This is a genomic window from Planctobacterium sp. AWH2_060 (assembly GCF_056158425.1).
The window spans coordinates 288,356-519,041 of record NZ_JBSWTG010000001.1 but is presented as its reverse complement, the minus strand read 5'-3'; the positions used below and the strand labels follow the sequence as shown (position 1 = coordinate 519,041).

General features: G+C 44.9%; 194 protein-coding genes, 7 tRNA genes, 1 pseudogene and 1 riboswitch (1 of these 203 only partly in view). Of the genes and pseudogenes, 91 read left to right on the top strand and 111 right to left on the bottom strand.

Features of this window, described 5'->3' with window-relative positions; all coding sequences use genetic code 11:
- Window positions 1-163 precede the first annotated feature (163 nt).
- The 12 genes from ACXAD8_RS02220 to ACXAD8_RS02165 all read right to left on the bottom strand — a co-directional run bounded on the left by ACXAD8_RS02220 (window position 164) and on the right by ACXAD8_RS02165 (window position 13,913).
- Complete coding sequence (locus ACXAD8_RS02220; RefSeq protein ID WP_475224397.1) at window positions 164-385, bottom strand: DUF2835 family protein; 222 nt, start codon at window positions 383-385, stop codon at window positions 164-166.
- 57 nt (window positions 386-442) lie between these two features.
- On the bottom strand, window positions 443-3,025 hold the full coding sequence (pepN, locus tag ACXAD8_RS02215; protein ID WP_475224396.1) for an aminopeptidase N: 2,583 nt from the start codon (window positions 3,023-3,025) through the stop codon (window positions 443-445).
- 12 nt (window positions 3,026-3,037) lie between these two features.
- Window positions 3,038-4,537 carry a Na+/H+ antiporter NhaC gene (nhaC, locus tag ACXAD8_RS02210; RefSeq protein WP_475224394.1) on the bottom strand — a complete coding sequence of 500 codons (1,500 nt, stop codon included), beginning with the start codon at window positions 4,535-4,537 and terminating at the stop codon, window positions 3,038-3,040.
- Between the two features lie 29 nt (window positions 4,538-4,566).
- On the bottom strand, window positions 4,567-5,901 hold the full coding sequence (locus ACXAD8_RS02205) for a sodium-dependent transporter (protein ID WP_475224393.1): 1,335 nt from the start codon (window positions 5,899-5,901) through the stop codon (window positions 4,567-4,569).
- A 121-nt stretch (window positions 5,902-6,022) separates the two neighbouring features.
- Window positions 6,023-8,059, bottom strand: coding sequence for a carboxy terminal-processing peptidase (gene prc / locus ACXAD8_RS02200; protein WP_475224392.1), 2,037 nt, complete (start codon window positions 8,057-8,059; stop codon window positions 6,023-6,025).
- A gap of 4 nt (window positions 8,060-8,063) precedes the next feature.
- Window positions 8,064-8,720 carry an RNA chaperone ProQ gene (gene proQ, locus ACXAD8_RS02195; RefSeq protein ID WP_475224391.1) on the bottom strand — a complete coding sequence of 219 codons (657 nt, stop codon included), beginning with the start codon at window positions 8,718-8,720 and terminating at the stop codon, window positions 8,064-8,066.
- Between the two features lie 30 nt (window positions 8,721-8,750).
- The gene (locus tag ACXAD8_RS02190; protein ID WP_475224389.1) at window positions 8,751-9,032 is read right to left on the bottom strand and encodes a hypothetical protein; all 282 of its coding nucleotides are present in this window, start codon (window positions 9,030-9,032) and stop codon (window positions 8,751-8,753) included.
- Window positions 9,029-9,493 (bottom strand): GAF domain-containing protein, encoded by a 465-nt coding sequence (locus ACXAD8_RS02185; RefSeq protein ID WP_475224387.1) that lies wholly within the window; start codon window positions 9,491-9,493, stop codon window positions 9,029-9,031. Before ACXAD8_RS02185 ends, ACXAD8_RS02190 begins: the two co-directional genes overlap by 4 nt.
- A 196-nt stretch (window positions 9,494-9,689) precedes the next feature.
- Window positions 9,690-10,358: an SIMPL domain-containing protein gene (locus ACXAD8_RS02180; protein WP_475224386.1), complete on the bottom strand. Its 669-nt coding sequence runs from the start codon at window positions 10,356-10,358 to the stop codon at window positions 9,690-9,692.
- A gap of 18 nt (window positions 10,359-10,376) precedes the next feature.
- On the bottom strand, window positions 10,377-10,631 hold the full coding sequence (gene bamE, locus ACXAD8_RS02175) for an outer membrane protein assembly factor BamE domain-containing protein (protein WP_475224385.1): 255 nt from the start codon (window positions 10,629-10,631) through the stop codon (window positions 10,377-10,379).
- 66 nt (window positions 10,632-10,697) lie between these two features.
- Window positions 10,698-12,566, bottom strand: coding sequence for a methyl-accepting chemotaxis protein (locus ACXAD8_RS02170; RefSeq protein WP_475224384.1), 1,869 nt, complete (start codon window positions 12,564-12,566; stop codon window positions 10,698-10,700).
- A gap of 81 nt (window positions 12,567-12,647) precedes the next feature.
- Window positions 12,648-13,913: an NAD(P)/FAD-dependent oxidoreductase gene (locus ACXAD8_RS02165; protein ID WP_475224382.1), complete on the bottom strand. Its 1,266-nt coding sequence runs from the start codon at window positions 13,911-13,913 to the stop codon at window positions 12,648-12,650.
- 88 nt (window positions 13,914-14,001) lie between these two features.
- Here ACXAD8_RS02165 and ACXAD8_RS02160 point away from each other — a divergent pair, with 88 nt between their 5' ends.
- The 4 genes from ACXAD8_RS02160 to ACXAD8_RS02145 all read left to right on the top strand — a co-directional run bounded on the left by ACXAD8_RS02160 (window position 14,002) and on the right by ACXAD8_RS02145 (window position 18,258).
- Window positions 14,002-14,910: a dihydrodipicolinate synthase family protein gene (locus tag ACXAD8_RS02160; RefSeq protein ID WP_475224381.1), complete on the top strand. Its 909-nt coding sequence runs from the start codon at window positions 14,002-14,004 to the stop codon at window positions 14,908-14,910.
- Between the two features lie 9 nt (window positions 14,911-14,919).
- Complete coding sequence (locus ACXAD8_RS02155) at window positions 14,920-15,921, top strand: 4-hydroxyproline epimerase (RefSeq protein WP_475232857.1); 1,002 nt, start codon at window positions 14,920-14,922, stop codon at window positions 15,919-15,921.
- A 10-nt stretch (window positions 15,922-15,931) separates the two neighbouring features.
- The gene (locus ACXAD8_RS02150; RefSeq protein ID WP_475224380.1) at window positions 15,932-17,428 is read left to right on the top strand and encodes an aldehyde dehydrogenase (NADP(+)); all 1,497 of its coding nucleotides are present in this window, start codon (window positions 15,932-15,934) and stop codon (window positions 17,426-17,428) included.
- Window positions 17,429-17,586: 158 nt separating this feature from the next.
- On the top strand, window positions 17,587-18,258 hold the full coding sequence (locus ACXAD8_RS02145) for a GntR family transcriptional regulator (RefSeq protein WP_475224379.1): 672 nt from the start codon (window positions 17,587-17,589) through the stop codon (window positions 18,256-18,258).
- Between the two features lie 35 nt (window positions 18,259-18,293).
- On the opposite strand, the gene ACXAD8_RS02140 is transcribed toward ACXAD8_RS02145, so the two are convergent.
- The 3 genes from ACXAD8_RS02140 to ACXAD8_RS02130 form a co-directional block, all read right to left on the bottom strand.
- Complete coding sequence (locus ACXAD8_RS02140; protein ID WP_475224377.1) at window positions 18,294-19,448, bottom strand: M24 family metallopeptidase; 1,155 nt, start codon at window positions 19,446-19,448, stop codon at window positions 18,294-18,296.
- Window positions 19,449-19,555: 107 nt separating this feature from the next.
- Window positions 19,556-21,871: a S9 family peptidase gene (locus ACXAD8_RS02135; protein ID WP_475224376.1), complete on the bottom strand. Its 2,316-nt coding sequence runs from the start codon at window positions 21,869-21,871 to the stop codon at window positions 19,556-19,558.
- A gap of 65 nt (window positions 21,872-21,936) precedes the next feature.
- Window positions 21,937-24,774: a TonB-dependent receptor domain-containing protein gene (locus ACXAD8_RS02130; protein WP_475224374.1), complete on the bottom strand. Its 2,838-nt coding sequence runs from the start codon at window positions 24,772-24,774 to the stop codon at window positions 21,937-21,939.
- Window positions 24,775-25,031: 257 nt separating this feature from the next.
- Between ACXAD8_RS02130 and ACXAD8_RS02125 the strand changes: the two genes are divergently transcribed.
- Window positions 25,032-26,429, top strand: coding sequence for a YfcC family protein (locus ACXAD8_RS02125; protein WP_475232855.1), 1,398 nt, complete (start codon window positions 25,032-25,034; stop codon window positions 26,427-26,429).
- 241 nt (window positions 26,430-26,670) lie between these two features.
- Here ACXAD8_RS02125 and ACXAD8_RS02120 read toward each other — a convergent pair.
- From ACXAD8_RS02120 to dnaQ, 4 genes are all read right to left on the bottom strand, one after another.
- Window positions 26,671-26,747, bottom strand: a tRNA-Asp gene (locus tag ACXAD8_RS02120).
- Window positions 26,748-26,781: 34 nt separating this feature from the next.
- Window positions 26,782-26,858, bottom strand: a tRNA-Asp gene (locus ACXAD8_RS02115).
- A gap of 236 nt (window positions 26,859-27,094) precedes the next feature.
- A complete protein-coding gene (locus tag ACXAD8_RS02110; RefSeq protein WP_475224373.1) occupies window positions 27,095-28,582 on the bottom strand; it encodes a TIGR03503 family protein in 1,488 nt (495 codons plus the stop codon).
- Window positions 28,579-29,286 carry a DNA polymerase III subunit epsilon gene (dnaQ, locus tag ACXAD8_RS02105; RefSeq protein ID WP_475224371.1) on the bottom strand — a complete coding sequence of 236 codons (708 nt, stop codon included), beginning with the start codon at window positions 29,284-29,286 and terminating at the stop codon, window positions 28,579-28,581. The genes ACXAD8_RS02110 and dnaQ overlap by 4 nt, the downstream gene beginning before the upstream one ends.
- 155 nt (window positions 29,287-29,441) lie before the next feature.
- Between dnaQ and rnhA the strand changes: the two genes are divergently transcribed.
- Window positions 29,442-29,918, top strand: a complete 477-nt coding sequence (gene rnhA / locus ACXAD8_RS02100; RefSeq protein ID WP_475224370.1) for a ribonuclease HI — start codon at window positions 29,442-29,444, stop codon at window positions 29,916-29,918.
- A gap of 11 nt (window positions 29,919-29,929) precedes the next feature.
- On the opposite strand, the gene ACXAD8_RS02095 is transcribed toward rnhA, so the two are convergent.
- From ACXAD8_RS02095 to ACXAD8_RS02070, 6 genes are all read right to left on the bottom strand, one after another.
- Entirely contained in the window at window positions 29,930-30,898 is a 969-nt protein-coding gene (locus ACXAD8_RS02095) for an NAD(P)H-quinone oxidoreductase (protein WP_475224368.1), read from the bottom strand.
- 18 nt (window positions 30,899-30,916) lie between these two features.
- Complete coding sequence (locus ACXAD8_RS02090; RefSeq protein WP_475224366.1) at window positions 30,917-31,192, bottom strand: acylphosphatase; 276 nt, start codon at window positions 31,190-31,192, stop codon at window positions 30,917-30,919.
- Between the two features lie 88 nt (window positions 31,193-31,280).
- The gene (locus tag ACXAD8_RS02085; protein ID WP_475224364.1) at window positions 31,281-31,580 is read right to left on the bottom strand and encodes a PilZ domain-containing protein; all 300 of its coding nucleotides are present in this window, start codon (window positions 31,578-31,580) and stop codon (window positions 31,281-31,283) included.
- A gap of 159 nt (window positions 31,581-31,739) precedes the next feature.
- On the bottom strand, window positions 31,740-35,609 hold the full coding sequence (hrpA, locus tag ACXAD8_RS02080) for an ATP-dependent RNA helicase HrpA (protein WP_475224362.1): 3,870 nt from the start codon (window positions 35,607-35,609) through the stop codon (window positions 31,740-31,742).
- A gap of 80 nt (window positions 35,610-35,689) precedes the next feature.
- Window positions 35,690-36,109: a CBS domain-containing protein gene (locus tag ACXAD8_RS02075; protein WP_475224360.1), complete on the bottom strand. Its 420-nt coding sequence runs from the start codon at window positions 36,107-36,109 to the stop codon at window positions 35,690-35,692.
- A gap of 133 nt (window positions 36,110-36,242) precedes the next feature.
- Complete coding sequence (locus ACXAD8_RS02070) at window positions 36,243-36,449, bottom strand: dodecin (RefSeq protein ID WP_475224359.1); 207 nt, start codon at window positions 36,447-36,449, stop codon at window positions 36,243-36,245.
- A gap of 163 nt (window positions 36,450-36,612) precedes the next feature.
- On the opposite strand from ACXAD8_RS02070, the gene sbcB reads away from it, so the two are divergent.
- The 4 genes from sbcB (at window position 36,613) to ACXAD8_RS02050 (ending at window position 42,210) form a co-directional block, all read left to right on the top strand.
- Window positions 36,613-38,055: an exodeoxyribonuclease I gene (sbcB, locus tag ACXAD8_RS02065; protein WP_475224357.1), complete on the top strand. Its 1,443-nt coding sequence runs from the start codon at window positions 36,613-36,615 to the stop codon at window positions 38,053-38,055.
- A gap of 102 nt (window positions 38,056-38,157) precedes the next feature.
- Window positions 38,158-39,813 carry a DUF342 domain-containing protein gene (locus ACXAD8_RS02060; RefSeq protein WP_475224355.1) on the top strand — a complete coding sequence of 552 codons (1,656 nt, stop codon included), beginning with the start codon at window positions 38,158-38,160 and terminating at the stop codon, window positions 39,811-39,813.
- Window positions 39,814-40,295: 482 nt separating this feature from the next.
- A complete protein-coding gene (locus ACXAD8_RS02055) occupies window positions 40,296-41,693 on the top strand; it encodes a hypothetical protein (protein WP_475224353.1) in 1,398 nt (465 codons plus the stop codon).
- A gap of 301 nt (window positions 41,694-41,994) precedes the next feature.
- Window positions 41,995-42,210 carry a hypothetical protein gene (locus tag ACXAD8_RS02050; RefSeq protein ID WP_475224351.1) on the top strand — a complete coding sequence of 72 codons (216 nt, stop codon included), beginning with the start codon at window positions 41,995-41,997 and terminating at the stop codon, window positions 42,208-42,210.
- 165 nt (window positions 42,211-42,375) lie between these two features.
- Here the strand turns inward: ACXAD8_RS02050 and ACXAD8_RS02045 are convergent, their stop codons facing one another.
- The gene (locus ACXAD8_RS02045) at window positions 42,376-43,284 is read right to left on the bottom strand and encodes an NAD(P)-dependent oxidoreductase (RefSeq protein ID WP_475224349.1); all 909 of its coding nucleotides are present in this window, start codon (window positions 43,282-43,284) and stop codon (window positions 42,376-42,378) included.
- Window positions 43,285-43,386: 102 nt separating this feature from the next.
- Between ACXAD8_RS02045 and ACXAD8_RS02040 the strand changes: the two genes are divergently transcribed.
- Together ACXAD8_RS02040 and ACXAD8_RS02035 are read left to right on the top strand one after the other, a co-directional pair.
- Window positions 43,387-43,875, top strand: coding sequence for a glutathione peroxidase (locus ACXAD8_RS02040; protein ID WP_475224348.1), 489 nt, complete (start codon window positions 43,387-43,389; stop codon window positions 43,873-43,875).
- A 27-nt stretch (window positions 43,876-43,902) separates the two neighbouring features.
- Window positions 43,903-44,907, top strand: a complete 1,005-nt coding sequence (locus ACXAD8_RS02035) for a 2-hydroxyacid dehydrogenase (RefSeq protein WP_475224346.1) — start codon at window positions 43,903-43,905, stop codon at window positions 44,905-44,907.
- Window positions 44,908-44,927: 20 nt separating this feature from the next.
- Here ACXAD8_RS02035 and lysC read toward each other — a convergent pair whose 3' ends face one another.
- Both lysC and ACXAD8_RS02025 read right to left on the bottom strand, forming a co-directional pair.
- Entirely contained in the window at window positions 44,928-46,277 is a 1,350-nt protein-coding gene (gene lysC / locus ACXAD8_RS02030; RefSeq protein ID WP_475224344.1) for a lysine-sensitive aspartokinase 3, read from the bottom strand.
- A gap of 66 nt (window positions 46,278-46,343) precedes the next feature.
- A riboswitch (Lysine riboswitch) is annotated at window positions 46,344-46,523 on the bottom strand.
- Window positions 46,524-46,613: 90 nt separating this feature from the next.
- Window positions 46,614-47,402, bottom strand: coding sequence for a methyltransferase domain-containing protein (locus ACXAD8_RS02025; protein ID WP_475224343.1), 789 nt, complete (start codon window positions 47,400-47,402; stop codon window positions 46,614-46,616).
- A gap of 13 nt (window positions 47,403-47,415) precedes the next feature.
- Here ACXAD8_RS02025 and elyC point away from each other — a divergent pair, with 13 nt between their 5' ends.
- Window positions 47,416-48,168, top strand: a complete 753-nt coding sequence (gene elyC / locus ACXAD8_RS02020) for an envelope biogenesis factor ElyC (protein ID WP_475224342.1) — start codon at window positions 47,416-47,418, stop codon at window positions 48,166-48,168.
- 17 nt (window positions 48,169-48,185) lie between these two features.
- On the opposite strand, the gene ACXAD8_RS02015 is transcribed toward elyC, so the two are convergent.
- Complete coding sequence (locus tag ACXAD8_RS02015) at window positions 48,186-48,941, bottom strand: Nif3-like dinuclear metal center hexameric protein (RefSeq protein ID WP_475224341.1); 756 nt, start codon at window positions 48,939-48,941, stop codon at window positions 48,186-48,188.
- Between the two features lie 131 nt (window positions 48,942-49,072).
- Here ACXAD8_RS02015 and ACXAD8_RS02010 point away from each other — a divergent pair, with 131 nt between their 5' ends.
- Window positions 49,073-49,432 (top strand): hypothetical protein, encoded by a 360-nt coding sequence (locus tag ACXAD8_RS02010; RefSeq protein WP_229527634.1) that lies wholly within the window; start codon window positions 49,073-49,075, stop codon window positions 49,430-49,432.
- A 52-nt stretch (window positions 49,433-49,484) separates the two neighbouring features.
- Here ACXAD8_RS02010 and ACXAD8_RS02005 read toward each other — a convergent pair whose 3' ends face one another.
- Genes ACXAD8_RS02005 through ACXAD8_RS01990 form a run of 4 tightly spaced genes read right to left on the bottom strand, consistent with a single transcriptional unit; the run spans window position 49,485 to window position 51,725 of the window.
- Entirely contained in the window at window positions 49,485-50,417 is a 933-nt protein-coding gene (locus ACXAD8_RS02005) for a YbgA family protein (RefSeq protein WP_475224339.1), read from the bottom strand.
- Between the two features lie 48 nt (window positions 50,418-50,465).
- Entirely contained in the window at window positions 50,466-50,912 is a 447-nt protein-coding gene (locus tag ACXAD8_RS02000) for a GNAT family N-acetyltransferase (protein ID WP_475224337.1), read from the bottom strand.
- Between the two features lie 18 nt (window positions 50,913-50,930).
- Window positions 50,931-51,272 (bottom strand): nuclear transport factor 2 family protein, encoded by a 342-nt coding sequence (locus ACXAD8_RS01995; RefSeq protein WP_475224336.1) that lies wholly within the window; start codon window positions 51,270-51,272, stop codon window positions 50,931-50,933.
- Between the two features lie 12 nt (window positions 51,273-51,284).
- The gene (locus ACXAD8_RS01990; RefSeq protein ID WP_475224335.1) at window positions 51,285-51,725 is read right to left on the bottom strand and encodes a GNAT family N-acetyltransferase; all 441 of its coding nucleotides are present in this window, start codon (window positions 51,723-51,725) and stop codon (window positions 51,285-51,287) included.
- A 161-nt stretch (window positions 51,726-51,886) separates the two neighbouring features.
- Between ACXAD8_RS01990 and ACXAD8_RS01985 the strand changes: the two genes are divergently transcribed.
- Window positions 51,887-52,129, top strand: a complete 243-nt coding sequence (locus ACXAD8_RS01985) for a hypothetical protein (protein WP_475224334.1) — start codon at window positions 51,887-51,889, stop codon at window positions 52,127-52,129.
- A gap of 400 nt (window positions 52,130-52,529) precedes the next feature.
- Window positions 52,530-53,063, top strand: coding sequence for a hypothetical protein (locus tag ACXAD8_RS01980; protein WP_475224332.1), 534 nt, complete (start codon window positions 52,530-52,532; stop codon window positions 53,061-53,063).
- Between the two features lie 69 nt (window positions 53,064-53,132).
- Here ACXAD8_RS01980 and ihfA read toward each other — a convergent pair whose 3' ends face one another.
- Genes ihfA through pheS form a run of 3 tightly spaced genes read right to left on the bottom strand, consistent with a single transcriptional unit; the run spans window position 53,133 to window position 56,815 of the window.
- Window positions 53,133-53,432, bottom strand: coding sequence for an integration host factor subunit alpha (ihfA, locus tag ACXAD8_RS01975; protein WP_229527639.1), 300 nt, complete (start codon window positions 53,430-53,432; stop codon window positions 53,133-53,135).
- Between the two features lie 3 nt (window positions 53,433-53,435).
- Window positions 53,436-55,823 carry a phenylalanine--tRNA ligase subunit beta gene (gene pheT, locus ACXAD8_RS01970; RefSeq protein WP_475224330.1) on the bottom strand — a complete coding sequence of 796 codons (2,388 nt, stop codon included), beginning with the start codon at window positions 55,821-55,823 and terminating at the stop codon, window positions 53,436-53,438.
- An 11-nt stretch (window positions 55,824-55,834) separates the two neighbouring features.
- Window positions 55,835-56,815 (bottom strand): phenylalanine--tRNA ligase subunit alpha, encoded by a 981-nt coding sequence (gene pheS / locus ACXAD8_RS01965; protein ID WP_475224329.1) that lies wholly within the window; start codon window positions 56,813-56,815, stop codon window positions 55,835-55,837.
- Between the two features lie 339 nt (window positions 56,816-57,154).
- Between pheS and ACXAD8_RS01960 the strand changes: the two genes are divergently transcribed.
- Window positions 57,155-58,378, top strand: a complete 1,224-nt coding sequence (locus ACXAD8_RS01960) for an EAL and HDOD domain-containing protein (protein WP_475224327.1) — start codon at window positions 57,155-57,157, stop codon at window positions 58,376-58,378.
- A 3-nt stretch (window positions 58,379-58,381) separates the two neighbouring features.
- Here ACXAD8_RS01960 and ACXAD8_RS01955 read toward each other — a convergent pair whose 3' ends face one another.
- The 3 genes from ACXAD8_RS01955 to ACXAD8_RS01945 form a co-directional block, all read right to left on the bottom strand.
- Complete coding sequence (locus ACXAD8_RS01955) at window positions 58,382-59,056, bottom strand: hypothetical protein (protein ID WP_475224325.1); 675 nt, start codon at window positions 59,054-59,056, stop codon at window positions 58,382-58,384.
- 1 nt (window position 59,057) lies between these two features.
- Window positions 59,058-59,990, bottom strand: coding sequence for an aldo/keto reductase (locus tag ACXAD8_RS01950; RefSeq protein ID WP_475224324.1), 933 nt, complete (start codon window positions 59,988-59,990; stop codon window positions 59,058-59,060).
- A 110-nt stretch (window positions 59,991-60,100) separates the two neighbouring features.
- Window positions 60,101-60,331 (bottom strand): DUF2789 domain-containing protein, encoded by a 231-nt coding sequence (locus tag ACXAD8_RS01945; RefSeq protein WP_475224322.1) that lies wholly within the window; start codon window positions 60,329-60,331, stop codon window positions 60,101-60,103.
- Between the two features lie 190 nt (window positions 60,332-60,521).
- Between ACXAD8_RS01945 and ACXAD8_RS01940 the strand changes: the two genes are divergently transcribed.
- Window positions 60,522-61,376 (top strand): peptidylprolyl isomerase, encoded by an 855-nt coding sequence (locus tag ACXAD8_RS01940; RefSeq protein WP_475224321.1) that lies wholly within the window; start codon window positions 60,522-60,524, stop codon window positions 61,374-61,376.
- On the opposite strand, the gene ACXAD8_RS01935 is transcribed toward ACXAD8_RS01940, so the two are convergent.
- The gene (locus ACXAD8_RS01935; RefSeq protein WP_475224320.1) at window positions 61,373-62,548 is read right to left on the bottom strand and encodes a hydroxymethylglutaryl-CoA reductase; all 1,176 of its coding nucleotides are present in this window, start codon (window positions 62,546-62,548) and stop codon (window positions 61,373-61,375) included. The genes ACXAD8_RS01940 and ACXAD8_RS01935 overlap by 4 nt on opposite strands.
- Before the next feature lie 349 nt (window positions 62,549-62,897).
- Between ACXAD8_RS01935 and ACXAD8_RS01930 the strand changes: the two genes are divergently transcribed.
- Together ACXAD8_RS01930 and ACXAD8_RS01925 are read left to right on the top strand one after the other, a co-directional pair.
- Window positions 62,898-63,755, top strand: a complete 858-nt coding sequence (locus ACXAD8_RS01930; protein ID WP_475224319.1) for a hypothetical protein — start codon at window positions 62,898-62,900, stop codon at window positions 63,753-63,755.
- Window positions 63,756-63,764: 9 nt separating this feature from the next.
- Complete coding sequence (locus tag ACXAD8_RS01925; RefSeq protein WP_475224317.1) at window positions 63,765-64,925, top strand: DUF4785 domain-containing protein; 1,161 nt, start codon at window positions 63,765-63,767, stop codon at window positions 64,923-64,925.
- 90 nt (window positions 64,926-65,015) lie between these two features.
- On the opposite strand, the gene ACXAD8_RS01920 is transcribed toward ACXAD8_RS01925, so the two are convergent.
- From ACXAD8_RS01920 to thrS, 7 genes are all read right to left on the bottom strand, one after another.
- Window positions 65,016-65,675 carry a MotA/TolQ/ExbB proton channel family protein gene (locus ACXAD8_RS01920; protein ID WP_475224315.1) on the bottom strand — a complete coding sequence of 220 codons (660 nt, stop codon included), beginning with the start codon at window positions 65,673-65,675 and terminating at the stop codon, window positions 65,016-65,018.
- Window positions 65,676-65,695: 20 nt separating this feature from the next.
- Window positions 65,696-66,031, bottom strand: coding sequence for a PadR family transcriptional regulator (locus tag ACXAD8_RS01915; protein ID WP_475224314.1), 336 nt, complete (start codon window positions 66,029-66,031; stop codon window positions 65,696-65,698).
- Between the two features lie 97 nt (window positions 66,032-66,128).
- Window positions 66,129-66,977 (bottom strand): substrate-binding periplasmic protein, encoded by an 849-nt coding sequence (locus ACXAD8_RS01910; RefSeq protein ID WP_475224312.1) that lies wholly within the window; start codon window positions 66,975-66,977, stop codon window positions 66,129-66,131.
- Window positions 66,978-67,148: 171 nt separating this feature from the next.
- A complete protein-coding gene (gene rplT, locus ACXAD8_RS01905) occupies window positions 67,149-67,505 on the bottom strand; it encodes a 50S ribosomal protein L20 (RefSeq protein WP_229527658.1) in 357 nt (118 codons plus the stop codon).
- 16 nt (window positions 67,506-67,521) lie between these two features.
- Complete coding sequence (gene rpmI / locus ACXAD8_RS01900; RefSeq protein ID WP_475224311.1) at window positions 67,522-67,719, bottom strand: 50S ribosomal protein L35; 198 nt, start codon at window positions 67,717-67,719, stop codon at window positions 67,522-67,524.
- Window positions 67,720-67,847: 128 nt separating this feature from the next.
- The gene (gene infC, locus ACXAD8_RS01895; protein ID WP_475232854.1) at window positions 67,848-68,408 is read right to left on the bottom strand and encodes a translation initiation factor IF-3; all 561 of its coding nucleotides are present in this window, start codon (window positions 68,406-68,408) and stop codon (window positions 67,848-67,850) included.
- Window positions 68,408-70,324, bottom strand: coding sequence for a threonine--tRNA ligase (gene thrS, locus ACXAD8_RS01890; RefSeq protein ID WP_475224310.1), 1,917 nt, complete (start codon window positions 70,322-70,324; stop codon window positions 68,408-68,410). Before thrS ends, infC begins: the two co-directional genes overlap by 1 nt.
- A 613-nt stretch (window positions 70,325-70,937) precedes the next feature.
- Between thrS and ACXAD8_RS01885 the strand changes: the two genes are divergently transcribed.
- From ACXAD8_RS01885 to ACXAD8_RS01875, 3 genes are all read left to right on the top strand, one after another.
- Window positions 70,938-71,828: a fructosamine kinase family protein gene (locus ACXAD8_RS01885; RefSeq protein WP_475224309.1), complete on the top strand. Its 891-nt coding sequence runs from the start codon at window positions 70,938-70,940 to the stop codon at window positions 71,826-71,828.
- 44 nt (window positions 71,829-71,872) lie between these two features.
- Window positions 71,873-72,085, top strand: a complete 213-nt coding sequence (locus ACXAD8_RS01880; RefSeq protein ID WP_475224307.1) for a CPXCG motif-containing cysteine-rich protein — start codon at window positions 71,873-71,875, stop codon at window positions 72,083-72,085.
- A gap of 85 nt (window positions 72,086-72,170) precedes the next feature.
- A complete protein-coding gene (locus ACXAD8_RS01875) occupies window positions 72,171-73,100 on the top strand; it encodes a DUF3080 family protein (protein ID WP_475224306.1) in 930 nt (309 codons plus the stop codon).
- A gap of 22 nt (window positions 73,101-73,122) precedes the next feature.
- Here the strand turns inward: ACXAD8_RS01875 and ACXAD8_RS01870 are convergent, their stop codons facing one another.
- Together ACXAD8_RS01870 and ACXAD8_RS01865 are read right to left on the bottom strand one after the other, a co-directional pair.
- The gene (locus tag ACXAD8_RS01870; protein ID WP_475224305.1) at window positions 73,123-76,356 is read right to left on the bottom strand and encodes an ATP-binding protein; all 3,234 of its coding nucleotides are present in this window, start codon (window positions 76,354-76,356) and stop codon (window positions 73,123-73,125) included.
- A gap of 180 nt (window positions 76,357-76,536) precedes the next feature.
- Window positions 76,537-77,748 carry an iron-containing alcohol dehydrogenase gene (locus tag ACXAD8_RS01865; protein ID WP_475224303.1) on the bottom strand — a complete coding sequence of 404 codons (1,212 nt, stop codon included), beginning with the start codon at window positions 77,746-77,748 and terminating at the stop codon, window positions 76,537-76,539.
- A gap of 375 nt (window positions 77,749-78,123) precedes the next feature.
- Here ACXAD8_RS01865 and ACXAD8_RS01860 point away from each other — a divergent pair, with 375 nt between their 5' ends.
- From ACXAD8_RS01860 to ACXAD8_RS01850, 3 genes are read left to right on the top strand one after another with little or no spacing between them, the layout of a single operon-like run.
- A complete protein-coding gene (locus ACXAD8_RS01860; RefSeq protein ID WP_475224302.1) occupies window positions 78,124-80,355 on the top strand; it encodes a ferritin-like domain-containing protein in 2,232 nt (743 codons plus the stop codon).
- A complete protein-coding gene (bufB, locus tag ACXAD8_RS01855; RefSeq protein ID WP_475224301.1) occupies window positions 80,355-81,299 on the top strand; it encodes an MNIO family bufferin maturase in 945 nt (314 codons plus the stop codon). Before ACXAD8_RS01860 ends, bufB begins: the two co-directional genes overlap by 1 nt.
- A 9-nt stretch (window positions 81,300-81,308) precedes the next feature.
- Entirely contained in the window at window positions 81,309-82,106 is a 798-nt protein-coding gene (locus tag ACXAD8_RS01850; RefSeq protein WP_475224300.1) for an HvfC/BufC family peptide modification chaperone, read from the top strand.
- Between the two features lie 221 nt (window positions 82,107-82,327).
- On the opposite strand, the gene ACXAD8_RS01845 is transcribed toward ACXAD8_RS01850, so the two are convergent.
- The 4 genes from ACXAD8_RS01845 to ACXAD8_RS01830 all read right to left on the bottom strand — a co-directional run bounded on the left by ACXAD8_RS01845 (window position 82,328) and on the right by ACXAD8_RS01830 (window position 84,997).
- A complete protein-coding gene (locus tag ACXAD8_RS01845) occupies window positions 82,328-82,615 on the bottom strand; it encodes a hypothetical protein (protein ID WP_475224298.1) in 288 nt (95 codons plus the stop codon).
- 241 nt (window positions 82,616-82,856) lie between these two features.
- Window positions 82,857-84,074: an HD-GYP domain-containing protein gene (locus ACXAD8_RS01840; protein WP_475224297.1), complete on the bottom strand. Its 1,218-nt coding sequence runs from the start codon at window positions 84,072-84,074 to the stop codon at window positions 82,857-82,859.
- 307 nt (window positions 84,075-84,381) lie between these two features.
- Window positions 84,382-84,681, bottom strand: coding sequence for a VF530 family protein (locus tag ACXAD8_RS01835; protein ID WP_475224296.1), 300 nt, complete (start codon window positions 84,679-84,681; stop codon window positions 84,382-84,384).
- Complete coding sequence (locus ACXAD8_RS01830) at window positions 84,674-84,997, bottom strand: RNA recognition motif domain-containing protein (RefSeq protein ID WP_475224295.1); 324 nt, start codon at window positions 84,995-84,997, stop codon at window positions 84,674-84,676. The genes ACXAD8_RS01835 and ACXAD8_RS01830 overlap by 8 nt, the downstream gene beginning before the upstream one ends.
- Before the next feature lie 208 nt (window positions 84,998-85,205).
- Between ACXAD8_RS01830 and ACXAD8_RS01825 the strand changes: the two genes are divergently transcribed.
- Entirely contained in the window at window positions 85,206-86,549 is a 1,344-nt protein-coding gene (locus ACXAD8_RS01825; RefSeq protein WP_475224293.1) for a DEAD/DEAH box helicase, read from the top strand.
- Window positions 86,550-86,967: 418 nt separating this feature from the next.
- Window positions 86,968-88,287, top strand: coding sequence for a hypothetical protein (locus tag ACXAD8_RS01820; RefSeq protein ID WP_475224292.1), 1,320 nt, complete (start codon window positions 86,968-86,970; stop codon window positions 88,285-88,287).
- 55 nt (window positions 88,288-88,342) lie between these two features.
- On the opposite strand, the gene ACXAD8_RS01815 is transcribed toward ACXAD8_RS01820, so the two are convergent.
- A tRNA-Val gene (locus ACXAD8_RS01815) sits at window positions 88,343-88,419 on the bottom strand.
- Between the two features lie 226 nt (window positions 88,420-88,645).
- Between ACXAD8_RS01815 and glsB the strand changes: the two genes are divergently transcribed.
- A complete protein-coding gene (glsB, locus tag ACXAD8_RS01810; protein WP_475224290.1) occupies window positions 88,646-89,575 on the top strand; it encodes a glutaminase B in 930 nt (309 codons plus the stop codon).
- Here glsB and ACXAD8_RS01805 read toward each other — a convergent pair.
- Window positions 89,572-90,672, bottom strand: a complete 1,101-nt coding sequence (locus ACXAD8_RS01805; protein WP_475224288.1) for a patatin-like phospholipase family protein — start codon at window positions 90,670-90,672, stop codon at window positions 89,572-89,574. The two genes, glsB and ACXAD8_RS01805, sit on opposite strands and share 4 nt — an antisense overlap.
- Before the next feature lie 288 nt (window positions 90,673-90,960).
- Between ACXAD8_RS01805 and ACXAD8_RS01800 the strand changes: the two genes are divergently transcribed.
- Genes ACXAD8_RS01800 through ACXAD8_RS01780 form a run of 5 tightly spaced genes read left to right on the top strand, consistent with a single transcriptional unit; the run spans window position 90,961 to window position 94,009 of the window.
- The gene (locus ACXAD8_RS01800) at window positions 90,961-91,344 is read left to right on the top strand and encodes an ACT domain-containing protein (protein ID WP_475224287.1); all 384 of its coding nucleotides are present in this window, start codon (window positions 90,961-90,963) and stop codon (window positions 91,342-91,344) included.
- Entirely contained in the window at window positions 91,341-91,850 is a 510-nt protein-coding gene (locus tag ACXAD8_RS01795) for a PTS sugar transporter subunit IIA (protein WP_475224285.1), read from the top strand. The genes ACXAD8_RS01800 and ACXAD8_RS01795 overlap by 4 nt, the downstream gene beginning before the upstream one ends.
- A gap of 27 nt (window positions 91,851-91,877) precedes the next feature.
- Window positions 91,878-92,222 (top strand): ArsC family reductase, encoded by a 345-nt coding sequence (locus ACXAD8_RS01790; protein ID WP_475224284.1) that lies wholly within the window; start codon window positions 91,878-91,880, stop codon window positions 92,220-92,222.
- Window positions 92,222-93,352 carry a succinyl-diaminopimelate desuccinylase gene (dapE, locus tag ACXAD8_RS01785; protein WP_475224283.1) on the top strand — a complete coding sequence of 377 codons (1,131 nt, stop codon included), beginning with the start codon at window positions 92,222-92,224 and terminating at the stop codon, window positions 93,350-93,352. The genes ACXAD8_RS01790 and dapE overlap by 1 nt, the downstream gene beginning before the upstream one ends.
- Window positions 93,353-93,358: 6 nt before the next feature.
- On the top strand, window positions 93,359-94,009 hold the full coding sequence (locus tag ACXAD8_RS01780; RefSeq protein ID WP_475224281.1) for a M15 family metallopeptidase: 651 nt from the start codon (window positions 93,359-93,361) through the stop codon (window positions 94,007-94,009).
- A 12-nt stretch (window positions 94,010-94,021) separates the two neighbouring features.
- Here ACXAD8_RS01780 and ACXAD8_RS01775 read toward each other — a convergent pair.
- The 5 genes and pseudogenes from ACXAD8_RS01775 to ACXAD8_RS01755 all read right to left on the bottom strand — a co-directional run.
- Window positions 94,022-94,423: pseudogene (locus ACXAD8_RS01775) on the bottom strand (SDR family oxidoreductase); the annotation flags it as partial.
- A 252-nt stretch (window positions 94,424-94,675) separates the two neighbouring features.
- On the bottom strand, window positions 94,676-95,020 hold the full coding sequence (locus tag ACXAD8_RS01770) for an SDR family NAD(P)-dependent oxidoreductase (protein ID WP_475224280.1): 345 nt from the start codon (window positions 95,018-95,020) through the stop codon (window positions 94,676-94,678).
- A 12-nt stretch (window positions 95,021-95,032) separates the two neighbouring features.
- A complete protein-coding gene (locus tag ACXAD8_RS01765) occupies window positions 95,033-95,890 on the bottom strand; it encodes an RDD family protein (protein ID WP_475224279.1) in 858 nt (285 codons plus the stop codon).
- Window positions 95,891-97,063, bottom strand: coding sequence for a vWA domain-containing protein (locus tag ACXAD8_RS01760; RefSeq protein WP_475224277.1), 1,173 nt, complete (start codon window positions 97,061-97,063; stop codon window positions 95,891-95,893).
- Entirely contained in the window at window positions 97,063-97,899 is an 837-nt protein-coding gene (locus ACXAD8_RS01755; protein ID WP_475232852.1) for an AAA family ATPase, read from the bottom strand. Before ACXAD8_RS01755 ends, ACXAD8_RS01760 begins: the two co-directional genes overlap by 1 nt.
- 177 nt (window positions 97,900-98,076) lie before the next feature.
- On the opposite strand from ACXAD8_RS01755, the gene cysK reads away from it, so the two are divergent.
- Window positions 98,077-99,042, top strand: coding sequence for a cysteine synthase A (gene cysK / locus ACXAD8_RS01750; protein WP_475224275.1), 966 nt, complete (start codon window positions 98,077-98,079; stop codon window positions 99,040-99,042).
- Between the two features lie 122 nt (window positions 99,043-99,164).
- Entirely contained in the window at window positions 99,165-99,605 is a 441-nt protein-coding gene (locus ACXAD8_RS01745; RefSeq protein WP_475224274.1) for a hypothetical protein, read from the top strand.
- 12 nt (window positions 99,606-99,617) lie between these two features.
- Here ACXAD8_RS01745 and ggt read toward each other — a convergent pair whose 3' ends face one another.
- Both ggt and ACXAD8_RS01735 read right to left on the bottom strand, forming a co-directional pair.
- A complete protein-coding gene (ggt, locus tag ACXAD8_RS01740; RefSeq protein WP_475232850.1) occupies window positions 99,618-101,339 on the bottom strand; it encodes a gamma-glutamyltransferase in 1,722 nt (573 codons plus the stop codon).
- 81 nt (window positions 101,340-101,420) lie between these two features.
- Entirely contained in the window at window positions 101,421-102,185 is a 765-nt protein-coding gene (locus tag ACXAD8_RS01735; protein ID WP_475224272.1) for an enoyl-CoA hydratase, read from the bottom strand.
- A 95-nt stretch (window positions 102,186-102,280) separates the two neighbouring features.
- Between ACXAD8_RS01735 and rrtA the strand changes: the two genes are divergently transcribed.
- Window positions 102,281-102,904, top strand: coding sequence for a rhombosortase (rrtA, locus tag ACXAD8_RS01730; protein WP_475224271.1), 624 nt, complete (start codon window positions 102,281-102,283; stop codon window positions 102,902-102,904).
- Window positions 102,905-102,918: 14 nt separating this feature from the next.
- Here rrtA and ACXAD8_RS01725 read toward each other — a convergent pair whose 3' ends face one another.
- Window positions 102,919-105,411 (bottom strand): prolyl oligopeptidase family serine peptidase, encoded by a 2,493-nt coding sequence (locus ACXAD8_RS01725; RefSeq protein WP_475224269.1) that lies wholly within the window; start codon window positions 105,409-105,411, stop codon window positions 102,919-102,921.
- 155 nt (window positions 105,412-105,566) lie between these two features.
- Between ACXAD8_RS01725 and ACXAD8_RS01720 the strand changes: the two genes are divergently transcribed.
- Entirely contained in the window at window positions 105,567-106,112 is a 546-nt protein-coding gene (locus ACXAD8_RS01720; protein ID WP_475224267.1) for a glutathione peroxidase, read from the top strand.
- Window positions 106,113-106,235: 123 nt separating this feature from the next.
- Here the strand turns inward: ACXAD8_RS01720 and ACXAD8_RS01715 are convergent, their stop codons facing one another.
- On the bottom strand, window positions 106,236-106,847 hold the full coding sequence (locus ACXAD8_RS01715; protein WP_475224266.1) for an FMN-dependent NADH-azoreductase: 612 nt from the start codon (window positions 106,845-106,847) through the stop codon (window positions 106,236-106,238).
- A gap of 335 nt (window positions 106,848-107,182) precedes the next feature.
- Between ACXAD8_RS01715 and ACXAD8_RS01710 the strand changes: the two genes are divergently transcribed.
- The 5 genes from ACXAD8_RS01710 to ACXAD8_RS01690 all read left to right on the top strand — a co-directional run bounded on the left by ACXAD8_RS01710 (window position 107,183) and on the right by ACXAD8_RS01690 (window position 109,116).
- Window positions 107,183-107,259 (top strand) — tRNA-Met (locus ACXAD8_RS01710).
- A 9-nt stretch (window positions 107,260-107,268) separates the two neighbouring features.
- Window positions 107,269-107,353 (top strand) — tRNA-Leu (locus ACXAD8_RS01705).
- A gap of 8 nt (window positions 107,354-107,361) precedes the next feature.
- Window positions 107,362-107,436, top strand: a tRNA-Gln gene (locus tag ACXAD8_RS01700).
- Between the two features lie 36 nt (window positions 107,437-107,472).
- Window positions 107,473-107,547, top strand: a tRNA-Gln gene (locus ACXAD8_RS01695).
- 138 nt (window positions 107,548-107,685) lie between these two features.
- Complete coding sequence (locus tag ACXAD8_RS01690) at window positions 107,686-109,116, top strand: alanine/glycine:cation symporter family protein (RefSeq protein WP_475232849.1); 1,431 nt, start codon at window positions 107,686-107,688, stop codon at window positions 109,114-109,116.
- Between the two features lie 44 nt (window positions 109,117-109,160).
- Here the strand turns inward: ACXAD8_RS01690 and ACXAD8_RS01685 are convergent, their stop codons facing one another.
- The 8 genes from ACXAD8_RS01685 to ACXAD8_RS01650 all read right to left on the bottom strand — a co-directional run bounded on the left by ACXAD8_RS01685 (window position 109,161) and on the right by ACXAD8_RS01650 (window position 120,340).
- Window positions 109,161-109,337 carry a hypothetical protein gene (locus ACXAD8_RS01685; RefSeq protein ID WP_475224264.1) on the bottom strand — a complete coding sequence of 59 codons (177 nt, stop codon included), beginning with the start codon at window positions 109,335-109,337 and terminating at the stop codon, window positions 109,161-109,163.
- Complete coding sequence (locus ACXAD8_RS01680; RefSeq protein ID WP_475224263.1) at window positions 109,334-110,482, bottom strand: FAD-dependent monooxygenase; 1,149 nt, start codon at window positions 110,480-110,482, stop codon at window positions 109,334-109,336. Before ACXAD8_RS01680 ends, ACXAD8_RS01685 begins: the two co-directional genes overlap by 4 nt.
- A 161-nt stretch (window positions 110,483-110,643) precedes the next feature.
- Window positions 110,644-111,870 (bottom strand): TolC family protein, encoded by a 1,227-nt coding sequence (locus tag ACXAD8_RS01675; protein ID WP_475224261.1) that lies wholly within the window; start codon window positions 111,868-111,870, stop codon window positions 110,644-110,646.
- A gap of 17 nt (window positions 111,871-111,887) precedes the next feature.
- Complete coding sequence (locus ACXAD8_RS01670; protein WP_475224260.1) at window positions 111,888-112,655, bottom strand: efflux RND transporter periplasmic adaptor subunit; 768 nt, start codon at window positions 112,653-112,655, stop codon at window positions 111,888-111,890.
- Window positions 112,646-114,718 (bottom strand): hypothetical protein, encoded by a 2,073-nt coding sequence (locus ACXAD8_RS01665; RefSeq protein WP_475224258.1) that lies wholly within the window; start codon window positions 114,716-114,718, stop codon window positions 112,646-112,648. The genes ACXAD8_RS01670 and ACXAD8_RS01665 overlap by 10 nt, the downstream gene beginning before the upstream one ends.
- A 3-nt stretch (window positions 114,719-114,721) precedes the next feature.
- Window positions 114,722-116,713, bottom strand: a complete 1,992-nt coding sequence (locus tag ACXAD8_RS01660) for a GAF domain-containing protein (protein ID WP_475224256.1) — start codon at window positions 116,711-116,713, stop codon at window positions 114,722-114,724.
- 195 nt (window positions 116,714-116,908) lie between these two features.
- Window positions 116,909-117,037, bottom strand: a complete 129-nt coding sequence (locus ACXAD8_RS01655) for a hypothetical protein (protein ID WP_475224254.1) — start codon at window positions 117,035-117,037, stop codon at window positions 116,909-116,911.
- Window positions 117,038-117,070: 33 nt separating this feature from the next.
- A complete protein-coding gene (locus tag ACXAD8_RS01650) occupies window positions 117,071-120,340 on the bottom strand; it encodes a beta strand repeat-containing protein (RefSeq protein WP_475224253.1) in 3,270 nt (1,089 codons plus the stop codon).
- Between the two features lie 583 nt (window positions 120,341-120,923).
- Here ACXAD8_RS01650 and miaB point away from each other — a divergent pair.
- The 9 genes from miaB to ACXAD8_RS01605 all read left to right on the top strand — a co-directional run bounded on the left by miaB (window position 120,924) and on the right by ACXAD8_RS01605 (window position 132,361).
- Window positions 120,924-122,354 carry a tRNA (N6-isopentenyl adenosine(37)-C2)-methylthiotransferase MiaB gene (gene miaB / locus ACXAD8_RS01645; protein WP_475224252.1) on the top strand — a complete coding sequence of 477 codons (1,431 nt, stop codon included), beginning with the start codon at window positions 120,924-120,926 and terminating at the stop codon, window positions 122,352-122,354.
- Between the two features lie 14 nt (window positions 122,355-122,368).
- Window positions 122,369-123,433 carry a PhoH family protein gene (locus tag ACXAD8_RS01640; protein WP_475224250.1) on the top strand — a complete coding sequence of 355 codons (1,065 nt, stop codon included), beginning with the start codon at window positions 122,369-122,371 and terminating at the stop codon, window positions 123,431-123,433.
- Window positions 123,433-123,954, top strand: coding sequence for an rRNA maturation RNase YbeY (ybeY, locus tag ACXAD8_RS01635; RefSeq protein ID WP_475224248.1), 522 nt, complete (start codon window positions 123,433-123,435; stop codon window positions 123,952-123,954). Before ACXAD8_RS01640 ends, ybeY begins: the two co-directional genes overlap by 1 nt.
- Before the next feature lie 33 nt (window positions 123,955-123,987).
- Window positions 123,988-124,869, top strand: coding sequence for an HlyC/CorC family transporter (locus tag ACXAD8_RS01630; protein WP_475224246.1), 882 nt, complete (start codon window positions 123,988-123,990; stop codon window positions 124,867-124,869).
- Window positions 124,870-124,915: 46 nt separating this feature from the next.
- Window positions 124,916-126,412, top strand: a complete 1,497-nt coding sequence (lnt, locus tag ACXAD8_RS01625; protein ID WP_475224245.1) for an apolipoprotein N-acyltransferase — start codon at window positions 124,916-124,918, stop codon at window positions 126,410-126,412.
- 73 nt (window positions 126,413-126,485) lie between these two features.
- Window positions 126,486-127,520, top strand: a complete 1,035-nt coding sequence (locus ACXAD8_RS01620; protein ID WP_475224243.1) for an ion transporter — start codon at window positions 126,486-126,488, stop codon at window positions 127,518-127,520.
- A 90-nt stretch (window positions 127,521-127,610) separates the two neighbouring features.
- Window positions 127,611-128,210, top strand: a complete 600-nt coding sequence (locus ACXAD8_RS01615) for a hypothetical protein (RefSeq protein ID WP_475224242.1) — start codon at window positions 127,611-127,613, stop codon at window positions 128,208-128,210.
- The gene (locus ACXAD8_RS01610) at window positions 128,194-131,436 is read left to right on the top strand and encodes a PAS domain-containing hybrid sensor histidine kinase/response regulator (protein WP_475224240.1); all 3,243 of its coding nucleotides are present in this window, start codon (window positions 128,194-128,196) and stop codon (window positions 131,434-131,436) included. Before ACXAD8_RS01615 ends, ACXAD8_RS01610 begins: the two co-directional genes overlap by 17 nt.
- Window positions 131,429-132,361, top strand: coding sequence for a diguanylate cyclase domain-containing protein (locus ACXAD8_RS01605; RefSeq protein WP_475224239.1), 933 nt, complete (start codon window positions 131,429-131,431; stop codon window positions 132,359-132,361). The genes ACXAD8_RS01610 and ACXAD8_RS01605 overlap by 8 nt, the downstream gene beginning before the upstream one ends.
- Here the strand turns inward: ACXAD8_RS01605 and ACXAD8_RS01600 are convergent.
- The 7 genes from ACXAD8_RS01600 to ACXAD8_RS01570 form a co-directional block, all read right to left on the bottom strand.
- The gene (locus ACXAD8_RS01600; protein ID WP_475224237.1) at window positions 132,341-132,805 is read right to left on the bottom strand and encodes a tellurite resistance TerB family protein; all 465 of its coding nucleotides are present in this window, start codon (window positions 132,803-132,805) and stop codon (window positions 132,341-132,343) included. The two genes, ACXAD8_RS01605 and ACXAD8_RS01600, sit on opposite strands and share 21 nt — an antisense overlap.
- Window positions 132,806-133,795: 990 nt before the next feature.
- A complete protein-coding gene (locus ACXAD8_RS01595; protein WP_475224236.1) occupies window positions 133,796-134,623 on the bottom strand; it encodes a hypothetical protein in 828 nt (275 codons plus the stop codon).
- 47 nt (window positions 134,624-134,670) lie between these two features.
- Complete coding sequence (locus ACXAD8_RS01590; protein ID WP_475224235.1) at window positions 134,671-135,705, bottom strand: ABC transporter ATP-binding protein; 1,035 nt, start codon at window positions 135,703-135,705, stop codon at window positions 134,671-134,673.
- A gap of 2 nt (window positions 135,706-135,707) precedes the next feature.
- Complete coding sequence (locus ACXAD8_RS01585) at window positions 135,708-137,327, bottom strand: ABC transporter permease (RefSeq protein WP_475224233.1); 1,620 nt, start codon at window positions 137,325-137,327, stop codon at window positions 135,708-135,710.
- A gap of 41 nt (window positions 137,328-137,368) precedes the next feature.
- Window positions 137,369-138,382: a Fe(3+) ABC transporter substrate-binding protein gene (locus tag ACXAD8_RS01580; RefSeq protein ID WP_475224232.1), complete on the bottom strand. Its 1,014-nt coding sequence runs from the start codon at window positions 138,380-138,382 to the stop codon at window positions 137,369-137,371.
- Window positions 138,383-138,515: 133 nt separating this feature from the next.
- Window positions 138,516-140,171, bottom strand: coding sequence for an ATP-binding SpoIIE family protein phosphatase (locus ACXAD8_RS01575; protein ID WP_475224231.1), 1,656 nt, complete (start codon window positions 140,169-140,171; stop codon window positions 138,516-138,518).
- 20 nt (window positions 140,172-140,191) lie between these two features.
- Window positions 140,192-140,497: an STAS domain-containing protein gene (locus ACXAD8_RS01570; protein WP_475224229.1), complete on the bottom strand. Its 306-nt coding sequence runs from the start codon at window positions 140,495-140,497 to the stop codon at window positions 140,192-140,194.
- 164 nt (window positions 140,498-140,661) lie between these two features.
- On the opposite strand from ACXAD8_RS01570, the gene yciH reads away from it, so the two are divergent.
- From yciH to ACXAD8_RS01540, 6 genes are all read left to right on the top strand, one after another.
- Window positions 140,662-140,982 (top strand): stress response translation initiation inhibitor YciH, encoded by a 321-nt coding sequence (gene yciH, locus ACXAD8_RS01565; RefSeq protein WP_475224227.1) that lies wholly within the window; start codon window positions 140,662-140,664, stop codon window positions 140,980-140,982.
- Window positions 140,983-140,999: 17 nt separating this feature from the next.
- Complete coding sequence (locus tag ACXAD8_RS01560) at window positions 141,000-141,800, top strand: response regulator (RefSeq protein WP_475224226.1); 801 nt, start codon at window positions 141,000-141,002, stop codon at window positions 141,798-141,800.
- Window positions 141,801-142,031: 231 nt separating this feature from the next.
- On the top strand, window positions 142,032-143,204 hold the full coding sequence (pheA, locus tag ACXAD8_RS01555) for a prephenate dehydratase (protein WP_475224224.1): 1,173 nt from the start codon (window positions 142,032-142,034) through the stop codon (window positions 143,202-143,204).
- 156 nt (window positions 143,205-143,360) lie between these two features.
- On the top strand, window positions 143,361-144,215 hold the full coding sequence (locus tag ACXAD8_RS01550; protein WP_475224223.1) for an SPFH domain-containing protein: 855 nt from the start codon (window positions 143,361-143,363) through the stop codon (window positions 144,213-144,215).
- Complete coding sequence (locus tag ACXAD8_RS01545) at window positions 144,215-144,409, top strand: type II toxin-antitoxin system antitoxin (RefSeq protein ID WP_475232847.1); 195 nt, start codon at window positions 144,215-144,217, stop codon at window positions 144,407-144,409. Before ACXAD8_RS01550 ends, ACXAD8_RS01545 begins: the two co-directional genes overlap by 1 nt.
- 79 nt (window positions 144,410-144,488) lie before the next feature.
- On the top strand, window positions 144,489-145,217 hold the full coding sequence (locus ACXAD8_RS01540; protein WP_475224222.1) for a hypothetical protein: 729 nt from the start codon (window positions 144,489-144,491) through the stop codon (window positions 145,215-145,217).
- A 723-nt stretch (window positions 145,218-145,940) separates the two neighbouring features.
- On the opposite strand, the gene ACXAD8_RS01535 is transcribed toward ACXAD8_RS01540, so the two are convergent.
- The gene (locus ACXAD8_RS01535) at window positions 145,941-150,578 is read right to left on the bottom strand and encodes a leucine-rich repeat domain-containing protein (RefSeq protein WP_475232846.1); all 4,638 of its coding nucleotides are present in this window, start codon (window positions 150,576-150,578) and stop codon (window positions 145,941-145,943) included.
- Between the two features lie 874 nt (window positions 150,579-151,452).
- Here ACXAD8_RS01535 and ACXAD8_RS01530 point away from each other — a divergent pair.
- Complete coding sequence (locus tag ACXAD8_RS01530; protein WP_475224220.1) at window positions 151,453-152,436, top strand: transposase; 984 nt, start codon at window positions 151,453-151,455, stop codon at window positions 152,434-152,436.
- A gap of 278 nt (window positions 152,437-152,714) precedes the next feature.
- A complete protein-coding gene (locus tag ACXAD8_RS01525) occupies window positions 152,715-153,356 on the top strand; it encodes a transposase (RefSeq protein WP_475224219.1) in 642 nt (213 codons plus the stop codon).
- 772 nt (window positions 153,357-154,128) lie between these two features.
- Here ACXAD8_RS01525 and tyrA read toward each other — a convergent pair.
- From tyrA to ACXAD8_RS01500, 5 genes are all read right to left on the bottom strand, one after another.
- The gene (gene tyrA, locus ACXAD8_RS01520) at window positions 154,129-155,304 is read right to left on the bottom strand and encodes a bifunctional chorismate mutase/prephenate dehydrogenase (RefSeq protein ID WP_475224218.1); all 1,176 of its coding nucleotides are present in this window, start codon (window positions 155,302-155,304) and stop codon (window positions 154,129-154,131) included.
- Between the two features lie 10 nt (window positions 155,305-155,314).
- Entirely contained in the window at window positions 155,315-156,406 is a 1,092-nt protein-coding gene (locus ACXAD8_RS01515; protein WP_475224217.1) for a 3-deoxy-7-phosphoheptulonate synthase, read from the bottom strand.
- Window positions 156,407-156,685: 279 nt separating this feature from the next.
- Window positions 156,686-157,294, bottom strand: coding sequence for a DNA-J related domain-containing protein (locus ACXAD8_RS01510; RefSeq protein ID WP_475224215.1), 609 nt, complete (start codon window positions 157,292-157,294; stop codon window positions 156,686-156,688).
- Window positions 157,284-159,290, bottom strand: coding sequence for a TonB-dependent receptor plug domain-containing protein (locus ACXAD8_RS01505; protein ID WP_475224213.1), 2,007 nt, complete (start codon window positions 159,288-159,290; stop codon window positions 157,284-157,286). Before ACXAD8_RS01505 ends, ACXAD8_RS01510 begins: the two co-directional genes overlap by 11 nt.
- Before the next feature lie 52 nt (window positions 159,291-159,342).
- Window positions 159,343-160,875, bottom strand: coding sequence for an AbgT family transporter (locus tag ACXAD8_RS01500; RefSeq protein ID WP_475224211.1), 1,533 nt, complete (start codon window positions 160,873-160,875; stop codon window positions 159,343-159,345).
- Between the two features lie 165 nt (window positions 160,876-161,040).
- On the opposite strand from ACXAD8_RS01500, the gene ACXAD8_RS01495 reads away from it, so the two are divergent.
- Window positions 161,041-161,364 (top strand): ArsR/SmtB family transcription factor, encoded by a 324-nt coding sequence (locus tag ACXAD8_RS01495; protein ID WP_475224210.1) that lies wholly within the window; start codon window positions 161,041-161,043, stop codon window positions 161,362-161,364.
- Complete coding sequence (locus tag ACXAD8_RS01490) at window positions 161,361-161,780, top strand: SRPBCC domain-containing protein (RefSeq protein WP_475224209.1); 420 nt, start codon at window positions 161,361-161,363, stop codon at window positions 161,778-161,780. The genes ACXAD8_RS01495 and ACXAD8_RS01490 overlap by 4 nt, the downstream gene beginning before the upstream one ends.
- 65 nt (window positions 161,781-161,845) lie before the next feature.
- On the opposite strand, the gene ACXAD8_RS01485 is transcribed toward ACXAD8_RS01490, so the two are convergent.
- The 7 genes from ACXAD8_RS01485 to ACXAD8_RS01455 form a co-directional block, all read right to left on the bottom strand.
- Window positions 161,846-162,100, bottom strand: coding sequence for an acyl-CoA-binding protein (locus ACXAD8_RS01485; RefSeq protein WP_475224208.1), 255 nt, complete (start codon window positions 162,098-162,100; stop codon window positions 161,846-161,848).
- Between the two features lie 118 nt (window positions 162,101-162,218).
- Entirely contained in the window at window positions 162,219-164,819 is a 2,601-nt protein-coding gene (locus tag ACXAD8_RS01480) for a TonB-dependent receptor plug domain-containing protein (RefSeq protein ID WP_475224206.1), read from the bottom strand.
- Window positions 164,820-165,312: 493 nt separating this feature from the next.
- Entirely contained in the window at window positions 165,313-165,672 is a 360-nt protein-coding gene (gene rplS / locus ACXAD8_RS01475) for a 50S ribosomal protein L19 (RefSeq protein ID WP_475224205.1), read from the bottom strand.
- Window positions 165,665-166,456 carry a tRNA (guanosine(37)-N1)-methyltransferase TrmD gene (gene trmD, locus ACXAD8_RS01470; RefSeq protein WP_475224203.1) on the bottom strand — a complete coding sequence of 264 codons (792 nt, stop codon included), beginning with the start codon at window positions 166,454-166,456 and terminating at the stop codon, window positions 165,665-165,667. The genes rplS and trmD overlap by 8 nt, the downstream gene beginning before the upstream one ends.
- Complete coding sequence (gene rimM, locus ACXAD8_RS01465) at window positions 166,456-166,980, bottom strand: ribosome maturation factor RimM (protein WP_475224202.1); 525 nt, start codon at window positions 166,978-166,980, stop codon at window positions 166,456-166,458. The genes trmD and rimM overlap by 1 nt, the downstream gene beginning before the upstream one ends.
- Window positions 166,981-167,003: 23 nt before the next feature.
- Window positions 167,004-167,255 carry a 30S ribosomal protein S16 gene (gene rpsP / locus ACXAD8_RS01460; RefSeq protein WP_229527732.1) on the bottom strand — a complete coding sequence of 84 codons (252 nt, stop codon included), beginning with the start codon at window positions 167,253-167,255 and terminating at the stop codon, window positions 167,004-167,006.
- A 186-nt stretch (window positions 167,256-167,441) separates the two neighbouring features.
- Window positions 167,442-168,770, bottom strand: a complete 1,329-nt coding sequence (locus ACXAD8_RS01455) for a serine hydrolase domain-containing protein (RefSeq protein ID WP_475224200.1) — start codon at window positions 168,768-168,770, stop codon at window positions 167,442-167,444.
- Between the two features lie 129 nt (window positions 168,771-168,899).
- Between ACXAD8_RS01455 and ACXAD8_RS01450 the strand changes: the two genes are divergently transcribed.
- Window positions 168,900-171,125 (top strand): YgiQ family radical SAM protein, encoded by a 2,226-nt coding sequence (locus tag ACXAD8_RS01450; RefSeq protein ID WP_475224199.1) that lies wholly within the window; start codon window positions 168,900-168,902, stop codon window positions 171,123-171,125.
- A 21-nt stretch (window positions 171,126-171,146) separates the two neighbouring features.
- On the opposite strand, the gene ACXAD8_RS01445 is transcribed toward ACXAD8_RS01450, so the two are convergent.
- From ACXAD8_RS01445 to ffh, 5 genes are all read right to left on the bottom strand, one after another.
- A complete protein-coding gene (locus ACXAD8_RS01445) occupies window positions 171,147-171,662 on the bottom strand; it encodes an Lcl C-terminal domain-containing protein (protein ID WP_475224198.1) in 516 nt (171 codons plus the stop codon).
- 13 nt (window positions 171,663-171,675) lie between these two features.
- A complete protein-coding gene (locus ACXAD8_RS01440; protein ID WP_475224197.1) occupies window positions 171,676-173,349 on the bottom strand; it encodes an Lcl C-terminal domain-containing protein in 1,674 nt (557 codons plus the stop codon).
- 151 nt (window positions 173,350-173,500) lie between these two features.
- The gene (locus ACXAD8_RS01435) at window positions 173,501-173,998 is read right to left on the bottom strand and encodes a GNAT family N-acetyltransferase (RefSeq protein ID WP_475224195.1); all 498 of its coding nucleotides are present in this window, start codon (window positions 173,996-173,998) and stop codon (window positions 173,501-173,503) included.
- A gap of 120 nt (window positions 173,999-174,118) precedes the next feature.
- Window positions 174,119-174,415 (bottom strand): hypothetical protein, encoded by a 297-nt coding sequence (locus ACXAD8_RS01430; RefSeq protein WP_475224194.1) that lies wholly within the window; start codon window positions 174,413-174,415, stop codon window positions 174,119-174,121.
- A 99-nt stretch (window positions 174,416-174,514) separates the two neighbouring features.
- Window positions 174,515-175,891 (bottom strand): signal recognition particle protein, encoded by a 1,377-nt coding sequence (gene ffh, locus ACXAD8_RS01425; protein WP_475224193.1) that lies wholly within the window; start codon window positions 175,889-175,891, stop codon window positions 174,515-174,517.
- A gap of 169 nt (window positions 175,892-176,060) precedes the next feature.
- On the opposite strand from ffh, the gene ACXAD8_RS01420 reads away from it, so the two are divergent.
- Together ACXAD8_RS01420 and ACXAD8_RS01415 are read left to right on the top strand one after the other, a co-directional pair.
- The gene (locus tag ACXAD8_RS01420; protein WP_475224192.1) at window positions 176,061-176,861 is read left to right on the top strand and encodes a cytochrome C assembly family protein; all 801 of its coding nucleotides are present in this window, start codon (window positions 176,061-176,063) and stop codon (window positions 176,859-176,861) included.
- A gap of 77 nt (window positions 176,862-176,938) precedes the next feature.
- The gene (locus ACXAD8_RS01415; RefSeq protein WP_475224190.1) at window positions 176,939-178,243 is read left to right on the top strand and encodes an HlyC/CorC family transporter; all 1,305 of its coding nucleotides are present in this window, start codon (window positions 176,939-176,941) and stop codon (window positions 178,241-178,243) included.
- Between the two features lie 233 nt (window positions 178,244-178,476).
- Here ACXAD8_RS01415 and ACXAD8_RS01410 read toward each other — a convergent pair whose 3' ends face one another.
- Together ACXAD8_RS01410 and sixA are read right to left on the bottom strand one after the other, a co-directional pair.
- Window positions 178,477-178,662, bottom strand: coding sequence for a hypothetical protein (locus tag ACXAD8_RS01410; RefSeq protein WP_338292249.1), 186 nt, complete (start codon window positions 178,660-178,662; stop codon window positions 178,477-178,479).
- A gap of 145 nt (window positions 178,663-178,807) precedes the next feature.
- Entirely contained in the window at window positions 178,808-179,296 is a 489-nt protein-coding gene (sixA, locus tag ACXAD8_RS01405; protein ID WP_475224188.1) for a phosphohistidine phosphatase SixA, read from the bottom strand.
- A 152-nt stretch (window positions 179,297-179,448) separates the two neighbouring features.
- Here sixA and ACXAD8_RS01400 point away from each other — a divergent pair, with 152 nt between their 5' ends.
- The 5 genes from ACXAD8_RS01400 to ACXAD8_RS01380 all read left to right on the top strand — a co-directional run bounded on the left by ACXAD8_RS01400 (window position 179,449) and on the right by ACXAD8_RS01380 (window position 186,185).
- Window positions 179,449-182,172, top strand: a complete 2,724-nt coding sequence (locus tag ACXAD8_RS01400; protein WP_475224186.1) for an insulinase family protein — start codon at window positions 179,449-179,451, stop codon at window positions 182,170-182,172.
- Window positions 182,173-182,366: 194 nt separating this feature from the next.
- A complete protein-coding gene (locus tag ACXAD8_RS01395; RefSeq protein ID WP_475224184.1) occupies window positions 182,367-183,506 on the top strand; it encodes a methyl-accepting chemotaxis protein in 1,140 nt (379 codons plus the stop codon).
- Between the two features lie 282 nt (window positions 183,507-183,788).
- Window positions 183,789-184,826 (top strand): IS110 family RNA-guided transposase, encoded by a 1,038-nt coding sequence (locus ACXAD8_RS01390; RefSeq protein ID WP_475224183.1) that lies wholly within the window; start codon window positions 183,789-183,791, stop codon window positions 184,824-184,826.
- 387 nt (window positions 184,827-185,213) lie between these two features.
- Window positions 185,214-185,792 carry a nitrate- and nitrite sensing domain-containing protein gene (locus ACXAD8_RS01385; protein WP_475224181.1) on the top strand — a complete coding sequence of 193 codons (579 nt, stop codon included), beginning with the start codon at window positions 185,214-185,216 and terminating at the stop codon, window positions 185,790-185,792.
- Window positions 185,793-185,933: 141 nt separating this feature from the next.
- Window positions 185,934-186,185 (top strand): hypothetical protein, encoded by a 252-nt coding sequence (locus tag ACXAD8_RS01380; RefSeq protein WP_475224179.1) that lies wholly within the window; start codon window positions 185,934-185,936, stop codon window positions 186,183-186,185.
- Between the two features lie 60 nt (window positions 186,186-186,245).
- Here the strand turns inward: ACXAD8_RS01380 and fadJ are convergent, their stop codons facing one another.
- Window positions 186,246-188,375 (bottom strand): fatty acid oxidation complex subunit alpha FadJ, encoded by a 2,130-nt coding sequence (gene fadJ / locus ACXAD8_RS01375; protein ID WP_475224178.1) that lies wholly within the window; start codon window positions 188,373-188,375, stop codon window positions 186,246-186,248.
- 26 nt (window positions 188,376-188,401) lie between these two features.
- Window positions 188,402-189,712: an acetyl-CoA C-acyltransferase FadI gene (gene fadI / locus ACXAD8_RS01370; RefSeq protein ID WP_475224177.1), complete on the bottom strand. Its 1,311-nt coding sequence runs from the start codon at window positions 189,710-189,712 to the stop codon at window positions 188,402-188,404.
- A 312-nt stretch (window positions 189,713-190,024) separates the two neighbouring features.
- On the opposite strand from fadI, the gene ACXAD8_RS01365 reads away from it, so the two are divergent.
- The 16 genes from ACXAD8_RS01365 (at window position 190,025) to ACXAD8_RS01290 (ending at window position 210,311) form a co-directional block, all read left to right on the top strand.
- Entirely contained in the window at window positions 190,025-190,981 is a 957-nt protein-coding gene (locus tag ACXAD8_RS01365; RefSeq protein ID WP_475224176.1) for an AAA family ATPase, read from the top strand.
- An 11-nt stretch (window positions 190,982-190,992) separates the two neighbouring features.
- The gene (locus tag ACXAD8_RS01360; RefSeq protein ID WP_475224175.1) at window positions 190,993-191,943 is read left to right on the top strand and encodes a DUF58 domain-containing protein; all 951 of its coding nucleotides are present in this window, start codon (window positions 190,993-190,995) and stop codon (window positions 191,941-191,943) included.
- A 14-nt stretch (window positions 191,944-191,957) separates the two neighbouring features.
- Complete coding sequence (locus tag ACXAD8_RS01355) at window positions 191,958-192,494, top strand: DUF4381 domain-containing protein (RefSeq protein ID WP_475224174.1); 537 nt, start codon at window positions 191,958-191,960, stop codon at window positions 192,492-192,494.
- Window positions 192,487-193,506: a vWA domain-containing protein gene (locus ACXAD8_RS01350; RefSeq protein WP_475224173.1), complete on the top strand. Its 1,020-nt coding sequence runs from the start codon at window positions 192,487-192,489 to the stop codon at window positions 193,504-193,506. The genes ACXAD8_RS01355 and ACXAD8_RS01350 overlap by 8 nt, the downstream gene beginning before the upstream one ends.
- Window positions 193,503-195,356: a vWA domain-containing protein gene (locus ACXAD8_RS01345; protein ID WP_475224172.1), complete on the top strand. Its 1,854-nt coding sequence runs from the start codon at window positions 193,503-193,505 to the stop codon at window positions 195,354-195,356. The genes ACXAD8_RS01350 and ACXAD8_RS01345 overlap by 4 nt, the downstream gene beginning before the upstream one ends.
- A 3-nt stretch (window positions 195,357-195,359) precedes the next feature.
- Window positions 195,360-197,078 (top strand): BatD family protein, encoded by a 1,719-nt coding sequence (locus ACXAD8_RS01340; protein WP_475224171.1) that lies wholly within the window; start codon window positions 195,360-195,362, stop codon window positions 197,076-197,078.
- Window positions 197,079-197,308: 230 nt separating this feature from the next.
- Entirely contained in the window at window positions 197,309-197,806 is a 498-nt protein-coding gene (locus tag ACXAD8_RS01335) for a sigma-70 family RNA polymerase sigma factor (RefSeq protein WP_475224170.1), read from the top strand.
- A gap of 3 nt (window positions 197,807-197,809) precedes the next feature.
- On the top strand, window positions 197,810-198,595 hold the full coding sequence (locus ACXAD8_RS01330) for a DUF3379 family protein (protein WP_475224169.1): 786 nt from the start codon (window positions 197,810-197,812) through the stop codon (window positions 198,593-198,595).
- A 149-nt stretch (window positions 198,596-198,744) separates the two neighbouring features.
- Window positions 198,745-200,226 carry a sodium/proline symporter PutP gene (putP, locus tag ACXAD8_RS01325; protein ID WP_475224167.1) on the top strand — a complete coding sequence of 494 codons (1,482 nt, stop codon included), beginning with the start codon at window positions 198,745-198,747 and terminating at the stop codon, window positions 200,224-200,226.
- A 126-nt stretch (window positions 200,227-200,352) separates the two neighbouring features.
- Entirely contained in the window at window positions 200,353-201,576 is a 1,224-nt protein-coding gene (locus ACXAD8_RS01320; RefSeq protein WP_475224165.1) for an EAL and HDOD domain-containing protein, read from the top strand.
- A 137-nt stretch (window positions 201,577-201,713) separates the two neighbouring features.
- Window positions 201,714-202,628: a sulfate adenylyltransferase subunit CysD gene (gene cysD / locus ACXAD8_RS01315; RefSeq protein ID WP_475224164.1), complete on the top strand. Its 915-nt coding sequence runs from the start codon at window positions 201,714-201,716 to the stop codon at window positions 202,626-202,628.
- Window positions 202,628-203,221, top strand: a complete 594-nt coding sequence (gene cysC / locus ACXAD8_RS01310) for an adenylyl-sulfate kinase (RefSeq protein ID WP_475224163.1) — start codon at window positions 202,628-202,630, stop codon at window positions 203,219-203,221. The genes cysD and cysC overlap by 1 nt, the downstream gene beginning before the upstream one ends.
- Window positions 203,222-203,227: 6 nt before the next feature.
- On the top strand, window positions 203,228-204,028 hold the full coding sequence (gene cysQ / locus ACXAD8_RS01305) for a 3'(2'),5'-bisphosphate nucleotidase CysQ (RefSeq protein ID WP_475232845.1): 801 nt from the start codon (window positions 203,228-203,230) through the stop codon (window positions 204,026-204,028).
- A 3-nt stretch (window positions 204,029-204,031) separates the two neighbouring features.
- Window positions 204,032-205,453, top strand: a complete 1,422-nt coding sequence (gene cysN / locus ACXAD8_RS01300; RefSeq protein ID WP_475224161.1) for a sulfate adenylyltransferase subunit CysN — start codon at window positions 204,032-204,034, stop codon at window positions 205,451-205,453.
- A gap of 6 nt (window positions 205,454-205,459) precedes the next feature.
- A complete protein-coding gene (locus tag ACXAD8_RS01295) occupies window positions 205,460-207,187 on the top strand; it encodes an SLC13 family permease (protein WP_475224159.1) in 1,728 nt (575 codons plus the stop codon).
- Between the two features lie 658 nt (window positions 207,188-207,845).
- Window positions 207,846-210,311, top strand: coding sequence for a S8 family serine peptidase (locus tag ACXAD8_RS01290; RefSeq protein ID WP_475224158.1), 2,466 nt, complete (start codon window positions 207,846-207,848; stop codon window positions 210,309-210,311).
- A 105-nt stretch (window positions 210,312-210,416) separates the two neighbouring features.
- Here ACXAD8_RS01290 and cysS read toward each other — a convergent pair whose 3' ends face one another.
- The gene (gene cysS, locus ACXAD8_RS01285) at window positions 210,417-211,793 is read right to left on the bottom strand and encodes a cysteine--tRNA ligase (RefSeq protein WP_475224157.1); all 1,377 of its coding nucleotides are present in this window, start codon (window positions 211,791-211,793) and stop codon (window positions 210,417-210,419) included.
- A gap of 180 nt (window positions 211,794-211,973) precedes the next feature.
- On the opposite strand from cysS, the gene ACXAD8_RS01280 reads away from it, so the two are divergent.
- Entirely contained in the window at window positions 211,974-212,465 is a 492-nt protein-coding gene (locus ACXAD8_RS01280; RefSeq protein WP_475224155.1) for a peptidylprolyl isomerase, read from the top strand.
- A 57-nt stretch (window positions 212,466-212,522) separates the two neighbouring features.
- Complete coding sequence (gene lpxH / locus ACXAD8_RS01275; protein ID WP_475224153.1) at window positions 212,523-213,266, top strand: UDP-2,3-diacylglucosamine diphosphatase; 744 nt, start codon at window positions 212,523-212,525, stop codon at window positions 213,264-213,266.
- A 7-nt stretch (window positions 213,267-213,273) separates the two neighbouring features.
- On the opposite strand, the gene ACXAD8_RS01270 is transcribed toward lpxH, so the two are convergent.
- The 3 genes from ACXAD8_RS01270 to ACXAD8_RS01260 all read right to left on the bottom strand — a co-directional run bounded on the left by ACXAD8_RS01270 (window position 213,274) and on the right by ACXAD8_RS01260 (window position 216,680).
- Window positions 213,274-213,912, bottom strand: coding sequence for a hypothetical protein (locus ACXAD8_RS01270; protein ID WP_475224152.1), 639 nt, complete (start codon window positions 213,910-213,912; stop codon window positions 213,274-213,276).
- Between the two features lie 133 nt (window positions 213,913-214,045).
- Window positions 214,046-214,747, bottom strand: coding sequence for a hypothetical protein (locus ACXAD8_RS01265; protein ID WP_475224151.1), 702 nt, complete (start codon window positions 214,745-214,747; stop codon window positions 214,046-214,048).
- 487 nt (window positions 214,748-215,234) lie between these two features.
- Entirely contained in the window at window positions 215,235-216,680 is a 1,446-nt protein-coding gene (locus tag ACXAD8_RS01260) for an alpha/beta hydrolase (RefSeq protein WP_475224150.1), read from the bottom strand.
- Between the two features lie 251 nt (window positions 216,681-216,931).
- Here ACXAD8_RS01260 and ACXAD8_RS01255 point away from each other — a divergent pair, with 251 nt between their 5' ends.
- The gene (locus ACXAD8_RS01255; RefSeq protein ID WP_475224148.1) at window positions 216,932-218,389 is read left to right on the top strand and encodes a LytR/AlgR family response regulator transcription factor; all 1,458 of its coding nucleotides are present in this window, start codon (window positions 216,932-216,934) and stop codon (window positions 218,387-218,389) included.
- On the opposite strand, the gene ACXAD8_RS01250 is transcribed toward ACXAD8_RS01255, so the two are convergent.
- The 5 genes from ACXAD8_RS01250 to ACXAD8_RS01230 all read right to left on the bottom strand — a co-directional run bounded on the left by ACXAD8_RS01250 (window position 218,366) and on the right by ACXAD8_RS01230 (window position 228,710).
- Entirely contained in the window at window positions 218,366-219,001 is a 636-nt protein-coding gene (locus ACXAD8_RS01250) for a DUF922 domain-containing protein (RefSeq protein ID WP_475224146.1), read from the bottom strand. The genes ACXAD8_RS01255 and ACXAD8_RS01250 overlap by 24 nt on opposite strands.
- A 3-nt stretch (window positions 219,002-219,004) precedes the next feature.
- Window positions 219,005-220,930, bottom strand: coding sequence for an exodeoxyribonuclease V subunit alpha (recD, locus tag ACXAD8_RS01245; RefSeq protein ID WP_475224144.1), 1,926 nt, complete (start codon window positions 220,928-220,930; stop codon window positions 219,005-219,007).
- On the bottom strand, window positions 220,923-224,519 hold the full coding sequence (gene recB / locus ACXAD8_RS01240) for an exodeoxyribonuclease V subunit beta (RefSeq protein ID WP_475224143.1): 3,597 nt from the start codon (window positions 224,517-224,519) through the stop codon (window positions 220,923-220,925). Before recB ends, recD begins: the two co-directional genes overlap by 8 nt.
- Complete coding sequence (gene recC / locus ACXAD8_RS01235; protein WP_475224141.1) at window positions 224,516-227,941, bottom strand: exodeoxyribonuclease V subunit gamma; 3,426 nt, start codon at window positions 227,939-227,941, stop codon at window positions 224,516-224,518. Before recC ends, recB begins: the two co-directional genes overlap by 4 nt.
- 79 nt (window positions 227,942-228,020) lie before the next feature.
- Entirely contained in the window at window positions 228,021-228,710 is a 690-nt protein-coding gene (locus ACXAD8_RS01230; protein WP_475224139.1) for a class I SAM-dependent methyltransferase, read from the bottom strand.
- 101 nt (window positions 228,711-228,811) lie between these two features.
- Here ACXAD8_RS01230 and xthA point away from each other — a divergent pair, with 101 nt between their 5' ends.
- Together xthA and ACXAD8_RS01220 are read left to right on the top strand one after the other, a co-directional pair.
- Window positions 228,812-229,618 carry an exodeoxyribonuclease III gene (gene xthA / locus ACXAD8_RS01225; RefSeq protein WP_475224137.1) on the top strand — a complete coding sequence of 269 codons (807 nt, stop codon included), beginning with the start codon at window positions 228,812-228,814 and terminating at the stop codon, window positions 229,616-229,618.
- Between the two features lie 18 nt (window positions 229,619-229,636).
- The gene (locus tag ACXAD8_RS01220) at window positions 229,637-230,281 is read left to right on the top strand and encodes an energy-coupling factor ABC transporter permease (protein WP_475224135.1); all 645 of its coding nucleotides are present in this window, start codon (window positions 229,637-229,639) and stop codon (window positions 230,279-230,281) included.
- A 26-nt stretch (window positions 230,282-230,307) separates the two neighbouring features.
- On the opposite strand, the gene ACXAD8_RS01215 is transcribed toward ACXAD8_RS01220, so the two are convergent.
- Window positions 230,308-230,686: the 3' portion of a nuclear transport factor 2 family protein gene (locus ACXAD8_RS01215; RefSeq protein ID WP_475224133.1), read on the bottom strand. The gene runs 68 nt beyond the window's last position; only the last 379 of its 447 coding nucleotides appear in the window; its start codon lies beyond the right edge, outside the window; its stop codon occupies window positions 230,308-230,310.

Genomic DNA, 230,686 nt, shown 5'->3' with positions numbered 1-230,686 from the left:
GGTGTTGTGTGTACCCTATAAACACAGAGTGCATGCTTATAATTAACAAAATGATTACATCATTTTAAAACGGACGCAAGAACTAATCGTACCAGTTAAAACGATGGTAAGGTTCGGTTATATCAACAATTATTTATTTTAGGTAAACGAAGTAATAGCCTGGCTAGGCAATTTTTTCAAAGGATTTAAGCTTGTTATTTTCATCTACGATCAAACGAAATCGCCCCTGAATCCCTGTTTTAGTTACATATGGCCGAAGATTCTTGGTAGGAAGTTGCACTCTTTCCCCCGAATCAGAGGTCATCATGCAAGTATTTAATTGAGGTCTGTAAAGGTTCTCACAATCGAAATAACTAATATTCAGACTGAAAAAATAACTTTTCATTTTAATGAGTATTTTCTAAATAAATGGCCCAGATTCACTCTGAGCCAACACTTTTGTTTATAAACCAAGGCTCTTGGTTACTTTTTCATACACATCTTTACTTAAATCTGACGTTTCTGCGATGCGCAATAATTGCCCGCGCATATTTTCCGCGTGACGTCCGCTAAGCTTTTTCCAGCGCAATAATGGCGTAATAATGCGCGATGCCACCTGCGGGTTAACAGCATTTAAGCGGATGATGTTATCGGCCACATAACGATATCCGGAACCATCCTCTTTGTGAAATTGAGGAATATTGTAAAACGCAAAGGTCCCTACCACTGAACGAACCCGGTTGGGGTTATCAAAGGTAAATCGTTGATGGCTGGTCAATAGATCAAGAGTAGCCAGAATATCGTCTCTGTCAGTGCCCGCATGAAGCGCAAACCACTTATCCAGTACCAACACATCATCATGCCACTTCTCTTCAAATTCCAGCATTAGGCGTTCAAAACTCTTTAAGGTATCAAACGTACGAAGAGCATGAAGGGTGCCAAGAGTATCAGTCATGTTATTGGCATTTTGAAATTGCTGCAGTGCCAGTTTGTCGTCATTGCTGGCCAACACATGATACTGTAAAAGCAAATTTCTGAAGCGACGTCGTTGAGCATCAGCCGTAACATACTGGTAAGGTTTGTTTTCAAAACGCTCCAGATAATCACAAGCAAATTTATCGATAGCCTTTGCCAACGCATGTCTGACGGCTTCACGAGCCCGATAAAGGCCTAAAACGTCAATCTGCTCTCTTTGTTCACTCAGATATTCAAAACCCGGTAGTGACAATAACTCGCTGAACAATCCGAGATCCTTAATATCAGCGGCGATAAGTTGCTCAACAATCTCACTGATTTCGTCGGCCGCATCTGTCCCGTCGTCCAGTTGTTTCCAGATTAAGTCTGAATAGACAGACTGAGCTGCATCCCATCGGGCAAAACTGTCTTTAGCGTGCAGCATGATTTGTAAAGATTCCGCTTTAGTCAGAGACTGCTGAACCTTTACCGGTGCGGAAAAGTCCGTGAACAAAGCGACATTTTGCCCGGCACTGACATTTTCTAGTAGCAACTGCTCATTGTTGTCTTTAAGACTGAATACACCGGTTCTGACCTCATCAGACTGCTCGTCGAATAACTCCCATGCAACTGGAATGTGCAGCTCCTGCTTGTCCTTTTGATCAGCAGTAATCGGATGAGATTGCTTAAATTCGATGGTTAAGGTTTGTTTCGCTGCGTCATAGTTTCGGGTCACCGCCACATTTGGTGTGCCAGACTGGCTGTACCAACGTTTGAATTGCGATAAATCAACGCCGCTGGCATCTTGCATTGCCTGCACAAAATCATCACAGGTAACCGCTTGACCATCGTGGCGCTCAAAATAACAATCCATGCCCTTCCTGAAGCCATCGCTCCCCAACAAGGTATGGATCATGCGAATCACTTCCGCGCCTTTGTCATAAACTGTCACCGTATAAAAGTTATTCATTTCGATAACTTCTTCCGGACGAATCGGATGCGACATAGGACCAGCATCTTCGGCAAACTGGTGCTCTCTGATGACCCGCACCTGTTTGATCCTGTTGCTGATATGGGAAGACATGTCAGAACTAAACTGCTGATCCCGGAATACAGTTAAGCCCTCTTTAAGACTTAATTGAAACCAATCACGACAAGTGACGCGATTACCTGTCCAGTTGTGGAAATACTCGTGGGCAATAATGGATTCAATATTAAAATAGTCTTCATCTGTGGCTGACTCAGGATTCGCCAACACAAACTTGCTGTTAAAGACATTCAAGCCTTTATTTTCCATTGCTCCCATATTAAAGAAGTCAACCGCCACCACCATGTAGATATCAAGGTCGTATTCCAAACCAAAAGTCTGCTCATCCCACTGCATCGACTTTTTCAGAGAATCCAGCGCGTGTTGACCGCGCGAACCGTTGCCTTTATCTACGTATAATTCCAGCGCCACTTCACGGCCTGAAACCGTGTTATAGCGATCAGTGACAAGATCAAAATCACCAGCCACCAAAGCAAATAAATAACAGGGTTTTTTAAAGGGGTCTTGCCATGTTGCCCAATGACGTCCATCGGATAAATCCCCCTGCCCGGTTTTATTGCCGTTACACAACAGATACGGGTATTTGTCTTTATCAGCGATTATTTTAACGCTGTAAGTGCTCAGAACATCAGGCCGATCAGGAAAGTAGGTTATTTTTCTGAAGCCCTCAGCTTCACATTGGGTACAAAAAGTATCTGCAGCATAGTACAGACCTTCCAACGATTTATTTTCTAAGGGTTGGCATTCTGTGACAATTTCGACATCGGCTTTTTCGAAAGGAAAGACAACCTGCAGGCCCCCTTCTACCACCCGAAACGCTTCATACACCTGACCATTTACTTTAAAGGATAATAACGTCAGGCCTTCGCCTTCAAGCATCAGCTTGTTTTGGCTTAAGTTGGTCTTTTTGATCTTTAGTCGACTGGTTACCCTGGTGCGTTCCGGATTTAAATCGAAGACCAAATCAACAGACTTTATTTCAAAGCCATAGGGTTTATAGCCGGCCAGTCTTTTGACGGCCGGAGTTACTGCAGAATTGTCCATGAATAGCCTGTCTTAGTTTTTGGGACCGCAAGTCCCATTAGGTGTATCAGTAGTAGTAACTTGTATATGTTCAGGTGGCTCTAATCTCAATATCTTGATGCCCAGATAGGCGTAAATAATCGCCAATAATGGATTGATCAAATTAAAGAATGCGAACACTGCATATTCAAAAGGGTGCACCAACAAAACGCTATGCATGTAGGCACCACAGGTATTCCAAGGGATTAGTGGCGAGGTAATTGTTCCGCCGTCTTCTAAACTACGGGACAAGTTTAATTGATGTAGTCCTCGTTTTTTAAACTCTTCTTTGTACATCCTTCCCGGCATCACAATTGAGATATATTGATCAGCGGTAATCAGGTTGGTTCCAAAGCAAGTTAATATGGTTCGGGTAACCATATCGCCGGCAGACTTAGCTCCTTTAAGAATGGCGCTGACAGCGCGTTTTAACAGCCCCACTTTTTCCAGCACGGCACCAAAACACATGGCACACATGATCAACCAAATGGTATTGAGCATGCTGGACATACCGCCACCTGATAACAAGTCATTGAGGTTTTCATCAGTAGTGGTAAATGAAACTCCGTCAAACAAGGCAATCCAAACCACTTTAATTGCCATCGGGATAGAGTATTCACCATCCACCATACCGGCTACCGCTTCAGGCTGAAACAGAATCGCCCATACTCCGCCCAACAAGGCGCCAAACCCAACTGAAGGAAAGGCCGGTACTTTTTTAATGGCCATGGCCAGTAATACAAATAACGGGATCAACATGTGAAACTCAATATTAAACTCCTGCAGTAACAAGGCCTGCATTTGTGCAATATTTTCAGAATCCACGTCATTGGAAGCGTTGAAGCCTAAAAAGGTAAACAGGATTAAAGCAATAATAATACTGGGCACCGTTGTCCAAAGCATATAACGAATGTGGGAAAACAGGTCGGTTCCGGCAACTGCTGGCGCGAGATTGGTGGTTTCAGATAAAGGCGATACCTTATCGCCAAAGTAGGCACCAGAAACAATCGCACCAGCGGTAATGGCTTCAGACATGCCCATACCATTGGCAATACCGATAAGTGCTACACCCACGGTGGCTGCAGTAGTCCAGCTACTTCCGATACTCATGGCAACGACGGCACAGATGACCACAGACGCGGTATAGAAAACGGTGGGGTTAAGCAGCTCCAATCCGTAATAAATCAAGGTGGGCACTGTACCTGATAGCAACCAGGTACCAATTAACGAACCTACTGCTAACAGAATTAAAATGGCTCCCAGGGATATGGATATACCATTTATCATCCCTTGCTCAATTTCTTTCCAGCTAAAGCCATTCTTTAATCCAACAATGGCCGTTACCGCCATGCCTAAAAGCAGGGCTATTTGATTCGGTCCGCTGGAAGAGTCACTTCCGAATACCACCACTGAAGTGCCTAACAGGGAAACAAGCACAACAATAGGGATGATGGAATCCAGTAGTGAAGGTTCTTTATATTGTGATTCTGACATCTTTTATTCTCTTCGATACAACGGATAATTTAAAAGAAAGAGCGTACAAACATTACGACAATAATGACCGGACATACAAACTTGATGTACCAGGGCCATACCCGCCAGAAGAAAGAATGCTCAGCCGCTTCGTTACCATTTTTAAGTTCCTGCAGGATTTCGTTTCTCTTCCAAACCCAACCGGCATAAATAGATAACACTAATCCTAATAATGGCTGACTATATTCCGTGGTCAATGAAATCACCAGGCCAAACAACCAATCAAAGTTAAATACCAGGGTGGCGCTGATCAAGAAAATCGCCCCTGCTATCATCCAGACAGCCTTTGTACGAGCAACATTTTTACTTTCAACCACATAGGCCACTGGCACTTCCAACATTGATATTGAGGAAGTCAGCGCAGCTATAATCATCAGAGCAAAGAAGGCAAAGCCCACAAGGTTGCCAATATCTCCCATAGTATTAAACAATTCAGGTAATACTGCGAATATCAGATTGGACCCTTCAATGAGTACACCACTTTCATTGAAAATAGTCACGCCATTGTGCATAGCCACATACATGGCAGGAATAATCAACAGACCGGCCAAAATCGCAACGCCAATATCCACCAGTGCCACGGAAACCCCCAAAGATGGCAAGTTTTCTTTTTTACTCACGTAAGAGCCATATACCAGCATTGTCCCAACTCCCAGAGACATGGAGAAAAAGGCCTGCCCCATGGCACTGATTAATAAGTCTGGATTGCCTATCTTAGTAAAGTCAGGCAGCAAATAAGCCCGCATACCTTCCGATGCACCGTCTTGCATCGCCACATACAAAATCAGAATACCAACAATGACAAACAGGGTTGGCATCAAACGCACAGACCATTTCTCTATGCCGCCACTGACACCACCCACCACAATAGACGCGGTTAAAGATATGAAAATCGCACAAAAAAGGAGATTGCGAGATTGAGATTGGTTGGTCAGCCAGTCTGACAATGAGTCTTGCCCCAGGAAGGACATCAGCGCTTCTATACAGTGGGAAATCATCCAACCCGCCACTATGGCGTAAAAAGATAAAATCAAAGAAACGGTTATAAAGCCCCAGACACCCGTGGCCCGCCCTATTTTATGGCCAGTTACCTGTCCGAGTGCATCCACCATGTTGGCGCGTGTAGCACGGCCAATGATTAATTCGGCCATTAATACCGGGTAAGCTAAGACAAACGCTAAAATAATGTAAACCAAAACAAATGCGGCGCCGCCATTACTGGCAACTTGTGTAGGGAAGCCCCAGATGTTTCCCAGACCCACAGCTGAGCCCGCAGCGGCAAGAATAAAACCTATTCTCGTTGAAAACTCGCCTCTGTTGTTCATGTAAATTCCTTGTTGTTATGTTGTTATTTTTTTAATCAATCTGCAATCTTCACCGCGTACGGAATTTTTTGCAACCAATAAAAAAGGGCCTGAAAGCCCTTTTTAAAGAATTAAATGGAGATCAACGGTTAATGGCATACTTGCCAGTGTTAACCACGTCGAGAGTAATATTTACCGCCTCATCAAGAAATGGATCTAACTCTTCCAAATCTTCGGGCACATCTTCCAGAGAAGTGATTTTCTCCTTACCCATTCTTACCAGTCTTTCGTTGACTCTTTGTAACTGCTGCGCTTCCAGTTCTTCTTTTTCTTTTTTGCGCTCAGACTCAACGATACTAATATAGTTTTTGTCTTTATTTTCTTTATATCGCTCGATATCAGTGAAGATATAAGCAAATTCTGGATCGTTCGCTATACGTTGCTGATATTTAGTGTTCACCTGAGTGACTGCTGTGCTGGTCTCACCAAAAGTAGTGTAATTAGCTCGTGAGATACTATCCCAGGGTAAAGCATTATCTTCCTGGCTTTCTCCCCACTCTGCCGCCTCAATTGGCGATGGGAACAGAATATCCGGCACGACGCCCTTGTGCTGGGTGCTGCCGCCATTAATGCGGTAAAACTTTGCAATGGTAAATTGCACACTACCTAATGGATTGTCATAAAAATCATAGATTCGACCCAGTCCACGATGTTGCTGTACCGTACCTTTACCAAATGTTTGCTCACCGACTATCAAAGCACGTCCATAGTCCTGCATCGCTGCCGCGAAAATTTCAGAAGCAGACGCACTGTATCTGTCCACCATAACGGTTAATGGGCCGTCGTAATAGGTTACCCCGTCGGTATCACTGTTAACGCTGATTTTACCCGTGCTGTAACGCACCTGTACTACCGGCCCTTCATCAATAAACAATCCGGAAACCAGAGTAGCTTCAGTGAGTGAACCACCGCCATTGCCGCGTAAATCAACAATAACCGCTTCAACGTTTTCTTTTTCCAGTGAAGCCAGTTCATTTCTGACGTCCTGATGTAGATTGTTGTAAAAAGAAGGAATGGTGATAACCCCTACTTTTTTCCCTTTGTGGGCACCACTTTCGGGGACATAGACTTTTGATTGGGCGGCGCGGTCTTCCAGCTTTATTTTATCGCGTACAATAGACACCACCTCAGGAGCCGCCACATCACCAGTGGCCTTAACAACCTGTAGACGCACTTCGGTACCCTTCGGACCTTTGATCAGCTCAACCACTTCATCCAGACGCCAGCCAATGACATCAATAAACTCTTCATCTTCCTGGGCCACACCCACAATCTTATCTTCAGGCTTAATTTTCTTAGATAAATCGGCCGGACCACCAGGTACGATGCTGCGAATAACAGTAAAATCGTCTTCCAGTTGTAACACTGCCCCTATGCCTTCAAAAGACAGGTTCATTTCCATCTGGAAGCGTTCGGCATTGCGCGGGGATAAATAACTGGTGTGGGCTTCGATACTGCGAGCGAAAGCGTTCATTACCGTCTGGAATACATCTTCACTCTTGGTCTGATGTAAACGTTTGATGGCACGGTTATAGCGCTTTTCCAGCAGGTCTTTAATTTCTTCCTGATTTTTGCCCGCCAGTTTCAGATTAAGCGCGTCGTATTTAATGCGCTGACGCCAGATTTCATCTAATTCAGCTTTGTTTGCGGGCCATTGCGCTTCTTCCCTGTCGTAATAATACTTATCACCTTCCTTTTCAAAATCGAAAGGTTTCTCCAGAAGCGTCAATGCAAACTGGAATCTCTCCAGTCGCTTTTCTAAATTCTTTTCATACATTTTATAGGCAACAGACATGTCGCCTTTTGACAAAGCCTCATCAAAGTCATCTTTAAACTTGCGCATCTGCTCGATATCAGACGCCAGAAATACCGATTTGTTGGCGTCCAGAGAGCGCAAATAGCGATCAAAGATCATTTCAGAGGTATTGTCGTTAAGTTGTATTTCTTTATAGTGAGCTCGCGTAAACAGATCAGATATGCGTTTAGCGGCTACCTTGTGTTGACCTTCAGGGTTCAACTCCGGCAACGCCTCTGGGGTATTTTCAGAAGCAAATGCGCTTCCGCAAATCATCGATGTCAGCAATGCTGACAGAACTGTTACACGAACTACTTTTTTCATACAACTACCTTTTTTTGGCTACAAGTCGCAGGTTATCTTGCTGGACTTTTATCTGCATCCCTGAATCAAGTATAACCTGAATGCCATCTTTGCCAACTTCAACTATAGTCGCAGGCATAGGGGATTTTCCGACCTTCACGGACACTTTTGTACCAGCGACTAAATCTGATTCGGTTAACTTCTCAGGTTTAGGTCGATTAGCTGGCGCTTTGCGTTCCTTAAGCTTAGCGCTATCTGGTGCAGACTTTCCATTAGCTTTTGACTTAATTTTGTAATTTTTCTTTACACCGTCTTGTTGCCGAGCCTTGGCTTCGGACTTTTTGCGCTCTGCAACTTTCTGTTTACTTTCTTTAAGTTGCAGTTGCGCGTGCTCTTCATGGTCCTTTTCAACTTTGGCATCGGCACTGCCATCCAGGCTGACTCGGTCAACACCTTCTTTGATGGAGTACAAATAACGCCAGCTATTTGTGTAATGGCGCAATGAAGAACGCAATAAGGTTTTACTTACCCGTGGCTCGTCTTTTAGAGCCTCAGCAAGATCTTGGAAAATACCGATCTTTAGCGGTTTAGCATCACCTTCACTGGTAAAGCACGCTGGAAATGTTTCGGTCAGGAATTGGATGACTTGTTTTGAGTCAGAAAATTTTTCGGAAGTATCCATTAATGGAAATTGTCTTGTGTTAATGATTGTTCAGATGTGCGCATCATCCCAAGTTGCCAGCAATTGGTCAACCCAATCACTTAAATCCTGGGCATCAATTGATAATAAATCGGCATCTTCGCGCCAATTTTCCCACACGTGTTGCACCATATTTTCCAATTGTGTAACGGAAATATCCTCATCCGCCTTGTCATACAACAGGTGCAATATGGTATTTAGCTGTTCTGCAGCCTCTTCGGCCTGCTCTTCATCAAAGACATCCATGTCTTCTGCCGTAGCCAGAACTACGTGAATATCAAAAAATTCCTTCAAGCGAGTGTTGCCTCAACAATTTTGACTACTTTTTGTAAGCCAGCCAGGTCAACCTTGTTAAAACGCGCTTTTTCTGGGCTGTCCAAATCTAAAACGCCAATTAACTCACCTTTTACCAGGATGGGCAATACAATTTCAGAGTTAGAGGCATAGTCACAGGCAATGTGGCCTTCAAACTCATGGACATCTTCCACCACTTGTGAAAATTTAGTTTTAGCCGCCGCACCGCAGACACCGCGGCCTACAGGGATACGCACGCAAGCTGGTTTGCCCATAAACGGGCCTAACACCAGCTCTTCACCTTTTAACAAATAAAAGCCAGCCCAGTTAACTGATGGCAGCTTGTTCCAGACAAGAGAGGCAACGTTGGCAAGGTTAGCTATCATATCAGTCTCACCAGCCACAATGGCTTCTACTTCTTGTGCTAACTCTTCATATAACTGCTCTTTCGTTTTTGCCATAATTCTTTCCTGCAATTTCAATAGAATGTTAATTTAATTTGTTTTGCATTAATTTAAAACAGATTTCAAATTACATTCGTATGCGTAAAACAGAAAAAGGGGCTGTATTACGCATTTGTTTTTTCGGGAAAAGCGATATTGGGGAAATTAAGCAAAGATCAAGGTTTGCTTAATTATATAGATATATCAACTGGCACTAATTAATAGCGAATTGCACTTCCACTATCGCGCTGATTCCAGTTTCGCCCGGCATAAAGCTATCCTTTGCAGCAACACGCATCATACCTGCGGATTCATGCACTGGCAGGTTAGCAGAGATCTCTGATACGCCTACAACTTCCCCCAAAGATACCCCTAACTTACCAGCCATTTGTTTAGCTTTTTCCTGGGCATCAGCTATGGCATTCAGCAACGCGGTTTCATAGTGTTGTTGTTCGTTACTGACCAGCATTTGAATGTTGTTAATTTCAACATTTGCGATGCGAAAAACATGGTCAAAAATCAAACTTAATGCTTCAGTTTCTTTGATATTTACTTTAATGATACGCGTTAATTCAAAGCCTTTTTGTTCCCTGTTTTGGTTTTCATATTCAATCCACGGGGAAACAAAGATCTGCATACTTTGGATGTGCTGTTTTTCAACGCCCTGGTTGATTAAGAGACTTTGCACCTGTTCCGTTTTTTGCGAAACAGAAGCAAAAAGCTTACTCACTAAGGGGCCTTTTTCACGCATAATCACGTCAAATTGCAGGCCATCAGGCGCGGTCATTACGGTGCCATGACCTGAGACTCTCAGGATATTTTGGGCAAAGCCAGTTGAAGAAAATATTAGACAAAAGCAAGCCAGAAACAATGCAATTCTCATCGTAAAACTCCTTGGAGATTATTTTAAGCCGTTGTTGCTAAAGGTTGTGGCATTATCGCCCAGGAAAATGATTTTGATGTGTTTGCCATCCTCACTGCCCCAGATACACGATGTCGTCCCGAGAGTTTCAGAACAATTGTCTGGCGAACCGATGATCGCTTTCACCTCTTGCTGGCTCATGCCCAACTTAAGCTGATCGTAATTTTCCTTGTTCATCTTTGAACAGGCGCTTAATGTCATTGCGATAGTCAATAAAAACACCAGTTTTTTCATTTCATTGTTCCTTTGTAAAATTCCGGAGACTTCACCATATCATTTCCACGAGCAATAGCGATACGCTTAAACTGCAAATTGATTAAGTCGTTCTTCCTGATGCTGCACGTTTTGTAATTGTATATTGATGGTTTGATTCACCTTTCCGGTTTGTTCCGAAATTTGATGTGAAATATCTTTCAGATTCACAGTATTGCGATTCACCTCCTCCACTACAACTACCTGTTCCTGTGCAGATTGCGCAATGGCAATATTCAGGTCTAGCAACACTTTTATCGCCGTTCGAATGTCTTCCAGGGCTGTGTTAGTTTGCTGCGCAGCGCCGACAGTATTATCAGCAATGATCTTACTTTGTTGCATTTCAGAAACCGCTAAACGGGTTCCTGATTGCAATTGTTCAATCATCCCTCGTATTTCCGTGGTCGCTTCTTGTGTCCTCTGGGCCAACGTGCGCACTTCGTCGGCAACCACTGCAAACCCCCTGCCCGACTCACCGGCTCTGGCTGCCTCAATCGCAGCATTTAAAGCCAGTAAATTAGTTTGCTCTGCTATCCCATTGATTACACTTAGTATTTTCTCTATTCCTGAACTGGCGACTTCCAGATCAGTGATCACTTGTACAGTGCTGTCGATTTGCTGTGACAAGCGGGTAACAGAGGCAGTTGTTCCTTCTATCACTTTTCCACCTTCAATTGCCGCACTATCAGCCTGCTCAACGGCAGTAGACGCCTCTTTTGCAGTGGTAGCCATTTGATTAGCAGTCGCTTCCATCTCATTAGTACAGGTGGCTAGCGCACTGAGTTCATTCAATTGTTGCTTAATGGCATTGTTTGTTTGGGAAGCACTGTTTGCGGTATTGTTTATCTCACTCAGCAGTTCATGTCCTTTTTCCTGGATATCTTTTACCAATAACTGCAACATGCTGGTAAAACGATTAAAGTTTTCAGCTAACTGTGCAAATTCCGGGTCTGAATTGGTATCCAAACGCACTGTTAAATCGGCACGCCCAGAAGCAACCTCATCCATAGCGTCATTAATTTGTTCAAGTGGCCGCATCAACAATTTTATTAAGAACAGCAGTACCGAAATGCCAATCCCAATAAAGATCAGGGAGTACAATAACGCTTCATTTTTTAAACTCTCAGATGCTTCGAATGCTTTATCGTGATTTAACGCAACGCCCACATACCAATCAAGACCATTAACCTTCTTAAAAGAAATCAAAGTTTTCTCACCGTTGAGTTCTGTGGTTTGTACCTTAGAATTAACCCTGACGCCCGACAAAAATTGTGACATCGGCTTGCCATTGAGATTGGCCTGAGGATGAGAAATGATGGTGCCCTCTTTTGTAACCATGAAAGCATACCCTGCGTTTAACAGGTTCACTTTATTTATCATTTCAGCTAATCCAGCCAAACTCACATCAAAGAATATCGCCCCGGCAAAGCGCCCTAACTGATTTACCGGTGTGCCAATTGATACCAGAATTTCTTTAGTCACAGCATCCGCATAAGGGTCTGTAATAATCAATTTCCCGGCAGTTTTTGCATCAACATACCAGGGGCGTTTACGAGGGTCCCAAGAACTACCTGGGTCCCAACTGGGGTCACTGGCCACATATTGACCTGTCGCTTCATGACCGAACCCGATCAAGATAAAGTTATCATTAAGTACAGGCTGGTTTATGACTGAGAGGGCCTGCTGTAAATCAAAATTGGCCTCTACCAAACTACTGGTGTAACTAGCGAGGCTGGCTTTACCAGACATTTCTGATTCCACCGTAGTGCTAATTCCCTGTAAGATTTCATCAACGCTATTGCCAATAATGTTCTCCATTTTATTCTTCATGGAGAAATATTGGTTAACGGAAAGTAGTGTCAAAGACAACAGCAAAATTAACGCTGATGCTGCAACAATTTTATGCGCAAACTTCATAACAGACTCTCTTATTATTTATATTCTGTAGGACCTTAAAAACCCGGATATAATTTATACATTAGTAAAGGAGTATAGGCTCTAATTAAATCGACTTATACAAAACGGAGAAATATCAATCACAGGCTCTTCGCCATTAACCAGGCTTGCTATGATATTTCCAGTGATCGCAGCCTGAGTAAGACCTAAATGCTGGTGCCCAAACGCAAAGAAAATAGCGTTGTGATTCGGAGCAGCACCAATCACAGGTAAAGAGTCCGGTAGCGAAGGCCTCATACCCATCCAAACTTCGTTTTTTGTTGTAGTGCTTTGTACTGTGGGTTGTAGCAGTTGTCTGGCGTGACTTTCCAGCATGGGACCTCTGCTTTTAGTTAACGATGCATCTAAACCCGCAAACTCTACGGTACCAGCCACTCTAATTCCTTTGCTCATAGGTGTCATAATCATTTTGCGCTCATAAGATGCGACGGGACGTGAAAGTTGAGCAGGATTTTGCAACATCACGTGATAGCCCCTCTCGGTATCTAGTGGTAATTGATATCCCAAACCTTTAATCAAGCGCTTAGACCAGGCCCCAGCGGCGATAACCGTTTTGCTAAAGTCATATTTACCTGTTGCGGTATAAACCTGAGTTGAATGTTGCGATTGTTTTACCGATATAACATCATCCTTGAGAAACCGTCCGCCCCTGGAAATAAAACAATCAAATAATGCAATTGCCAGTTGCTCCGGGTCAAAAGTATGGGCTACATCGGTAAATAATAGCGCGTAATTAACATCATCCGCTAATCCTGGCTCTAGCGCTTTTAAATCACTTTTCATTACCAGCCGCACCCCTATGCCCTGTTCAGCATAGAGTTGTCTTAGCTGATCTACTTTTTTAAGTGGCGTGGATTCAAACGTAAGTAAACTTCCGGATTTAAGCAGAAAATGTGACAACCCCATTTCAGACAACAAGACTTCATAGGCGTTAATAGACAAGCTGTTCAACGATTTTAAGGCATCAGTATTTTGCTTAAAACGCCGCGTTCGCATGTTCAACAAAAACCTGACAAACCAGGGCAGGATTTTCGGTAAATAAGTCGGACGAATACTCACCGCACCCTCTTTTTTGAATAGCATTGCTGGCAACTGTGCCAGTAACCCAAATTCAGCAAGCGGAAACACTTGTTCTGTAGCAAAGTGACCGGCATTACCTTTCGAGCATCCTTGCGCGACGCCCTTTCGATCAATCAGGTAAACCCGATATCCCTGTTTTTGCAAATTGAGGGCACAACAGATGCCAACAATTCCCGCCCCTATCACGGCAATTTCACTGTCATTATTTTCTTGATTTAGCTGCTTCATAATTTTGACTCTCAAAGTTTCTTGCATATTGTATACAATATGCATTAAGATGCAATCTTCACAGATGAATTGCGATGAGGAAAAGCAAATGACAATAGATTGGCAGGGTGTTTACCCGGCAGTAACGACACAATTTAATGATGACGGTTCCATCAACTATGAAACCACTCAACAGATGCTAGACAACCTGATAAACGAAGGCGTGCACGGCATCATAGTCAATGGCACTGTGGGTGAGAACTGTTCGCTTCGAGCAGATGAAAAACTGAAAATGCTACAAGCCGCTTTGGAAGTGGTAAGCGGTCGAGTGCCTTTACTCTCAGGGGTGGCTGAAACCACCACTCAATTTGCGATCGAATATTGCCAGAATGCCGAAAAGATAGGGATTGATGGAGTTATGACTCTACCCGGAATGGTATATCGCTCTACCGAGCGAGAGGCCATCTACCACTATCAGCAAATCGCTCGCAACACTCAGTTGCCTATCATGGTATATAACAACCCCATCACTTATGGCGTTGATCTGTCCATTGAAGGCATGAAATCTCTGGTGGATGAACACAATATCGTGGCAGTTAAAGAAGCCACCGAAGATACGCGCCGAATAACTGAACTGTTTAATGCCTTTGGTGAGCGTTTTACCGTTTTTGGAGGAGTTGATGATATTGCGCTGGAAAGTTTGATGTTAGGTGCAACAGGATGGATATCTGGCCTGACCAATGTGTTTCCAAGAGAATCTGTGGCCATATTTGAACTGGCTAAGCAGGGGCGATACGCCGAAGCGAGAGAAATTTGGCGCTGGTTTTTACCACTATTAAGACTCGACACTATCCCCACTCTGGTTCAGTGCATTAAATATGCAGAGCAACTGGCTGGCCGTGGTAGTGAAAATGTCAGAGCACCCAGACTTCCCCTGCCAGAAGACGAAAAACGCTATGTTGAAAAGTTATATCAGCAAGCCATTGAGCAGCGCATTGACCTGGCAAAATACTTTTAGGAGCTGATGATGCGCAAGGGAACCTTCTTTTGCATTGATGCTCATACCTGCGGTAACCCGGTTCGCCTGGTTGCCAGCGGTCATCCCTATTTAAAAGGGAACAGTATGAGCGAAAAACGACAGCATTTTATCGCAGAATATGACTGGATCCGCACCGGGTTAATGTTTGAACCAAGAGGTCACGACATGATGTCCGGTGCCTTCCTGTATCCGCCCTGCTCAGCGGATGCAGACGCCGCAATTCTGTTTATTGAGACATCTGGATGTTTACCAATGTGTGGGCATGGCACGATCGGCGCTGTCACGGCGGCATTGGAGTCAGGTTTACTACTTCCAAAAGAATCGGGAAAGCTCTCCATTGATGTGCCGGCAGGTAAAATTAAAATCAACTACGCCATGAACAACGGCAAAGTAGAATGGGTAAAATTATACAATGTCGCCTCATTTTTAGCGCATCAAAACCTGCATATAGAAATTCCTGAATTGGGTTATTTATCCGTGGATATTGCCTATGGTGGAAATTATTACATCATCGTGGAGCCTCAACAAAACTTCCCCGGTGTTGATAAGTGGTCGGCAGCTCAGGTTTTGCGGTACAGCCCGATCATCAGAGACATAGTCAATCAACAGGTGGATTGCAGCCACCCACTAGATCCTTCTGTAAAAGGGGCTTCACATTTGCTCTGGACAGGCGCAGCCAGAAACACCAATTCATCAGCAGCCAACGCTGTTTTTTATGGTGACAAAGCTATAGACCGCTCCCCTTGTGGAACCGGCACCAGTGCCCGCATGGCGCAACTGTTTGCTAAAGGTCAGCTAAATATTGGTGAGGAATTTATTCATGAAAGTTTTATAGGCAGCCAGTTTATTGGATGCATAGAGAACACTACTGAGGTCAATGGGCAAGCGGCCATTTTACCCAGCATTAAAGGCTGGGCTAAAGTCTTCGGGAACAACTGTATCACTATCGATGACAGTGACCCTTACGCCCATGGATTTCAGGTAATTTAGGAGAATCATTATGCCATTTACTGGTAAAAACTTGGTTGCCGGACAATGGGTCGGTAGCCCCCAAGACAAGAGCTTTAAAGCCTGGTACCCGGCAGAAAATTGTTACGCTGAGCAGCAGTTTTACAACGCTGATGAAAAACAGTTAAATGCAGCAATAGAAGCCGCAGATAAGGCTTTTATTCAATACAGAAAGACTAACGCAGAAGATAAAGCCACATTCTTACATGCAATTGCTGATGAAATTTTATCACTGGGCGAAGAACTGGTGTCGGTAACACAAAAAGAAACAGGTTATAGCCAACAGCGATTGGCCGGAGAGCGTCTCAGGGTAGTCAATCAACTGCGCTATTTTGCGCAAGAACTATTAACCCCGACAGAACGGGATATCATTGAGGCAGGTGATAGCAGTCGACAGCCATTACCAAAACCAGCCACCCGTTTAACCCATATCCCCTTAGGTCCAGTGGCTGTGTTTGGGGCTTCCAATTTTCCCTATGCTTTTTCATCACTGGGAGGCGATACTGCTTCTGCGCTCGCAGCGGGCTGTCCGGTGATCGTGAAAGCCCACCCAGCTCACCCAGGCACCTGTGAACTGATGGCCTCCGCCATTGAAAGAGCCATTAAACGTACGGGTATGCCAAGTGGAGTATTTTCCCAATTACACAGTGCTGACCCCGAGCTCTCCCATATGTTGGTAAAACACCCGAAAATAAAAGCAGTGGGCTTTACCGGATCACAGCAAGTGGGTGATTTACTACGACAAAGTATTAATCAACGACATGTTCCCATCCCATTTTACGGAGAGCTGGGCAGCACTAATCCTCAGTTTATTTTGCCTGACTTTGCTCACAACAATGGCAGCGCGCTGGCAGAGCAATTGTGCCAATCACTAATGATGGGCCACGGACAGTTTTGCACCAGTCCGGGTGTATGGCTGGTGCCAGAATCAGCCGCGGATTTTATCGAAGCCAGCGAACATGTAATTCGCCAACAGAACTCAGAAGTATTGCTGACTCCAGGGATTTTAAAAAGCTATAACGCGTCGTTAAGCACCCTGTCGCTGAACAACAACCTGCAAAAACTCGGCGAGGGTAACCAACAAGAGGAATACCATGCCAACCCAACGCTTTTTATTACCATTGCACAACAATACATTGACAATGCGCAGCTAAGAAAAGAAATTTTTGGCCCCTGTGCTTTGTTGGTGACCTATTCAAGTATCGAAGACCTGCACAATATCGTTGCCGTTCTGGACGGGCAATTAACGGCTTGCATTCACGGCTCCAATGAGGACGTTTCCGCAAATCCAGCGCTGATTGAGGCACTAAGCTACAAAACGGGACGATTGATCTTCAATCAGATGCCCACCGGCGTTGAGATTTGTGACTCCATGAATCATGGTGGTCCCTACCCGGCCAGCTCCGATATCAGATCGACATCAGTTGGACTCAAGGCAATGCAGCGCTTTTTACGCCCATTGTGCTTGCAGAATGAACCAATTATCTGACCTGAGTGAAAAATTATCCAATGAGGTGTAGCGCGTATTAAAGATGGCTGCTCTAAATTAAATCCAGCCAGAAGCGTGCTAATAAAATCGTTGGATAATTTTCTACAACTGGTAAGCTGTATACAAAATACAATGACATGGACAATCAACCGTTTTTTATGCAGATAGTACATAAAACACGCACGCAATTGGTAGCTGAAGCTATCAGAGAGAAAATCCTGTGCGGAGACATCAAAGCTGGCGAACCTTTACGCCAGGCCGCATTAGCAGAAGAACTCAACGTCAGTCGAATCCCCATACGTGAAGCCTTGTTGCAGCTTGAGGCGGAAGGACTTGTCAATTTTGAGGCTCACAAAGGCGCGACGGTATCCGAAATATCATCCGATAAAGTCTGTGAAGTATTTGAGCTGCGTGCACTACTGGAAGCTGAACTGTTAAAGCATTCTATTGCGCACCTGACCGAAAAAGATTTTGTAGAAGCCGAAGCCCACCTTGTCAAAATGGAATCCGCCATGACGGCCGGTGATACGATGCAAGCAACCGGTGAGCTCAACGTGCTTTTTCACAACAAGCTTTATTGCCGGGCAAACAGACCGCAAACCGCTGAAATTGTCGCCACACTGAATCAAAGCTGCAGTCGTTATGTGCGCATGCATATCTTGCTGGCCGGAGGTATAGAAACGGCTCCCGAAGAACACCGCGAATTACTGGAGCTGACCCGCAACAAAAAAACAGAACAAGCCTGTGAAGCGCTGAAAAAGCACATTTTGGGTGCCAAAGACGATATCAAGGCCTTCCTGATGAAAATGGAAGCCGAAAGCGAAAATTAATAAAGAGGGGCTTCCCCTCTTTATTGTATACTGCGTTAAAAAGGACTGTATAAAGACTTCTGTGGTTCGGTAAACCAGGTAGCTCCGGATTCGGTGATGTAAAAATGGTCCTCCAATCGAATACCAAACTCACCGGGTACCACAATCATAGGTTCATTCGAAAAACACATCCCTGCTTGTAATGCTGTTTTATCACCCTTAACCAAATAAGGACCTTCGTGAATTTCCAGTCCAATGCCATGACCTGTGCGATGTGGTAGGCCTGGCAACTGATATTCCGGCCCCAAACCATGCTCAATTAACACCTGACGTGCGGCAAAATCGACTGACTCACAACTGCGACCGGGTTTCGCTGCGTCAAATGCAGCCAATTGCGCCTGCTTTTCCACACGCCATAATGTTGCAATTTTTTCTGACACCTCACCAAACGCGTAGGTTCGGGTAATATCTGAATGATATCCATCCATCTGACAACCGGTATCAATGAGTACCAGGGTATTTTCCATTAATGTCGGATCGCCGGGTACCCCATGAGGGTGTGACGTGCCGTCATTGAACTGCACCGCACAGAAATAACTGCCATTATCCGCCCCAGATTGGTGATGGGCTTCATTGATAAAGCGAATAATCTCACTGGCTTTTAAGCCTGGACGTAAATAATCGTAGGTTAATTGATGTACTCTGAGCGTGGTTTGCATAGCATGTGTAATGAGTGCCAACTCTTGTTGCGACTTTATTGCACGTTGCTGGCCGATTAATTCAACAGCCGAGAAAATACTCATATCAGTTAACTGTTTTTGCAAATTTTCAAATAACCACAATGGCGATTTTGGATCCACGGCTACCCGAGTCAATTTGCGTTTTTTAAGTAGCATTGCCACCCGTTCTGAAGGACTTTCATGCTCCTCCCAAAAAGCCCAATCTCCCTCTACTTTTAATGCCGGACGCAAGGCTGACTCTTCAAATTTTGGACAAATGAATATCAGCTCTTCACCCGTCACTATCGCTCCCACCATCCTCTCAGTCAGTGACCAGCTAAGCCCGGTGAAGTAGCGCATATTGCTACCGGCCACCAGAATTAAAGCCTCCAGCTCTGCAGATTGCATATTTCTGCGTAAATCATCCAGTCGTTGTTGATATTCGTTGCGCGTAATCGCTAAGCCCTCAGGCAATGCATTATCTTTTACCACTAAAAACCTCTGTTTTATTGACGGTGTTGCACAACCGGCAACACCGAAGTTAACTAGAGCGTGTTGATCTTTGCGGTACAATTTTGCAAAGGTCAACACGCTCTAATTTATTTTGCTAATTCTGGAATTTCCATTGATGTTATCTGGTAGCTTTGAGGGACTTCTTCTGCCAGTAAATGCTCTACAAAGAAGTCCCAACGTGTTCTGACAAAATGCGGATGATAATGCAGCACATGCCCCATGTTTGGGTACAATAATAAATCAAAATCTTTATTGGCCTTAATGAGCTTATCTACCAATTGCAAAGTCGCCGCTGGGTGCACATTTTCATCCAGTTCACCATGAGCCAGCAACAACTTACCTTGCAGGCGTTCGACATCAGTGAGGTTTGACTGCTGATCCCAGTGGGCTTCAACGGGATAACCCATCCAGGTTTCATTCCAGCCGGCTTTATCCGCTCTAAAATCGTGATTTCCTGAAGCAGCGACTCCCGCCTTAAACACGTCCGGGTATTTATACATGGCTTGTACGGTATCGTATCCTCCAGCGGAAAAGCCAAAAATACCAACACGCTCAATGTCCATGTAAGGCCTTTCTTTAGCTAATTGCTTTAGAACCCAGACATGATCGTCAGCCCCACCCGCAAGATTGTCATAGCTATATTCATGAAATTTACGGTTGCGCTTTGCAGTGCCTCTGCCATCCATTTTTAGTACGATAAAACCCAGCTCCGCCAATGCGTTAGCGTGGGAATACAAGGGGCCATCATAAGTTTTCGGGGTAAAATACCCGTGCGGCCCGGTGTAGATATCGTCAAGTACAGGATATGACTTATTCGCATCAAAGTCGGAAGGAAAATACAGAATACCATGCAAGGGCGTTTTTCCGTCTTCTGCTAGTACCGTAAAAGGCTCAGGTTCACGATAACCGGCGGCCAGCAAAGCACTATTATCTGTCTCATGAATTGTCGCCAAAACAGTTCCGTCCACAGTACTGCGGATCAGATGTTTTGTGGGTTGTTGAACTGTACTAGTGCTATCCAGAAAAGTTCTAAAATCCGGAGCAATCCGCGTATCGTGCATCTGGATTTCGGGTGTCAATAAAGTCAGTCCAGTGCCATCCATTTGCACGCGATACAAATAGCGATAATAACTATCACCAGGTTGCGCACCTGAGCCTTCAAAATACAAAACCTCATTGTCAGTATCAATAGCTCTGATGACTCGCATAAACATGGTGTCAGGCGTTATTGCATTTAATAATTTACCGCTGGAGAGTTGATAGCGAAATAGCTGTTGTATTCCTCCTCTTTCTGAGGTCCACAATAACAAATCTTGTTCCGCTAAGATTCGAAAATCCTGTATCCAGGGATCAATAAATTTCTCGTTTTTTTCGGTCAGAATGACACGCAACTGACCCGTGGCAGGATCATACTCTTTTAAACGATAGACATGATAACCACGCTCGCGGTGCAAAAAATAGTATTTGTTATTCGCTGAAAACTGTCCCCACAAAGGCGTGCCATAGTAAGTTTGCAATAAAGGTTCACCAGGTACCCGCACTACTTTTTTAGCCGCAACATCCACCATGACAACCTGAGCTTCTATCAGGTGCTCATCTCCAGCCATTGGATAATGGTATGAATACAGTCTGGGTCTCTGATCTTCATCTGTGACCGATTGTGTTAAATGCAGCTTTCCAACCTTGCGCAGATCCATCTGAAAGGTCACAAAGTAGCGACTATCAGCAGACCAGTAACCAACTTTACGGGGTTCAACAGTCCCAGGCACCGAGTTGAAATAAACCTTAGGATTGGCACTTTCCGTGGCGTACGCATTATTTTCAGTGCCGTCGGTTGTCAATGGGCTTTCTTCTCCAGTAACTAGGTTGCGCAACACCAGGTTGTAATCTTTAACCAGCATCTGCCACTGCTGATCTGGCGAGGTTAAAGGGGCATTTTCCGATGACTCACCTTGCGTTTTTTCGCAGCGATATTGAGTATCTAAAATGCACAACCACTGTTCTTCAGACAGCCTCAATGTCAGCTCAGATGTCTCAAAATCGATAACCTGGATATCATTAATGTTCAGCGTGTCACCAGCCTCACCCACAGCACTTTTTAACAAATCAAAGTCAAACAGTTCAGAAACACCCTGCTGCGGATGATAACGCCTGTATTCAACGGTTCCATTGTTATCGAGACGGTACCAGAAGCCTCCATCTGGCAACCAGTTCGGTGTGACATAGAGGTTGTCCACCAGATGGCGTAAATTATCGGGCAAAAGCTTTTCGGCGTTCTGATATCTGGCCAGTATGTTTGGCCCATCATTCATTGCAGAGTCGCTCAAACCACCCTGATTGCTGACACAACCCAGCGTGAAGATGACCAGAACGATAGAAAGTAGTTTTATATTTATACTCATATGGAGATTCCTTAAACAATGGCGCTCCAGAGAAGCGCCATCAAAGGTTTCACTAGGTGAAAAGACTAAAATTTATAGGATGCAGTAAGGTAGTACTCTGTTCCTACCGGGTTGTATTTGGAAATTTCAGCAAATGGCCAATACTCTTGTGATATATGCTGATGAGGTCGTTTATTAAACAAGTTATTAATAGTCAAGGATACATTTACGGCATCATTTAACTGATACCCCCCACTTAGATTTACTCTGGTCCAGGCAGAATATCGCTCTGGTTCGTCGGCGTATTGAACAGGTGATGACCCCATTCGATTGATAAAAACACTTAGCCAGGCATTATCGTTATACCAACCCAAAGACAAATTAGTACGGGTACGAAACTCATTGTTCCAGGCATAATCACGAACATCTTCAATATCATCTTCAGGTAAAAACTTTTCTAGAGTTTCAAAAATATGGGTATATTTTAAATCTGCGTAAAAGCTGCCAAATTCAGTATTCTTCCAATTATACCGGGTAGAAATATCCATACCTGATTGCTCTCTCAAGCCAGTGTTAAAGGGTTTATTGAAGATGCTTGATACAGAGTCAATGTCACCACTTGAACGGCCGTTTCGAGTCACCCTGGTCAACATTTCCTGACAGCGTGCAGAATCTTGATCTACTTCAACGCCGGCATATTGTGAAAACCCTAACAAGCATTCTGCTTCGTAGCGCAATACGGTGCTTACTCCAACTAATCCCACCTGGTCTTCAAGACGAATTTTGTAATAGTCTACAGAGAAGTCCCAATTTTCAGTAATGTCTGCCACTACACCAAAGTTAAAACTAAATCCGGTTTCTTCTTTAAGGGAAATATCGCCTTCGGTTTGTTGTCTTATAGAGCCTGTTCCATAGTTATCTGAGCAACCGGCCCAACTTTCGCCAGGCTGTATACCTTCTTCAGTTACACAGCGTAAATAGTCTACCCCTGAATTAAAGGATGAACTGGGTTGCGCATAGAGCAAATGCATATCTGGTGCTCGGAAAGAGGTAGCCCCTTGAGTTCTGATCAAGACGCTATCAACTGGACGCCAGCTAAGCCCTAACTGATAGGTAGAGGCACCATCCACGGAAGACTTGTCATTGTATTTATCGTACCTGGCTGCAACCGTTGCTTCCAATGAACCAACGGCAGAATCTTGTGACAACAAGGGCACCAATAATTCCATTCCCAGTGCAAAACGATTTCTTTCGCCTTCACCGACGATACCACTCCATCCCCAAATCTCACCGTTCACTGTTGGCGCATCTGTAATAAATTCATAGCCTTCATTAATGAATTCAAATACCGACGCAAACTGAACAGGGCCTGCCGGTAAAGCCAGAATTTCACCAGACAATGATGCTGACAAATTGTAAGTATGAGAATCCCCTTTCCCGGTTGAGGTATGCAAAGCGCTGGCAAACATATCAGGCGTCAACGTCCCTAAAATATCCAGCCCGGTAGGTAAAAACCGTTCATCCAGATTGCTTCTGTTAGTCACCACCCATCGACTACCTTCCCAGGGTTGATCCCAGTCAACGCCTTTCTCACCAAGCAGTAGGCTTATCATAGTTTCATCATCAAATCTGACAACACTGTCCTCATAGTCATATTTTGACAATGTCAAATTCACATCGTAATCAAAATCATCAAAAATAATTCCCCGAATCCCTGAAATCAAAGTATAGCTAGTTTCATCAAACTCTTGATTAGACGTACCAGTTTCAGAATCTCTAAACTGGCGATAGAACTGACGACTGCCGATCCATTGATCATTGCCAGCTGTGATGTCTGCGCCATCCTCTACCACATCATAATTCAATGTAAAACTGTACCGATATAATCCAGCACTTGCGGTTGAATTAGTGGCTATAAAATCCAGGCTAAAATCCGTATCGGCATTGATAGGATAATCCAGCCGAACAAATGCCGATGTGCGATCTCGCTGATTTCGGACAGTATATGTGCCGAAAACATTATCACCGCAATACTTTGGATCTACCTCATCACGATAGGGGATGACCCAGGGCGCACTATCAGAGGTATAACCTTGCTCGGCGCATCTATCACTAATATCAATCAAATTGTACGAGTTAGGATCAAAACGAGACCAGAAAGACATTACTTGTGACAAGGAATGCCGGTCAGTATTTGGACTATCTGTGGGTTCATCAAACCAATCTCTGTCGTCGCCATAAATGGGATCGGCTTTATTGACTTCCACCCCTGCAACAAAAGTTCCTTGCCCGACTTTACCCCCATGAAGCAGATTAAAACGGTGTGATTCACCACCACCTTCTTTTGTATCGCCATAACGGTATTTTGCCAAGGTACCATCAAAATCATTTTTCAATATGATATTAACCACACCTGCTACAGCATCAGAACCATAAATGGCAGAAGCCCCACCGCTCAGGACTTCTACCCGTTTGATTGCCTCTGTTGGGATCATAGCCAAATTTGTCACATTCCCACTTACAGCCCCTGAAGGTTTAGGTAACACAGGCATTCTCCGACCATTAATCAATACCAATGTGTAACCAGGTCCAAACCCTCTTAAGTTTAACGCCTGTGCATTGGCATTAAAATTATTGGAGTTCTCCTCACCAACAAATATACCGGTATTCAAACTCAGTGCGTTTAATGCATCAAATACGGTTGCATGCCCCTGAGCAACAATATCCTCGGAACTGATCATAGTAATAGGATTAACACCTTCCATCTCATTTCGTTTAATACGACTTCCAGTTACCTCAACTTTTTCCACCTCTGACTCCGAAGAAGACTCCTGAGCAAAAGCGGAATTGTTTACAAGACCAGTGTTTGCAAGGACAGCCATTGCTACAGCAGTACTTAGCTTGCTAATCATCATGTTTTTCATATTTCCCAACCTGTTGTTTCTCTTTTGTGTCATTGTTAGTATATTGTATACAATATACTAACATCAAAAACAAAGTAAAGATCAGTCGTGGATTTAAATGAATTTTATGTATTAGCTTCCGCACCGGAATAAATGAGAATTAATGAATAAGCAGCGTATAAAAATGCTATTTCGCAGAAAAAACCAATGCATCTGTTTGTTTTAACAGCCCCTCAGCCGGGGCTTAACCTGCAAACAAAAACTCAAAGGAAATTATGATGTCATCTCAATTTAAAGTGCCACACACCTTGGTATTACTACTGGCTATGATGGTGTTGGCGTATCTGGCCACCTGGGTAGTTCCGCAAGGAAGTTACGAAACGATCACGCTGGAAAACGGTAGGAATACAGTTGTAGCTGGCACCTATACCAAATCAGAACAGAGTGTTTCACTGAGTCCGCTGGACTTTTTTGTCGCCATACCCCGCGCACTAGCTTCGGCTCAGGATGTGATATTTTTTGTTTTTATTGTTGGCGGCGTGTTGTCCATTGTGCGTGCAACCGGCGCGATTGACTCATTGATCAGCAACCTGATAGAGAGGTTTGGGGATAAACCCAAAATGTTGATTTTTATGGTTGTGTTCTGTTTCTCAGCCATTTCAAGTGCAATTGGCACTGCCGGAGAATACATTCCATTTGTATTAATTTTGGTGGGGCTTTGCAAAGCAATGCGCCTCGATGCAATGACTGCGGTGGCCATGGTGGTAACAGGTTACGGCATCGGTTATGGTGTCTCTGCATTTAATCCATTCACGGTTATGCTGGCTCAAAGTATCGCCGAGGTTCCCTTGTTTTCGGGTTTGGAACTCAGACTAGCTCTGTTTTTTCCGTTTGTGATGATCGGGTTTCATCATGTTTGGCGTTACGCCAGGCAGGTTCTTGATGATCCGGGTAGCTCTCTGACAGTTAACCTTCCGTGCCCACTTACTGACAGCAACACTAACCAACACACACCATTAGGTCTGCGTCACAAAGCAATCCTTTGTGGTCTGGTGGTAACCATTGCACTAGCCGTCTGGGGTATATCTCAGCGGGGTTGGTACCTGAACGAACTAGGCGCACTATTTCTGATATGGGGGATATTTTCCGCGGTAATAGGCAAGTTGACGCCCGATCAGGCTTCCCATTACTTTATTGAAGGTGTAAAAGACCTGGCCACCACAGCAATTCTGGTGGGTATTGCCAGGGGCATTGCCTTGATAATGGAGGACGGGCAGATTTTACATACGCTTATTTATGTAATGGCGTCGCCCCTTTCGGATGTTAGTGCTGAAATTGCCGCAGCGGCGATGTTTTTGATGCAATCTCTACTAAACCTGTTTATTCCCTCGGGGAGTGGCCAAGCCTATGTGACAATTCCGCTATTAGCACCGGTTGGTGATTTGATAGGCGTTAACAGACAAATCGTTATTCTGGCTTACCAATTTGGCGACGGATTCTCCAATATGATCATTCCTACAAACGCCGTCTTAATGGGTATTATTGGCATCGCAGGTATTCCCTATCACCTTTGGTTCAGATTCTGTTTTCCTTTGTTTCTCAAACTCACACTATTCAGTGTGTTAATACTAACCCTGTGCGTGTTGTTTGATTATGGCTCGAATGTTCAGCCCTAAGAAATAATCCGGACAACGGTGGTTGAATTAAACGAAGGCGTTGGAATAAATTGGTAGGATTGACTTGAGCTACAGGGAAGTAGTGAATGCCGATTTTGCAGGAGCAAAAATCTGCCAGTCAGACAACGGTGGTTGAATTAAACGAAGGCGTTGGAATAAATTCCAACCTACAACTGAATCTGTTGTTGAATTCCGGACACAAAAAAACCACCCTGAGGTGGCTTATGTGCTTTCAAATTAGTGGCGGAGTGGACGGGACTCGAACCCGCGACCCCCGGCGTGACAGGCCGGTATTCTAACCAACTGAACTACCACTCCGCATTTAATTTGAAGTTGAGATTAAAAGTAAAATTGGCGGAGTGGACGGGACTCGAACCCGCGACCCCCGGCGTGACAGGCCGGTATTCTAACCAACTGAACTACCACTCCGCATTTAGATTTAGTAAACTTTATTCAAGTTTGATAAATCTTTTTACTTTCAACAACTTACTCGTTTTTTCGAATCCGTTGTCTCAACCGCGGCGCAGATGATACGGGTTCAGGTATGTCGAGTCAACAGCTTTTTTTAACTTTATTTGATATTTTCTTTCAACAGACTGATATTTAAACGATTACAGTTTTATTTCTGTTCAGTGAAAAAAATAGCAACAATTTTTGTCTATTTCTTAGTCCGGCATGGACAATTCAATAATGCCAGAATCTAACGCATCATCAGGTGATTTTAACTTATTGCCATTACCTTTATCTTTTTTACCCGGTAGCAAAGATGTAATTTTATCCATTAAAACCGTTATGAATGAGGTTTTTGCTGCTTTGCTATCTTCAATGTCTGGCTCAGTGCTTTGACTGACTTTCGGTTTTTTACCTCTAACCAGGAAAAACCACAGCACAAAACCGCCTACGACAATGATAAACAAATTAATACCTACTACGATGGCCATTAATTGTGAGCGAGGCATACCCTCTTGCTCAACAGGTGCCGCGTTTAACTTTTCCAATTCCTGTAAGGCCAGCGCTTCAGCAGATTGTGCATCTTCGGGCAATGCATCCAGATCTTCAATATTGGTTTCCAGTAATGGCTCTTCAAAGACAAACGTATATTCAGGTACATCCAATATAAAATCCCGACCATCAACCGTGTTTCCATAAGCCGTCAGCTTGACCCTGAATACACCGTATTCAAAATTTACGATCTCATGAGTTCTGATCTTGTCGGTTATATCGGTTATAGAGAAGTTTTGCACATCACCATTGGGAAAACGCACTTTGCCGTCTACCAGTAAACTGGACATATCAACGGTTGAACGGTCGGCATCCACTTTCAGTAAATGAAAGCCCTCTCCTTCTTCATCCAGCTCAACATCGATAGTAATGGGGTTATCCAATAACAGAATGTTTTCTCCGACCTTTTGGCGGGTGAACATTGGGGTAACTATAGTGAATATTGGAGTCCATTCACCAGAAGCGATTCTGAGATTAAATTGGCCGGTAAAGGTGCCGTCTAACGGTCTTTCATCCATGCCCTTACCATCATCCTGGAAGGTGGCGATCAGCTCAGTCTGCGCACCAAAGTTATTATAGCTGGGATTGTTGGTACTCTTAAACTCCATGGTGAGCTGCACCACGTCCCGAAACTCATTGTAATCAATAGGCTGTCCGCCGTTGGTCAGAAAGGCGGTTTGTTTGATGATTTCCCCAGAGAAGATAATTGGTGCCAAGGGTCTGGTTTCCAATTGAATGTCACTGACCACCATAACCCGACTATCTGGCAAGATTTGTCCCACCGCCTGCCATGGTCCTGGTGTAGGATTTTTAATCTTGATCATGTCGTAGGTTTGGGAGTCGTACCAGACGATATCCAAATCATCCGCCATGCTCTGAAATATCTTACTGCCGTCCGGCCGCACTAACACCACGGGCGTAGAGCCGAATTCGCGGAAGAAGATCATGGTGATCTCATCAACCTTATAGTCGATGCGGAACCGGTTTTGCAGAAGCTTAATACCGTTGTAATAGTCATTGCCCAGTTCCACCAGCGGACTGTTTTCAACCGCATTCGGTTGATTTGCTGCACCATTTGCTCTCTGCTGCCCATAACTTATGGGCACAGCAAATAAACAAAAACAAATTAGCGCAACAATTTTTGTTCTCAAAGTCCTGTTCTCCAGAGGCATTTCCCGCCTTCTTTCTCTACGATATCGAGTCTTTCTTCGTGTTGTTTAAGTTCATCGGCTGAAGCGCGAACAATCTTTAATGGTTTGCGTTCGCCAGGCAATCTGCGAATACTAAGGTCATCTTCTTCCCCTTTGTCACTACCGGATAAATTCAGACGAGTCTGTCCGCCGGTCATCATCAAATAAACGTCGGCTAAGATCTCCGAATCCAGCAAGGCGCCGTGCAGCTCGCGGTGAGAGTTATCTATACCATATCGACGACACAATGCATCCAGGTTGTTCTTTTGCCCTGGATGTAACTTTCTGGCTAGCTCCAGCGTATCCAGCACAGAACAGATTTGATCAACCTTGGTAGTTCTATGGCCGGGTAATAAGGACAACTCATGATTTAAGAAACCAACGTCGAAAGGCGCGTTGTGAATAACCAGTTGCGCACCGCGTACGTATTCTAAAAACTCATCAACCACCTGAGAAAAAACCGGCTTATCCGCCAAGTACTCATTGGTAATGCCGTGAACATCAATAGCTTCTTGTTCGACAACGCGTTCAGGATTGATATACACATGGTAATGGTTGCCGGTGAGTCGGCGATTCACCAACTCAACACAACCGATTTCGATGACCTTGTGGCCTTGCTTCGGGTCAATACCGGTGGTTTCTGTATCTAGTACTATCTGACGCATCAAAACTCCATAAATTGATAACGCTTATTTAATTGTCTGATCTAACACCATGATGAAAGCATAAATCAAGCGCATTAGGTTAAATTTCCCGGAACAACTTACAGCGGGATTCTAATCAGGTTATGATCCGGCTAAAAAAGACCAGATGTAAATAAATGATAAGAAAAAACGTTGCCATCTACACCGATGGCTCATGTTTAGGTAATCCGGGGCCAGGCGGCTATGGCGCGGTATTGATTTATAAAAACAATCGCAAAGAGTTAGCAAAAGGCTACAAACTCACCACCAACAACCGTATGGAGTTACTTGCCGCCATTGTGGCACTGGAGACCTTGAATACAGGATGCAATGTTGATCTCACCACGGATAGTCAGTACGTCAGACAGGGTATCACCTCATGGTTAAAGGGCTGGAAAGCCAAAGGCTGGAAAACCGCCAGTAAAAAACCGGTTAAAAACAAAGATTTATGGCAAAGGCTGGATGCCGCTTGCCAGCCCCACACTATCCAGTGGCACTGGGTAAAAGGTCATTCGGGCCATCCGGAAAACGAATGCTGCGACCAATTGGCACGCAACGCCGCCGAGAATGATAACCAGAGACCAGATGAAGGATATTTGGCGGAACAAGGATAAGCCAATTGCAGCTACCAGCTGACCACCAGCTTACCAATGTTTTTATTTTGGGCCATGTACTCATGCGCCTCATTAATTTCTTCTACAGCATAAACCCGTTCGACAACGGGTTTTATGTCTCCAGTTTGTAAAGCTTCAGCAAAGTGCTCTACAAAGCCACTAATGAGAGTCGTTTTGTACCGATCACTGCGATTACGCAGAGTACTTGCCACAATGCTTGCGCGTTTGACCAACATTTTGGCCATATCTAACTGTTCAACATAACGCCCGCCCAGCATCGCCAACTGAACGATTTTCCCATCCACAGCGAGTATATTGAGGTTTTTACTTAGGTAATCCTTACCCACCACATCGACAATAATGTCGGGAGAGAAGCCCAGTGCTTTTAGTTCCTGATCAAATGCGCACTGCCGGTAATTAATGGCAATATCAGCACCAAGCTCAGTGCAGGTTTGCAATTTTATCTCGGAGGATGCCGTAACGGCCACCTTGCAATTGCTGTGTTTAGCTAGCTGAATGGCAGCGGTACCAACTCCACTGGCACCGGCGTGAATTAATACATTTTGGCCCGGTTCAAGTTGCCCTATGGCAAATAGCGCCTGATAAGCAGTCAGAAATACTTCAGGGATGGCAGCCGCATGGCTAATATCCATATCATCAGCAAAACTCATCAGGTGTTGAGCGGGAAAGCAAACAAACTCAGCGTATCCACCGCCAGTGATCATGGCGCATACTGTTCGACCAATTAACGATTTGTCTACGCCCTCACCCACTTCGCGAATAACGCCGGCCACTTCCATTCCCAGAATACTACTGGCTCCTTGAGGTGCCGGGTACTTGCCTTGCTTTTGAAGCAAATCTGCGCGATTAATGCCAAAGGCATGCACCTGACAAAGCACTTCGCCGGCCATGGGCTGTGGCGCTTCACAGGTATTCAAGAAACAGGTTTGCTGAATAGGATCAATATCTAAATAGCGCATGCCCATTACTGTGGATTCTCAACCGGTAGTAAAAGTGTTTAAGTCGTTGCTGGTTGGGGTGTCAGAAACATGCACGGAAGTCACGTCAGATGCAGGAGAGCCTTTCCACAGCCAGGTCATCAGGGATTCGATATCAGTAATATCTCCCTGAGCCAACACTTCAACAGAACCATCCGGTAGATTTTTGGCATAACCATTTAGATTGAGTGACAGTGCTTTTTCACGGGTGGTGGCGCGATAAAAAACGCCCTGAACTTTTCCTGATACTACGGCTTTTTTGGCGCAAACTGACATTCGAATTCCATGCAAATATGAGAGAAAGTCCTAACGACTACAGCAAAGTAGCGTCACAGAGACTGGTAGTGCCTTAATGTTCGGAAAGTTACATCATCTGAACAACTTCGGTACCTACCACATAAGTACTGTCATTTTCCTCAAATTGTCTGACCACTTTTACAATGGCACACAAAGAAGATATCTGATCACTGGTGGATTCAATGTTGACTTCCATTTCATCCCCAATCTGCAAGGCTTCTGGTACCTCAAAAGACATACCCGTTGCACTGATATCTCGACATAAAGCCGATATTTTTTGTTTTGTTCCATCCCCACTCACTAACAAAGTGCATGGAGAGTTCATCATCATTCGGAAAAAAGCGCGTTTGTCGTCGTATCCCAGCATTGCATTACCTCTTGGCTAAGTGAAACATCGACTTTTATTATTATCCGGGAAGTCATTCCCGTCGGCACTGAACGCGATTATCAACTCAATTTGAAGATAATCGCACTAAGCGACTGCGATTCATTCTATGTAAAAAAAATGTTGCCTGCACCTCTATCCCTAGAACTTGTCTAAATAGTTTTCGATCCTCTTAGATGAAATCGGCATACTTGTACCCAACTGCTGAGCGAAAAGTGAAATACGCAACTCTTCTATTTGCCAACGAACCTCAGCCAAAGCTTCAGGTACACTCACTTCCCGGGCAAATTTCTGTAATACCTGCTCGTAGCGTTGCTGTACCTTTTCAATTTGTAGCTGCTGACTCCGGTCGCGGATCGGATCTACCGGAATCTTTTCCAGACGCCTTGCCAGGCCCTCTATATAGCGATTCCAATCCTTCAATCTTTGAACACCAATATCCGCCACAAATCCAGGATACACTAAGGATGACAGATGTGACTTTACATCTGCAAAGGCATTAATCATGTTTAATGGTGTTTTACCTTTCAGGGTTTTACTAATGCCGTGTGCGGTAGTCAGGCCTTTTTCCACCTGAATTGCCACTTTGAGTACAGCATCATTTAATTCACCGGCTAAAGACTGGCAAAGCGCTTCAAAACCATCTGCAGTTCTTAAATCATAAGAAGATGATTTGACTGCCTCATCCACAACGGCATCGATACAGTCGCTGATCAGGGCTTTAATCTGACCAAACGGGTTAAAGTACAGACCCAATTTAGATTTGTTTGGTAATTTCTCCTGCAGATACTTAATCGGAGAAGGCAATTGCTTGATAATAAGTTGTCTTACACCGGTTTGATGGGCTCGCGCTGCTTTCTGAGCATCGTCAAACAATTTCAGATGAACCTTGTTACCTTCTTTAACCAGGGCAGGATAAGCTTTTACGGTATAAGCCGCGTCATTGTTCGTCCATTGTTTGGGTAAATCGTCAAAGTCCCATTGCTGAAGGTCCTGTCTCTCTAGCTCTGGCGTAGCAACTGCTTTTAGTGTATTGGTTAAGTGCTTTTTAAACTGTGATTTAAGAGACTTCAGATCTCTGGACTGGCCAAGGAACTTGTCGTTTTCATCGTATAGTTTGAAATTAAATTGCAGATGAGCGGGTAACGCTAATTCCTGCCAGATATCCTGAGACAAAACCACACCGCTCATTTTGGTGAGTTTTTTAGTAAAGGCTTTTCTGAATTCTCCTTCAACTTCCAAAGCATTAACTGCCGCCTTGGCATAATCAGGCGCAGGTACGAAATTGCGCCGCATTTGTTTGGGTAACCATTTGATCATGGTTACCGCCAACTCTTCCCGCAACCCTGGCACTAACCAATCACAGCGTTCTTCTGTTACCTGGTTTAATAATGGCAATGGGATCTTTAAACTCACCCCGTCATCTTCAGCGCCTGGATTAAAGGTATATTCCAACGGTAACACCAGATTTCCAGAGCGCCATTGGTCCGGAAAGTTACTTTCTCCGGCATCACTGGCATCATTCTTAAATAAATCTTCTTTGCTCAGGTTCCAACGTTTCTGCTGTGCCTTGTCCTGTCTCTGCCACCATTTCTTAAAGTCAGCTTCCGTACAGATATCAGCTGGCAGCTTTTCATCGTAAAAATCCACCAAGACCTGTTCATCCACCAGCAGATCTCGACGTCTGATTTTTTCTTCCAGGTTTTCTACTTCAGCAATTTTCTCCAGATTCTGCCGCAAGAATGGATAGTTTAATTTGGTATCACCGTTTACCAGCGCTTCCATAATAAACAATTGCCTGCAGGTGGCTGGGTCTATCTTACTGTAAAGCACGGTGCGTTGATTCACGACCGGTAAACCTAACATGGAGGCAGATTCCTTGGCCTTTACAGCCCCGGCTTTTTTGCTCCAGAAAGGTTCTGCGTAGCGATATTTACACAGATGTTTACCAGCCTCTTCCAACCATTTAGGCTCAACTTTGGCGATCGTTCTGGCAAACAGCTTGCTGGTTTCCACCAGTTCGGCGGCAATTAGCCATTTCGGCGGTTTCTTGTAGAGCGCAGAGCCCGGAAAAACCATAAACTTATTATTGCGTGTTCCGAGATATTCTTTGTTCTGCTCCATAAAACCGGCATTGGTCAACAACCCGGGGATCAGGGAGCGGTGAACACTTTCGTAATCCGCTGCACTGTTTTTAATACCCCAGCCTAGTGAAGAAAAAGCCTGCTTCAACTGGCTAACAATATCCTGCCACTCTCGCAGCCTCAGATAATTTAGCATCTGTTCTTTGCACCACTTGCGCAGTTGATTACCAGAAATACTGCGCTGTTGCTCGCGAAAGCCCTTCCAAAGATTGAGATAGGCAACAAATTCCGATTCTTTGTCATGCCACTGACTATGCAACTCATCAGCTTTTTGTTTATGTTCAGCTGGTCGTTCTCTGGGATCCTGGATAGATAAACCAGCAACAATGATCATAACTTCATTCAGGGTGTCTTGTTTGTCGGCTTCCACTAACATGCGGGAATAGCGCGGATCCACTGGCAACCTGGACATGGCTCGCCCGATTGGCGTCAGCTTCAACATGCCCCGCTTGCCTTTGGCTACGGCTTGCAATTCTTCCAGCATCTTAATACCGGCTGTTATATCCCGGGATTGCGGTGGCTGCACAAACGGAAAGCCTTCAATGTCCCCCAGCCGCAATGCGGTTAATTGCAAAATAACCGACGCCAAATTAGTACGTAGAATTTCCGGGTCGGTGAACTCAGGACGTCGCAGATAATCATCTTCATCATATAAACGAATACATATTCCTTCGGCGACACGACCACAGCGACCGGCCCGCTGATTGGCGCTGGCTTGCGATACCGGTTCGATAGGCAAGCGCTGCACCTTACTGCGGGAACTGTAGCGGGAGATGCGGGCGGTTCCGGTATCTATGACATAGCGAATGCCAGGGACCGTTAAACTGGTTTCTGCGACATTGGTAGCCAGTACGATACGTCTGCCGTTGTGTGGCTGAAAAATTCGGTTTTGTTCAGAAGCGGAAAGTCGTGCATATAAAGGAACAATTTCAGTATGCTTTAATTTTGCATTCCCCAAAAACTCCGCGGTGTCACGAATTTCTCGTTCTCCACTGAGGAACACCAGAATGTCCCCGCGTCCGGCTTTGGATAACTCTTTGACGCCATCGAGAATGCCTTCCAGTTGGTCTCTGGTTTCATTACTCTCATTCATCAAGGGGCGATAACGGATCTCCACCGGATAGGTACGGCCTTCCACCAATATCATGGGAGCATTGTCAAAATGTTGAGAGAAACGCTCAGGATCTATGGTGGCGGAGGTGATGATCACTTTCAGATCGGGACGCTTGGGCAACAAAGATTTGAGATAGCCCAGAATAAAGTCGATGTTGAGGCTGCGCTCGTGAGCCTCATCAATGATCAAGACTTCGTATTTACTGAGAAAACGGTCTTCCTGAATTTCCGCCAATAAGATACCGTCAGTCATCAGTTTGATATAGGAAGACTCTGAAGTCTGATCGGTAAAACGAATTTTAAAGCCAACCGCTTCACCCAAAGGCGATTGCAACTCTTCAGCGATACGACTGGCAACACTCCGGGCAGCCAGACGACGCGGTTGTGTATGGCCAATTAAACCCTTGCAGCCAAGTCCAGCCTCCAGACAGATTTTGGGTAATTGTGTGGTCTTTCCCGAACCGGTTTCCCCCGCCACGATCACCACCTGATGTTCCTGCAGGGCTTTTAAAATATCGTCTTTTTGTCGGGATACAGGTAATTCCGGATAGTTTAATTCCGGTAGATTTTCCCGTCGGTTGTTCACCCATTGCTGACTATTAACTATTGAAGCGAGTAATTTATCAGGTACCTCAATTTCGCCACCTGATTGTGAGGCGAACTTTTCACTGCTTCTGCGGAGATAATGTTTATCACTGATGCGACATGCATCAATCTGGCTGGATAAATACTGGAATGACTGTACTTTGGGCAAAATCTAGAAACCTGTCACTTAAAGAGCGACAGATCCTAGAAAATTGCGTCTGTTATTGCCAGTTTTTTATTGCATTAAGCCTAACCGGCATTTTTGTATCCATCGCGTAATTGAATATCAATAGCGTTCAGAATCTGTGCGCGGCTGATACTGCCCAGCAACACGCCATCATCATCCACGACGGGATAGACTTTCGGCTTTTCGGAAATCATTTTTTGCGCGACTTCCAATACTGAGGCATAAGGTTTTAGCGATAACACGTCTTTCATCATGATATCTTTCACCCGTGCCACCTGTTCACGGTAATAACTGGACTCGATCATTTGCCTTAAGCAGTCTTGTTCAGATAAAAAGCCCACCAGTTGTTTTTTTTCATTAATCACTGGCCCACCGGTTTGATGGCTATGCAAAAGTTTTTCTACGGCCTCTGCAACCGGCATTTCTGTAGTGAACGTAACAGGACGCCGACTCATATAATCGCAAACCTGTAATGACTCCATTCTGCCTCCTTTTATAAGTATGGATTCTAAGCGCTGTAAAGCATTGGAGCGGGGATTGAATCCCTTATCAATAAAGATAGACTCAACTCTGTGGGATTAACAACTATTTTTCGGTTAATCGTTGTTATTATAATCAATCCAGTGTAAAGCCCACTTTAATGGTGACCTGCCAATGAGCGACTTTACCGCCATCTATATGGCCTCGGGTCTCCGTCACTTCAAACCAGCGCATGTTGTGCACGGTCTCGTTAGCCTTGGCAACGGCATTTTCTATCGCCTGTTGCATACCGTCGGGTGATGAACCCGTTAACTCAATTAGCTTGTAAGTATGGTGACTCATGTTTTTCTCCATTTGAATTGCACTCTATAGTTATAGTCCATCGCAATGAATAGATGTAGTCCATAGCAACGAATAGATAAACCAACGACACTGAGCGTTTGCGGTTGCTTCGAAGGCGCTTTTTTGTTTGAATCTGCGTTTGATTTCACAGCGACAGAAAAACGTGAGCAGCGCCCATAATTCCCAACCATCGATTCTCTGGCACGATTACGAAAGCTGGGGCGCTCAGCCTCAGAAAGATCACCCCAGTCAGTTTGCCGCAGTCAGAACAGATTTGGATCTCAATCCTATTGACGAACCCATTAACTGGATGTGTCAAATCCCTAACGACTACTTGCCTCACCCCCAAGCTTGTCTAATTACCGGAATTACGCCACAACAATCACTTCGGGACGGCATGATTGAATCTCAGTTCATGGCTAAAATTCATCAACAAATGATGAAGCCCCTGACCTGCGTCGCCGGATACAATAACATCCGCTTTGACGACGAACTGACGCGTTTTTCACTGTATCGCAACTTTTATAATCCCTATGCCCGAGAGTGGCAAAATGGCAATAGTCGTTGGGATATCATTGATATGGTCAGAGCTTGTTATGCGTTGCGACCAGACGGTATTAATTGGGTATATAACGAAGAAGGTAAGCCCACCTTTAAACTGGAACTACTGTCGAAAGCCAACGAAATTGTCCACGAAGCGGCCCATGACGCCTTATCCGATGTTTATGCCACAATTGGATTGGCCAGGTTAATCAAAGACAAGCAGCCTCGCTTATATGAATATTTATTTTCTATTCGAGCCAAAAACAAAGTGGCCGAGTATTTTAATACCGCCACAAAAACGCCACTGGTACACATTTCATCAAAACTGCCATCTGAACATGGCTGTTGCACCTGGATAGCACCTTTATGCCCGCACCCGAGCAACAAAAATGCCGTTATTTGTATTAACCTGGCACTCCCAGTAGAGCCGCTGGCGGAGCTCAGTGTCGATGAGTTAAAAGCGCGCATGTATCTTCGAACTGACGAGATACCCGCAGGAGAATCCCGCTTGCCTCTGAAACTCATCCACCTGAATAAATGCCCCGTGGTAGCGCCAGCCAAAACGCTCACTGAAGAGAATGCAGAGCGCCTTGGCATAGACCGCGAGCAATGCCTGAAGAATCTCAAATTTATCCAGCAACAATTTGGCATGGAACAAAAAATTTCGTCCTTATATGAGGATGCTGAATCCCAGCAGCAGGATCCCGACCATGCCTTGTATAGTGGAGGGTTTCTATCAGATGCAGATCAGCAGCTATGCCAACAATTACTGGACACTCCCCCCGAATCACTAGACAAGTTTTCCGGCCGATTTAGTGACGCCAGGCTCAACACCTTATTATTCCGCTATCGCGGCAGAAACTACCCGAATCTGTTTAATGCCGAAGAACTAGAGAAATGGCAAAGACATCGGCAATACCGCTTAACCGATCCCGATTCTCCATCGAGCTTAACTATCAATGATTACCTGCTTGAAGTGGAACAATTAGTGGCCGAAAATAGCAATCATCCACAAAAATTAAGATTGCTAAAAGACTTGTATCAGTACGCTCAACAACTGTAATCTTGAGTTTTGCCAAGCATTGCCGATATGTTGGTAATATTTGATGGCTGAGAACGTCTCAAACGTCACACTAAAATTATAAAAAGCACAGCGGTACAACAAATGAATGGAATTTATTTAGAAATCGATCCCACCGACGAATATCTGGATCTGATGATTATGCCATCGGAAATAGAAGGTCGCCTGGAGGAAAAGTCGATATTGGCATTCGTCAAGAATAGCGAATACAACAGATTCTATATCTTTGAAGAAGCTATCGCTGCTGCTGTTGCCACCTTTAAAAACGCCCAACGGGTAGACACCGCTGATCCCATCACGGAACGCATAGGTGAAAGACGAGATGCACAGGTCAATTTTCGCCTTTCGGATGATGAAATGCGGGCAAACCTGATCATCACCTCGGCCTGGGCGGGCAAACAGGCCACAGTTCAAACATTACAAAACCAGGCTAAAAAATTAAGCATAGTACGAGGCTTAAGTAAGAAAAAGCTGGTAGAAATGGCCGATCTGGCCAGAAACTCCCCTCCCGGCACGGTGCTGGATGAGGTTGTCGCTAAAGGTTTACCGGCCAAAAATGGCAAAAACTCCAGAGTTAAGGCATTGGTGGATAATGCCCTTGAACGGATCCTCAAACCCAAAGAAAAAGATGGCCGCGTAGATATGCGCGACCTGGGTGACATCATCTGTGTAAAAGCAGGTACCCCTGTTGCCCGCAGAGCTCCGCCAACTGAAGGAAGAAAAGGATACACAGTTACCGGCACCCCTCTGGAGCCTGCAGCAGGTTCCTGGGTGAGCTTTAAGCCGGGCTCAGGTACAGAGTTTAGCCCGGATGATGAAAATTTACTGCTAGCCGAAATCAACGGCATGCCGAAGTTTAAACAGGACCGCATGTGGGTGGATGATACCTTTATCTGTAAAGGGGTAAATGTCGGTACCGGTAACGTCAATTATGATGGAGCCGTGCTGGTTAATGGCGATGTAACGGAAAAAATGCAGATCATCGCCACCGGAGATATCACCATTAATGGCTTTGTTGAATCGGCTTTTATTCAGGCAGGTGGCGACATCATTATTACCGAAGGGGCTACCGGCAAGCATCAGGAAGCATCTGATGATTACAGTACCATTTTAGAAGCAGGTGGCAGCGTACACGTTGCGCATGGTCAGGGCCTGGAAATACGCTGTAATGGCAATGTCACTGTTGGACGGCAACTGGCTTACAGCAAAATAAACTGCCGAGGCACAGTTACCGCTGGCCCTATCAACAACCCTAACGGCAACCTGTTTGCCTGTAAAATTGAATGTTTTGGTAAGATTTGTGCCGGTACATTGGGCGCGGTGTCGGGCAGTTCCCTATCTATTGACTTCAGTGGCGGCTTTAACCAACTAATGGAGAAAAAAGACCAGTTAGATGAGTTATGGCTGCAATTGCAACAAAACAACAAAAGCCACGAAGACAAAATTAAATTTATCAAAAGTAAAAAAATACCACGTCAGCTGGCTGATAAAGTTAACGAAGCGATTCACCTTTTTAATAACGAGAAAAAGACGCTGGAATGGCTACAACAAAAAATATCAGAGGTTAAAAAGGCCAAGGATAATTACGTTGGTGTTATCGGTCTGGAAGCCAAAAATAAGATATATCCGGGCGTGGTTGTGCGACTTAACAATCGTTCATGGAAAGCAGACAGAGAATATCCCCGCGCTCGCATTAAGTATGAAGGCCATCAATGGCTTTACGATCCGGTTACCCGTTAAATTAGGTTCCCGGAGAGTAAGCCTTAATGTCATCTGCAGTTCTTCAAATCCAGAATGTCATTTAATCTGACAGACAGCCAATGTGCGTTGGCTGTCTGGCGATTACCAATAATCACAGTATTCTTAAACCGCTACAGTTACGAAGCAGCTCGAAACTCATGTAGTCTGTCCAACCGCAAATACCGTGAAGCAGCCTATCGTGCATCTGTAAATAAGCTGAATAAAAGGTTGCTCCCTCCAATAATAAATACTATTTAATAATCAGTTATTTACAACTTTCTCCTATAGTCAGGAAAACCAGCCAACGGGTCGTTTCGGTCGAAAAGCCACTCAATGAATAAATTTATTGCAGGCCCTTGCTAGTATTGTCTGGGTAAATTTGTTATCAATTTATAAAAGAATGAAAACGACCCGTTCGTTCGATAGAAAAACGACACATTGGGTCGATATTAATTGTTAGGCTTCAAGGAGAGAAATCAACTATGGCACAAATGACTGACTTTGAAGATTTAGTCGCAAAAATAAAAAACCCACTAATAAAAGATTTCATGAAAGAAGCCATGAGTTGCTATTTCGCTGGTGCGTATAGGGGGTGCATCGTTATGAGTTACATTTCACTATTTGATGACTTAACTGAAAAGTTGGGAGCTATGCGTGATGTTAACTCAGACGCTAAAGCAATCTTTATTGAGGTAGAAAAAAGAAAAAAATCGCAAGACGTATTTGAGAATTATCTTTTGGAACAATTGGCTTCTAAGAATTTAATATCTGAACTTGACAGAATTACAATCGACTTAATTAGAGACAGAAGAAACAAATCAGCGCACCCATCAGGCCACCACCCCTCCGCTGAAGAGGCTAGATACATATTTTTCGAAGTTGTCGATAAATTTCTTTCGAAAGAAAAACTCGAAACTAAACATGCAGTTGATGAAATCATCTTGAGATTTAGTAATCAAAACTTTTTCATATCTTCTATTATAAGTGATACTGAAAAGGTGGTTTCTCATGAAATCAAACAGTTACATCCAGAAGTATACCCATATCTAATCATTAAAACATTCGCTGCATTTAAAGATAACGAAGGTATTGTAAGTAAAAATGCTTCTTATTTTTTAGACGGATTAGCTTGTATAAACGATGATGTCATTAACAAGCTACTTGTAAAAAATGTACTAGAGAAGGGACTGGATGGAGATCAAACAGGACATAAATGTTTAAGCATAATATCCTCTAACCCTGCGTTTATTAAAGAGTTAGAGGGGGTTCATAAAACTCGATTTGATGCACTTCTAAACAGCGGACTAGAAGAAATGAAATTCGGGGAAATATCTACAAAGTTGACACACCCCTCTGTTGTTTTGAAGCGCTGTATAGAAACACTCGGATTTGAATATGTTAACGAGCATTATTCAAATCACCTAGAAACAATCGTTGATAAACTCCCCTTTAGACCGGGTGTTATTGAATTTGCTGTTAATGATCATGAACTTAAGAAACGTTTAGTATCTAAACTTAAAGAAAAAGCTGGTTCTTACAGTTTTGATACGGCAAATTCATTCATAGACAGGTTTTTCGATATTGAGAAAAAAGTAACTGAGTTGTTCTCTGGTTCAGAATGCCTTGAGCTAACTTGTGAAATTATTGATGCGGCAAGTAACGGGGCTTGGCGTTCAAGTGAAGTTGTTGAGAGTAAGTTCTCTGGGTTTAAGTTGCTTAAAACTAAAGTGCTCGAGTTCATTCAAGAATCTGAAAATGATGCGCTTGAACTGCTTAAAATAAAATTTAATGACACAATTACATGTGACACATTCAAATCAAGATACTTGATTGAAAATGAGCAGGTTCAAGAGAAAGAGTCCGAAGAAGTTGAAGCCTAACAAACGCCTCAACAAAGGACGCAAAAGCTTGGCTACTTCTCTTTAAATCTGTGGAGTACATGATTGACGTTTGAAATAATAAAACCTATAGAACAAATTAAAACTTTCGCACAAGGAACCGGAATTCGTGAGCTACAAAGATTGCAAAAACTTTACGGAAGAGGAAAATGGAGAAAGAGATAAGGGATAGCAAGAGTTAAGCTGTCCAATGGTGAACTTTTCAAAGCCGAACTTCATTGGTATGAGGCCACGGGTATTGGAAAATTTGAGTTTAAAATCAAACAATTCCTATAGGTTACTTATGCATAATTTTGTTATTTGTGTAGACAACACTGATTACCAGGCTTCATTGGAGCCACGAAAGATCTATGAGGTTGTGTCTGATCCTGATGCCGAGAAAAAGAACTTTCTCAGAGTTATTGACGAATCAGGAGAAGATTACTTGTTCCCCAGCAACCTTTTTATCAACCTGCCACTTGCTGAAGATATTGCTGAGCAAGTTGCGAAAATCGCATAATTGAGTAGCCGGAGGTATCTAGCCTCCCGCTCCACCGAACATATTAGCTGGAGTTTCTGATTTGGTGTCATGCTATATCTATGTTACCCATTCGAGTTTGAGCCACTACAGCTCAGCGAAAGCGGTGCTGAGCACCGCTTTTTAGTACCCCTATCCGATTTCAGATTATCTGGTAAAGCGCTTCAACAACGCTGAGGTATCCCAACGGCCGCCGCCCATTTTCTGTACATCAGCGTAAAACTGATCCACCAAAGCGGTAAGAGGTAAACTACTGCCATTACGAGACGCTTCCTGTAATGCTATACCTAAGTCCTTGCGCATCCAGTCGATGGCAAAGCCAAACTCATATTGGTCTTGTAACATGGTTTTATGGCGGTTTTGCATTTGCCAGGATTGCGCTGCGCCGCGAGAAATAACATCTACTACAGCTTCACAATCCATCCCGGCATTTTGTCCAAAAGCCAGCGCTTCAGCTAAGCCTTGTACCACACCGGCAATGCAAATTTGATTCATCATTTTGGCTTTTTGCCCGGCACCGACCGTTCCCAAAAGTCGATGATATTGCGAGTAAGCGCCTAAAACTCCGGTAATTTTGCGATACTCGGATTCTTCGCCCCCCAGCATCACGGTCAGTTTACCGTTTTCGGCCCCTGCCTGGCCTCCTGATACAGGCGCATCTAAAAAGCTCACTTGTTTTTTTGCCAGTAATTCAGCCATCTCAGTGGCGACTTCAGCCGATGTCGTGGTGTGATCAATGACAATGGCTTTTTCCTGAATTCCAGCAAAAACGCCATTATCGCCTCTGACAACCTGACGTAAATCGTCATCGTTGCCCACACAAATGCAGACGATGTCTGCGCCTTTTGCAGCCTCTCTGGGGGTTTCTGCCATCGATCCGTTAAACTCCCGGCACCAGCTTTGTGCTTTGCTCTGAGTGCGATTGTACACGGTAACCTGAAAACCCGCTTTGCTCAGGTGCCCGGCCATCGGATACCCCATAACGCCCAACCCTAAAAAGGCTACATTCATCATTTTTACCAACCTAAATATTGTAATTTTCTTTAGTGGACGCATTCTGCGTTATATCAGACCTGCAATTCAAGCGGAAAAATTTACGCTGCAGATAATTTATAAAAGCGCTATGCTTAATCAAAATACAACCTCAAGGAGCCTTTCGTGGCAGATAGCATTTACCAGTTCACAGTAAAAAATAATAAAGGTGAAGACATCAACCTGGCACAATATCAGGGAAAGGTATTACTGATTGTTAATACAGCCAGTAAATGCGGGTTTACTCCGCAATATGATGGCCTTCAGGCCCTGTATAATGAGTTTAGTCGGGAGGACTTTGAAGTATTGGCTTTTCCCTGTGATCAGTTCGGTCACCAGGAGCCTGGCGATGATCAACAAATTGAACAATTCTGTAGCATGAATTTTGGCGTTAAATTCCCGTTGTTTAAGAAGCTGGAAGTCAACGGCAAAAACGCCGCGCCAATCTTCGATTATCTGAAATCTGAAGCGCCGGGTTTAATGGGCAGTAAAAGTATCAAATGGAACTTCACCAAGTTTTTAATCGGCAAAGATGGCCAGCCTGTCAAACGCTACGCCCCCAATACCAAACCTGAAAGTATTAAGTCTGATATCGAAGCAGCGATTAAAGCTTAATTTCAGGAAATACAAGAGGCTTATCAAGTGAAGGTGGCGGTATTCAGTGCTAAACCCTACGACAATTTATTTTTAAGTAAATACGCGGCCGATACCGCCCTTGATTTCACCTTTTATGAAACGGCACTCGGTCCTGACACCCAGGCCTTGTGCGAAGGGTTTGATGCGGTAAATTGCTTTGTTAACGATGACTTGTCAGAGCCGGTTCTTTGTGCCCTAAAAGGCTTCGGTATTCGCCACGTCAGCCTGCGCTGTGCAGGCTTTAACAATGTCGACATTAATCAGGCTGAAGCGCTGGGAATAACCGTGACCAGAGTGCCCGCCTATTCGCCTGAATCTGTCGCAGAGCACACGCTGGCGCTGTTGTTAACTCTAAACCGCAAGACCCATAAAGCCTACAACCGGGTTAAAGAAAATAACTTTTCATTACAAGGCTTGATGGGCTTCAATCTCCACGGTAAAACCATAGGTATTATAGGTACAGGGAAGATTGGACTGGCAGTAGTGCGTATTCTTTCCGGTTTTGGCTGCGACGTTATTTGCTACGATCCAATCCAGTCTGAAGTTGTTATCCAATCTGGTGGACGTTACGTTTCTTTAGCCAGCTTACTGCAAAACGCCGACATAATCAGTTTGCATTGCCCTTTAACCCCAGAAACCCACCACCTTATTGACCACACAGCTATTCAGCAAATGAAGCACGGTGTCATCCTGATCAACACCTCACGCGGTGGCCTGGTGGCCACCCAAGAAGTTATAGAGGCACTCAAATCCAAAAAATTAGGTGGGTTAGCACTGGATGTTTATGAGATGGAATCTGAGTTATTTTTTAAAGATCTTTCCAGTGAGATTATCCAGGATGATGTTTTCCAGCGACTACTGACCTTCCCTAATGTGGTGATCACCGGTCATCAGGGATTTTTTACCGAAGAAGCCCTGACAGAAATAGCCATGACCACCATCAATAACCTGTTAGATTATCAAAGTGGCACTATCAACCCTGATAACCGGGTAATGATAGCGCCAGATTGAGTTCAGTCTGCGCTGCCGGTTTAGTTGTCAAACAAACATTGGTGCAGGTGCTCTACAATCCCTGGACCATCATCGCTTTTCACCAGAAAACACAGATTGTGCGCACTGGCACCATGACAGATCATGCGCAAGTTATATTTTTCCAACGCTGACAGCACATTACCGCCTACTCCTCTGGTGGCCTGCAAATGGTTACCAATTACCGCAATCAAAGATAAATCCTCTTCGATCTCGACTTCACCGATTTCCCGCAACTCGGACAGTAAAGAGTCAGTAATTTTACGTGAATTACCATTGGTAGGCTCATCCAGGGTCAAAGCTACACTGATTTCAGATGTGGTTATCAAATCAACACTGATCCTGTGTTTAGCCAGCAAGGTGAAAACTTCAGCCAGAAAGCCGGTGGCATGCAACATAGCCGGGCTTTTCAAAGTCAACAATACCTGTTCTTTACGCAAAGCGATCGCCCGGTAAGCCGGTTTGTGCTCTGTTTGCCAGGCCACCCAGGTACCACCTGCTTCAGGTTCACGGCTGGAACCCACAAATACTCTGATATTGGAGCGCATGGCTGGTATCAATGTGGCCGGATGCAGTATCTTTGCCCCAAAAGTGGCCATTTCCGCCGCTTCATCAAAGCTGATTTCAGGAATGGGACGAGCCTTTGCCGTTAAACGCGGGTCGGTGGTGTAGATGCCATTTACATCCGTCCAGATCTGTAATGCTGAAGCCTGCACGGATTCAGCCAATAATGCCGCACTGTAATCACTGCCACCGCGTCCCAAGGTAGTGGTTTTGCCTAATTCATCAGAGCCAATAAACCCTTGAGTTACAAAAACGCTATGAGGTAACTCAGGTAATATCAGCGTTTCCGCCTGATGTTTAATTTGTTCGATATCCGGTGTTGCCTTGCCAAAAGACGAATCGGTTTTAATGACCTGGCGCACGTCAAAGTTTACCGCATGAACTTTTTGTTCCCGCAGGATTTCGGCAAACAACAGCGAAGACATGCGCTCACCAAAAGACAGTAACTCATCTTGTAACTCTGCAGAATTGGCTAGCTCTGACTCTTTTGCAATAGCAGAAAGTTCGTTGAGCAGATGCTCCAACGCCTGGGCCAATTCCGGTTTGTTACCCATTTTTTTAAGAATAGAAAACTCGATGTCCGCAATGTGCGCTAAAATAGCATCGCGTTCGTTCGTGGGCATATTGCCTTTGGCCAGTCGCACTAAATAATTGGTAACGCCTGATGAGGCGCTTACCACGACTACTTTGATATCCTGATTGCTGGCCACAATATTGGCGCAGCGAGACATGGCGTCAAAATCGGCGACACTGGTGCCCCCAAACTTCGCGACGATCAGTCCTGTCATAATAAATTTTTTCCGAATGAATTAATTGCAATAAAACACTGGCAGGAACGTTTTAAAAAACGTTTCAATACCAGAAGCCCAACACTCCGCCCAAGGAGTGACAGTTACAGAGTTTCACCTCCAATAACCAAACCCACTGCCGTCTGATTGCAATAAGTTCTCGGCGATGGTCCCCGTCATTCTAACAGCAAAGGTAAACAGACTACCCCTGTTGAACTATCTGGCCAACGCTCCTCTTCTGATATACGCAAGAAGAAATCCGTGAATGGAAATCTGGCAGGCGTAAAATCGAGTACGCAGATTAAAAGAAATTCCACGTACAGTTGCAAGCACAATTTAGTTCTTTCTTATCACGATATGGAAATACTTGCCTAACCAGAGAAAGGGTTCCTGCTGACAATGGGCCAACTCCAGCTCCTTAATCTGTTCGTAATTTAACGATTGTTGCTGCTTGTCCTTAAGATAATCATGAAAGCAGCGAATACCCGATTTTTGCATAACTTCACAAGGTAATTCTGCCAGCCAGCCCAGCACGGTTGCGGGTAGCAGTGGTCGATGATTAGCCAGCCTGAGACGGTTCTTCTGCTTCATACCGTTCTTTATCAGGTCAAAATTACCGTACAAAATATTGCTAAACAAGTTGGCGTTTTGATTGAAGAAGCTCAGCGACAAATAACCATTAGGCTGTAGCAGGTTTAACAGTTTAGCCAGCACCTCTTTGGGTTCCTGCAACCACTCAAACACCGCGTGACAAGCAATAAAATCGAAACGCTGAGTGTCGTCAATATCCTGAATAGCACCATGACGCAGTGTCAGACTGTCTCCCCCGTTCAATTTTTTACTGGCCACATCCAGGGTATCCTGAGAAATATCGTTCAGTGTAACCTGCATGTTGCGGGACAACAGCTCTTTGGTAAACTCTCCGGTACCACCTCCGGCATCCAACGCACTGGCCTTTTGTGGTAAAAGAGGCCACAGAAACTCTAAATTATGCAGCAGCATTTCATGTCGTAATTGCCCTTTAGTGGTACCATAAATATTCTTGTCAAACTTGCTGGCAATTCGGTCAAAGCTGGTATCATTCTGACTATCAGGCGCTTTATTATTTTCATTCTTTTCGGACATTGATTAGACAACTATGCTGGGTTTTACTTTAAAAAAATGGCTGGGAGCTTTGTTGCAGCCACTTCCTGTTCTGGTTTTCATTTTACTTATCGTACTTTGGTTAATGTTTAAAGGCCGCCATAAAGCCGCAATCTGGTTACAATCGTTCAGCATACTGTTATTGATAGCCATTTCGACGCCTCCAGCTTCTGATTATCTGATTAAACACATTGAAGGCGATATCCCACAATTTGATGACTCGCAAGCGATAGATTTTGTCGTAGTTCTGGGTTGCGGCCATGTCAATGACCGGCGCGTTCCTATCACAGCCCAAATTAATAGCTGCTCCCTTTATCGCGTTACCGAAGGCGTCAGAATAGCACGACTAAACCCAGGCGCACGCCTCTTATTCAGTGGTTACAATGGCAGTCAACCACTGAGCAACGCTGAAACCAATAAAGAATTAGCAATGGCGCTGGGGATCAGTGAACACCGTATATCTACCTATTCTTCCCCTAAAGATACCCAAGAGGAAGCGCAAACCATGGCACCGACTTTAAACAACAAAAAGTTTGCTTTGGTGACTTCTGCCAGTCACATGCCCCGCGCCCTTAAGTTCTTTCAACAACAGGGCCTTTCGCCCATTCCAGCCCCTACCGGACATTTGCATCGGCAAGAAGGAGAAAGACATTTGCGCGAAAACCTGCCAGATGCCCATTTCCTGCAAAAAACCGAAACCGCCACCTATGAGTTTTTAGGGCAACTGTGGCAGAAAATCACCAGTTAAGTTGGCTACTTTTCGGTTTAAACCGGATTATCAATATCGACAAAGGTGACCTCCAATGCCAACTCACGAGCAATGCGCTCTCCCAGCGCTTTAGCGCCATAGCGCTCTGTAGCATGATGCCCTGCTGACATATAAACTATCCCCAACTCGCGAGCAATGTGGGTAGTTTGCTCCGAGATTTCACCAGAGATAAATAAATCAACGCCATATTCAGCTGCCTGCTCAATAAAACTCTGACCGCCTCCGGTACACCAAGCCACCTGATTGATTTTGCGTTTAGTATTTCCCACAACAAGCGGTGTTCTGCCTAACGCCTGCTCGGCATTTCTGGTAAAGTCTGTAACACTGCTATCTGGGTCGCAGGTGCCGCGCATTACCACACCTTCGGGCTTAATGCCCTCTATCGCATGAATATCTTTAAGCCCCAGCAGCTTGCCCAACTGACTATTATTGCCAAACTCAGGGTGCACATCTAAAGGTAAATGGTAAGCATATAAATTAATGCCATTATCGATGAGTGCCTTAATGCGCTGGTATTTAATGCCTACGATGGCAGGATTTTCGCTCTTCCAGAAAAATCCATGATGTACTAACAGGGCATCTGCACTGTGTTCAATCGCAGCGTCAATCAATGCCTGACAAGCAGTGACCCCGGTAATGATATTATTAACTTCAGACTTGCCCTCTACTTGCAAGCCATTAGGACAATAATCCTTAATCAAATGTGGCTGCATTTGGCTATTTAGCCAACTCAACAGTTCCGTATTTTTCATGAAATTTCCCCGGTTTTTTGTACCCAAATTTGCTATTCAGTATGAAAATTAGACTTTAGCTATAAAACACTGTATAACAACTGGCTGTATTTTCGCATTCAAGTATTAAAAACAAAATAGTTAAGATTAATATGAGTAAATTGGATAAAGATCAGGTAATTGCTAAATTCACAGAAGCCTATACAGCTGCAAACGGCAAAGCGCCGGAAATTGAAGCCAAGGGTGGATGGTACAGTGTCGATGGCGGCAAAAATATGCGCCTGGCACAGTTAGACGAAATGGCCGACGAATTGGCCGGTGGTAAAGCAGAAGAAGCGCCAAAAGCCGCTCCGAAAAAAGCTGAGCCCAAGAAGGAAGCCAAAAAGGCAGAAAAAGCTCCTAAAGCAGCGGCACCTAAAAAAGCCAAAGCTGATAAATCAGGGTTTTCTGTAAAAGCGTTCTGGAACGAAAAGTTAGACAAAGAACATCCGGGCTCTACCCTGCCCCGATAAATTTCAGATGACGCGAAGATTACAAAAAAGCGCTTTTAAGAAGCGCTTTTTTTTATGCCATCAATCCCAACTCTAGTGGATACGGATTCAGGTAGGCTTGCTTTTGCAAAAACTCGTTGGGAAATTCCCGTAAATAATGATTAATCAGGGTTAAAGGCGCTAATAGCGGCACATAACCCCGATGGTATTTTTTTATTTCCTCGGTCAATTCGGCTTTGTATTTACCATCTAGCTCTTGTTTGAAAAACCCCTGCAGGTGCATTAATACATTGGTATGCTTTTTCCGGGTAGTGGGTTTAGACAGCGCCAACATAAATTTACTGCGGTATTGCGTTGCGGCGTCTTCAATATCCTCACTACAATTGGCTACCACAGGCCCAAGCTCGTAGTAAATTTTGGGGTTATAGGCCAGCAACAAATATTTATAGCGGGTGTGAAACTCAATCAGAGAAGCAGGTTGCAGATTTTCCAACACCAATTTTCTGAACTGGGCGTATGCCTCTACACGAGTAAAAAAGCTTTCTCTCAAACCCTGATCATTAAGTCTCCCATCTTCTTCCACTGGTAGATCTGGAAATGCGTGTTTCAGCGCCGCAGCAAACATACCCACGCCATCGCGATGCAATAGCTTGCCATCCTGGTTATGAATCTTTATACGCTCCATGCCACAACTCGGTGACTTTGCCGCCAATATATAACCATCGAGACCTTTTAAACGATCAAGCTGGCGGGAAAAATACTCTGACATGGGTTCACTGTAATCGCTTTCTCCGGTTTTTGAATCAACCAGGCGAATTTGACCTTCAATTTCACGCAACTGAATGGCGGGTCTCGGCACCGGCATTCCAATGCCCACTTCAGGGCAAAACTTTACCAATTCGTAATGTGTCACAATATGGCTGGCTACAAAGGCAGAGCGCTTATGACCACCATCAAACCTTACCTTATCACCTACCACGCAGGCACTGGTTCCTATCTTTATCATATTTTCCTCCTGCCCGTATTACGTCTATTTTGAAATCAGAGATCAACATCAGGCCTTGAGCATAGCAACCTTTTCTATACCGTGCTCAGGCGTCCAGCGTTTGATTTCTTTAAACCCGTGTTTTTCATATAACAGGATAGCAGGTTCATTTTTACTGGCGGTCTCTACCAAGGCCTTTTCGAAATTGCCCAGGCTAAATACATATTTCAGCAGTTGCCCGGCAATACCTTTTCTAAAATGCTCCGGAGCCACTACCAAACTGTGGATCTCCAGCCTATTGGCAATGAGTCCGACCTCAATCACACCAGCCAGCTGCTTACCTTCCTGAGCGCCAAAAAAACGATTTTTTGATTGCGTGATCTGTTCAACGGTGCGCTTTAGCGGCGGAAAGTCTTGTGCCTGAACCAGTTTGGCTTCTATCTGATAAGATGCCTGAAATACATCCCGTATTTGTTGAGCTATATCCTGATTAATATGTTCTAAAGTGACTATCATAATTTGCCTTTGCGCCCATCAGCCCTGAATTACTGCATTCCCGACATTATAGAAAGAGCGAATACTCTTGATAACATCACCTTCCAGCTCATACCACTCACACACCGTCATTTGCAGGCCGGTATTACTATTGTGCTGCTCAAATTGCACGCAAGCCTGGTTACCCTGACAAATGTGCTTGATGACAGTGAGTTTGTTGCCTAAAAAGTCCTGCCTGTTTTTGTTCACGATTTCCATGTAACGTGGTTTTGACTCTATGATGCCAAATGGACTGGTATGGATGAAATCATCCGCTATAGGTAAATCGTCGATTTCACCAGAGTTCCAACATTGAAACCATTTTTCTATAAGTTTATGCATGTGCTTGTCCGGTTATTGAAGCTGTTTAATAAATAAAACCTTACTGCTTGTAATGTCGCCATTGTCCTCATAACCACGAATCTGATAGCCATTATTTATCAGTAAGTTCAGCATAGCAGGAAACTGATTCATGGATTTAACACTGATCAGGTTAAGCCCTCTATAATTTTTAACCCAGCACTCCTGATAATTGAGCAACGCCCGTGCAACCCCGAACTTCCTAAATTTCGGTAAAACAGCGCCAATCCAACTGTAGAATTCTTTGTCTGACACCTGGTAGCCCACTTTAAAAGCAACGTCAGTACCATTAACTGAAGCGATCAGAATAAGGCTGATACGGTCTTTAAGCCGTTCTGATATCGAAGATTCACTGTGTGTTTTGCTAAATTCAGGGACCAATTTTTGTAGCGCGGCCACATCTTTAGCTGAGCCTTCCCGAATTGAAACCTGCATATTTCCCGCACCTCTCAGCAAGTCAATAATTGAGCCTGATTGATACCGTTCATTCTAAATGGGAATAGCTTCATAAACCATCACGGAAATTTTTTAACCTTCCATTCTACCTGCACATTTTACGGTTACTTTATTTACCAAGCAAAAACGGAGGTATGATTATGAATCATGGAAATTACGGACGCAATCTTGCTCCACCAACGCAGGATCCCCGTAGAGATGCCAAAGCTAAGATGATAAATGGCCCCAACAGACAAATTCTGGACAATAAAGCCAACCAATCCCGTCAGGCTCATGTTGCTAAGGTTGCAAACCAATCCTATAACGCCCTCAGGGTTTATCATGGCGTGCATTCAGACGGTCAAAACAGAATCAATCAGCAAAAGGCTTATACCAATCAGTAATAATATGTGATCGCTCAGCGTTAGTCTCATAGCCATGAGGTCGCGACGCGCGAGTGAAGTAATACTGGTGGTCTTTCGAGTCTCGCGCAAAGCTTATCGCATCCTGCTCTCGCCCCTTACCAACATCCTTGTTGGTAACAAAGAGATCATGGCTATGAGCAACGTCGAAGATGGGTTTGAAACGCATTTATGCTGCTTTAGATGTTTTTGATTTAGCCCCACTAGACCTGCAAACATCTGCCTTGCCTACCAAATGCTGTATGGAACAGCATAGAACAGCTTTAGCTGGCCTGCGAAGCAGGTGAGCTACAAGGATGTAGCGAATAAATGCGTTTCAATTCCCACTGAGTAGATCACATATTATTACTGATTGGTATTACTTTCACAGGGTGGACCGGGCATGTCTGCAGCGATTGGCGACCAAAACCGAGCTCAGGGCCATACCTTTGTTACTACCGATAAGGACCAGGCGGGATATTACGCCAAGATATCCACGGAAATGAACAAAGCTCGCGTTATGGAAAACTACAACTCTACCGAAAACCAAATTGATCGTGTATTAAACGGCCAGGTTCAACCGCAAATTATGCGGGCTATTCTTAGCCCCACTGACAAAAACAGAATGTTTCAGGATTACAAAGGAGGCAATGGCGATCACATGATCCCTCACAGTCTCAGTTCTCAGAAAATGCTCCCCGGAGACAACACCAATAATGTCAATATGGCGCAAAAACAGCGCGCCGTCACCCTGATGCAAAATGAGATGCAAAAACGCGGGGCCACCGTCAGCACAGATTCCGCAAGTAACCAATTACAGATACAGCGTCGTGCCTCTATTGCCAATGACAATGCTAAAGTTAACAGCCAGTACGCCACAGACGGGGCCAGGGAAACAGTTAAACGGGCCCGAATGTTTGGCGTTTTTAGACAATAGAGATTTTTGTTTTTAAAAACAAAAAAGCCTCAAAAGAGGCTTTTTTAATATGAATGTAGTTATCGCAGCTCAGAGATCGGCGGGTTTAGACCCTTCGACTCTGCTCTTAAGCTTCTGACCAGGCCTAAATGTGACCACGCGACGGGCTTTAATTGGAATGTCTTCCCCGGTTTTAGGATTTCTTCCGGGACGTTCATTTTTTTCCCGCAAGTCAAAATTTCCAAAACCGGATAATTTTACCTGTTCACCTGCTTCCAGGGCTTCACGCATTTCTTCAAAGAAATGTTCCACCAGGTCTTTGGCGTCTCGCTTATTAAGACCCAGTTTTTCAAACAGGTGTTCTGCCATATCTGCTTTGGTCAGAGCCATAGGTTATTCCCTCAAAGATGCACTAAATTCTTCAGTGAGTTTTTCTACTACACCATTAACTATATTTTGGATTTCACTTTCTTCAAGCGTTCTTTCAACATCTTGAAGTGTCAGGGACAATGCAAGGCTCTTTTTACCTTCACCGATATTGTCACCACGGTATACGTCAAACAAGTTTAGGCCAACCAGTAGATTTGTGCCAAATTTTTCAATGACTTGCAAGACTTCTGTGGCATTTATTGCTTCATCTACGATAATTGCAATATCTCGACGGTTTGCCGGAAATCTGGACAAAGGTTGTGCCTTAGGTAATTTAGCCTCACTCAAATGCGATAAAAGCAGCTCAAAAACGAAGGTTCTGCCGTTTAACGCCAGAGGCTTTTCAAACTTCGGATGCAAAGCTCCCACATAACCGACTAGTTGCTCTGCGCGATAGATCGCAGCAGTTTGGCCGGGATGCATGGCACTGTGTTCTGCCTTTTTAAACTGATACTCACCGGCATTACCGGTTAATGCCAATAAACGCTCCACATCGCCTTTAATATCAAAGAAATCGACTTTCTGGCTGTTTTCATTCCAATATTCTGGCGCTTTATCACCCGCAATTACACCGGCAATCATATTCTCCTGACGGACACCAACTTTGAAGCTGTCGTCCGGAACAAAGCGCAAGCCGGTTTCGAACAAACGAATTCGATTTTGCTGGCGATTTTGATTGTAGCTCACTGATTTTAACAAGCCTGGCAACAAGCTTAAGCGCATCGCCGACATATCAGCCGAAATGGGGTGCGGTAATATTAAGCTTTCAGCATCAGCAAATAACAGTCCCTGTGCTTTGGGATCTACAAACGAATAAGTGATAGCTTCCTGGTAATCATTGGCCACAAGCACGTCTTTGAACAGGTTGATGTTCAAAGCACTTTCCTGATGCTCAGGCATAGACAAGGCTGCCACAGGCGCAACATTGGGAATATTGTTGTAGCCATATATTCTGGCCACTTCTTCGATTAAGTCTTCTTCAATTGAAATATCGAAGCGATATGCAGGAACAAGACACTGCCAGGTATCGTCGCTGAAGGTGGTATTAAAACCAGAGCGTTGCAGCAACTCGGTCACCTGAGCCGCCGGAATATCAATGCCTAATACCCGGGTTAAACGCGACTGGCGCAATCGTACATTTTTAGCTGCAGGAATGTGTTCTTCTGCAACGGCTTCTACCACCGGACCAGCTTCCCCACCAACAATGTCTAACAACAATTGGGTAGCACGTTCCATGGCTGTTTTTTGCAATTGAGGATCTACGCCCCGCTCGTAACGGTGTGATGCATCAGTATGCAAACCGTATTGACGGGCTTTACCAGCAATGGCTAAAGGTGCAAAAAAGGCACTTTCCAGGAAGATATCCACCGAACCTTCAGAAACACCTGAATCCAATCCACCAAAAATACCGGCCATGGCTAGTGGCTTGTGTTCATCTGCAATGACTAAGGTATTGCTTTGCAACGCCACTTCATTGCCATCTAACAGTGTTAATTTTTCGTCCTGCTGAGCAAAGCGAACTTTGATGCCACCGTCCAGTTTAGCCAAATCAAAGGCGTGCATTGGGTGACCCAATTCCAGTAACACATAATTGGTAACATCAACCACAGGGTCAATGGCACGAACCCCACTACGACGCAGGCGTTCTGTAAGCCATACAGGTGACTGTGCATCGAGATTGATACCTTTAATCACCCGTCCTAAATAACGAGGACAGGCCTCAGGCGCTTCCAACACGATGCTTCTGCTATCATCGATTGTTGGCGCAACCGCTGGCACTTCCACTTCGCTGACATCGGCGTTATTTAACACACCGACTTCTCTGGCCAAACCTCGAATACCCAAACAATCAGAGCGATTAGGCGTTAAATCTACTTCGATAGAGACATCATCCAGGCTCAGGTATTCGCGAATATCCTGGCCAATCGGCGCATCAGCTGGAAGTTCAATAATGCCATCGTGATCATCTGAGATTTGCAACTCGGAAAATGAGCACAACATACCAAATGACGGCTGACCACGTAATTTAGCTTTTTTAATTTTAAAGTTGCCCGGTAATACCGCACCGACCGTTGCCACTGCGACTTTCAGGCCCTGACGACAATTGGGCGCACCACAAACGATATCCAATAGTTCATCAGCGCCGACATTAACTTTGGTTACTCGCAGTTTATCGGCATCCGGATGTTGTCCGCATTCAACCACTTCTCCAACCACAACACCGCTGAACTCGCCGGCTACAGCATCGACACCGTCTACTTCCAGACCGGCCATGGTAATCTGCGCCACCAACTCATCTGTTGAAATTGCTGGGTTAACCCAGTCTCTTAACCATTTTTCACTGAATTTCATGCTGATACTTATTACTTAAATTGTTTCAGGAAGCGCAAGTCGTTCTCGAAGAACGCGCGTAAATCGGTAACGCCATAGCGCAACATTGTCAATCGCTCAACGCCCATGCCAAAAGCAAACCCAGTGTATTCTTCAGGATCAATATTCACCGCTTTTAACACGTTTGGGTGCACCATGCCGCAGCCCAGCACTTCCAGCCATTTACCATTTTCACCCATCACATCAACTTCTGCTGATGGTTCTGTAAAGGGAAAGTAAGAAGGTCTAAAACGCACCTGTAGATCTTGCTCAAAAAAGTTGCGCAAAAAGTCATGCAATATGCCTTTTAACTCAGCAAAATTGACATTTTTGTCTACCATCAGGCCTTCAACCTGATGAAACATTGGCGTATGCGTCTGGTCATAATCGTTGCGATAAACACGACCTGGAGAAATTATTCGCAGCGGTGGCTGTTCAGTTTCCATGGTTCTGATTTGTACACCAGAAGTTTGGGTGCGCAACATCACATCGGGATTAAAATAAAAGGTATCGTGATCAGCTCTTGCCGGGTGATGTGCGGGAATGTTCAGGGCATCAAAATTGTGAAAGCCATCTTCCACTTCCGGTCCGGATTTGACTTCGAAGCCCAAATCACCGAAGAATCGCTCAATACGCTTTATGGTGCGGGAAACCGGATGCAACCCGCCCAGCTCGGTCTTCTTACCCGGCAGTGTGACATCGATAGATTCACTGGCCAATTTGGCATTAAGCTCTGCTTCTTTTAGCGCTTCTCCACGTGCGTGAATGGCTTGCTGAACTTGCTGTTTAGCCTCGTTAATGCGCTGCCCCATTGCCGGACGATCTTCAGGTGCAACCTGCCCCAGCCCTTTTAAGAGCGAAGTTAATTCGCCTTTTTTACCCATGTAACTAACACGGATTTCGTCTAGTGCATTCACACTGTCGCAAGACGCGATTTCAGCCTGCGCCTTCTTTACTATGGCTTCGAGATCCATAAACTCCCCGAATGCTTAAAATTTAAGGAAAATGATGAAGGCGGAATTCTACACGAAACCCCAGGAAAGGGGCTAGTGTAATGCCCTATTTTTCTTAGATTACAGCGATTTATTAGCAAAATTCTGCAATTTCTCCGATTAGCCGGGTTAGGTATAGTAAATTAGTCGTAGGTTTTGGGGTTTATGCTGGTATCAGCCACTCGCTTGTGCCACATTATTCTCTGAGACAAGAACCTGTTGCTGGATATTTCGACACTTGAACCTGCAAGATGAGTTAATGGGTTAAAATACTTGGCACGGTCAGCTAATATCAGCTTAAATCAAACGACCAGATAACTTATGGACATTTATGTAGCCCGCCAGGCGGTGCTAAATCAAAACAAGCAAACAGTCGCTTATGAATTATTGTTTCGCGAAGGTAGCGAGAACGCTTACCCCGCTGGTGTCGAGTCAAAAACAGCCACTTCCCGCCTGATTTTAAACCATCATTTAAACTGTGGTTTTGCCCATATTACCTCTGGTAAAAAAGCACTTATTAACTTTTGCAGTGACGGCATTATCGAACAGTTACCCGCACTGGTAGCGCCGGAAGAATTGATCATTGAGATTTTAGAGGATGCCGAACCCACCGATGAATTACTTTTCGCCTGTCAGGAACTAGCTGAAAAAGGCTACCGACTGGCGCTTGATGATTTTAGTTACGACCCAGCCTGGGATCGTTTCTTAAAATATATTCGACTTATTAAAATTGATCTGCAAACGCTGAGCTGTGAACAAATTGAACAGCAGCTAAAAGTGCTGAAAAAGCACAAAAAAATCAAATTTTTAGCTGAAAAAGTGGAAACTCAGCAAGAATTTGAACAGTGTAGCGCCATGGGCTTTGAGTTTTTTCAGGGCTACTTTTTCTGCAAACCTGAAATGGTGAGCGGTAAAGATATCAAGACCAATTATAGTGTTGTGGTGGCGATTCTTTCAGAGGTACTAAGGCCACAATTCAGTTTCGATCGTTTAACCGAGCATTTTGAACTGGATGTTTCGCTAACCTATAAATTACTGAAATTCATCAACTCCAGCTTGTTTCAACTTCAGGAACAAGTGGGCTCAATTAAACAAGCCTTGATCTATCTGGGAGAAGAAGAAGCGCGCAAATTTATCGCATTGATAGCTACAGCGCATATTGCTCAGGAAAAACCCGCGGAACTGGTGAGAATGTCAGTAGTTAGGGCCAGAATGTGTGAAATCATCACGGGGCGCACCAAAGCAGGAAGTACCGATTCGGGATTTTTATTAGGCTTGTTTTCGCTTATTGATGTGATACTCAACAAATCCATGGAAGACATCGTCTTATCTTTACCGCTAATGGACGAAATTAAAGAGGCGTTACTGGGTTATAAAAATAAGCTGTTTCACATTATGCAGCTTATCAAAGCTTATGAAAGTGGCAGTTGGTACAATACTCAGCGATACGCCAACGTGGTACAAATTGAAGAAAAAGCACTACCTGCCATTTATCAGGAAGCGCTGGACTGGTCTGCCAGTTACGAAACCGTCAGCGAACCTTGATGGTTAAAACTCCGCGCGTTTTAATCTGGGCGCGCAGAAAAAACAAAGTGGTAGCAACATTCCCCACCAGAATGCCACGTCAAGGGCATACAAGGTGGCAACCTCAGCAGTGATTATCGTAATTGGCAGCAATGCTAACCACACTGGATATCGTCCATGAACCTTCCAGGCTAGCAACAACAGGCCCAAACTCACAGATGGATGAAGCCCGGGCAATAGCCATACTGATGGTGAGTTATAGACGCTCAATAACACTATACTGATTGCCAGTACCAGTGACCCACAACCGGCAAGCACAAATGCAAACCTGTTGTTTTGTGGATTGGTAAACAAAGACCAGGTGTGCTGTTGTTTATTAAAAGCCCTTACATCAAGCAACAGATTTACCAGCATTTGCAATAGAATTAGTGCGGCAAAATAGCGGGCATATTGATTGATTTGAAGGTAGAAAATCCAGTAATAAACAGCACATGAAAGATAAGTTGCCAAATTACAGATTAACTTTAACCAATCGGAAAGTTTGTCATTCAGAGCACGATTAAAAAGCAACAATTGCAACGGCAACAAAATAGCCGCCATAAACCACCAATTGCCGCTAAAATCTGCAAACAATACCAGCCAGGTTTGTTTTGAGAAGAGCAGAAAATCCTGCAGCGAATAAGTCCACCACACATCCATGCTAAATTGCTCTAAACGCGTTTTTAATGGCCTGTTGAACCTTTTTATCCGGCAGTTCGCCATACAGCGCCTGCATATTTTCCTGCATATGAATTACCTGACTGGTAGCAGGGATCGCCAAAGTGACTCCTGGTGTGGCCAATACAAATTTAAGTAGCAACTGCGACCAGTTACTGCAGCCTAATTCTGTCGCCCATTCCGGAACCGCCGCTCCTTCAGCGTGCCGTGGCAAACGCCCTCCCTGAAAAGGTCTGTTGCAAATAACAGCAACGCCTTTTTCCTGAGCCAACGGGATTAATCGCTGTTCTGCTTCTGTATCTATCAGGTTGTAGGTTAGCTGCACAAAATCTACCGGCTCCGTCTTCAGGATCCTCTCCACTTCGTCATGTCGCCTGCCATGTGAAGTGGTAATTCCCAAATAGCGAATAATGCCCTGCTGCTTTAATTCACGTAACCAGGGCAAGTGATATCGCCAACCCACCAAATTGTGAATCTGCAATAAATCAAAACGAAATTGTTGCCAATATGCCAGAGAATCACTCAACTGTTCCCGAGCCTCATCTGCTGAGCTGGTCCAGGTTTTTGTGGCGGTAAAGGGTGTGAAACCTGAATTTTGCTTTAGTGCATAACCCAGTACCTGTTCGGCTGAACCGTACATGGGCGAAGAGTCAATAAATGTTCCACCCGAATCGAAAAATGCTTTTAAGACTGCGGCGCGTGCATCTCGCAAGACCTTGTTGTTACCAACATTAAATGTAATCCAGGTGCCCATACCTAAGGCGGGCACCTTTTCACCTGAGCTGGGTATCGTCCCTGTATTTAACTTCGCAGATGGTTGCGAATTCACCAGCGGAGTAAACAGCGCATTGGCCGCGAAAAGCGCCCCGGTGCCAGCGATAAACTGACGCCTGTCTGTCATTTTTCCATTTGTCATTGCCAGATCCGGTTAAAGGCCAGCTTTTAATTTAATTGCAAACCCGGTGATACGCATCTGATTTTCGCTGAATCAGCAATGTACTGCGTTAAGTCAGCTTACAGTCAATGTCAGTGCAGCATAGCATTGAGCTGATCTATCACTTCGCACCACTCAGCATCGTCTTCTAACTCAGCTTTGATAAATGCCCTTTGCGAATCCGTCCAAAAGTCAGCTTGTTCAATATGCACGTCGTCAGGCAGGCCTTTATTTTGATAGATAAAGTAATCCATACCTTCATCACTGGCATCCAGGCCTAACTGACAAAACAGGTCTTTTAACGTAGGTGTAGTACCGATCATAATCACAACCTCCGATTGCAAACAGTGTAAAAACTTTAGCACTACGCACATTAACAGAAGCTTAAAATTATCCGGCTTCAAAAGCGTAGCTTGCTAACGAAATATGCCTTCTCAGTAAATTCAGGTATAAGTATAGTGTAGGAAAAAAAATTTGTGGCCCCAGGCGCAAATACAAAAAAAGGAACAACAAATGACCTTTCGAACCTTGCAGTTATTGGTTTTCAGCCTCTTACTTTGCAGCTTATCTTTTTATGCTAAAGCTCAGGAGTTCGTTAAGATCCCTGATGAGCATTTAGTGCTCATGACAACCGAAGTGGGTGAAATATATATCGAACTGGCTCCAGAAATGGCCCCAAATCACGTTGCCAGATTTTTGGCCTTACACAGTAAGCAAGCCTATGATAACACGGAATTTTATCGCGTTATTGATGGCTTTGTGGCGCAGGCTGGCCCTGGTGGCAAAGGTGAGCAGTCCTATGCGCCTTTAAAACTGGAAGCCAAACACAGCACTAAAAACTTAGAATATAGTCTGGTGCAAGAACGGGATTTATTCGCCGCATTTACCGCTTTTAGCCAGGGCTTTGCCATTGCCCTTAACGACACTCAGTCAGAGTTTTGGTTAGCTCACTGCCCTGGAGTGGTTGCAATGGCAAGGGGTAATGAAGCCGACTCAGCCACTACCGACTTTTATATCACAATCGGTCAGGCCCCCAGGTACCTGGACAGAATAATGACCATCTTTGGTCGGGTGGTTTATGGAATGGATGTAGTTCAGCGTATTCAGCGCGGTGTCATAGGTGAAGACGGCTTATTTCCCAACAAGCAAGCACCTTCGAAAATTATTGCAACAACGCTGGTGAGCGAATTGCCCGCCAATAAACGTCCCGTTATCAGAGTAGAAAAGACCCACGGAGAGCAATTTGAAAGTAAATTGGCGGCGCGCAAACATCGCAGTCATCCGTTCTTTTTTGAGAAACCACCTGCCGTGCTGGATGTCTGCCAGGTGCCTCTGGCTGTACAGTTTGAGGCACCCGGACAGAACTAATCGCGATTGCGTCCGTATTTGTCGTGGCTGGTAACCCAGTCACCGGCGATTACGGCACAGCCTAAGGAAATATCCCCCGCCAGCACGGTTGCTGCAACAATCTCTGCAAATTTATTGGCCTTGCCTTTGCCATAACAACCCAACAAATTTAAGCACTCTTTTTGAGTAGGTAATCCTGTACCACCGCCATAGGTAGCGCAAATCAGAGAAGGCAATGTGACTGCCAGATAGAGATCACCATTATCCAGTAACTCGTGAGACAAAATACCGGCGTGAGATTCCACTACATTGGCCTCATCCTGTCCGGTGGCAATAAACAACGAGGCAATGCCATTGGCTGAATGTGGGCCATTATAGGCAGCACCGGCCATCATTGCTCCGGTATTCGCCATCACACAAGCGCGTGCCATGGCCACAGTATCCGTGTGCATATAGCGCATTAAAATATCCCGCTTTATTACTACTTCTGCAATCACTCGCTTGCCGCGGGAGCCCAACATATTGAGGTGGGAATGTTTTTTGTCAGTATCCATATTTCCCGATAACAGATATCGGGTAGACATCGGGTAATTGTGGACAATCCATTCGCATGCAGCCAATGTGGCTTTACCTACCATATTCTGACCTGCGGCATCACCAGTGGTGTAGTTAAAGCGCAAATAACGCATTTTTGCCACCGACCATTGTTGAATATTCACCAATTTACCAATACTGGTGGTAGATTCCGCCACCTCTTTAATACTGTCAAAATGTAACTTTACCCAATCACCAAAGTCACGGGCTTCCTGAGCATCATTAAAAATGAACGCCGGCGCTCGCTGCATATACTGCTCAACCACCGTGGTTTTACATCCACCGGACTCACTGATTACCCGCATACCACGACTATAGCTGGCTACCAAAGTCCCTTCAGTAGTTGCCAGAGGTACATAGAAATCCCCTTGAGCGTATTCACCATTAATGGTGATTGGGCCTGCCACACCTAATGGCATTTGCACAACGCCGATGAAGTTTTCAATGTTGCCCGGCAGGCAAGCGGGATCAATACTAAACTGGCCAGTGTGCTCTAATGATTCACCGGTTTTTTCAGTTAAAAAATCTCGCCTGTTTTTAGCCATTTCATGGGTGTAATTGGTTTTCCCATTTCTGGGTATGCGGTCTGCAACTTTCATAATGATGTGTCCCCGAAGCCTGAAGTTATTGTGTGTGCCTCCCCACTCTATAACAGTCGCGATTGCAACAGGATGACAAATTGCCCCAATTACTGCTGATCAGAGCTGTAGAAGTCGGATCACTTCCACAACCCGCCCGCAAATGTAACAAAATTGTTAATTGAAAATAATATAACCATAAGCGGTCAATATAATTACCCTTATATTGATTTTCCATAAGCCCCCTAAATTCCTTGCGAGTTCATTTTATAATCTCTATAACCTGCACTGGTCGGAAGTCATACCAGACCATAAAACAATAAATCGGGTTTGCGACTTCAGACTGTTAAACAAAAAACAGGAACATAAAATGAAAAAAATAACATTTACTTTAATGACCCTACTCCTCTACCTCTCGTCGCCGGTTTCGGCTAATACTGGCCTGGCTTTAGTGCATGGTACGGGGAATCCGTCGGATGCCTACAACGATTACTGGACCGGCGATTTCGTGAACTCAGTGCGTCAGGGCTTGCCCAATCCTGCGCTGGTTCTGGTTATCAACTGTAACTTTGACAAGTACATGTGGGACTCCGCCGCAGCGGGTTGTCTGGCCAATGCCTTAACCCAATTTATCAACCAAAACCAGATAACCGACCTTAAGGTGGTTACTCATTCTAATGGCGGTAATGTCATGCGCTGGATTTTAAGTAACCCCACCTGGGACAGCCGCTACCCGAACATCATTAACAAAACCAGTCGCGTAATCGCACTGGCTCCTTCCAGTGGCGGAACGCCATTAGCTGACGCGGTAATGAACGGCAATGTTTTTGAATCAACATTAGGCTGGCTGTTGGGCTATAAATCTGACGCCGTAAGACAACAACAGGAAGGCTGGATGGCCTATTACAACGCCAACTATTTATCTGGTACATCAGGTCGCCCTGCATTGCCCACAATTTTTGAGGCTGTAGTTGGCAGTGATGTTGATTCTGCAATATGGGATGGAGACAGCTACTGCGCAGGCTATCAAAATCAGGTAGCGCTTGAAGTGACACAAAACTGGTTAGACTCCTGTTCAGATGGATTCCTGAATTGTTCTTCACAACAGGCAGCCGGAACCACCTGGTTCAAAGACAAGCAAAAAACCAAAGGAAAAGAACCTTTAAGCCATCAACAAAGCCGCCGGGATTGCTTCAACCTGGACAAATTAGTTCGTGACCGTATCTAGGAGCCAAAAATGAAACATATAAAAACCATTAAAAACAAAACCCTCCTGGTATTGGCTTTGGCACTGAGCAGTCAGGCAATAGCTGCGACACAGCAATCCTATCAGAGTACAGAACCTGCTGCCGTGTCTCTCCCGGTGCAAGACGATGTTGAGCAACAGCGGGTTGCCTACATCTGGCCCACCGTAGATTCGACCAGTAGTCATATGTCGCAAAGCCAGCAAGTACAAAGCGACGAATACTGGCAGACGGTGACTGGTGCTGAACTAAACAAAGGTTTTCCCTTGTACATAGAATCAGACGCTTTAGTAAGACTTGCACCAATGGCGAGTTATCAATCCGGTGCACGTCAGATATCTCCGTCTGTAAATATGGATTCAATCAGCTTGTCTGCTTCAGTTGGCTCTCAGCCTACGGTGAGTCTGTTGGCCGACCAACAAGCCATGCAAACAGCGGGATTTGATGATGGCAGCGTCGCGGTAAAAGTAGCTAATCACTCAGACAAACCATTAACAATGCGCAGTGATTTACGACTACCAGGCGATGCGCAATACCTGCTACATGTAAAGGAAAAAGGCAGCACTGGATTGCTCCAGTTTGCGATGCCCTCGCATGTGGACAGCCAACAACAGACAATTAGTATCGATGCTAACCTGGGCGCCAAGGCTATCATTCCAATGACGACTCAAGCCAGCATCATCACACCTGCAGGCGAACACATTGCTGCAAAACTGCAACACAATAAAGTGACTTTTGAGCAACAGCTGTCTGAATACGGTGCCCGTCAGGGTCTTTATCAGGTGGAAATCCACACACTTGGAAATGTGAATGGCAAGCTGGTCAAGCGCTCAGCCAAACTGCCCTTTGCGCTTACCGCTAAAACCGCAGCAATTGAAAACGTTGCTGTTAGCGATAAGCTGTGGGTGTCTCTGGATGTGTTGGAGCCAGGTCGTTACAACCTGACAGCGACCTTGCAGGGTATCGACAAAAACGGCAAAGCCCACTCATTGCAAACTGCTGACGTGGCAGAGTATTTTGAGCAAAGCCGTGCCATGGCATTGCCATTTGAGCTTCAGAACTTTGCCCAGTACGAGCGATTTGAACTGGTGAATGTAAAACTCACCGATCAAAGCCGACTGATGACATTGCAGGTTTTACCGCAACTTAAATAATCAATACTGATTAAAAAAGGCCGGGGTTACTGACACAATGCAGAGTCCGGCCTTTTTATGCACTGTAAATCAGCGGCTAGAGCTAGTTCTTTAAGCTTCTTTTTGAATAATCAGATGTTGTATCTTTTGCTCACCGATGTAACAGAAAACTTTCAATATTACGCCATATAATGCAGTTAACAAACATACTGCGATGGCTGGTCCCAAGACTTTGTTCATTACATCCACTTCCATATTAACACCAATCGCGACAGCACCTATAAGCACTCCCATAAACCCCAGCCACAAACTGCTGTTGCCGAGTAATGTATAAACGTGTTTGGCAGCTTTTAATTCGGACAGCTCTGGCACCAATTCATTATCAAACAATAACCGCAATGCCGTTTTGCAAGTATGCGCAGAGCAGATGCCAATGGTTATAAAGATGGCGGGCGGGTATACCACAAGAATAGACGGTATATTAATAAACATGCTTACCTCACCACTAAACATAATAGCCATCAGCAAAGTAGCCAGAAAGGTCAACAAGCCTAAAATAAACATCAGTAATCCCCTTTTGTTTTGCCATAAATAACGTACGGCAGTTCTGAAAGCCTGACGCTGATACCATGCCAAAGCTGTTAAATAATCTTGAGATTGCAGTTTCTGCGCGTATTCTTCTGCCAGGTCCCCGACCACAGGATCTTTTAATTCTGCCGGTAAACACCAGGTCAATATGCGCTCTGTAATCTGTGGTGGTTGAGAAACCATTGGTTGATTCTTATAACTCACTATTGCACCCCGTGGTCGCGCAAAGTCAGGCCCTGCCACATATGAGTCAACGCATCTTTACTGCGTTTCAGCGCCTGTTGTCCTTTTGCTGTCACTTTAAAGTACTTCTTAGCCCGACCACCCCGCTCCTTTGTGGGCTCTCCCATACTCGCGGTTACCATGCCTTTGACTTCCAAACGTTCCAGGGTTGCATAGAGCGCCCCAACGGTTACATCTCTGTTAAGCTGCTCTGCCAGTAACTCCCGCACGGTTTTGCCATAGGCATCGGAACCAAGGCGCATCACAGCCAGCAATATTACCTGCTCAAACTCACCTAAATATTTTTGCTCACTCACAATGAAAATATCTGCACCATTTACTCTATAATGTAGAGTAAATTAGTAAAACCGCAAGATTTATTTTATTTTGTAGAGTATATAGATGATTGGCTGTTTAGTGAGACGCAGTGGATGTGGATTCAGTGTTGGACCAATGGGGATCGTAATATTGCATCGACAAACCATAAGAAGCGTAGATCTGCTCTATTTCGCCACTTTGCAGCATCTGCTCCAGATAAAAATCAACTTTGTCCCTTAAATCCTCAGGCAAAATATTTTTAACTTTCCTGGAAATGCCAAGCTGGAAAATCCGCTCCTCACCAATCGGCTTTTCCATGAATTTAATTTTGTGCAATTCGCCACGTTGCTCCATGTACCAGGCAAAAATTCGCTCATTAACTGCCACGGCTTTAACTCGCTTCAAAAACAACAATTCCGGTAACTTCGACATAGCATTTACCTGAATGGGCTGGATATGCCCCTGAGCAACCGCATCGTCAAATTCAACTCCGATTGAATTACCAAATACAACACCAATATCACCATGACTATATAGGTCTTCAAGACGTTCAAACTTGAAGGGTGTTTCCTCCAGAACAGCAAGACGATAAGTGGATTTATGAAGAGGTTGCTCACCGAAAACCACATGCTTGCGGTAGCGGTCCATTTTAAACAGCACACCCAAATCAATGCGGCCTTTTATGAGATAATCCGTCGCCCTTTTTTGCGGTAACAGTAGCACCTTAAAATCGCTGTCGATACGACCAACAACCGCACGTATTACATCAATGTCCGGCCCTTTGGCGTGATTGTTTTCTATGATGTGGTATGGCGCAAAGCTAATATCAATCACACCGATTTTAAGTCCTATGGGTTGTGGAGCCTCACCAGCCCGCGCCAGGGAAAGGTTAGCAATCCCCAACATCACCATACAGACAAAAGCAAAGTGCAATCGATATAACATAGTGAACAATAGCGTCACAAAAATTTAATAACGGAATAAGTAGAGTGTTAACGACAGAGCTGGAAAACACAAGTCTTTGATGCTCAGGATTTTTTTACCCCAAAAAGAAAAACGGGATGCATCCTGCATCCCGTTTCCCATATAAGAACTTAAGCTAAATTTGTTAAAAAATTAAGCTAATGCGCCTTTAGCGGCGTTTACTAATGCTGTGAAAGCTGCTTTATCGTGTACCGCAATATCCGCCAAAATTTTGCGATCGATTTCTACAGAAGCTTTTTTCAGACCATTAATAAAACGGCTGTACGACATACCGTTAGAACGTGCTGCAGCGTTGATACGTGCAATCCACAATTGACGGAATTGACGCTTGCGCTGACGACGGTCACGATAAGCATATTGACCTGCTTTAGTAACCGCCTGGAAGGCTACGCGATATACACGTGAACGCGCACCGTAATAACCTTTTGCAGCTTTTAATACTTTTTTGTGACGAGCACGTGCGATAGTACCGCGTTTTACTCTTGCCATTATTCAGTCTCCTCTCTTACACGTAAGGTAACATGCGTTGGATCAACGCTGTATCTGCATCATGAACTAGCTTTTTGCCACGTAAGTGACGTTTACGCTTAGAACTCTTCTTAGTCAGAATGTGACGCAGGTGAGACTGTTTGCTTTTAAAGCGGCCTGAAGCGGTTTTTCTAAAACGCTTCGCGGCACCGCGATTAGTTTTAATTTTGGGCATGATTACATACTCCGCATTTTTAAGGCTAAACACGCTAAAACATTAAAGGCGTGCATAGCAATTGCTACATAGTCGCAAGGCGAACCCACTGAGCAAGCTCAGTTGATTACTTGCAGGCCTTACAACCTCTACTTTTTGGGTGCCAACACCATGATCATTTGGCGACCTTCAACCCGATTGGGGAAGGCCTCGCAATTAGCGATATCTTCTAAATCGGTTCTAACCCGCTTTAAAAGATCGATACCAATGTCTTGGTGTGCCATTTCACGTCCGCGAAAACGGATAGTTACTTTGGCTTTGTCACCACCTTCTAAAAAGCGACGCAGGTTGCGCAGTTTTACCTGGTAGTCGCCTATATCAGTGCCAGGGCGAAATTTAATCTCCTTGACCTGAATTTGCTTTTGCTTTTTCTTCTGCTCTTTCTGAGCTTTACTTTTCTCGAAGAGGAATTTCCCATAGTCCATAACTTTACAGACAGGTGGCTCAGCATTCGGGCTGATCTCAACCAAATCCATGTTAGCTTCTGTGGCCTTATTCAGGGCTTCATTTAGGGATACTATCCCAGCCTGACTTCCGTCAGCTGCAATCAGACGAACTTCGTTGGCAGTAATTTCAGAATTAATACGTTCTTTATTACCGCTGTCCGCTCTATTGTTACCTCTTTTAATAGGTTCTTCCTCCGAGAAAATTAGCAAATCTTTTTCTGGTGAATTTCTTCAGTGATTTTGCTGATAAAATCATCTACAGCAAATTTTCCTAAATCTTCACCTTTTCGAGTGCGGACAGCTACTTCTCCAGCTTCCACCTCTTGATCTCCGATTACCAGCATGTATGGAACACGCCTGATAGTGTGCTCGCGGATTTTAAAGCCTATCTTCTCATTTCTCAAGTCCGACTTTGCTCTAATTCCGTGTTTTTGTAATTTTTCCGTGACTTTTTTAACGTAATCCGCTTGATTATCGGTAATATTGAGCACGACAGCCTGCGTTGGAGACAACCAGGTCGGGAATTGTCCGGCGTATTCTTCAGTTAAAATACCGATGAAACGCTCCAGTGATCCCAAGATTGCTCGGTGAATCATTACCGGAACTTTGCGTTCACCGTCTTCAGCCACATAAGTTGATCCCAATCGGCCAGGCATTGAGAAATCCAGCTGAATGGTGCCACACTGCCATGCCCTTTCAAGACAATCGTAAAGTGTAAATTCGATCTTAGGTCCATAGAAAGCACCTTCGCCCGGCAAGACTTCAAATTCAATATCATTGGCTTTAAGTGCATCGGCCAGGCCTTTCTCGGCTTTATCCCACATTTCATCATCACCGACTCGTTTTTCCGGACGAGTAGATAATTTAACTACAATGTTTTCAAAGCCAAAGGTCTTGTAAGCCTCGTAAACCATTTTGATGCAGCCGCTTACTTCGTCCAGAATTTGCTCTTCAGTACAGAAGATGTGGGCATCATCTTGAGTAAAGCCACGTACCCTCATCAAGCCATGCAAAGCGCCTGAAGGCTCATTGCGGTGACAGCTACCAAACTCGGCCATACGCAACGGCAAGTCGCGGTAAGATTTTAGGCCCTGATTAAAGATTTGCACGTGACCCGGGCAATTCATCGGTTTTACGGCATATTCGCGGTTTTCAGATTGGGTAGTAAACATGTTTTCGGCATATTTATCCCAGTGACCAGACTTCTCCCACAAGGAGCGGTCCATCATTAATGGCCCCTTAACTTCATCGTAAGTGTAATCCACTAACATCTCACGAACGTACTTTTCCAGCTCTTTGTAAATTGCCCAACCATCATTGTGCCAGAACACCATGCCTGGTGCCTCTTCCTGCCAGTGCCACAGATCCAGGGCTTTACCAATTTTACGGTGATCGCGTTTTTCAGCTTCTTCAAGGCGTTTAAGGTAGCCTTTTAACTGCTTTTTATCCGCCCAGGCGGTACCGTAAATACGCTGCAACATTTTGTTGTTGCTGTCGCCACGCCAATAGGCACCAGCAACCTTCATGATCTTAAAGTGATGACAAAAACGCATATTTGGAACATGCGGACCACGACACATATCAATGTATTCTTCGTGGTGATACAAACCGGGTTTGTCATCTTTCTCAATGTTTTCATCAAGAATAGTGGTTTTGTAGCTCTCACCACGACTTTCAAAGGTATCTCTTGCGGTTTGCCAGTCTACTTTCTTCTTAATAACGTCGTAATTGGTTTTAGCCAATTCCAGCATGCGCTTCTCTAATTTATCCAGATCTTCCTGGCTTAGCGAATGCTCCATATCTACGTCGTAGTAAAAACCATTGTCAATAACCGGGCCGATTGCCATTTTGGTATCGGGCCACAACTGCTTAATCGCGTGACCTAACAGGTGAGCACAGGAGTGGCGTAAAATTTCCAGTCCCTCATCGTCTTTAGCGGTTATGATTCGCAGCTCAGCGTCTTCGGTGATGATGTCGCTGGCGTCGGCAAGTTCACCATTGATTGCACCGGCAATGGTCGCTTTGGCTAAACCTGGGCCTATATCATTGGCAACATCTAAAATAGAAAGAGGATTGTCGTATTGACGCTGACTACCGTCAGGAAGAGTAATAACTGGCATGAGTTTTCCTTTTACAGTGGTGACGCCTACCAAACGCCACATGCTAAATTCAGTATAAAAAGTAAGTTTTGCAATCTGGCTTTGCCTATGAAATAACGAGATCCATCAGAACTTGCGCAAACCGCGCCGCGAGTCTAACAACTGACCATGGAATTTTCCACCCTGGGGCAGACATAATGTGCAGTTATCTCCGTTTTTTCCTTCTGACGAAAAACTGCAAGTTGCGGTTTCGCAACACCCGGATTTTACGAATCCACCTATTTGGTAACCATGCAAGAGATAGAGAGCTGTTGGGTTGCAGTACCCATATCCACGTCACACAGTCTTATCTCTTGGAGTGGAACGGCCAAACCAGGAGTAATGCGACCTGACTGGATAGTCCGTTCCACCATGAAAAAATCCACAATTAAGACCTTTAAGGCGCTTCAAAGCCAACTGCGGCAAAAAAAATATCAAGGGAAACCATTGGCTTATCCTGAAGTACCGTAAAAATCAGCAAATCCAGCTTAAATTTAGCCAGTTATTCACCATAATTAACAGACTCGCTGTCAGAAACCACCTTTGCAATTATCAACCTGGCAACGAGCAATACAGGCTGATCAGTTAGCGGTAAATGACGCTGATCTGGGGTGAATTAACGAGAATGTGGCATTTCATCAGTGACAATATAAGTCATGTAATTGAGCAGGACTTTATCTGTGATGACATCAGAGAGGTTTCTGGTGGCGATAGTCATCGCGCTTATAAAATATCCGATGGCCGCAAACGCTTTTTCGTCAAAGTTGACTCTGCGCATCTAAGAGAAAACTTTGAAGCAGAAGCCCACGGATTAAACCTGTTAAGCACGGCAGAAAACTTTCGTATTCCCAAAGTCATCTGTACAGGCACGACGAGTGACAAGGCCTACATTGTGCTGGAACATATGACGCTGGGAGATGGCGAGTCCACAGATTGGCGGGAAATGGGAAGGCAGTTAGCTAACTTACATTTACATACCGAAAGCCAATATGGCTGTCACTTTAATAACTTTATTGGCCGTACGCCCCAAACAAACCACTGGGAACAGGACTGGGCAGCATTTTACAGCCAGCATCGCATCGGTACTTTGCTGCAACTGATGGCGGCCAACGGTATTCGCTTTATCGATATAAATTCCGCTGTTGAGCAAATTCACAGTTTGCTAAAAGGTTATCAACCCGACGCATCTTTGCTCCATGGCGATCTGTGGCGGGGAAATGTTGCCTTCTTTAAACACACTCCCGTGGTGTTCGATCCCGCCTGTTATTATGGCGACAGAGAGACCGACTTAGCTATGACGGAATTATTTGGCCCCTTCCCTCCTGCTTTTTATGAAGGTTACCAGGAAGTTTGGCCGCTGTCGGAAGGATATCAGCAACGAAAACCCATTTATCAGTTGTACCATTTATTAAATCACGCACTGATGTTTGGCGGCTCTTATGTCAATTCGGCGCAAGAATCTTTAAAAAGATTACAAAAACACTAAACCTAATTATACGAGGTTAGTTATTACGTAACGCGAGGCAAACAATGTTCAATGATCATACATTAAAACATACCGATATTAACTGTCCCCACTGCGGTCATCCGGTGCACCTGGATTTAGATTGCAGCAACGGTGATCAGGACTATATTGAAGACTGTGCAAACTGTTGCAACCCTATCCATTTAAACTTACATTTGAATGAAGTGAACCGCACAGTAGAGCTCAGTGTCAGCTCGGATGACGAACAAATTTATTAGACCTTATTGCATAAAGTTTACCTCATCCTGGGCAATAACCATTTTAGTTTGGTTAGGTATCAGTTCGTGCTCACAAAAACCCTACTTGCAAACAACGCTGGACGAGTACAGTCAACGAACCGCACATATTCTTGAGGCATCATGGCCAAAAACAGAGCAAATAATTAATACAGCCAATACTCAGCCTGTATCTACATCAGGACATTCAGAAACAAGCAATACATTCATTAAGCTCAATGAATTTTATCAACTACCAGATTGCGGGATTAAACCCATCATTGCAGAGCGCAATACCACAATGGGGAAAATACAAGCGCCGTCACAACGTTATCTTTACGATATTCGCTTACTGCAAGCATTAGAGCAATGTCAGGTAAACCATACTGGAGCGACAAAGGAGCAGTTAAGCTCGTTAATACAACAAAAACGTCAAGATGCACAGCAAAGCTGGCTGGTTTTGCTCCGTCGCAGCCCGGAACTTACAGCAGCCATTTGGAATACTCGGGTACACTTTGAAGCTGACGAAGAACACCGCCATGGGATTCAAAATTGGCTGACACTGAGCCAGCTATCTCCTGATTCAGATTTGACCAATATTAGCTCAAACTCAGTAAAACTGGAAACCAGTCTGGAGCAAATTGAGAAGTTTAAAACGCCCGCTAAAATTAAAAATGACATTCTTTTGATTACCCATCATTTGCCGCCAATAACCGATTTCATCGCCTCAGAAACCCGACAACTGGCCTGTGAAACTCATCCTGGCGATAAGCAAAAAGTGGAATATCTGCGCAATGTCTTCAACTTGTTTTTCATTCAAAAAATTCAAGTTCACATTACCAAAGTCAATGCCTGGTATTATCAAATCGAGCCAATACTGTCGCAACTACCATTAACAGAAGGCAGTGCTGAAGGTTGGTTAAATAGAGAAGCCCATGCAGCCTTTCTCACGCAAATTAGAGCTCATGTTGCAGTTTGGCAAGACTTGTTTGAACGCTGCAATATGTCTCCGGCTTGAGTCTGAATGAAATAAACGACGACTAAAAATCCTGCCACACTTCGCTCATTTCCACCGCCGTGCGAATTTTAGCTCTCAGTGACTGTAACGAAATGGGTTTGGACAGATAATCACTCATCCCAGCGGCCAGACACTTTTCCTTGTCACCTTTCATGGCATTTGCAGTGAGTGCTATGATAGGGATCTCTTTGTAACGCTCTCCCGCCTCGCCAGCCCTGATAGCTTTAGTTGCCGCAAAACCATCCATTACAGGCATTTGGCAGTCCATCAAAATATAGTCGAAATCCCGCGTAGAGCTGTTCAGCAGCTCAATGGCTTCTTTGCCATTACTGGCAGTTGTCACCTCCTGCTCTAGTTCCGCCAACATGTGAAGCGCAATATCCTGGTTTATTGGGTTATCCTCCACCAGTAGCACATTTCTGCCGGTTATATTGATTTTTTGTCCTTGATTGAGACTATTAACTTTAAGGTTGTCATCGTCGGCCCCCAATAGCGCATTGCGAAAATTAATGGGCGTTACGGGTTTTACACAAATCGCAACACTGCTCAGCTCTGCCTTATAGGGAATTTGCGTCGCTGTAACCGACGAAAATAAAATGATCTGCGCGCCTGAAGTTTGTGCCTCTTGTAAAGTTGCCAGTAGCATTTCCGAAAAGGGAATTTCGTCAACCAGGATAAGAAGCGGCAAATCACCCTTCGCCACGCTTCGGACTTTGTCCAACGCAACCTGCAGCATTTGCGGTTTAACCAACAACAGCGAGGCATTCAGCGAGTTTAAATACTCTGGCAAATATGGCAGTTTCTCATTCTCGTATACATAGATGACCCTTTCATACAATAATCCCAGATTTAGCTTCTCAGATGTTTTACTACCCGTTTCAAGCGGAAACGTAATAGTAAAGGCGCTGCCATGACCTGGTTTACTGGTAACAGTAATGTTGCCGCCCATCATCTGACACAACCTCTGGGAAATAGACAGCCCCAAACCAGTGCCACCAAACTTTCTTGTGGTACTGGCATCGGCCTGGGTAAAAGGGTTAAACAAATTACCCAGGCTAGATTCATGGATACCTATTCCAGTGTCTTTCACGGTAATGCTAAATAGTACCTTATCATCCAAAAATTGGCTTTGTGCCAAAATTTGCACTTCACCAGAATCAGTAAACTTGTTGGCATTCCCTAAAATATTAGTCAAAATCTGACGTATCCTTCCGGGATCACCAACTACAAATCCATGCTGCAATTGATGGCTGGCCATCACCAATCGGTTACCCTTATTTTTGGCCTCGATTGCCATGGCTTCGGTCACGTCACTCAGTAACTTCACCATATCAAATTCAACCAGTTCGAATTCAATTTTCCCGGCATCCACTTTGGAAAAGTCCAGAATATCATTAATCAGACTCAGCAAAGACTCTGCGCTGGAGCGTGCGACCCTCAACCGCCCTTTTTGTTCGGCATCTAACTGCGTTAATTCCATTAGCTCCAGCATACCCAACACCCCATTCATGGGGGTTCTGATCTCGTGGCTCATGGTAGCCAGAAACTCCGATTTAGCGATGTTCGCCTGTTGTGCTTCTTGCAGCGCAAATTTGAGCTCCCTGGTTTGTTCAAACACCACATCTTCAAGGCTGCGATTGAGTTCCTCCAATTCTTTGTTTGCCATTACCGCTTTTTTACTGGCAGATTCCAGCTCTTTGATACTGATACTGAGCTTTTCAGCAAAACGCCGGATCACCGGCACAATCCGTTGAAACTCTTTAACATCTGAGTTGATTTTAATTTCCCGCAATCGTTGAAAATCACCGGAGTCACTTATGCTGGCTAATTCGCGACTAAAATTAACGATTGGCTGACTGATTTTCTTAGCCAACTTCTCTACGGCCCAAAAGCAGAGCATTAGGATCAGCGCCAATATTGACAAAGACCACACCAAATTACTGGTAATGTTTTGCTCATAGATGCTGCGCGGTAAGATGCGAATAACCTGCCAATTGCTTCCCTCAATCAAGCTCCTCTTCGCCATGCGGTATTCACCGTTAGCCGCCACATAGTAGTAATTTCGGGGCTGTTGCAGATGTTCCAGCAAGGGAGTTTCAGACATGTCATCTAAAAAGTTGAGGCCCAACCCCTTTGACGCAAAAATGATTCTTGAGTGGCTATCCAATATCAGCAGTTGCTCCATGCTATGAATTTTTTTGCGATCCAGATTAACTAATCTTTTCAGGTTTAAAGAGGCCTCTAATATCCCTGAGAATGGCTCCAAGCCAGATTTGGGAACAGACAATGCCACAATGGGATCATTGCCAAAGCCGCGCCCTTGGAAGACGTCCGACACGTAAGGCTTATTATTGGCTTTAACTTCATAAAAATATGGGCGATCAGCAACACTGACATACTGGCCGGTTTGAGGCATAATCTTGTGCAACAGGTCAGCGGGATAGGTCACCCTAATGTGCCCCTCTGAATCGGTTACCAACAGCGTTAATACATCTGGGTAATTTGCCCCAATATTATCCAAAGTCTTTCGCCAGGCATTTTCATCAGTTTGTGTAAGGTTGGCCCCCAAACTCAGCATGCGCAAATGCTCTTCTAAGAACCCCTGAAGTTTTAAGGCGACAACTTCACTTTCAAGCCTTAATTCTTCCTGCAAGTTAGTCAGAGCCTGAGCCTGGTAGCGCTTTAACCAATAAAATGTGTTTAAGAGCAGTCCACTGGTTAATGCGATAAAAATGGCCACGGCAATGATCCGACTGAAGTGTAGAGTCTCACGCCAACTGGATTTAAAAAACGGTCGCAGCAAATAGGCCAGCACATAACCCATCATGACATTAATAATGCCATTAACAATGTATTTAACCACAATGGCAAACTTGGTAATGACAAAGTATTCGCTAAAACTGAAATACTGAATTGCTACGATTATCCAACCGGCAGAAAACCAGTAGCGAATACCATACAAAAAGGCACTCTTTTGGGTTGAACGGGCATAAGCAATGACGGCAATTTCGCCCAGAAATGGCAGCAACACATAGAAATGCTGCCAGTTCAGCCAGGTAACCGCCCCTGATATCAAACAACAGGCTATGCCAAACCTGGCTCCCAACAATAATGTCAGGCTAACCGCGATAATGTTGCCCAGAATGAGTTGTGACCCAGTGAAAAAATCAATCGGAAAGTAATTCGCAACACAAGCCAACAAAGTCGCCGCGATAAAAACCAAATAATGTTGATTGTGAAAACGGGGTATTGTCAATTCGGCCTCAGCTCAATAAAGAATTGAAGAGACCAAAATTAGCATATTGTGACTGCCAGGATAATCACTATTGCCTAATACTTTAGGCTTATAGCTCGTCGTGAATAGCAAAATTGCCCATGAAATTAACCGGATTTATAACCATAGCAACGCATGGGCTTGATAGAGTTTGGCTAACCCCTATGAGGCCAGCATGGCAGTTACCATTTGTTGGCACTGCTTATTATTCATATAACGCGGCACAGGATACAGATAATGAGCTTCTTTTAAGGCGCCTTTCGCGATTGCCGGAATATCCTCTTTTTTAAGTTTGTCCAATGTGGCTGGAATCCCAATTTTCTGATTAAGCGCTTTTACGGAATCAACGAACTTTTGTGCTAAAACCTCATTATCTTCAGTACTATTACCAAGGCCCGTTGCTACGGATAACTGTGCGAGACGTTGACTTGCTGCCGGCAATGAGTAATCCAGCACTTTGGGTAAGACAATTGCATTGGCCAGACCATGAGGCGTGTGATAGAAAGCCCCAAACTGGTGAGCAATGGCATGCACATAACCAAGGTTCGCTTTGGTAAACGCCGCCCCCGCATAAAAAGAGGCCAGCGCCATGGCTTCCCTCGCCTCCAAATTCTCACCGTCTTCGTAAGCAATGGGTAAGTATTTCATAATCATTTTAACGGCACTTAACGCATACACATCGGTATCGGGTGCAGCATGCCTGGAAATGTATGATTCAACTGCATGAGTCAGGGCATCCATGCCTGTGGCGGCAGTGATATGTGGTGGCAGTCCCGTCATTAACTCGGGATCTAACGCCGCGGCAACCGGTACCAGTTTTGGGTCGATAACCGGAGTCTTTTGATTAGTATCAGGATCCGATACGACAGCAGCAATGGTTGTCTCAGAGCCGGTACCTGCCGTGGTAGGAATAGTAAAAATGGGCACAGGGGCAATTTTAACTTTTAAAACCCCCACCAGTTTTTTGATAGCGACCGGGTTAGTCAGCCTGGCGGCAATAATTTTAGCAGCATCCAGTGATGAGCCACCGCCAAATCCAAGTACCGCATCGCATTGATGACTAACGCCTAAATCCACACCCGCTTCAACTATCTGGTAACCCGGGTCTGGCACAACTTTATCAAACACCACAAATTGAATACCTAACTCTTTCAGGCGTTTTTGAAGCGCTTCTAATAACCCCAATTTAACTAACATTTCATCAGTGACAATCAGAAGCTTGTAAACCCCCATATAATGCAATGATTCGCAGAGCTTCAAGGCGGACCCGGCTCCGGAGTATATGGTGGGCTTAGGTGCAGGTATAAATACGGTCACCAGTTTCAGCATGACCATGACAAATTTGTATAACAAAACCCGAACAACGAAAGGCATAATAAACGTTCTATAAAACCAAAATTATGTGTAAGTTAGCAACAAAGCAGGAAGGCCACAATGTCTCAATGAAGATTTTTCAAACTATTGTTTAAAACCACTGTATGAGACTGTGTAAAAGGGCTTATTCAAAAGTTCGTGGGTTCGTTGCCACAAAAAGTTGTGTTTTTTATCCATATTTATTTGACGATTTATCTTTCCTTATCTAACTTTTTTCTTCGACGGTAAATAGCGATGAAAAGTGGATAATTTCGAAAATTCATTGCCTTCCATTGAAATTTAACTGAGCTGTAATTACGTTTTTCTTAACTATGGATTGCTTTGATTCAATAAAAACCATTATGAATCAGCATTGCCAATAAGACGGATACTCACATGCAAGTACAATATAAAGTTCCCCCCCTCACTCCTGAACAAATTGCTTTAAGAGACAAAATCAATGGCGACAGTACCAACTATGGCGAAAAAACCTTAGGTATTCTGAAAGCCACACTGCAAGCTGCAGCGGAAGTAGAGTTAGCCACTATTCCCATCTATTTGGGTACTTACTACACTATCAATCGCACTCCCGGCAAAAATAATCCAGGTGAGGATTCTGCCTTTCCGAAAACGCCCTTATCTCGCTACGCCAATGAAGCTGGTGCATTGATTATGAGTGTTGCAGTAGAAGAAATGCTGCACATGTCGCTTGCGTGTAATGTCTTGTATTCATTGGGTCAAATGCCAGAACTCTATAAAAAAGCGCCAGCAAAGTACCCTGCATATTTGCCATTGCACAGACTAAACAAAGCAAACTATGCACACGATAACACCCGCAATGAAGGGATCCCGTTAGCCGGTTTTTCTTTTGACCAGCTATCCCACTTTCTGGCCATAGAGTATCCAGAAGCGGCTGACGCAGTGCCGGAAGGCAGTAACTGGGACACAATTGGTCAGATCTATTCTTACGTTCGCTGTCTGATTGAATCTAAATGGATATCTGATTGCGATTTTAATGCTGATAACAGCGGTCAGCAGATTTCCTCCGGAGACTATTCGCCCAATAATATTGATACGGTTTACCCCAACGATTCCTTCAATTATCAAAACCCTGAGCCTGTTTCGGGCAGTAATTCGGCTGCAAAGGTCGCCAGCTATGCCAGCGACGAAGACAGCCATGTTGGCAAAACCCAACTAATGCAAATCACTGATAAGAATACTGCAATCCAAGCCATTACCACTATTTGCTTTCAGGGTGAAGGCTTTAACCAAAGTGCATATGATGACCCCAGTAAAGGGGAGCTTTCCCATTATTATAAATTTTTGACCTTAATGAGCAAGCTGGAAGGATATACTGACGTCTATAAAGAAATGGGCGCTCTGGGTTTTAATAACGTTGCGCCAGAGCCGGTTGCTCCGAATGCACCGCAACAACAGTTTTCTGCGCAACAACTGGAGAGTTTTGTCTACCCTACTCCGACCAACCCTCAAATCAATCAATTTGGTGGCGAAGGCAGAAAAGAGTTAATAGAGATAGCGGACTCTCTGTTTCAGTATATGTTGGTCATGACTGAAACCATATACAAGGTGCCTGCCGAAAAACAAAAAATTTATTTTTATCGAACCATGCACCAGTCTATGATCTGGGTTATGGATAAACTCTATCAGGCAATGCGGGAAGTGAGTTCGGAGGATGGTAAATTTCGACTTTGCCCGACATTTTCAAATATTGATTTAGGTAGCAGAGCCGAAGCTTATGGCAATATGTGCCAAAAAGTTATCAACTTTCAAAAAGTATACTGGTTTTCCAGTGAAACCAAAGCAAGCTGGATGAACAGCGATATTCAGGCTTACCTGGATGATATTCTCAATTTACCTGACGTTAGCCAATACTGGGCTGTGGCTACCAGTGATAGTGATAGTAACAGAGAGGTAGAACCGGTTTATCTTACTACCCCCGATGAGTTTCAGGGGATTGGCAATAATACCGAGGTTCCCCAACCGGCAACTAGTATTGTTTACGCTGGACCTTTTGCGGGAACCCCAACATGGCCACAAAATCCCCCAAGCAGTGCGGAGTTGCCCGAAGGTGCCGTGAGGCACGCCTGCATGGGTCTGAATAGCTGCAAAAACCAGGGCCGAACCCTCAGCAATGACTGTGCGGGCCAGGGGTATTGCTCCACAGCACTGGCTTACAATCCTGCCAATCCATTTGAGGGTAATGCCTACGATCACACTTGCCATGTCAAAAACGACTGTCGCAATCAGGGTGGATGTGGCCTCTATGGTACTGAAGAAGAATTAGCCACGCCTGGTCATAATGATTGCCAGTCACAAGGTTCCTGCGCTACTCCAATCAATGCTGAACGGTTTATCACCGACGGCGATAATCGCGGTAAAAGTGTCTGGCTTCAGGCCAGGGAAGTCTTTACCCAGAAAGTCTGGCCTGATCTTCGTGCGCAAAACCCGCAGCTACCCGCTGAACCTCCGCAGGTTAAGGGGTCGAATAGCAATCCAAACCTGTTCCAACAAGGGCCCACCATTGGTTGGATTGAATATGATAACGATGGCGCAGGTATGACGGCTTGTGGTTCCAGTGGAATGAGTGGCGCGGGGAGCTGTGCCTAGTGACTCTGGGAGTTTTAGAGAGCTTACCGCAACTGGGGCTGGGCATCGGCCTACGCTCCAGTCACTTTAACCATATTACCCAACATTGGCCGGAAGTAGACTGGTTCGAGGCCATATCAGAAAATTTCATGGATTCCGGAGGCAGACCTGGATACGTTCTGAGACAAGTTGCAGAGCGCTATCCAGTGGTTTTACATGGTGTATCCATGTCTATCGGCAGTAGTGAACCATTGAACCGCAACTACCTCAAGAAACTTAAACATCTGGCAGATGATATCAAGGCTGCCTGGGTTAGCGACCACTTGTGCTGGACAGGCACCATGGGCATCAACAGCCACGACTTGTTACCGGTTCCTCTTAATGAAAACACGCTGGCCCATATTGCCTCCAGAGTGCATCAGGTACAGGATATTTTAGAGCGTCCTCTGATCTTGGAGAATCCCAGCAGCTATTTGCGTTTTAAGGACTCCAGCATGGATGAACCTGAGTTTCTGAGAGCGCTGATCGAAGAAACCGGTTGTGGTCTACTCTTAGATGTCAACAATGTGTATGTAACCTGTTTTAATGCCGGTATTTGTCCACAGGCCTATTTAAACGCCTTTCCCTTTGAACAAGTGGTGCAAATGCACCTTGCCGGACATCAACATTGTGGTACTCATATCATTGATACCCACGATCAGCCGGTTTGTGATGGCGTATGGGAATTATTCAGGCTTGCCTGGCAGCAAACCCGCGGTGCTTCTACCTTGCTGGAGTGGGATGGCGAAGTACCTGAGTTTTCAAGAGTTCACCAAGAGATACTTAAAGCGAAACAATTTATGAGTGGTGAACTCAGGCCAGAAAAGCTTCAAACAGTAAGCATTACATCCAGAAACACCGTATCTAACCCTGTGGATTTCATGGTGCAGGAAGTGCGCCCTCAAAGCCAGTTTAGTCCGTTGTAGGCACCTGACATGAATTTAAGTGAATCCGATAACTGGCAACAATGGATGCTCAACGCACTGATACATCCTGAAAGCACTGCAAATAGTAGTATTGATGCAAAGATCCAAAGCAGTGCCCAATTAAGCGCACGGCAAAGCCTGCATATCTATCAAAAAGGCTACATTCTGCGTCTCACCAAATGTCTCGCAGAACAGTTTCCCGCGTTAAACAACGCGCTAGGAGAGGCATTGTTCGAACAGTTTGCCCGATTGTTTTTGCAGAGTTATCCATCGACCAGCTACACCCTTTATGATTTGGGTAAACGCTTTGCTGACTTTCTGGAATCTGAACGTCCGGATAAAGACAGTGACGAAAAAGAGTCCTGGATAGACTTTATGATTGAGTTAGCCCGCTATGAGCAATTACATTTTAGTTTGTTCGATGCACCGGGGCATGAAGGAAATCCCTGGCCGACTCCCAACTGTACCGATCAGCAGTTAGTCACCCAACCCTGCATGGCGTTGGCTCAGTACCGGTTCCCCGTTGCCTGGTATTATCACAGCTGTAAAAATAATCCGGATGTCGCACCACCAGGCGCAGAAACTTCGAGAGTGGTGTTGGTTCGCAAAGACTTTTTTGTGACCACTTACCCGCTTACTGAGGTGCACTATTTATTTTTGTGCCATGTGCAACAGCATGGCTCCATTAGTACTGCAATCAGCTACATAGGTAATCTGACAAAGCAACCTGAAAACCTGGTGAGGCAATCCTGGCAAACTGAAGTCAAACTGCGTTGGATTGAAGCGGTTTTTTTCATAGAAAAGTAATTAGTAATTGATTTTTTATTGAAGAATGAGCAATCAATTAACCAAATAAAATGTGTAATTAGTTACCTTCGGTAGCACAAAGTGGCTAAAGTACAGAGAACACATCGACAGTTTGCGCTCAGTTGGATTTAATTGCCAAGAGCAGAAATGTAAGCCGCATTTTGTTCGGGGTTTTAGATCAGTAACCTATCGATATACCACGGAATTTTAAGGCTTGAATTTTAGTAACGACGGAAGAGCTTGAGTAGCAACTCTTTTCGGGCTACAGCGTAGCTGGTAGGCAAGGCTTTTACTCCCATGCAATACAACTGCCAGGAAAAAGCCACTTTTCCGGGCACCGCCAACATCATCGGCGTCTTCAGAAGTAATATCACACCAACATGTAACAGGTTTAATGGCTCAAAAAAAAGCGCCCGGCAGTAATTCGCCAAAGCTGATTTTAACGGCAACTTTCTGAGATATTCGCGATAAACGAATGCATCATTGTTATTGTCATCCGTGGACGCCATAACTACTCCACCCTATCAATTGTGAAAGTTCATACTAGCGCTGTTCGCCAGGCTTTGCACTACCAAATTAACAAACCTGTACTTTTTAGAGCAAAAGTTTGCGCCACTTCCCTGTATTACAAGGATAATTAAATTGCAATTAAGACATAAAATTTTGCATATTTAAAGTACCAGAAGGAATTAACCACTAGTGTCGCATTCGGAAAGCGTTTTCCCGGTGGTTACTGTGCTTGAGGTGATGTTAAACCGCTTGTAGTTGCTCTTCGAAAAATCGCTCATAGTCGATTCGATAGCTTCTGGCTGAAGTGGGTTCGGATATTTCTTCACTGCGATGCAAGCCAAGATCAATGTATTTTTTGGCCAGAAAATGATTGGAACGCGTAGAATAGAAGGCTGTAACTTTTGGGCGAAACACCATGTCATTGTTTAGATCAGTAATGACCGCTATTTTCTCGCTCTTCAGCTTAACCAGAGAGCCGATGGGATAAACACCGATACATTTTATAAACTTGCAGACCAGCTCCCGGTCATACTTTGTTTCTGAGTATTTGAGTAAGAGTTTTAAGGCATGCGCCGCTAAAATTGGTTTTTTGTAGGGGCGTTCGGAAATCATCGCATCATAACTATCAACAATCGCCAACATTCGACTATACAAGTTAATTTTATCGCCAGAGATCCCCAGAGGGTAACCGGTCCCGTCCATGCGCTCGTGGTGAAAGCGAATGGTGTTTAATACCGTTTCATTAATTTCTTTAAATGGAGCCAGCAAGGCAACTGAAACTTTAACGTGCTGTTGCATCACTTTATTTTCTGCGGCTGTCAGCTTACCAGGCTTATTGATGATCTTGGCGGGGATCTTCACCATACCTATGTCATGTAATAAGCCAGCAAGAGTAAGCTCATTCACTACCGCATCTTCGAAGCCCATTGACCGTGCAAATGCCGCCATAAGCACGCCGCAATTAATAGAGTGCTCATAAAGGTAACTACCCTTTTCCCGCATCTGGGTCATGCACAAAAGCGCATTGGGATTGCGATCCAGAGAGCCGCTGACCGCCGCAACTATCTTTCCGGTGGCATTCAAATCGTAGTCAAGACCTTTATCTATGGCAGAAAACAGGCGCTTTTGAATGTTTTTAGCATTTTTGTATAACGCAGAAGCCCGCTTGATTTCGATTTTAAATTCGACATTGCCATTAGGTGTCCGGGCGTCGTTTGATGATGAAGTGTTAACCGTTGCATCAGGTTGAGAAATTATCGTATCCGGTTTAAAACGAATACACTTGCTGACATCAACCACAACTTCCAGAATCCCCTTGTCTTTTAACCAGGTAATAACGCTACCGCTTTTGATAGTCCCCTGGCTGGTGATCTTAAGATTGCCCGTCTGTTTTACCACGGCCTCTACATACATTCCTGTTTGCAGATCATCAATACTTACTTTTTGAAAGTTCGACATAGCCCTGATTCCCGTTGTGGTTTCAAAGCATTATGTGTCAGCAGAAGCCCCTGTCAACGGGGCTAAAATAGACTAAAAAACTATGAAGAAAGATGAGTAATTAGAGGGCTGAACCATTAAAAAAATGGAAAACTCAGTACACATTTTAGCTTATACAATTCCCTTGATTTACATATACTTAATCCAATAATCAGAATTATTCAGACAAGTTCTCTTAGTACTTAGGAGATATAATCTTTAAGTTCTTTCTGTTCGGGGGTTCAGCAACCTTCATCTTTCATCATAGAAGGTTACATTCATTTGCTTGTTAACTTTTTCCGGATAGCTTTTTAGGCGTCGCACTAGCCCAAGGGTCAATGTCCGTTGCTTTTATTTTCGGGGAAGAAATAACAGGCTTGATTCCTTTCTGTTTGCGATACAGGTTCTCTACCTTTTCTCTGGCCCACGGGGTCCGCCGCAAAAAGGTGAGACTGGACTTGATGCTGGGGTTACTTTTAAAACAATTAATGTTGATACGGGCGCTGAGTCCCTCCCAGCCCATAGCTTCTTGTAATTCGGTCAACATCATTTTCAGGGTTATGCCGTGTAAAGGATCCTGATTACTCATCACTGTCCTTTTTTACCTTATTCCATGCATTAGCATAATCCAGATCAGCGCGCTCAGTTTGTGGAGCCTGTTTCTTTTCCTGATTCGACCACTTCACTCTGATCTTATTTCCGTCCAGCACTTTTCCGTTTAATGTTTCAATAGCCTTGTTTACACTTTCATCATCGAAAAACTCAACAAAACCAAAACCTTTAGAACTGCCACTTTTTTCATCCATAACCAGATGACAAGAGGCGATCTCCCCAAAGGGAGCAAACATTTCTTTTAAATCTGCTTCAGTCAGACTTCTGGGCAGATTTCGAACCAATATACTCAAAGGTAACCCCATTTAATTGAAGGCCCGAATAATAACATAATTGTAGGCTGGCGCTGGAATTATGATTATTCAAAGAACATTCACGACAATATGAACAAATATTAAACAAAAAATAGTAAAACACCAATTTATCCTGTATGCTCGCCGGCCCTTCACCCAGGGTGAAGCTTCATTTTCAATTTTTCGTTTAGGTTCAAGATTTTATTATATGACATTTGACTCACTTTCCCTTTGTACTCCCATTTTAAATGCCTTAAAGACACAGGGATACACGTCTCCTACAGACATCCAGCAACAAGCAATCCCAGCCGTACTAGCTGGCAAGGATGTTATGGCGGCCGCACAAACAGGTACGGGTAAAACTGCCGCTTTTACCCTGCCCCTGTTACATAACCTGGCTAATAGCCGTCGTCGCGCCAGCAGCAATCAGGTACGCGCTCTGGTTTTGACACCTACTCGCGAGTTAGCAGCGCAAGTTGCAGATAATGTCATGAAATACGGCAAAGAGCTGAACCTGAATTACAACGTGGTTTTTGGCGGTGTTAAAATCAATCCGCAAATGATGAAACTGCGTAAAGGTACCGATGTTCTTATCGCGACACCTGGCAGATTGTTGGACTTATACCAACAAAACGCCATTAAGTTTCAGCAACTGGAAACCTTGGTGCTAGACGAAGCCGACAGAATGCTGGACATGGGCTTTATTCACGATATTAAAAAGATCCTCGCTCTGTTACCTAAAAAGCGCCAAAATTTGTTGTTTTCAGCGACCTTCTCTACAGAGATCAGAGATCTGGCTAAGCGCCTGGTGAACGACCCGGTTGAAGTCTCAGTTGCAGCGGAAAATTCAACAGTGGACCGCATTGAACAATGCGTGCACCCCGTAGATAAGAACAAAAAAACACGCTTACTGGTTCACCTGGTAAAAAGTGAAAACTGGTTTCAGGTGTTGGTATTTTGCCGCACCAAGCACGGTGCCAATCGCCTCACAGCTGATCTGGTTAAAAAAGACATACCGGCTGCAGCGATCCATGGTAACAAGAGCCAGGGAGCCCGTACCAAAGCATTGGCTCAATTTAAAGACAACAAGATTCAGGTTTTGGTGGCAACCGATATCGCAGCCCGAGGCATCGACATTGCAGAACTGCCGCACGTGGTGAATTACGATCTACCTAATGTGTGTGAAGATTATGTGCATCGCATTGGCAGGACAGGACGCGCCGGTAAAAACGGTCGCGCAATCTCCTTTGTTTGCCACGCAGAAAACGAACAACTCCACGCTATAGAGCGCTTTATTAAATTGAGAATTCCCAAGCAAATTGTGGAAGGATTTGAGCCGGGTCAGGCGTTACCCGCCGAACTCAGTAAACCGGTTAAATCCGGTGCTCCCAAGCGCAACAGTAGCGGTAAACCTGCAAATGCGGGCCAAAAGCGCCGTAGACCAGCTAAGGCCAGAAAAACTAGCGGGAACGACACGCAACCGGGAAAAAGCAACCCATGGCACAGTAAAAAGCCTAAGCCCGCCAACAGATCTTCGGTGGCCAATAATTAGAAAGCAACAACGAGGAACTATTTATCCCGATAGTTCCTTGTTCCATCTTTATTAAAGTTTGATTGCTAACGCCTTAACTCATTCTATGCAGATTATGCTCTGGTGTTCCAGGGCTGTACAAAAGGCCCCTTCTTCGATTTAGTATAGTGGAGATGGATTGCGCCGTTTAAGAACAGTTAATCAGACAGAAATGCGCATCATATCCTTTTCGATACATCTCAGCGTCTGTCTCTCTTCATTACCCCTGATTACCTTGTCCGCCGAAAATTCCTCATAACATTTCAATACTACTCTGATATTAGTTGCTATGGGCCCGTCCTTTGAAAAGCGCAAACTATTACAATATTCGTAAAAATTTCACATAGAATACAAAAGCTTGTGATAGATTTAGCTAAAACGATAAAGAGTGATTTCTCAGATGACAAAAAGTGGAAAAAACAAATCCGGGTCTATTAGCGCAAGATATTTAATGCTCTTGATATGTGTCATATGTTTCTCTTCTTACGCCATTGAACAAATCAGACTGCCAATTAATCCTCCAATAGAGGGAGATTGGAAAAATGCGGATCCAGAGCAAAAATCCTGGGCAATTGATATTTATAGCAAACGCATCGCTACAATAGAAAAAGCGTCATCGCTACAAGTGAAAGTGATTGAAGTTCCGTTCTACACAAAACAAGAAAAAAATGCTGTTTTGTATTCAATACACGAAAACACAACGCCCAATCAGCGCTATTTGTTTTTAAGAAACATGACAAATGAGCGCTTTTATCAATTGGGTGAAAATATTTCCGATGTATTACCATTAATCAACAAAGATTATAGACTGTCTCTTAACAATTCAGTTGATGTCATTAACTATGTAAAGTTCTACGGTTCTTTACATGGCAGTGACAAAAGCATTTTTTATGTTTTAGATCCAGATTCCCGAATGGAAATGTCTGATGACCTTTATCGAAAGTATGACATCACGTCAATCAATGCCAACAGAACAAACACTGGAAGCTGGAAAGTATCCGCTTTTATGCTTTATGCCAGGCAACTGTTCAAGGTAACGTTTTCGGTGACTGAACAAGGCAGAGTGACAATGCTAGATGATACCCCTCTTCAGGTTTTACCAGAGTCTATTATTGCCAACACCCTCACTGTTAAGGGCAAGGCTCGATTGCAACAAATTCATTTAAGTCATCCGGAACCTGTAAAAGATTCCGACGAAAATAATCAAATATCTGAATCGACCAATGCGCCAACTATAAGTTTTGCCACCAGAGTGAAAGCTCGAAAATTACTAAAACAATACAGCACAAGCAGTAAAAACATTAAAAGTATTGCCACCCGTGTATCACTGTTGAATCAAGACAACTCAATTCAAGATTACATGAGATATTGTGTTGATGTTTTACAGAATAGTGCAGAAAGTGAGCGATGCAAAAAGAACGACGAAAAAATTGCTGATTACCTTACTCATGGAGTACAACACACTCAGTTCATGACTGAGATTTTTACCCTGCTAAAAGCGGCGGAGGCGGTTATGGGAACATACGCAAAATTAGACGAAAATCAACGTCTGCCAAAAATCATTAATTTATTAGAAAACGAGGTAGAGATTGAGAAAATACTAACAGCAACTGAAGATCTGGAAAATCTAACCGGGTCACTGGAAAGATTACATAAAGCTTTGCTGGATGTGATAAACGCCAGTGAATGCAGTTGCGGCCAGGTATCAATAAATCAATAATACCTAAAATTGCTAAATCACATCGGAACAGATATTTTTTGACGAATATAAAAAATGGTGCGTCCGAGTAGACTCGAACTACCGACCCCCACCATGTCAAGGTGGTGCTCTAACCAACTGAGCTACGGACGCACTGAATTGAGAGGTTAAACACATGAGGTGCTGTCTCTCGAAGCGGCGCGTATATTATCGCCAGGATTATCAGCGTGCAAGCAATAATTTAATTTTAGTGTTTGAAAGCTGAGTTTTTAAACAGAATCAGAAAAAATAGCGCGAATATCTAAGCAGTTCTGCTTGCAACTGGCCCCCCGCCCGTTTATAACACGCCTTCTTTTGAACAATCGTAAGCATTTACAATATGAGCCAGTGTTCCGATTGCCATGAGGTGGATCTTCAGGGCATTTTAGATGAAGTAAAGCCCCTACTCGGCCAGGGAAAAGTGGCAGATTACATTCCGGCATTGGCAAAAATCAGTGGCCAAAAGCTGGGCATAGCGATTTGTGATATTAATGGCAAAGTCTATTCAGCTGGCGATGCCAAAGAACGCTTCTCTATTCAAAGTATTTCCAAAGTATTGAGCCTGACCATGGCGTTTAATCTTTATGGTGAGAGTCTCTGGCAAAAAGTCGGCCGAGAGCCATCCGGACACGCTTTTAACTCACTAATCCAGTTGGAGCTAGAACAAGGCATTCCCCGCAACCCTTTTATTAATGCCGGTGCGATAAAGGTTTGTGATCTGTTAGCAACGCGACTGTCGGCACCTAAACAACGTCTGAAGGAACTGCTTTGGGACTTGTGTGGAAACACTGGTATTACTTCCAACAAAATCGTGGCCCGTTCAGAAAAACAATTCAGCGACCGCAACGCCGCCATGGCGCATCTAATGAAATCATTTAATAACTTTGATAATGATGTGCAAAAAGTATTGGATATCTATTTTCATGCCTGCGCTGTGGAAATGTCTTGCATTGAACTGGCTAAAGCCTTTTCTTTTTTGGCCAACCAGGGAAAATCCGCAATCACCCAGAGACAAGTGGTTACCCATCGTCAAAGTAAACAGCTAAACGCCCTATTGGCGGTATGTGGTCTGTATGATCAGGCTGGTGATTTCGCCTACAGAGTTGGCTTACCCGGTAAAAGCGGTGTCGGTGGTGGCATTGTGGCGGTTATTCCTGGCGAATGCAGTGTCTGCGTCTGGTCACCAGAACTTAACAGCTATGGTAATTCTTTAGCGGGAAGTGAAGCACTGGCGTTATTTACCAGTGCTTTGGGGCGCTCTATTTTCTAAATAGTTTTAAAAGGCAAGGGCTGAAGGGCTACGTTCAGATACTCGGAATCGCGCAGTTTAAGAAACGCCTCCCCCAGACGATCCGTTTCAGACAACACAGTTTTCCAATATGCCAGGCGTTCAGCCACCGGGATTTTAGTGAAATCGTGACGGTCTGGGATCTTGCCAAACGGCAAAGAAGCGACAAACTCTGGCGAAGGCACCACCATGACGACGTTGTCGTAACTGGATTTATGAGGATGACGCCAGGGCAAAGACTTGTCAAACCAACCAGGTTTCGGCACTGAATAAAAATGCGGAAACAGCACTAAATCATGGTCCACTTTATCGCTGTTTTGTGGGTTTCCTTCAAACCGCAAATCAAAATGATAATCGGTAACGCCACCGTCGCGGTACATGCCTTTTCCAGCACCTTCAATATTGGGGATGCCTCTTAAAATCCCCGGAATAGCGCCCGAAGCCAGCAAGGCATCGATGACATTGTTTTCACTGAGATTGACCTGCTTACTTTTCAATTTTGCAGGGTCTTTGAATTGCAATGCTTGTTGCGTACCAGAAAAAACAAATCGCTCATAGAAACGGCCTAACTGGCGACGACTGATACCATTGGCCAGCGCACTTAACAACAATCCGGGGTACTGAATCACCTTACTTTCAGGGGCCAGTACACCACGACACCGGGCCGCGATGAAATGAGGGACGAACACGGGGTTACTGGCCACAAAATCGCGATTTTGTGCAGGTAACATGCGCTGCAATAAACTTACGGCTTTATCGGAGATCTCATGGATATCGGGTTTATCACTGTACACAGTTTCAGAATAGTCTTTGGCCAGACGATTAATAGCAGCGACCGGGTCTGGTTGAGTCAAGCAGGCAAAGCGAAATGCCCCTGCAGAAGAGCCCACCATATTTAATGGCGTTTCACGCCCTGCAAAGAACTCGCTAACCAATATCCGATCAATACCAGCCAAAACAAACCATTTAGGTCCACCCGATGCGCCTAAAACGGTATGAAACAATTCAGGTCTGAAACCATACACTTTTAACAACTGCAGTGCTCTGGGTCCGGCAAATACATTTAAGACGCGATTCATTACAACAAATTTCCTAATTTTTTTTCCAAACTCATATCCCACCAATCAAAAAACAAGCACATTGTTTACTAAAAAAACAAGCCCCCTGTGGATTGTTTAAAATCACAGCAACAAACAAAACCATTACAAATCAACAACTTAATAAGTTAAACAGTGATTACCCCCAAAGTTACCCACAGACTTTGTGAATAACTAAGCAAGATTGCTCAAGTTATGCACAACTGAAACTTTACTTGAACTCTGGAGCAAGGTTGCGCACAATTCTGATAGATTCGCAAAGGACATGTTATGCCAAAACAAACATTAGCCACTCTACCACAAACATTCATCGTACATAGCCTTGCTGCTGATGCTGAAGTACCAAGACAGGTGTTTAACGCCTCGGTTTTCTTTATTGGCAAAACCAATGATGAGCTTTCTATTGTGGTACCAGAAACCGTTTCCGTTGACTCGGAAGAATCAGATGGTGACTGGCGAGCTTTGGAAGTTTTAGGTCCACTGGAATTATCCATGGTGGGCATCATGGCACAAATTGGTAATGTACTGGCCAAAGCGCGCATCAGTATTTTTGTCGTTTCCACTTTCGAAACCGATTATTTCCTGGTAAAAGAAAGAGATCTGCACAACGCGGCAGAGGCATTAGAAAAGGACGGCTATAAAGTTATTCTATGAACCCCTTTTTAGGTAGATTAATAAACTCTGAGGATGACATAGAATATAAAAAACGCATTGCCATCAACTCCCCGGTAAATGGCAAGGTCGGCGCCTTAGACAACTTCCCTTCACTGCTTTACACGCAACGGTTGTTTGGTGAAGGGGTGACGATTGAATTAAGTGGCTATCAGGTCCTTGCTCCCTTTGATTGTATTGTGGAGCAACTTCATCCTACCGCTGAGCAAATACGAATAAAGTCGGCTCAAGGCATCAGAATGCAAATTCAATTAGGATTGCAAACTGAGAACATGATGGGCAATGGTTTCCGACTTTATGCCGCACCGGGACAAAAGCTGCACGGTGGTGAAGCATTGTTAGATTTCAATCTGCGCAAAATGAAAGACAACCTCAAATCTTCATTAGCCGCCATTACCATTTTAAACAGCAACAGATTAACCGGCGTTCGGCCCCATTACCGTCAGGTCAGGGCCAATGAAGACGTTTTACTCGATCTATACATTTAATTTTACCTGACACTCACAGGATCAAAAATGACTACAGTATTTGGTATTAAAAATTGCGACACCATCAAAAAAACCAAAAAATATCTGGAAGCGAAACAGATAGACTTCAACTTTCACGATTACCGCACTGATGGCATAGACACTCAGTGGCTTGAAAGTGTAATGGCACAATTAGACTGGGAAAAAGTACTCAACAAACGTGGCACAACCTATCGACAGCTCAGTGATGAGGCTAAGGCTGCCATTTCCCGGGATACCGTGGCAGAAGTGTTAGCGGAGCAACCAGCCATGATTAAACGCCCTATTATCGAACATCAGGGAGAGTTCATTTTAGGTTTCTCGGAGAAGCAACTGGATGAGGTTTTTGCCTGATGTCAGCTGTCATTGAATTAACCAAAGACCTGATCAATCGCCGTTCTGTAACTCCGGAAGATGCCGATTGTCAAAAACTCATGGCCGAACGATTGTCAGTGCTAGGCTTTGATATCGAAACCATGGTTTTTCACGACACCACCAACATGTGGGCCCGAAAAGGTAATGATGGTCCGGTTTTTTGCTTCGCAGGCCATACCGATGTGGTTCCTTCCGGACCAGAGGAAAACTGGAAATACCCACCATTCACAGCCACCGAAGAGGCTGATTTATTGTACGGTCGCGGCGCAGCCGATATGAAAGGCAGCCTTGCAGCCATGGTAGTTGCCACTGAGCGCTTCGTGAAGAAACATCCGAACCACAAAGGCTCTATTGCGTTTTTAATTACCAGTGATGAAGAAGGCCCCTTTATCAATGGCACCACAAAAGTGATTGATACCCTGGAAGCCCGCGATGAAAAGATTACCTGGTGTCTGGTGGGAGAGCCTTCCAGCACGGAAAAAGTGGGTGACATTGTAAAAAATGGCCGACGAGGCTCGCTCACGGGTGATCTGATAGTCAAAGGCGTTCAGGGTCACGTGGCCTATCCTCACCTGGCCAAAAACCCTGTGCATCTGGCAGCCCCGGCACTAGCTGAATTGAGTAGTACCATTTGGGACGAAGGAAACGCATTCTTTCCACCTACCAGTTTCCAGATTTCCAATATCCACGGTGGCACGGGGGCAGGCAATGTCATTCCGGGGCATCTGGATGTATGTTTTAATTTTCGTTTTTCTACCGAAGTCACAGACCAACTGCTTATCGCCCGTACCAGAGAGATATTGGACAAACATCAACTGGATTACGACATCAAGTGGACCTTTAACGGACAGCCATTTTTAACTGCGGCTGGTGAATTAGTGGCGGCCACACAAAAAACGATCGTCTCGGTAACCGGCAGCGAAACACAACTATCGACTGCGGGTGGTACTTCAGATGGCCGGTTTATCGCTCCCACAGGCGCGCAGGTTATCGAGTTAGGCCCGGTCAATGCCACCATCCACAAAGTCAATGAGTGTGTCAGCATGTCTGATTTGGAGCAGTTGGCGTTGATGTATGAAGGCATCCTGGTGGAATTATTAGTGGAATAATTCGGAATGGAAGCGTTGCAAAACCTACCTCTGGTGCGATTTGAGGAACAGCACCTGCTACATGAAGCGATATTAAGTGATTTCCTGAAATTGCGTCAGGCAGCCAGCAACGCTGGTGTCAGCCTGGATATCGCCAGTAGTTATCGTCCAATCGAACGACAATTGCTGATCTGGAATGAAAAGTGGTCGGGGAAACGACCGCTTCTAACCCGCGCAGGGACACCCTGCGATGCCAGTTTATTGTCGGATAAACAAAAATTAGACACTATCTTAATTTGGTCTGCGCTACCGGGCGCTAGTCGCCATCATTGGGGAACCGACATTGATGTCTACGACGCCCCTAAAGTTGCAGAATCTGGACAAAAACTGCAACTGGTACCAGAAGAGTATCTGCCAGGTGGGCCATGTGGTCAGCTTAAACGCTGGATGAATGATAATCTCGAAGCGATGGGCTTTTACTGCCCTTACGCAACAGATGATGGTGGTATCGCCTACGAACCCTGGCATATCAGCCATCGGGAGCAAAGTGAAAAATTCACAAATACGCTGACCTGTGACGCCTTAGCTGAAGTTATCAGCAAACTGGATATTCTGGGCAAAAGCACCATCCTGGAAAACCTGGAAGAGATTCATCAGCGCTTTATCAAAACCTGTTAGCCTGTTAGCCTGTTATTTTCCGCCAGCTAAATCCAGAAACGTACCGGTAATATAGGCAGCTTCATCTGACAATAACCAGGCAATAGCATTAGCCACCTCTTCGGGAGTCCCTCCTCGCTGTAAAGGAATTTGAGGGATCAAGCGCTCAACGCGATTGGGTTCACCGCCATCGGCATGCATGTCAGTGAAAATAAAAGCTGGCCTGACACTGTTAACCCTGATATTCCTGCTGGCAAGCTCAATGGACAAGCCTTTAGTTATGGCGTCCATCGCGGCTTTTGATGCCGCGTAATCAACATACTCAAAAGGTGCGCCAGTACGCGCTGCAACCGAAGTTACATTAACAATGGCTCCTGCACCTTCAGCCTGTTTGATAAAGGCCTTACAACACAAAAAACAACTTGATACATTAGAGCGTGTTGATCTTTGCGGTACAATTTTGCAGCAGTCTGTGTGCAATTTAGACAAGGCGAATGCTTGAAGGTCTGGTGGTTCCAAATCAAAAGCATTTAACGCGGTATAAATTGCACACAGGCGCTGCCCGAAGGGTTCGTCATATAAGCGCTTTACTCTTTGTCACAGTCCTTTGACTTAGAACCACTAGGCCTGTAGGACTGTTCCGCGATTAAAGCGCTTATATTTAGAACAAATTTCGTACAGCAAAGGTCAACACGCTCTAGTATTCATCGTTGCCTGAAAACGAGCCAAACTCATTTCCTCTAACGGCATTTGAGTTTGTAGCATACCTGCATTGTTCACCAGGTAACTAACTGCTCCCAGCTCAGCATTGGCCTGTTGGAACAAACGCTGAACGTCTGATTCAAGGGACACATCCGCCTGAACAGCAATGGCTCTGCCGCCAGAGACCACAATATCCTTTACAACTTTGTCAGCACTCTTAGCATCGCGACGATAATTAACACAAACGGCATAGCCCTGACTTGCGAGCTTTTTTGCTGTTGCGGCACCAATTCCCCTGCCAGCTCCTGTTATCAATACGGTTTTATGCACACTCTGCCTCTTTTAGGGTAATTCGGTTTCAATACATACTTTCGGCGCATCTTTGACCACCACCAGTGTTCCGGAGATTTTATCCTGAATTGCCTGGCGATTAGGATCCCAATACACCTGAATAAAGCCCATAAGTCCAGTGGCAAAGCCTGCGGTATATCCACCGTAGCGGCCAAATGCATCCCACAGGTTCAGATCCGAGCCATCCAGCTTTATCACCTTGATGCCACAAAGTTTTTTACCAATAGTCTGGCCAGAAAACCATCCGGTAAAGACACTAAAGTAAAACGCAGCCCAGCCAAAATTAATACCAAAAGACGGCAATGCATCACTAATTTGTTGCCACAAATTCGGAACCTCAGCACTGCTCAGCTCAGGTACCTCTTCCAGTTCCAGTAATTCTGGTACCTGCAATGTCGCAGGGTTACTTACGTCTTCATCAATAACTTGAGTTGCTCCATACTCAGGGCCGTTAGCAGAGCTATCGTCGAAGATAGCCTCCCATAAGCCGACGATAAAGATAAATGCGCAAAGGCCACCAGTTACCTTGAGAACTGCTCGGGTAACCCGGTAGCCCTGCCTCTTGTTGAGCTGTCGCCCAGCAGCGAGGAGTGTCCATCCGATAAACCCGAACAGCATAAAATCACTGAGATGGGTCAGAAGCAGTATCAGAGCCAGGTCGACAAGCATAGCCAGCCCTCGCTTACCCGGCCCCGCCAATGGCTTGCCATAAATTTCCGGACTGACCGCAAAAGCATAAGGCGTAACGAAATTCTTGTTGTCCCTTATTAGGGGCACATTTGCTCTTTCACCTGACTCAAGCATTGACTTAATTGGTTGCTCTTGATTGTCAGGCGCAGGCGAGCTCATTTACAGTAATTCCTTAATACCATTTGTTATGCCTGACAGCGTTAGCGGATACATTCGCTGCTCCATAATCTCATGCATGATTTTTACTGATGCATAGTAAGACCAGTACTGTTCAGGCTGAGGATTCAGCCAAATGGCGTGTTTAAAATGTTGCAGCAAGCGATTCATCCAAACCGCTCCGGCTTCTTCGTTCCAGTGTTCCACACTGCCACCCGGATAGGTAATTTCATAAGGCCCCATGGTGGCATCACCAACAAAGATCACCTTATATTCGCCACTGTATTTATGAATGATATCCCAAACAGAAATGGTTTCTTTGCGACGACGGCTGTTGTCTTTCCAGACCCCTTCATAAATACAATTATGAAAATAGAAAAATTCCAGGTGTTTGAATTCAGCGTGTGCGGCTGAAAATAACTCTTCGCAAGCCTGGATATGAGCATCCATGGAACCGCCCACATCAAAAAACAACAGGACTTTAATGGCATTGTGTCGCTCTGGCATCATTTTAATATCCAGATACCCGGCATTTTTTGCAGTCGCGCCAATGGTTCCCGCCAGATCCAGCTCATCTCTGGCGCCGGTACGAGCAAATTGGCGCAGTTTACGCAAGGCCACTTTGACATTGCGGGTACCCAGCTCCACATCACTGGCTAAATCTTTGAATTCCCGCTTATCCCATACCTTAGCCGCAGAAAACTGACCGTTGCCATCCTGCCCTATTCTTACCCCTTCGGGATTATAACCACCAGAGCCAAAAGGCGATGTGCCGCCGGTACCTATCCATTTATTGCCGCCCTGATGGCGCTTTTCCTGCTCCTGAAGGCGCTGCTTTAAAGTTTCCATCAACTTTTCAAGGCCCCCCAGACTTTTGATTTTCGCCTTTTCTTCTTCGCTAAACAGCCGGTTAAACTCCTTGCGTAACCACTCCTCGGGGATTTCTTTGCCAAATAAATCGATAGACTGAATACCTTTAAAATAATCAGAAAACGCCCTGTCGTATTTGTCGAAGTTAGATTCATCTTTTACCAAGCACACTCTTGCAAGATGATAAAAGTCTTCCAAATCAGCGAAAGCCAGGTCCTTGTCCAGCGCATTGAGCAAATCCAATAACTCTCTCAGGGAGACCGGAACCTGGTAATCTCGCAGTTTAAAAAAGAATGGGATTAACATTAGCGACGCGCCATAAACGCCAGTTTTTCAAACAAATGGATATCCTGTTCGTTTTTAAGCAGCGCACCGTACAAAGGCGGAATGGCTTTTTTGCTGTTTGCCTCATGCAGTACTTCTTCAGGAATGTCTTCAGCAACCAATAATTTTAACCAATCCAGCAATTCAGAAGTCGATGGTTTTTTCTTGAGTCCAGGAATGTCCCGCAAATTGAAAAAGGACTCCAGAGCCCGATTTAGCAAGCTCTTTTTCAGGTCCGGGTAATGCAGCTGCACTATTTGTCGCATCTCATCTTCTGATGGAAAACTGATGTAATGGAAGAAACATCGACGCAAAAAGGCATCAGGCAGCTCTTTCTCATTATTAGAAGTGATAATCACTATCGGTCTTTGCTGTGCTTTGATAGTTTGCTGAGTTTCGTAAACATGAAACTCCATTCGGTCCAATTCCAGTAACAGATCGTTAGGGAATTCAATATCGGCTTTGTCTATTTCATCAATCAATAGTACCGGCCGCTGTTCGTTCTCAAATGCCTGCCACAGCTTGCCTTTGACAATGTAATTGGCAACATCATGAACTTTATCATCACCCAGTTGCGAGTCTCGCAAACGCGATACCGCATCATACTCATACAATCCCTGTTGCGCTTTAGTGGTGGATTTAATGTGCCACTGCAGCAAGGGAACGCCTAAACTATCTGCCAACTCTTGTGCCAATACGGTCTTGCCGGTACCCGGCTCACCTTTAATCAGAAGCGGCTTTTGCAAGGTGATAGCCGCGTTAACCGCCAGTTGCAGATCTTTTGTAGCCAGGTATTTATCAGAACCCTGAAAGGACATCATTTCTCCCAAATTAACAGTGATTTCTTGAAATCTCGGTTTATTTCAAAAAATTTAACAATAAGTTATAGCAAAATACACTTTCATTTTAGGCAAATCGGCCTAATCTAGTGTTTAACCGTGTTTAGGTCACTAGACACCATCAGAATATAAATGCCAGCATTTCAAGGACATATTATGAAGTTTTTTGAAGATAATTCCCAATCCATCGGTGGTACTCCCCTGGTTAAACTCAACCGGGTTACGCAAGGTAACGTTTACGCCAAGATGGAATCCCGCAACCCCAGCTTCAGTGTTAAATGCCGTATCGGTGCCAACATGATTTGGGATGCCGAAAAGCGCGGCGTATTAACCGAAGGTAAAGAGCTGGTTGAGCCGACTTCAGGTAATACAGGTATCGCACTGGCGTTTGTAGCCGCTTCCAGAGGTTACAAATTAACCTTAACCATGCCTGCTAGTATGAGCCTTGAGCGACGTAAATTGTTAAAAGCTTTAGGTGCTAACGTAGTGTTAACTGAGCCACCTAAGGGCATGAAAGGTGCTGTTGCCAAAGCACAAGAAATTGTTGACTCAAATCCTGATAAATTTGTCATGTTGCAGCAGTTCGACAATCCGGCTAACCCGGAAATTCACGAGAAAACTACCGGTCCGGAAATCTGGGAAGATACTGATGGCAATATTGATATCTTTATCGCAGGTGTAGGTACTGGTGGCACCATCACGGGTGTTAGCCGCTATATTAAACAAACCAAAGGCAAAGCCATTACCAGTGTTGCGGTTGAACCTACTGACTCACCGGTCATTACCCAAGCCAAAGCTGGTCAGGAATTGACCCCGGGACCACATAAAATTCAGGGTATCGGTGCGGGCTTTATCCCAGGTAACCTGGATTTAGACTTAATTGACGAAGTTGAGCAGGTCAGCAACGATGACGCCATTGCAATGGCTCACCGTTTGATGAAAGAAGAAGGTATTTTGGCCGGTATTTCCTCTGGCGCTGCCGTTGTCGCCGCACAACGCATTGCTGCCCGCCCGGAAAACGCAGGTAAAAATATCGTTGTGATTATGCCCAGCTCTTCAGAGCGCTATCTGTCGAGCCCGCTGTTTGCCGGCTTATTTTCAGACAGTGAGTTAGAGCAGTAATACTCGATTCGATGAATTAGTGCTTAATTGTGAAAGGGAGGCGTTGACCTCCCTTTACTTTTTGCGAAAAAAAAATCAGACTAAGGGCCATTAAACAAAGCTAAGTTACATTGAAGTAGTATATGAAAAAACTAGCGGTTCTTATTCCTTTTCTGGTGTTGTTTGTCTCGGCCTGCGAAAAGATCAAACCTTCCGGTGAACAGGTTAACAATACAGCTGACATGTCAGCCCTGATATTCTTTGACAGCATCTACAACAAGAACGATTTCAGAACTGCGCTGAATCACGCCTCGCCGAGAATGCAGCGGCTGATGAAGTCATACCATACCTCAACGAATGTGGCTCGCCACCTGATCAACCTGCGTTACGATGGTGAAGTGATCATGGAAATCGATGCGGGAGATTCTGTGGGTCGAGTGGAGTTTGCCACCAAGCAAAATGTATCCATCTTCTTTACTGGCAACTATCAGGGCAATGTCATTGATGAATTGCGCACGGTCAAGATGATCAAAGAAGATGGCAAATGGGTTGTAGACGCTATCTTGGCAGATAAGTTTCGCTAAGCGATTGCTCGCTTAGCCACCTACCGCAATGCCTTCCCGGCGGGGATCTGCTCCGCCAATCAACTTGCCATCTTTTATCTGAATGCCGTGCAAACCGCTATTCAAATCAATAATTTTAAGTTTGCTGTGCCCTTTTGACTTCAGGATTTCCGCCAATTTTTCCAGATCGGTTCCTTTTTCAATGGCGGTATAATCATTGCGATTGGTGTATTTCGGCAGGTTTATCGCTTCCTGCACATTCAGCTCCCAATCCAGAATAGCCACCACAGTTTGTGCAACATAATTTATAATGCGACTACCACCAGGTGAACCGATAACCAGTACCAGTTGGTTATTTTCGTCAAACACCATGGTAGGTGACATAGAACTTCTGGGGCGCTTCCCCGGTTCTACCCTGTTAAGCACGCGATAAGCGCCTTTTGAAGGCATAAAATTAAAATCTGTCAGCTGATTGTTCAACAAAAAGCCCTCTACCATGAGCCCTGAACCAAAGGCAAATTCAATACTGGTTGTCATTGACACCGCGTTACCTTTTTTATCTACGATAGAAATATGACTGGTGTTGGGTAAATCATAGGAATTATCGGTTTGCAGAAACGCCTCTGAATAGGCTGCCCCGGGCCTGGCAAAACGAATATTTTTATCTGGTGAAATTTGCTCAGCACGCCTGCGCAAATAGCTTTGGTTGATTAACGCGGCAAAGGGTAAACGACTGAAAGCAGTATCTGCGATATACATGTTGCGGTCGGCAAATGCCAGCTTCGAAGCCTGAGTAAACAGGTGAATCGCTTCAGGGCTATTTGGCTTGTATTGCTCAAGCTTAAAGCCTTCCAACATCTTGAGCATTTGCAACACACTGATACCACCGGACGCTGGCGGCGCCATGCCACAAACCTTATATTTTTTGTAATGGCCACAAATGGCATCGCGCTTTAATGCTTTGTAATCAGCAATATCATCTTTGCTTAAAACCCCCGGACGTATCGAGGAATTTTGCACAGTTTTTGCGATACGCTCAGCCAGTTCTCCCTGATAAAAATAATCAGCACCTTCAAGTGCGATACCATGAAGGGTGCGCGCCAACTTTTTATTCTTGCGTTTGTATCCGGCTATTATCGGTGTGCCACCGGGATAAAAATAAAGCTTGGTATTGGTAAAGGCCTGCAGGCCAGGGTGCAAATCCAGCCCCACTAACTTTTCGAGGCGCGGGGTCACGGTGAACCCTTCTTCAGCAATGGCCGCAGCGTCTAAAAACAGCCTTTGCCATTCCAGAACACCAAACTCCTTGTGGGCCAATTCCAGTGCTCGCAGAACGCCGGGGACACCAACAGAGCTGCCTCCCACTACGGCTTCTTTCCAGGGAATTGGCTTGTTGCCACGCATAAACATTATGGGGCTGACATCAGATGGCGCTGTCTCCCGACCATCAAAGGTGTGCAGTTGTTTATTTTCGTTATCCCAATACAAAATAAAAGCACCACCGCCTATCCCAGATGATTGCGGTTCTACCAATGTCAACATGGCCTGAATGGCTATCGCCGCATCTATAGCGCTACCACCTTCATTAATTATCTTTTTGCCAACCCATGAAGCATATGGATGAGCAGCCACCACCATATAATTTTCGGCCGTTACCGCTGATTTTGTCTTAAATCCAGTAGCCGCTTCAGGCTCACCGTCTTCTCTTACTTTTTTACCTGTCTGAGCCAGTGAATTGCTGGCACAAGCAATCAATAAACAAAGTGCGAAGATTTGTTTAAACAATGTGTAAATTCCTCGATAATTAAAATCTGAGCCAAAAGATGAAAACCGGGTTTAGCAATACTTTTTCGGATCCGGTTGGCGCTTTTCCAGGAACGCACTGAATGCTTCTTTGGCGGCCTCCGATTTAAGTTGCTCAACAAAGACATCAATTTCTTTGTCTATGTGCAATTTTACGCGATCTGATGCAGATTTCATTAAGGCTTTTGTGTGTTTTAATGCCGCAGCCGGTTTAGCACCGAGTTTCTGAGTAACTTTCAGACAATGTTCCGATAACTGTTCTGCCGCCAGCACATCATTCACCAAGCCAAAGTCTTTTGCTTCCGCTCCACCAAAAGACTCTCCCAACATCAACCATTCGCTGGCTTTACGCTGACCAGCTAACTGTGGCAACAATAAACTGGATGCATACTCGGGAACCAAAGCCAGGTTAATAAAAGGCAGTGAAAAAACGGCAGAATCATCGCAATAAACAAAATCGCAATGCAACAACATGGTGGTACCAATCCCTACTGCCATACCTGACACTTGTGCCACAACAGGCATTGGAAAGTTCATCAACGCCTGCATAAACTCCAGTGTTGTGGCTAACTCAGCTTTACTCTCTACCTGAGCAAACTGAGCCAGGTCATTCCCCGCAGTAAAATGCGCGCCAGCCCCCTTGATTAGCACGGATTTAATGGCCGGGTTATGCTGATGCTCGTTGAGTTCATCGGCCAACTCTTTGTACATTTCGGCGCTTAAAGCGTTGCGTTTTTCTGGACGGTTTAAGGTTAAGATCAAACAAGATTGGTTTATTTCTTTCAAAATCAGCGACATAGCAATTATTAATTCTGTTAGTTTTGTGGCATATTCACTTCAACATAAACCTTGCTATGCTGCTATGCAATCCCAAACTGAGTTTTTTCAGCATAATGTCTTTATTTAAATCAGTGTTACCCAATCATCTTCCAATTAAAACCGAGCATTGGTTGGTGCTGCTAATCTGTGGCATAGGCGCTACGCTCTTATTTGCTTTTGATGCTCGATTACATGCACAGTTAAATTATGATGTAAGTGCATTGGTTCAGGGACAGTGGTGGCGTTTACTCAGCGCGCACCTTCTGCATACCAACCTCTATCACTTGTTATTAAACCTGGCGGGATTGTTTTTACTTTGGGCATTACATGGCGAATACTACCAACATAAAAACAGCCTGTTACTAATCCTGTTATGTAGTTTAGGCACTGCAACCGGACTGTTTGTTTTCTCTGACCTGACTCATTACGTTGGTCTTTCAGGTACCCTACACGGTTTATTTGCCTGGGGCGTTATTCAGGATATTAAACGCGGTTATAAAACCGGTTGGCTTTTGTTGGCAGGTGTTGTCATTAAGCTGCTTCAGGAACAATTCTACGGTGGCAGTATAGCCACTGAATCGCTGATTCAGGCAAAGGTCGCAGTGGATTCTCATTTGTATGGCGCGTTATCGGGATTGTTAGCCGCGGGTTTAATATCGCCGTGTAAGCAGCTAAAACAGGCGTCAAACGACGCCTGATATATAACTATCATTTACTTAACATGAGTTTCCATCAGTTTGTAAATGCGGCGATACTCGTCCAGCCATGAACTTGGCTCTTTAAAGCCATGAGGTTCCACTGGATAAATAGCAGTTTCAAAATTTTCCTTTTCCAACTCAATCAAACGTTGAACCAGGCGCACTACATCAACAAAAAACACATTGTCATCCACCATCGGGGCATTGATAAGCAATGGTTTATTGAGGCCTTCAGCAAAATAGATAGGCGAGCTGCGTTCAAACGCGATAGGGTCTACTTCAGGTGTGTTCAGGATATTTGAGGTATAAGGCGTGTTGTAATGTGCCCAGTCAGTTACCGGACGCAATGCAGCCCCAGCCTGAAACAGATCAGGTTGGGTAAACAACGCCATAAAGGTCATGAAACCACCATAGGAGCCACCATAAGTGCCTACCCTGTCGCGATCAACTCGTGCGTTTTCCACCAACCAATCAACTCCATCCTGTAAGTCTTGGATTTCTGGTGTCCCCATCTGACGATAAATAGCGGTGCGCCAATCGCGGCCGTAACCCATAGAGGCGCGGTAATCCATATCCATCACTATATAGCCCTGTTGTACTAAAAAGCTGTGGAACATAAATTCACGGAAGTAACCCGACCAGCCAAGATGTGAGTTCTGCAGATAACCCGCTCCGTGATTAAAGATAACTGCAGGATAATTTTGTTCGGCAGACAGTTGCTTGGGCATATAAACCCGTGAATATATCGGTTTTTCACTGTGATCTGATTGCACCGGCACAATTTGCGGAGCCACCCAGTCAAAACTTAAAAATTCTTCACTCACTGTATGGGTCAAACGTCTCACGTCAGCACCCGGCTGAGCAGACAAAACATAAAGCTCTGGCGGCAATGTGAGTTTGGAATGTTGTAGGACTAATTTGGATTCATCCGGGCTCAATTGATAATCGCTTTTGCCATTTAAATCCGTGATGGCCTGAATTTCTCCGGAGTCCAGCGCAACCCGATATATTTCATAAATTCCGGGGTGCTTTATATTGGCCTGAAAGTACATGAACTTGTCATCTTGAGTCAGAGTTAACTCATCCACTTCATAAGGGCCAGGAGTCAGGTTTTTTGATGCGCCATTGAGTGTTTTTGTATACAAATTGGCATAGCCTGATTCTTCAGATAGGTAATACAAGGTTTCGCTATTGTTTAACCAACCAAAGCTGTTAAATTTATAGTTAATCCATGCATCTTCGTGCAGGCGGTGTTGCTGGTTAAATTGTTGTTTGTCCCAATCAACGGTGGCTATCCAACGGTCTTTGTTATCCCAGGCTTCTAACATAACCGCCACCTGAGAGCCGGTTTCACTCCATTGAATTGCGCTCTGGTCCCAATACCAGTCCAGCATCAAAGCAATCGCTCTTGGTGTGGCTTCAGACTGATATTCCTCACCTTTGCGCTTGGCATTTTCCGCTTTTACATCAGCAAGAACATCTTCATCAAAACCAGTCAATTGCTCATAGCTTAGCAAGTGTTTTTCCTTCGAGGTCAAATCCAGGTACCAGATTTCATGCTCAACCGGCTCAGCATCCGCCACCCTGGCTCTGACGCTTTCCGCCTTAATTCGACCGTTTTCTTTGATGTAATTCGGCATGATATCGCTATCAGAGCGACTTTCTACATCGTCTCTGGTGACTAAGATCGCCTTGCTAAGATCAGGAGAAACGCTGACTTCCACCAGTTCGGTGGCACTGTCAAAGTAAAATACATTGGCGTTATAAACCGGATTTTCAGCTTTCAGAGTTTGCTGATGGTCGAATTGCTGCTGACGCTTGTCGCGTTGTGACGCCACATAACTGATCAGCTTAATTTGTTCTTCCGCAATATAATCTTCCGGCTCTTCAAGCGCTTTGGGCGCATCTGCAAAGTGCCAGGCTAATAGTTGCGAGACACCGCCCTGCTGCATATCCACCACATAAACCGTCCCGGCATCGGAATAAACCAGATCGCCGTCATTGCTGAACTTCAGGTTGTAGGGTTGGCCTAACTGTCTGGTGTGCTGTCTAACCTCACCTGACTGCAAATTTTTACTGAAAACGCTGTTTTCAAATACCCAGGCCAATGTTGAACCGTCTGGGGAGCGCACTGCATCATCAGGTACCAGGTGCATATCAGACAATGGCACCCGTTCTCCGTTACCCGCATCTGGCTGTGTGGTATCCAGGCGCCATAAATCGTTCACCACTGAACCCTGCCTTTTACGACTATAAATCACTGTGCTGGAATCATCAGCCCAATAATAATGGCCGGGCTGACGACCGAGCCAGTCTGGATCTGACATGATCTTTTCCAAAGTGATGCCATTAGGGGTGGCCTGATTAGCCATCTGAGCAACCACTGGGGGGACCTGTGTTGATTGTAGTGCGACATTATTCCCTTTAGTTTCAGCGGTTGCTGAGCAAGCGGTTAACACCACCACACTGGCACTGAGCAGGGATATTTTTAGTTTGCGGGTAAACATTTTTATTCCATCGTTATTGTTGTTTCTGGACAATAATTCATTAAACCGTCATTGTGTAGGGGTTGCAAACACCGCCAGAACAAAATTCAGTAGTGACTGATCTTTAGGTGTTAACTTTTAGTAACAAAGACAACCCGATTGTTGAAGAGAAAATTATGAAACGAATCTTTCTGCCTGCAGTACTTTTCCTGTGTTCAATCAACCTGGCGTGGGCCAATCAATGCCCTGCCGAGCTTAAGCATCTCAAACGCAAATTGAATAGCCACGAAACTGTAAATTTATGTAACGAATTTGCTGGCAAAGCGGTGTTAATCGTAAATACGGCCAGTTACTGTGGTTTCACACCACAATTTGAAGGTCTGGAAGCATTATATAGTGAGTACAAGGAACGCGGTTTTGTGGTTCTGGGATTCCCAAGCCATGATTTTAACCAGGAAGATAAGGATGAAGCTAAGACAGCTGAGCTGTGTGAATTGACTTATGGTGTGCAATTCCCCATGTTCGAACCTCTGCATGTCAGAGGTGATGATGCAGACCCAATGTATAGACAGCTAGCCAAGGCAACCGGAACTGCGCCTAAATGGAACTTCTATAAATACTTAATCAACAGTACCGGCGATACCATAAAAAGCTATTCATCTTACACCAAGCCTACCGATGCCGATTTTATAGCGGATATCGAAAGCGCACTTCCCCAGTAATTTTGAGCAAAAAAAGCCCCGTTAAATTAACGGGGCAATAAGCACACTCAACTTGGAACACACTTTAGCTAACAGACTTGTTATCGGGGAGATAACAATGTCAGCTTTGCTAACTGCAATAGTTTAGGCAGCGGTTTTACTGATTAGTTCAATAATTTTTTCATTTGCTTGTGCAAAAGCATTGTTTGCCGACTCCTCTCCCATTGCCAAACCTTCTGCGTAAACGAACTCAACATCGGTAATACCAACAAAAGCGAAGAAGTCCTTTAAATAAGTCGTCTGAGAATCTTTTGCAGTACCCGCATACATACCACCACGCGCCGCCATAACATAGACTTTCTTATTTTCTAACAGCCCCTGTGGACCATTTTCCGTATAGCGGAAAGTAATACCTGCACGAGCAATACGGTCAAACCATGCCTTTAAAGTAGAAGGTACTCCAAAGTTATACATAGGTACGCCTAAAACGATTACATCGGCATTTTGAATCTGTGCAACAAACTCATCTGACAAACCAGCCAGTACTTTTTGCTTATCTGTGCGCGCCTCAGGAGCCGTCATCCAGGATTGCATCTCTTCACCAGTTAAGTGCCCAATGTTTCTTTGACTCAGATCCAGTGTTTCAATGGCAACACTTTCCCCATCATTTAGCTGGCGTAAAAAATCCTGCACCAATTTATTAGAGTTACCCTGTTCACCATTAATACTGCTGTTTACCACTAAGATATTTTTCATTGCTTGCTCTCACTCAATTAATTAAAAACAACTGGTTGCAGTATCATTTATATTTTTTCGATTTAAAATCGCATTATTTCGGCACTTAAGTCCTATTTTTTAGAAAGTAAGGTGAATTCTCAATTTTTGAGGCCCTGAAGTACGGCGAAAAACGCTGAAAACAACGGAAAAATTCATAAAAACCTGACTACGGGGTTAACAATTAGCCAGATAATTCACACTTTTTAACCGAATTGTTTACTTCGCCAGCAGTTAATAAATTTGTCATAAAAAGGGGTTGACCTACCCAATCCAGATCAGCATAATACGCGCCACTCGACAAGCAGTCGGGTAACGGCTAAGTAGCTCAGCTGGTTAGAGCACATCACTCATAATGATGGGGTCGCAGGTTCGAGTCCCGCCTTAGCCACCAACTTTTTTTGCGGAAGTGGTGAAATTGGTAGACACGCTGGATTTAGGTTCCAGTGCTTCACGGCGTGAGAGTTCGAGTCTCTCCTTCCGCACCATAGATTGTTGGGGTATAGCCAAGCGGTAAGGCAGCGGGTTTTGATCCCGCCATTCGTTGGTTCAAATCCAGCTACCCCAGCCACCTTTTTTATTCATAACGCCGATTGCTTATGAATATTGGGGTATAGCCAAGCGGTAAGGCAGCGGGTTTTGATCCCGCCATTCGTTGGTTCAAATCCAGCTACCCCAGCCATTCAAGAACGCCAGACCAATGTCTGGCGTTTTTTTATGCCTGATATTCCCTACTTTTCCCCGGAAGCGCGATTTCATCTGGACTTATGGTTCGACAAAAGTCAGTATTGGTGCCCAAAAAAACTATAAGGTCTTTATTTTGGTCAACGAAATCGTTTCTGCCATTAACGGCGTACTTTGGGGCAATACGATATCTCTCCCCATCATTGGCGGTGTGCCCATCCTTATTCCCCTGTTGGTCTTCGCAGGTTTTTGGTTTTCAGCAAAATTAGGCTTCCTGCAATTCCGTCATTTTGGTTACATGTTCTCAGTAATGAAAGGCAGTACCAAAGGCGGCGAAAATGGTATTTCTTCATTCCAGGCTTTGTGTACCAGCCTCTCTGCCCGGGTCGGTACAGGTAATTTAGCTGGCGTGGCGGTGGCTATTTCATTAGGTGGTGCTGGCGCTGTATTCTGGATGTGGATGATTGCCCTGCTAGGTATGGCCACCGGTTTTGCTGAAAGTGTTTTAGGTCAGCTATACAAGGTTAAGGATGACAACGGCGAATTCCGAGGCGGTCCCGCTTATTATATCCAACAGGGACTCAATAAACGCTGGTTAGCCATTGCCTTCTCGTTGTGCTTGTTTCTTGGTTATGGCTTTATTTTTAGTGCGGTGCAGGCAAATACTATCACCGATGCTCTTAACAATGCTTATGGTATTCCAACATTTTATAGTGGCCTGGTAATCATTTTGGTGGCAGGTGCCATCGTAGTGGGTGGATTAAAGCGCATCGCCTCATTCGCGGAATACATCGTGCCCTTCATGGCAATTGGCTACGTGACTATCGCCCTCGTAATCACCCTGATCAACATTCAACATGTGCCAGCCGTACTGTGGGATATCATTAGTTCTGCATTTGGTTTGCAGGAAGCCGGCGCAGGGGCACTAGGGGCAGCCATCAAAAATGGTATCCAGCGAGGATTGTATTCCAACGAAGCTGGTTCAGGCAGTGTGCCTCACGCCGCGGCCGGTGCCACGCCAAACCCTAACCACCCGGTTTCTCAAGGGTATGTACAAATGCTAGGGGTGTTTATCGATACCATGATCCTTTGTACTTGTACTGCAATCATTATTTTACTGGCTGGCGGCTCACAGAGTGATCAGATGGAAGGTATCCGCTTAACCCAATCAGCAATGGAAACTCACTTGGGCGGGGTGGGCGCAGATTTTGTCGCCGCTGCGATTAGTCTATTCGCCTTTACGTCTGTGGTGGCGAACTATGCTTACGGCGAAAGTAACCTGCATATGTTTAAGCTGGACCACAAGATAGGCCGTACCGTGTATACCACGGGTTATCTGGCGATGATCTTGTGGGGTTCCAGTGCCGCTTTACCGGAAGTCTGGGCTATGGCAGATATGGCTCTGGGGATGATGACGGTTATTAACATAGTCGCGATTATTATGCTCACCCCGACGATAGTGGCCATCAGCCAGCATTACTTCAATAAACACAATGCCGGTGAGCGACCTGAATACAAGAATGGCGATTGTGAAATCCAGGGCGAAACTGAAAAAGGTATCTGGTAATCAGCTACTCTTTTTCCCGGGCAGAATTGAACTGCAATTCTGCCTTAAAAAAACGCCATCCTGATTAATTGCAATACCAGCATTATGCCCACCAGCGGCCAAATCCAGCGAGTGATCTTTTGCAATTCTTCCGGGCTGTGGCGTTTACCGTGCTTTTCCACTAAAGGCACCACAATAAACAGTGCCAAAAACAACAGACCTAAAATTATCAATACCGTCATGTTCTTACTCCCAACGCCCTTTTGAGCGCCTGTTTTTTTAACGGACCACTTCGCTGCGCAACAAACAGTCCGGCATTTCGTATTAACTTTAATATTGGATTGGGATTGCAAAAAGCAAGATTAAATCCATCCATTGCCGTCATCATCAGACTATTTTCTTTGCGGCGTGTAGCTTCGTACTGATTCAGTTGTTCTGTCATCTCAATTTCAGGATTTATTTTAAGCAATGCTGCAACATCCTGAAATCCGAGATTAACACCCTGTCCTGCCAGCGGGTTGATACTGTGGGCGGCATCACCACAAAGCACGACACGCCCCTTGTGATAATGATTAGCATGATTACGACGAATTGGAAAACTGGCGACATTGAGTATTTCGAAATCACTATGTAGCTTTGGAAAAGACGCCAATATCCGCGCTTTTAGTTGTTTTTTGTCTAACTGAGCCAACTTCTGAACTTCATTGGCAGAGTGATACCATACCAGGGTTGCGAATTGTTCAAACAACGGTAAATAAGCCATCGGCCCTTCATTAGCAAACTGCTGAAAGGTATGTGGCAAACTTGGCTGCGCCGTTTTGATATTGACGGAAAGCACCTTTTGTTGGTACTGCCAACCAGTTTCACCCACCTGCAGAATCTTTCGGATGTTGGAGTTGCCGCCATCAGCACCAATGACTAAGGAGGCCGTATAAATATCACTGCCCAGTTGACATCGTCCAGCTTCTGCATCCAATAAAGTTCCGTCTTCAAACCATGTTAGCTGCGATTTAAACTGACTTAAGGCCTGATGAATTGCCAATTGCAAATGGCGATTCTCCATTAAGAACCCCAGGTGACTAATACCCAAATCGCTGGCTGAAAAATGAGTTTCACAGCCGGGATTTTCCCACACAGACAATTTGCTATAGCGTTGCAATCGCTCCATCTTTAAATAAGACCAGGCACCCAGCTCCGTCAGTAGCTGCTCTGAGCCGAGACTAATTGCCGAAACTCTGATATCTGGCTCAGCGGTCAATTCTGACCAGTCAGGAACATTGGGCTCCACAATTGCAACGCTATAGCCCTGCTGCACAAAGCCCAGAGCTGCTGCGGCACCCACCATACCACCGCCAAAAACAATCAGGTCAAGGTGTTTTTCGTTCATTATCTATCCACCTTAGTCGATGACCAAAGCTCGTGGAACAGCGAAAACTTTTCTGAAATGTTGATTTTTTTCAAGGACATGAGTTTGTAAATCGCAGGCTGGTACAAAGGCCTATAATAGCAAAGCTGAGAATGGCTTGTGGAGTTTTTAGCTGTATCTGATTATTTCTCTGTGCCCATAGAAAACTCCAGCTGCGCTTTAGCGATGAAAAAGTCACCTCTGGCAGCTAATAAATCGCTTCGGGTACTGGTTAGCAGATCCTGAGCATCCAGCACGTCATTAGCGGTACTCAATTGTTCTTTGTAACGAATTCCACTAACCCGAAAGTTCTCTTCCGCCTGACTCACCGCTTTTTCCAGCACCTTGATGTTTTGTCTGGCTTCCTGAACTGCCAACCAGGCACTGTGAGTTTCCTGCTGTACTAACTCTTTACTTCGCGCCAGATTTTTCTGAGCAATCTGTAGATCATGAACCGCGTTTCGATTTCGATTACGAGTCGAAAAGTTGTCCCATAAAGTCCAGTTCATATTGATACTAAGCTGAGTATCTCTGGCAGCACCGGCAAAATCAAAATGATCAGATAAATTAGATTGTGTCACTCTGGCGGTAAGTGTTGGCCAATAGCCTGACACTGCACTGCTTTTGCTGCGTCTGGCTATTTGCACGGCGAGGTCAAGTTGTTGTAAATCCGGACGGCTGGCTAACGCCATTTGCAAACTTTGTCCTAATTCTGGCGTATAAGAAATGTCAGGATTGGAACCCTCAGGAGACACTTCCACCAGGATGTTTTGATTTAATAGAATGTTTAAATTAGTAAGGCTGCGCTTAGCGGTATTTTCTGCCACCAGCAAAGCCTGTTCACCGCGTGCAACCCGAACGTCGGCCTGCAGTAAGTCGTTGCGCCAAATCTTGCCATTGGCATAGAGGTGTTGCGCATTATCCCGGTGCTGCTTTAAACGCGCCAGTGATTGTCTTGCTTCCTGGGCCAGAGCGTTGTTGGTGATCAACTGATACCAAATCTGTTTGACATCAAAAACCAATTGCTGCTTTTGGCGAAGATAGCCCAACTCCGCATCCAGCGCTCTCAATTTACTGATTTTCCATGCCTGCCATACGGTTGGGTCGTAAAGTACCTGGTTTAACTCTAATCGCGCGGAATAGGAGGTCAATAAAGAGTTACTCTGATTATCAAAAAGATCTTCACTTCTGGATGCGCTTAAACTGAGATCGGGAAACAATTGGCCATAAGCAGTTTGCTCATCATTGTGGGCTTTTTGCAGCTGTTCCAGGGCAATTTGATAATTAATATTCTGTTTAAAAGCTTTTTCCAAAACCGCATCCAGAGTTTCAGCCCCTGCTCCAAAACTCAACACACTGGCAATTACCAAACAAGTTTTTAACCCTTTTAAAACCACGCCTTCAACTCCACATATCGACCTGAGATCAGAATTGACTCATTGGTTTTGATATCCCACACCACTCTCCTGAGGCCGCTGGAAGGTTGGAGAATAGGAAACAAGCGCTTCACGGTTGCAGTACCAATGACCTCGCCTTTAAACAACACATCAGTTGTGTCACCCACTTGCAATAAATCTGTGTACTCCGGAGGAACGTCCAATGACATGGTTAATAGTGTCAGGGATGCAAACTCAATGATAGGGTCACCGGGTTGCGCCCATTCCCCGGCTGATATTTTTGTGTTTGCAACAACACCATCATACGGGGCGAGTAAAACCGCCTGCTGCACGGCCAGTTCTGCCAATTCAAATTTGGAGCGATTAACCGCCACCTTGGCTTCAGCTGTTCTTACCGAAAACTCAGCCTCAGTTAAAGCAATATCCGAAAGGATATTTTCATTCACCAGGCGTCGGCTTTTTTCCAGAGCGTGCCGTGCTGCAGCCAGCTCGGCTTCCGCGGAAAAAAACATAGCGCGAGCCTGACTTAACTCAGCTTTGAGTTTAATATCGTTGATGTGGGCCAGCTTTTCACCACTTTGCACAAAGCTTCCATCGGAAGCAATCCATGTGACCTGACCCTGTTGCGCCACCGATAATTTAGCTTGCAGGGCAGGCACAACAACGCCTCGCAGATATACTGAGGCCAGATTTTCTGCCGAAACAGCTTGGCATAAAAACAAACTGATGAATAAAAATAACCGCCTAATTAAAGCCATAAATCCGCTCTGAAAAATTTCCTGATTTTAAACATAAAGTGTCGCCAAAGAGGCTGGTTTTCACCATAAATCTTAGCCTCTCCACTTACCCCTACCGGCAAATAATCTCCCGGCTGCCAGTCCGTGATCAGCATCCTGACCAAAACTTTTTGCTCAACACCAGCTGATTTCGCCAGTGCTGAAATCACCTGAACTTCAGCTTCATGTACCCGGCTAAGCTGCGCTGTTAATCGCACCTTAGCTTTGTCGCCGGGAGAAAGGTAAGAAACATCCCTTTGATCAACAATTGCATCGAAAAAGCGGCTGTTTTCTGACAGCAGTTTCAATACCTCCTGCTGCTCAGAAAAATAACGCCCTTGCAATAAGTCTGGAGCTAACCCTTCAACCATCCAGTTACCCTCTGGGGCATGGACCTCCAGATCACTCAGTTTTTTGTTGGTGGATTGCAGCTTTTCAGCCACGAGTGCCAATTCAATCGCCAGTCTGGCTTGGGTAGATGATTCGTTTTCCAACATGGCAGCCACTTTCTGGCCTTCCAGTTCAGCCCGTCGCGCCTGTAAGTCTTGTTTTAGCATCAGTAATTCCGGTGAAGACATCACTAGCAAAGGCTGTTCAGACTGGAGCATCAATCGGCGCTGCTCTGAATAGTTGACCTGCTCCACAAAGGCATTCACTGGACTGTATACAATATGAGTTTGAGCTTCTACTACCCCTTCTGAATACAGGGTTAAGCGAGGTTGCCAAAATATACTCACACAAATAGCGACGACTAATAACGCCAGTGTTCGCAGTTTGGTTTTTTTGTCTTGCCACAAATGGTGTTTACACCATTGCACTACCGTCATCATCCAGGTTCCTGTTATGGATTTTAAAAATACATAGATCAGATAGATAAACCCCAAAATAGCCACAAAGCCAAATTGAGCATATACAAACTGATAGCCCAACCAGCCAATAAATGACAGCATCAGGGTCATGTAAAACACAACCGCTGTGCCATAAATCCAATAAACACGCTTTTCTCTGGGCGTTGGATTAAAGGGCTTTTCTTCCTCACTTCTGAATAGTTTAGTTTTTAGATTCCATGAAAACCAGGCCAATGCATTTTGTCTTAAATTTTGCATCTCCAGCCAGTCAGTCAGAATGTAATAACCATCAAATTTCAGTAAGGGATTGAGGTTCACCAATAAAGAGCTGGCGGTGCCGATGGTCATCAGTACGAATGCGACATATCCCACCGGATTATAGATATCCACCAGCAACCAAACGATGGTGGCTATCGCCGCCAATAATAATTCCACCCAAACTCCGGCTAATGCCACCTGAATCTTGTGAGTTTTGTTTTCAAACAGCCAGGCGTCGTTGACATTGCAGTACAAACAGGGTTGAAAGCACAATAATAAAAAGCCCATTTCATGGACATCCCCTCCGTAATACTTACAGGTGAGACCATGCCCACATTCGTGCAGTGCTATGGCACACAAAGCGATAACCCAGATGTAAAACACTCCACTGATCTGAGTTTGTAAATAAACCTGGGTGAAATCCTGTGCGAATCGCTCTGCGTTAAACAAGATCACCATCATCGCGAATACAATAAACCCAGCCTGAAACTTTACGACTTTGGGAGACCACATAAAACGGATGGAGTCGATAATATTGTCAAACCACTTATTGGGATTAACCAACTGAAAGCGCATCATCAGGATACTGCCTTTGGCCTGCAACATAGACTTTTTGCGCTCATCCCTGATTCGCTCTAACAAGGCCACATTTTCTTCTTGTTTACTGCGTTTAAGGATTTGGTAGTCTTTGCAAGCGTGATACACCGATTCAGCGGTGTCAGTATCATATTCAAAGAGTTCTGACTCGCGATTAAAGCGCTCAACGATCGCCGTTAGGTCGTGTATGCCGTCGAACAAGCGAATTAACTCCATCTGAGGAACGCTAAATCTGTAGTACTCTTGTTTGTCTGGCTCCTTAACCACAAAGCTAACATCGCCTTGCTGCACAAAGCGACGCACTTTAACTTCGTCTCTTAATGGTGCCGGAATAACACTCAAAAGTTAAAATCCCAGAGTAAAAATAAAGAAGTTGCGAACTCTGCGCCAGTAGCGCTGCACTACCGATGTTTCAGGTGTATAAATCAACGCCTGTCCAGTCATACCTGGCAACACCCGGTAATCAGATTCAGTTATTAAAATTTCAGCGACAAAGCCGGTTTGCAACTCACTGGTATCGACTTCTTCTTCCCCTTCCAAAATAGTGGTAGGCACATCGTAGGAACGCCCCACATGCAAAACCTTGCCATAAACATACTCACCCGGCCTTGCTCTTAACACAGCCCTGACTTCCTGATCGATTTTGACATCCATAATGTCTTCTTCGGCTACGTGCACTACCAGGCGAAACTTGTCAGGATTGGCAATGCGGAAGATTTCAGTGCCAGTGCCAAAGTGTCGGCCCCTTAGTTCGCCGATATTGGTATTGAGTACAACTCCAGAGATTGGGGCGATAATGGCTGTGTTATTTAAATCTCCCTGCAACTTGATTACTTTAGCCAATGTGGATTCCCGTTGAATCATGGCATTGGACAAGGCGAAACTGTCCTTTTCAGCCCTGGCTTCCACAATTTGCCGCTCCGCAATGGCAAGTTGCGCCTGAGCCTCCACCAGTGCAAGTCGGATAGCCGTAGTATCCAATTCGGCGACGACATCACCTTCTTTAACCGGTTGCCCTTCTCGCACCAAAATACTGCTAATACGGCCATCTACCGGAGTGAAGATCCCCTGCCCCAATTGCGTTTCGACAGTTGTGGGGGCAGCAACCCAGCGCAAAACCGGTAAGAAGTGAAAACTCAGTAATAAGGTAACCACTGTTCCCATTACAATTGCTGCGCGCTTGCCTTTACTCTTAAACCATTTGAGACCACTATCCTTTAAGCCTGAGAGAGATTTGCGATTGGTGATACTTTTAAACAAGCTGGCATTGCGTAATGCGACCGTGGATTGAGACGCCATAATATGCAGCAGGTCGCCCTTACCGCCGTCAGCAAAGTGCGCCACATTGCTTTCGAACCAAAGAACACCTAAAACCCCCTCTTCATCGCGCAACGCAACGCTCCAGAGGCTTTTTACATCAAATTGATTAAGATATTTGACCCAGTCATTGGTTTTACCCTTTTGGGAGAGAATATAGCGCTCCTTTTCCGCCACATACACTGAGCGCTGCAGATTTTGCACTTGATTCATAAGGCCCAAAACCGCTTGTTGACGGGGATTTTTCAGATCTACCTTTTCGCCTCCGGAAATAACGTTGAGACTTAACTCGTCGTCGTCCAGCAGGGCAATAGCGCCGAATGACACATCCACAAGTTCATTGGTTCGGTTAACCACCAGATGCAGCACCTGATCAACATCTAACGTCGAAACGACTTCGTTAGATATGCTCATCAGGGCATTCATTTCCTTTACTTTGCTCTCCATTTCCATGAGGCGCGCATTTTTCATGGAAATAGCTGCGCTGATTGCCAGGTCTTTCACCAACTCACAATCATTGGTATCAAACTGACCATCGACACCATGCTTTTTATTTACGATTTGTATGGCCCCATAAGCCTCATCATCAATGATTAGGGGAACGCATATCATGGACCGAGTAACAAATCCGGTCTTTTGATCCACCGTTTGGGAGAATTCTTTGCTTTTGGCACAATTGAGAATGATTTTGGATTTTTGCGTTTCAATTACGGTGCCGACAATACCCACGCCAAAATCCAGCTTTAAACCGATCACTTCGTTTTTTACTGGTCCTTCGGCGAGGTGGCAGACATTCTTTTTCGCATTCTCGTCTTTGATCCACAATGAACCGGCTTCGGCGTCCAAGGCATTGAGGATGCGATCAAAAACAATTTGCATCAGGTGCTTAACACCATGAGCCTGTCCAATGAACTCGTGCGTGAGCTTTCTGGACGTGGAAAGTATTTTTATTTTACGTTTTAATTCGCCGACTTCCTTGCTGGCTGTGCTTGCGGTTTGCCTTGCAGTCCTGTTCACCATCAATAATCCCGTCACACCTCATTTGTCTTTGCTGTTTAAGTATAGAACGATATAAACAGAATAAGACTAATAAATTAGTATTATCGACGAAGTTACGAAAAATCTTGTTTTTTTATTTCAAATCAACCCCGTCAGCCTATTTTTTAGGCACAAAAAAGGCGGACTCAACGCCCGCCTTGGTGGTTTACAAAAAGGCTACTTTGAACGAGCTTTGGCTTTCGCCGTCTGCGCTCTGGCAGCTATCTTATAACCTTGCACTTTTGCGCCAGCTACTGCTGCTAGTGCTCTTTGCTTTACACGGTCAGCTTTGGTTACTGTTGCCATAATCATATTCTCCGTTAGTTAATAGAGTGCCTGTTAAGGCGTTTCATCAGTGTCAAATATTAAGGTGACAGTACCATCACCGTTATCAATTACTTCTGCCAGAGGCCAGCTTTGAATGGTGTAATTACCATCCGCATCCGGTCCGGTAGCTTCAGGAGGTATTCCACCGTCCCATTCACCTACCATGTCACCAGAGATAACAAAGGTGCTAGAGGCGAGGTCAACGTCACCCATATCGATTGGTAACGTCCAGCTGGTTGGGCCATCTGTATCATAGTCAAGCCCCCATTCAGCCGGATCACTGCCACCTTCGAATAATGGCAAGATGAACTCATTGACATAGCCGTTTGGATCCGGTGGCACAGTACCATGCATGTCGCCTGAATCCATAGGCTCACCTTCACCACCGTCTTCCGGATAAGGCGCATCGCCTGCCTCCCAGGTCTCAGAAGTACCATCAGGATAGGTTACGCTACCAGAACCATCACTGTTCATCGTCCATACTGTGCCATCTGCATCGGTATGAGTGCCGGAACCATCCGCGTTCCAGTAACCATAACTGCCATCTGAATTGGTATAGCTGCCTGAGCCATCAGCATTATAATAACCACTGCTGCCGTCGGCTGAAGTCCAACTGCCTGAACCATCCGAACTCCATTGACAACTGTTACCCTGACCATCATCGTAGCTACCGCCACCCTGACCGTCCCAGGTTTCCGTGCCGCCATCAGCGTAGTTGATACTACCGGAGCCATCAGCATTCCAGGTTTCTACCGTGCCATCGGCATAGGTGACTGTTCCGGAACCATCAGCATTGATTTGTTCATCAACGATTTCACCGTGGTCATCCATTTCACTGCCAGGTTCCATCCATTCGTCATCACCGTCGTCCTCAGGACCACCGGGTTCGTGACCACCACTCATGTTGCCATCACTGTCCCAGGTTTCAGTGGTGCCATCAGGATAAGTAATACTGCCTGAACCATCCGCGTTTTGCTGATAGACGGTACCATCAGGATCAGTGTGACTGTAAGAGCCATCAGAGCCATAACTACCGTGACTACCATCACTGTTGGTGTAACCACCAGAGCCATCGGCATTGTGATAACCACTGCTGCCATCAGATGATGTCCAGGAACCTGAACCATCAGCATTCCAAGTATAATTATTACCTTGCCCGTCATCCCAGGTTCCGCCACTCTGACCATCCCAGGTTTCGGTAGCGCCGTCGGGGAACACCATGCTACCAGAACCATCAGGATTAAAAGTCTCAACTGTGCCATCGGCATAAGTTAATACAGTTGTGCCATCGTCAAGCACCTGCTCGTCTACCACATCAGGATTAGGGTGAGAGCCATCATCGCCATGTTCTCCAGCTGTACCGTCATGGCCACCTTCACCGGCAGAACCGTCGTGTTCGCCACCTGAACCACTGCCTTGTGTCTGATCATCGCCTTCGCCCACCGGATTACCCTGTGAATCCCAGGCATCAACAGTACCGTCAGGATAGGTTACAGAACCCGAACCGTCAGCGTTGTATTGATAGGTTGTGCCATCAGCTTCAACGTGAGTACCTGAGCCATCGGCGTTCCAGTTACCATAGCTGCCATCAGAATTGGAGTAGCCACCAGAGCCATCAGCATTGTAATAACCGCTACTACCATCAGAGGAGGACCAGCTACCAGAACCATCAGCACTCCACTCACAGGTGTTGCCCTGACCATCATCCCAGGTCCCGCCGCCTTGACCATCCCAGGTCTCTGTAGAGCCGTCGGGGAACACCATGCTGCCAGACCCATCTTCATTCCAGGTTTCAACAGTGCCATCCGGGTGCGTTACCGTACCTGATTCGCCAGCTTCACCGCCACCTTCAGGATACTCGCCTCCGTCTTGCGGTTGTTCTCCGCCTGCCGGTTCACCTACTGGGTTACCTTGAGAATCCCACTCCTCAACTGAACCATCGGCATAAGTAATGCTACCTGAGCCATCAGCATTCTGTTGATAAGTAGTACCGTCAGCTTCAGTATGAGTGTATGAGCCATCAGAACCATAGCTACCGTAACTGCCGTCTGAATTGGTGTAGCCACCAGAACCATCAGCATTGTGGTAACCACTGCTGCCATCAGAGGATGTCCAGGAGCCAGAACCATCGGCATTCCAGGTAGACGAGTTACCTTGTCCGTCATCCCAGGATCCGCCGCCCTGTCCATCCCATGACTCAGATGAGCCGTCGGAATACTCAACACCGCCAGAACCATCAGCGTTCCAGGTGTAGGTTGTGCCATCGGCTTCGGTGTGGTTTCCAGAACCATCAGCGTTATATTGACCGGAGCTACCGTCTGCATTGGTGTACCCACCAGAACCGTCAGCGTTGTAGTAGCCACTGCTGCCATCGGAGGAAGACCAAGATCCAGAGCCATCTGCACTCCACTGGCTGGTATTACCCTGACCGTCATCCCATGAACCACCGCCCTGGCCATCCCATGTTTCGCTCGCGCCGTCTGGATAAACCATGCTGCCAGAGCCATCTTCGTTCCAGGTTTCAACCGTTCCATCCGGATGGGTCATGGTGCCACTGTCACCAGCTTCCCCACCATCTTGAGGGTGATCACCACCATCTTGTGGATGCTCTCCGCCATCACCTTCATGTGGCTGGTCTCCACCACCCTCTGTACCTTCGCCAACCGGATTACCCTGAGCATCCCATGCTTCGGTAGTGCCATCGGCATAAGTGATAGAGCCTGAGCCATCGGCGTTACCTTGATAGGTGGTACCGTCAGCTTCAGTGTGACTGTAAGAGCCATCTGATCCATATGAGCCATGGCTGCCGTCGGAATTAGTATATCCACCGGAACCATCAGCATTGTTATAACCACTGCTGCCATCGGCAGAAGTCCAGCTACCGGAACCATCCGCACTCCACTGGCAGGTATTGCCTTGCCCGTCGTCCCAGCTTCCGCCGCCCTGGCCGTCCCAGGTCTCAGTAGAGCCATCGGGGTACACCATGCTGCCTGAGCCATCTGGATTTTGAGTCTCAACGCTACCGTCTTGATGTGTGACTGTGCCGTCTCCACCCATCTCACCACCTTCATCTCCTGGAGGTGGACCACCTTCATTGCCTGTTGGCGGATGTTCTTCACCACCGTCCGGATGACCACCGTCATCACCAGGTGGCGGCGCGTCATTAGATTCAACGCCTAAATCACCAACTAAACCGCCAATCCCACCTGGGGCGATACGGTCTTCCAGTTTTTCAATTTTCGATTCAACTTTTTGCTTTTTGGGGCCTTTGTCGTCTGTCATTACTTATTGCTCCTAAGACAGGGTTCTGTACGAAACTACACAAGTTTCCCGTAGGGCTGTGTCATGAAACTCCTTTGACACCGTAACAGAGCCATCAAACTGCATGATTGAATCTCAACCTTGATATAAGTCAGTTACCCTTTGCAATGGAGACCACAACAAAGGGCAACACACTCATTTATCTGCTCTGTGATATTTCCAAATCTAGAACAGATATCGAACATTTCAAATGCACATTTAAACTTCTTTGGTGTTTTTGGGAATTGGTTCACAGTATCGATATCCATGTATGAAAATTTATACCCGAGATTATTTGACACACAGACATGGCACCTTGTGCTTTGTATTCCATGCACAACCCCGTATAGAATTTAAAAATATTTAGTAATAATTAAATTGTGGAATACCGCAAAAGTGTAGTGTTTTTAGCGGAATAAGCGCCGCAAGCAGAGATTTAATATGGCAACGGGTTAAATGTCTGGAAACTCACTTCATTAGGCTATAAAATACGCGCCCTTTTTTCCGCTATACTGCCGGAGAAAAGCAGAATTTATCGAACGAGTTGAATATTGAGTAAGAGAACATGAGTAAAAAGCTGTTTATCAAAACATGGGGCTGCCAAATGAACGAATACGATTCGGAAAAAATGGCGGACTTACTGGATAGCACCCATGGTTATTCCCTTGCCGAAGAAGCGGAGGAAGCTGACGTTATCTTGCTTAACACCTGCTCGATTCGAGAAAAAGCACAGGAAAAAGTATTCCATCAACTGGGTCGCTGGAAAAACCTCAAAACCAAAAAGCCAGAGCTGGTTATTGGTGTGGGCGGTTGTGTGGCGTCTCAGGAAGGCGACGCAATTCGTCAACGTGCGCCTTTTGTAGATATCGTATTTGGTCCGCAAACCCTGCATCGTTTACCTGAAATGATTTCCCAGATTCAGGCTGGAGAGCAAGCTGTTGTGGATATCAGTTTTCCTGAAATCGAAAAGTTCGACCGATTACCGGAACCAAGAGCAGAAGGCCCCACAGCGTTCGTTTCCATTATGGAAGGTTGCTCTAAATATTGCAGTTTTTGTGTTGTGCCTTATACCCGTGGTGAAGAAGTTTCACGCCCGGTAGATGATGTCATTTTCGAAATTGCGCAACTGGCGGAACAAGGCGTTCGCGAAGTCAACCTGTTGGGACAAAACGTTAACGCCTATCGCGGTGAAAACTACGACGGCAGTATTTGTCGCTTTGCCGAACTGCTGCACCTGGTTGCTGCAATCGACGGTATCGATCGCATTCGCTACACCACATCACACCCGGTTGAATTTACTGACGACATCATTGATGCCTACGAAACCATCCCAGAACTGGTGGATCATCTGCATTTACCAGTGCAAAGTGGCTCGGACCATATTCTCGCTATGATGAAGCGTGGTCACACCGCCATTGAATACAAGTCTAAAATTCGACGCCTGAAAAAAGTTCGTCCTAATCTGAGCATGTCTTCAGATTTCATCATCGGCTTCCCCGGTGAAAGTGACAAAGATTTCGAAGATACCATGAACCTGATTCAGGCCATTGATTTCGATTTAAGTTTCAGCTTTATCTACAGCGCCAGACCTGGTACGCCGGCAGCGGACGTGCCAGATGATGTTAGCGAAGAAGTTAAAAAACAACGTCTTCACTTACTGCAACAACGCATCAGTCAGCAAGCTCAGCGCATAGCCAGAAACATGGTGGGCACCACACAACGCATATTAGTGGAAGGGCCTTCTAAAAAGAATATTATGGAATTGTCGGGCCGTACCGAGAATAACCGCGTGGTGAACTTCGAAGGCACGCCAGATATGGTGGGTAAATTTGTGGATATTGAAATCACTGACGTGTTTGCCAACTCGTTACGAGGCAATGTAGTTCGCACAGAAGCGGAAATGAATCTGCGCATCGCCACGGCTCCGGAGAGTATTCTGGAAACCCGAATCGAAAAAACCGACAATCTGGGTGTTACCCAATTTCAACCTAATTAATCACAGAAAAGCCATTGAGTAATAGATTACTAGTTACTAAAAGCATTACCCTGGAGCCCATAGACAATAGACGCTTGTCCAGCCTATGTGGTCCATTCGACGACAATATCAAACAAATTGAAAAACGTTTGGGTGTTGAAGTCAGCTACAACAACACCAGTTTTAAAGTGGTTGGAAAAGCCAACTTAGTGGACGCCACCCTGACCTTACTAAAGGACTTATACGTGGAGACGCAACCCGTAAAAGGCGAGTTTCCGGAGCTAGAGCCCGAACAGGTGCACCTGGCCATTCAGGCATCGGGGATCATGGAACAAAAGAGCGACTCGGGTTGGGGTAAAGAAGTTCATATCAAGACCAAACGTGGCGTTATCAAGCCCCGCAATCCCAATCAGTCCCAATACCTGATGAACGTGGTACAACACGACATCACTTTTGGCATAGGTCCAGCCGGAACCGGCAAGACCTATCTGGCTGTAGCCTGCGCAGTTGAAGCGCTGGAAAGACAAGAAATACGCCGCATACTATTGACCCGACCTGCAGTAGAGGCCGGAGAAAAACTGGGCTTTTTACCCGGTGATTTGTCACAAAAAGTGGATCCTTATTTACGCCCTTTATACGACGCTCTGTTTGAAATGTTGGGCTTTGAAAAAGTGGAAAAATTAATTGAGCGCAATGTTATTGAAGTGGCCCCTCTGGCCTACATGCGCGGTCGCACCCTAAATGATGCCTTCATTATCTTGGATGAAAGCCAAAATACCACGGTTGAACAAATGAAGATGTTTTTGACCCGTATTGGCTTTAACTCTAAAGCCGTGGTAACGGGTGACATCACCCAGATTGACCTTCCCCGAGGTGTGCGCTCCGGTTTGCGTCACGCAATCGAAGTGCTGAAAGACGTTGACGATATTTCATTAAACTTTTTTACCGCTAATGATGTAGTCAGGCACCCGGTAGTAGCGCGAATTGTTCAGGCCTATGACAAGTTCGAACAAGAAGAAGCGCGAATTCAAAAAGAAAAGAAAGAGCTGGCGCGACAAGAAAAACTCAATGCCCAAAATAATCATTCAGGCAACGACTAATGGTGACCAATCACAGTGATATGCCAATCGTTACAGACATTGATACACAGTTAGCAACAGATACTCCATTAGACGGCAGTATCGTTGCTAACTTTGAAGCATGGATTAACGCCACATTATCAGCTGTACCAGGAGCGCTTTTCAGCAAATTTCCGCAGGGAGAAGCGCTGGAACTGACAGTTCGTGTGGTTGAGGCCACTGAAAGCCAGGAGCTTAACGCCACCTATAGAGGAAAAGATAAACCTACCAATGTTTTATCTTTCCCCTTCGAGCAACCCCCAGGTTTAAATTTACCCCTGTTAGGCGATTTAATCGTTTGCCAATCTGTGGTTGCGGAAGAAGCGATTCAACAAAATAAACCATTGGCGGCTCATTGGGCACATATGTTGGTGCATGGAACCTTGCATTTGTTGGGCTATGACCATATAAACGACGAAGAGGCGGAACAAATGGAACGCCTTGAAGTTCAAATTTTAAACAGTTTAGGTATTGACGACCCCTATATTGATCATGAATTATAGGGCGCTTGCCAACAAAGGAATTATGTCAAACTCATGAGTAACGACGACAACCCACACTCTACGAACGGTTCTTCTGGTAAGAGTTGGTTAGAAAAAATCATTCAAACCTTCACAGGAGAGCCCAAAAGTCGGGAAGAGCTGGTTGAAGTTATCAACGAAGCTGAATTGCAGGAAGTGATCGACCCGGGCACCCGGGAAATGATACACGGCGTGCTGGAAGTGGCTGAAATGCGGGTACGGGACATTATGATCCCAAGAGCGCAGATGGTAACCATTGATATCAATCAGACAGTGTCTGAATTCTTACCTCTTGTTTTAGAAACCGCCCACTCCCGTTTTCCGGTGGTATCAGAAAACAAAGACCATGTAGAAGGTATTTTGTTAGCAAAAGACTTGCTCAAATACGCCTTCGGTGAAGTACAACAGTTCGAACTAAAAGACATCTTGCGTCCGGTGGTCATTGTACCGGAGAGCAAACGCGTGGATGTTTTACTGCGCGAATTTCGTCAACACCGCTATCACATGGCGATCGTTATTGACGAATACGGCGGCGTCTCGGGCCTGGTGACTATCGAAGATATTCTGGAGCTGATTGTCGGTGAAATAGAAGATGAGCATGATGCCGATGATGAAGAAACCGAAGACATCAAGGCACTGAATACCTACACCTACTCGGTGAAAGCGCTCACCGCTGTTGATGATTTTAACCGCTATTTCAATACCAATTTTGATGAAGAGCAGGCCGATACTATTGGCGGCATAGTGCTAAACAGTTTTGGCCACATGCCTTCAAAAGATGAGTCCATCGTGATCAATGATATTGAATTTAAGGTGAATAACGCTGACGGCAGAAGACTTATCCAACTTAAAGTCACCCTGCCCAGAGTGCCAGCCAACCATCTCGCCAGTGCTTAATAAACTATCGATTCAGTATTTTCTGATAATATTGTCGGGCATAGCAATGACCTTTGCTTATGCCCCTTTTTCGTTCTGGCTGATTCCCTTTGCCAGTCTCACTATTACCTTTTATTTGTATTTCCGACATTCTCTGTCAGGCTTTAAAACCGGTTTTTTGTTCGGGATAGGCTGGTTTGGGGCCGGCATCAGTTGGGTGCATGTCAGCATCGCCAACTTTGGCGGATTACCACTCATTGGCTCTCTGGGCTTAATGGCACTGTTAGTCGCCTACCTCGCCCTTTTCCCGGCAGGCGCGTTTTGGTTATGGCATAAATTCAAAACCGCCAGACATCGCGCTTTTATTATGGCGGCAATCTGGTTTCTGTTTGAGTGGCTGCGCAGCTGGTTTTTAACCGGTTTCCCATGGCTATCTGTGGGTTATACACAATCTGTTAGCCCACTGTCTTCCTGGTATCCGTTAATCGGTGAAACCGGTGTTAGTATGCTCATGATATTGGTGACCTGTTTGAGCGCTAAATTCCTCGCCGAGTCGCACCCCCCCCCCAAACCAGTGGCTAAATCACTGAGTCTTGTTGTCACAGCATTTGCTCTTGGCTCGCTGTTGGTGGCCACTTTGAACTTCAGCACCAAACAAGACGAATCAGTAAAAATAGCCATGGTTCAGGGTAATATTAAACAGGAACTGCGCTGGGTACCGGAACAAGATGAACCCACAATGCAGAAGTACCTGAAGCTCAGTGAAAACCTTTGGCACAATGATGTCATTTTGTGGCCAGAGGCTGCGATTCCTAAACTGGAACCCCTGGCGACCGGTTATTTACAAAACCTTGATCAAAAAGCTTTCGATTCCGATACCGGATTAATAACCGGTATCGTAAATTACAACTTTGAGACCTATCAGGCCTTCAACAACCTCATAGTATTGGGCAAAGTTGACAATGATTCTGAAGCTCCCCAGTACCAATACTTTCATCAGAACCGCTACAGCAAACACCACCTGTTGCCCATTGGGGAATTTATCCCCATGGAAGACTGGTTAAGAGGTCTGGCACCGATATTTGATTTGCCCATGTCCTCTTTTACCAGAGGTGATTATGAACAGGCCAACCTGCTGGTAAATGGACATCACTTTTTAGCTGCTATTTGTTTTGAAATCGCCTTTCCGAGACAAATAAGGGACAACCTCAGAAATCAATCTGACTTCCTGCTTACTGTCAGCAACGATGCATGGTTTGGAAACTCTCACGGTCCAGCTCAGCATTTAGAAATCGCTCAGGTACGAGCTGCGGAGTTTGGCTTGCCATTAATTCGCGCTACCAACAATGGTATTACGGCGTTTGTAGATCACCGAGGAAAAATACTGGCTCAAGCTCCTCAATTTAGCAGTGCGACGCTGGAAGTTGCCTTAAACAAAGTAACCGGCATGACGCCTTATCGATATTGGGGCGATTTTCCTTTGTGGTGCTATACACTATTTATTATTGCATTTACCGCCTATCGCAATAAAAAACTAAAGGCGTTGTCCACAACTTACAGTTGATTTTACGCGGTTGATTTGAAAAGTTTATTAACCTTTCGCCAACCGCACGATCTATAACAATTGGAGTGTTGTCATGAACTACGAAAAACTGCGAGCAAGTAAACAAGGGATCTGGTTCGCTGTCGATCTGCTGATGATGACCCTGCTGGTAATAAACCTGTTGTTGTTGATCTTCGACTCGTTGTATGCCACCTCAGCTGTATTTAATTTTTTGCAGCAAAATACCCCTGCGGTAGTCGAACTGTACGCCCCGATCCACGCCAACTTTTTATTTCTGGACCTGTGTTTTATCGCGGTATTCCTGACCGAGTTTTTTGTGCGCTGGGGAGTCGCAATCAAACAAAAAGAATACATGCGCTGGTACTTTTTCCCCTTTATTCACTGGTATGACTTAGTTGGCTGTATCCCGGTGGAATCCGCCCGCATTTTCCGTTTTTTAAGAATAATTTCAGTACTTTATCGCCTGCACAAATATCAGATTATTGATTTCAGAAATTGGGCACTGTTCCGCTTTCTCAGCTTTTATTACAACGTACTTATCGAAGAGTTGAGCGACCGTATCGTTGTAAAAATACTCACCGATGCTCAGGATGAAATTGCTAAAGGTTCGAGCTTATTGGACGAAATCGCCGATAACATTATCAGCCCCAGAAAGGCGGTTGTTACTCAGTGGGTCTCTTCGTTGGCTCAGCATTTGGGCACTTCAATAAGTCACCCCGAACAAGGGGAAGTGATCAGGAAACACATTATCAACAGTGTTGCTAAAGCGGTTCGTCAAGATGATCAAATTGCACTACTCAATCTGGTTCCGGTTCTGGGAGGCAATATCGAAAAACGTTTGCAAAACACGGTTTCGAATGTCGTTATCCAGTCAATAACTAACATGCTGGAAGACCTTGATAACGAGACAGTATCAGATATCTTCGACAAGGGGTTTAATCACCTCACCAACGATGAAAAACAGGTGAATAACGAAATTTTGAATTTAATCATCGAAGTGTTGGAGCTAGTAAAAGCGCATATTGCTCAAAAGCGCTGGCAAGAACATCTGGAAGAAAGAGATCAGCGTAAAAAGCAAGCGGCGACAGAATCCAATACACTGTTCTGATAACTATGGCTATACTACAAATAATTGTTTTAAATTCTACACTTAAGTAGCACTTAGCAAGCCGAAGACAAACATGGACAGAACCCAGCAATGTTAACCCCCGCAAAAGACGACCAAAAACACTGGCGGCATTGGATGGTACTGGTCGTTCTGCTGTGCTTTAGCTCCCCGGCCTGGTCTGAAGAGGACTTTCGCGTACTCAACGGCTTAAAGATGTTTAAGTCAATTCTCCAGGCAGATCAGGACATCAATGACAAACACAATGCCGATAACGGCTTAGATATTGTCTTTCTGTACACAGGCGATTTACAACGTGCCGAAAAACTCGCCCGCAGCTTCTTGCGCATGGGCCGCGGTGATAAAAAGGGCCGGATCAAAGATATGCCGGTATTTGTGCACCTGGTAAAAGATATGACGCACATTGAGGAGCTGGAAATCGCAGCTGCCGGTATATTTATACTCAATAAATTAAGCACAGAAGAAATTAAAGCAATAGCGCTGTTTGGTCAGAATAGAAATGTCGTCACCTACTCGCCTTTCAGAGGAGACGTCGAAAAAGGAATTTTTAGCGGACTGACCATAGATACCAGCCCCAAACCTTTTATCAATGCCCAGGTAATGAACGACTCAGGAATACGTATTAAATCTTTTTTCTTAAGGGTGGCGACACTATATGAACCCACAAGATAAAAACTACCTGAGGCGCACCCCAAAAGCGATTTCAGCCATTTTCGTGTTACTGGCGATCTCCTTGCAAATCTCGCTGGCACTATACTGGACAGAAATATTACAACCCAAACTGCGCACAGAAGCGGCCGCTGATGCCAAACTGATTGCTGAGTCTCAGGGATTACAATTACTGTCAGCACTTCAAGCCTATGAGGAAATGCAAAACAGCGATGAAATTGAGCGTACTATTAGTAGCCTGATGCTGTATCAGGAACCCAATTTAGGCGAACCATTTTTTAAACAAATCAGCCTTGAAACCGACAAAGACCTCTTCCCCAACCTGCCGCCAATGGTGCGTGGTGATAGTCAGTGCGCAAGCTGCTTCGATGTCGAGGTTCCGCTGTATTCACCGAATACCTTTGCCATTATGGGCATCGCCCATTTCAAAGTATCTGACGAGTTTTTCAGGTTATTAGCCCGGGATATCCGCAATCAATTGATGATCCAGGGGGCTATCGCGCTGCTATTGCTGTTGATTGCATGGGTTACCTCTTTGTATTTGTTCCGCACTTTGAAAAAAGAAATTGAGCTGCGTAAAGCATCTGAAATCGCTTTAACTGAAAACCAGAGAAAATACCACCGCTTAGTCAGCAACCTGAACCAGTACTTTGTGTATGCCCGAGAAACAGATGGCACCATCAGTTGGATCAGTGAAGGTGCAACGCAGCTGTATGGATATGCTGAATCAGAGCTACGAGATATTTGTGGCCTGCTCACCGAAAACCCGATAAATCAGGTGGCAAAACGTTATCTAAAACAGGTAAACAAAGATCTGGAGCAGGCTGAATTCGAGGGTGAAATCCAAGACAACAAGGGCAATAAACGCTGGATTTTGTTTTCTGAAGTAAACCTGTTTGATCAGTCAGGCGAATTAAAAAGTGTCGAAGGCCTGGCAAGAGACATTACCCGACAAAAACAAATCGAAGCGGATCTCATCGAAGCCAAAGAAAAAGCTGAAGTGGCCAGCCAGGCCAAAGGCCAGTTTTTAGCTAACATGAGTCATGAAATCAGAACCCCCATGAATGCCATCATTGGCAATACTTACCTGATTCAAAAAACCCAACTCGACGGCAAACAGCAACAATATATTAACCGGATTGATTCATCCGCTCATGTGCTTCTGGGATTGGTTAACGACGTTTTAGACATTTCCAAAATCGAAGCCGGTAAAATGGAATTAGAAAGCATACCATTTACCATCGATGAGTTACTGAATAACCTGGCAAACGTGGTCATTAGTCAGGCGCAACAAAAAGCACTGGATATCTTATTCGACGTGCCTGTAGATATCCCACAGCCGGTACTGGGTGACCCTCTCAGGCTCGGTCAGGTCATGTTAAACCTGGTCAATAATGCCATTAAGTTTACCGAGCAAGGTGAGATTATAGTTAAGGTCGCGGTGCTGGGCAGATCTGAACAAGATCTTCATCTGCAATTTTCTGTTAAAGATGATGGCATTGGGATAGATGAAGAAAAACAAAAACTGCTATTTCAGTCTTTTAATCAGGCTGACAACAGTGTCACTCGTCGCTTTGGTGGCACCGGTCTGGGTCTCGCCATCTGCCAACACCTGGTAACTATGATGAAAGGCAATATCAGGGTGGAAAGCGAATATGGCAAAGGCAGTACCTTTTATTTTGATGTTCATTTAGCCCTAAACAGTAAAAGCGAAACTTTGACCATTACTCCGCCAGAGCTTCCCGGCCTTAAAAAGGTATTAATCGTAGATGATAGTGAAGCTTCCGCTGTCATTACTCAAAATATACTAGATAAACTCGGCATAGAAACAGCCATTACCCACTCTGCTGGTCATCTACTTAAAATCGTGCAACAGCAGGCACAAGTTAGCCAGTATCAAGCCATTATCATTGACCACTTCATGCCTGAAGTGGATGGTCTGGAAGCCGCTGAAATGCTAATGAAATCAGGTAAAACCGACCTGCCCAAATTAGTCTTAATGACGTCTCCAGGCGCAGAAGAAAAGCATCAGGAAAACATCAATCAATTATTTCACGAGGTCTTGTATAAACCGCTCAACAGAGAAGACTGTAAAGATACGCTGAGTCGACTGTTTAACCATGTGGAAGATGAACATGAAGTTCATTATACAGGAGGTAAATCATCATTACCGGACTTTTCTGCAAAGCAAATTCTGTTGGTGGAAGACAATAAGATCAATCAGGAAGTAGCACTGGCCCTGTTGGAGGATATTAACGCCACAACAACCATTGCCAACAATGGTCAGGAGGCCTTAGAAAAGGTTAAACAACAAACCTTCGACCTGATATTAATGGACATTCAGATGCCTGTTATGGACGGCCTGACAGCAGCCAAAAAACTGCGACAAGAATTAAATGTCACCATGCCAATCATAGCGATGACGGCACACGCGTTAGAAGAAGACAGAGAAAAAAGCCGACAGGCAGGAATGAATGATTACATTACCAAACCTATAGATGTGACAATATTTTATGATACCTTGAAACGCTGGCTGCCAGCCAATTCGCAAACTAAACGCAAAGCCTCCCATCCTGTGGCAGCGGCAACGTCGTTACCGGTGGTGGATGGCATTAATATCACCACCTTGTATCGGAGAATAGGTCAAAAAGACAGCCTGTTAGATGAAATACTGCAAGAGTTTGAGCAAAGTTGCGCCCAGTTCCAACAGCAAATAGTACATGCCACAGAACAGCAAGATAACCTCAAAATCGGCCAATTAATTCATCGCATGAAAGGCGAATCCGGCAATGTAGCAGCCGAAGCTTTACACAGTAAAATCGTTGCGCTGGAAACTAGTTTCAAACAGCACAGCAGCCTTGATCAAAACCTGCTTTCCTTAATAGACGAGGATATTACTACGCTCAGAGAAGTGTTGAATAATCACCTCAATCAAAACCAGGTTGAAGAAGAAACGGATGATGGCAAGGCCTCACTGTTGACTGTAGAAAAACTCACTGAAATTCAACAATGTACGGATGAACTTAGGGCATTGCTAGAGTCTCAGTCCTTAGATGCCATGGACAGTGTCACCGCTTTAAAAGCCAGTTTAAACGGTCAGATCAATAAAAATGCGCTTCGCGACCTGCATTCGGCAATACATCAGCTGGATTATGAGCTAGCCTTAAGTTATCTGGATAAGATTTGTTTAGCGCTGAACTTACACGAGAACGCACAGTACAATGTTTGAGACTTCGACAGCTGATAAACAAACTGTGCTGGTAGTGGATGACGCTATCAGCAATATAAAAATGCTTGGTGAAATCTTGCGAGCAGACTGTGATATTGTGTTCGCCACCAATGGCAAAGCCGCGCTGCAACAGGCTACACGAACACTTCCCGATCTGATCCTGTTAGATGTCGTGATGCCCGATATGGATGGTTACCAGGTTTGCCAACATCTCAAACAGAACCCAGCCACAAATCACATTCCAGTCATTTTTATTACCGCTTTAGACAGTATCGAAGACGAAGAAAAAGGTCTCGAAGTTGGGGCAATCGACTATATCGCTAAACCATTTCATCCGCCAATAGTCACTATGAGAGTGCGCAATCATCTGGAGTTGGTACGACATCGAAAACGGTTAAAAATGCTGTCCACCACGGACGGATTAACCGGAATTGCCAATCGCCGCCGGTTCGATGAAATGTTGCACAAAGAATGGCACCGAGCGCTAAGAGAGCAAGAATTTATCAGTATCCTGCTCATTGATATTGATCGTTTCAAACAATACAACGACCACTATGGACATCTAAAAGGTGATGAATGTCTCAAGTTGATAGCCAACATCTTTCAGTCCAGTATCAAACGGGAAACTGACTTTTTAGCGCGTTATGGTGGTGAGGAATTCTCGGTTATATTGCCCAACACAGATTTAAAAGGCGCTGAAGCCTTTGCCTTACAGCTAATGAAAAATATTCAGGATGCAGAAATACCACACGAAGGTAATGGCAGTTTTGGTAAAATAACCACCAGTATTGGACTCACTTCTCTGCTTCCAAACAAGAACATTACTTTATCAGATGCCTTGTCATTCACCGACGGATGTCTGTACGAAGCTAAAAATGCCGGTCGCAACATCTGCATCTCACGACTATTCCCCTGCGGCAATTGATTGTTCTGCCGCCATCCGACACTGAATAAAATCGCTGTGAGATAAATACATTAACTCAGCCATTTTGCGTATCAGATGCTCCTCATGGGGATCCACCCGTCCATCAGACATGGCTAAATGCCACAATGATGTCAAAATATAACGCTTTTGCTCCGCGCTGCAGTTTTCATGGATCAGCCGGGTAAACTGCATGTAATCTACGGCTTGTTTTGCTTTGGCTTCAACTTTTTGCAAAAACGGAGACAATTGTTCTTTGGCAAAGCCGAATTCCGTTAAGACTTTATGCTCATAAGCCTCTATTTCAGATTCGCTGAAATGCGCATCAGCCCGCAGAACTTCATAATAAAGTACTGCCGTCGCCAATGGCACGGTTAGCTCTTCAGAGCCGTTGCCGTCCTGTTCAGCGTCATTGTCATTTAACCAATCCAGAATTTTCGCAATCATAAGTTCAGGTTTTCCTCATTCTGCTAATTACCTTAACGTCATCAATTAGTTTCTTAAAGTAATATTGCGTTGATGATATTTCTGCTTACAAATTTGTAGCCCCTGGAACTCAGGGCAAGATCACGATTCTTTGGCGACATCCGACACAGCCTGACCTAACCGAAGCTAAAACCTAATTATTTGTGCTACGTCTTAAATTATCGATATTTCAGTACTCAACCTAACTACAGGCTCTGGTTTTGAGTTTGCTGTTAGATAGACTTTTTTGGCACCGCCGTCTAATTCAATCTTTATCATTTGATTGAAATCATTGTCGGGGCGCCGACTGCGCCTCAAGGGGACCGGGCTGCGCCCCCCTTAAGAATCCCCCGCAGCCCCTGACGCGCAAAGGCATAAACTTCACCATCAGAACAACGACGACCATCAATGACAGCACATCCCTGTGCTGGGCAATAAGTGACGCTAAGCATTCGCTCAGCGCCATATCAGCGAGCTTAATTCGAGGCGCGTGAATGAAGTAATACTGGTGGTCTTTCGAATTTCACGCAAAGCTCAACGCATCCTGCTCTCGCCCCTTACCAACATCCCTGTTGGCAACAAAGAAGTAAGCCGCTGAGATGGCGTCGTCGATGGATTTGAAACGGTTTTATACGTCGTTAGATGTTTTTGATTTAACCCATTAAACCTGTAAACATCTGCCTTGTCTAAAACCGTTTCAATTTCCACTGAGTAGCATGCTTAACGTTACTTATTGGTATTTGCTATCATCCCTGATACCTCTCGTCGTTGTTTTAACTGATGTCGCGGTTTAATGCGCGTAAAGGGAGATTAGGCTCAGCACTCCGAACAAAAACTGCGGTAATCGATCCTGTATACGAATTAATTTGGCTTCATATCTAAATGAAAATTTTTAGTTTCTGAACATTAAGGTCACTAAATGAGCTCTCATGCTCTCGCTCTGCCTTGGAGCGCTTTCGATGTCGCGCAAATCTACCAGTCGAAGACCCATTTTTTAAAGGGCTTGTCAGTCTCTTCGCCTATCGCAATGACTATTGATTGCTCAAACTGTGAGAGAGGAAATGCGTGACGAGTTAATGTATGCGAAGCCATGAGCTGTAAAAATTCACCATTCTCCATCATTTCGATGAGTTTTGTTTCAAGGTGCGCTGCTAACTGCTGGCTTTTTTGATTAACATAAAAATACATTTCAGTGTGGTATCGCAACAATAAATGCGTATCCCAAAGTAAATCAGGGTATTGCTCATTAACCGCATCCAGCTCTCCCTTTCCCTCAAAAATACTGAGAAACAATAAGTCACAGCGCTCCATTGCTAACATGGATAACATTGCCTCGAAGCTGTGTACCCGGACGACATGCAGACCAGCGGCTTCCAATATATCTGCATCGGGCCAGTGGCGGCCCTGACAGATACTAAAACGTTGCAGTTCCTGCAGCGTTTTTATCTTTACAAAGCTGTCGTGAAATCGTTCATGCAGTACTGCTGCTCTGATCCCTAGCCCACCCTTGAACAAGGGGACAGTTATACGGATCAAGTTTTTATTGCGTTGTTGCGAACTGCCGGACCACATGACATCGTAAAACTCTCCGGCTTCCAATAACTTAATTGCCCGCCCCTGCCCCGGATATTCAATGGTCTCCAGTCGATATTGTCCCTGCAGTGAATAGCGCAGTAACGTAGTAAAATAAGCATGACTCACATCATCGTTTTTTTGCGGGCCCAGAGTACGCACCACAGGCAAATCCGCAGCCACACAAAGCAAAGGTAGCAGCAACAATGCCATCAGGAATCTGTTCACGATAAGTATATGCCGTGTAGGACTAATTGAGTTAAGTATAGACAAGCTTAGTGACGCGGAAAAACAACACTGTGCTGCATATCAAAACGAATACCGATAGCGTCGCCGGGTAAATGGTCATGATGAGCCGAAGCGTAACAATGCAAGCGCAGCCCTTCGCAAGACAACTCAAACAAAAACTGCGCCCCTTTAAAATAGCGCCTGACGATCTTTGCCTTCATCGGGCTGTTATCATCGTGAATGACATCATCAGGCCTGACTAAGAGTTGCAGCGAGTTAACGACTGCATTGACCTTGTTAATGGGCTTGGAAAAAACACCCAACGGTGTTGTGATTTTCCCTGCATCATTCACTTCAGCGGGAAGATAATCACAAATTCCCAGAAAACGGGCAATTTCCTGAGTATCCGGACGGTGATACACCTCGTATGGCGTACCTGACTGGACCAGATGTCCGCCACTCAATACCGCAATCTTATCTGCCATGGTAAAGGCTTCGGAATGATCATGAGTCACTAATAAAGCGGTGATCCCTTCTTTTTTGAGTATTTGTCTGATTTGCACCGCCAGTGATTCCCGCAAATCCTTATCCAGACTGGAAAACGGTTCATCCAATAACAATAGATTGGGTTTCGGCGCTAACGCTCTGGCTAAGGCTACTCGTTGTTGCTGCCCACCTGATAACTCGTGGATCATGGCATGCTCTTTTCCTACAAGGTCCACCAGTTGCAAAAGTTCCTGTAAACGTTGCTGTCGCTGGTTTTTATTCAGTTTTTGCAAGCCAAAGGTAATATTGTGGGCCACATCCAGATGTGGGAAAAGCGCCAGATCCTGAAACATCATACCAATGTTACGCACCTCAGGCTTTAACTGGAAAGTAGCAGAGCTCGCTTCTTTACCATTGATGGTAATACTGCCCGCGCCGATATCTTTAAATCCGGCAATGGCCTTTAAAATAGAGGTTTTACCAGAACCTGAGTTACCCAATAAACAGCCGATTTCACCGCTTTTAAGTTGCCAGCTAAATTGTTCGACAACGGTATTGTTGTCATAGCAAATTTGAATTTTCTGAAGATTAAGCATGATTATTTTGCGTTAATATTTTTTTGAATAAACCAGACCGGCAATAAGCCCGCTAACACGATAAATAAAGCGGGTAACGCAGCATCGGTCAATCGCTCATCGGAAGCCAGCTCGTAGGTCTTTACCGCAAGAGTATCGAAATTAAAGGGTCGCAGAATGAGTGTTGCAGGTAATTCTTTAAGAACGTCCACAAAGACCATCAACATCCCCACCAACAATGTGGGCTTGAGAATTGGAGCGTGGATCTTGCGCAGAATACCAATATTGGATTCCGCCAGAGTTTTAGCGGCCTCATCCAGAGATGGCGCAATACGCTCCAATCCGGTTTGAACATGTTGATATCCGACCGTCAGGTAACGAATAACATACGCGAACAACAACGCGAATATCGTACCGGACAACACCAGACCAGGCTGAAATCCCATCAGCTGTAGAGTTGCCTTGTTTAGCCATAAGTCTGCTTTACCCAAGGCAATGACCGCACCGACAGCGATTACCGCTCCAGGGAATGCATATCCCAGGGTGGAAATATTAATAACTTGCTGTATCTGTTTTGAAGGGTTTGCGCGTCTAGCATAACCAAACACCAGGGCGATCATCATGACAACAAGCGCCGCCAGAGCCGCAACCAGAAAACTGTTTTTCAACAGATTCAGCAAGGCTGAATAATCTGGCGAATTATGCATTACTAAAATTGCCCATGACACCAGTCTGACAACAGGTAACACAAAGGCCAGCAGAAAAATTATCATCAGGCTCAACAAAACAACTACCTGTTTTTTACCCGAAATATTTTTGCAGCTTACTGTGGAGCTATTGCGGTTACTATAAAACCGCTGTTTGCGACGTACCCATTTTTCGCCCCACAACAAAAAAAGCACAAAGCACACCAATCCAGAAGACAGTTGAGCCGCTACCAAAGGCTCATTCATGCCAAACCAGGTCCTGAAGATTCCCGTAGCCAGTGTGGACACACCAAGATATTCCACCGTACCAAAATCGGCAAAAGCTTCCATCATAGCCAAAAGCATACCCGCTGAGATTGCCGGAAGTGCCAATGGCAAGGCGACTTTGCGAAAATACTGATTGTCACTTAACCCCAGACTTCGCGATACCTCTTGCAACGACTTAGATTGCGAGGAAAAGGCCACATAAGCAAGACCATAGACATAGGGGAATAGTACGATTGATAAGACAAAGATTGCCCCAGACATAGATTGCACATCCGGAAACCAGTAGTCACCATAACCCCATCCAGTCATGGCTCTGAGAGACTCCTGAAATGGCCCTGAAAAATCCAGCAGGCCAGTGTAGGTATACCCCATAATATAGGGAGGAAATGCCAATGGCAGGAAAAGCAGCCATTTAAAATACCGTGAAAAGACAAACTGATATTGACTTAAACACCAGGCACACCAGGTACCGAGCACACCACAAGTCATGCCAACACCAAAGGCTAACGTCAGACTGTTGAGCACATAGTCTTGCAATACGGTATCAACAAGGTGAGACCAGACCGCCAGATCTGGCCATAACCAAGCACCGAACACGACACAGGAAGGCACAGCGATGATTATCGCTGCAATCATTACCAGAGTGTTTAAGTTAAACCACCTTGTCATCAGATTCGGCCCTTGCGAAAAGGGCCATATGCGTGCTTTTGCTATTTCCAGCCTGCTTTATCCATTAATTTAATGGCGGCTGAATTTAGCTCACCTACCTGTTGAAGTGGAACGTCTTCAGCTTTAAAGTCACCAAAGGTTTGCAGTAACTCACTGGTAGCAACCCCAGCCACTACCGGATATTCGTGATTATTTTCCGCATACCATTTCTGACTTGATTCACTGGCCAGAAATTCCATCAGACTTAAGGCTGTAGCACTATTAGGAGCGTGCTTTAATACCGCCGCACCAGAAATATTTACGTGAGCACCACTCGCTTCTTGATCAGGCCAATAGACCTTTAATTTGCTGGCAATGGCCTGATTCTCAGAATCGGTATCCGCTAACATCCCCGCCAGGTAATAGGTATTGGCGATAGCAACATCACATTGTCCTGCTACAACCGCTTTAATTTGGTCTCTGTCACCGCCTTTAGGTGGACGAGCAAAGTTTTTAACGAAACCATTTGCCCAGGTTTGTACCTTTTCTTCGCCAAACTTGGTTATCATGGCTGCAACCATAGATTGGTTGTAAATATTATTGGAAGAACGAATACAAATGCGTCCTTTCCATTTCGCATCCGCTAAGTCCAGAATTGACCCTAGCTCTTCCACCTGGACTCGCTCAGGGTGATACATAACGGGTCTGGCACGCAGGGTTAAAGCGAACCAGTAGCCCTCTTCATCTCTCAGGTTTGCAGCAATTTTGTTTTGCAAAAATTCTGAATCTACAGCTGACAATAAGTTCATTTCTTTAGCCCGTTGCAAACGGCCTACATCCGTGGTCAGAATTAAATCAGCAGGACTAAATTGCCCCTCTGATGCGATGCGCGAAATTAATGCGTCGGCTTTGCCGGTTATAAGGTTTACTTTGACTTTCTGCGCCGTCTCAAACTCATCCAACAAAGGTTTGATTAACTCTTCTTTGCGCGCTGAATAAACATTAACTTCTTGTGCGTTAACCATGGGCGTTAAGCAGCTTACTAACAGTGAGGTTGCAAGTAATAGTTTTTTCATAAATTAATTTAGCTTTATTGTCGGTGCTGAGGATACTATTTCAATTGAGAATAATTCTCAATAGCGCATTGAAAAAATCGCTGACATATTAACACCCTGTAACAAACATAGCTGCAAATAAAATCGGTAAGTATCAATTCTCATTGATAAAAAAGGTCGCTATGGCCTTAGTGCCGCACTCCAGGTATTCGAACTCATCACTCAGTTCTTTGACCAAAGTAATACCTCGACCATAACAATGCTCTAACTCAGCTTCTGCAACATAGCTTTCGTAATCAAATCCTTCTCCGCTCTCTTTGATGGTAAAGGTAAGACGAGGCGGTGTAGTTTCATAAGCCATACTGATAGTTACCCATCCATCTTGTAACTCAGAAATACCTGCCTCTCGTTGCTGAAAGTATTCCATGAACCCTTCTGGCGAGGACTTTACCTGAGAATCCAGCTTCAAAATCCCGTGCTCCAGCGCATTGTTATATAACTCACTAATTACAGTGAAGATATTTGAACGCAGCCCATAAAATGCAGCGTGACCGGAGAGCAAATCAGTGATTTCGCCTACCGGATTGGCACTGGCAAAATTTTCATGGGTGATTTTAAAATTCAGTTGGAATGAAGCAGAAGGCAGTTCAACCACTTGTTTTTTAAGATTTAGTGGCTGAGCTTCATAGATAAACATACTGATGTCATCGTCTTGCTCATCATCCGCTCGATATTGTTCAACTTTTTGCATCAGCTTTGCAGTGCTGACTTCGGACATTGTCTCGACCCAGGCCTCTAAGCCAGCTTCAGCTAGCATTACTCCCTCTGCATTGCACAGCTCAATAACGCCATCCGTGTAACCTAAAATTCGGTCGCCATATTGCGCTTCAAAATACTCAACATCATTCTCAAACTCATCGGGCTCCAGTATGCCCAATGCCATATGAGCTGATTCAAAGCGCTTTTTAACCTTGCCCTTTTGATCAAACAATATTAAATGCGGTAAGCCTCCATTCCAGATGTCCAGGGTACATCCATCGTCGGCAATTTCAATGATTGCTGCGGCGAAAAACATACCATCTGGCAAGAAATCCAGTAGTGTCTTGTTCAGCGTTTCTGCCATTTCAGAAACCGGTATACCTTTTTCAGACATGGTCTGAAACGCTCGCGAAACCGGGATGGCCCCTATGGCAGACGCTAACCCATGGCCTGTAAAGTCTCCCAGAAGTACATACAAGCCACCGCCGGGGGAGCGTTCAATCAAAAGCATATCACCATTGAAGTTACTGGCAGGAGCGAGCTGACTGTCGATGAATTTGGTAACACTGCGATTGTTAGTGAGCACATTAGAGAAAATGTGCTCAACAATGGTATGCTCTTGCTCTATATGTCGCTGGTGAAATATCAACTCCCGGTTTTGTTGATAGGCTCTTTTACTCAACATTCGGGTTCTGGCATGAGCCTTTAGTTTGGCTGCGAGAATGATTTTGTTAAATGGTTTACCGACAAAGTCATCGCCGCCAACAGAAAGACATTGCACCAGACTGTCTTCATCATCCATGGCGGTAATAAAAACAATTGGCAGATAGGTATCCCGTTGTAAGGCCTTTAATTTAGGCGCAACTTCAAGTCCGCTCAAGCCAGGCATCACCACATCTAACAAAACAATGTCGGGTACCAGCTCTTCAGCCATGAGCAAAGCTTGCTCACCACTTTCAGCTTCATGACAATCCGTAAATCCATTTTCCTGCAACAGGTGACTGAGCAGGGTTCGGTTTATTAATTCATCATCGACTATCAGGATCCGCATACAGACGGCTGCCAGTCACATTATTTAATGGTGAACTTTTTATCGAAGCGAGAAATTTCAAGAATTTTAGCCACCGCCGGTTTGCAGTTTACAATCTGAAAGTCTGAAACCTGTTTGTCCAATGATTTTCTCATGTTCAGCAACATGCCCAGCGCCGAGCTATCCATGTATTCGGTGTGACCTAAGTCCACTATGACCTGGGTGACATCAACAATATCTTCTGCATATGCGTCTCTGAAATCCTGTACTTTAGAAAAATCAAACTTGTCATACACGATAATGGTTAACGTTTTCCCATCACTGGATAGTTCTCTTTCTAAACTCATGAAAATACTCCGTAATATATACTTTGGTCGAATAGTTTGTTTTAAAAAGTTGTTTAAGCTGATCACTACTACCTGGAGACACAATCAACAAAAACCGAAATTAACCATATAAACAACAATTATTTTTTACTAAAATCAAAAATAAATTGTTAGTGGATCTAATCATGGCAGAAAATCCTTTAGTTTACAGTACCGACTTTGGTCGAATACAACAAAACGCTCCGCAAAAATCCGCACCTACGGGAGATGGTATTGTGCGTATCCGTCGTGAAACCAAAGGACGCAAGGGAAAAGGCGTTACCACGGTCTCAGGATTATTGTTAGATGACAGTTCATTAAAGGCCATCGCGAAAGATTTAAAAAAGCTTTGCGGTACCGGTGGTGCAGTCAAAGATCAGGTAATTGAAATCCAGGGCGATAACCGGGATAAGATTAAATCCTTTTTAGAAGCGAAGAATTACACCGTCAAATTGGCCGGTGGTTAATCAAATAAGAGTAACTCATGCAAAGACTACAAATTTCAGACCTAAACATCTTGTTGATAGAGCCGTCTGATACCCAACGTAAAATCATCACCTCATTGCTCATTAAAGAAAATGTTGCCGAGATCGATGCCGTATCAGATGTCTCTGGCGCAAAAAATGCGCTGATGTCTCATGGCGCTGATCTGGTAGTCAGTGCCATGTATTTTGCAGATGGCACCGCCATTGATGTTTTAAAATACATCAAAGAGTCTGCCGAGCTGGCCTCCATCCCCTTTATGTTGATATCCAGTGAAACCAAAACCTCTAAACTGGAGGAATATAAGCAGGCGGGTATTTCAGCCATTCTTCCCAAGCCATTTAAACCTGTGCACCTCACCAAAGCACTGAATGCTTCTTTAGATTTAATCAACGAAGATGAAATAGAACTGGAATATTTTGATATCACTCAGATTCGGGTATTACTGGTGGATGACAGCATGTTGGCGCGAGGTCATATTCGCCGAACCCTGGAAAAAATGGGCGTGAAGAATTTTATCGAAGCAGAAAATGGCGCAATGGCCCTCACCTACCTCAAAGATCACGAGTTTGATATTGTAGTAACAGACTATAATATGCCGGAAATGGATGGCCGGGAATTATCAGAATTTATCCGTTTTAACCCGGAAACTGCACATATCCCAATTATCATGGTGACATCTGAAAGCGCCGATAGTTTGCATATGTCAAACATTCAACAAACCGGCGTAAATGCCCTTTGCGACAAGCCCTTTGAGCCTAGCATGGTGAAAAAGATGCTGGTTTCACTGCTGGCAGATTAAAAACAGGCGAACTGACTCAGCAATTCCATTGATTGCTGAGTTATAACCATTAGTTTGTTGACTTTTATGGCCTGTAGTTTTAACTTCGAATACATGAATACACATAACGCACTCTTTTTCTTTTTTACCTCATCCTGAACCGGGAGGCTTGTGCGTGAGTACGAATTATTAAAACCTCCCAACCGGGAGGTTTTTTTTTGCTTTTACAGAAAACAACATCAGGAACACAACATGGATTTGCAGACTTTACGCAACCAGATCACCGAAACCGATGAACAATTACTCAAGCTACTGGCTCAGCGTCAGGAACTCACAAAAGCCGTGGCCGAAGATAAGATCCGTCATCACAAAAATGTCCGCGATACACAACGCGAAGAATCTCTACTCGTAGAGCTGGTAAAAAAGGGCCAACAGTTTGGCCTGGCGCCCCAGTACGTAAAATCCCTGTTTCATGTCATCATTGAAGATTCAGTACTCAATCAGCAAGCGTTACTTACACAACATGCAAACCCAGACAAACAAAACAGTGTAAACCGGGTGGCTTTCCTGGGAGACAAAGGCGCATACAGTTACCTAGCCACCCATAAATACTTCGCTCGTCGACCCGGTGCATTACACGAAGTTGGTTGCCAAAGTTTCGCAGAAATCTTTGAGCATGTTGAAAATGGCAGCGCAGATTATGCCGTGCTCCCAATCGAAAATACTTCATCGGGCAGTATTAATGAGGTATATGACCAATTACAGCACAGCAATATCGCCATCGTAGGTGAGCTGACTTTACCGGTGCGTCATGCCATTCTCACCAAAGACGAAAAAGACCTCAGCAACATCAAAGTTTTGTATGGACACCCACAAGTATTTCAGCAGTGCAGTAAATTCCTCAGCACCTTAGGTAAGGTGCAAAGACAAGTCTGCGACAGCACTTTTCACGCATTAAAACAGGTGAGTGAATCACAACGATTCGACATTGCAGCTATCGGCAGTGCCGAGGGTGGCGCTTTGTACGATTTGCATCCAATTCAGGACAATATTGCTAATCAGCGGGAAAATCACAGCCGCTTCATTGTGATTGCCAAAGAGCCCTGTGTAGTACCACTGCAAATTCCAGCCAAAACCACCTTCGTTATGTCTACTGTGCAAAAACCCGGTGCGCTGGTGGAAGCGCTGGTTGTACTTAAAGACAACAATATCAATATGACTAAGCTGGAATCCCGCCCTATCACCGGAAACCCCTGGGAAGAGATGTTTTACATTGACGTAGTAGGTAATATTCAGGATGGCCCGGTAGAGAAAACCATCGAAGAGCTCACCAATATTACCCGAAACCTGAAGGTATTAGGTTGTTACCCCAGTGAAGATATCGACCACACAAAAGTACCGATGGTAAAAGCCATTTCCGAATGACATTTACCTGATTAGACAAAGCGCTCTTCTGAGCGCTTTTTTTTGCACTAAAATCAGTCAGTTAATACGAAAACTTAGAATTCCGCACAAAATATTCTTGCCGAAAACAACATTTTAAATCATAGTGATATCAATTTGATATCACCGGAGTAAGAGATGATTACTGAAAAACGCGGATTTTCTGTTAGCGGTTATGCTGTTTTTGCCATATTACTGGCAGTACTAGTGGGCTCAATCATGAGCATGAGCCCTCTTCCTAAAGAGTTCCCTGGTACGCAATTATTGTTAATTTTATTTTCGATTTTGTGTATGCCCGGCTTTTTTATGGTGCAACCCAATCAAGGCAAAGTCTTAACCCTGTTTGGTAGCTATGTAGGCACCGTGCGGGAAAATGGCTTGCGCTGGACCATTCCAGTATTTATCCGCAGAACCATTTCCCTGAGAATTAGAAACTTTGAAAGTGCCAAAATTAAAGTTAATGACAAAAACGGGAACCCTATCGAAATTGCCAGTATCGTAGTGTGGTCAGTAACAGACACGGCAGAAGCCGTGTTTGAAGTGGACGACTACGAAAGCTATGTCAGTATCCAAAGTGAAGCCGCCATTCGAAACCTCGCCAATATATATTCCTATGATCCGGCCGACGAGGATGAAATAGGCCTGAGAAGTGACCCGGTAGAAATAGCAGAACAATTAAAACGCGAAGTACAGGAGCGACTGGGCAAAGCCGGTGTAACCGTCCAGGAAGCCAGGATTAGTCATTTGGCTTACGCACAGGAAATTGCCAGCGCTATGTTGCAGCGGCAACAGGCTGAAGCCATTATAGCAGCCCGAGCTAAGATAGTTGAAGGCGCGGTCGGAATGGTGGATATGGCCATATCTAAACTAGCGGAAAAAGATGTTATCGAGCTAGATGAAGAACGCAAAGCCGCTATGGTCAGCAACCTGCTTGTGGTGCTGTGCGGCGATAAGGCCACTCAACCCGTGGTTAACACTGGCAGCCTGTACTGATCATGGCAAAAAAAGCCTATCCATTACGCATAAATGAAGACGTCCTCGCTGCGATGCAGCGTTGGGCGGATGACGAACTTCGCAGCCTGAATGCGCAAATTGAATATGTACTGCGGGATGCCCTGGTGAAAAGTGGCCGGGTTAAACTAGTGCAAAAAGTGGTCACTGAAGTGGAAGATAAAGATAAGAAGTAGAGCCAATTAATTTTGCCTATATTTTTAGCCATACTTAAACTATTGTGTAGACATATTACTCACAATTAGTTTGATTACTATGAATAGTTCCAATGGCAAAGGCCCACTAAGGCCATTTATCCACCAAGTAGATGGTGAATCCACAGCCGGAAAGAAAGTAGTTAATGTAGATTCGCGAAGATTAATAAACGGTCAAAGTAAAAACACTAATCGCGCATTTAGCACGGTTTACGCACCCGCGTCCCCCGGCAGTAAGTATAAAGATATTCATCAAATGCCAAGTGGCAGAGTTACCGCTGCGGAAGGACCTACCAAACAAACCTGGATAAACTTCAGTGATGCCAAACGCGCCCAGCATTATGTTGCAACCTATTCAGAGCAACATATTAAATCCGATCTGAAACAAACTTTTGGCATTGCACAACAAGCTGCGGCGGTGGGCCGAATGATGCAAGAGCGTCGAGAAAAGCGTGGCAAAGCTGATTCCCACTCCTCCATTAAAACCACAATGAGGGCCCTGGAAGCACAAAAGCAACGTGGCCAATTTAAAGAAAAGTCTCCGACTCTCTTTGACAACGCATCAGTAAAAACTCGCTCCGTAGTAGCAGGCCAACGCATGAATTCCTGGGGTGATGCCGGGCCTGTTATTCGAGGTTTTGACGTTGATAAGCCAGCATCAAGTTGCTACGGGTTATCACTGCTTCCATCGTCAACGATGGTTCCGCTTTCGTTCGCCCACTGGCCGCCGTATCAATTTCAACACTACCAACAGCCTCTCGCGGGTTCCGCCCGTTATCTCTGTTTGTAGCCGCAGTAACCTGCGCTTGTGCATCATTAATCAATATCGAGTACCAGTGTCCTAATCACGGTTAACTATGTTCGGTCCTTCATGCTATTGGTTGTATAGCACTACTACGACCTCGGCTGAAATCTCCAGGGGTGGAGTGAATGCCGAAAAATGCCGGGAGCATTTTCGGTCTTCTGACCGTTCATCCCGACACCTCACGATATCGGTAGCACTGTGGCAAACTGCCAGACCTCCCGGGGTAATTCGCGCGACCTTCCAGCTTATACCTGCCGACTCTACGTTATTGCATTCCGTGCAAGTATCGGGCTTTAGTGATATTGGCCACCTTACCCTACAATAACGCCTAAGCCGATTCCTGTTCGTCAGGCCAGCATTTTGCTTTCGGCTTCCTTCGGATTTCACCTCACGATGAACCCCCTTGCCGTTCAGCTAGCACTTCCCCTTGCCGGGTGTGCAGAGGACTTTCACCTCCAAGTCATCAACTCACCACCACAGTGAGTCGAACAGCGCCGGTCAAGGCGCTACGCGCCATGACCGGCGCACCAAAAAAAAGAACCCGCAGCAAATGCGGGTTTCTTAAAATTTATGATGGCTGCCCTGTTAAATTGTCCTTACATTGATAAGTTTGGCTGCAATCGGCTTTTTTTGATTTCAATACGCACGTAAGAGGACAGCAAAAGCCAGTCATCTCATTCCGTCCTAATTTTTACAGTAAAACCATAGCTAGTTTATACATTCTTGAGGTAGCGTAATTGTCGTGGAAGCCAGCTCAACCTGCAGCGCATCCAATGACCTACAGGACAATGATTTGTTTTCACTCAAATCCAGAATTTCCAATTTGTCAAAATCATTGAGGTGTTCGATGCTTTCAAGTTGATTGTCGTGTAGATAGAGTTGCGTCAATCTTTTTGCTTGCAATGTAGAAAGATTCCGTATTTGGTTTTGTCCCAAATTCAAATAATCCAGATAATACAAACTAGCAAAGCCATTTAATTGTGTTATCTGATTGTTCTCCAGGTCCAATCTTTTTAAAGAATCATATCGTCCTACGTGCCCCGGATTTTCTATTTGATTATTGGCGAGCAATAATGTTTCAAAATTTGCTTCTTTTGGTAAAGGCTGCAAATTGCTGATTTGATTGCCTGACAATGATAAATATTCAAGATATCGCATTTCTGATAGGGGAGAGAGGTCAGAAATTTGGTTATTTGACAAACCTAAAGTTTCAAACCAATCAATATGACTTATCGGAGATAGATCCGTAATCAGATTATTATCCAAATACAGCACCAAAGGTAAAAACGCCCCAGCGAGTGGAGACAAATCTTCAATTCTATTTCCTGATAGATTGATTTCTCTGATCCACTCAAAGTTTGCCAAAGGCGAGATATCTGAAATTCTATTTCCTGATAAATTGATTTCGCTGATCAATTCAAAGTTTGCCAAAGATGAGACATCAGAAATGCTATTCTCGCTAAGATCAATTATCCATAAGTCTGCTAATTCGCTCAGAACGCTGATGTCTTGTATGTTGTTATTTGAAAGCGATAAATCATTCAAGCTTCCAAGCTCTGATAATACTGAGATGTCAGAAATTAGATTGTTATTTAATCCAAGTTTGTAGATAGATTTCAAATTAGCAAGGCCGGAAATATCCTGGATTTGATTGTTATTGAGTTGTAGATTGTAGGTGATATTAGAAAACGAAAGTGGAGTTATGTCAGTGATACCATTTCCTGAGAGATTTAACTCTGTAAATCTTTTTTCTACTGCAAATACACTTAAATTGGACACTAAGTTATTTTCAATATGAAGATTATATAGTTCGGTCATTGTCAGGGCAGGGCTGACATCTGAAATTTGGTTGTCGTTCAATTCCAGGGTAGTTAGTTTGAATAATTGTTCGATACCCGATATGTCGGCGATGTTCATATCGTTACATTGTAATGTTCTGATTTCAATGATTTCATCCTTGTTGGTGTTTTCAATGCATGTCTGTAAATTTGGGTCAACAATCAAACTATAATTGACGGATTCACCCGTAGGACAACTGTCAGTTCGGTCAATACGGATAGACCGGAAAGTCCGCTCCAGTAGATAAATGTCTTCGCAAGGAATGTCATTGTTTCCCGCAATGTATAAATAGCTGAGGTCGCCGATTGACGACAACGAACTTACGCTATTAAGGTTGTTGTTTGTAATACTAAGCGTGGAAATGTCAAGGTGGTTTGCAAGCGGACTGATATCAACAATCAGGTTGTTATTCAGATCGATGTCTCTCATATTCAAATTTTTCAAAGGGGTAATGTCTGAGATTTGATTGTTGGCCGCGTAAAATGTCTCTAACTCAGAAAACTCAGCTAAAACAGATACATCGTTTATCAGGTTGTTATTGATAAAAAGTGCCTGCAATTGCTCAAGCCCTTGTAATGGTGATAAGTCACTGATTTCATTGTCATTTAAAATTAACCACGTTAGGTTTGAAAACTGTTCAATCCCCTCTAGAGAGGTAATGTTTTGTGACGAACAATCAAATCCGCGCACCTCAGTAACTATATCCATTAGGCCACTTAGACAGGCTTTTAAGTTGTCATCGCTGAATTCCACTTGATTAGCTAATAAAGGCAAAGAGTCGGCATTCAATGGATCTGATAAACCGATGATTTCTTCTCCGTCTGAATACCCATCACTATCAGTATCAGTCAGATCAATACTGGTTCCATATTCAATTTCTTGTTCAACGGTCAAGCCATCTTCATCCATATCGCTTTGCAGCCATGCTTCGCCATATATAGATAAGTCGATGATTTCATAAGTGTATATTCTAGGAGCCAATTGTATCACTCGCTCAGGCTCTGTAATTTGATCGTCGTTATCTTCGTCGAAAGCGATGGTGCTGTAATATAGGATGGTTATCATGCCAGATTCGGTAATATTCAAAATTTTCCAGTATTCATGATAACTATACCAAGACAATTCAAAGCCAAATGAGATTTGGTTTGTCTGTTGGTTTTTTTGCCAGGTATCTCCTTCTGAAAATATAAAATCAGGTTCAGGCGAGGCATAGGATTGTTGATAGTAAATAGATGCACGCATTTCACCGTTAGCTCTGAATTGCTCAGCGCTTAAATCATTCAGTGGAATTTGATTGTCTTCTAATAACTCGTCTAAGAATAAATTGGATGTTTTAGCGTAGACGTAGGGCAAGGCAGTTTCTGGTGTTACTTCAGAATAGGAAGAATTTGATAAGTCTTTTACCATTTTAGACACGTAGATGTGCGCTAAATCGTTTTCGACGTATCGTTTTACTTGCACTAAATAAGACAAGTCTTCTTGCATTATAGGTTCAAAGATCAGGGTTTCATCACCGTGGCTCAAGGTGAAACTGTTATCATTGTAAGTAACTGTGTAGACGGTATTCGCCATCGAGGATGTCGCCTGGTCGTCACTAAACTCTACGGTATCAATCATGAAGTTTTCTTCAGTCAGAATACGGTATTCTTCATTCCCCACCTCAGGCTGATAGAATAAAGGTAGTGCCCATGAACCGTTTAATTCCGATAAAAGCAAATCTGTCTGTGTTTCGAGAGAGTTATAGATGAACTCGCGATTGTAGGTCATTGAGGGAACTTCCAGTACGAAGCTTGACCCCCATATCCACTCGCTTCCAATTTGATCAATAACCTCTTGAGGGATTTCTAGCTTATAGGTAAAAATAGTTTGCCGTTCAATTTGGAATGCGTTTTGGTTTCCTGACTTAAGTTGCCATGCTTCTGACGAAGTGCCGTAACTATAGGTAATTTGCCCCATATCTAAATTCTGATACCAACAGGCATCTTTGAGCAGTGCTGTCATATCGGTATCAAAGTTTTCGTCCAAACGATATATTGAAGAACAGCTTGATAGTTGCTCAGAAGTGAGGGCGTAACTTAAAGTGAGTAAATCAGCACCCTCTACCTGCCAGTTGAACGCGGTTTTAGTTGATCGGCCTGAGGTATTATTCTGGTACAGCACACCGTTTCCAGCGTCGGTGAATTGATAGACATTTAACGAATTAGGAAGGTATCCGTCTCTTAATCTATCGCCATACCCTAAAGCACCAGATAACCCTTTGACAAATATATCAGTAAACTCAACTGTCAGGTCGTCTACTGTGTTAGGGTTCGTTCCAAGGTTGACTTCTTCACCATCATCTACACCATCTTGATCGGAGTCGGAATTGAGTGGATTTGTGTTGTATACGTTTATCTCTTCACCGTCAGTCAGACCATCACTGTCTGAGTCTGAATTGTCAATTACAGTCCCCAAAGCGGACTCTTGGGCATTGGTCAATCCGTCATTATCGATATCGCTGGCATTCCAGATAGTGTAACTTGGCATTGCCAGAGGAATATCTGTTTGGTTGCTACCAAACTTTACGCGGGTAATACCATCATGAAAATTACTTTGGTTGTCTTTACCGCTACTATTTAGTACATACCAATACTGTGTTGATGGCCTGCGGACTGCGATATCAGCTCTGCCATCACCATCATAATCAGCGATAACGGGAATATCCAATTCTGATCGACCAAAGGTAACTCGGCTAACACTATCATTGTGGCCTGAAATAGGATCGATGCCCGAGGAATTTAAGATAAACCACTGTTGAGTGCTCGGGCGTCTGACCGCGAGATCCGCTTTACCGTCGCCATCATAATCTGCTGGGATAGCAATATCATTGGCTTGTAAACCAAAGGCTTTTCGGGTGATGCCGTCGCTATTCTCTGTTATTGAATCAACACCTGACGTGTTTTTGATGTACCACATTTGGGTTGCAGGTCGGCGCACAGCAACATCTGCTTTGCCATCACCATCGTAATCTGCGGGCACAGGAATGTCAGAGGCCTGTGATCCAAATTGAACTCGGCTAATACCATCGCTATGCCCAGTTAGTGCATCAACGCCACTAGAATTTTTGATGTACCAGGTTTGTGTTTCTGGACGGCGAACCGCGATGTCAGTTTTACCATCACCGTCATAATCTGCGGGTACCGGAATGTCGGCCATTTGAGCGCCGAAACGAAGCCTCGTGATACCGTCGTTAAAGCCGGTAATCGCATCAGTCCCCGATGAATTCTTTATGTACCAGGTTTGATTAGACGCGCGTCTGATAGCAATATCGTAAATCCCGTCACCATCAAAATCGCCAGAAATTGGGATGTCATTGTCACGCTTGCCGAAAATTAATCCTTGAGTCGTTTTATCTTCTGAGTTTCTGATGTACTGATAAAAAGTTTGTGGGCGGCGAACCGCAAAGTCGGCCTTGCGATCACCATCATAATCAAATTTTATTGTATCAGCCTGTGAAAATGCCGGCATTGCCAGACTAAAAAACGAGAATAAAGAACCGATAAAAAGATGACTTTTTAGTCCTTTGCTAAAACGAGTGGCGCGCATCGTGTCCGAGTCCCTTCAAAAAATCAAATAATGAAAATAGGTTGCCATGTCAGACATGAGCAACATTAAGTTGGACGCATTTTACACTAATATGCAATGTTTTAAACGTACTGTTCGTGATCTCACTTCATATGATAGAAGTCCAAAAGAAATTTACATGGACATATATTGACGCTTCCCGGTTGTCAAACCGTTTTTAACCCTTCGCGCTGCTAAGCAGTGCGAATATTCTGTCACTCTTTATCTCCTGTCTGCCACTTAAAGATGTACGCGCATTAATTGGTTTAGTTCTGACATATATTCAGGCTCTCAAATAGAAATGGTAAAGTCATTTCTGGCCTCTGATGAACTCCGTACCTTATCACCTTTAAATACAACCACGCGGATTTGAAATCCGTGCTCCAGTCTGGCTTTGATGAGGCAGGGCTGACCGTTTATTTCATCTTTCGTTGACTAAACAGGACGGGTTACTCAGGTGTTATCCCGTATCAGACCTTCCACTACAGCCACACAGGTTTGACACCTTTGTCCAGGACGGAATTGAATCTGAACGGGATAACGTAACGACTCTCATATCAGGCCACCTTTTGCGCTTTAATCTCACAATAACGTTCTCCTGCCGGGTGAGTAATACCCAGATCAGTCGCGCCAGACGATGCGCCATCGCCGTTAAGATGGAAATATCATGGACGGAAATATCATGGACAGCCATCACAACTGTACTTCGTAACTGTTTTCAATCTCATAAATTTGTGCAAAATATAAGCTTCATTCAACAGACTCAGGAAGAGTAAACATGCCAAAAGCCAGGAAGGCACAAATCAGCCTTGAAGATACGCCCTATTATCACTGCGTTTCTCGCTGTGTGCGCAGAGCTTATTTATGCGGGAAAGACAAACAAACCGGTGTTAGCTATGAACACCGTCGCCAGTGGGTTGAAGACCGTATTCACTTTCTTTCTCAGATTTTTGCTATCGATGTCTGTGCTTATGCAGTGATGAGCAACCACACTCACCTGGTATTGCATATTCATAAAGATTTATCTGACGGTTGGGATACCGAAGAAGTGATTCGCCGCTGGCACAGGCTTAGTCACGGTACGTTACTGAGTCACCAGTATTTGAATCCGGAACAACGAATGCAAATGCATGAATCTCAGCTGTTCACCGTTGAAGAAACCGCAGATATATGGCGGCAGCGGCTGACGGATATCAGCTGGTTTATGCGCTACCTGAATGAATACATAGCAAGAGAAGCCAATAAGGAGGATAAGTGCACAGGTCGTTTCTGGGAAGGTCGATTTAAGTCCCAGGCACTTTTAAATGAAGCCGCGCTTGCAGCATGCATGGCCTATGTAGATTTAAACCCCATCAGAGCCAAAATGGCTGAAACACCAGAAGAATCCGACCACACCAGCATTCAATATCGCATCAATGCCTCCAAAGCAGGAAAAACACCTAAATATCTGACACCTTTTGCTGGCAATATCAAAGAGGACATGCCTCATGGCTTGCCCTTTCACTTATCCGATTACCTGGAGCTGGTTGATATCACGGGCAGAGCTATCTTACCCAATAAACGCGGCTCCATAGAAGAATCAACACCCGCAATATTGGAACGCCTCAACCTCAAACCTGAACAATGGCAGGAACTCACCACTCAATTTGAAGTCTGCTTTCATCACGCCGCTGGCGGTGAATCTTATCTTGAAGCCTATCGACATCGACACAAGCTAAAACGACTCAGGGATAAAAACGCCGCCATTCGATTATTTGGCTGACAATCCCCTTTCCGAAAATCCATTTTTTAGTAGCATTACCACCAGGTAAGGTTCTTTTGTGCCTGCTCCCGACTCTTTTGCACTTCCATCGTTCTAAATTCCCTTGTTCTGGGACAAAATCTGGCTCAGAAATCTATATTCTAGCTGCTCAGGGAAACACGCAGTAAACATCAAACAAAATCACGAATACTGGATTACGCCAATATTAAGGTGGATGTCCTGTTTAGTTTAGTCACGGTACGTTACTGAGTCACCAGTATTTGAATCCGGAACAACGAATGCAAATGCATGAATCTCAGCTGTTCACCGTTGAAGAAACCGCAGATATATGGCGGCAGCGGCTGACGGATATCAGCTGGTTTATGCGCTACCTGAATGAATACATAGCAAGAGAAGCCAATAAGGAGGATAAGTGCACAGGTCGTTTCTGGGAAGGTCGATTTAAGTCCCAGGCACTTTTAGATGAAGCCGCGCTTGCAGCCTGCATGGCCTATGTAGATTTAAACCCCATCAGAGCCAAAATGGCTGAAACACCAGAAGAATCCGACCACACCAGCATTCAATATCGCATCAATGCCGCCAAAGCAGGAAAAACACCTAAATATCTGACACCTTTTGCTGGCAATATCAAAGAGGACATGCCTCATGGCTTGCCCTTTCACTTATCCGATTACCTGGAGCTGGTTGATATCACGGGCAGAGCTATCTTACCCAATAAACGCGGCTCCATTGAAGAATCAACACCCGCAATATTGGAACGCCTCAACCTCAAACCTGAACAATGGCAGGAACTCACCACTCAATTTGAAGTCTGCTTTCATCACGCCGCTGGCGGTGAATCTTATCTTGAAGCCTATCGACATCGACACAAGCTAAAACGACTCAGGGATAAAAACGCCGCCATTCGATTATTTGGCTGACAATCCCCTCCCTGAAATCATTTTTTAGTAGCATTACCACCAGGTAAGGTTCTTTTGTGCCTGCTCCCGACTCTTTTGCACTTCCATCGTTCTAAATTCCCTTGTTCTGGGACAAAATCTGGCTCAGAAATCTATATTCTAGCTGCTCAGGGAAACACGCAGTAAACATCAAACAAAATCACGAATACTGGATTACGCCAATATTAAGGTGGATGTCCTTTTTGTTTTTTAGGGTGGATGTCCTTTTTGTTTCTTTTTGTTTTTTGTAAAAACAAGCTTGAGCGAATCTATTAACAAATGCAGCAACATTGTTTGGCAAACTCACATGGACAACTCACATGGACAACTCACATGGACAACTTACATGGACAGCCATCTTACCCTATTGAGAATTTAATAACTCAACCTTACGTTGGGTGTATTATTCTTTACACGCCAACAAACTCTAGGCAATTGTCTCGCTTCACCTTCAACTGTTGAAAACAAAAAGTTAAAGCCAGTCCCATCACTCAATTATTTGCCCTTGAATGCAACCCGCCGGAGCAAGCTTGGTTTCAAAAGATGGTGTCTACTCTAAATTTAAAGTGGATGTCCATGTTTAAAGTTCAACTGCGAATTAGACGGTGCCTGAATAAACGGATCAGCCTGCAAGAACCTACCTAAGGTTGGATCGTAGATCCGACCATTCATATGGATAATACCGCGCACAACCCCAACAAAAAACCGCCATTCAGGCGGTTTTCAGATTACCAGAAGCAATGGTGTTAACGTGCTAAACGCCCGTTTCCAAGGTGCGATCATCATCGGCCTTTAACAGCAATTTTTTACTGTCGGCGAGGCATTGGCTGGCGTAATCACCGAACCATTCTGCAATCTCATTAAACTGATTGACGAATTGTTGTTTATCACCGGATTCCAATAAAGCCATGGCTTCATCAAAGCGTCCGTGAAAGCGTTTTAACAGTGCCTTGCCGGTGTCGCTACTGAAAATTATGTCGCCATACAGCACAGAATCCTGAGCGAATAACCTGCCTACCATGGCCAGTTCCAGACGATAAATTGGTGAACTGAGTTTTAATAACTCGGTCAGACAGGGATTTTCTGCAGCCAGGTGAGCACCATAAACGAAACTGCTGAAGTGGCGCATGACCTGAATAAATGCCATGGCTTCATCGTGTTTTTGCGGCTCACTTTCGATCAGTGCGGCTCCCCAGATGCGGAACTGCTCCAACAACCACTCGTATTGTTCTGGGTTTCTTCCATGAGACACCACGACAACCTGTTTGACCAGACCAGGTACATCCGGGCCAAACATTGGGTGTAAGCCCACAACTGGGCCAGAGTGGGTTTCCAGCATGGCTTTTACCGGTCCGCTTTTAACACTGGTGATATCTGCCAAAATACAATCATCGGGAAGCTTATTTAAAGAACGGATCACCTCTTCCGTTTTGCGTATAGGAACTGCCACAATAACCAGTCCCGCGGTGGCGAACAGGCTTTCCGCTTTATCCCAGCCGTCTTTGTCAATCACATCAACCTGATAGCCGCTGCGTTCGAACATAGTCACAAACTTAGAGCCCAGCGCCCCTCGCCCACCGATGATGACGATATTTTGCAGCTCCGGACAGGCACACAGATATTGCTTGTTCTGAGTCTGATAAGACTCGCGCATGACACGGCGCAACACATCTTCTATCAGGCTTTCGGATAGGCCCACTTCTTTTGCCTGCGCTTTTCTGGATTCCAGCAATTGCGCTTCGCGACTTGGCACATAGATGGGCAATCCAGTTTTACTTTTAAATTCACCCACCTGACGAGTCAATGCAGAGCGTTTCGCCAGTATTTGCACCAATTCACTGTCTAGTGCATCAATCTTTTGCCGCAATTCGCCCAAGTCCAAAGGCGACTCCTGTCCTGAACTATCAATTTTATCCGCATCGCGTGTCATGCTTAGGTTCCTAGCTGGCTTTACTCATTTTGTTTAAGCGTAACGGTAGCACAGTAATCAGCTTATCACGGATATCTCTGAGTAATTTTTCGGTGCTTTCCCAGTCAATGCAGCCGTCAGTAATCGATAAACCATATTCCAATTCCTCTTTACGTTTACCTGAACTGCTTTGATTTCCGGCTTTCAAATGACTTTCCAACATGATGCCTATAATGGATTCATTACCTTCCAGAATCTGATTAGCCACGTTTTGCGCCACCGGCGGCTGACGACGGTAGTCTTTACCTGAATTGGCATGGCTACAATCTACTACCAGGCCTGCCGTTAGTCCGGCTTTTAATAACTGCTCTTCACAATCAGCGACACACACAGAATCATAATTGGGCTGTTTGCCACCGCGCAGAATGACATGACCATCCGGATTGCCCTGAGTGCGGATCATAGCCACTTGTCCTTGTTTGTTAATACCCATGAAGCTGTGAGGTGAAGCCGCTGAGCGCAGTGCGTTGATAGCAATGTCCAGACTGCCATCGGTACCATTTTTAAAACCCACCGGCATAGATAAACCACTGGCCATTTCGCGGTGAGTCTGAGATTCAGAAGTACGGGCACCAATCGCCACCCAACTAAAGAGTTCCGCCAGGTACTGAGGACTGATTGGATCCAGAGCTTCGGTGGCCACCGGAATTTCGTGCTCGGCTAACCAAATCAATAGTTCCCTTGCTTTACGCAAGCCGGTATCAATATCAAAACTATCGTCGATGTGCGGATCGTTGATCAGACCTTTCCAGCCTACAGTGGTGCGCGGTTTCTCAAAATACACTCGCATTACCACATACAAGCTGTCCATGCAGGATTCCTGCACTCGCTTAAGTTTCAGCGCATACTCTTTGGCCGCTTCAACATCGTGAATGGAGCAAGGGCCACAAATCACCAAGAGGCGATGATCTTTGCGGTGAATGATGTCGCTAATGATCTGGCGCGCTTCACCAATTTTAGCTAATGCCCGCTCACTGACTGGCATTTGCTGTTGTAATTGTTCCGGAGTAACAAGCACATCTTCGGCTGAGACGTGGACGTTATCGATAGAATCCTTATGCATGTTTGTACCTGATTGTTAATGTGTAAAAAGAGTAAAAAAGTAGGAGGAGCTAATTGGGTATTAGCAATAATAAAAGAAATAGGTGCGGTAATAACCGAGGCGGTTATTGAGCAGAAATTGATTGTGTGCGTTTACTGAAGACATATTGTAATTAATTCGTTACAGACAAGATTTAATTATTTGGCACTATATATTGACTTTTTAACATTTGAATATCTAAAGGACAAGTAAAAAATGCAAGAATTCGATTTAATCTTTAAAATTGACCACTAAAGCCCATTACGCAGCAGATTTATAGAAGCGTTTTAAGATATCGAAATATACCGCCCCTTGCTGACAAAGCGCACTATCTCCCCCTCTGTCGGGGTGATTGTCCAACTGAAACTTCAGGTAGCAGCGCTTTACCACAGACCAGTTTGCATCTTCAGGTAGGGTAAAAAAGCCAAAAGCTTTTGCTACTTCATCATTTTCCGGGATGAGCCACTGTTTACTGTTACCAAAAGAACTCCAGAAGCTATTCAGCAGAGCTTCGACATCCTGCTCTGTGGTACGTGAAAAGTGTCTCCAGTCATTGTAATAGGCTTTTATCTTATGCTCAGCTTCATCTATCAGCCCATTGCCGTCACCTGGTATCAACTGAATATGCAATGCAGTAATTTTAAGATAGCCTTTTCCTTCAGCTAACCACAGCTCTTGCAACTGATAAAGGCAGTGAAACAAAGCAAAATGGGTCTGGAATAATCGCAGCTCAGAGCTTAGTGCATTGCGCTCAAATAGTTCCCAGGGTGGATTCTGTAATTTTTGCAGTAGCTCAAATTCTTTGAGAGGTTTGCCGTCAGATAAAATCAGAGAGAGCGCATCAAACAGTAACTCCTGTTCAAAACGCATAGGTCACTCCCAACCAGGACTCCCGTCCATAACCTGGCATAGCATTATTCGCCAGGCGGGGTTCATAAACCCAATAGGCTTTATCAAACAGATTGCTGGCGGTAAATAAAGCAGACCAATTAGGGGTGATCTGATAATGATACTTAAGATTCCATAAGCTATAACTGCCATGCTGAAATTCATTGTCGACGTCTATAGCTTCGCGCCAAATCAGTTCAGAGCTTATTCGTGTTTGCCCCTGCTGCCATACCACACCACCACTGGCGAAACGGCGATAACCTGGGTTTATAGGTTGATCAAAAAGACTGGTAAAATTGAAATACCACTCCAGCGAATCGGAAAATTTGGATTTATGAGCCAGTTCCGCGCCGGAGATCGATTTTTTAATGACATTCTGAAAAGTAGATTGCCCCAGCGTGGTGTTCAATTCCACTTTATTAACAAAGGCATCGAGATCATTGTTAAACAGCACTAATTCCGTTCGGTTTCGCTCTGATTGACGCTGCCACAATAATTCCAATGTCTTGATTTCTTCCGGTTTGAGATCCGGATTGCCGATAGTCACCAAATCCTCAGAATAAAGTTCATTGGTTACTGGTGTTCTGAAAGCTTCACCGTATTGCAATTTAACGCTGTTTTTATTATCCAGCTGATATTTAAAGGCAACTCTGGGAGAGTACTTGGCGTCTATATCAGCTACATCGTCATAACGACCACCGATATAAAAATCAATGCTATCGCTGAGTTGGCGACTGTATTGAACATACCAGCTCCGGGTATTCTGTTTGGAAATAAGCGGTGATACCGCATTAACTCCCTGGGTAGCAAACGACTGAGGTACACCCAAGAAAAACTCAGGCGCTAAGGTTAACTCATTGCTATCAAAATCCAGATAGTTAGTCACTGTGCCCGCCTGAGTTTGCCTCGCACGACGGGACACCAAGCCAACATTCAATAGAGATTCATCAGAAAAAACGTGAGTCAGATCCAGAGAGAGTTCCAGATCGTCGGTTATCCAGAATGGCCCGGTTAAAAAGTCTTGTTCAATGAAATCAACCGCATCAGCATCCAGTACTTTACCGGCTGACTCAATTTCATGCTCGGTATATTGCGCTTTTAAGGTGAATTGCGTTTGCTCATTCAAACTATGCTGGTAGGACATTGACCAGGCGATATTTTCAGAATAGTGAAAGTTATCCGGGTGCACACCACCCAGATTAATAAAGTCTTCCAGCTCTGAACGATTCCACCTTACCCGCGCCAGAAAGGATTTATAATGCAGTGCCGCACTGAGAAACTGATGGTCGGATGGATCCTGATACAAAGAATCTGAAAGAACAGCATAATCATTACCGTCTCGCTGTCGAATATCTGCCAGTAAGCTCAGAGAAATATCATTGTACTGCCAGTTCGCGCCAGCGTTGAATTTTGTGGCGTTGTCCTGACCAACTGCGGCATGAACCCAATTGTCTTTTTGGCGAGTAATAACATTCACTACTCCCATAAAAGCATTGCTGCCATAAATAGCCGAACCTGGTCCACGAATAACCTCAATTCGCTCTACCAGATCCAATGCCATAAAAGGCAAATAGACAGAGGCCTTACCAAAAGAAAGCTCATTAACTCTTTGTCCATCCAGCAAGAACAATACGTAACCATTATCCAGATACACGCCCCTGGCATGCTCTTTTGGCACCGCGCCAACCCAGTCACCACGTGTAACCTGAAAGCCCGGCACCAGATTCAGTATTTGGTAAACATTCTGAAAGCCGAGATTGGCGATTTGATTGCGGGTAAAAACACTGACGGTGGAAGGCGCGTCATTAATATTGCGAGGCTCGATACTGGCGATACTGATTTCAAGGTCAAACAATTCATCGAATGACAATTCCATCAGCTCATCAAGCGGTTCACCGTCATCTTGCGAAGTAGCACCAACCGGAGCGAGAAACACAGCCCACCAAAATAAGCTTTGTAAAAGAATGCGTTTTAGCATAATGCTCCGGTTAATTCACTAAGGTGATTCCCTCCACCTTTGGTTCAACCGATTAAGGTGCAGGATAGATGTAGCTGGATTGCAAACCTAATGGGAAACCCAGTCCCCAATAAACTAACAAAAACACCGTCCAGATACAGATAATAGTCACTGAAAACGGTAACATCAATGACAACAGCGTACCTATTCCGGTTCCTTTAACGTAGCGCTGGCAATAAACCACCACCAGAGGGAAGTAAGGCATTAACGGGGTAATGATATTTGAGGAGGAATCACCCAGTCGATAAGCCGCTTGTGTTAAATCCGGAGAGATATTCAGTTGCATCAGCATAGGTACAAAAATTGGTCCTAATAAAGCCCATTTTGCTGATGACGAACCAACGAATAAATTCACAAACGCAGTCAGGAATATCAACCCAACAATAGTCACCATACTCGGCAAGTTCATCGCTTTTAAGAATTGAGCTCCTTCTATTGCCAGCAAGGCGCCTAAATTGGATTTGCCAAAGGCATCAATGAACAAAGCACAGAAGAACGCCATAACCACATAATAAGACATGCTGCCCATGGCTTTAGACATGGCACCAATCACATCTTTGGTGGTTTTAAAAGTGCCCGCCAGATAGCCATAAACAACACCTGGGATGACAAACAATAAGAATATAAGAGGCACAATGGAGCGCATAACTGGTGCTGCGAATGAGGTTAGCTGTCCATCTGGGGCACGCATAGGTGAATCTTCTGGCCACAAAATAGCCACTAATAAGCCAACTCCAGCCAACATAGTAATAGTGGCGATTCTAAGGGCTTTACCCTGTCTTGGGTTTAAGTCTTCAAATTTAGGGATGTCATTGGGATCGCCATCAACCGGTGTGTTTTTCAGACGAGGTTCAATCACTTTATCAGTCAGGTACCAACCGATACCGATAATTAACAAGCTACTTGCCGAGTTAAAAAACCAATTGTTTAGCGGGTTAACCTGAACACTGGGATCAATGATATGTGCCGCACTTTGGGTAAAGCTCTGTAACAAAGGATCAATGGCTGAAGGGATAAAGTTTGCACTAAAGCCACCGCTAACCCCGGCAAAGGCCGCAGCAATACCAGCTAGAGGATGGCGGCCCATAGCGTAAAAGATCACGCCCGCCAGCGGAATTACCAATACATAACCGGCATCAGTGGCAGTATGGCTGACTATCGCTATAAGTATGACCGAAGGCGTCAGCAACATTTTTGGCGTTGAGTCCAACATCCGTTTCAGGCCAGCGTTGATATAGCCTGAATGTTCTGCAACGCCGACACCGAGCATCGCTACCAGCACCACACCTAAAGGCGCGAAACCAGTAAAAATAGTCACCATCCGCGACAGAAAATCGGCAAGTGATGCCCCCGTAAGCAGGTTATTGACCACCACAGCTTCACCGGTTCGGGGATCGATGGCATCAAACTGCACGCCAGACAACAGCGCTGATAACGCCCATACAATCATCAGACTGATTAAAAAGATAACGGCGGGATCCGGGAGTTTATTACCGACGCGCTCGACCTTATCCAGCGCTCGTGTAACCCAGGTAGAGTCAGACATATTTTTTCCTGTTTTAATTATTAAGTCCGCAGTGGATTTTGGCACAATCCAGCCAAGAGTGAAAACCTGACCTCGTAATAAATGGCAAAAATAGGGCTTAGCAAGCTTGACATGCAACCTTTTGGTTGCATATAAAACAATTATTCTAAATTTTCTGTCATTGTTATGGATATTTTTCAGGCTATGGCCGACCCCACTCGTCGGAAAATTATTGAACAACTCAGCAGTTATCAGGCCGCAAAGCACGGCTTGTCAATCAAGGAATTGACGCAAAACAGCGGTATTTCGCGCCAGGCGATCACCAAGCATCTGAATACTCTGATAAAAACTGGCGCAGTCGCCGCTGAATTTCAGGGAAAAGAAAAACGTCACTTTCTGAAGCAATACGCCTTTAGCGATGCCTGGCAATGGCTGGAGCCCATCGCGAAACAGTGGGATGAAAAACTACAGAATCTCAAACATCATTTGAACAAAGAGGATAAAGCATGAGTAACATTGATTTTATTAAACGCGAAATGACCTTTGCTCAGCCAGTAGAAAAAGTCTGGCAGGCCATAACACAGCCACAACATATTGCACAATGGTTTGGTGACAATGCGGTATTTGAACTCAATGAAGGGGCAGAAGGTTATTTTGAATGGAAAACCATGTGTGAAGGTAAATACGCCATGAAAGTAGTGTCAGTTAATCCTGAAAACTATTTTGCCTACATGTGGATGAACGATCCGGATGTGCCCTTCGAGGCCTCTGGCGCCACCCTGGTGGAATGGACCTTAAAGCCGACAGTCAGTGGCAAAACCCATTTAGTGCTGATTGAGTCGGGGTTTAAACAACAGCAGCACAGAAAGATGAATATTCAGGGCTGGTTACAGGAACTGGGGCATCTGGCAGAATACCTAGCCTGATATCTATTCTAAGAGACTTGCTCAGACAAGCTTCTTAACGCTTGTCTGAGACAATTTAAAAATACTCAACCTTTGAGTTTGTTGATCAGGTCCACATATTCCTGCATAGCCTCTTCAGAGGATTTGCCTTTTTGTTCGGCCCAGGCGTCGTATTTGGCGCCTGCCACAAAATCGAAAATTCCCGGCCTGTCTCCGGTGACGTCCCCTACTGTGGCTTGTTTGTAAAGGGAATAAATTTTCAGCATATCTTCGTCGCTCGGGCGCTGGGGTAACTGCTTAGATGCAACACTGGCCTGCTCAAAAGTTTCTTGTAATGACATATTTTTTCCATCTTTTAAGTTGTCGCTAAAAAGCGTAGCTAACATTCTGCCCTGCTTCAACAAAAAAAGCCCCGACTGCAATAGTCAGGGCTTAACTTGTTTACTTATTTTAAGTTAATTAAAACTTGTAAGAGCCTTTCAGATACACGAAACGTCCCTGGCTGCTGTGAATGGTATTCACAAAACCAAAGAAGTCATGGTGACTGAATGGAGGTTCTTCATTGAACAGGTTGGTGCTACCCAGAGTAAATACCGCATTATCCACACCCAGATAGTTAACCGTCAGATCAACAGTAGTCATAGAATCAACGGTTTTATCACCAAAGCCTGAATCTTTATCGCCATCAAACTCACCGATGTAGTTAATTGCTACTGCAGTAGACCAATCGTCTTTCGACCAATCCATAGAGGTGGTCCAGCGAATTTCAGGTTGCTCAAACTCACCTTCAGATAATGCAACACGCTTGCCGCCGTCGGCATCCGGACGCAGTTCTTCGTAGTTTAAGACGTAGTTCATGACATAACCAAAACGGAAATCACCCATAGATGACGATAAGGTGTATTGTACATCCAGGTCCAAACCACTGGTTTCCAGATCACCGATATTCTGGAAAGAATCAAAAATTTGTACCACTTCACCTGGATCGTTCGGATCAGCGGTAGGTAGTCGGGTTACAACATTCGGATCATCGCCAAAGTTAGAGAATACAAACTGCGTATCTGAATCAATAATATTCTCGATATCGTAGTTGTAGTAATCCAGTGAAAAGCTCAGATCTTCTGTCACTTCATAGATCAGACCCAGGTTATAACTGGTGGATTCTTCTGGTCCCAGATCCGGGTTACCTTCAAATACCGCGGTATATTCTTTAGGATCACAATCCAGACCAACAGCATTACAACGGATAGTATCTACCAGATTCGGAGACTCATCTGTGCGGCCCAAGCCTAACTGATGCAAAGAAGGCGCGCGGAAAGCGGTGCCCCATGAGCCACGAACCGACAACTGCTCTGTAGGCGACCACAAAAAGGATAGTTTTGGATCGGTGGTGGTACCGAAGTCACTATAATCTTCGTGACGCACCGCAATCTGTGCTTCGAAGTTATCACTGAATGGTAAGGCAACTTCAGCAAACACTGAGGTGCTATCGCGATCACCGTTTGCCTGAGTGGCTTCTGTACCAAACACTTCGCCACGTAAGAATTGCTCGTCTGGATTATCAGAGATAGACTCTTCGCGATACTCAACACCCACGGCCAGCATCACATCATTGCCATAAAGCTGAGCAATTGGGCCTGACATCACACCATCTATAGACTTATTGGTAGATTTACCAACACGGGTTGTATTGGTTTCAATATAATCCAGGGCTTCCTGAGAGTTGGAAGAAGGCTCAAACGGATTCCACAGACCGGAATCGATAGCATCCTGAATGCGTATTGAGTTAGGGAAACCATCTACACCGCGCTCTACAGACTCACTCTTGATGTAGCTGTAGGCAACTTCCCAAGTCCAGTCACCATATTCACCTTCCAGGCCCAAAATCGTACGGTAATAATCGGTATCTACGCGTTTTTCACGGTTACCGATATCCACGGTACGACGGCGCATGGTTAAATCTTGTTGATAAAAAGGATGGGAAGGATCGTCAGCAAACGGATGATTGGGGTTATCACCCGCCATGAACAATTCATTAAAGCTTGGGCTGGCAGCACCGCGTACGATGGACTTTGAGTTTTGTCCATTAAGCTCGGCAAATGCGGTTACCGTGTCAGAAATCTCATACTTACCCATATAGTTAAAGCTGAAACGCTCGGTATCCGGCACAGAAGTCATGTGCGGCGCATAATCGTAGCCACATAGTGTACCGATAATATCTTCTGGAGCACACACGTCATTACCAAAGGTATCAGGCATTCTAACTGTCGGATCAGAAGCCAATGCAATAGTACCTGGAATACCTGCAGAGCTGCGAAAATCTACCGCATCTGAAACGCCACTAATTGCAGACTGATTTGCTGAGCGCGAGTAACTGCGATCCGAATACATGAGCTCTTCACGGTCAAAATAATCGAGAATAAAGGTATGGCTGGCTTTATCGCTGGCTGTACCATAGATAATGCTCAAGTTTTGCTCTTCGCCACCACCGTCGGCAGTATCACCGTACTTGGCAGAAACTTCGAAGCCGTCAAAGTCATCTTTCAGGATAATGTTGATTACCCCGGCAATCGCATCAGAACCATAGGTTGCAGACGCCCCGTCTTTTAGAATATCGACACGTTTAATGGCTGAAATCGGAATATTGTTGATATCGACGAACGCTGTATCAATACCTTTAGCAAACGGAGATACGGAAACGCGGCGACCATTTACCAGAATCAAAGTGGAGTCTGCGCCCAAACCACGCAATGAAACACTGGAACCACCGTTGGCGGTATCATCACTACTGTTACCTTGGGTTGAGAAGGTGCCCTGACCAGAAATAGGTAACTTGCTGAATAAACCAATTAAGTCTGTTACACCAGTATTGGCAATTTGCGCAGCATCAATGCTGGCAACCGGAGATGGACCTTCCATATCGGTACGGCGGATGTGGGAACCGGTAACAGAGATTTTTTCAATACTATCATTTTCCTGAGCTTGCACGCTCGTAGCAGAGAATGCAGAGGAAACCGCAATCGCCGCCAATGTAAGCTTGACGTTTTTCATGTGTGTCATGGATTTTTCCTTGTTATTTTTGTACCGCTGTCGCAAAAGAGTGTATTTTTCGACAACCAGTTTCATGTGGCAGCTAAAACACTGCGCTGGAACTTATATCACACAGAATGAAGATGTAAACAGTTGCATGGGCATATATTCTTACCGCACCTATCTATCCAGTAGATTGGTAGGTGTATTTTTAAACTCTGAAAGTTCAAATAGATTGAATTGTCGGTAGGTTTATTATCATGTTCTTCGGGTATCTCGCGGGGATATGCGATGAACCCTCTTGCATTTAGTGGTTAAAATGATTAACACCTTATTAACATTAGAATGCCAAAAGTGGAAAGAAAACTAAACAATTTCAGGGAAAAGTTGTAAATAAATATTTTTAACCCGGCAAATACGATTAACAGGTACAAAAAAGCCCGCAATTGCGGGCTTTTTCGAAGTTGACGATAACATTATTTGTTTAAGCAGAAATGTTAGGTTCTGCCAATTCACAGTTTGCTTAGTTAAGCTTCTCTTTGATACGAGCAGCTTTACCAGTACGACCACGTAAGTAATACAGCTTAGCACGACGAACCGCACCACGGCGTTTCACTTCGATGCTATCAACTTGCTTACTGTGAGTTTGGAATACACGCTCAACACCTTCACCGCTGGAGATCTTACGAACAGTGAATGAAGAATGTAAACCACGGTTTCTCTTAGCAATTACAACACCTTCATAAGCCTGAAGACGCTCTTTATCACCTTCTTTTACGCGTACCTGAACAACAACTGTGTCACCCGGGCCGAACTCAGGAACATCAGATTTAAGTTGTTCTTGCTCGATGCGCTTGATGATATCTTGACTGATTTTACTCATCTTTTCCTCGCTTACTGGAATAACTGTCATCTTGCTGCAAGACTTCTTGTTGGTACTCCTTAAGGAGTGAGCCTTGCTCCTCAGTCAGAGCCAGTTTTTTAAACATATCGGGACGTCTTTGCCATGTTCTCCCAAGAGACTGCTTCAGACGCCACGTTCTTATCTTTTCATGATTACCGCTGAGTAATACTGCCGGCACCTGCTCGCCATTCAAGATTTCTGGTCTGGTGTAGTGAGGGCAATCCAGCAAACCGTCTTCAAAAGAATCACATTCTGCCGAAAGCTCATGACCTAGCACCCCGGGAATGAGTCTGGCGACACTGTCCACAAGGGCCATTGCCGGGATCTCACCACCGCTTAAGACAAAGTCACCTAACGAGATTTCTTCATCTACCATGGTCTGAATAACACGCTCGTCAATACCTTCGTATCGACCCGCTACCAGAATCAACTTTTTGCTCTGCACTAACTGCTTCACTTTGGGTTGATTTAATGTACTACCCTGAGGCGAAAGGTAAATTACCCTGGCATCGCCTCCAGCCGCTGCTTGCGCAGCATTAATTGCATCTGTTAATGGCTGAACCATCATCAGCATACCCGGACCGCCACCATAAGGTCTGTCATCAACTGTACGATGTTTATCATGCGTAAAGTCACGGGGGTTAAAACACTGTGCGTGTATCAGCCCTTTTTTGACAGCTCTTCCAATAACGCCCTGATTTAGAAATGTGTCAAACATGTCTGGAAACAAAGTAACGAATCCAAACCAATGTTGCTCACTCATCAAAAACCCGGGTCCCAGTCCACTGTGATTTTTCTTGCCTCACGATCCACTTCCAGAACAACTTGCTCATAGAGATACGGGATCATGCGTTGCTTTTGGCCGAATGCGTCTTTAATGTTGGCTTTCACCACCATCACATCATTAGCGCCGGTCTCGAACATTTGTTCAATTTTACCAAAGTCATAACCTTTGGAATTCACCACGGTCATGCCAATCAGTTCACGCCAATAAAACTCGTCTTCGTCCAGTTGTGGTAACACTGCAGGATCAACGCTAATTTCCAGATTCTTAATAGCTTCCGCCGCGTCTCTGTCGTCAACACCCACCAATTTAGCCACCAAACTTTTGTTATGGTGCTTCCAGTGTTCCACTGTGTATTCCTTTACTTCTCCGCCCTGTAACAACAACCAGGGTGAGTAATCGAATATTCCGTCTAACTCTTCTGTGTAGGAAGTTACCTTAAACCAACCTTTCACACCGTAAGGTGCACCAACTTTGCCTAATGTAACTGTTTCAGATGCCATAACGCCCTACACTTATTCGCAGATTAAGCAGACGCTTTACGCGCGTCTTTAACCAAACGAGATACGCGGTCTGACAAACCAGCGCCTTGACCAACCCAGTGCTCAACACGGTCCAGGTCTAAGCGCAGTCTTTCTTCCTGACCACGTGCAGTAGGGTTGAAGAAACCGATATTTTCGATGAAACGACCATCGCGCTTCATACGGCTATCAGCCACTACTACTTGATAAAAGGGGGCTTTTTTAGCGCCACCACGTTGTAAACGAATAGTTACCATAATTGCCTCAAAATCGTTATTAGTTCTGCCTTATCAACGCAAGGCAAAAGCTACTAACGTTAACGTCAACTTTACCCTTCCACAGACAAATGTAAGGCATACGCCAGATAAATGCCGGAAAAAAGGCTCGCGAATTGTACGGATTTTGGGCTTAATTGCAAGTTAATTATTGAAAAACATGGGGAATTAAAGCCCGACAAACTTTGAAAAGTTTTCTTCCGTTGGATAGCTGCCCGAAGTCCAGCCCAGTCTCACTATCACCATATTTGCAGAAGGAATGATCATCACAATCTGTTTGCGGTTGCCCATCATCATATAAGCATCCTCGGGGATCTCGGACCAACGTAGGGTGTCACCGCCACGGTTTAACCAAAAATGGTAACCGTATTGCTGATAGTTTTCGGTGCTAACCGGTGTCTGTGCCGCTGTTACCCAGTTTTCTGATAATAAGCGGGTACCGTTTGCCCAACCCTGATTTAGCATTAACAATCCCATGCGCGACCAATCCCGGGCACTGGCAAACAAGTAAGAACTACCTACGAACACTCCGGATGGATCCACTTCAAAAACCGTATTGGCGAGGCCCAGAGGCTGTGCAATTTCCTGATAGAAAAAATTCAATAACGCCTGATTACTACCAAGCTGCTCTCTCATCCAGCGCATTAAAATATTGCTGGTTCCGGAAGAATAGGAAAAGTAGGTACCGGGGACCTTATCAGGCACTGCCGTTAGTGCCACGTCTGAGGCACTGTGTTCGGTAAACAACATACGAGTGGAATCGCTGCCGGGTGCATAAGTTTCGTCAAATTTTAGCCCGGAAGACATTTGCAACAGTTGCTCCAGGGTGATCTGTTTGCGTTCATCACCCTGCCAGGAAGCAAAATCAGTGGGCGCTTCTGTGTCCAGCAAGCCCATGTTCGCCATGCGCCCCAACATGATTGCGGTCACACTTTTAGCCATAGACCAGCCCAATAGCGGTGTTTGGCTATCGATACCAGGTGCATAAGCCTCAGCCACAACTCCCCCATCTTTAACCACTATTAGAGCACGAGTTTGCAAACCGCTTTGATTATCGGATTCCAGTATCTGTTCGCTTAGCTGTTGATATTCGGGCACAAGAGAAATCATCTCCTCCCTTTGAGTCTTTTGAGTAACGCCTGGTGCGACAAGCTTATTAAGCGGTTCGGTGTTACCAACATCCAGAGTACACCCCAATCCGGGCCTGTAGCTGGCTGAATACTCACTCATGCCATAAAGATTGGCGGTAACTCGTTGCTGCCCATCTTGATAATATATATCTAACAAACGAGTGGCTGGCGAATAGGACGCCAAATCATCTGCAATTTGCTGTTCATCAAATCCGGAGACATATTTCGCGGAGCAAGCCAGTTTCGCCCCAAGACTCGATGCAACATCAATCGCGTCGCCTAACCGATAAACTGAAAACCCCAGGCTATATCGACTGATGAAGTGCAGAGCCACTAAAACCAGGATTAAAATGACAAATTTTTTCACGCGCAGCTTCCCTGAAAATGAGTGATTAATCACAAGCTTAAAAAAATCCGTACAGCATAAACTATAAAGCTGGATATTCTGCGAGAAAATTTTGGTAAACTAACAAAGTTATTAATTAAGTGAGTTTGTATGGCTGTTGTCAAAAAGCCCGTTGAGCGAATGAAAGCTGAACGGGGACTGTTTTCGTTTCCAAAGTTTTGGGCTGCATGTTTTGATCCTGCGCCGTTTTTACCTATGTCTCGCAAAGAAATGGAACAGTTGGGTTGGGATAGTTGCGATATCATTTTGGTGACAGGAGATGCCTATGTGGATCACCCCAGTTTTGGCATGGCGGTGATTGGCCGCACCCTGGAAGCTCAGGGATTCCGGGTCGGTATTATTGCTCAGCCAGATTGGACCTCCAAAAAGGCTTTTATGGCGCTGGGCGAACCCAATCTATTTTTTGGGGTAACGGCTGGCAACATGGACTCCATGATCAATCACTACACTGCCGATCGCAAACTGCGCCATGACGACGCCTATACGCCAGGCAACGTCCATGGCAAACGCCCAGATCGGGCTGTCACTGTTTATACTCAGCGATGTAAAGAGGCCTATAAAAAACCAGTTATCATCGGTGGCATAGAAGCCAGTTTACGTCGTATTGCTCACTACGATTATTGGTCTGACAAAGTGCGCCGTTCAGTTTTGTTTGATTCCAAAGCCGACATGCTGATGTTTGGTAATGCCGAGCGACCACTATTAGAAGTAGCCCATCGTCTTGCTAATGGCGAAGACATTAAAGAAATGCAGGACGTGCGCGGCACTGCCATTATTGTCAAACAAGCGCTGCCCGGCTGGTTGGGAGTGGATTCCACCAGTGTCGATAAGATTGGCAAGATTGACCCCATTCCCAGCCCTTATCAGGAATGGGAAGAAAATTGCAGTACCCAAAAAGAGGCTGAAAGCAAAACGGATACAGCTCAGCCCATCACGGTGCAACCCTTCAATCCCAGAGCCACAAGACGCAAACCCTGGGATAAAACCTATGTGAAATTGCCGGCTTTTGAAGTGGTGCGGGATGAGAAAACCCACTATGCCCACACCTCGCGAATTTTACACCAGGAAACCAACCCAGGTTGCGCCCGCGCTTTGATGCAGCGACATGGTGACAGAAGTATCTGGATAAATCCGCCCGCTTATCCATTAGAAACCGAAGAAATGGATGCCGTGTTTGATTTACCCTACGCCCGTGTCCCCCACCCCAGCTATGGCAAAGAGAAGATCCCCGCCTACGATATGATAAAAACCTCGGTTAATATCATGCGCGGCTGTTTCGGTGGCTGTACTTTCTGCTCCATTACCGAGCACGAAGGGCGTATTATTCAGAGCCGCTCGGAAGAATCCATCGTTCGTGAAGTAGAACAGATCCGGGACAAAGTGCCCGGCTTTACCGGGGTAATTTCGGATTTAGGTGGCCCCACCGCCAACATGTATAAACTGCGCTGTAAAAGTGCCAAAGCGGAACAAACCTGCCGCCGCTTGTCGTGTGTTTGGCCAGATATTTGCGGCCATATGGACACAGACCAAACGCCAACTGTGGAATTATATCGCAAGGTACGGGATGTCAAAGGCGTTAAAAAAGTGCTGATTGCCTCTGGTGTGCGTTATGACCTGGCAATCGAAGATCCCAATTACGTGCGGGAGTTAGTTACCCATCACGTGGGCGGTTATTTAAAGATTGCTCCTGAGCACACAGAAGAAAGCCCGTTAAGTAAGATGATGAAACCGGGCATGAGCACCTATTACCGCTTTAAGGAGCTGTTTGACAAATTCTCCAAAGAAGCCGGAAAAGAACAATATCTGATCCCTTATTTTATCTCTGCACATCCGGGCACCAGGGACATTGATATGCTGAACCTGGCACTCTGGTTAAAAGAAAATAACTTTAAACTGGATCAGGTGCAGAACTTTTATCCTTCTCCAATGGCTAATGCCACTACTATGTATCACTCGGAGAAGAACCCCATCCACAAGATCACGCGTGACAGTGAGAATGTCAGCATTGCCAAAGGTGAACGACATCGCCGCTTGCACCGGGCTTTCCTGCGCTATCACGATCCAGCGAACTGGCCTATGTTACGGGAAGCACTGAAAAAAATGGGTAAAGCTCATTTGATTGGTAATGGTCCGAAACACCTGGTGCCGCCTGAGCGCAAAGGTGAACTAAAAGGCAGAGCGCAAAAAGATTATGAGCGTAAGTCGGTCAACAAAGCCCATGCCAAAGGCAGGTCTAAACCCAACAAGGCGCTGACCCGTTTTAGCAGTGATCAGCCCTTTAATAAAAGCTCTCGTAAGAAAACGAAAAAGGCCTGATTTCAGGCCTTTTCTTTTTTCTTAATCAGCAACCCTGACCGGCCGCACGTAGATAAAGGCATCCTTTTCTTTAAGCGAGTTACTGCTGTTAAAAAAGGCCACTACCCAGGCCATAGTGTAATCGGTTAACGATGGGGTGCTTGTCCAGTAATCGTCCGAAGTGGTCTCCGGAAAAATATCTTCATTAATGGAAGGACGCACACAGGATTTTTCAGTGATACTCAGCAGTTGCTTAATATTTGGCAGACGCCAGTCATTGTTACCTGCATACTCATAGCCGTAGGTTGCCTGTAACGCCTCCTGCCAGGTCATGGCGGTGGCATCACCAGTACAGGTGGTAGTGGTCTGGTCCCAGGTTTGCCCCAGGCTGCAGCGCATCCACATTAAACCAGTCGTATTATCGGTTACCGTGCCATCTTCGTTATCAGTGAAGTTGGTTTCGGGGGCTGTTTCACCAACACCACTGGTACAGGTTTGAGCTTGTGCAGTACAAGCCATCATCAACGAAGCAGACAATAATAGTGTTTTTAGTTTCATGTTCATCTCCTTATTATCGACCTGCCCGCACCAGGCGAACGTAGTTTTCTGTAGACTTCAATAAAAAGTTGTCATTACCTGAGCTAAAATCGATGGCCCAGCTGTTTTGTAAGGTATCACCACTGGCGCCATCGACGTTTTGAATGCTGGTCCAATACCAGGTAGGTACGGTTGCATCAGGAGTATTGAATGGGAAATAGTTCGTATCTACAAAATTACCGCCCGACTCACCAAAGTGCATAATAGACATCAACTCATTATGAGTCGGCATACGCCAATCGTAGAAGCCACACAAGCCCTCAGCGTTCACTGCGGCCACAAAAGCTGCAGTATTACAGTTGCTGATGGTACAACTGGCACCGTCATTTTGAGCTTCGGTAGAGGTGGTACTCAATACCCAGGAATAGGTGTTGTCTACATCGTGCAGCCCACCATCATCGGTTTTCAGCTCCCAAATTAAGCCGGTGACATTATCTCGTACACAACTCCAATCAGTTTCAGAGGCATCGATTTCGTCACCAAAGCTATCCAGTTTGGTGAAATCAAATCCCTCATCACCTGCGCCAGCCTTTTCCAGAACGTCGGATTCGTGCATACGATCACGGCCTATATCGGCATCCTGCCCGGGAAAACTGTGGCTGGAACCATTAATAAGCCCCGAATTAGACACATTTGCCACAACGCCGGTATCGTTAACATAGGTGGCAGGCATCTCTCTGACAGTAACCACCACCTGATCATTATCTTCATTGTTGAATTGATCTACGACCCGAAGATCAATAGTGATATCAGTGTCTTCAGTAACCGCCGGTGCATCTGCATAAGTAGTCTCGTCCGATGCATCCGCAAATTCAGCGAGGTCACTGGAGTTATTGCTCCACTCAAATAAAAATGGCGTAGCATCATCACTCAGTGAAGTGGCAGAGCCAGATAATAAGAAGCGCTCCCCTTCCATGATTGTGATGGCGTTACCCGCTTCGGCAATGGGAGGCGTTTGAGTTACATCCAACACTACAATGTCAAAAGCTTCCGTTGTGGTTCCGCCTTCGTTATCCGTTACCGTAAACTCGAAACTAAGTGTCTCAGATGTGGTTAAAGCTGGGGTTGTGATGGTTAAACTACTGGTTGTTAAGTCCAGTCCGGTGGTGACAACAGTACCAGATACCTGTTGCCAGGCATACCCAGAAATCGGATTGTCGGCATCAATGGGATCGGCGTCTGAACCACTGCCAGTGAAAGTAACGGCCAGCCCACCACCATAAGTGTTTTCATCAAAGCGGCTATCCTGAGAAATATCAACCTCAGCACTCGGAGCTTCATTAACTGGCGCTACTGTCAAAGTGAATGTGTCGCTAACCGTTGTCCCTTCTGCTGAAGTTGCAGATAAAGTCAGTGTGATTTGCTCGCTGCTGGTTCTCACTTCAGGCGTAGTTAATGTGGCAGCCACTAATGTTGTATCTTCATGAGACAGCGTATAGTCCTCATCGTTAACCGCCCAGCTATAACTGGTTACCTCAGTTAACGTAGTACGCCCATTCAACGCCACTTCGCTTTGCTCATCAACGGTGGCTCCCGCGGAAACTAAAATTGTTACGCTGTCCACAGTCTCTTCCGTACTGTCATCACCGCCACCACAGGCGAACAAGGACGTAGTCAGGGAAATCACTAACCAGTGTCTTAGATCCATTTCTGTACTCTTTATCTGTTAATTCACAAAATTAAAATTACCGCTGCGTCAAAAACACAACAGCAAAACCGGATTTGAATCTGCTATGCAATTATCCTGCAAATTTGTCATTTCCATGGAATATTTTTAAAGATTCTTAGAACGTGCAACCCTAAACAACTCGCTTTTCCATATACCAACTGAAATCATTAGGCATGGTTCCGGGGTACTGAGTCGGACAAAAACCGACTTTTCTGTAGAGTTTAATAGCGTGGTGATTTTCCTGATTAACAAACAGAGAAAAATAACGGGGCTGATAGTGCTTTTGCCCTTCCAGAAACAAACAGTTTAACAGCATCTTACCGTAACCTTTGCCGCGCAGTTCGGGATTTACTGCCAGTCGTACCAAATGACATCGCTCTTTGTCAGACATCAGTTGTCCAAATGCCAGCAGGCTATTATCAGACTGGGAAATAATGGCATAAGCCGGAATGGATACCAGACGCAACTGTGTAGCGAATTCACTCAATGTTGTTGGCGAGCCAAATTTATCACCACTCCAAAACAGGATTTGCTGTTGTGTTGTAAACCAACTACTAAGTTGTTTGCAGTATTCAGGAGAAAAACGTCGAAATATAAGTGTGTGCTGTTTTGACAACGATAAAGACATTGGAAAACCTTGCCAGGGTCAGAGTTCACAGGGCTGCTTTTTATCGAAGAATAGAATGTAAATCCGGTGCTGTAAACCGTTCGGAAGCACAATCAGGCCCCGAACGGCAATAATCATAGCTTAGGCTTTAACAGCCAACCAGGAAGCGCGTTTTGCCTGCAGAGATTGCCAGATATCTTTGCAATGGAATCTGGCAAGGCGTTTGATGCGAGCTTGAATCTGAGAAGATAACCCTTCATGAAACAAAATCAGCGATATCAAAGAACAGGTCAAAACAATCATCTTACTGATTTTAAATACCGATAGCGCCGCCATGATAAGTAAAAATAAACAAATCACTAACCCAATACTTCCAAGGGCAAGTAAAAGCCCCTTAAACTCTTTGTTTTCCATGATGTTTTTATCCTTAATTAGCATTCAACTACTTAGTTTATTATCAGTAAAGTAACAACAGCTTCAGATTAGTAAATAAATTACCTGAAATAAACTGTAAAAATTTATTGCAACTATAACACATTATCTCGGTGGGAACATGCCACCTGGACCGCCGGGCGGCATCATGCCTTGCATATTTCGCATCATCTTCTTCATGCCGCCGCCAGACATTTTCTTCATCATTTTTTGCATCTGGGTAAACTGCTTGAGCAAACGGTTTACATCCTGAATTTGTGTGCCAGAACCCGCTGCAATGCGTTTTTTACGAGAGCCCTTGATGATATCAGGACGTTGCCTCTCACCGGGCGTCATGGAGTTGATAATGGCTTCCATTTGGGTAAATTGCTTATCACCCGCCTGCTCTTTGATCTTGTCGGTCATGCCTCCCATGCCGGGCAATTTGTCCATCAGTGACATCATGCCACCCATATTGCGCATTTGCTCCAATTGCTCTTTGAAGTCCTGCAAGTCAAAGCCTTTGCCTTTTTGTACCTTTTTGGCAAGTTTGGCGGCTTTATCTTTGTCGACTTTGCGCTCCACCTCTTCGATCAGAGAAAGCACATCACCCATACCTAAAATACGCGAGGCAACACGTTCCGGATGGAAAGGCTCCAACGCATCTGTTTTTTCACCAATACCTAAGAACTTGATGGGTTTGCCGGTGATTTGACGTACCGACAAAGCCGCACCACCACGGGCGTCACCATCGGTTTTAGTTAAAACCACCCCCGTTAAAGGCAAAGCTTCATCAAAGGCTTTGGCCGTATTGGCAGCATCCTGACCTGTCATGGAATCAACTACAAACAGGGTTTCAACCGGGTTAATGGCTGCGTGCAGATCTTTGATTTCCTGCATCATGTCGGCATCTACGGCCAGTCGGCCAGCGGTATCCACCAACACCACATCGACAAATGACTTTTTAGCATGTGCCATTGCAGCATTCACGATATCAGCCGGCTTTTGCTCGACAGAAGAAGGGAAGAACTCAGCATTTACTTCCGCAGACAGAGTTTCCAACTGTTTGATGGCGGCAGGACGATAAACGTCAGCGCTAACGGTTAGTACCTTCTTCTTTTCACGCTCAATTATAAACTTGGCTAACTTGGCCACGGTGGTGGTTTTACCAGCACCCTGCAAGCCTGCCATCAACACCACTGCTGGCGGAGTTGCTGCGAGGTTCAGTGCCTCGTTTGCTTCGCCCATAACAGATTCAAGCTGTTTCTGAACAATTTTGATAAACACCTGGCCAGGATTAAGGCTCTTACCCACCTCTTCTCCCAGTGCCTGTTCCTTAACCTTCGCAACAAATTCTCTGACGACAGGTAAAGCAACATCAGCTTCCAGTAACGCCATGCGCACCTCACGCATAGTGTCTTTAATATTGTCTTCCGTTAAACGGCCTTTACCGGAGATATTTTTTAGCGTCTGACCAAGTCTTTCGGTCAAATTATCGAACATGCTGGTGTCCTGTTTAGATATTCACAAAAAATTTTGCTGATTATACCTTTTGCGTCGACGAATGAGTACCCGGTAATATTGATTTGCATTTTTAATCTGAAGGAATTGCGGCAAACACTAGTGTATCCGCTTCGGGTTATTTATACTGGCGGAAGAATTTTCTCAATAAATGAACATGTTGTTAGCTCTTAATCTCATTTGTATTTTGCTTTATGTGGTTGCAACCGTGTCGGTAGCCACCCGTTGGTTTCACAAAGATGGACCTTTGTTAAAGTTATCAATAATCACCTCAGGGGGAGCAATAGTTATACACCTGCTCATTCTGCTCAATAGCATTTTGTCCGGTGATGGCCAGAATTTGAGTATCGTTAACGTCGGCTCCATCACAGCACTGTTAATCACTGCAGTAATCTGGCTTTTGTCCTTGCGCAATCAGCAAACATTTTTATTGCCTCTGGTGACCGGATTCTCTGCTATCGCAGTACTGGTGGCCAGTTTCACCCCGGGTTCGGTGATCATGCACATCGAATTACGACCTTCATTGCTGGCCCATATTAGCTTTGCGTTGCTGGCTTATGGTTGCTTGTCTATTGCCTTTTTGTATGCGCTACAACTCTCTTTTATCAATCGTCGTCTCAAGCAGAAAAATGCGGTGATTATTCATTCTTCTTTGCCGCCTTTAATGGAAGTAGAGCAAAACCTGTTTCGCTTAATTATGTTGGGAACAGGGTTACTTACCCTGTCTCTGGCCAGTGGCTTCTTCTTTCTGGAAAACATGTTTGAGCAACGTCAGGTACATAAAACCATCCTCACCACTGTCGCCTGGTTTATGTATGTAGGTATGATTGTGGTGCATAAGCGCGTAGGATTAAAAGACAGTACCATTATCAGTTTATCAGTAGTTGGCGTTGTCCTGTTGACCCTGGCTTATTTCGGCAGTCGGGTCGTAAAAGAAGTCTTGATTGGGTAAAAAAGCTAAATTGCCTCTTGAAGTCATTGTCGTTAACACCTAAATTTGCATCTGTCACACTACATAGGACTGACTAGTTGGACGATATATCAACCAGTACGCTGCTAATTATTCTGGCCGTACTCATTGTGCTTTCCGCCTATTTTTCTAGCTCTGAAACCGGGATGATGTCGATAAACCGATATCGCCTGAAGCACTTAAACAGTGAGGGGCACAAAGGCGCAAAACGCGTCGAACGCCTGCTGGATACTCCAGACAGACTTATCGGACTGATTTTAATCGGCAATAATTTGGTCAATATCGGCGCATCTACCGTCGCTACAATTCTGTGTCTTAGGTGGTTTAGTGACTACGGCCTTGCGGCTGCGTCTGCCATCAATACCATCGGTTTAACCGTGGTACTACTCATTTTCGCAGAAGTTACCCCAAAAACACTGGCGGCCCTTTACCCGGAGCGAATAGCCTTCCCCAGCTCCATGATATTGACCCCCTTACTCAAAATATTTTATCCGTTGGTTATCGCACTCAATTATATTACTAACGGGATCCTCAAAATATTCCGGGTTAACCCCGATGAAGTGGAAAATCATTCCCTCAGTAAAGAAGAATTGCGCACGGTAGTGCATGAATCCAGTGTCATGATCCCAAAGCAACACCAGGATATGTTGATGGGAATTCTGGATCTGGAAAAGGTTACTGCTGAAGATATTATGGTGCCCAGAAACGATATCTTCGGTATCGATATCAATAACGACTGGAAGATCATTCAAAAACAGCTGACCCACGCACAACACACCAGAGTTTTGCTGTTCAGAGATAATATCGACGACGCTGTGGGTTTTATTCACGTCAGAGATGCTTTGCGCTTGTTATCCAAAGATGAATTCTCCAAAGCCTCGTTGCTCAGGGCAGTAAGAGAAATTCACTTTACCCCGGAAAAAACGCCCTTACACACCCTACTCTACAATTTTCAGTCGGCGAAAGAACGCATAGGTCTGGTGGTTGATGAGTATGGCGATATTCAGGGGCTGGTTACTCTGGAAGATATACTGGAAGAAATCGTTGGTGATTTTACTACCAGTATTATCGAAGAAAAGAGTGATCGCGAAGCCCGTTTACAACCCGACGGTTCGTATCTGGTAGATGCCAGCAATAACATTCGTGATATCAACCGTGAAATGGATTGGAACTTGCCTATCGATGGCCCCAAAACCCTTAACGGTTTAATTCTCGAATACCTCGAAGAAATCCCGCAATCTCACCTGAGTTTCCGCCTTGCCGGTTACCCGATAGAAATCGTTGATATCGAAGACAACAAGATCAAAACCATCAGAGTAATGCCTGAGTTTTACATATCACCAAACGAAAGCAATAACGATTAGTGTGAGATTAGCTGGGTACATTAATCTGCATCAGAACAATACCATTCTAAAAACAAAGAGCTGAATCTAATCTGGCAGTGTACAAACTTGAGATTTTAAAGCTTGATCGTCTACTCAAGTTGGACCTGATTTTAAGCGCTGACACTTTATGCCTGAGCCACTACGGCTTGTGAGATGCAACAGAGGTAAAGAGTCTAAGATTGTTATTCAACCTTAATACCCAAACCTCTGTTTTAAGATGTGGTTTGTTTCGCTTTACGATTTTCGAGTATTTTGCTTTTGACTTCTTCAACAGATTCATTCAAGGCTGACAATCTGTTAATGATGCCCTGCAACTCGTCGTCGTAAGCAATATCTTTCTGCGCCAGATGGCTTTGCAATACCTTCTGTAACTGCGCAGGTAAACTATTACCTGACATTTCCTCAATCCTCCCGATCACTGTATCGGTTGGTTGTTCAATTTTCTCCAGTCTTTTTTATTAAAAATGCACCAGAGCTAGCAATTCTCTTTGAATATACGCCAATTTTTCGAATTTACCAGAAAATCTGCCCACAGCTTCAAGCTCAGGGCAGGTATACCTCTTTTAAAATAGCTCGATTTTCAGCTACATCAAATTCCAGACAGGCCACAGAAGCAGTGGCAAAAATCAGTGACTGTAACTTGCCGCAAAAGCTATCCAGCAAATAGCTCACTAATGGCATGTGGCTGACAATGATTAACGAATCTATGGATTTTTCCTGCGCGAGTGCATACACATAATCGTGCACCAGTTCGGCTTTACCGGAAGGCGTTATATCCGGGCAGGTTTCAAAATCACCCACATCGACAATAGATTTAACCATCTCGAAGGTTTGTTGCGCCCGCTTAAATGGACTCACCAAAGCATAATCTATGGCATGCATATTATCCTTTAACCAAACTCCGGCTTTTTGACTTTCAATGAACCCCTGAGTTGTCAAACTGCGCTGTGCATCGTCTTGAAAAGTAGGTTCCGCCTCTCCGTGCCGCATCAGGAATAACTGCATAACTAAATTATTGATTTTTTTGTGCATTAATCCTCACATGATAACAAAAAAGCGCTGTAATTCTATGAATTTGTAGCTATGCTTTAGAGCAAGTTTGTCTTTGTCTGTTTTAATTCACTGGCAAACCACATTTAACAGCAATAAGAAAACAACACAGTTTGTAACTATGGTTCACACCTTTGATTAAAGCCCCGACAGACAACAATCTCTACCGTCTCCATAATGCCCCTAATGGCATTAAAATATTGCATGTCCAGGATCCTCAAACTGAATTTTGCGCTCTGGCACTAACCGTGGCCTCGGGCAATTTCTCAGATCCCAGTCATTGCCCTGGCTTGGCACATCTGCTGGAACACGTGCTGTTTACAGGAAGTGTTAACTATCCGCAGGATAACCATATAATTCAATCCCTGGACAGCCATCAGGGGAAGATTAACGCCTGGACGTCGTCGGAATCTACGAGCTTTTATTTTAAGGTGCACCACAAATACTTCAGTGAAACGCTGGATATTTTCTTTGATATGCTACAAGAGCCGCTGTTCAGCGAAGCTGGCATTGAAAAAGAAATCAAAGCGATTAACGCAGAATTCCACAATAAAGTCACCGAAGAGCAACGCCGGGTGATGGAAGTTCAAAAAGAGACCTGTAACCCACAACATCCTTTCCATCAATTTGCAGTAGGTAACAAGGACACCTTCGCCCATTTTTCTGTTGAGGAGTTACAACAACTGTTACGAAGCTATTGGGAGCAACATTTTGTCGCAGGCAATATGGCTTTATGTGTGGTAACGCCTCCTGCGCCGGGTTCACTGGTAACATCAATCTCTGAACGGTTAAGCAAATTCAGCGCAAATGCGCCTTGCCAATCCAGCCGGCCAACAGTTCCACTTTACTTAAAAGAACAACTTGGTCGACATATCCAGATCAACACGGCCAGGCCACACCACAGACTCATTCTCATTTTTAATCAGACTGCCGAGCTGGCCAATGCCAGTAATATTGAAACCCTGGTGAGTCACCTGTTTGGCTACGAAGGCCAGGGAAGCCTGCTGAGACTGTGGAAGTCCCAACAATGGGCAACCCAGGTATTGGCAGGACCTGGGCTAAAAGGAACGGGATTTGCTGACTTTAATCTTTATATAGAGCTGACTGAAAAGGGCTTGCAAAACGTTCAAACCATTCTGCACAGTGTGTTTTATTATTGCCAAATGATAAAACAGAGTGATGATATTGAGCGCCATTATCAGGAAAAAAGCCGCCTGAACCGCATTGCTTTTGAGCATCAAACCGGTCAGCACATTCTGGATCTGGTGCAACAACTGGCTTCTAATGTGCAGCGTTACGATGAAAAAGAGGTGCTGTGTGGAGACTACTTATTAGGGGAACTTAACAAGACTCAATTACACCAGTTTTTAGACAATATTAGTCCAGAAAGATTACGGGTTGTTTCGATTTCTGAGCAACACAAGGCCAGCCAAACCAGTAAATGGTACAAGGTCCCTTATCAGGATCAGCCACTGACAATCGAAGCAATCAGCAAACAACAAACCGAGTTGTTCAGTAAGGCTTTACACCTGCCCTCTCCGAACCCGTTTATTCCAGAATTAAAGCCGACCACAGAACAGATTAACAGCCTGCCAAAAAAGGCCAACAATGCATTACATAACATCTGGTACGGTGTCGACACTATAGAGTCGGGATTAAAAGGGGAATGCTTTTTTTCCTGGCGATGTTCACATCAAAACCCCGATATCAATAAGGTGGCACAACGCAAGTTATACGCCAGCGCTCTGGAATCCAGCCTGCACAACAGTTTTTACCAAGCGCAACTGGCAGGGTTACATTTTCACTTTTATGCTCATCAACGCGGAATAGGCTTACATACCAGTGGTTTTGCCGACAAACAGCTGGATTTGGTGAGGCAGCTAATCGAAAAAATTTGCGCCGCTCCCCAGCCCTGTCCTGATTTTGCCTTACACAAACAAGATTATCTGAACAGTTTACACAGCAGCATCCACAACAAGCCATTGAACCGACTATTTAGCGTATTGCAGGCTATTTTTGTAAAGGCTTCATGGCTGCCTGAAGATCTGGCGCAGATTGTCGAGCAACTCTCGTTAGAGGATATTCAGACTAAGCACAGTGAACTCTTTAGCCAATATCAACTTGAAAGCTTGTTATACGGCAATTGGTCTGAAACTGAACTAGAGCGCTTTATTGCTTCATTGTGTTTGTCCACCACCGCACCTGAACAAAATAACCTGGCGTCGGTTGTATTACTGCGTGACATACAAGAGCGCAGTTTTCAGTTTTCTTGCGCACATGAAGATGCTGCAATTGTTATGTACCTGCAAACGTCGGACAAACAACTAAAAACCCGAGCACAGATGATGCTCACGGAAAGTATTTTGGCAGGCTTTTATTTCGACTGGATGCGCAATAAAAAGCAACTGGGTTACCAGGTTGGCACCGGTTATATGCCATTTAACGAGCAACCCGGAACAGTATTGTTTATTCAGTCCCCTTCTGCGAGCGCTGAAGAGTTATATATGGAAACACTCAACGCACTCGGACAATTTCATCAATGGTTGACAGCAATAGATGAGCAGCAATGGTTAAAGTACCGCAATAACCTGGCACGTCAGATATCACAAAAAACCATTAATTTCCCGCAAAAATGTCAACGCTATTGGAGCGCAATTGGCCGACCTCAGGTGGATTTTGAGCATGAATTACACCTGAATCACGAAATCGCGCAACTCAGCAAAACTGAAGTCGCTCATTGGTTTGAACAGGAATTTATTAAAAAGGACAACCGATTCCTGTTACACAGCCAGGGTAAACATGGTCATCAGCCAGGTGGTTTCCAACATCCTCTGACCAATATTTACCAATACAAATAGTGTACTTTTGTATAGCCAAGTGTAGTTTTATTGTGCAACTGCACTAATTAGGTGAAAAGACAGGGGCGCTATTTCCGCTGTTTTTAAACACCTGGTATCCGCATACTTAACTTTGCCTACCGGTTTCCTTACTTTGATTAATGTGGCATTCAAATTGAATGCATAGGTTATTAATCAGAGCAAAGGACACAGATATGCAAATTACAGAGACGGCACAACTTTGCTCCAATACAAACTACCGGGTGTATCCAGCGGTAGCTATTGGCTTTACTCTCTTCGTATTGCTCAGTTTTTATATCAGTAACTCAGTTTGGCTACTAGTTGCATTTCTGATACTGCAATCAATCGGACTTTACCTATTGTTGAACTGGCGCAAGACGGCGTTAAAAAGCGTGTTAAATCTGGTTCAGCAACATGTGCAGGTTCACAACCAGAGCAACCCGGACTTTAGCTCCGATCTGCAATTTCAGCTCAAGTTGTCGTCTTTGCTTAAGTCCCTTACAAGAAACCTTGAGCTGAGGAATGACTCTATTTCCGAAATTTCCTACTCAGCGCAGGAACTAACGCAAAACTCAGCGCAACTCGCCACCAGTATTTTGCAGCAATCACAAACGACGAATACTCTGGCGGCGGGGATAAGTGAGATTGAATATACGCTTGCCGAAGTCAGTCGCAACATATCAGACATTCGCAATAGCGTTCAGGAGACGAATACACTTAGCCAAAATGGTTCGACGTCGGTATCAGAAGTCAGAAGTCATGTGGAGCAAGTGGCGGCCTTATCCAAAGACGCATTTAGTCAACTTAAAAAACTAGAAGAGCTAACCATGAACGTCTCTTCAATCACTGTTTTGATCAGTGAAGTTTCTGATCAAACTAATTTATTGGCCCTGAATGCGGCTATCGAGGCTGCCAGAGCTGGCGAATACGGCCGCGGCTTTTCCGTGGTTGCAGATGAAGTCAGAAACCTTGCCAATAAAACCAATGAATCGGTCAGTCAGATTAACCAACATCTCGAACAGGTCAAAAAGCAATCTTCAGTATTGAACTCAGACATGTTGGAGGTGGTTAAGAACATCGACAGCACAGTCTCAGAAGCCAGTAATATTGAATCACTTTTGCAACAAATTAGTCAGCAATCCTCACAGATCAACTGCGATATCCGGGATATCGCCGATGCCTCTTCACAACAGCAAACCGCCACCTCAGAAATGTCAAAAAGTATTGAAGAACTCGCCTTAACAGCAAGGCAAAATGGCGAGGCAGCGGAACAAGCGGCCAAGATTGCAAAGCATGTCTGGTCACTGAGTAACGATAAAACAGTTCCCCAATAAACCCGGCGATAAGGAGCACATCATGTACTACTTCTGGTTGACTCTACTGCTGCTAATTGCAGTTATTGGCATAGTTTGCGCTTTTCAGCGAAAGCCGCTTAACGCTGAAGCACCAATAAAACACCGGTTAAAAACACTACGTCAGTTGATGTGGCTTTTCCAGACTCACAGAGGCAAATCAATCGCCTACCTGAGCGGTGATACTAGAGATAATTGGACTCCCCCGACCCAATAAGTCGGGTAATATTTAAGTTCCCACACAAAAATATTCAGGAGTCCAATATGCATAATATTAGCGCAGGCGTCGATTTAGCCAAAGAAGAAATTCAGGTCTGTACCTGCAAAAAGAATAAGGTGCAGAGTAACGAAGCTATGTCACCAAAGGCTTTTAGACACTGGCTCACAACGTCTAAGCCCATGACCATCGTGTTTGAAGCATGTGGCACCTCCAATTACTGGAAACAAGAAGCTATACGGCTGGGGCATGACGCACGAATTATTTCAGCTAAACTGGTTGCCAATGTAAGGCAAAATCAAAAAACTGATAAGAATGATGCGCTGGCTATCTTGCAGGCTGCTCAAATTGTTGATGTGTCATTCATTAACGGTAAGTCTAAACAACAACAGGAACTTCAGTCCCTGGTCAGACTAAAAGAGCTGGCTTCCAGGCACAAAGTCGCCATGCAGAATCAGCTCACGGCTCTATTGTTGGAATTCAATATCCGCGTATCTCCCGGTCAGGGAGGACTTAAAGGTGTCATTGATGAGGTACTGGAAGATGCTGAGAATGAATTTAGCTCTTCCTTTCGTAAAGCCCTGGAAACAGGATGGCAGCAATTACAGCTAAGTATTGAATCTGTTGAGCAATATGAGATATGCGTTGAGAAAGCGGTCCAGCAGGAAGAAGGATGTAAAAGGCTGTTGGCTCTGGAAGGTGTTGGCCCACTCAATGCCATAAACTTATATAATGCTCTGGGTTGTGGTGAAATGGGGCAATTTAAAACTGGCCGTGACGCAGCCGCTTGTATCGGGCTTACACCTATTCAGCACTCTTCCGGAGGAAAAATTAAGCTCGGTACGATAGGGAAATATGTTAAGAACAAGTCGGTCAGAAGTTCGCTTATCACAGGTGCCATGTCTGCCATCAATCAGATGCTCCGACGCAAAGCGCAAACGAAGAAAGAACTGTGGGTACAAGAGTTGGTCGCGCGAAGAGGAAAGAAATGTGCGGCTGTGGCACTGGCCAACAAAACGATCAGAACGGCCTTTTCCATGCTCGCAAACCACACCGAATACAAAGCAGAATTATTGCCACTTTAACGGCAAAAGAAATTTAAGTTACGCAACATCAAAAATGCAAAATTAAAGATGAAAATCACCTCGTTAGTCAGCAACACGCTAAGTGCATAAAGCCCGCTTTAGAGATTTGACAACGAGTTCGCGAAAATATCAGTGAGCCTGAGGTAGCTTCTCAATTAGAGCTCGTACATAAGCAAGCATTAATTCTTTGATAATTTTATTGATGTTGACAAGGGGGAGTCCACATAAGCGTGTTGACCTTTGCGGTACAATTTTGCAGCAGTCTGTGTGCAATTCAGACAAGGCGAATGCTTGAAGGTCTGGTGGTTCCAAATCAAAAGCATTCAACGCGGTATGAATTGCACACAGGCGCTGCCCGAAGGGTTCGTCATATAAGCGCTTTACTCTTTGTCGCAGTCCTTTGACTTAGAACCACTAGGCCTGCAAGACTGTTCCGCGATTAAAGCGCTTTTATTTAGAACAAATTTCGTACAGCAAAGTTCAACAGGCTCTAAAGTACTCAAAGAAGTTGAGGTTATCGCCAAGCAAATAGAAAACGCCATCAAAGACTACGGTGATGCCGAACAAAACAGTCTGTATTGGTTATCAACCTTAACGCTATGGAGGCGAATAGTAAAACAATGGCACAAATCCACCATAGAGGAAAATTTTAAGCAGCATAACGCCCTAATCAAACAATTGATGTACTGCCTGGAAGATGAATTGGCAAGCGTCGGGATACTAAACGGCAAAACTGCTGTTTCCTCTAATGCCTATTCAGGCGTAAAGCTGCTAAACGTTATCGAGTATTTAGGCCAAACGCGAGCAATTGGTACCAATGTTACCTCGTCGGGAAAATGCGAAAGCGTAGCCAAAATACGGCTTAGTTATTTAAGCCAAAAACTCAATGAGTCAGTGTATACCCAAACTACCTCAAGATGCCTGCTTCAGAGCTATCACAGCACTTTCAGTACAAGGCGCACTTGAGAAGGAATGTCGGCTACCTTTCAAACAAGTGCAACACTGTAATGGAAGCGCTGTGAAGCTCCCGAAGGGCGGGGCCTAAAAGCATTTATGCGGCGTCAAATTGTATCGACGTGAGAACAACCATGCCATCTCCAATTTACCTTGCCTAAATCCTTTTATTCGCCCGCTGAAGTCGAGTATCTTGAGGTAGTTTGGGTATATAACCTCGAAAGCCAGGACATTAAATTTAAACACCACTCAGGGTTAATTCCATCTATATTGCAATGCGTTCAGGAACGTTTGTTACCGGCGCAAAATCTGATGTCAACTCAGGAATGGTTTTCACTGTGTACGGGCAGTATTGACACCCTGTATCAGCATTTTGATGAAACCATACTGGGCTACACGCGCTGATAAACAGAAAAGCAAAACGCCCCATTAAAGGGGCGTTTTTAAATCGGCTTAAGGAAAGTTTTAATAAAAAGACTTACCTTCTTTTGCCATGGTTTTCAGGATTTCAGCTGGTGCGAATTTATCACCAAATTGTCCCTGATAATGCTCCAGGCGAGCCACAACGTGACCAATACCAAGGCTGTCCATGTAACGGAAAGGTCCACCCAGGAACGGAGGGAATCCGATACCGAAGATAGTGCCTATATCACCATCTCTTGGATTGCGAATTACCCCTTCATCCAGACACAGCGCTGCTTCGTTCAGCATTAATAGCACACAACGCTCTGCAATCTGTTCGGCACTCATACGCTTCGAGGTTTCAATACCTAACAGATCATAAACTGATGAATCCACCTCTTTACCAGGCTTCTTACCCGTGTAGCTATACAGACCTCTGCCGTTTTTCTTACCTTTTCTGTCGTCTGCTAACAACTTGTCAAAGGCATCCGGAGCCTTGAAACGGTCGCCTAAATCAGCCACCAGGATTGGCGAAATTTTAGCACCGACATCAATGCCTACTTCGTCAAGTAACTTCATTGGACCAACCGGGAAGCCAAACTTAACTAATGCAGAATCAATATGTTCGATGGGTTCACCCGCCAACAATACATTAGCCGCCTCATTCATATAAGGGGCGAGTATGCGGTTGACATAGAAACCTGCACCATCTTTAACAACAATCGGGGTTTTGCCTTGTTTTTTGGCAAAATCCACGGTGGTAGAAATGGTTTCGTCAGAAGTTTTTTCGTGCGCGATGACTTCCGCTAACGGCATTTTGTCTACCGGCGAAAAGTAATGCAGACCAATCACCTGCTCAGGACGAGCAGCTTTCTCGGCAATATGACGAATTGGAATCGATGAGGTGTTCGAAGCAAAAATAGTGGACTCTTTGCAATGAGTTTCAACATCATTCACCATCTGTTGCTTCAGGCCTACATCTTCAAATACTGCTTCAACGATAATATCGGTGTCTTTGAAGCCTTCGTAATTAAGAGAGCCAGTTAACATCGCCATTTGCTTTTGCATTTCTGACTTGCGCATAAATTTGCGTTTTACTTTTTTATTCAGTAAGTCGTAGCTGTACTTCATGGCATTGGCAATGCCTTCCGCGCGCACATCTTTGATACGCACCGGTAATTTGGCTTTGCTAGCGGTGACAAAGGCGATACCACCGCCCATCAGGCCGCCACCAAGCACGCCCACTTTATCCAGCTTAGCTGGTTCAACACCTTCAACGCCGGTTTCTTTTTTCATTTCTGTGGTTGCGAAAAAGATATTACGCAATTGCTCAGATTCCGGAGTCATTACCAGCTTACCGAAGAACTTAGCTTCCAGTTCATAACCGCGTTTAGTGGCTTTGCCGCCGCTGGCTTCCAAAATGTCTAAGATATGCTCAGGCGCCGGGTAATTACCTTTGGTTTTGCTCAAGGTTTGCTTGCGCGCCTGCTTAAACAAAATCTGACGGCCAAGCGTTGTGCCCTCCAGAAACTTATTAGCCCCTTTAAGCACAGGTGGCTTGCGATTCGGCTTGCCTTTCAAAGCGAACTGACGGGCCACATCCAGTAGTACACTTTCAGGTACCACGTCATCAACGATGCCATACTTTTTGGCCTGCTTCGGACGGGCCGGCGCACCGGTCAGCATCATTTTCATGGCTTGCTGAATACCAATCAAGGCAGGTAATCGTTGTGTACCACCACTTCCGGGCAGCAAACCCAGTTGTACTTCAGGTACACCCAGTTGGGTTTTAGTGCTATCTGTACAAACCCGATAGTGACAGGCCAATGCCAGCTCCAGACCGCCCCCCAGACAAGGACCGTGAATAGCAGCTACAAACGGAACCCGAAAGTTTTCCATCCGTTCGAAAACCTGTTGACCACCTTTTGACAGGGCTTCCGCCTCTTCTGCGGTTTTGCAGGCTGCCAACATAGTGATATCGGCACCTGCGACGAAAGATGATTTTTTACCACTGGCCAGAACAACCCCTTTGATATCGCGATCATTCTCGATGTCATCCAGCATTTTGCTGATTTGCTCACCAAACTCAGCTTTCAGGGTGTTCATGCTTTCGCCGGGTACATCCATCGTCAGGATGGCAATACCGTCTTCAAACTTCTCTAATGTGAAGGCGCTTTGTACTTGTTCAGTCATTATTTGCTTCTCCAAATCCCGGCTAATTATTCAGTTTCTACGATCATAGCTGCACCCAAACCGCCAGCGGCACAGGCAGTTAACAACCCGGTACCACCGCCTCTGCGATTGAGTTCATTCAGCATTTGCGTGATCATACGTGTGCCTGTTGCAGCAAAAGGATGGCCATAAGCAATAGAGCTACCCATGACATTAAATTTATCCATATCGATTTCGCCCGTCGCTTTGTCACGGCCTAATTTCTCTTTGGCAAATTTATCGCTGGCAAACATTTTTACGTTAGCCAGTGTTTGTGCTGCGAACGCTTCGTGCATTTCAATCAGGGTCAGATCGTTAAGCGTCATACCCGCTCTGTCCAGAGCAATTGGCGTTGCATAAGATGGCCCCATCAACATGTCTTCCCAGACATCAATAGCAGAGAAAGCATAACTTTTAATGTAACCCAAAGGCTTATAACCCAAGGCTTTGGCTTTACTCTCTGTCATCATCAGCACCGCGGAAGCACCATCAGTTAATGGTGTGGCATTAGCGGCGGTAACTGAGCCGTATTTTTTGTCGAATACCGGACGCAGTTTCTTGTAGCCTTCCAGGCTGGAATCAAAACGAATGTTGTTGTCTTTTTCCAGAGCGCCTTTGAATGGCTCCGCCCAGGCAGTCATTACTTCGCTATCCAGTTTGCCCGCATTCCAACTCGCAGCAGCATTGCTGTGAGAACGATGCGCTAAAGCGTCCTGTTCTTCACGAGAGATTTGGTGGGTTTTAGCCATTTGCTCCGCGGTTTGTCCCATTGACAGACCCGTCGAATATTCAGCGACTGCGGGTGGAACCGGCATTAAGTCTTTCAGGCCCAACTTTTTAAAGATGGCCCATTTTTGCCCCAGGGTTTTGGCTTTTTGCGCATCCACCAAAGCACGCGCTAACTTTTTAGAAACACCAATGGGTGAAACAGATGTTGAATCAGCACCACCGGCAATACCTACGTCAACTGTTCCGGCCATCATGGATTCCGCAACATTTACTGCCGCCTGAAAACTGGTAGCACAAGCACGCGATACACTGTAGGCGTCTGTGCTGACGTTCATTCCGGTTCCCAACACAATTTCCCGGGCGATATTTGGCGCTTCTGGCATTTGAACGACCTGGCCGTATACCACCTGATCAACCCATTCTGGTTTCACGTCATTGCGCACCAGCATTTCATTGACAACCATTTTGCCTAAATCTAATGCAGGAATACCGTGAAAATACGTCGCCATTTTAGCGAAAGGAGTTCTTAAACCTGCGACGATGGCAATGCGTTCACCGTCTCTGGTGGTGACAGATTGCTGTTTGGACATGTTACACCTCTGAGTGGTCTGACCTGTTAATTTTTTGTGATTTTAACTTTTTGATTAGAAATTACAATCTAAAGTGGCAAATTCTGTAATATCCGTGCAATTTCAGCAGTCTGAACAAACTTTATTCATATACAGAATCGTTTGTAACATTGTTTTTCACAGATGGAACCTTATATAGACTGCACGCTCTTATTTTTGGTATCTATGCGCACTGGCTGACGGAAATAGTAATATTTTCCAGTCCATTGAGAATAGATTAAATCTGCGGAATTTCCGCTACCCCATTCAAAATAGTAAAAAATTAAGAAAACTATGGCAGCTGAACAATTCAGAACGTTAAAAACCTATTTAGATTCACAGGTTATCGGACAACCGGAATTTACTAAAAACATCTTAATTGCTCTGTTAGCAGATGGACATTTGCTGGTAGAAGGTCCTCCAGGTCTGGCTAAGACCAGAGCAGTAAATGCTTTGGCTAAGGGTATTGAGGGTGACTTTCACCGTGTTCAGTTCACACCAGATCTGTTGCCAGCCGATTTGACAGGTACGGATATTTATCGACCTGAAACCGGCGAGTTTGTTTTCCAAAAAGGGCCATTGTTTCACAACCTGGTATTAGCCGACGAAATCAATCGCGCCCCGGCAAAAGTGCAGTCAGCTTTATTGGAAGCCATGGCAGAGCAACAAATTACGGTGGGCAACAAAACCTATCCGCTGTCATCATTGTTTTTAGTTATGGCGACCCAAAACCCCATTGAACAGGAAGGTACTTATCCTCTTCCGGAAGCGCAATTAGACCGCTTCCTGATGCACCTTAATGTGGATTACACAGGTGCCGAGACCGAATTGGAAATTCTACGACTTACCCGTTCAGAGTCCTTAAAGCAAAAGGTGACGCCCCCTACTCCGCTGACTCAGGAACAAATTTTTAACGCCCGTGAAGAAGTGTTGTCGCTGCATCTGGATGAAAATCTGGAACGCTATTTAGTAGAGCTGATCATTGCCACCCGTCAGGGCCATAAGTATGACGACAGATTAGTGCGCTGGTTAGAGTTTGGAGCCAGTCCACGAGCCACTATCGCGCTGGATAAATGCGCCCGTGCCCACGCCTGGTTAAGTGGCAGAGATTATGTCGGTCCGGACGATATTCAGGCGATGGTACACAATACCTTAAGGCATCGTATTTTGTTGTCCTATGAAGCTGAGGCCGAGGGCATTACCGCTGATCAGGTGCTGGACCTGATCCTGGAATTGGTACCTGTGCCATAGGAGATAACACAATGGCACAGTTTGATATCAATAACTGGTTGCGCGTGCATCACGCCGACGGCGTTAATGTTGATATGGCAGAGCTGCTGTACTATCGCAGTAAAACCGGTTTAATGAATTTGAATCCCTATAAAACGGTTCAGGCCCGGCTTGCTGGTAGCTACCTCACCAAAATGAAAGGTCGAGGTATGGAGTTTGACGAAGCCAGACATTATCAACCCGGTGATGATATCCGTGCTATTGACTGGCGGGTTACTGCGCGTACCGGTAAAACCCACACCAAATTATTCAGAGAAGAGAAAGAACGCCCGGTGTTTATCCTGGTGGATTTTTCCCATTCGATGCATTTTGGGACGCAGTTGCTGTTCAAGTCAGTTACAGCTGCACATCTGGCTTCTCTGATCGCCTGGAGCGCATCCAAACGCGGAGACCGCATCGGCGGCCTGGTGTTTAACGAGTCAGAACACCGGGAATTTAAACCTATGACCCGGCAAAAAGCGGTTTTATCTTTATTGAGCGGAATCAAACACCTGCACAATAATGCGATTTCCGATAATCCGGCACAAACCTTTAGTGACGCTTGCGCCCGTATAAGACGTTTGGCCAGACCTGGTGCCGCAGTGTTTATTCTCAGTGACTTTTTACACCTGGACAATGCAGCTCAGCGTCATTTATCGCAGCTGTCTCGTCATTGTGAAGTCATCGCTTATCGCATCAGTGATCCGTTTGAGCATCAGCTGCCCTCGGTCAAAGTTCCGCAAACTGTTGCTGTCACCGATGGTAAAACCAGGCAGAGTATCACTTTGGGTGAACAGAGCCAGGCGATGGACTATCAGAAAATACATGCGCAACTGATGAACAACATACACAAGCAATTACAACAGTCACACGTCAGAGTGATTGATATAAATGCAGGGCTTCCCCTGGAAACGCAACTGAATCCTTTGCAAAAAATAGCCTGAGGTATCATTCAATTATGCAAGGCATGCCAGTTTCATTACCCGAATCCTTTAGCCAAAACCCTCAAGGTGCTGACATCGGCTTGTGGCCACTGGCCTGGGGCTGGTGGGCGCTATTATTTATAACCTTGATCATCCTTGTGTTGGCAGGAATATGGGCTGTTAAAAGTCGACGTCAGCGCAAAGCCAGAAAGCAGGCCATTGCTGCAATCAAGGCGCTTCCCGCAGATGCACACAACAAACTACAACTTTGCAATCAAATACTAAAACGCGCTTTTATGAGCTACTTCCCTAAAGGTCAGGTGGAAAAACTACACAGTCAGCAGTGGACGCAGTTTTTAGAAGCACAACTGAAACCTGCTAAAAAGGCGCAATTTCAACCCTTGTTCCTGGCTTTAAATATGGGGTTGTATCAAAAATCGCCTGAGTTACAAGAGGATGTAAACCAGGACCAAATCCAACAATTTGATGCCATCTGTATTGACTACATAAAACAGGCATTACCGCCAGGTAAAAAGCAGCTCCAACTTGTTGCAGGAGCCAGTAATGATTGAGTTTCTCTGGATATGGGCATTTGCCTTTTTACCTTTGCCCCTGTTGGCTCGCTTCTTACCAGGTAAAAAGCATCAGCAGCAAGCCGCCTTAATGGTGCCACAACTGACTCAAGGCATGCAGACCATTGAAAAGCCCGCATCCCGCAGCAGGGTTTACATAGTGCTGGCCACTCTGGCCTGGATTGCGCTGGTAACCGCCGTGGCACGCCCACAATGGTTAGGCGATCCAATCAGTATTCCATCAGAAGGCAGAGATCTGATGTTGGCGGTGGATCTTTCCGGCAGTATGGAAATGGAAGACATGGCTATTAACGGCCGCACAGTTAATCGTCTGCAAATGATCAAATATGTTATGGATGATTTTATCGAGCGACGTGTGGGTGATCGCATTGGCCTAATCCTGTTTGGTGACACCGCATATCTGCAAGCACCACTCACCTATGACCGGGAAACCGTGAGAACCCTGTTAAATGAATCGTTGATAAAACTGGTGGGTGAAAGAACAGCCATCGGCGATGCTGTGGGCCTGGCAGTAAAACGCTTTCGCAAGAAAGATGAATCGAATCGCGTGCTCATTTTACTCACAGACGGTCAAAACACCGCTGGTAATTTAGACCCTATGCAAGCTAAAGAGTTGGCGATGGCTGAAGATATCACTATCTACACCATAGGTGTGGGTGCTGAGCAGATGATTACTCGCGGTTTTCTTGGTAGCCGCCGTATCAATCCTTCTGCGGAGTTGGACGAAAGTATGTTAATGGACCTGGCGCAATCTACAGGTGGGCAATATTTCAGAGCCAGAGATGTTCAGGAGTTGGAGCAAATCTACAGCACCCTTGATGAGCTGGAGCCCATTGAGCGTGAATCAAGACAAATGCGTCCGCTTAAAGCCTTGTTCTACTATCCGTTGGCTTTATCGTTATTTTTAACTACCTTGATGGCCTTGTTGCCTTTGTTTGGACGTTTGTTCTCTCTGTTCAGAAATAATAGCAGAGGTACGATAACACCATGAACTACCTTGAAATAATCGACAACTTTCACTTTATTCGACCGCTGTGGTTATTGGCCTTAATACCTCTGGCATTGATAGTGTTATTGCTGCGCAAGCAAGCCCGCACGCAAAGTGGTTGGCAAGGCGTTTTAGCCAGTCACCTGTATAATAATCTGATCACCGGCGAGTCCAGCAAAGGTGTTACACCGCCCTGGGGGCTATTATTCTGTGGCTGGATGATAGCTTGTCTGGCACTGGCTGGGCCGACCTGGGAGCGATTACCGCAACCCGTATATCAGGTCAGTAAAGGCAAAGTCGTTTTGTTGGATATGTCGATGTCGATGCGGGCAGAAGATATTAAACCCAATCGCCTGGCCCGCACCCGCTACAAAGCGATGGATTTGGTGGCCTTACTGGAAGAAGGTGAAACAGGTTTAGTGGCCTATGCCGGAGAAGCGTTTGTAATCAGTCCCCTAACCTCTGATATTCAAAACCTGCAGGCCTTAATCCCCAGTTTATCGCCGGAAATTATGCCTTCACAAGGGAGTGATGCCCTATTCGCCCTGGAAACCACGTTTGAATTACTAAAAAACGCGGGTTATCAAAGCGGTGAAGTATACTGGATCACAGACGGAGTAGACTTATCTGAAGTAGCGCCCATTCGCAATTTGTTGTCTGACTATGATCACACCATTAATATACTGGCTATCGGCACAGAAGAAGGCGCACCTATTAAAGACATCAACGGCAACTTTCTGAAAGATGCCAGCGGTGCCGTCGTTATTCCCAGACTCAGGAAGTCACCTCTGTCGACACTGGCGCAAAGTACCGGAGGTCGTTTTGTCATGAGCAGACCTGATGATGCGGATATCAAATACCTGACCGAAGCGCTGTTTGAGCCTCAGGAATCGAAAGAAACAGAGCAGGAAAACAGTTTTGGTGATCAATGGCGGGAGTTTGGTCCCTGGTTGTTGCTATTGTTATTGCCTCTGGCTGCCTATAGCTTCCGCAGAGGTGTATTGCCTCTGATGTTGTTGACCATAGTGATAGATGCTCATAAACCTGCCTCAGCAGATTGGTGGCAAGACCTATGGCAAACCCCTGATCAACAGGGTGCCAAAAGCTTTCAGCAGGAACAATACGCAAGTGCCGCTGAACAGTTTAACGATCCGCTTTGGAAGGGGTTATCCCATTTTAATGCTGGCGATTATCAGGCCGCAGCTGAAGTGTATTCGGCACTGGATACCGCTGAAAGTAACTTTGGACTAGGTAATAGCCTGGCGCAATTGCAACAATATCAAGAAGCGATCGCCGCTTATGACAGAGCTTTAAAGTTAGCTCCCGAATACCCCAATGCTGCTGAAAACAAAAAATACCTGGAAGATTTGTTGCAACAACAGCAGCAACAAAACCAAAACTCAGAAAATTCTGAGCAAAACGATGACCAACAGCAAGACCAGCAACAACAAGATCAGCAAGACGGTGATAACGGTGAGTCGCAACAACAAGAGCAGCAACAAGAACAACAAAGTGACTCCCAGCAACAGAGTGACTCTGAACAGCAAGATGAAGGTCAAGAGCAGCAAAACGAATCTGGGCCTGAGACTTCAGAAGAACAGCAACAGGAAGAACAACAGCAGTCGCAACAAGAGCAGTCAGATGCTGAACAAGAGCAACAGCAGGAGCAGCAAGCTCAAATGCAGGAACAACCTGAATTAACTGACGAACAAAAAGAACAGTTACAGAAAATTGAAAACTGGCTACGTAAAGTACCGGATGATCCGGCATTCTTGTTAAAGCGAAAAATGCTGCTGGAACAAAAGCGTCGTCAGCGCCAACGACTTCCGAACTCACAACAAAAAAACTGGTAGATCATGCGAATTTACATTTCCAAACCTATTTTATTATTAGTTTGCTTTGTTAACTTTTGGGCAAATACGGTTTTTGCAGCACCCACCGAGGCCACTGCGACCGTAGATAAAAACCCGGTAATGGTGGAAGAGTCCTTCAGATTAACGGTAACCGTCAACGATGATGTGCCAGGCGACGAATTCGACAGCTCGCCGCTGTTGCAAAACTTTGTAGTTGGACGCACTAGTGTGAGTCGGCAAACTCAAATGATCAACTTCGACACTACGCGCTCTACTGTCTGGACCACCACACTGATCCCCAGAAAAGAAGGCCAATTTACCATTCCAGCTTTAAGAGTGGCGGGACTGACAACGAATCCTATCAATATAGAGGTGGTGCCGGTATCTAATGCCAACCAGGCGCAAAACCGAGATATTTATATTACTGCTGAAGTAGAAAAAGCGTCGGTTTACGTACAGCAGCAAATTAAGTACACCACCCGACTGCATTTAGCGGTTGATTTACAAAGTGGTAGTCTGAGTCAACCCGAACTTCCGGGCGCGGATATCGAACAGGTAGGCAAAGACCGTGAATTTACCGACATTATCAATGGTAAACGCTATCGTATAATAGAGCGTACTTTTTCAATTATTCCCAATAGCAGTGGCGAATATACAATTCGCGGTCCGCTTTTCGATGGTGAAGTGATTGACAATAATCGCCAGTCTTTTGGATTCTTTAATCGTACCCGAAATGTGCAACGCATCGCCAAAGATGTAGAGGTAGAAGTACTGCCGATCCCAGAAGGATATAACGAACACTGGTTGCCTTCTGAGTTCGCGCAGCTTACTGAAGAATGGCAAACTTCTGACAATGAATTTCGCGTCGGAACACCTGTAACCCGAACCATTACCCTGACCGCAGTAGGTGTCACTGAAACCCAATTACCGGAGCTGGATACCCTGTATCCACCATCGCTAAAAGCCTACCCGGACCAGGCCGAAACTGCGCGGGTGCAGCGCAATGGCACTATTGTGGCTCAGCGCACAGAAACCGTGGCCCTGATCCCCAATGAAGAAGGCACGCTGATTATTCCTGAGGTGACGCTTAAATGGTTTAACGTAGTTACCAAAGAAACAGAGATAGCGCGCCTACCAGCCCGCACCATTAATGTTCTGGCACCAACAAACGCTCCACAGGCACTGCCCTCCAGTCCGATGACTAATCAGGAAACCGCTCCTGCCAGATCAGATACGCCGCAACAAATTACACAACTTCCGTTTAGCAACCATTGGTGGTCGTTAAGTAGTTGGGCGTTATTGCTGTTATGGCTGACAACGTTGTTACTCTGGTGGCTATCAGCCCGTCGTCGTCCTGTTTATGCAGAAACAAATACGGCACCGTTAAGAACACCTAAGCCTTATTGGCAAGAATTACAAAAAGAGTTGATGCGCAACCAGGTCGATGTCAACAAAGTCAATCAGTTGTTGCCGGGTTGGTTGTCCAGTGTCACTGGCTTGAAAAACGTGTCGGTTTATACGCACCTGGAAAAACTCAATAATAATGAGTTAAAAGTGGCAATTGATAACTTTTTTCAGCACTTTTATGGTCAGGCTTCAGGCTCAGAGCAAAAACAGGTATTAAAAGACCTGTTGACGGTAGCGCAACAGCTTGAAAAGCAACTACGCCAACAGCGTTCGAAAGAAAAACAGCAATTAACACCTCTATATCCAACCAGCTAATCGCAAAAAGCGGATAAGAATAAAAAAAGGAAGGGATTCCGGTAAAAACAATTTTGCGCTGGTCATTAAAAAAAGCTTAATATCAGAGCTTTAATGGCAACTAAATACTGAAATTGTCTCGTATTGCCACGCTCAATTGAGACAAATGTAAGTTATTTAATACAACTTCTAACGAAATTATAAATTTTGTGAAGAAATCACGAAATCAAAACAACAGTTAAACGGTCACAATGAATACGCAAGAAAAGCAACAAAAGTATGAAAAGCTGGTTCGCGATATGCACGCTGATGTGTACCGCTACGCATACTGGTTGATCAAAGACAAAGTGATTGCCGAAGACATTGTGCAGGAAACCTTTTTAAGAGCATGGAAATCACTGGACTCGCTAAAAGATGACAAGGCGGCTAAAGCTTGGTTGATCACTATTTTGCGCAGAGAAAACGCAAGGCGTTTCGAGCGAAAACAGTTCGATTTAGTGGATATGGATGACGTTTCACTGGCTGATGAAGGGCCGCTCCATGAAACGCAATTAGAACATGGGGAACTGCATAAATTGATGGCTAATTTAAGCGAGGAATACCGGGAGCCTTTAATGTTACAGGTTATTTTTGGCTATAACGGGGAAGAGATAGCACAGGAACTCAGCTTAAATAAAAACACGGTAATGACAAGATTATTTAGGGCGCGAAATCAATTGAAAGAAGCCCTGGAAAAAAGTGAGAAGTAAGAAATGTCTGCTAATTTAGACAATGACAAAATAAGGCAAGCCATCACGGCAGATCCGAAAGCGGATGATGCAGAGATTAATGCAGCCATTAATGCCGATGACAGCCTGAAGGGTTTTCAACAAGCCATGCTGGAACTGGATAAGGCGATTAAAGAAACCAGCGAAGTTGCTGTACCTGATGACTTGATGAACAAACTTTTGCAAATACCTCAGGCTGAAGCCGAAAAAGAAATGGCCCAAACTGCAACTCCTGACCCCAAGGAAGCGGCGAAAGACAATGTGGTACCGCTAGCACCTAAGCGCAATCATATTATCCAGTTAGCGCTCGCTGCCAGTATTGCTTTTGCGGTAGGGCTGAGTTTTACCCTGTTTAATCAAAGCCCACAAATCCGCTCTGGCGCAGACTTGGCGCTGGCTCATATGTACCATGAAAAAGAGTACACGCAACGGGTATCCAGAGAAGTATCGCTGGACGAGGTGAACACCAAACTGGCCACCTTCGGCGGTGAAATGTTGCGTTCTATAGGTCAAATTACTTATGCTAATTTCTGTTTTTTTGAGAGCCAAAAAAGCCTGCACTTGGTAATGCATACCGAATCCGGTGATATCACTTTATTTGTTACGCCGAAAGATCTGAAAAACCAAATAGACAGTCACTTTCAGGATAAGGATTACGAAGGCCGCAGTTGGGAGATGCAGGAAGCAGACGTCACCATTATCGGCGAAAAAGGCAAATTAAACTCGGAGCTGGAAACACAAATAAGGCAATCAATGCAGTTTTCTGCCTGATGATAACGCAATCAAAGAGTAAAAAATCCGCAATTAGCGGATTTTTTGCTTTTTAAGGCCACACTCCTAACAATATGTCTTTGAAACTGGATTTTTACCCGCGTTCAATGTCATGATGTTCTTCATAATAATAATAACCGGACAATTGAATGGACCCTTACCTGTTACTCGCCCTCGCCCTTTACTTCTGTGCCATGTTGGCAATCGGACTCTTTGCCTTTAAAACTAATGATGCTTCGGTATCGGGTTTCTTATTAGGTGGTCGAAAAGTAGGCCCTGCAGTCACGGCATTATCAGCAGGCGCATCTGACATGAGCGGTTGGATGTTAATGGGTTTGCCCGGTGCAATGTATCTGAGTGGCTTGTCCAGTAGTTGGATAGCGATAGGCTTATTAATCGGAGCATGGTGTAACTACACTTTTGTAGCTCCACGACTGCGAACCTATACAGAAGTTACCAATTCTTTGACAATACCCGACTTTCTGGAACGTAGATTCGATGATAACACCCGAATTTTGCGCATTGTTTCCGCTATCGTGATCATTACCTTTTTCGCCATCTATACCACTTCCGGAGTTGTCGGCGGTGGTAAATTGTTTGAAAGCGCCTTTGACTTACCCTACGAGCTGGGACTCTATATCACTGCCGGTATCGTAGTGGTTTACACCTTATTTGGTGGTTATCTGGCAGTAAGCATGACCGACTTTGTGCAGGGCTGTATCATGTTTGTAGCATTGATAATGGTACCTGTTGTGGCTGTTTTTGAATTAGGTGGCAGCACTGAAACCAGTCAGCTGATTCAGACCGCGAATAGTGAAGCCTTTAATCTGATCAATGGTGTTTCGTTACTAGCAATCTTGTCCAGCATGGCCTGGGGACTGGGTTATTTTGGTCAGCCACATATTATTGTGCGGTTTATGGCCATTTCCAGCGTTAAAGATTTAAAAGTGGCCCGTAAAATTGGCATGAGTTGGATGTTAGTCACCTTAATCGGCGCATTGGCGGTTGGATTAACCGGTCTGGCATACGTACAAAAAACTGGATTACCTCTGTCCGACCCAGAAACTATCTTTATCGTATTGTCTAATACCTTGTTCCATCCCTTTATCTCAGGCTTCCTGTTGGCGGCAATATTGGCTGCTATTATGAGTACAGTTTCCTCGCAGCTACTGGTGACTTCCAGCTCACTGGCCACTGACCTGTACCATGAATTTGTTAATAAGGATGCCCCTCAAAGCCAGGTATTGTTGGTGAGCCGCATCAGTATATTTTTAGTTGCTGCGCTGGCCATATTCATTGCACACGACCGGGACAGTTCAATTTTATCTCTTGTATCCAACGCCTGGGCCGGATTTGGCGCGGCCTTTGGTCCGTTGGTACTGTTTAGCTTGTTTTGGAAGAAAACCACCAGAGCTGGAGCAATTGCAGGCATGATCATAGGTGCTGTAACCGTCCTGTTTTGGATTTATGCCCCGGTTGGGCCTGAAGGTAGCACCATGAGTGCCTACATTTATGAGATAGTTCCGGGCTTTATTGCCGCAACTCTGGCTATCTGGCTGGTTAGCTTATCCAGTCAGACATCATCTGAGTCCCTGCAGCAAGATTTTATGGCGATGCAAAAAAACCTTTGAGATCCTGCACATGTAAATTGACTCGACACAAACTATCACTACAATGAAATCTACCGCGACAGAACCGATACTCGCTATGGGCTGTCGCGAGACAAGCGTATGACAGTCGGATAAAGGACCAAAAGCATGGCATTTTATGCAGCACGCCAGCCAATCTTGGATATTAATAAATCTGTATATGCCTATGAACTATTGTTCAGGGAAAGTTTAAAAAACGTCTTTCCAGATGTTTGTGAGAACGAAGCAACATCGAAAATGATCGATGGTCTGCAAACCAACCTGGGTCTGGATACGTTAACTCAAAACAAACTGGCCTTTATCAATTTCACCCATGATACGCTGATTGATCGCTACCCACTGCTTTTACCCAATGATCAGGTGGTGGTTGAAGTACTGGAAACCGTCAGACCCGGTAAAAAACTACTGGCGGCTGTGAAGGAAATAAAGGAACAAGGCTATATCGTCGCGTTAGATGATTATATTCATGAGCCAGTCTGGAAACACTTTTACCCCTACACAGACATAATCAAAATCGATTGGCAGGCAATGACAATTGAGGAAATTAAAGAAGTCATTATCGCCATTCAGGATTTTCCGCAAATAAAATTACTGGCAGAAAAAGTCGAAACCCACGAAGATTATCAAACCGCTGTGGACCTTGGTTTTTCCTATTTCCAGGGATATTTTTTCAGTAAGCCGGAAGTATTAAAAGGTTATTCACTTCAGCCTTCCCAGTTAGCGCTCGCACAATTAATGTCTGAAATGGCAGAAGAAGAGCCCAACATCAATAAGATTACCCGTGCTTTTGAAATTGACGTCAATATGTCTTTTAAATTGCTCAAATACGCGCAATCATCCTTGTTCAACCGCACTCAGCAAGAGATCAGTAACATTAAGCAAGCCATAGTGGCTATAGGATTACAAGAACTCAGACGCTTTGTTTCACTAATGTTTACTGCGCAATTTAAAACGGATAAACCTCACGAACTAACTGTCATGTCCCTGACAAGAGCCAGATTTTGTGAATCCATCGCGGCCTTACCGGGCCAGAAGGTCGATAAGTCCTCAGCCTTTCTGGTGGGCCTGTTATCGCTATTAGATGCCATGCTGGATGCCAGTATTGAAGAACTGTTAGACAAACTGCCCCTGTCTGAAGCCATCAAAACTGCACTAATCAAAGGCGAAGGACTGATGGCAGATTATATCAATCTGGTGCGCCGCTATGAAAAAGCAGAATGGGAAGAAGCTTATTTCATTTCCATGAAAATCAATGCCGATTCTGACCGTACTGCAAACAGCTTTGTAGAAGCTCAAACCTGGGCAACAGAGAGAGCAGAATTCTCTAAATAGGATTGCATAACCAGCTTATTATTTTTGGGATTGAATTAGTCCAAAAAGTCATATTTTACTGTGACACATTGTGGTAAAGTTCTAAGCATATAATTCTTTAATATATTAGTTATAAGCTAGAATTTTTTAGGCGCAATATGTCATCACAAATTCCTTCATTAACTCACCTCAGACAATTAGAGGCTGAGAGTATTCACATCTTCCGTGAAGTTGCAGCAGAGTTTGAAAACCCTGTCATGTTATATTCGGTAGGTAAAGACTCATCCGTTTTACTGCATCTGGCACGCAAAGCCTTTGCTCCAGGTAAAATCCCCTTCCCACTGATGCACGTCAATACCACGTGGAAGTTCAGAGAAATGATTGAGTTTCGGGATAAGATGGCGGAAAAATATGGTTTTGAGCTCATCAGTTACACCAATCCTGAAGGTGCTGATAACAAAATCACCCCGTTTACCCATGGCAGTGCCAAATACACTGATATCATGAAAACCCAGGCGTTAAAGCAAGCACTCGATAAATATCAGTTTGACGCAGCATTTGGTGGTGCTCGCCGCGATGAAGAAAAATCACGAGCCAAAGAGCGTGTATTCTCTTTCCGCGATAAAAACCATCGCTGGGACCCTAAAAACCAGCGCCCTGAATTGTGGAATATCTACAACGCGCAAATCAACAAAGGCGAAAGTATCAGGGTCTTCCCTATGTCCAATTGGACTGAGCTGGATATCTGGCAATACATCTACATGGAAAACATCGAAATCCCCAGCCTATACCTGGCAAAACCCAGACCGGTTGTGGAACGCGATGGCGTGAAAATCATGGTGGACGATGACCGTATGCCATTGCTGGAAGGTGAAACCCCACAAATGCAGTCAGTGCGTTTCAGAACCTTGGGCTGCTACCCACTTACCGGCGCCGTTGAATCTACCGCCAGTACGTTACCCGAAGTTATTCAGGAAATGCTGCTAACCAAAACATCTGAGAGACAGGGCCGTGTAATAGATCACGACTCGGCGGGTTCAATGGAGAAGAAAAAGATGGAGGGTTATTTCTGATGAGCCGAGATATTGTATGGCATGAGCACAAAATTGATAAACAGCGTCGGGCTGAACAGAACCAACAGAAGCCTCTGGCCATCTGGTTCACCGGCTTAAGTGGCTCAGGAAAATCCACCCTTGCCGGACTGTTAGAACAAAAGCTGCAATCAGAAGGCAAGCACACGTATTTGCTGGATGGTGACAATGTGCGCCATGGATTGTGTGGTGATCTTGGTTTTTCCGATAAGGACCGTGTGGAAAACATTCGCCGCATTAGTGAAGTGGTTAAACTGTTTGTGGATGCTGGACAGATTGTTCTGACTGCGTTTATTTCCCCATTTAAGGCGGACCGCGCTTTTTGTCGCGGATTGCTGGAAGATAAAGAATTTGTTGAAGTGTTTGTGGATGTGCCACTGGAAGTGTGCGAACAACGCGATCCTAAAGGACTGTACAAAAAAGCACGAGCTGGTGATATCAAGCATTTTACTGGATTGGATAGCCCTTATGAAGCACCTGTCGCCCCGGAAATCCACCTCAAAGTTGCAGAGCAAACTGCGGAAGCTGTAACCGAAGAACTTTACAATCAGTTAGTACAAAAAGGGTTTATTTAAGTGAGTATTTCTGAACAATTAAACACTCTTTTGGAACCTGTGATTGAAATCACCCGAGGTGCGGGCGATGCCATTATGCAAATCTATCAGAAAGATTTTTCAATATATGAAAAGTCCGATGAAAGTCCATTAACAGAAGCGGACCTTGCAGCGCATAAAAACATTGTTAAACGTCTGGCTGAAATTTCCGAGTTTCCAATTTTGTCTGAAGAATCTGCAGATATCTCCTGGCAGGAAAGACAGGACTGGCAAACATATTGGTTAGTGGATCCTTTGGATGGTACTAAAGAGTTCATCAAAAAGAACGGTGAGTTTACCGTAAACATCGCCCTTATTCATGAAGGCAAAGCTGTACTGGGAGTGGTAAATGCACCAGCAATCAAAGAAATTTATGCAGGTGTAGTTGGCGGCCAGAGCTTTAAAGAGCAATCGGACAATAGCCGCAGTCCACTAGCCCCGGTCTCCAGTGCTCAGGCAGAAAGTCTAAAAATAGTCGGCAGTCGCTCACACCAAAGTCCGGAAATTAAAGGATTCCTGGAAGCGCTTGGTAAAGATAGTGAGTTAGTCGCTATGGGCAGTTCCCTGAAATTATGTTTAGTGGCTGAAGGTAAGGCCCACCTCTACCCTCGCCTGGGACCCACTTCTGAATGGGATACTGCAGCCGCTCATGCTGTGGTAAATGCCGCAGGTGGCAAGGTGACGGTTATGCAACAAGACCCGAATGGCATCTGGCAGGACTCTGGTGAAGAGCTTCTGTACAACCAAAAAGAATCTGTTTTAAACCCTTATTTCTTAGTGAGTGCATAGACAATGCATAACGAAAACGAATTACTTCAACAAGACGTATTAGCATACCTTGAGCAACATGAGCAGAAAGATCTGCTTCGATTTTTAACCTGCGGTAGCGTAGATGACGGTAAAAGTACCCTGATTGGTCGCTTACTGCACGACTCTAAAATGATTTATGAAGACCAGCTTGCCGCTGTAGTTAAAGACAGCAAAAAAGTCGGCACCACAGGTGAAAAAGTAGACCTGGCTTTGCTGGTAGATGGACTACAATCAGAGCGCGAGCAAGGCATTACCATTGACGTGGCCTATCGCTACTTTTCTACTGACAAGCGTAAATTCATCATTGCTGACACACCAGGACATGAACAGTACACCCGAAACATGGTAACCGGTGCCTCTACCTGTGATTTAGCTATCATTTTGGTTGATGCGCGACATGGTGTGCAGGTTCAAACAAAACGTCACTCCTTCCTGGTGTCATTGCTGGGTATAAAAAACATTGTGGTTGCCATCAACAAGATGGATTTGATGGATTACAGACAGGATGTATTTGAAAAAATACGTTCAGATTTCAAAGCCTTCTCTAAAGATTTGGCCTTTGAAGACGTCAACTTTGTGCCAATCTCAGCACTCAATGGTGACAATGTCGTTAACCCCTCTGAGCATCTGAGTTGGTATCAGGGTGCGCCGTTAATGCAAATCCTGGAAACCATCGAAATAGACCGCAATAAGAACAAAGATGATTTTCGTTTTCCGGTGCAATACGTTACCCGCCCAAACCTGAATTTCAGAGGCTTTGCCGGCACCATCGTTTCTGGCGATATCAAAATTGGTGACCGAATTACCGCTTTACCGTCTGGAAAGTCCTCTAAAGTTAAGTCTATCGTGACCTTTGATGGTGATTTGCAGTATGCCCATACACCACAAGCCGTGACCCTGACTCTGGAAGACGAGATCGATATTTCCCGCGGTGACATGATCGTCAAATCAGACAATCTGCCACTTAACTCAAATACTTATTCTGCTCATTTGGTATGGATGGCAGAAGAAGCCTTAATGCCCAACAAGCAGTACGCGATAAAATTCGCCACCAAAAAAGTGACGGGCAGTATTTCATCAATAGAACACAAAATTGATGTCAATACCCTTGAGAAGAGTGACGCTGTACATTTAGAATTAAATGAAATTGCAGAAGTGCAACTGAAGCTGACGGAATCAGTAGCAGCTGACCCTTATACCCTCAATCGGGCTACGGGGGCATTTATTGTTATTGATCGCATTTCAAATGCCACTGTGGGTTCAGGGATGATAATCAAAGCTAATGAAACTCAGCAATCCGCTGACACTCATGATTATTCAGAGTTTGAACTGGAGTTTAATGCTCTTGTGCGTAAACATTTTCCTCACTGGCAGGCAATTGATATCTCGCAACTAAAAAAATAAGGTAATATGGATATAAATCAAATATTGGTGCTCGGCATATTTCTGAGTACCATTTTGGGACTGGTATTTTCTAGCCGAAGTCCCAGCCTTATTTTTGCTCTGGCCACCATGTCCCTGTTAGCCACAGGGACATTGTCTATGAGCAACGTACTTGGCAACCTGAGTAACAAAGGATTGGTTATTCTGGTGCTATTACTTTTGGTAAGTATCGGTGTCGATAAGTCCAGAATAATGAAAACCCTGGCGCGAAAGCTGGTAACTGCCAATAAAAGTCTTTCCACCATAAAAGTTATCATCATTTCCTTTTTTAGCTCTGCAATATTAAATAATACTGCCGTTGTTGCTACGCTTACCGGGCCACTATTACACAATCAACACATTGCCCCTTCGAAATTGCTGATTCCCCTTTCTTATGCGGCAATTCTAGGTGGTACTGTGACTCTGATAGGTACCTCCACAAACCTGATTGTGGACAGTTTTCTGATTGAACATGGTCAACCCGGTTTTCTGTTTTGGGACTTTACCCTTTATGGTCTGACTGCCGGTTTAAGCTGTTGCATTTTAATCTACCTGCTACAAGGCTTGCTTCCGGAACTTAAACCCAGAGCAAACGAATTTAAGAACTATATTATCGAAGCCAAGGTAGAAGATGACTCTCCCCTGGTGGGCAAATCCATTGAAGATAACCACCTCAGAAATCTGCCAGAACTGTTTCTGGTGGAAATAGTGCGCAAGAGACAATTGATCAGCCCGGTACACCCGGACACTATGATTCAGGCCGGAGATAAACTGATTTTTTCCGGCAATATTGAACGAGTAGACAGCCTTGATCACATTCCCGGATTAAGCTTCTTTGCCGACAGCAACGGTTTGTTAAGAGAAAACCTCACCGAAGTCATCATAACAAACAGAGCGCCAATAATTGGTAAAACCCTTAAAACGGTTGGTTTTCGCTCTATGTTTGACGCCGCGGTTATGGGGGTTCGACGTGATGGCGAACGTTTAAGTGGCAAATTGGGTGAAATTAAACTGAAAGCCGGTGATTTTTTATTGTTGGCCACGGGGGCAGACTTTAAAAGCCGACCAAACCTGAACAATAATTTCTTTTTACTTAACGAGCTCAAGGTAGAGAAAAAGCTGGCAGCCTGGCAAGACACACTCGCTGTCGGGGGCTTCCTGGTATCTGTTGCATTAGCCGCTTTTGACTTGTTAGCGCTGGAATTAACGCTGCTGTTTCTGCTGGTCACATTAGTCTTGAGTAAAGTAGTTACCAGTAATGAACTAAAACGCAGTTTACCCACTAACCTGGTTATTGTGATCGTCAGTGCATTATCCCTGTCTGCCGCCCTGGAAAGTACCGGAACAATTAGCCTATTGACTAAAGCCTTGCAACCAGTATTACTCAACGCCTCCCCTTTTGCTGTTCTGGTGACTATTTATCTTTGTACTTTATTACTGACGGAATTAGTGACTAATAACGCTGCAGCTGCACTGATGTTTCCATTTGCCTGGGGCGTCAGTGCAGCAATGAATTTACCCATCATGCCATTCGCCCTAGCTGTGGCTTTTGCCGCCAGCGCCAGTTTTATTTCGCCCTGGGGATATCAAACTAACTTACTGGTATTTAGCGCCGGTGAATACCGCTTTAGAGACTTTGCGAAAATCGGGCTACCGATATCAATCTGTTTCTCCAGCATTGTTTTGCTGATGTTAAAGCTTCAGTACGGTTTTTAATCCTACGCTATTCTTATCGCTCCACAAACAACGTCATTCTTGTACAAAATTTCATCTTTATTATTGACGTCGCTGTCTGATTCTATATTAAAAACGTTAGGCGGCTGCTGTTACATTCTGATACAAAGCCATCAAAACTGTTGCTTTATTACACATCGCCCCTGTTTCGAAAAACTGTTGATGAAAAATTATCCTAATAAGTTACCCATCGGTAATCAGACAAATCTTTAATAAGCGCAATAGAATGCACTGAAACCCAGTGTAATAAAGCGCACACCACAAAAATAAACGCTTTCAGCGGCTCTTAATAAGATTACTTTTCTCCCCAATAAACTAATAAATCAAATTACAATTAATTACATTATTGCCATTTTTGTATACATTTATTTACATAAGCTTACTTTATTAATTTCTTAAAATTTACTGCAAGCCAATGATTGTAACGTCTGTGACTTAATTCAGAAAAACAGCAGAAACAATTAGGTCTTTATTTTTCTCATGACTCAGAAGTGTTTACAGCATTTTTTCGCAATGATAAAACCTTTGCTCGGAATTAATTTACCCGGGCATCAGGTCTGATCAGTCAGAAAAAAATAAAGAAAGATCCGGGATGTTATTTTCGTACAAAAAACAACAAGTGTTTAAGGAAACAACAATAATGAAATTCAATAAAACGACGGTTGCAGTGCTCTGTGCCGCCTCTTTTGGCGCAACAGTACATGCAACACCAATGACTGCGACAGAACAAAAAGCAACAAATCAGATGCAAAATGCAAAACCAACTGGCTTTGCACAATGGCGCGCAGAACAAAAAAGACAAAAGTATGCTGACACCACTGATCAAATCGTAGTCAAGTTAAGCAGCGCAAATGACGTTACCGCGTTAAAGATGGCTGGTGAAACGAGCCATAGCATGAAAGATGCAGCCAGCCGTAAAGGTGGCGACAGCCTGGCTGATCGCGGTCAAAAAATCCTGATGGATTTCTCTTTCAGAGCAGGTACTCCACTTTCATTCGTGAAAAGCCATGGCCAGGACAGTGTTATTTTAAAACTGCCAGCCGAATTGCATGTTAACGATGTAGACTTTATCACTTCAAAGTTATCTGGTTCTTCTTACGCAGCCAGAGCAGAGAAAAACCCTAAGCGTTGGCCAATGGCTGAAAACTCGCCTTGGGGTATTGCCAATGTACAAGCGGATCAGGTCAGTGATGCAAGTGCCAGCAACATGACTGTGTGTATTATTGACTCTGGTTATGACATCACTAACCCTGATTTAGCCGCGAATAATGCCTCAGGTACTAACGACAGCGGTACGGGTCAATGGTCAACGCCAGGCGGCTCTCACGGCACTCACGTTGCTGGTACCATTGCTGCCGTTAACAACAACGAAGGCGTTGTAGGCGTATTGCCAAACACCAATGTTAACCTGCACATTATCAAAGTATTCACTGAGTCTGGCTGGGCTTATAGTAGTGATCTGGTTGATGCAATTGACGACTGCCAAACTGCAGGTTCCAAAGTTGTTAACATGTCTTTAGGTGGACCAAGCTCTACTACTTCTGAAGGCAACGCTATGCAGGCGTTTGAAGATGCTGGCATGCTATTAATTGCTGCTGCCGGTAACGACGGTGACTCCACCCACTCCTACCCAGCTTCTTATGATGCTGTAGTATCTGTAGCAGCCGTTGACGAATCGGGCTTGCATGCAGAGTTTTCTCAGTACACTTCTCAGGTAGAACTGTCTGGCCCGGGCGAAGCGATTTTATCTACAGTTGGTGTGGGTGACGGTCGTCAGGGTTTCATCACTTACAACGGTTCAACCACTGGTGATGACCGTGTATTACCTCAATCACGCTATGTGCAACAAGGCGGTAACTATGTCATTTCTAATGTAAATGGCACTGTTTCTGGTGAACTGGCCAGTTGTAGCATGAGCGCAGGCAACTACAGTTGTGGCAACATGTCTGGCAAGATCTGTATTGCTGAGCGTTACGAAAACCAATCTGGCTCAAATTATCCTGAAATCAACCCTGCTGAAGCTTGTGCTAACGCCGGTGCTGAAGGTGTAATTGTGTACAGTAACTCAGCCCGTCCTGGCTTACAAAATCCGTTCCTGGTTGACGGCAACGGTGCTGTTGATATGCCTACCGTTACCGTGAACCGTGCGTTGGGTCAAAGCTTACTGGCAAATGTTGGCAGTAATGCAACGCTTGAAGTACGTGGCAATACTGACTATGCCTATTACAACGGTACTTCAATGGCAACGCCTCATGTTGCTGGTGTAGCGGCTCTGGCATGGAGCAACAACCCAACTTGTAGCTCCACTGAAGTACGTAATGCCCTGAAACAAACTGCCTTAGATCTGGATTCTTCAGGTCGCGACAACCGCACAGGCTGGGGTCTGGTACAAACTAAAGCAGCTTCTGACTACATGGCTGCAAACTGTAATGGTTCTGGTGGCGGCAATGGCGGTGGCGGTTCCAGTGAAACTGCACTGACTAACGGCGTTGCAGTTACTGGTCTATCTGGCTCCACCAATGACGAAAAAGTGTTCACTCTGGATGTACCTGCAGGTGCTACTGACTTAGAATTTACTATGTCAGGCGGTAGCGGTGATGCCGATCTATATGTGAGCTTTGGTTCTGAGCCAAGCACTTCCAGCTACGACTGTCGTTCCTGGAACTCTGGTAATTCTGAAAGCTGCACCATCAGCAACGTTCAGACCGGTACCTACTATGTTAAAGTTCACGCATATTCTACATATAGCGGTGCGTCTTTAACTGGTAGCTTCACTGATAACAGTGGTGGCGGCTCAGGTGGTCAACCTGACTCAGGTCAACTGACTGACTTGTCTGCATCACGTAACAACTGGTTGCACTACACCTATCAAATGCCTGCTGGTATGAGCAGCGCAGACTTCAGTATCTCTGGTGGTTCAGGCGATGCAGACCTTTACATCAGAAAAGGTGCACAACCTACAACCAGTACTTACGATTGCCGTCCTTATAAATCAGGTAACAACGAAACCTGTACATTCACTAACCCAGGACAAGACACCTGGCATATCAGCATCCGCGCTTATCGCACCTTCTCAGGTGTAACGCTGAGCTGGGATGTACAATAAGGCTAAAATCATCCCCTGGATAACTCGTCAAGGATGACGTCTTTTTGGATATAAAAAAAGCCGCGATTATCGCGGCTTTTTTAATTCTAAGATAAAATTTAGGTTTTAGCCTCTGCGCCAGGTCGTCCCATTGGGGCCATCTTCCAGCACTACATTTAAGGCGTTTAACTCATCTCTGGCAGCATCAGCTTGCGCCCAATCTTTTGCGGCTCTGGCGTCATTGCGCTTTTTGATAAGCGCTTCAATCATTGCAGCTTCATCATCATTACCCGCCCCACCCTGAAGATAAGCTTCAGGAGACAATTGTAAGAACCCCAGAACATTACCCAGAAATTTCAGGGTAGCGGCCAGTTTTTGTTTCTCTTCTTCGCTTTGCGCGCGATTGATTTCTTTTGCCAGTTCAAATAAAACAGCAAATGCTTCTGGCGTATTAAAATCATCGTCCATTGCGGCATCAAATCTGGCCACATAAGCGTCATCACAAGTAACTGTTTCATCAATTGTCACTGCGCGCAGCGCTGTGTACAAACGCTCTAATCCCGCTTTAGCTTGTTTGATATTATCTTCTGAATAATTCAGCTGGGAGCGATAATGGGCAGACATCAGGAAATAACGCAGGGTTTCAGCGTCATATTGCTTTAACACATCGCGTAAAGTGAAGAAATTCCCCAGGGATTTCGACATTTTTTCCTGATTAACCTGAACCATGCCGGTATGCACCCAGGTATTCACGTAAGGCGTATCAAAGGCGCAGCAGGATTGCGCCACTTCATTTTCATGATGCGGGAAGATCAAATCAGAGCCACCACCATGAATATCAAAATGTGCCCCCAGATGTTTGTGGTTCATAGCGGAACATTCAATATGCCAACCTGGTCTTCCGGTTCCCCAAGGTGATTCCCAACCCGGCTCTCCTGGCTTGACCATCTTCCACAAAACAAAATCCAATGGTGCGCGTTTCGAGCTTTCTACTTCCACGCGGGCCCCGGCATTCAATTGTTCCAGGTCTTGTTTACCCAACTTACCGTATTCTTTATAGGTGCTGACTTCAAATAACACATCGCCGTTATCAGCCTGATAAGCATGCCCCTTGTCCACAAGGCGTTGAATCACAGCAATGATCTCATCAATGTGAGTAGTTACGCGGGGTTCAACATCTGCAGGCAACAAGCCGATACTGTCAAAATCTTTGTGCATCTCAGCAATAGTTTGCTCAGTAAACTGCTCAAGATCTTCGCCGCGTTCATTAGCGCGTTTGATAATTTTGTCGTCTACATCCGTAATGTTACGCACATAATTTACTTCAAAACCCTTATGACGCAGATAACGCACCATGAGGTCAAAACTCAGATAGGTCCGGGCATGTCCCATGTGGCAAAGGTCATACACAGTGATTCCACAGACGTACATGCCCACTTTACCTGCTTGTAGCGGTTTAAAGGCTTCTTTCTTTTGGGTCAGTGTATTGTATATTTGCAACATGAAATAATGGTTCCTTAATCCTGATTTGTGCGAGGCGCAGTTTAACACTGCCCAACAGAGGCTCCAACTTTATTCAGGAAAAACAGCACAAGATTTACAATGTTTGTTAAACTTGAGTTTTGTAGCCTTAGTCTCCATCTTCTGCTACCTAGAACTAATCAGTAATAAACAGGATTAAATATGGTTTCTTTACACACCAACTTCGGCGTAATCAAGCTTCAACTAGACGCTGAAAAAGCCCCAAATACGGTTGCTAACTTTTTGTCTTACGTTAATGATGGCTTTTATGACAATACTATCTTCCATAGAGTTATCGATAACTTCATGATCCAGGGTGGTGGCATGGAACCAGGTATGGGCGAAAAAACCACAAAAGATCCAATCGAAAACGAAGCGAATAACGGCTTAAGTAACAAAAAAGGCAGTATCGCCATGGCACGCACCATGGATCCGCACTCTGCTACTGCACAGTTTTTCATTAACGTTGCAGACAACGACTTCTTAAACTTCCGCAGTGAAAGCCGCGATGGCTGGGGCTATTGTGTATTCGGCGAAGTGGTAGAAGGTATGGACGTTGTTGAAAAAATCAAAAACGTTGAAACTGGTAACAATGGTTATCACCAGGATGTACCTGTTGAAGAAGTTATTATTGAAAAAGCCGTAGCCGAATAATCATGATCTTTAAGGGCAGTGTTACTGCCCTTTTGTACTTCTGCCAAGAAAACCAGCGTGAATCACACCTTATTTATTGCCGACCTGCATCTCAGTGAAAACAGACCAGACATCACTCATTGTTTTTTGAGTTTTTTAAAAAACATCGATACAAAAATAACTGACGCCCTGTACATTTTGGGTGATCTTTTTGAAGTATGGATAGGTGATGATGAATCCACTGATTTCACACGCCAGATTGCTCAGTCCTTGTATAACCTGAAACACAATGGTGTGCCGGTTTATTTTATTCATGGCAACCGCGATTTTTTATTAGGAAAGAAATACGCCAGGCAAAGCGGCATGATCTTGTTGCCAGAACAACAGGTTATCGACCTTTACGGTACTGAAACCCTTATTCTGCACGGCGATGAATTGTGCACCAAAGATCTTGCCTATCAAAAGTTTCGAAAAAAGGCGCGCGGTTGGTGGTGGCCCAGATTAATATTAACTTTGCCATTAAAAACCCGGCGAAATATCGCCAGAAAAGGCAGAGAAACCAGCAAGCAATCTCAAATGACCTTGGCCAGTGATATCATGGATGTTACGCCTGAAGAAGTTTTAAACTACCTTGAACGCTTTAATGTTACTCAGATGATTCACGGACATACCCACAGACCCGCGATTCACAACATAAAAACTCACGACAATTTACCAGCGCAGCGCATTGTCCTGGGTGACTGGTACGATCAAGGCAGCCTGTTAAAAGTTACGCCCCAGTCTACTGAACTGCTCACCATGCCATTCACTAAAAATCAGTAGCAGGCGTTCAAAAGCTATCATCGGCATCAGCAGGCATCTCTGGAAGCGGCCTGGTCTTTACCTTTTTATCAACGTTTTGCCAGCTAAACACGCCGTAATAAGATTGGCAGGCTTCGGTGGATTCAGCTGCATCAGCAATATAGATCTGGATCGTAGATGATGTCGGATAATTCAGATTTGCGTTACAGGTAGCACTTTGCCCTGTACCCAACACCACTACACTGCCTTCCTTCAAATTACACTTTATCAACATATCCAATGGCGAAAACTTAGAGCAAATAGCGTAATCACGGCGGTATTCGGATATTTTTCCGGAAGGGATGGAGAATGCCCACCAATGGCCAAATTGACTGTACGGATTTTGGCTATTCCAGGCGCGATAAATATCAAACTCTTGGCTCACCAGGTAAGCTTTGGCCTGACATAAACCGCCCACTCCACTTGCTCCCAATGCCGCCGTCACTAACTCGGGCCTGTCCACCTCAGTTAACATGGGAGCAAAAACCGCAGGTGCAGTCACCTCTCCGGTACACTGATTAGGTGTGCTCTCGGTACTCTCTGTAGTTTGTTGTTCACTGACACTTGTGTGGCTGGCGCAAGCCGCTAATAAAGCCCAGCCCATCAGTAACAGGATTAATCGCTTCATGTTATTTCGTGTGTTCTATGCAAAGTGATAAGGATGGCACAATATCGAGAAAAATAAATACCAAATGGCGACAAGCTAACTGTTACTAACACCACCCTTGAATAATTGTGCCTTAAGTTCAAATATGCGGGTCCTATTCTCCATCTTTAGGGTTTTCTGCTACCTCTTGGACAGCCACCTCTTTTTGTATTGGCGCAGGAAGGATCATGGATACCGCTTCCACCGGTATTATTTGGGTTTGTTGTGCATTCACATCATAAACAAACAAATAATTTGCTGTTGAACCCAATAACTTAAGCTTTTCTCCTACCGGAAACTGCTCAGTTTGCACCCGAATATAATCATCTTCAGAAGTTTTAATATCACCACTTCGCCATTGTGCATACAAAGAAACAAAAAGATGTGCATACACAATAAACATCACCAAAAAGCCAAGTAACAAGCCTTGTCGGGACTTAGGCATATAATTAAAAAACAGGATTACGCTACGCTTAAAGCTTTTGGGCTGTTTCAGCCATTTTTGTCTGATGGGATGACAATAAATCAATAACAGATCAAATGCCCAGGCCACCAAAAAGCCCCCGCTAAACATCACCAGCGCTGCGGGTTCACTGATGCCTACCGCCATTAAATCTGCAACATCAGCGAATTTGAGTACACTGATACCGAACTCTTGATAGAAGGTGACGCTGTAAAAGATGCCGCACAGAGTCAGCAATAAATATGACACTGACAGCATCAACCCGGGATTATCCTTAAAGTAATCCAACATCAGGTTCAATTGGCTGTCTGGCTTGCCCCCTTCTTTCAGGGACTCTTTAACACTGGTTTGCATTGAATTTATTCTTTTTATTCTGAACCCGCTTAGCATAGTGTTAAAACAGCAGAGAATAAACCCTGTTTCAGGGCAAATTACTCACATTTAAAGCGCCGGCACATAACCGGCTCTCACCTTGTGTTTGCATCATATGAGCGGCTAATTACTTCCGGAGAAATATTATTGTTTCTGCGGTTGTTAACTATGCGTGTCACCTTTAACTCTTATATATGTAGAAGGTTCGACTTGAGCTAAAACGGTTTAGTGAATGCCGATTTTGCAGGAGCAAAAATCGGCCAGTCGGACAACGGTGGTTGATTCAGTTTGCTTTGTCGAACTGAAGTTCGACCTACAGGCTTTTGTTTTCTCGCGCCATGGGCAAAAGGGGGTTATAGGGAAGCGCCCCTAAGAAAAATCTTATCAGAGCACTGCACTGTCCTTGTGTTGCAGACCGCCCTTAGTGTAGCTGGACTAAAATCGATCGGAAAATTGGTCATATTTACATTTACATCTCAAATTTAGGTAAAGGTAATTGGATATCTTGCTCAGATACAGGACTATTCCCAAGGAAGGAAATCATACGTTCAAGCACTTCGGGAGAGCTGGTATACAGGTTGTGACCAGCATTGACTACCTTTACCTGAGTAACCTGACTAAGACCACTAACGGCTTCTGTTTGCGATTCAGGATAAGTTCTGCCATCCAGAGTGCCGGTAAATAGTAAGGTAGGAATATCAGCTACAAGATCACTGCGAAATTCGGCCCCCAGATCCAATTGTGGATCCAGATTGTTTAGCGCTGGCATTGGGAAGTTAAGATATTTCCCTAACAATGCAGACTTAGCCTGATTGTTAATCATATCCAACTTTTTCGCGCTGACGCCTGAAGCAATATCCATTGCCAACGGCATTAGTCTGAAACTAATTGCCTCTTCTTTAAATATACCCATCTGCAAAGCTTGCAATAGCAGTTCCGGGTTGCCCTTATCCAGTGTATTGTAAATGTGGATCAAAAAAGTCAGATAACGGCCAGGGTCAGCGATCATTTTACTGGCCAGCATTTGCACGTGATAGCGCTGCAATAACATATTCACTGTGCCGCCATCTCTCTGAGGGATTTCCAACGGCATAGGCTCATGCTCAAGTTTTTGATGTACCCTTTGCATCACGGCGGGTAAATCCGAGATACTAGCAGCCAATGGTTGTTGATTAATGATCGCTTGAATGCGCTGAAAATAGGCATCAGTTTGTACTGGCAACTTCACAGTCTGGTCTAACCCTTCAGCGCTGGCCATAATCACTTTCTCAATATGCTCAGGAAAAAGCTTCATGGCACTCATTGCCAAATGGCTTCCGTAAGATATTCCCCACAGGACGATTTTGTCAGCATTTAAATGCTGCCTTAGCTGGTTAATATCCAGGGCATTTTGTACCGTGGTGTAACCATAGATATCAATTCCCTGTTTCTTCCAGCCAGAAAGGCACTCTATAGCTGCGGCACGATAACGACTTTCAATATCAGCATCAGAGAGTCGTTCCGTCAGACTCATATGCTGAGCTGAATAACAGGTTTCAGCTTGTTCCGACTGTCCTGTGCCACGCTGGTCCAAAGCAATTACATCGCCAAATTGTCTTAAAGCCATAAACAACGGATAGCGACGCCACTTTGCGGTACCAATGCCAGAGCCCCCCGGCCCACCAGCGAGATAAATTATTGGGTTGCCCTTTTCCTTTCCTGTAGCGGGAAAGCGCACATAATTAACCCTTATCTGACGGCTATCTGGATTATTACGGTTCTCCGGAACCATAATAAAGCCTTCAAATGCTGAGGTTACCTCACCTGCATCTGACTTAAACTCTATGTCTTTTTCGTTTGGAAATTGCGCAAAGGCACACTCAACTGAAAGCCCCAGCAACACTATCACAACTGTTATAAGATGGTTAATTCGCATATGATTACTCCTCTAAGGTTTTCGCTATTAGCGTTTTTCTGATGCGAAAAAACCAGCTGATTTCTCTGAGTCCTCAGTAAAAATAAGCTCTGCAAAGTAAACGGTAGGAATAAATCCACGAACGGTGATTGGTCAGTTAATAAATGAACGTTAGACAGTTAACCTATTTGATGCTTTTAGTTGCACTGGCTATTTGCAAATCCACAAAAGCATCAGGAAATGAGTTTATCACTCTCGCATATAGCAGTCCTGTGACCATATGCTCATTGCAAGAACCGCTTGCTACCATACCGGATTTTAAGAGCTCCAATTGCCGCCAGGCTAAACTCAGTGAAATAGATCCGCAAAACCAGGCCTTCTGGGTACAGATCCACTTTGATTTGCAGCTACCCCCTACTCGACTTAATGCTCCCCTTGGTCTTTTGATATCGGGTAAAGCAGCCAGTACTATTTATCTGAATGGCACACTTTTAGGCCACAATGGACGACCGGCAAAGGATAGTTCAGAGATACCTGGCAGCATGGATGCCATTTTTTATATTCCCGAGTCACTATTACAGCCCGCTGGAAACACCCTCACCATGCTGCTGTCAGGGCAACACAGCATCGTTACTTTGGACTATCCTATGCACATTATAGGTATTGGAAGCTGGAGCAAACTGACGCAACAGATCCAACCCTACACGGCTGGTGGGCTGGCTTTAATGGGTGCATTTGCCGTAGGAGCCCTTTACTTTTTAGTATTGAGCTTCGGTCACAATCCCTCTGTATTAAAGTCCAAATTTCATTATCCGCTCTTCGCCGCTATGTGTTTTCTGGCCATGGTGCAACTGGGGGCTGAAATGTCCAGAGGACTGATAAACTACCTTTACCCCTGGCAAGATATTCGATTGCTGATCATTACTATCTGCGCATTTTTGTTTGGCGTCATGCTACTTTGCTATAACTCGCTTAAAGTGGCACAAAAAGACGCCATACATTGGATTTACATAGGCAGCTTTGTCTCATTACTAGCGATACTGACAATTCAAAGTTTCGACGCCAGAGCGACGTTGGGAATATTAATCCCCGTGCTCATAAACCTTGTGCAAAACGCTTACTACTTTCTTAAAAATAAGAAGAGCAAACTAAGAAACGGTTTGTTTATTCACCTTGGCATTGCCACTATCATCTTTATTAGTTCCACCAGCTTTCACGAATTTCTGCACTTCTTAATCATAGCGCTGGTGTTACTGGTTATATTCGTCATGCAGGCTCGGGATTATCAAAAACAACAAAGCAGATTACTGGAAGAGCGCGCGCAAATCGCAAAGCTGGAGTTTCGACTGGCGCAACAATCTCAAATTCAAACGCCGGTCAAATTGGAGCTTACTTCAGCCGGTAAACTAGAGTTTGTTAATGTTGCAGACATCGCTTATTGCAAAGCTTCAGGTGATTATGTGGAATTGCACCTGAACAATCAGACTGAGAAACTATTTTCGGGTTCTTTAAAACAGTTATCCTCACTGCTACCAGATACCTTTTTGCGGGTGCACCGTTCATACATGGTAAATCTGGATGAAGTCTCGTCGCTGTTTACAGATAAAAATGCCGAAGGTCATCAGTACTTTTTGGCATTAAATGCCGGTCACAAAGTACCGGTAAGCCGACGCTTACTGCCATTTGTCAGAGACTCATTGAAGTTATCAGGGAACACCAGAGAGCTTTGAACTTTTCGCTGGAGCGCCTGTGATCACAGCCCCCTGAGTTTTACCGTGTTGTGTTTTCTCATCATATTGCTGGTTTAAGCTTTGATACTTGTCGATTATTGACTGAACTTTTTCATTAACGGCCACATACAATGCCTGACAATCAGCAAAAATATTAGGTTCCGCCAGATAAGCATCTACCGCCTTTGCCGCAGCAACACCCAATTCCTGATGTCCCAACTCGTGCTCTAACAAGGCTTCGTAAAATTGCTTAAACTGCTGCTGTATTTCTCTGTCTTGCAAATCCCCTTGCAGTTCCGGCAAGGTAATAACGATAGCCAACTCTACAATGCGATCATTGACGTAGCATCCACCGGATAAGCGACGAACACGATACAAGGGATTAATCTGCCACTGAGTTTCTCCGTACCAGTGTCGGTTGTTTTTTTGAATTGGCGTACTGGCTCGCATGGCGTCTTTCAGTGACTGCCCCGCTTGAGGTTTTACCGGGTAATGTTTAATTTCTTGAGTTTGTTTTATCTCGGCGTTAGCAGCGAAACAAACAAGCGCCAACAAGAAGATTGCGCCTGGTTTGCGAAACGCTCTTAGTTTATAAAAACCACCAAACAGCATTGTTTATCCTTGCTCCGATAAGGCTGAGGCTAGTCCCGATGAACGCATACAACGCTGTTGCACCGCATTACACACCGAGGTCTGATCCGCAAAGAGCACAAAACTCTTTTTAGCCCTGGTCACCCCGGTATACAACAACTCACGATTCACCCGGCCTTTTTCATCCCTTCTGGATTCAGGCAAACACATCAACACATGTTCAAACTCCGAGCCCTGACTCTTATGAGTCGTCATAGCATAAAGCGTCTCGTGGGCAGGCAACTGAGCCGGTAGCAGACTGCGATAACCCTGCTCTGAATCTGCAAACCAAACCCTTAGCAGATCGTCTGATTGCTGATTGTCACCACACATGACAATACCAATATCGCCATTAAACAAACGATTCTGATAATCATTGCTGCTAATCATTATTGGCCGTCCGGCATAGAACTCGTCATCCGAGGTTATTCTGCCGGCATTTAACAGCGCCTTTTGCACAAGAAAGTTAAGTGTTTGCACTCCCCACTTGCCTTTGCGCTGCACTGCCAACACCTGCCATTGAGCGAGCACCGCAAAAGCTTTGGCGACATCGCCGCTATCCACTGCATCATGTAATCGCTCAAAGTGAGGCAAAATAGCCCTAATAAAGTCTTCGTGAGTACCCGCAGGTTGCCAGTGAATGTCAGGTCGCGGAGAGTTCAGCGCCTGTATCGTGCCCTGAACGTCTCCGGCATTGATGGCGCTGGCCAGCGCACCAATGCCACTGTCGGCGTTAAAACGCCAACTTTTTTGCAAGTAGATAATGTTGTCTATGAATGGTGCTTGCTCCGATGCAGAGGACATAAATTGCGTATCCTGCAATGATGGCTGTCGGGTTAACGCACTTAACTGCTGTAATGCCTGCTTAGAAAAAGTATTGCGCCCGGCTTTCAGGCTACAGATATCCGAAAATACCGAGCCTACCTCAACTGAAGCCAACTGATGGCTGTCTCCTAATAAAATCAGGCGGCAATGTTGCGGTAATGCCTGTAATAACTTAGCCAACAGCGGCATATCGATCATGGATGCTTCATCTACCACTAATACATCCATATTGAGCTGTTGCTGACTATCATGTCTAAAAAACACGGAACCGGGGATCGGGCCCAGTAACCTGTGAATAGTGCTGCACTCCAGTGGAATATTAGTGTCCTGTGTGGGCAGCTTAGCGATAGCACCTGAAACGGATTCCGTTAACCGTGCCGCCGCTTTTCCGGTGGGTGCCACCATTTTAATGATTGGCTTTTTGCCTCCCTCACGACGACTTAACTCGCACAAAGACCACAGTATTCGCACCACAGTGGTGGTTTTACCGGTTCCGGGTCCCCCGGCGATTACCGCAACACTGCGCATACAGGCCAGCGCGACAGCGGTTTTCTGCCAATCCACGTCTTTCTCTGGGGACGAAGTATAAAGTTGCGCAAGACACTCAGCAATGGCACTTTCGCTGTAAGCGGTGGCTGAGAATGCCTGCAATCTCTCAACAATTTGATGTTCATAGTGCCAGTACCGGGAGAGATACAAACGGTTTTGCACCAGCTTGAACAGACCGGATTGCAGCAACTCCTGTTCACAAAACAGTTCCCGTATCACCTCTGGATCCGGGAAGCGGTGCACCGGCAGAAACGGTTGTTGCAATGCCGTTAGTTCCAGGCAGACATGTTGCTGCCCCAACTGCTCACTCAGCAATGCGGCTGTCATGGCTAAAAGCTCAGCCTTATTTTCCTGTGCTTGCGGTATTTGTGCCCCATAAACTTGCTGCACCACAAACAGTGCGAAACTACGGTCGATTTCCCGAATTTTTTGCAGCAATAACAAACTGTTAAGTTTTGCGACCAGGTCCCCCTCAACGGGCTGTTGTGGGTTCTGATGGCGCAAACTATAACGCGAGGGCTTCACAATGTTATTCATTATCCGCACCTCCTTCAAACAAGGCATCCATGGCAAGGATCAAGGATTTCGGTGGGGTTACCGTGAACACACCGTATCCAGGATGATGTTTACACATGCCACGCAAAAACAAATATTGTGCGCCTCCAATGTGTTGCTCGTAGTTGTAGTGAGTAATGCGGTTTTTCAAATAGCGATGCAAAGCCACTGAGTAAAGTACCGCCTGCAAATAATAATCATGGTGTAACATTACATTATGTAACTGTTCCGGCTGGTAATCTGCGAAAGATTCACCCAGAAAATTAGACTTATAATCGGCTACATAAAAACGCCCCTGATGCAGATAAATCAAATCCAGGTAGCCTTTTAACATGCCATTGAGATGATTTAGTTGATAATGACCGTGCATGTCAGGCAACCATGTCTGCAACAGTTCATTGAACTTTTTGACATCCACCTGATTTAACGGAAAATAAAACTCCATTTCGGCCAATTGTTGCTGGGCGGGAAGTTGCCATAACGTCAGGGAGTTAGCCCCTTCAAATAATGGACTTTGTAACGCTTCCACCAGCCAGTCTCTGACATCAGGAATATCTGACTCGGCGATGCTATAATTCTCAGCGTATGCCAAGCATTGAGTCTGAATGGTTTCTGGTTGGTCGAATAAACAATGTTCCAGTACTTCATGCAAAAAGGAACCCGCCGATGCCCCTTTGGTGAAGCGAAAGCGCATGGGTAATTCCGTTTCGAATGGCTGGTTGTCTTGTTCAGCTTCAAGAACCTCAGGCAAATCATCGGCTTGAGGTGACGCTTCATCAGCGGTTTTCAATTCTTCTTCCACAGCAATTGATGCGCTTTCTGTCTGTCGTGTACGGGAAATAGCACTATAGCTGGTTAACAACCAGTTTTGTTTTATCCCCTTTTGCAGTTGCTTGAATGACAGTGGCATTGGCTGATGTTGGGCGGATTCAAATGGCAGTATCTCGTCGATTTGGGCGTTTTCCACTAGCGCAATTCTGACGCTCTGAGCGCTAAGCCGCTGCTGAAGTCTCGCGATAATTTGCTCAGCCAGCGATGACTGTTCAGCATCAAAGTCCAACAGGCGTCCCAATGCCGTCGATGCAAACCCAGAGGCATTACTTCGAGCAGAAAGAGGGTTATTCCAGACACCCAACCAACAGTGCAATTCTGCGCGGGTAACGGCCACGTAAAACAAGCGTATGTCTTCTGCCAGGCGTTCCTGTTGCTGCCTGATTTTCAGGGCTTCATCGGCTTCAATATTGTATTGCAGACCTTTTTCTTCATCGTGATAGAAAACACCGGCATAGTCTTTAAATCGACTGACAAACGGCATCATTACCACCGGATATTGCAATCCTTTGGAAGCGTGAATAGTACTGATCTGTACCAAATTCTGATCTGTATCCAGACGCCATTGAGTACCCTCAATGCCATCTGACGCCAGTAAATCCGGATTGGCAATTCGTTCCTCAAACCACAATATCAGCGGTGATTTGCCTTCAATTCGACCACTTTGAAATTGCAAAATCTCATTGAGATGGCGTAAATCCGTTACACAGCGATGATGTTCCGGGTTATGAGCCATGATGCGTTTATACAGGCCAAACGCCTGAAACACATACTCCAGAGCGGCCATGACACCCTGCCAGCACCAGATTTCATAGGCACGATTAAACCTTTGAAGTACGGTTTGCCATTGCGGCACATTTTGATTTAGCGTTTGTAATTCTTCGTGCTGATAGGCAAACAAACCGTCCAGCAAAGCCGCTTTAATTGCTGTTTCTGACTTGTATCCAACAATGGCTTTTAGCAGCAGTAATAAACTGTAAGCGACCGGACTTTTTAACACCGAATCTTTACGCAAGAATACGCTGTCTATTTGACGTTGGCGCAACGCCTGTTGTATCAATTCTGCTTCGAACCTGTCCCGCACCAATACACAAACATCAGAGGCATTTAAGGCCACTCCGTCGATGTGCATCAGTTTCAGGTAAGTACTGATTTGATTGGCGCACACCTGTGCCATGCTGACAGAGCTTTGGCCCCATTTTAATGGTGCAGGCGCGCCTTTTTTATCTACTGCGTCTGGTAACACACAAGCTTGCAGCGCTGCAACATGCTCCGAACCTAACTGCATTGATTTAGCGCTCTTTCCCGCATCCACGGCATAAAAGGGCATGTCGGCGTGCATAAAGCCGGTTTGGCTTTGACTAAATAATTGATTGACCGCTGATACCAAGTCAGGATGCGAGCGCCAATTCACCGATAAAGTGTAACGGGAATGCTCTGGCACAAAATGTCTGGCAGATAGATAAGTGTGAATGTCTCCGCCGCGAAAGCTGTAAATTGCCTGTTTTGGATCTCCGATCATCACCAATGCACGCTGCTGTTCATTCTTTTGTTCAAACAACAATTTAAAGATGGCAAATTGGGTTTCATCGGTATCCTGAAATTCGTCCACCAGCGCTACAGGGTATTTATCCTGCAACAATGCCTTAAGGCTTTGTGCTGACGACATAGATTCAGAAGAAAGCGCTGAATACAATCGGGCTAACAGGTCATCCGGGCTTAACTCCGCATTTTGCAGCTTCTGGGCTTGCAGGTGTTGTCGAACAAACAATAAGGCATCCCAGAAAAAGTATTGTTGTCTTGCACTGGTTAGTTTTGCTTCCAGCTCGGCCAAATCTTCAAAGCGTTGAAATGGCCCCAGATCGATTTCCGCTGAAGATTTTTTCCTTGCTTTTTCGACTTTTTCAGGTGACAGCGTCAGCCAACCATCGTTCCCCAATTCGGGTAAGCCGATATCCCCAGCGGCAAACGCTGCCATGCTGGCTAAAAAGTCTGGTTTGGCAATTTTCGCTCTGGCATTGAGGTCGGCTTCAGCCAGGACCGTTGACATCTGGTTTTCATGCCACCATTTCTTGAGTTCCTGCAAAGCCTCATCATAGCGCTTTTGCAGGGTTTGCCATTGCTGCAACAATTGTTCAGGTTGTTGTTCCCCTATATCCCGAAACAAAACGGGTCTAACCTGCTGGATTAGATTTTCCGGCTTAGGACACTGTTTTATGTACCAACGCAGCGTACCTTCCGGCAAATCCGCCACTCGAATGCGCCAATAATCGCTGGTGGCCTTTTTAAGCAATGGACTGTCATCCAACGATAAGGTTTCCTGCCAGGCCGCCCCGCTCTCAAAGGCGTGCTCGCTTAATACTCGCTGACAAAATCCATGAATGGTGAAAACACTGGCCAGGTCCATTTCCTGTGACGCAATTAACAAGCGTTGTTGTGCTTGCGCTTTATCCTGAACCTCAGTAATTAAGGTTTGGATAAAATCATCGTCACTGCGACCTACCACGAAATCACGCCACGCCAGTCGAATTCGTGCCAGAATGCGATCCTTCAATTCTGCGGTTGCAGCGTTGGTAAAGGTTAATATCAGAATTTGCGCGACGCTTAGAGCCTGGCATTGATGTCCTAATATCAAGCGCAAATACAGGTTACTAATAGTGTAGGTTTTTCCGGTACCGGCACTGGCTTCAATGAGAGCATTCTGATGCAACGGAAAGGTCAATATATCCAGCTTTTTCATTGCCATTGCTCCCTGGCCAAAATAGTCTGAAACACTTCATCAGCCAACTGTGTAAACTCAAACCAACAGTCATTCAGATCAGGAAACACCCTTTCGTTGTGGGGATCAGAAGCTTCACCTGATTGAAATTGATTGCCCAGGTAAACGGATTGGGTTTTCATTTCATCCTGAGTTTCCGCCCACTGCAAAGCAGTTCTTGGAAAAAATGGTAAACAATGGAACTGCCCCAGCATAAAAATAGAGACAAGTTTTTCAAGGGCTCGCTGTGCTTCATCAACAGTCAGCGCTTCAAAATACAGGGTTTTATCCAAAGACAGAAACCAACCTTTAGTGCGCTGTTCAGCACTGGCGCAATAGAGACACCATGCCATCCAGCATCCTAAGCGGTCGTTAGCACTGAGTTTTCCGGGCCGATACATGATCATGTCACCGTTGGGAGCCAGTTGCATAGACCCCTGCAGATCTACACTCAGGTCGTTAATGATAACCTGACAATGCACCCATCGGGATTTAAGTTGTACTTCAGACTGGCCGGTGACACTTTCTAACCGGGATTTCAATAGTTGCGTCCGATGCGAAAGTTCATGTTGTTCCAGTATTTTCAGGTTACCAATGGGGAGTTGCCCCTGTCGTTCCAGTGATGACATCACCGCAGACTCCGACGAGCCTTGCAACAAGTGTTGCGTAGCCTGATAGCGAGCCAGGCTATCCAGGAATAGGGGTTCATCGTCATTAACCCATTCCTGTAATACCGGAAACTGTGTTTTCCAAGCACTTTTAAACCAGGCTCGGACCGGGTTGCGGTAAAACTGTTGCAACAGCGACAGGTCCAGCTCCTGATTAGCCGTGATAATTGCGTGGCTTTCTGGCAGTCCATTGAACCAGGCAATCAGGGAATTCACGTCCCCATCTCGTTGTCGGTAAAAGCCTATCGGCAAAGCCGGTTGCTGCAATGTACTGGCAACGTCAAACATGGTTTGGTCGTAAGATTCGGGGTTATCAGCTCTAAAGTAGCTTTGATCCCAGGGTTGTAACGGGTGCGTTTTGAAAAGCTGTTCTCTGACCCCTTGTTCAGCGACTTCTATGCTATCTTGCTGGTTCTCAGAAAGACAAGCCGACTGCTGACAATAGGCCAATAACTCAGACACCAGAATAGAAGGCTCTTTCACCTCATTACTCTTATCATCTCGTCCCTGATAGCTGAGATACAACTTGTTGCGTGCAGACAGCAAGGCCTCCAGAAACAGGTAACGGTCATCAAGACGACGTGAACGATCCCCTTTGCGGTGCTTAGAACGACTAACCAGGTCAAAACTAATGGGCGTGGTTTGGCGGGGATACTCAGGTTCATTGAGTCCCAGAATACAGACGTGTTTAAAAGGAATACTGCGCATCGGCATCAGAGTACAGAAATTTAATCTACCCGCCAGAAACCGTTGTCCAACCCCCGACTCACTGAGCGCATCATTAAGCATTTCAACAAATACTCCCTGACTCACCAGGCCATTATAGTGCTTACCCTGCACCTTGAGTTTAGCCACCGTCTCTTTTAATTTTTGCAGACGATACTCGTTATCTGCATCCACCAGATAAAAACAATCCAGTACCGACAACGCTTCGCTCACCTTTTCTTGTAAGCTATGGGAAGAACGACAAAATTCTGTTAAAGCTCTTAAGTCTTCAATAAAAGCCAGCAATTTTCCCAGAGACTCGGTCAGTTGCCCTTCGACTTCACCAAAGGGGAGAACATCGTTAACAAGGTTATCATCACCACCATACGCATATCCCGCCAGCAGTCGCTGCAATCCAAATACCCAGGTATTTTGTGACTCTTCGGGTAAATGCCAATGGCTTTTTTCCATACCGGACCAGCCCCAGCGGATTCCAGCCTGGTAACACCAGCGATGCATAGCTTGTATATCATCCTGTTCGATATCATATCGGGCGGCAATTTCTGGCACTTTAAACAGCTCAAATACTTCGCTCAAGGTCATTCGGGCATGTTCCAGCGACATAAGACGCACAAAACTTTCCACCAGGCTGTCCTCTTCTGCCTGACTGCGGTCGGAGATTGCAAAGGGCAAACCGCCTTCCTGAGCTTGCTCCTGACTGACAAGGGGTCTGGAAAATACCGCTTCGATGAGCGGCGCATAAACCGCCACGTCCGGCATCATGACAATAATATCGCTGAGAGCTTCCACTTCTCCGTCATCAAACCACTTGCATATCTGATCTCTGAGTACTTCTAACTCCCGTAGCCTGGAGTGAGTAGCGTGGATTTCAATGGAGTTGTCAGCAGGGTCCAGTAGCATTTTCGCATACTTACCGGTGTTTTTTAGTAAGTCCTTCACTGGCAGCGGCTGTCGGCTGCCCCGAAAGCTCAGCTGAAAAACTTCTTTTTGAACCCAACCTAAAAGATGAGCTTGTTCTGGCGACTGAAACAAATCTTCCTGTTGCGGCTCAAGATCGGTAAGTAATGATAAAAAGTCTCTGCCTGGCTTGCCCCAGGAAGCTAATAATGGATTACCGACATCCAACAGTGCCAGGGCTTCCTGCTGACGTTGCTGTTGTTTTTCGTCTGGCTGGTCAAACAGGGACAACTGCTGTTTTTGAAAATAGCTGCTATCAATAACATCAGCCCAATAATGTTCTGAAGGATTAAACCAAAAAATGTAAACCTCTCGGGTGTCGCTCAAAGCCTGTAAGATTTCTAACTGTTGTACCGGCATCGAAGAAATACCGAACACATACAAAGCCTTATCGCTGTGCTCACAATTATTGCCCAACCGCTCCAACAAAGCACCATGCATGTTCGCTCTGTGCCAGGGTGATTCCCCTGCCTCTTGGGTAAACTGACAAATTGCCCGCCACAATATGGGCTGCCATGACTGTTCGCCTACATCGACATCCGGTAGCTTATCCTGCCCGTTTTCCCATACTTGAATCCATTCAGGTCGGTACATCAGATACTGATCATATACGTCAGCGATTTTGGCACTTAAATGATAAGCCTTGGGATGCTCAGCTAAGTGGCTTTCGCCAATGTCGCCCAGATAGCGTTTTACGCTGGAAAACTCGGGCTGTTCCAGAAATTGCGGTAATAACGTGAGTATCTTCCAGGTTAAGAATTGCTTATTGAAGGCTGATTCGTCAGGCAAATCATCAATACTGGCTTGATAGAGTTTCCAGATAAAGCTGGAAGGTAACGGGAATTCGATATTCGCTGCAATATTCAGTGTATTGGCAATATTGATTTTCAGCCATTGCGACATACCCGGACTTTGCACCAGAATGGTATCCGGCTGTAATAATGCCACCAGGTCTGATTCTGCGCCCTTCTCATCAAAGGTTTGTAGTGCCAATTTTTGTAAAAGGCTGGCCAGCAGCAATTCCATTTTATTCGACTGGATCAGGTGTAACATTGTTTCTTTTTTTTCTGATTTATTATTGTTCTCAAGCTTAACACAGCTTGGCCTTGAACCCGGTAACTTAAGTTGCAACTCAATCCGCTGCTATGAGAAATACCACATCCTTATCAACCACCTGTAATCGCATTCCCAGTTGTTCTGCAATCCATTGAAATGTGGCTTCTGAATAAAAGCAAATATGGGTGGGATCATTTTTGTAATGCCAGGTGGAAAACGCCTTTTTATCCAGCACGCGTTTAGTCATGATGGCCAAAAAACCAGGGGGGTTCAGCAACGATTTTAACTGCGCGAATAACGCTGAAGGTGCTGCTATGTGTTCCAACACTTCGGTCATGGCGATAAAGTCATATTGTCGCTGCAATCGCTCCGGATAGTGGTGGTAATACAAATCGTAATTTTCTACCTGTAACCCCTGCTCCCTGGCCATCTGACTGAAAAAGGCCCCTTCCCCACATCCAAAATCCAGTCCCTTTAGCGTTGTCGTTGAGCACTGGTCATTCTGATAATGCTCAACAATGGGATTAAGTGTGCGATTTAAGAAACGGCGATAACCGTCATCTAACCGGGTATTGTCATGTTTATCGTACTCCGCCTTCTCCTGCTCCGGACTTAAAAAGAATTCAGGCAGGACAAACACCAGTTGGCAATTATGGCACTGCCAATAATCTCGCTGTTTATCTTGCCAATAAAATTCAGTATGCGAAGAGTGACACAATGGGCAGGAATTCTGTGGTTGCAATTCAGTTTGTTCAGTGGTGCTCATAATTGCTGTTAGATTTTGACGATGAATCTACGCCCTTGCCCCTGTCAACCATCGGCCTTGTTTGTTAGCATACGCCCATCGAATCTTTGCTAGTTTATCTGATGAAATATATTTCGTTTAATATCAATGGCCTCAGAGCCAGACCCCATCAACTTGCCGCTTTGGTAGAGAAGCATCAACCGGATATTATCGGTTTACAGGAAATCAAAGTACACAATGATATGTTTCCTAAAGAGGAAGTGGAAGCCCTGGGCTACCACGTTTTCTATCACGGACAGAAAAGTCATTACGGTGTTGCCATGATGTGCAAACAGCAACCGCTGGAAGTGCAATACGGTTTTCCCACCGATGATGAAGATGCACAGCGACGAATGATCATGGTGACCATTGAAGATGAGCGCGGTGAAAAAGTCCGGGTGCTGAATGGTTATTTTCCACAGGGAGAGAACCAGGACCACGAAGTTAAATACCCGGCAAAACGCAAATTCTACGCTGATCTGATGAACTATTTAGGCAGTCACCATACCCCGGATGAAAACATCGTTGTTATGGGAGATATTAATATTTCCCCTACCGACCTGGATATCGGAATAGGTGAACAAAACCGTAAACGTTGGCTAAAAACCGGTAAATGTAGCTTTTTACCGGAAGAACGTGAGTGGTTAGGCCGACTGATGGACTGGGGTTTTCACGATAGCTTCCGGGAGCTTAACCCTGAGGTTGAAGACCAATACAGCTGGTTTGATTATCGCTCACGCGGTTTTGATGACAACCGAGGTCTGCGTATAGATGTGATTCTGGGCACCAAATCTATGCAACCCAACCTGGTGGATTCCGGAATAGATTATGAACTCAGAGGTATCGAAAAACCCTCTGATCACGCCCCAATCTGGACCACGTACAAGTAAAACAAGGCATTAGTCATAATGACCGCAATTCAAGCCCTTGCTCTTATCGCCTGGCTGGCGTTGCTGATGTTTACGCTGAAGAGCGTCAATATCAGCAGACTGTTAAACGAGCGAAAATTGCAGCATTTTGTGTTTGGCAGTGCTGCCTGCCTGTTTACCCTTTGGTGGTTTCGCACCGGCATATACGAAGGGCTGAATGTTCATTTTTTATGGCTCACTGCTTGTGTTTTATTGTTAGGTTTGCGCTGGGCTATTATCAGCGCATCACTGGCTCTGCTTGGACTGACACTGGCAGGGCTGGAAAAATGGTCAATGCTGGGCGTCAATGGTTTGCTGGCTGTTATTGCTCCATTGGCCTTTAGCTATGCAATATACTCGCTTGCCTTTCATCGTTTGCCCAAACACTTTTTTATCTATGTGTTTGTCTGTGGCTTTTTCGCAGGACTTGCCAGCCTGGTACTGAAAATGGGCTTATTAGGTGGGTATTACAGCCTGGTAGGTATTCACAGTTGGGATATCGTAAAGGATAACTACCTTATTCTCATTCCACTGCTGTTGTTTCCGGAAGGCTTACTCAATGGCATGACAATGACGCTACTCATAATCTACAAGCCTCACTGGGTCTATACCTTTCACGACAAGTTTTACATTGATGGGAAATGATTCAGGCTACTAACCTTTCACAAGGTTTAATTATCGCATTTATGTGAAGGAAAATACCAAACTTTGCTGATTTTCCCGGCAGAGAAACTATAGACAGCCATACTGCATTGACTTTTGACCTGGTTGTTAGTTTCCCAGAAAGCTTCTTCAAGGGCGTATACATAATCACCGCTGGCGTGCAAATGACGAATTTCTGAGCGGCTTTCAGATGCAGCACTAAAATAGTCACTCATGGCCGCTTTCAAAGCCTCTTTATCTTGAGTTTCCACAACAATGTTGTCACCTGAAACACTCATCCATTGCATGTCATCATTTACCAAGGCCAGCATCGCCGACAGCTCCTTATGATTGTAGGCCTCGACAAATTTTTTAACGTTTTCTGTATTGGAAAAACCTGAAGCAAAA

Coding starts and splice junctions, on each gene's coding strand:
- ACXAD8_RS02220 (WP_475224397.1), bottom strand. CDS start 385: ATGAAAAGTTATTTTTTCAGTCTGAATATTAGTTATTTCGATTGTGAG.
- pepN (WP_475224396.1), bottom strand. CDS start 3,025: ATGGACAATTCTGCAGTAACTCCGGCCGTCAAAAGACTGGCCGGCTAT.
- nhaC (WP_475224394.1), bottom strand. CDS start 4,537: ATGTCAGAATCACAATATAAAGAACCTTCACTACTGGATTCCATCATC.
- ACXAD8_RS02205 (WP_475224393.1), bottom strand. CDS start 5,901: ATGAACAACAGAGGCGAGTTTTCAACGAGAATAGGTTTTATTCTTGCC.
- prc (WP_475224392.1), bottom strand. CDS start 8,059: ATGAAAAAAGTAGTTCGTGTAACAGTTCTGTCAGCATTGCTGACATCG.
- proQ (WP_475224391.1), bottom strand. CDS start 8,720: ATGGATACTTCCGAAAAATTTTCTGACTCAAAACAAGTCATCCAATTC.
- ACXAD8_RS02185 (WP_475224387.1), bottom strand. CDS start 9,493: ATGGCAAAAACGAAAGAGCAGTTATATGAAGAGTTAGCACAAGAAGTA.
- ACXAD8_RS02180 (WP_475224386.1), bottom strand. CDS start 10,358: ATGAGAATTGCATTGTTTCTGGCTTGCTTTTGTCTAATATTTTCTTCA.
- bamE (WP_475224385.1), bottom strand. CDS start 10,631: ATGAAAAAACTGGTGTTTTTATTGACTATCGCAATGACATTAAGCGCC.
- ACXAD8_RS02170 (WP_475224384.1), bottom strand. CDS start 12,566: ATGAAGTTTGCGCATAAAATTGTTGCAGCATCAGCGTTAATTTTGCTG.
- ACXAD8_RS02165 (WP_475224382.1), bottom strand. CDS start 13,913: ATGAAGCAGCTAAATCAAGAAAATAATGACAGTGAAATTGCCGTGATA.
- ACXAD8_RS02160 (WP_475224381.1), top strand. CDS start 14,002: ATGACAATAGATTGGCAGGGTGTTTACCCGGCAGTAACGACACAATTT.
- ACXAD8_RS02155 (WP_475232857.1), top strand. CDS start 14,920: ATGCGCAAGGGAACCTTCTTTTGCATTGATGCTCATACCTGCGGTAAC.
- ACXAD8_RS02150 (WP_475224380.1), top strand. CDS start 15,932: ATGCCATTTACTGGTAAAAACTTGGTTGCCGGACAATGGGTCGGTAGC.
- ACXAD8_RS02145 (WP_475224379.1), top strand. CDS start 17,587: ATGCAGATAGTACATAAAACACGCACGCAATTGGTAGCTGAAGCTATC.
- ACXAD8_RS02135 (WP_475224376.1), bottom strand. CDS start 21,871: ATGAGTATAAATATAAAACTACTTTCTATCGTTCTGGTCATCTTCACG.
- ACXAD8_RS02130 (WP_475224374.1), bottom strand. CDS start 24,774: ATGAAAAACATGATGATTAGCAAGCTAAGTACTGCTGTAGCAATGGCT.
- ACXAD8_RS02125 (WP_475232855.1), top strand. CDS start 25,032: ATGTCATCTCAATTTAAAGTGCCACACACCTTGGTATTACTACTGGCT.
- dnaQ (WP_475224371.1), bottom strand. CDS start 29,286: ATGCGTCAGATAGTACTAGATACAGAAACCACCGGTATTGACCCGAAG.
- rnhA (WP_475224370.1), top strand. CDS start 29,442: ATGATAAGAAAAAACGTTGCCATCTACACCGATGGCTCATGTTTAGGT.
- ACXAD8_RS02095 (WP_475224368.1), bottom strand. CDS start 30,898: ATGCGCTATTTAGATATTGATCCTATTCAGCAAACCTGTTTCTTGAAT.
- ACXAD8_RS02090 (WP_475224366.1), bottom strand. CDS start 31,192: ATGTCAGTTTGCGCCAAAAAAGCCGTAGTATCAGGAAAAGTTCAGGGC.
- ACXAD8_RS02085 (WP_475224364.1), bottom strand. CDS start 31,580: ATGCTGGGATACGACGACAAACGCGCTTTTTTCCGAATGATGATGAAC.
- ACXAD8_RS02075 (WP_475224360.1), bottom strand. CDS start 36,109: ATGGAGTCATTACAGGTTTGCGATTATATGAGTCGGCGTCCTGTTACG.
- ACXAD8_RS02070 (WP_475224359.1), bottom strand. CDS start 36,449: ATGAGTCACCATACTTACAAGCTAATTGAGTTAACGGGTTCATCACCC.
- ACXAD8_RS02060 (WP_475224355.1), top strand. CDS start 38,158: ATGAATGGAATTTATTTAGAAATCGATCCCACCGACGAATATCTGGAT.
- ACXAD8_RS02055 (WP_475224353.1), top strand. CDS start 40,296: ATGGCACAAATGACTGACTTTGAAGATTTAGTCGCAAAAATAAAAAAC.
- ACXAD8_RS02050 (WP_475224351.1), top strand. CDS start 41,995: ATGCATAATTTTGTTATTTGTGTAGACAACACTGATTACCAGGCTTCA.
- ACXAD8_RS02045 (WP_475224349.1), bottom strand. CDS start 43,284: ATGCGTCCACTAAAGAAAATTACAATATTTAGGTTGGTAAAAATGATG.
- lysC (WP_475224344.1), bottom strand. CDS start 46,277: ATGACAGGACTGATCGTCGCGAAGTTTGGGGGCACCAGTGTCGCCGAT.
- ACXAD8_RS02025 (WP_475224343.1), bottom strand. CDS start 47,402: ATGTCCGAAAAGAATGAAAATAATAAAGCGCCTGATAGTCAGAATGAT.
- elyC (WP_475224342.1), top strand. CDS start 47,416: ATGCTGGGTTTTACTTTAAAAAAATGGCTGGGAGCTTTGTTGCAGCCA.
- ACXAD8_RS02015 (WP_475224341.1), bottom strand. CDS start 48,941: ATGAAAAATACGGAACTGTTGAGTTGGCTAAATAGCCAAATGCAGCCA.
- ACXAD8_RS02010 (WP_229527634.1), top strand. CDS start 49,073: ATGAGTAAATTGGATAAAGATCAGGTAATTGCTAAATTCACAGAAGCC.
- ACXAD8_RS02005 (WP_475224339.1), bottom strand. CDS start 50,417: ATGATAAAGATAGGAACCAGTGCCTGCGTGGTAGGTGATAAGGTAAGG.
- ACXAD8_RS02000 (WP_475224337.1), bottom strand. CDS start 50,912: ATGATAGTCACTTTAGAACATATTAATCAGGATATAGCTCAACAAATA.
- ACXAD8_RS01995 (WP_475224336.1), bottom strand. CDS start 51,272: ATGCATAAACTTATAGAAAAATGGTTTCAATGTTGGAACTCTGGTGAA.
- ACXAD8_RS01990 (WP_475224335.1), bottom strand. CDS start 51,725: ATGCAGGTTTCAATTCGGGAAGGCTCAGCTAAAGATGTGGCCGCGCTA.
- ACXAD8_RS01985 (WP_475224334.1), top strand. CDS start 51,887: ATGAATCATGGAAATTACGGACGCAATCTTGCTCCACCAACGCAGGAT.
- ACXAD8_RS01980 (WP_475224332.1), top strand. CDS start 52,530: ATGTCTGCAGCGATTGGCGACCAAAACCGAGCTCAGGGCCATACCTTT.
- ihfA (WP_229527639.1), bottom strand. CDS start 53,432: ATGGCTCTGACCAAAGCAGATATGGCAGAACACCTGTTTGAAAAACTG.
- pheT (WP_475224330.1), bottom strand. CDS start 55,823: ATGAAATTCAGTGAAAAATGGTTAAGAGACTGGGTTAACCCAGCAATT.
- pheS (WP_475224329.1), bottom strand. CDS start 56,815: ATGGATCTCGAAGCCATAGTAAAGAAGGCGCAGGCTGAAATCGCGTCT.
- ACXAD8_RS01960 (WP_475224327.1), top strand. CDS start 57,155: ATGGACATTTATGTAGCCCGCCAGGCGGTGCTAAATCAAAACAAGCAA.
- ACXAD8_RS01955 (WP_475224325.1), bottom strand. CDS start 59,056: ATGGATGTGTGGTGGACTTATTCGCTGCAGGATTTTCTGCTCTTCTCA.
- ACXAD8_RS01950 (WP_475224324.1), bottom strand. CDS start 59,990: ATGACAAATGGAAAAATGACAGACAGGCGTCAGTTTATCGCTGGCACC.
- ACXAD8_RS01945 (WP_475224322.1), bottom strand. CDS start 60,331: ATGATCGGTACTACACCTACGTTAAAAGACCTGTTTTGTCAGTTAGGC.
- ACXAD8_RS01940 (WP_475224321.1), top strand. CDS start 60,522: ATGACCTTTCGAACCTTGCAGTTATTGGTTTTCAGCCTCTTACTTTGC.
- ACXAD8_RS01935 (WP_475224320.1), bottom strand. CDS start 62,548: ATGAAAGTTGCAGACCGCATACCCAGAAATGGGAAAACCAATTACACC.
- ACXAD8_RS01930 (WP_475224319.1), top strand. CDS start 62,898: ATGAAAAAAATAACATTTACTTTAATGACCCTACTCCTCTACCTCTCG.
- ACXAD8_RS01925 (WP_475224317.1), top strand. CDS start 63,765: ATGAAACATATAAAAACCATTAAAAACAAAACCCTCCTGGTATTGGCT.
- ACXAD8_RS01920 (WP_475224315.1), bottom strand. CDS start 65,675: ATGGTTTCTCAACCACCACAGATTACAGAGCGCATATTGACCTGGTGT.
- ACXAD8_RS01910 (WP_475224312.1), bottom strand. CDS start 66,977: ATGTTATATCGATTGCACTTTGCTTTTGTCTGTATGGTGATGTTGGGG.
- rplT (WP_229527658.1), bottom strand. CDS start 67,505: ATGGCAAGAGTAAAACGCGGTACTATCGCACGTGCTCGTCACAAAAAA.
- rpmI (WP_475224311.1), bottom strand. CDS start 67,719: ATGCCCAAAATTAAAACTAATCGCGGTGCCGCGAAGCGTTTTAGAAAA.
- thrS (WP_475224310.1), bottom strand. CDS start 70,324: ATGCCAGTTATTACTCTTCCTGACGGTAGTCAGCGTCAATACGACAAT.
- ACXAD8_RS01885 (WP_475224309.1), top strand. CDS start 70,938: ATGACGCTGATCTGGGGTGAATTAACGAGAATGTGGCATTTCATCAGT.
- ACXAD8_RS01880 (WP_475224307.1), top strand. CDS start 71,873: ATGTTCAATGATCATACATTAAAACATACCGATATTAACTGTCCCCAC.
- ACXAD8_RS01865 (WP_475224303.1), bottom strand. CDS start 77,748: ATGCCTTTCGTTGTTCGGGTTTTGTTATACAAATTTGTCATGGTCATG.
- ACXAD8_RS01860 (WP_475224302.1), top strand. CDS start 78,124: ATGCAAGTACAATATAAAGTTCCCCCCCTCACTCCTGAACAAATTGCT.
- ACXAD8_RS01850 (WP_475224300.1), top strand. CDS start 81,309: ATGAATTTAAGTGAATCCGATAACTGGCAACAATGGATGCTCAACGCA.
- ACXAD8_RS01845 (WP_475224298.1), bottom strand. CDS start 82,615: ATGGCGTCCACGGATGACAATAACAATGATGCATTCGTTTATCGCGAA.
- ACXAD8_RS01840 (WP_475224297.1), bottom strand. CDS start 84,074: ATGTCGAACTTTCAAAAAGTAAGTATTGATGATCTGCAAACAGGAATG.
- ACXAD8_RS01835 (WP_475224296.1), bottom strand. CDS start 84,681: ATGAGTAATCAGGATCCTTTACACGGCATAACCCTGAAAATGATGTTG.
- ACXAD8_RS01825 (WP_475224293.1), top strand. CDS start 85,206: ATGACATTTGACTCACTTTCCCTTTGTACTCCCATTTTAAATGCCTTA.
- ACXAD8_RS01820 (WP_475224292.1), top strand. CDS start 86,968: ATGACAAAAAGTGGAAAAAACAAATCCGGGTCTATTAGCGCAAGATAT.
- glsB (WP_475224290.1), top strand. CDS start 88,646: ATGAGCCAGTGTTCCGATTGCCATGAGGTGGATCTTCAGGGCATTTTA.
- ACXAD8_RS01805 (WP_475224288.1), bottom strand. CDS start 90,672: ATGAATCGCGTCTTAAATGTATTTGCCGGACCCAGAGCACTGCAGTTG.
- ACXAD8_RS01800 (WP_475224287.1), top strand. CDS start 90,961: ATGCCAAAACAAACATTAGCCACTCTACCACAAACATTCATCGTACAT.
- ACXAD8_RS01795 (WP_475224285.1), top strand. CDS start 91,341: ATGAACCCCTTTTTAGGTAGATTAATAAACTCTGAGGATGACATAGAA.
- ACXAD8_RS01790 (WP_475224284.1), top strand. CDS start 91,878: ATGACTACAGTATTTGGTATTAAAAATTGCGACACCATCAAAAAAACC.
- dapE (WP_475224283.1), top strand. CDS start 92,222: ATGTCAGCTGTCATTGAATTAACCAAAGACCTGATCAATCGCCGTTCT.
- ACXAD8_RS01780 (WP_475224281.1), top strand. CDS start 93,359: ATGGAAGCGTTGCAAAACCTACCTCTGGTGCGATTTGAGGAACAGCAC.
- ACXAD8_RS01765 (WP_475224279.1), bottom strand. CDS start 95,890: ATGAGCTCGCCTGCGCCTGACAATCAAGAGCAACCAATTAAGTCAATG.
- ACXAD8_RS01760 (WP_475224277.1), bottom strand. CDS start 97,063: ATGTTAATCCCATTCTTTTTTAAACTGCGAGATTACCAGGTTCCGGTC.
- ACXAD8_RS01755 (WP_475232852.1), bottom strand. CDS start 97,899: ATGTCCTTTCAGGGTTCTGATAAATACCTGGCTACAAAAGATCTGCAA.
- cysK (WP_475224275.1), top strand. CDS start 98,077: ATGAAGTTTTTTGAAGATAATTCCCAATCCATCGGTGGTACTCCCCTG.
- ACXAD8_RS01745 (WP_475224274.1), top strand. CDS start 99,165: ATGAAAAAACTAGCGGTTCTTATTCCTTTTCTGGTGTTGTTTGTCTCG.
- ACXAD8_RS01735 (WP_475224272.1), bottom strand. CDS start 102,185: ATGTCGCTGATTTTGAAAGAAATAAACCAATCTTGTTTGATCTTAACC.
- rrtA (WP_475224271.1), top strand. CDS start 102,281: ATGTCTTTATTTAAATCAGTGTTACCCAATCATCTTCCAATTAAAACC.
- ACXAD8_RS01725 (WP_475224269.1), bottom strand. CDS start 105,411: ATGTTTACCCGCAAACTAAAAATATCCCTGCTCAGTGCCAGTGTGGTG.
- ACXAD8_RS01720 (WP_475224267.1), top strand. CDS start 105,567: ATGAAACGAATCTTTCTGCCTGCAGTACTTTTCCTGTGTTCAATCAAC.
- ACXAD8_RS01715 (WP_475224266.1), bottom strand. CDS start 106,847: ATGAAAAATATCTTAGTGGTAAACAGCAGTATTAATGGTGAACAGGGT.
- ACXAD8_RS01685 (WP_475224264.1), bottom strand. CDS start 109,337: ATGACGGTATTGATAATTTTAGGTCTGTTGTTTTTGGCACTGTTTATT.
- ACXAD8_RS01680 (WP_475224263.1), bottom strand. CDS start 110,482: ATGAACGAAAAACACCTTGACCTGATTGTTTTTGGCGGTGGTATGGTG.
- ACXAD8_RS01670 (WP_475224260.1), bottom strand. CDS start 112,655: ATGGCTTTAATTAGGCGGTTATTTTTATTCATCAGTTTGTTTTTATGC.
- ACXAD8_RS01660 (WP_475224256.1), bottom strand. CDS start 116,713: ATGGTGAACAGGACTGCAAGGCAAACCGCAAGCACAGCCAGCAAGGAA.
- ACXAD8_RS01655 (WP_475224254.1), bottom strand. CDS start 117,037: ATGGCAACAGTAACCAAAGCTGACCGTGTAAAGCAAAGAGCACTAGCA.
- ACXAD8_RS01650 (WP_475224253.1), bottom strand. CDS start 120,340: ATGACAGACGACAAAGGCCCCAAAAAGCAAAAAGTTGAATCGAAAATT.
- miaB (WP_475224252.1), top strand. CDS start 120,924: ATGAGTAAAAAGCTGTTTATCAAAACATGGGGCTGCCAAATGAACGAA.
- ybeY (WP_475224248.1), top strand. CDS start 123,433: ATGGTGACCAATCACAGTGATATGCCAATCGTTACAGACATTGATACA.
- ACXAD8_RS01630 (WP_475224246.1), top strand. CDS start 123,988: ATGAGTAACGACGACAACCCACACTCTACGAACGGTTCTTCTGGTAAG.
- lnt (WP_475224245.1), top strand. CDS start 124,916: ATGACCTTTGCTTATGCCCCTTTTTCGTTCTGGCTGATTCCCTTTGCC.
- ACXAD8_RS01620 (WP_475224243.1), top strand. CDS start 126,486: ATGAACTACGAAAAACTGCGAGCAAGTAAACAAGGGATCTGGTTCGCT.
- ACXAD8_RS01615 (WP_475224242.1), top strand. CDS start 127,611: ATGTTAACCCCCGCAAAAGACGACCAAAAACACTGGCGGCATTGGATG.
- ACXAD8_RS01610 (WP_475224240.1), top strand. CDS start 128,194: ATGAACCCACAAGATAAAAACTACCTGAGGCGCACCCCAAAAGCGATT.
- ACXAD8_RS01605 (WP_475224239.1), top strand. CDS start 131,429: ATGTTTGAGACTTCGACAGCTGATAAACAAACTGTGCTGGTAGTGGAT.
- ACXAD8_RS01600 (WP_475224237.1), bottom strand. CDS start 132,805: ATGATTGCGAAAATTCTGGATTGGTTAAATGACAATGACGCTGAACAG.
- ACXAD8_RS01590 (WP_475224235.1), bottom strand. CDS start 135,705: ATGCTTAATCTTCAGAAAATTCAAATTTGCTATGACAACAATACCGTT.
- ACXAD8_RS01585 (WP_475224233.1), bottom strand. CDS start 137,327: ATGACAAGGTGGTTTAACTTAAACACTCTGGTAATGATTGCAGCGATA.
- ACXAD8_RS01580 (WP_475224232.1), bottom strand. CDS start 138,382: ATGAAAAAACTATTACTTGCAACCTCACTGTTAGTAAGCTGCTTAACG.
- ACXAD8_RS01575 (WP_475224231.1), bottom strand. CDS start 140,171: ATGCGGATCCTGATAGTCGATGATGAATTAATAAACCGAACCCTGCTC.
- ACXAD8_RS01570 (WP_475224229.1), bottom strand. CDS start 140,497: ATGAGTTTAGAAAGAGAACTATCCAGTGATGGGAAAACGTTAACCATT.
- yciH (WP_475224227.1), top strand. CDS start 140,662: ATGGCAGAAAATCCTTTAGTTTACAGTACCGACTTTGGTCGAATACAA.
- ACXAD8_RS01560 (WP_475224226.1), top strand. CDS start 141,000: ATGCAAAGACTACAAATTTCAGACCTAAACATCTTGTTGATAGAGCCG.
- pheA (WP_475224224.1), top strand. CDS start 142,032: ATGGATTTGCAGACTTTACGCAACCAGATCACCGAAACCGATGAACAA.
- ACXAD8_RS01550 (WP_475224223.1), top strand. CDS start 143,361: ATGATTACTGAAAAACGCGGATTTTCTGTTAGCGGTTATGCTGTTTTT.
- ACXAD8_RS01540 (WP_475224222.1), top strand. CDS start 144,489: ATGAATAGTTCCAATGGCAAAGGCCCACTAAGGCCATTTATCCACCAA.
- ACXAD8_RS01535 (WP_475232846.1), bottom strand. CDS start 150,578: ATGCCGGCATTTTCACAGGCTGATACAATAAAATTTGATTATGATGGT.
- ACXAD8_RS01530 (WP_475224220.1), top strand. CDS start 151,453: ATGCCAAAAGCCAGGAAGGCACAAATCAGCCTTGAAGATACGCCCTAT.
- ACXAD8_RS01525 (WP_475224219.1), top strand. CDS start 152,715: ATGCAAATGCATGAATCTCAGCTGTTCACCGTTGAAGAAACCGCAGAT.
- tyrA (WP_475224218.1), bottom strand. CDS start 155,304: ATGACACGCGATGCGGATAAAATTGATAGTTCAGGACAGGAGTCGCCT.
- ACXAD8_RS01515 (WP_475224217.1), bottom strand. CDS start 156,406: ATGCATAAGGATTCTATCGATAACGTCCACGTCTCAGCCGAAGATGTG.
- ACXAD8_RS01510 (WP_475224215.1), bottom strand. CDS start 157,294: ATGCGTTTTGAACAGGAGTTACTGTTTGATGCGCTCTCTCTGATTTTA.
- ACXAD8_RS01505 (WP_475224213.1), bottom strand. CDS start 159,290: ATGCTAAAACGCATTCTTTTACAAAGCTTATTTTGGTGGGCTGTGTTT.
- ACXAD8_RS01500 (WP_475224211.1), bottom strand. CDS start 160,875: ATGTCTGACTCTACCTGGGTTACACGAGCGCTGGATAAGGTCGAGCGC.
- ACXAD8_RS01495 (WP_475224210.1), top strand. CDS start 161,041: ATGGATATTTTTCAGGCTATGGCCGACCCCACTCGTCGGAAAATTATT.
- ACXAD8_RS01490 (WP_475224209.1), top strand. CDS start 161,361: ATGAGTAACATTGATTTTATTAAACGCGAAATGACCTTTGCTCAGCCA.
- ACXAD8_RS01485 (WP_475224208.1), bottom strand. CDS start 162,100: ATGTCATTACAAGAAACTTTTGAGCAGGCCAGTGTTGCATCTAAGCAG.
- ACXAD8_RS01480 (WP_475224206.1), bottom strand. CDS start 164,819: ATGACACACATGAAAAACGTCAAGCTTACATTGGCGGCGATTGCGGTT.
- rplS (WP_475224205.1), bottom strand. CDS start 165,672: ATGAGTAAAATCAGTCAAGATATCATCAAGCGCATCGAGCAAGAACAA.
- trmD (WP_475224203.1), bottom strand. CDS start 166,456: ATGAGTGAGCAACATTGGTTTGGATTCGTTACTTTGTTTCCAGACATG.
- rimM (WP_475224202.1), bottom strand. CDS start 166,980: ATGGCATCTGAAACAGTTACATTAGGCAAAGTTGGTGCACCTTACGGT.
- rpsP (WP_229527732.1), bottom strand. CDS start 167,255: ATGGTAACTATTCGTTTACAACGTGGTGGCGCTAAAAAAGCCCCCTTT.
- ACXAD8_RS01450 (WP_475224199.1), top strand. CDS start 168,900: ATGGCTGTTGTCAAAAAGCCCGTTGAGCGAATGAAAGCTGAACGGGGA.
- ACXAD8_RS01445 (WP_475224198.1), bottom strand. CDS start 171,662: ATGAAACTAAAAACACTATTATTGTCTGCTTCGTTGATGATGGCTTGT.
- ACXAD8_RS01440 (WP_475224197.1), bottom strand. CDS start 173,349: ATGGATCTAAGACACTGGTTAGTGATTTCCCTGACTACGTCCTTGTTC.
- ACXAD8_RS01435 (WP_475224195.1), bottom strand. CDS start 173,998: ATGTCTTTATCGTTGTCAAAACAGCACACACTTATATTTCGACGTTTT.
- ACXAD8_RS01430 (WP_475224194.1), bottom strand. CDS start 174,415: ATGCTAATTAAGGATAAAAACATCATGGAAAACAAAGAGTTTAAGGGG.
- ffh (WP_475224193.1), bottom strand. CDS start 175,891: ATGTTCGATAATTTGACCGAAAGACTTGGTCAGACGCTAAAAAATATC.
- ACXAD8_RS01420 (WP_475224192.1), top strand. CDS start 176,061: ATGAACATGTTGTTAGCTCTTAATCTCATTTGTATTTTGCTTTATGTG.
- ACXAD8_RS01410 (WP_338292249.1), bottom strand. CDS start 178,662: ATGTCAGGTAATAGTTTACCTGCGCAGTTACAGAAGGTATTGCAAAGC.
- sixA (WP_475224188.1), bottom strand. CDS start 179,296: ATGCACAAAAAAATCAATAATTTAGTTATGCAGTTATTCCTGATGCGG.
- ACXAD8_RS01395 (WP_475224184.1), top strand. CDS start 182,367: ATGCAAATTACAGAGACGGCACAACTTTGCTCCAATACAAACTACCGG.
- ACXAD8_RS01390 (WP_475224183.1), top strand. CDS start 183,789: ATGCATAATATTAGCGCAGGCGTCGATTTAGCCAAAGAAGAAATTCAG.
- fadJ (WP_475224178.1), bottom strand. CDS start 188,375: ATGACTGAACAAGTACAAAGCGCCTTCACATTAGAGAAGTTTGAAGAC.
- fadI (WP_475224177.1), bottom strand. CDS start 189,712: ATGTCCAAACAGCAATCTGTCACCACCAGAGACGGTGAACGCATTGCC.
- ACXAD8_RS01365 (WP_475224176.1), top strand. CDS start 190,025: ATGGCAGCTGAACAATTCAGAACGTTAAAAACCTATTTAGATTCACAG.
- ACXAD8_RS01360 (WP_475224175.1), top strand. CDS start 190,993: ATGGCACAGTTTGATATCAATAACTGGTTGCGCGTGCATCACGCCGAC.
- ACXAD8_RS01355 (WP_475224174.1), top strand. CDS start 191,958: ATGCAAGGCATGCCAGTTTCATTACCCGAATCCTTTAGCCAAAACCCT.
- ACXAD8_RS01350 (WP_475224173.1), top strand. CDS start 192,487: ATGATTGAGTTTCTCTGGATATGGGCATTTGCCTTTTTACCTTTGCCC.
- ACXAD8_RS01345 (WP_475224172.1), top strand. CDS start 193,503: ATGAACTACCTTGAAATAATCGACAACTTTCACTTTATTCGACCGCTG.
- ACXAD8_RS01340 (WP_475224171.1), top strand. CDS start 195,360: ATGCGAATTTACATTTCCAAACCTATTTTATTATTAGTTTGCTTTGTT.
- ACXAD8_RS01335 (WP_475224170.1), top strand. CDS start 197,309: ATGAATACGCAAGAAAAGCAACAAAAGTATGAAAAGCTGGTTCGCGAT.
- ACXAD8_RS01330 (WP_475224169.1), top strand. CDS start 197,810: ATGTCTGCTAATTTAGACAATGACAAAATAAGGCAAGCCATCACGGCA.
- putP (WP_475224167.1), top strand. CDS start 198,745: ATGGACCCTTACCTGTTACTCGCCCTCGCCCTTTACTTCTGTGCCATG.
- ACXAD8_RS01320 (WP_475224165.1), top strand. CDS start 200,353: ATGGCATTTTATGCAGCACGCCAGCCAATCTTGGATATTAATAAATCT.
- cysD (WP_475224164.1), top strand. CDS start 201,714: ATGTCATCACAAATTCCTTCATTAACTCACCTCAGACAATTAGAGGCT.
- cysC (WP_475224163.1), top strand. CDS start 202,628: ATGAGCCGAGATATTGTATGGCATGAGCACAAAATTGATAAACAGCGT.
- cysN (WP_475224161.1), top strand. CDS start 204,032: ATGCATAACGAAAACGAATTACTTCAACAAGACGTATTAGCATACCTT.
- ACXAD8_RS01295 (WP_475224159.1), top strand. CDS start 205,460: ATGGATATAAATCAAATATTGGTGCTCGGCATATTTCTGAGTACCATT.
- ACXAD8_RS01290 (WP_475224158.1), top strand. CDS start 207,846: ATGAAATTCAATAAAACGACGGTTGCAGTGCTCTGTGCCGCCTCTTTT.
- cysS (WP_475224157.1), bottom strand. CDS start 211,793: ATGTTGCAAATATACAATACACTGACCCAAAAGAAAGAAGCCTTTAAA.
- ACXAD8_RS01280 (WP_475224155.1), top strand. CDS start 211,974: ATGGTTTCTTTACACACCAACTTCGGCGTAATCAAGCTTCAACTAGAC.
- ACXAD8_RS01270 (WP_475224152.1), bottom strand. CDS start 213,912: ATGAAGCGATTAATCCTGTTACTGATGGGCTGGGCTTTATTAGCGGCT.
- ACXAD8_RS01265 (WP_475224151.1), bottom strand. CDS start 214,747: ATGCAAACCAGTGTTAAAGAGTCCCTGAAAGAAGGGGGCAAGCCAGAC.
- ACXAD8_RS01260 (WP_475224150.1), bottom strand. CDS start 216,680: ATGCGAATTAACCATCTTATAACAGTTGTGATAGTGTTGCTGGGGCTT.
- ACXAD8_RS01250 (WP_475224146.1), bottom strand. CDS start 219,001: ATGCTGTTTGGTGGTTTTTATAAACTAAGAGCGTTTCGCAAACCAGGC.
- recD (WP_475224144.1), bottom strand. CDS start 220,930: ATGAATAACATTGTGAAGCCCTCGCGTTATAGTTTGCGCCATCAGAAC.
- recB (WP_475224143.1), bottom strand. CDS start 224,519: ATGAAAAAGCTGGATATATTGACCTTTCCGTTGCATCAGAATGCTCTC.
- recC (WP_475224141.1), bottom strand. CDS start 227,941: ATGTTACACCTGATCCAGTCGAATAAAATGGAATTGCTGCTGGCCAGC.
- ACXAD8_RS01230 (WP_475224139.1), bottom strand. CDS start 228,710: ATGAGCACCACTGAACAAACTGAATTGCAACCACAGAATTCCTGCCCA.
- xthA (WP_475224137.1), top strand. CDS start 228,812: ATGAAATATATTTCGTTTAATATCAATGGCCTCAGAGCCAGACCCCAT.
- ACXAD8_RS01220 (WP_475224135.1), top strand. CDS start 229,637: ATGACCGCAATTCAAGCCCTTGCTCTTATCGCCTGGCTGGCGTTGCTG.